Source organism: Streptomyces anulatus, assembly GCF_000721175.1.
In the GTDB taxonomy this organism is placed as follows: Bacteria; Actinomycetota; Actinomycetes; order Streptomycetales; family Streptomycetaceae; genus Streptomyces; species Streptomyces anulatus_C.
Genome location: NZ_JOEZ01000008.1, coordinates 1 through 227,018, shown reverse-complemented (window position 1 = coordinate 227,018; position 227,018 = coordinate 1). Strand labels below are relative to the sequence as shown.

The 227,018-nt window shown below is 71.2% G+C and carries 190 protein-coding genes, 2 tRNA genes, 13 pseudogenes and 1 riboswitch; of the genes and pseudogenes, 126 read left to right on the top strand and 79 right to left on the bottom strand.

Features of this window, described 5'->3' with window-relative positions:
* Positions 1-104 precede the first annotated feature (104 nt).
* Positions 105-1,928: pseudogene (gene pglX / locus IG90_RS41795) on the top strand (BREX-2 system adenine-specific DNA-methyltransferase PglX); the annotation flags it as partial.
* Between the two features lie 69 nt (positions 1,929-1,997).
* Here pglX and IG90_RS41790 read toward each other — a convergent pair.
* Positions 1,998-2,204 carry a DUF397 domain-containing protein gene (locus IG90_RS41790; RefSeq protein ID WP_078585435.1) on the bottom strand — a complete coding sequence of 69 codons (207 nt, stop codon included), beginning with the start codon at positions 2,202-2,204 and terminating at the stop codon, positions 1,998-2,000.
* Positions 2,201-3,040: a helix-turn-helix domain-containing protein gene (locus IG90_RS0112005; RefSeq protein WP_030581845.1), complete on the bottom strand. Its 840-nt coding sequence runs from the start codon at positions 3,038-3,040 to the stop codon at positions 2,201-2,203. Before IG90_RS0112005 ends, IG90_RS41790 begins: the two co-directional genes overlap by 4 nt.
* Before the next feature lie 456 nt (positions 3,041-3,496).
* Between IG90_RS0112005 and IG90_RS0111995 the strand changes: the two genes are divergently transcribed.
* From IG90_RS0111995 to IG90_RS0111965, 6 genes are all read left to right on the top strand, one after another.
* Complete coding sequence (locus IG90_RS0111995; RefSeq protein ID WP_030581839.1) at positions 3,497-3,940, top strand: ATP-binding protein; 444 nt, start codon at positions 3,497-3,499, stop codon at positions 3,938-3,940.
* Between the two features lie 219 nt (positions 3,941-4,159).
* The gene (locus IG90_RS0111990; protein ID WP_030581836.1) at positions 4,160-8,047 is read left to right on the top strand and encodes a BREX-2 system ATPase PglY family protein; all 3,888 of its coding nucleotides are present in this window, start codon (positions 4,160-4,162) and stop codon (positions 8,045-8,047) included.
* The gene (gene pglZ, locus IG90_RS0111985; RefSeq protein WP_030581833.1) at positions 8,047-10,791 is read left to right on the top strand and encodes a BREX-2 system phosphatase PglZ; all 2,745 of its coding nucleotides are present in this window, start codon (positions 8,047-8,049) and stop codon (positions 10,789-10,791) included. The genes IG90_RS0111990 and pglZ overlap by 1 nt, the downstream gene beginning before the upstream one ends.
* Positions 10,788-12,119 (top strand): BREX system ATP-binding protein BrxD, encoded by a 1,332-nt coding sequence (brxD, locus tag IG90_RS0111980; protein WP_030581830.1) that lies wholly within the window; start codon positions 10,788-10,790, stop codon positions 12,117-12,119. Before pglZ ends, brxD begins: the two co-directional genes overlap by 4 nt.
* The gene (locus IG90_RS0111975) at positions 12,116-14,263 is read left to right on the top strand and encodes a DEAD/DEAH box helicase (protein WP_030581828.1); all 2,148 of its coding nucleotides are present in this window, start codon (positions 12,116-12,118) and stop codon (positions 14,261-14,263) included. The genes brxD and IG90_RS0111975 overlap by 4 nt, the downstream gene beginning before the upstream one ends.
* Before the next feature lie 646 nt (positions 14,264-14,909).
* On the top strand, positions 14,910-16,130 hold the full coding sequence (locus IG90_RS0111965) for a S1 family peptidase (protein ID WP_030581823.1): 1,221 nt from the start codon (positions 14,910-14,912) through the stop codon (positions 16,128-16,130).
* A gap of 60 nt (positions 16,131-16,190) precedes the next feature.
* Here the strand turns inward: IG90_RS0111965 and IG90_RS0111960 are convergent, their stop codons facing one another.
* Positions 16,191-17,360, bottom strand: a complete 1,170-nt coding sequence (locus IG90_RS0111960) for a helix-turn-helix domain-containing protein (protein WP_030581819.1) — start codon at positions 17,358-17,360, stop codon at positions 16,191-16,193.
* Between the two features lie 160 nt (positions 17,361-17,520).
* Between IG90_RS0111960 and IG90_RS0111955 the strand changes: the two genes are divergently transcribed.
* On the top strand, positions 17,521-19,086 hold the full coding sequence (locus IG90_RS0111955; RefSeq protein ID WP_233436103.1) for a sigma-70 family RNA polymerase sigma factor: 1,566 nt from the start codon (positions 17,521-17,523) through the stop codon (positions 19,084-19,086).
* 44 nt (positions 19,087-19,130) lie between these two features.
* Complete coding sequence (locus IG90_RS0111950) at positions 19,131-19,604, top strand: GNAT family N-acetyltransferase (RefSeq protein WP_209443553.1); 474 nt, start codon at positions 19,131-19,133, stop codon at positions 19,602-19,604.
* A gap of 133 nt (positions 19,605-19,737) precedes the next feature.
* Here the strand turns inward: IG90_RS0111950 and IG90_RS0111945 are convergent, their stop codons facing one another.
* Positions 19,738-20,229: a GNAT family N-acetyltransferase gene (locus IG90_RS0111945; protein ID WP_030581810.1), complete on the bottom strand. Its 492-nt coding sequence runs from the start codon at positions 20,227-20,229 to the stop codon at positions 19,738-19,740.
* 50 nt (positions 20,230-20,279) lie between these two features.
* Here IG90_RS0111945 and IG90_RS0111940 point away from each other — a divergent pair, with 50 nt between their 5' ends.
* Positions 20,280-21,095: an exodeoxyribonuclease III gene (locus IG90_RS0111940; RefSeq protein WP_030581807.1), complete on the top strand. Its 816-nt coding sequence runs from the start codon at positions 20,280-20,282 to the stop codon at positions 21,093-21,095.
* A gap of 71 nt (positions 21,096-21,166) precedes the next feature.
* Here IG90_RS0111940 and IG90_RS0111935 read toward each other — a convergent pair whose 3' ends face one another.
* On the bottom strand, positions 21,167-21,808 hold the full coding sequence (locus IG90_RS0111935) for a MerR family transcriptional regulator (RefSeq protein ID WP_030581804.1): 642 nt from the start codon (positions 21,806-21,808) through the stop codon (positions 21,167-21,169).
* Positions 21,809-21,976: 168 nt separating this feature from the next.
* Between IG90_RS0111935 and IG90_RS0111930 the strand changes: the two genes are divergently transcribed.
* From IG90_RS0111930 to IG90_RS0111915, 4 genes are all read left to right on the top strand, one after another.
* Entirely contained in the window at positions 21,977-23,575 is a 1,599-nt protein-coding gene (locus IG90_RS0111930) for a flavin-containing monooxygenase (RefSeq protein ID WP_030581800.1), read from the top strand.
* Positions 23,572-24,525 (top strand): alpha/beta fold hydrolase, encoded by a 954-nt coding sequence (locus tag IG90_RS0111925; RefSeq protein ID WP_030581797.1) that lies wholly within the window; start codon positions 23,572-23,574, stop codon positions 24,523-24,525. Before IG90_RS0111930 ends, IG90_RS0111925 begins: the two co-directional genes overlap by 4 nt.
* Complete coding sequence (locus IG90_RS0111920) at positions 24,522-25,415, top strand: SDR family oxidoreductase (RefSeq protein ID WP_030581794.1); 894 nt, start codon at positions 24,522-24,524, stop codon at positions 25,413-25,415. Before IG90_RS0111925 ends, IG90_RS0111920 begins: the two co-directional genes overlap by 4 nt.
* A gap of 111 nt (positions 25,416-25,526) precedes the next feature.
* Positions 25,527-25,721 carry a hypothetical protein gene (locus IG90_RS0111915; protein WP_030581791.1) on the top strand — a complete coding sequence of 65 codons (195 nt, stop codon included), beginning with the start codon at positions 25,527-25,529 and terminating at the stop codon, positions 25,719-25,721.
* Positions 25,722-25,895: 174 nt separating this feature from the next.
* On the opposite strand, the gene IG90_RS0111910 is transcribed toward IG90_RS0111915, so the two are convergent.
* Entirely contained in the window at positions 25,896-29,282 is a 3,387-nt protein-coding gene (locus tag IG90_RS0111910) for a S41 family peptidase (RefSeq protein WP_030581787.1), read from the bottom strand.
* A 195-nt stretch (positions 29,283-29,477) separates the two neighbouring features.
* Between IG90_RS0111910 and IG90_RS0111905 the strand changes: the two genes are divergently transcribed.
* Both IG90_RS0111905 and IG90_RS0111900 read left to right on the top strand, forming a co-directional pair.
* Positions 29,478-30,050, top strand: a complete 573-nt coding sequence (locus IG90_RS0111905; protein ID WP_030581784.1) for a TetR/AcrR family transcriptional regulator — start codon at positions 29,478-29,480, stop codon at positions 30,048-30,050.
* Between the two features lie 119 nt (positions 30,051-30,169).
* Positions 30,170-32,404, top strand: coding sequence for an MMPL family transporter (locus IG90_RS0111900; RefSeq protein ID WP_030581781.1), 2,235 nt, complete (start codon positions 30,170-30,172; stop codon positions 32,402-32,404).
* Between the two features lie 183 nt (positions 32,405-32,587).
* Here the strand turns inward: IG90_RS0111900 and IG90_RS0111895 are convergent, their stop codons facing one another.
* Entirely contained in the window at positions 32,588-33,007 is a 420-nt protein-coding gene (locus IG90_RS0111895) for an SsgA family sporulation/cell division regulator (protein ID WP_030581778.1), read from the bottom strand.
* A gap of 737 nt (positions 33,008-33,744) precedes the next feature.
* Here IG90_RS0111895 and IG90_RS0111890 point away from each other — a divergent pair.
* The 3 genes from IG90_RS0111890 (at position 33,745) to IG90_RS41110 (ending at position 37,540) form a co-directional block, all read left to right on the top strand.
* Positions 33,745-34,911 carry a serine hydrolase domain-containing protein gene (locus IG90_RS0111890; protein WP_030581775.1) on the top strand — a complete coding sequence of 389 codons (1,167 nt, stop codon included), beginning with the start codon at positions 33,745-33,747 and terminating at the stop codon, positions 34,909-34,911.
* Complete coding sequence (locus IG90_RS0111885; RefSeq protein ID WP_030581772.1) at positions 34,908-35,705, top strand: SDR family NAD(P)-dependent oxidoreductase; 798 nt, start codon at positions 34,908-34,910, stop codon at positions 35,703-35,705. The genes IG90_RS0111890 and IG90_RS0111885 overlap by 4 nt, the downstream gene beginning before the upstream one ends.
* Before the next feature lie 263 nt (positions 35,706-35,968).
* Positions 35,969-37,540 (top strand): eCIS core domain-containing protein, encoded by a 1,572-nt coding sequence (locus tag IG90_RS41110; protein ID WP_063739504.1) that lies wholly within the window; start codon positions 35,969-35,971, stop codon positions 37,538-37,540.
* 33 nt (positions 37,541-37,573) lie between these two features.
* On the opposite strand, the gene IG90_RS0111875 is transcribed toward IG90_RS41110, so the two are convergent.
* Complete coding sequence (locus IG90_RS0111875; RefSeq protein ID WP_030581766.1) at positions 37,574-38,608, bottom strand: hypothetical protein; 1,035 nt, start codon at positions 38,606-38,608, stop codon at positions 37,574-37,576.
* A 350-nt stretch (positions 38,609-38,958) separates the two neighbouring features.
* Positions 38,959-39,393, bottom strand: a complete 435-nt coding sequence (locus IG90_RS0111870) for an ATP-binding protein (RefSeq protein WP_030581764.1) — start codon at positions 39,391-39,393, stop codon at positions 38,959-38,961.
* A gap of 165 nt (positions 39,394-39,558) precedes the next feature.
* On the opposite strand from IG90_RS0111870, the gene IG90_RS0111865 reads away from it, so the two are divergent.
* From IG90_RS0111865 to IG90_RS0111850, 4 genes are all read left to right on the top strand, one after another.
* A complete protein-coding gene (locus tag IG90_RS0111865) occupies positions 39,559-40,437 on the top strand; it encodes a helix-turn-helix domain-containing protein (protein ID WP_030581762.1) in 879 nt (292 codons plus the stop codon).
* Positions 40,434-40,643, top strand: a complete 210-nt coding sequence (locus tag IG90_RS0111860; protein WP_030581760.1) for a DUF397 domain-containing protein — start codon at positions 40,434-40,436, stop codon at positions 40,641-40,643. The genes IG90_RS0111865 and IG90_RS0111860 overlap by 4 nt, the downstream gene beginning before the upstream one ends.
* A 303-nt stretch (positions 40,644-40,946) precedes the next feature.
* Positions 40,947-41,957 (top strand): PucR family transcriptional regulator, encoded by a 1,011-nt coding sequence (locus IG90_RS0111855; RefSeq protein WP_051860287.1) that lies wholly within the window; start codon positions 40,947-40,949, stop codon positions 41,955-41,957.
* A 496-nt stretch (positions 41,958-42,453) separates the two neighbouring features.
* On the top strand, positions 42,454-44,013 hold the full coding sequence (locus IG90_RS0111850; RefSeq protein ID WP_030581750.1) for an alanine/glycine:cation symporter family protein: 1,560 nt from the start codon (positions 42,454-42,456) through the stop codon (positions 44,011-44,013).
* 117 nt (positions 44,014-44,130) lie between these two features.
* Here IG90_RS0111850 and IG90_RS0111845 read toward each other — a convergent pair whose 3' ends face one another.
* A complete protein-coding gene (locus IG90_RS0111845) occupies positions 44,131-44,889 on the bottom strand; it encodes an AraC family transcriptional regulator (RefSeq protein ID WP_051860285.1) in 759 nt (252 codons plus the stop codon).
* Positions 44,890-44,943: 54 nt separating this feature from the next.
* Between IG90_RS0111845 and IG90_RS0111840 the strand changes: the two genes are divergently transcribed.
* Together IG90_RS0111840 and IG90_RS0111835 are read left to right on the top strand one after the other, a co-directional pair.
* On the top strand, positions 44,944-46,143 hold the full coding sequence (locus tag IG90_RS0111840) for an MFS transporter (protein ID WP_030581747.1): 1,200 nt from the start codon (positions 44,944-44,946) through the stop codon (positions 46,141-46,143).
* Positions 46,144-46,175: 32 nt separating this feature from the next.
* Positions 46,176-46,748 carry a 3'-5' exonuclease gene (locus tag IG90_RS0111835; RefSeq protein WP_030581744.1) on the top strand — a complete coding sequence of 191 codons (573 nt, stop codon included), beginning with the start codon at positions 46,176-46,178 and terminating at the stop codon, positions 46,746-46,748.
* A 32-nt stretch (positions 46,749-46,780) separates the two neighbouring features.
* Here IG90_RS0111835 and IG90_RS0111830 read toward each other — a convergent pair whose 3' ends face one another.
* The gene (locus IG90_RS0111830) at positions 46,781-48,418 is read right to left on the bottom strand and encodes a penicillin-binding transpeptidase domain-containing protein (RefSeq protein ID WP_030581741.1); all 1,638 of its coding nucleotides are present in this window, start codon (positions 48,416-48,418) and stop codon (positions 46,781-46,783) included.
* Positions 48,419-48,667: 249 nt separating this feature from the next.
* Here IG90_RS0111830 and IG90_RS0111825 point away from each other — a divergent pair, with 249 nt between their 5' ends.
* Positions 48,668-50,068, top strand: coding sequence for a hypothetical protein (locus IG90_RS0111825; protein ID WP_030581738.1), 1,401 nt, complete (start codon positions 48,668-48,670; stop codon positions 50,066-50,068).
* Positions 50,069-50,288: 220 nt separating this feature from the next.
* Here IG90_RS0111825 and IG90_RS0111820 read toward each other — a convergent pair whose 3' ends face one another.
* Positions 50,289-51,134: a hypothetical protein gene (locus IG90_RS0111820; protein WP_030581736.1), complete on the bottom strand. Its 846-nt coding sequence runs from the start codon at positions 51,132-51,134 to the stop codon at positions 50,289-50,291.
* A gap of 204 nt (positions 51,135-51,338) precedes the next feature.
* Between IG90_RS0111820 and IG90_RS0111815 the strand changes: the two genes are divergently transcribed.
* Positions 51,339-51,851, top strand: a complete 513-nt coding sequence (locus IG90_RS0111815) for a hypothetical protein (RefSeq protein ID WP_030581733.1) — start codon at positions 51,339-51,341, stop codon at positions 51,849-51,851.
* Positions 51,852-52,095: 244 nt separating this feature from the next.
* Here the strand turns inward: IG90_RS0111815 and IG90_RS0111810 are convergent, their stop codons facing one another.
* Positions 52,096-53,862, bottom strand: coding sequence for a dolichyl-phosphate-mannose--protein mannosyltransferase (locus IG90_RS0111810; protein WP_030581730.1), 1,767 nt, complete (start codon positions 53,860-53,862; stop codon positions 52,096-52,098).
* Positions 53,863-53,915: 53 nt separating this feature from the next.
* On the opposite strand from IG90_RS0111810, the gene rsmI reads away from it, so the two are divergent.
* Complete coding sequence (gene rsmI, locus IG90_RS0111805; protein WP_206434015.1) at positions 53,916-54,797, top strand: 16S rRNA (cytidine(1402)-2'-O)-methyltransferase; 882 nt, start codon at positions 53,916-53,918, stop codon at positions 54,795-54,797.
* Positions 54,798-54,802: 5 nt separating this feature from the next.
* Here the strand turns inward: rsmI and IG90_RS0111800 are convergent, their stop codons facing one another.
* Complete coding sequence (locus tag IG90_RS0111800; protein ID WP_030581724.1) at positions 54,803-55,861, bottom strand: serine hydrolase domain-containing protein; 1,059 nt, start codon at positions 55,859-55,861, stop codon at positions 54,803-54,805.
* A pseudogene (locus IG90_RS44285) lies at positions 55,858-55,995 on the bottom strand (DUF6895 family protein); the annotation flags it as partial. The gene IG90_RS0111800 and the pseudogene IG90_RS44285, both read right to left, overlap by 4 nt.
* A gap of 488 nt (positions 55,996-56,483) precedes the next feature.
* Between IG90_RS44285 and IG90_RS0111790 the strand changes: the two are divergent.
* From IG90_RS0111790 to IG90_RS0111770, 5 genes and pseudogenes are all read left to right on the top strand, one after another.
* Positions 56,484-56,855, top strand: coding sequence for a hypothetical protein (locus IG90_RS0111790; protein ID WP_030581721.1), 372 nt, complete (start codon positions 56,484-56,486; stop codon positions 56,853-56,855).
* A gap of 99 nt (positions 56,856-56,954) precedes the next feature.
* Positions 56,955-57,821: a TatD family hydrolase gene (locus IG90_RS0111785; RefSeq protein WP_030581720.1), complete on the top strand. Its 867-nt coding sequence runs from the start codon at positions 56,955-56,957 to the stop codon at positions 57,819-57,821.
* Between the two features lie 315 nt (positions 57,822-58,136).
* Positions 58,137-58,250, top strand: a pseudogene (locus tag IG90_RS43455) (lysozyme family protein); the annotation flags it as partial.
* Positions 58,247-59,149 (top strand): 16S rRNA (adenine(1518)-N(6)/adenine(1519)-N(6))-dimethyltransferase RsmA, encoded by a 903-nt coding sequence (gene rsmA, locus IG90_RS0111775; RefSeq protein ID WP_051860284.1) that lies wholly within the window; start codon positions 58,247-58,249, stop codon positions 59,147-59,149. The pseudogene IG90_RS43455 and the gene rsmA, both read left to right, overlap by 4 nt.
* Positions 59,146-60,063, top strand: a complete 918-nt coding sequence (locus IG90_RS0111770) for a 4-(cytidine 5'-diphospho)-2-C-methyl-D-erythritol kinase (RefSeq protein ID WP_030581711.1) — start codon at positions 59,146-59,148, stop codon at positions 60,061-60,063. Before rsmA ends, IG90_RS0111770 begins: the two co-directional genes overlap by 4 nt.
* 1 nt (position 60,064) lies before the next feature.
* Here IG90_RS0111770 and IG90_RS43450 read toward each other — a convergent pair whose 3' ends face one another.
* Positions 60,065-60,238 carry a hypothetical protein gene (locus IG90_RS43450; protein WP_209443554.1) on the bottom strand — a complete coding sequence of 58 codons (174 nt, stop codon included), beginning with the start codon at positions 60,236-60,238 and terminating at the stop codon, positions 60,065-60,067.
* A gap of 7 nt (positions 60,239-60,245) precedes the next feature.
* Here IG90_RS43450 and IG90_RS43445 point away from each other — a divergent pair.
* Positions 60,246-60,815 (top strand): annotated as a pseudogene (locus IG90_RS43445) (acyltransferase family protein); the annotation flags it as partial.
* Positions 60,816-60,862: 47 nt separating this feature from the next.
* Here IG90_RS43445 and IG90_RS47060 read toward each other — a convergent pair.
* Positions 60,863-60,964, bottom strand: a pseudogene (locus tag IG90_RS47060) (hypothetical protein); the annotation flags it as partial.
* Positions 60,965-60,997: 33 nt separating this feature from the next.
* Positions 60,998-61,711 carry a lipoprotein gene (locus IG90_RS43435; protein ID WP_030581705.1) on the bottom strand — a complete coding sequence of 238 codons (714 nt, stop codon included), beginning with the start codon at positions 61,709-61,711 and terminating at the stop codon, positions 60,998-61,000.
* 148 nt (positions 61,712-61,859) lie between these two features.
* Here IG90_RS43435 and IG90_RS0111750 point away from each other — a divergent pair, with 148 nt between their 5' ends.
* The 5 genes from IG90_RS0111750 (at position 61,860) to IG90_RS0111730 (ending at position 70,515) form a co-directional block, all read left to right on the top strand.
* Positions 61,860-63,677, top strand: a complete 1,818-nt coding sequence (locus tag IG90_RS0111750) for an ABC-F family ATP-binding cassette domain-containing protein (RefSeq protein ID WP_030581703.1) — start codon at positions 61,860-61,862, stop codon at positions 63,675-63,677.
* Positions 63,678-63,744: 67 nt separating this feature from the next.
* Positions 63,745-65,415: an outer membrane protein assembly factor BamB family protein gene (locus IG90_RS0111745; RefSeq protein WP_030581700.1), complete on the top strand. Its 1,671-nt coding sequence runs from the start codon at positions 63,745-63,747 to the stop codon at positions 65,413-65,415.
* A gap of 236 nt (positions 65,416-65,651) precedes the next feature.
* On the top strand, positions 65,652-67,586 hold the full coding sequence (locus tag IG90_RS0111740; protein ID WP_030581697.1) for an outer membrane protein assembly factor BamB family protein: 1,935 nt from the start codon (positions 65,652-65,654) through the stop codon (positions 67,584-67,586).
* An 85-nt stretch (positions 67,587-67,671) separates the two neighbouring features.
* On the top strand, positions 67,672-69,552 hold the full coding sequence (locus IG90_RS0111735) for an outer membrane protein assembly factor BamB family protein (RefSeq protein WP_030581694.1): 1,881 nt from the start codon (positions 67,672-67,674) through the stop codon (positions 69,550-69,552).
* A gap of 252 nt (positions 69,553-69,804) precedes the next feature.
* Positions 69,805-70,515, top strand: a complete 711-nt coding sequence (locus IG90_RS0111730; RefSeq protein ID WP_030581691.1) for a helix-turn-helix transcriptional regulator — start codon at positions 69,805-69,807, stop codon at positions 70,513-70,515.
* Positions 70,516-70,555: 40 nt separating this feature from the next.
* On the opposite strand, the pseudogene IG90_RS0111725 reads toward IG90_RS0111730, so the two are convergent.
* Positions 70,556-70,741: pseudogene (locus IG90_RS0111725) on the bottom strand (hypothetical protein); the annotation flags it as partial.
* A gap of 158 nt (positions 70,742-70,899) precedes the next feature.
* Here IG90_RS0111725 and galT point away from each other — a divergent pair.
* The 3 genes from galT to galK are packed head-to-tail and all read left to right on the top strand — an operon-like array spanning position 70,900 to position 74,170.
* On the top strand, positions 70,900-71,943 hold the full coding sequence (gene galT, locus IG90_RS0111720; protein WP_030581685.1) for a galactose-1-phosphate uridylyltransferase: 1,044 nt from the start codon (positions 70,900-70,902) through the stop codon (positions 71,941-71,943).
* Between the two features lie 14 nt (positions 71,944-71,957).
* A complete protein-coding gene (gene galE / locus IG90_RS0111715) occupies positions 71,958-72,935 on the top strand; it encodes a UDP-glucose 4-epimerase GalE (RefSeq protein WP_033894065.1) in 978 nt (325 codons plus the stop codon).
* Positions 72,932-74,170: a galactokinase gene (galK, locus tag IG90_RS0111710; RefSeq protein ID WP_233436098.1), complete on the top strand. Its 1,239-nt coding sequence runs from the start codon at positions 72,932-72,934 to the stop codon at positions 74,168-74,170. The genes galE and galK overlap by 4 nt, the downstream gene beginning before the upstream one ends.
* An 18-nt stretch (positions 74,171-74,188) precedes the next feature.
* On the opposite strand, the gene IG90_RS0111705 is transcribed toward galK, so the two are convergent.
* Positions 74,189-74,629 (bottom strand): GNAT family N-acetyltransferase, encoded by a 441-nt coding sequence (locus IG90_RS0111705; protein WP_030581676.1) that lies wholly within the window; start codon positions 74,627-74,629, stop codon positions 74,189-74,191.
* A 246-nt stretch (positions 74,630-74,875) separates the two neighbouring features.
* Between IG90_RS0111705 and IG90_RS0111700 the strand changes: the two genes are divergently transcribed.
* Positions 74,876-75,661 (top strand): response regulator transcription factor, encoded by a 786-nt coding sequence (locus tag IG90_RS0111700; RefSeq protein ID WP_030581673.1) that lies wholly within the window; start codon positions 74,876-74,878, stop codon positions 75,659-75,661.
* Here the strand turns inward: IG90_RS0111700 and IG90_RS0111695 are convergent.
* Positions 75,617-76,114 carry a MarR family winged helix-turn-helix transcriptional regulator gene (locus IG90_RS0111695; RefSeq protein ID WP_030581671.1) on the bottom strand — a complete coding sequence of 166 codons (498 nt, stop codon included), beginning with the start codon at positions 76,112-76,114 and terminating at the stop codon, positions 75,617-75,619. The two genes, IG90_RS0111700 and IG90_RS0111695, sit on opposite strands and share 45 nt — an antisense overlap.
* An 89-nt stretch (positions 76,115-76,203) precedes the next feature.
* Here IG90_RS0111695 and IG90_RS0111690 point away from each other — a divergent pair, with 89 nt between their 5' ends.
* The gene (locus tag IG90_RS0111690; protein ID WP_030581668.1) at positions 76,204-77,016 is read left to right on the top strand and encodes a trans-aconitate 2-methyltransferase; all 813 of its coding nucleotides are present in this window, start codon (positions 76,204-76,206) and stop codon (positions 77,014-77,016) included.
* Entirely contained in the window at positions 77,013-77,390 is a 378-nt protein-coding gene (locus IG90_RS0111685) for a VOC family protein (protein WP_030581665.1), read from the top strand. Before IG90_RS0111690 ends, IG90_RS0111685 begins: the two co-directional genes overlap by 4 nt.
* Positions 77,391-77,400: 10 nt before the next feature.
* Here the strand turns inward: IG90_RS0111685 and IG90_RS0111680 are convergent, their stop codons facing one another.
* The 3 genes from IG90_RS0111680 to IG90_RS0111670 all read right to left on the bottom strand — a co-directional run bounded on the left by IG90_RS0111680 (position 77,401) and on the right by IG90_RS0111670 (position 79,787).
* Positions 77,401-78,006 carry a Uma2 family endonuclease gene (locus tag IG90_RS0111680; RefSeq protein WP_030581662.1) on the bottom strand — a complete coding sequence of 202 codons (606 nt, stop codon included), beginning with the start codon at positions 78,004-78,006 and terminating at the stop codon, positions 77,401-77,403.
* 102 nt (positions 78,007-78,108) lie between these two features.
* Positions 78,109-78,795, bottom strand: a complete 687-nt coding sequence (locus tag IG90_RS0111675) for a TetR/AcrR family transcriptional regulator (RefSeq protein WP_030581659.1) — start codon at positions 78,793-78,795, stop codon at positions 78,109-78,111.
* Positions 78,792-79,787 carry an acyl-CoA desaturase gene (locus IG90_RS0111670; RefSeq protein WP_030581657.1) on the bottom strand — a complete coding sequence of 332 codons (996 nt, stop codon included), beginning with the start codon at positions 79,785-79,787 and terminating at the stop codon, positions 78,792-78,794. Before IG90_RS0111670 ends, IG90_RS0111675 begins: the two co-directional genes overlap by 4 nt.
* Positions 79,788-80,187: 400 nt before the next feature.
* Between IG90_RS0111670 and ppc the strand changes: the two genes are divergently transcribed.
* Positions 80,188-82,917 carry a phosphoenolpyruvate carboxylase gene (gene ppc / locus IG90_RS0111665; RefSeq protein WP_030581654.1) on the top strand — a complete coding sequence of 910 codons (2,730 nt, stop codon included), beginning with the start codon at positions 80,188-80,190 and terminating at the stop codon, positions 82,915-82,917.
* A gap of 28 nt (positions 82,918-82,945) precedes the next feature.
* On the opposite strand, the gene IG90_RS0111660 is transcribed toward ppc, so the two are convergent.
* From IG90_RS0111660 to IG90_RS39330, 7 genes and pseudogenes are all read right to left on the bottom strand, one after another.
* A complete protein-coding gene (locus IG90_RS0111660) occupies positions 82,946-83,416 on the bottom strand; it encodes a hypothetical protein (protein ID WP_030581651.1) in 471 nt (156 codons plus the stop codon).
* 121 nt (positions 83,417-83,537) lie between these two features.
* Positions 83,538-84,131, bottom strand: coding sequence for an aminoacyl-tRNA hydrolase (pth, locus tag IG90_RS0111655; protein WP_030581648.1), 594 nt, complete (start codon positions 84,129-84,131; stop codon positions 83,538-83,540).
* 148 nt (positions 84,132-84,279) lie between these two features.
* A complete protein-coding gene (locus IG90_RS0111650; protein ID WP_030581645.1) occupies positions 84,280-84,867 on the bottom strand; it encodes a 50S ribosomal protein L25/general stress protein Ctc in 588 nt (195 codons plus the stop codon).
* Between the two features lie 207 nt (positions 84,868-85,074).
* A complete protein-coding gene (locus IG90_RS0111645; protein ID WP_015609053.1) occupies positions 85,075-86,052 on the bottom strand; it encodes a ribose-phosphate diphosphokinase in 978 nt (325 codons plus the stop codon).
* A 119-nt stretch (positions 86,053-86,171) separates the two neighbouring features.
* Positions 86,172-87,620, bottom strand: a complete 1,449-nt coding sequence (gene glmU, locus IG90_RS0111640) for a bifunctional UDP-N-acetylglucosamine diphosphorylase/glucosamine-1-phosphate N-acetyltransferase GlmU (RefSeq protein ID WP_030581641.1) — start codon at positions 87,618-87,620, stop codon at positions 86,172-86,174.
* A gap of 107 nt (positions 87,621-87,727) precedes the next feature.
* Positions 87,728-87,798 (bottom strand) — tRNA-Gln (locus IG90_RS0111635).
* Positions 87,799-87,810: 12 nt separating this feature from the next.
* Positions 87,811-88,522, bottom strand: a pseudogene (locus tag IG90_RS39330) (hypothetical protein).
* Between the two features lie 156 nt (positions 88,523-88,678).
* Here IG90_RS39330 and IG90_RS0111625 point away from each other — a divergent pair.
* Positions 88,679-89,998 (top strand): sensor histidine kinase, encoded by a 1,320-nt coding sequence (locus tag IG90_RS0111625; protein ID WP_030581639.1) that lies wholly within the window; start codon positions 88,679-88,681, stop codon positions 89,996-89,998.
* Between the two features lie 353 nt (positions 89,999-90,351).
* Here IG90_RS0111625 and IG90_RS0111620 read toward each other — a convergent pair whose 3' ends face one another.
* Together IG90_RS0111620 and IG90_RS0111615 are read right to left on the bottom strand one after the other, a co-directional pair.
* Complete coding sequence (locus tag IG90_RS0111620) at positions 90,352-90,849, bottom strand: SUKH-3 domain-containing protein (RefSeq protein ID WP_030581636.1); 498 nt, start codon at positions 90,847-90,849, stop codon at positions 90,352-90,354.
* A gap of 10 nt (positions 90,850-90,859) precedes the next feature.
* Positions 90,860-91,384, bottom strand: a complete 525-nt coding sequence (locus tag IG90_RS0111615) for a YwqJ-related putative deaminase (protein ID WP_030581632.1) — start codon at positions 91,382-91,384, stop codon at positions 90,860-90,862.
* A gap of 235 nt (positions 91,385-91,619) precedes the next feature.
* Here IG90_RS0111615 and IG90_RS0111610 point away from each other — a divergent pair, with 235 nt between their 5' ends.
* From IG90_RS0111610 to IG90_RS0111595, 4 genes are all read left to right on the top strand, one after another.
* Positions 91,620-92,597: an SMI1/KNR4 family protein gene (locus tag IG90_RS0111610; RefSeq protein ID WP_078585432.1), complete on the top strand. Its 978-nt coding sequence runs from the start codon at positions 91,620-91,622 to the stop codon at positions 92,595-92,597.
* Positions 92,598-92,602: 5 nt separating this feature from the next.
* Positions 92,603-95,152, top strand: a complete 2,550-nt coding sequence (locus tag IG90_RS0111605) for an SUKH-4 family immunity protein (protein WP_233436097.1) — start codon at positions 92,603-92,605, stop codon at positions 95,150-95,152.
* 236 nt (positions 95,153-95,388) lie between these two features.
* Positions 95,389-96,291 (top strand): hypothetical protein, encoded by a 903-nt coding sequence (locus IG90_RS0111600; protein WP_030581626.1) that lies wholly within the window; start codon positions 95,389-95,391, stop codon positions 96,289-96,291.
* 358 nt (positions 96,292-96,649) lie between these two features.
* On the top strand, positions 96,650-97,801 hold the full coding sequence (locus tag IG90_RS0111595; protein ID WP_030581623.1) for a cytochrome P450: 1,152 nt from the start codon (positions 96,650-96,652) through the stop codon (positions 97,799-97,801).
* A gap of 230 nt (positions 97,802-98,031) precedes the next feature.
* Here IG90_RS0111595 and IG90_RS0111590 read toward each other — a convergent pair whose 3' ends face one another.
* The 5 genes from IG90_RS0111590 to IG90_RS0111570 all read right to left on the bottom strand — a co-directional run bounded on the left by IG90_RS0111590 (position 98,032) and on the right by IG90_RS0111570 (position 102,735).
* Entirely contained in the window at positions 98,032-99,297 is a 1,266-nt protein-coding gene (locus IG90_RS0111590; protein ID WP_030581622.1) for a cytochrome P450, read from the bottom strand.
* The gene (locus IG90_RS0111585; RefSeq protein ID WP_030581620.1) at positions 99,294-99,908 is read right to left on the bottom strand and encodes a GTP-binding protein; all 615 of its coding nucleotides are present in this window, start codon (positions 99,906-99,908) and stop codon (positions 99,294-99,296) included. The genes IG90_RS0111590 and IG90_RS0111585 overlap by 4 nt, the downstream gene beginning before the upstream one ends.
* Entirely contained in the window at positions 99,889-100,245 is a 357-nt protein-coding gene (locus IG90_RS0111580; RefSeq protein ID WP_030581618.1) for a DUF742 domain-containing protein, read from the bottom strand. Before IG90_RS0111580 ends, IG90_RS0111585 begins: the two co-directional genes overlap by 20 nt.
* Positions 100,242-100,658: a roadblock/LC7 domain-containing protein gene (locus IG90_RS0111575; RefSeq protein WP_030581615.1), complete on the bottom strand. Its 417-nt coding sequence runs from the start codon at positions 100,656-100,658 to the stop codon at positions 100,242-100,244. Before IG90_RS0111575 ends, IG90_RS0111580 begins: the two co-directional genes overlap by 4 nt.
* Positions 100,659-100,773: 115 nt before the next feature.
* Positions 100,774-102,735: an ATP-binding protein gene (locus tag IG90_RS0111570; protein WP_030581613.1), complete on the bottom strand. Its 1,962-nt coding sequence runs from the start codon at positions 102,733-102,735 to the stop codon at positions 100,774-100,776.
* Positions 102,736-103,306: 571 nt separating this feature from the next.
* Between IG90_RS0111570 and IG90_RS0111565 the strand changes: the two genes are divergently transcribed.
* Entirely contained in the window at positions 103,307-103,762 is a 456-nt protein-coding gene (locus IG90_RS0111565; protein ID WP_051860283.1) for an ATP-binding protein, read from the top strand.
* On the opposite strand, the gene IG90_RS0111560 is transcribed toward IG90_RS0111565, so the two are convergent.
* Both IG90_RS0111560 and tnpA read right to left on the bottom strand, forming a co-directional pair.
* On the bottom strand, positions 103,757-104,185 hold the full coding sequence (locus tag IG90_RS0111560; RefSeq protein WP_030581606.1) for a hypothetical protein: 429 nt from the start codon (positions 104,183-104,185) through the stop codon (positions 103,757-103,759). The two genes, IG90_RS0111565 and IG90_RS0111560, sit on opposite strands and share 6 nt — an antisense overlap.
* A gap of 75 nt (positions 104,186-104,260) precedes the next feature.
* The gene (gene tnpA, locus IG90_RS0111555; protein ID WP_078585431.1) at positions 104,261-104,689 is read right to left on the bottom strand and encodes an IS200/IS605 family transposase; all 429 of its coding nucleotides are present in this window, start codon (positions 104,687-104,689) and stop codon (positions 104,261-104,263) included.
* 47 nt (positions 104,690-104,736) lie between these two features.
* On the opposite strand from tnpA, the gene IG90_RS0111550 reads away from it, so the two are divergent.
* Positions 104,737-105,954 carry an RNA-guided endonuclease InsQ/TnpB family protein gene (locus IG90_RS0111550; protein WP_030581600.1) on the top strand — a complete coding sequence of 406 codons (1,218 nt, stop codon included), beginning with the start codon at positions 104,737-104,739 and terminating at the stop codon, positions 105,952-105,954.
* Positions 105,955-105,966: 12 nt separating this feature from the next.
* Here IG90_RS0111550 and IG90_RS39325 read toward each other — a convergent pair.
* Both IG90_RS39325 and IG90_RS0111540 read right to left on the bottom strand, forming a co-directional pair.
* Positions 105,967-106,310: pseudogene (locus IG90_RS39325) on the bottom strand (VOC family protein).
* Between the two features lie 92 nt (positions 106,311-106,402).
* The gene (locus IG90_RS0111540; protein ID WP_030581597.1) at positions 106,403-108,061 is read right to left on the bottom strand and encodes an MFS transporter; all 1,659 of its coding nucleotides are present in this window, start codon (positions 108,059-108,061) and stop codon (positions 106,403-106,405) included.
* Between the two features lie 529 nt (positions 108,062-108,590).
* On the opposite strand from IG90_RS0111540, the gene IG90_RS0111535 reads away from it, so the two are divergent.
* The 3 genes from IG90_RS0111535 (at position 108,591) to mfd (ending at position 116,098) form a co-directional block, all read left to right on the top strand.
* Complete coding sequence (locus tag IG90_RS0111535) at positions 108,591-109,379, top strand: ABC transporter ATP-binding protein (protein WP_030581593.1); 789 nt, start codon at positions 108,591-108,593, stop codon at positions 109,377-109,379.
* The gene (locus tag IG90_RS0111530) at positions 109,376-111,961 is read left to right on the top strand and encodes an ABC transporter permease (protein WP_030581590.1); all 2,586 of its coding nucleotides are present in this window, start codon (positions 109,376-109,378) and stop codon (positions 111,959-111,961) included. Before IG90_RS0111535 ends, IG90_RS0111530 begins: the two co-directional genes overlap by 4 nt.
* A gap of 603 nt (positions 111,962-112,564) precedes the next feature.
* The gene (gene mfd / locus IG90_RS0111525) at positions 112,565-116,098 is read left to right on the top strand and encodes a transcription-repair coupling factor (protein WP_030581587.1); all 3,534 of its coding nucleotides are present in this window, start codon (positions 112,565-112,567) and stop codon (positions 116,096-116,098) included.
* Positions 116,099-116,171: 73 nt separating this feature from the next.
* Here the strand turns inward: mfd and IG90_RS0111520 are convergent, their stop codons facing one another.
* Positions 116,172-116,564 carry an ATP-binding protein gene (locus tag IG90_RS0111520; RefSeq protein ID WP_030581584.1) on the bottom strand — a complete coding sequence of 131 codons (393 nt, stop codon included), beginning with the start codon at positions 116,562-116,564 and terminating at the stop codon, positions 116,172-116,174.
* A 143-nt stretch (positions 116,565-116,707) separates the two neighbouring features.
* Here IG90_RS0111520 and IG90_RS0111515 point away from each other — a divergent pair, with 143 nt between their 5' ends.
* Both IG90_RS0111515 and IG90_RS0111510 read left to right on the top strand, forming a co-directional pair.
* Positions 116,708-117,247 carry a GntR family transcriptional regulator gene (locus tag IG90_RS0111515; protein ID WP_030581581.1) on the top strand — a complete coding sequence of 180 codons (540 nt, stop codon included), beginning with the start codon at positions 116,708-116,710 and terminating at the stop codon, positions 117,245-117,247.
* On the top strand, positions 117,244-118,023 hold the full coding sequence (locus tag IG90_RS0111510; RefSeq protein WP_030581578.1) for a GntR family transcriptional regulator: 780 nt from the start codon (positions 117,244-117,246) through the stop codon (positions 118,021-118,023). Before IG90_RS0111515 ends, IG90_RS0111510 begins: the two co-directional genes overlap by 4 nt.
* Positions 118,024-119,045: 1,022 nt before the next feature.
* Here IG90_RS0111510 and IG90_RS0111505 read toward each other — a convergent pair.
* Both IG90_RS0111505 and IG90_RS0111500 read right to left on the bottom strand, forming a co-directional pair.
* Positions 119,046-119,810: a hypothetical protein gene (locus tag IG90_RS0111505; protein WP_030581575.1), complete on the bottom strand. Its 765-nt coding sequence runs from the start codon at positions 119,808-119,810 to the stop codon at positions 119,046-119,048.
* 196 nt (positions 119,811-120,006) lie between these two features.
* Positions 120,007-120,594, bottom strand: a complete 588-nt coding sequence (locus tag IG90_RS0111500; RefSeq protein ID WP_030581572.1) for a TetR/AcrR family transcriptional regulator — start codon at positions 120,592-120,594, stop codon at positions 120,007-120,009.
* 124 nt (positions 120,595-120,718) lie between these two features.
* Between IG90_RS0111500 and IG90_RS0111495 the strand changes: the two genes are divergently transcribed.
* The 4 genes and pseudogenes from IG90_RS0111495 (at position 120,719) to IG90_RS0111480 (ending at position 124,381) form a co-directional block, all read left to right on the top strand.
* A complete protein-coding gene (locus IG90_RS0111495) occupies positions 120,719-121,618 on the top strand; it encodes an SCO6745 family protein (protein WP_030581569.1) in 900 nt (299 codons plus the stop codon).
* Positions 121,619-121,730: 112 nt separating this feature from the next.
* Positions 121,731-122,099 (top strand): annotated as a pseudogene (locus tag IG90_RS0111490) (HNH endonuclease); the annotation flags it as partial.
* Positions 122,100-122,181: 82 nt separating this feature from the next.
* Positions 122,182-122,952: an HNH endonuclease family protein gene (locus IG90_RS0111485; RefSeq protein WP_033894037.1), complete on the top strand. Its 771-nt coding sequence runs from the start codon at positions 122,182-122,184 to the stop codon at positions 122,950-122,952.
* Positions 122,953-123,025: 73 nt separating this feature from the next.
* The gene (locus IG90_RS0111480; protein WP_030581560.1) at positions 123,026-124,381 is read left to right on the top strand and encodes a tetratricopeptide repeat protein; all 1,356 of its coding nucleotides are present in this window, start codon (positions 123,026-123,028) and stop codon (positions 124,379-124,381) included.
* 70 nt (positions 124,382-124,451) lie between these two features.
* Here the strand turns inward: IG90_RS0111480 and IG90_RS0111475 are convergent, their stop codons facing one another.
* The 3 genes from IG90_RS0111475 to IG90_RS0111465 all read right to left on the bottom strand — a co-directional run bounded on the left by IG90_RS0111475 (position 124,452) and on the right by IG90_RS0111465 (position 128,364).
* Positions 124,452-125,051 (bottom strand): DUF6262 family protein, encoded by a 600-nt coding sequence (locus tag IG90_RS0111475; RefSeq protein ID WP_051860281.1) that lies wholly within the window; start codon positions 125,049-125,051, stop codon positions 124,452-124,454.
* On the bottom strand, positions 125,048-126,889 hold the full coding sequence (locus tag IG90_RS0111470) for a tyrosine-type recombinase/integrase (protein ID WP_157846358.1): 1,842 nt from the start codon (positions 126,887-126,889) through the stop codon (positions 125,048-125,050). The genes IG90_RS0111475 and IG90_RS0111470 overlap by 4 nt, the downstream gene beginning before the upstream one ends.
* 353 nt (positions 126,890-127,242) lie before the next feature.
* Positions 127,243-128,364 carry a tyrosine-type recombinase/integrase gene (locus tag IG90_RS0111465; protein WP_030581552.1) on the bottom strand — a complete coding sequence of 374 codons (1,122 nt, stop codon included), beginning with the start codon at positions 128,362-128,364 and terminating at the stop codon, positions 127,243-127,245.
* Positions 128,365-128,486: 122 nt separating this feature from the next.
* Here IG90_RS0111465 and IG90_RS0111460 point away from each other — a divergent pair.
* Positions 128,487-128,909, top strand: a pseudogene (locus tag IG90_RS0111460) (HNH endonuclease family protein); the annotation flags it as partial.
* Positions 128,910-128,937: 28 nt separating this feature from the next.
* Here the strand turns inward: IG90_RS0111460 and IG90_RS0111455 are convergent.
* Positions 128,938-129,594 (bottom strand): hypothetical protein, encoded by a 657-nt coding sequence (locus tag IG90_RS0111455; protein WP_030581546.1) that lies wholly within the window; start codon positions 129,592-129,594, stop codon positions 128,938-128,940.
* Between the two features lie 226 nt (positions 129,595-129,820).
* Here IG90_RS0111455 and IG90_RS0111450 point away from each other — a divergent pair, with 226 nt between their 5' ends.
* Both IG90_RS0111450 and IG90_RS39320 read left to right on the top strand, forming a co-directional pair.
* Positions 129,821-130,567 (top strand): hypothetical protein, encoded by a 747-nt coding sequence (locus IG90_RS0111450; RefSeq protein WP_030581543.1) that lies wholly within the window; start codon positions 129,821-129,823, stop codon positions 130,565-130,567.
* A 62-nt stretch (positions 130,568-130,629) separates the two neighbouring features.
* Positions 130,630-131,161: pseudogene (locus IG90_RS39320) on the top strand (isochorismatase family protein).
* Between the two features lie 31 nt (positions 131,162-131,192).
* Here the strand turns inward: IG90_RS39320 and IG90_RS0111440 are convergent.
* On the bottom strand, positions 131,193-131,921 hold the full coding sequence (locus IG90_RS0111440; RefSeq protein ID WP_030581540.1) for a hypothetical protein: 729 nt from the start codon (positions 131,919-131,921) through the stop codon (positions 131,193-131,195).
* A gap of 207 nt (positions 131,922-132,128) precedes the next feature.
* Between IG90_RS0111440 and IG90_RS0111435 the strand changes: the two genes are divergently transcribed.
* The 12 genes from IG90_RS0111435 to IG90_RS0111380 all read left to right on the top strand — a co-directional run bounded on the left by IG90_RS0111435 (position 132,129) and on the right by IG90_RS0111380 (position 146,842).
* Complete coding sequence (locus tag IG90_RS0111435) at positions 132,129-134,495, top strand: N-6 DNA methylase (RefSeq protein ID WP_030581537.1); 2,367 nt, start codon at positions 132,129-132,131, stop codon at positions 134,493-134,495.
* A 99-nt stretch (positions 134,496-134,594) separates the two neighbouring features.
* Positions 134,595-135,176, top strand: a complete 582-nt coding sequence (locus IG90_RS0111430) for a hypothetical protein (protein ID WP_030581534.1) — start codon at positions 134,595-134,597, stop codon at positions 135,174-135,176.
* Complete coding sequence (locus IG90_RS0111425) at positions 135,173-136,825, top strand: serine/threonine-protein kinase (RefSeq protein ID WP_030581531.1); 1,653 nt, start codon at positions 135,173-135,175, stop codon at positions 136,823-136,825. The genes IG90_RS0111430 and IG90_RS0111425 overlap by 4 nt, the downstream gene beginning before the upstream one ends.
* 140 nt (positions 136,826-136,965) lie before the next feature.
* Complete coding sequence (locus tag IG90_RS0111420) at positions 136,966-137,610, top strand: SurA N-terminal domain-containing protein (RefSeq protein WP_030581528.1); 645 nt, start codon at positions 136,966-136,968, stop codon at positions 137,608-137,610.
* 209 nt (positions 137,611-137,819) lie between these two features.
* On the top strand, positions 137,820-138,812 hold the full coding sequence (locus tag IG90_RS0111415) for a nucleoside triphosphate pyrophosphohydrolase (protein ID WP_030581524.1): 993 nt from the start codon (positions 137,820-137,822) through the stop codon (positions 138,810-138,812).
* 534 nt (positions 138,813-139,346) lie between these two features.
* Positions 139,347-140,684 carry a cytochrome P450 family protein gene (locus IG90_RS0111410; protein ID WP_030581520.1) on the top strand — a complete coding sequence of 446 codons (1,338 nt, stop codon included), beginning with the start codon at positions 139,347-139,349 and terminating at the stop codon, positions 140,682-140,684.
* A gap of 176 nt (positions 140,685-140,860) precedes the next feature.
* Positions 140,861-141,928 (top strand): LysM peptidoglycan-binding domain-containing protein, encoded by a 1,068-nt coding sequence (locus IG90_RS0111405; RefSeq protein WP_030581517.1) that lies wholly within the window; start codon positions 140,861-140,863, stop codon positions 141,926-141,928.
* Between the two features lie 291 nt (positions 141,929-142,219).
* Positions 142,220-142,401, top strand: a riboswitch (cyclic di-AMP (ydaO/yuaA leader).
* A 3-nt stretch (positions 142,402-142,404) separates the two neighbouring features.
* A complete protein-coding gene (locus IG90_RS0111400; protein ID WP_030581514.1) occupies positions 142,405-143,106 on the top strand; it encodes a LysM peptidoglycan-binding domain-containing protein in 702 nt (233 codons plus the stop codon).
* Positions 143,107-143,438: 332 nt separating this feature from the next.
* On the top strand, positions 143,439-144,719 hold the full coding sequence (gene eno / locus IG90_RS0111395; RefSeq protein ID WP_030581511.1) for a phosphopyruvate hydratase: 1,281 nt from the start codon (positions 143,439-143,441) through the stop codon (positions 144,717-144,719).
* Positions 144,720-144,812: 93 nt separating this feature from the next.
* The gene (locus IG90_RS0111390; RefSeq protein WP_030581508.1) at positions 144,813-145,292 is read left to right on the top strand and encodes an FtsB family cell division protein; all 480 of its coding nucleotides are present in this window, start codon (positions 144,813-144,815) and stop codon (positions 145,290-145,292) included.
* Between the two features lie 69 nt (positions 145,293-145,361).
* Positions 145,362-145,904: a DUF501 domain-containing protein gene (locus IG90_RS0111385; protein ID WP_030581504.1), complete on the top strand. Its 543-nt coding sequence runs from the start codon at positions 145,362-145,364 to the stop codon at positions 145,902-145,904.
* Complete coding sequence (locus IG90_RS0111380) at positions 145,901-146,842, top strand: Ppx/GppA phosphatase family protein (protein WP_030581501.1); 942 nt, start codon at positions 145,901-145,903, stop codon at positions 146,840-146,842. The genes IG90_RS0111385 and IG90_RS0111380 overlap by 4 nt, the downstream gene beginning before the upstream one ends.
* 4 nt (positions 146,843-146,846) lie before the next feature.
* Here IG90_RS0111380 and IG90_RS0111375 read toward each other — a convergent pair whose 3' ends face one another.
* Together IG90_RS0111375 and IG90_RS0111370 are read right to left on the bottom strand one after the other, a co-directional pair.
* The gene (locus tag IG90_RS0111375) at positions 146,847-147,116 is read right to left on the bottom strand and encodes a type II toxin-antitoxin system RelE family toxin (RefSeq protein WP_030581498.1); all 270 of its coding nucleotides are present in this window, start codon (positions 147,114-147,116) and stop codon (positions 146,847-146,849) included.
* The gene (locus tag IG90_RS0111370) at positions 147,113-147,385 is read right to left on the bottom strand and encodes a type II toxin-antitoxin system Phd/YefM family antitoxin (protein WP_030581496.1); all 273 of its coding nucleotides are present in this window, start codon (positions 147,383-147,385) and stop codon (positions 147,113-147,115) included. The genes IG90_RS0111375 and IG90_RS0111370 overlap by 4 nt, the downstream gene beginning before the upstream one ends.
* A 642-nt stretch (positions 147,386-148,027) precedes the next feature.
* Here IG90_RS0111370 and IG90_RS0111365 point away from each other — a divergent pair.
* Both IG90_RS0111365 and IG90_RS0111360 read left to right on the top strand, forming a co-directional pair.
* Positions 148,028-149,419 carry an NAD(P)/FAD-dependent oxidoreductase gene (locus IG90_RS0111365; protein WP_078585429.1) on the top strand — a complete coding sequence of 464 codons (1,392 nt, stop codon included), beginning with the start codon at positions 148,028-148,030 and terminating at the stop codon, positions 149,417-149,419.
* A gap of 339 nt (positions 149,420-149,758) precedes the next feature.
* Positions 149,759-151,111 (top strand): SAM-dependent methyltransferase, encoded by a 1,353-nt coding sequence (locus IG90_RS0111360; RefSeq protein ID WP_030581490.1) that lies wholly within the window; start codon positions 149,759-149,761, stop codon positions 151,109-151,111.
* A gap of 98 nt (positions 151,112-151,209) precedes the next feature.
* Here the strand turns inward: IG90_RS0111360 and IG90_RS0111355 are convergent, their stop codons facing one another.
* Both IG90_RS0111355 and IG90_RS0111350 read right to left on the bottom strand, forming a co-directional pair.
* Positions 151,210-153,741: an ABC transporter permease gene (locus IG90_RS0111355; protein ID WP_030581487.1), complete on the bottom strand. Its 2,532-nt coding sequence runs from the start codon at positions 153,739-153,741 to the stop codon at positions 151,210-151,212.
* Positions 153,742-153,806: 65 nt separating this feature from the next.
* Positions 153,807-154,577 (bottom strand): ABC transporter ATP-binding protein, encoded by a 771-nt coding sequence (locus tag IG90_RS0111350; protein ID WP_030581485.1) that lies wholly within the window; start codon positions 154,575-154,577, stop codon positions 153,807-153,809.
* Positions 154,578-155,331: 754 nt separating this feature from the next.
* Between IG90_RS0111350 and IG90_RS0111345 the strand changes: the two genes are divergently transcribed.
* The 3 genes from IG90_RS0111345 (at position 155,332) to cutA (ending at position 156,483) form a co-directional block, all read left to right on the top strand.
* Positions 155,332-155,417 (top strand) — tRNA-Leu (locus tag IG90_RS0111345).
* A 98-nt stretch (positions 155,418-155,515) separates the two neighbouring features.
* Positions 155,516-155,941: a hypothetical protein gene (locus IG90_RS0111340; RefSeq protein ID WP_030581482.1), complete on the top strand. Its 426-nt coding sequence runs from the start codon at positions 155,516-155,518 to the stop codon at positions 155,939-155,941.
* Positions 155,942-156,159: 218 nt separating this feature from the next.
* A complete protein-coding gene (cutA, locus tag IG90_RS0111330; RefSeq protein WP_030581479.1) occupies positions 156,160-156,483 on the top strand; it encodes a divalent-cation tolerance protein CutA in 324 nt (107 codons plus the stop codon).
* On the opposite strand, the gene IG90_RS0111325 is transcribed toward cutA, so the two are convergent.
* A complete protein-coding gene (locus tag IG90_RS0111325; RefSeq protein ID WP_030581476.1) occupies positions 156,480-157,787 on the bottom strand; it encodes a helix-turn-helix domain-containing protein in 1,308 nt (435 codons plus the stop codon). The two genes, cutA and IG90_RS0111325, sit on opposite strands and share 4 nt — an antisense overlap.
* 218 nt (positions 157,788-158,005) lie before the next feature.
* On the opposite strand from IG90_RS0111325, the gene IG90_RS0111320 reads away from it, so the two are divergent.
* From IG90_RS0111320 to IG90_RS0111280, 10 genes are all read left to right on the top strand, one after another.
* Positions 158,006-158,536 (top strand): hypothetical protein, encoded by a 531-nt coding sequence (locus IG90_RS0111320; protein WP_030581473.1) that lies wholly within the window; start codon positions 158,006-158,008, stop codon positions 158,534-158,536.
* 209 nt (positions 158,537-158,745) lie between these two features.
* Positions 158,746-159,153 (top strand): ATP-binding protein, encoded by a 408-nt coding sequence (locus IG90_RS41780; protein ID WP_063739503.1) that lies wholly within the window; start codon positions 158,746-158,748, stop codon positions 159,151-159,153.
* 20 nt (positions 159,154-159,173) lie between these two features.
* Positions 159,174-159,797 (top strand): hypothetical protein, encoded by a 624-nt coding sequence (locus tag IG90_RS40700; RefSeq protein WP_051860279.1) that lies wholly within the window; start codon positions 159,174-159,176, stop codon positions 159,795-159,797.
* Entirely contained in the window at positions 159,790-160,374 is a 585-nt protein-coding gene (locus tag IG90_RS40695) for a hypothetical protein (RefSeq protein WP_157846357.1), read from the top strand. Before IG90_RS40700 ends, IG90_RS40695 begins: the two co-directional genes overlap by 8 nt.
* Positions 160,371-161,276, top strand: a complete 906-nt coding sequence (locus IG90_RS0111305) for a lactate/malate family dehydrogenase (protein ID WP_030581470.1) — start codon at positions 160,371-160,373, stop codon at positions 161,274-161,276. Before IG90_RS40695 ends, IG90_RS0111305 begins: the two co-directional genes overlap by 4 nt.
* Complete coding sequence (locus IG90_RS0111300; RefSeq protein ID WP_030581466.1) at positions 161,273-162,415, top strand: phosphoenolpyruvate carboxykinase (ATP); 1,143 nt, start codon at positions 161,273-161,275, stop codon at positions 162,413-162,415. The genes IG90_RS0111305 and IG90_RS0111300 overlap by 4 nt, the downstream gene beginning before the upstream one ends.
* 84 nt (positions 162,416-162,499) lie before the next feature.
* Entirely contained in the window at positions 162,500-162,997 is a 498-nt protein-coding gene (locus tag IG90_RS0111295) for a hypothetical protein (RefSeq protein WP_030581464.1), read from the top strand.
* Between the two features lie 89 nt (positions 162,998-163,086).
* Positions 163,087-163,740: a class I SAM-dependent methyltransferase gene (locus tag IG90_RS0111290; protein ID WP_030581461.1), complete on the top strand. Its 654-nt coding sequence runs from the start codon at positions 163,087-163,089 to the stop codon at positions 163,738-163,740.
* Between the two features lie 452 nt (positions 163,741-164,192).
* Positions 164,193-165,074 carry a Bax inhibitor-1/YccA family protein gene (locus tag IG90_RS0111285; protein WP_030581458.1) on the top strand — a complete coding sequence of 294 codons (882 nt, stop codon included), beginning with the start codon at positions 164,193-164,195 and terminating at the stop codon, positions 165,072-165,074.
* Positions 165,075-165,207: 133 nt separating this feature from the next.
* Positions 165,208-165,525 carry a hypothetical protein gene (locus IG90_RS0111280; protein WP_030581455.1) on the top strand — a complete coding sequence of 106 codons (318 nt, stop codon included), beginning with the start codon at positions 165,208-165,210 and terminating at the stop codon, positions 165,523-165,525.
* A gap of 38 nt (positions 165,526-165,563) precedes the next feature.
* Here the strand turns inward: IG90_RS0111280 and IG90_RS0111275 are convergent, their stop codons facing one another.
* The 3 genes from IG90_RS0111275 to IG90_RS0111265 form a co-directional block, all read right to left on the bottom strand.
* A complete protein-coding gene (locus IG90_RS0111275) occupies positions 165,564-166,415 on the bottom strand; it encodes a hypothetical protein (RefSeq protein WP_030581452.1) in 852 nt (283 codons plus the stop codon).
* 268 nt (positions 166,416-166,683) lie between these two features.
* Positions 166,684-167,904, bottom strand: coding sequence for an acetyl-CoA C-acetyltransferase (locus IG90_RS0111270; protein WP_030581450.1), 1,221 nt, complete (start codon positions 167,902-167,904; stop codon positions 166,684-166,686).
* 160 nt (positions 167,905-168,064) lie between these two features.
* Positions 168,065-169,063 carry an SGNH/GDSL hydrolase family protein gene (locus IG90_RS0111265; RefSeq protein ID WP_030581447.1) on the bottom strand — a complete coding sequence of 333 codons (999 nt, stop codon included), beginning with the start codon at positions 169,061-169,063 and terminating at the stop codon, positions 168,065-168,067.
* A 157-nt stretch (positions 169,064-169,220) separates the two neighbouring features.
* On the opposite strand from IG90_RS0111265, the gene IG90_RS0111260 reads away from it, so the two are divergent.
* On the top strand, positions 169,221-170,627 hold the full coding sequence (locus tag IG90_RS0111260; protein WP_030581444.1) for a cystathionine beta-synthase: 1,407 nt from the start codon (positions 169,221-169,223) through the stop codon (positions 170,625-170,627).
* A 429-nt stretch (positions 170,628-171,056) separates the two neighbouring features.
* On the opposite strand, the gene IG90_RS0111255 is transcribed toward IG90_RS0111260, so the two are convergent.
* Entirely contained in the window at positions 171,057-171,473 is a 417-nt protein-coding gene (locus IG90_RS0111255; RefSeq protein ID WP_030581441.1) for a hypothetical protein, read from the bottom strand.
* A gap of 182 nt (positions 171,474-171,655) precedes the next feature.
* On the opposite strand from IG90_RS0111255, the gene IG90_RS0111250 reads away from it, so the two are divergent.
* Both IG90_RS0111250 and IG90_RS0111245 read left to right on the top strand, forming a co-directional pair.
* Positions 171,656-172,501, top strand: coding sequence for a MurR/RpiR family transcriptional regulator (locus IG90_RS0111250; protein WP_033894032.1), 846 nt, complete (start codon positions 171,656-171,658; stop codon positions 172,499-172,501).
* A 170-nt stretch (positions 172,502-172,671) separates the two neighbouring features.
* Entirely contained in the window at positions 172,672-173,211 is a 540-nt protein-coding gene (locus tag IG90_RS0111245) for a hypothetical protein (protein ID WP_030581435.1), read from the top strand.
* A 15-nt stretch (positions 173,212-173,226) separates the two neighbouring features.
* On the opposite strand, the gene IG90_RS0111240 is transcribed toward IG90_RS0111245, so the two are convergent.
* The 5 genes from IG90_RS0111240 to IG90_RS0111220 form a co-directional block, all read right to left on the bottom strand.
* Positions 173,227-173,601: a hypothetical protein gene (locus IG90_RS0111240; RefSeq protein WP_030581434.1), complete on the bottom strand. Its 375-nt coding sequence runs from the start codon at positions 173,599-173,601 to the stop codon at positions 173,227-173,229.
* Between the two features lie 74 nt (positions 173,602-173,675).
* Complete coding sequence (locus tag IG90_RS0111235; RefSeq protein ID WP_030581430.1) at positions 173,676-174,149, bottom strand: roadblock/LC7 domain-containing protein; 474 nt, start codon at positions 174,147-174,149, stop codon at positions 173,676-173,678.
* 38 nt (positions 174,150-174,187) lie between these two features.
* Positions 174,188-174,997 (bottom strand): helix-turn-helix domain-containing protein, encoded by an 810-nt coding sequence (locus IG90_RS0111230; RefSeq protein WP_030581429.1) that lies wholly within the window; start codon positions 174,995-174,997, stop codon positions 174,188-174,190.
* Positions 174,994-175,401, bottom strand: coding sequence for a hypothetical protein (locus IG90_RS0111225; protein ID WP_030581427.1), 408 nt, complete (start codon positions 175,399-175,401; stop codon positions 174,994-174,996). The genes IG90_RS0111230 and IG90_RS0111225 overlap by 4 nt, the downstream gene beginning before the upstream one ends.
* Before the next feature lie 158 nt (positions 175,402-175,559).
* Positions 175,560-176,960: an APC family permease gene (locus tag IG90_RS0111220; RefSeq protein ID WP_030581425.1), complete on the bottom strand. Its 1,401-nt coding sequence runs from the start codon at positions 176,958-176,960 to the stop codon at positions 175,560-175,562.
* A gap of 147 nt (positions 176,961-177,107) precedes the next feature.
* Between IG90_RS0111220 and hutU the strand changes: the two genes are divergently transcribed.
* The 4 genes from hutU (at position 177,108) to hutI (ending at position 182,708) form a co-directional block, all read left to right on the top strand.
* Complete coding sequence (gene hutU / locus IG90_RS0111215; RefSeq protein ID WP_030581423.1) at positions 177,108-178,766, top strand: urocanate hydratase; 1,659 nt, start codon at positions 177,108-177,110, stop codon at positions 178,764-178,766.
* The gene (locus IG90_RS0111210) at positions 178,766-180,067 is read left to right on the top strand and encodes an allantoate amidohydrolase (protein ID WP_030581421.1); all 1,302 of its coding nucleotides are present in this window, start codon (positions 178,766-178,768) and stop codon (positions 180,065-180,067) included. Before hutU ends, IG90_RS0111210 begins: the two co-directional genes overlap by 1 nt.
* A complete protein-coding gene (locus tag IG90_RS0111205; protein ID WP_030581419.1) occupies positions 180,058-181,425 on the top strand; it encodes a formimidoylglutamate deiminase in 1,368 nt (455 codons plus the stop codon). The genes IG90_RS0111210 and IG90_RS0111205 overlap by 10 nt, the downstream gene beginning before the upstream one ends.
* 110 nt (positions 181,426-181,535) lie before the next feature.
* Positions 181,536-182,708, top strand: a complete 1,173-nt coding sequence (hutI, locus tag IG90_RS0111200) for an imidazolonepropionase (protein WP_030581418.1) — start codon at positions 181,536-181,538, stop codon at positions 182,706-182,708.
* A gap of 274 nt (positions 182,709-182,982) precedes the next feature.
* On the opposite strand, the gene IG90_RS0111195 is transcribed toward hutI, so the two are convergent.
* Complete coding sequence (locus IG90_RS0111195; protein ID WP_030581416.1) at positions 182,983-183,963, bottom strand: RNA polymerase sigma factor SigF; 981 nt, start codon at positions 183,961-183,963, stop codon at positions 182,983-182,985.
* Positions 183,964-184,248: 285 nt separating this feature from the next.
* Between IG90_RS0111195 and IG90_RS0111190 the strand changes: the two genes are divergently transcribed.
* The 6 genes from IG90_RS0111190 to IG90_RS0111165 all read left to right on the top strand — a co-directional run bounded on the left by IG90_RS0111190 (position 184,249) and on the right by IG90_RS0111165 (position 190,005).
* Positions 184,249-184,617 carry an STAS domain-containing protein gene (locus tag IG90_RS0111190; protein WP_030581414.1) on the top strand — a complete coding sequence of 123 codons (369 nt, stop codon included), beginning with the start codon at positions 184,249-184,251 and terminating at the stop codon, positions 184,615-184,617.
* A gap of 202 nt (positions 184,618-184,819) precedes the next feature.
* Complete coding sequence (locus IG90_RS0111185) at positions 184,820-185,311, top strand: ATP-binding protein (RefSeq protein ID WP_030581412.1); 492 nt, start codon at positions 184,820-184,822, stop codon at positions 185,309-185,311.
* Positions 185,312-185,731: 420 nt separating this feature from the next.
* The gene (locus tag IG90_RS0111180) at positions 185,732-186,448 is read left to right on the top strand and encodes a hypothetical protein (RefSeq protein WP_030581410.1); all 717 of its coding nucleotides are present in this window, start codon (positions 185,732-185,734) and stop codon (positions 186,446-186,448) included.
* A gap of 25 nt (positions 186,449-186,473) precedes the next feature.
* On the top strand, positions 186,474-187,466 hold the full coding sequence (locus IG90_RS0111175; RefSeq protein WP_030581408.1) for a hypothetical protein: 993 nt from the start codon (positions 186,474-186,476) through the stop codon (positions 187,464-187,466).
* A complete protein-coding gene (locus IG90_RS0111170) occupies positions 187,463-188,584 on the top strand; it encodes a hypothetical protein (RefSeq protein ID WP_030581405.1) in 1,122 nt (373 codons plus the stop codon). Before IG90_RS0111175 ends, IG90_RS0111170 begins: the two co-directional genes overlap by 4 nt.
* A 14-nt stretch (positions 188,585-188,598) precedes the next feature.
* Positions 188,599-190,005: a hypothetical protein gene (locus IG90_RS0111165; RefSeq protein WP_033894028.1), complete on the top strand. Its 1,407-nt coding sequence runs from the start codon at positions 188,599-188,601 to the stop codon at positions 190,003-190,005.
* Between the two features lie 111 nt (positions 190,006-190,116).
* On the opposite strand, the gene IG90_RS0111160 is transcribed toward IG90_RS0111165, so the two are convergent.
* Positions 190,117-191,616: a peptide MFS transporter gene (locus IG90_RS0111160; RefSeq protein WP_030581398.1), complete on the bottom strand. Its 1,500-nt coding sequence runs from the start codon at positions 191,614-191,616 to the stop codon at positions 190,117-190,119.
* Between the two features lie 491 nt (positions 191,617-192,107).
* Here IG90_RS0111160 and IG90_RS0111155 point away from each other — a divergent pair, with 491 nt between their 5' ends.
* Positions 192,108-192,785, top strand: coding sequence for a response regulator transcription factor (locus tag IG90_RS0111155; protein ID WP_012380631.1), 678 nt, complete (start codon positions 192,108-192,110; stop codon positions 192,783-192,785).
* 91 nt (positions 192,786-192,876) lie between these two features.
* Entirely contained in the window at positions 192,877-194,142 is a 1,266-nt protein-coding gene (locus tag IG90_RS0111150; RefSeq protein WP_030581393.1) for an ATP-binding protein, read from the top strand.
* A gap of 20 nt (positions 194,143-194,162) precedes the next feature.
* Here the strand turns inward: IG90_RS0111150 and IG90_RS0111145 are convergent, their stop codons facing one another.
* Entirely contained in the window at positions 194,163-194,684 is a 522-nt protein-coding gene (locus tag IG90_RS0111145; protein WP_030581390.1) for a GtrA family protein, read from the bottom strand.
* 178 nt (positions 194,685-194,862) lie between these two features.
* Here IG90_RS0111145 and IG90_RS0111140 point away from each other — a divergent pair, with 178 nt between their 5' ends.
* Genes IG90_RS0111140 through IG90_RS0111130 form a run of 3 tightly spaced genes read left to right on the top strand, consistent with a single transcriptional unit; the run spans position 194,863 to position 197,762 of the window.
* Positions 194,863-196,002, top strand: a complete 1,140-nt coding sequence (locus IG90_RS0111140; protein WP_078585427.1) for a 5-(carboxyamino)imidazole ribonucleotide synthase — start codon at positions 194,863-194,865, stop codon at positions 196,000-196,002.
* Positions 195,999-196,535 (top strand): 5-(carboxyamino)imidazole ribonucleotide mutase, encoded by a 537-nt coding sequence (gene purE / locus IG90_RS0111135; RefSeq protein ID WP_030581385.1) that lies wholly within the window; start codon positions 195,999-196,001, stop codon positions 196,533-196,535. The genes IG90_RS0111140 and purE overlap by 4 nt, the downstream gene beginning before the upstream one ends.
* Positions 196,536-196,544: 9 nt before the next feature.
* Entirely contained in the window at positions 196,545-197,762 is a 1,218-nt protein-coding gene (locus IG90_RS0111130) for a dipeptidase (protein ID WP_030581382.1), read from the top strand.
* Between the two features lie 76 nt (positions 197,763-197,838).
* Here IG90_RS0111130 and IG90_RS0111125 read toward each other — a convergent pair whose 3' ends face one another.
* Positions 197,839-199,182 carry a UDP-glucose dehydrogenase family protein gene (locus tag IG90_RS0111125; RefSeq protein WP_030581379.1) on the bottom strand — a complete coding sequence of 448 codons (1,344 nt, stop codon included), beginning with the start codon at positions 199,180-199,182 and terminating at the stop codon, positions 197,839-197,841.
* A gap of 207 nt (positions 199,183-199,389) precedes the next feature.
* Between IG90_RS0111125 and IG90_RS0111120 the strand changes: the two genes are divergently transcribed.
* A complete protein-coding gene (locus IG90_RS0111120; protein WP_030581372.1) occupies positions 199,390-200,547 on the top strand; it encodes an acyl-CoA dehydrogenase family protein in 1,158 nt (385 codons plus the stop codon).
* Positions 200,548-200,649: 102 nt separating this feature from the next.
* On the opposite strand, the gene IG90_RS0111115 is transcribed toward IG90_RS0111120, so the two are convergent.
* Positions 200,650-201,237, bottom strand: coding sequence for a maltokinase N-terminal cap-like domain-containing protein (locus IG90_RS0111115; RefSeq protein WP_030581369.1), 588 nt, complete (start codon positions 201,235-201,237; stop codon positions 200,650-200,652).
* Positions 201,238-201,284: 47 nt separating this feature from the next.
* Between IG90_RS0111115 and IG90_RS45725 the strand changes: the two are divergent.
* Positions 201,285-201,480, top strand: a pseudogene (locus tag IG90_RS45725) (hypothetical protein); the annotation flags it as partial.
* 155 nt (positions 201,481-201,635) lie between these two features.
* Here the strand turns inward: IG90_RS45725 and IG90_RS0111110 are convergent.
* On the bottom strand, positions 201,636-201,869 hold the full coding sequence (locus IG90_RS0111110; RefSeq protein WP_157846356.1) for a hypothetical protein: 234 nt from the start codon (positions 201,867-201,869) through the stop codon (positions 201,636-201,638).
* Positions 201,870-202,086: 217 nt separating this feature from the next.
* Between IG90_RS0111110 and IG90_RS0111105 the strand changes: the two genes are divergently transcribed.
* Positions 202,087-202,611 carry a P-loop nucleotide/nucleoside kinase family protein gene (locus IG90_RS0111105; RefSeq protein ID WP_030581363.1) on the top strand — a complete coding sequence of 175 codons (525 nt, stop codon included), beginning with the start codon at positions 202,087-202,089 and terminating at the stop codon, positions 202,609-202,611.
* A gap of 37 nt (positions 202,612-202,648) precedes the next feature.
* On the opposite strand, the gene IG90_RS0111100 is transcribed toward IG90_RS0111105, so the two are convergent.
* On the bottom strand, positions 202,649-203,221 hold the full coding sequence (locus IG90_RS0111100; protein WP_030581361.1) for a dihydrofolate reductase family protein: 573 nt from the start codon (positions 203,219-203,221) through the stop codon (positions 202,649-202,651).
* A 160-nt stretch (positions 203,222-203,381) separates the two neighbouring features.
* Between IG90_RS0111100 and IG90_RS0111095 the strand changes: the two genes are divergently transcribed.
* From IG90_RS0111095 to IG90_RS0111070, 6 genes are all read left to right on the top strand, one after another.
* Positions 203,382-203,852, top strand: a complete 471-nt coding sequence (locus IG90_RS0111095; protein ID WP_030581358.1) for a hypothetical protein — start codon at positions 203,382-203,384, stop codon at positions 203,850-203,852.
* Entirely contained in the window at positions 203,849-204,670 is an 822-nt protein-coding gene (locus tag IG90_RS0111090; RefSeq protein ID WP_030581355.1) for a class I SAM-dependent methyltransferase, read from the top strand. The genes IG90_RS0111095 and IG90_RS0111090 overlap by 4 nt, the downstream gene beginning before the upstream one ends.
* Positions 204,671-204,770: 100 nt before the next feature.
* Positions 204,771-205,238, top strand: a complete 468-nt coding sequence (locus IG90_RS0111085) for a hypothetical protein (RefSeq protein WP_030581352.1) — start codon at positions 204,771-204,773, stop codon at positions 205,236-205,238.
* Between the two features lie 12 nt (positions 205,239-205,250).
* Positions 205,251-207,500 (top strand): DUF6571 family protein, encoded by a 2,250-nt coding sequence (locus IG90_RS0111080; RefSeq protein WP_030581349.1) that lies wholly within the window; start codon positions 205,251-205,253, stop codon positions 207,498-207,500.
* Between the two features lie 3 nt (positions 207,501-207,503).
* Positions 207,504-208,100, top strand: coding sequence for a hypothetical protein (locus IG90_RS0111075; RefSeq protein ID WP_030581346.1), 597 nt, complete (start codon positions 207,504-207,506; stop codon positions 208,098-208,100).
* A 20-nt stretch (positions 208,101-208,120) separates the two neighbouring features.
* Entirely contained in the window at positions 208,121-208,714 is a 594-nt protein-coding gene (locus tag IG90_RS0111070) for a hypothetical protein (RefSeq protein WP_030581343.1), read from the top strand.
* On the opposite strand, the gene IG90_RS47055 is transcribed toward IG90_RS0111070, so the two are convergent.
* Together IG90_RS47055 and IG90_RS39305 are read right to left on the bottom strand one after the other, a co-directional pair.
* Positions 208,630-209,040, bottom strand: coding sequence for a hypothetical protein (locus tag IG90_RS47055; RefSeq protein ID WP_030581340.1), 411 nt, complete (start codon positions 209,038-209,040; stop codon positions 208,630-208,632). The two genes, IG90_RS0111070 and IG90_RS47055, sit on opposite strands and share 85 nt — an antisense overlap.
* A 49-nt stretch (positions 209,041-209,089) precedes the next feature.
* A pseudogene (locus IG90_RS39305) lies at positions 209,090-210,046 on the bottom strand (hypothetical protein).
* Between the two features lie 424 nt (positions 210,047-210,470).
* Here IG90_RS39305 and IG90_RS0111055 point away from each other — a divergent pair.
* Together IG90_RS0111055 and IG90_RS0111050 are read left to right on the top strand one after the other, a co-directional pair.
* Positions 210,471-211,340 (top strand): helix-turn-helix domain-containing protein, encoded by an 870-nt coding sequence (locus IG90_RS0111055; RefSeq protein ID WP_030581337.1) that lies wholly within the window; start codon positions 210,471-210,473, stop codon positions 211,338-211,340.
* On the top strand, positions 211,337-211,543 hold the full coding sequence (locus IG90_RS0111050) for a DUF397 domain-containing protein (protein ID WP_030581334.1): 207 nt from the start codon (positions 211,337-211,339) through the stop codon (positions 211,541-211,543). The genes IG90_RS0111055 and IG90_RS0111050 overlap by 4 nt, the downstream gene beginning before the upstream one ends.
* A 118-nt stretch (positions 211,544-211,661) precedes the next feature.
* On the opposite strand, the gene IG90_RS0111045 is transcribed toward IG90_RS0111050, so the two are convergent.
* The gene (locus tag IG90_RS0111045; RefSeq protein ID WP_078585426.1) at positions 211,662-212,987 is read right to left on the bottom strand and encodes an LCP family protein; all 1,326 of its coding nucleotides are present in this window, start codon (positions 212,985-212,987) and stop codon (positions 211,662-211,664) included.
* A 117-nt stretch (positions 212,988-213,104) separates the two neighbouring features.
* Between IG90_RS0111045 and IG90_RS0111040 the strand changes: the two genes are divergently transcribed.
* Positions 213,105-213,653 (top strand): acyl-CoA thioesterase, encoded by a 549-nt coding sequence (locus IG90_RS0111040; RefSeq protein WP_030581328.1) that lies wholly within the window; start codon positions 213,105-213,107, stop codon positions 213,651-213,653.
* Positions 213,654-213,773: 120 nt separating this feature from the next.
* Here the strand turns inward: IG90_RS0111040 and IG90_RS0111035 are convergent, their stop codons facing one another.
* Positions 213,774-215,279 carry an LCP family protein gene (locus IG90_RS0111035; protein WP_459170903.1) on the bottom strand — a complete coding sequence of 502 codons (1,506 nt, stop codon included), beginning with the start codon at positions 215,277-215,279 and terminating at the stop codon, positions 213,774-213,776.
* Between the two features lie 203 nt (positions 215,280-215,482).
* On the opposite strand from IG90_RS0111035, the gene IG90_RS0111030 reads away from it, so the two are divergent.
* Positions 215,483-216,514, top strand: a complete 1,032-nt coding sequence (locus IG90_RS0111030; RefSeq protein WP_030581322.1) for a glycosyltransferase family 2 protein — start codon at positions 215,483-215,485, stop codon at positions 216,512-216,514.
* Between the two features lie 87 nt (positions 216,515-216,601).
* Here the strand turns inward: IG90_RS0111030 and IG90_RS0111025 are convergent, their stop codons facing one another.
* The 4 genes from IG90_RS0111025 to IG90_RS0111010 all read right to left on the bottom strand — a co-directional run bounded on the left by IG90_RS0111025 (position 216,602) and on the right by IG90_RS0111010 (position 222,832).
* Entirely contained in the window at positions 216,602-218,302 is a 1,701-nt protein-coding gene (locus tag IG90_RS0111025; protein WP_030581319.1) for an LCP family protein, read from the bottom strand.
* Between the two features lie 37 nt (positions 218,303-218,339).
* Complete coding sequence (locus IG90_RS0111020; protein WP_411572649.1) at positions 218,340-220,115, bottom strand: LCP family protein; 1,776 nt, start codon at positions 220,113-220,115, stop codon at positions 218,340-218,342.
* Positions 220,116-220,339: 224 nt separating this feature from the next.
* Positions 220,340-221,902 carry an LCP family protein gene (locus tag IG90_RS0111015; RefSeq protein WP_030581313.1) on the bottom strand — a complete coding sequence of 521 codons (1,563 nt, stop codon included), beginning with the start codon at positions 221,900-221,902 and terminating at the stop codon, positions 220,340-220,342.
* 177 nt (positions 221,903-222,079) lie between these two features.
* Positions 222,080-222,832, bottom strand: coding sequence for a TIGR03089 family protein (locus IG90_RS0111010; protein WP_030581310.1), 753 nt, complete (start codon positions 222,830-222,832; stop codon positions 222,080-222,082).
* Positions 222,833-222,969: 137 nt separating this feature from the next.
* On the opposite strand from IG90_RS0111010, the gene IG90_RS0111005 reads away from it, so the two are divergent.
* The 3 genes from IG90_RS0111005 (at position 222,970) to IG90_RS0110995 (ending at position 226,925) form a co-directional block, all read left to right on the top strand.
* Positions 222,970-224,649, top strand: coding sequence for an N-acetylmuramoyl-L-alanine amidase (locus IG90_RS0111005; RefSeq protein ID WP_051860277.1), 1,680 nt, complete (start codon positions 222,970-222,972; stop codon positions 224,647-224,649).
* A 78-nt stretch (positions 224,650-224,727) separates the two neighbouring features.
* Positions 224,728-225,819, top strand: a complete 1,092-nt coding sequence (gene manB, locus IG90_RS0111000; protein WP_030581304.1) for a mannose-1-phosphate guanylyltransferase — start codon at positions 224,728-224,730, stop codon at positions 225,817-225,819.
* A 95-nt stretch (positions 225,820-225,914) separates the two neighbouring features.
* Positions 225,915-226,925, top strand: coding sequence for a DNA-3-methyladenine glycosylase family protein (locus tag IG90_RS0110995; RefSeq protein WP_030581300.1), 1,011 nt, complete (start codon positions 225,915-225,917; stop codon positions 226,923-226,925).
* Positions 226,926-227,018 lie beyond the last annotated feature (93 nt).

Genomic DNA, 227,018 nt, shown 5'->3' with positions numbered 1-227,018 from the left:
AGCGGCACAGCCACTCCCACCAGGACCGCTCCCAAGCAAACCACTACAACCGAGCAGGCGGCGGGCCAACATGATCACGATCTACGGCTGGAGTACTAGTCGAGGGCACTGTCATCCGCGACTGGGACTTGACGCCCGAAACTGAGGCGCTTTTCCCTTACAATGGTGAGCTTTCCGCGGATCTGAGTGAACCTGTGGTTGCCCATCTTCTATGGTTGTTGCGATCCGAACTTCGGGAACGGCGGGAACCAGGCGGCACACATGAGGAAGTCGGTCTCACTTGGTACGAGTGGAGCCGATGGCACCCCGAGCGGTACACGATCCCTCTTGGAATTGCGTTCGCTTTTGTGGCCACACATAACCACTTCGTGCTGGATCGGGGTGGGAAGGTGTTCAACCGTTCCGCGCCGGTGATCAAGTTGCCGGAGGGGGCCAGCGAGGAGCGGCACCTGGAGTTGCTGGGGGTGCTGAACTCTTCGGTGGCCTGCTTCTGGTTGAAGCAGGTGAGCCATGACAAAGGAAGCCAGTCAGGCACCGGCGGATTCATGCACGACGAATGGGAGCGCTTTTTCGAGTTCACTGGAACCAAGCTTCAGGAATTCCCTCTCCCCGTCACGCTTCCGCTCACCCTTGGTCGTGAACTCGACAGGCTTGCCCGAAAACTCGCTGATTATGAGCCCTCCGCGCTCTCGGCTACGCCCACCCGCGGCGCGCTCGATGAAGCCCGTGCAGCTCAGGAGAAGATCCGGTCCCGCATGTTCGCCCTTCAGGAAGAGTTGGACTGGACCGTATACGGGGCATACGGCCTACTCACACCGTCGGAGGTCACGCGGACCGTTCTTTCCGGAGATCCTTCCGAGCTGAGTGCCAGCGACGTACCGCAACTCGCACTCGGCCAGCGCTCCTTCGAAATCGCGCTGGCTCGCAGGGTACGTGATGAGGAAGCCGAGACCGTCTGGTTCGGACGGCACGAGTCCACTCCGGTCTGCGATATCCCTGAGGAGTGGCCCGAGTCCTACAAGAAAGTCGTACAGACCCGCCTCGATCTCATCGAGTCCAACAAGGACATCCGCCTCATCGAGCGCCCCGAGTACAAGCGCCGCTGGTCCATTGAGCCGTGGGAGAAGCGGGAGGCCGCAGCTCTGCGCGCCTGGTTGCTGGATGCCGCTGAGCGCGAGGACCTGTGGTTCGAGGAGCGCAACGAGTTCACCGCGCCCCGCCCCCTCACCGTGAACCAGCTCGCCGACGCCCTCCGCCACGACGAGGACGTCCAGGCCGTCGCGACCCTCTACGCAGAGGACCACCTCGGCAAGCGGGACGCCTCCCTGGCGACCGTCCTCGCAGCGATCATCGAGCCCGAGCACGTCCCGTACCTCAGTGTCCTGCGCTACAAGGAGACCGGTCTCCGCAAGCGCGAACAGTGGGAGCACGTCTGGGAGCAGCAGCGCGAAGAAGACCGCACCGGGAAGCGGCTCGACATCAAGGTCCCGCCGAAGTACACGGGTGCCGACTTCGTCAAGCAGTCCTACTGGTCGAACCGCGGCAAGCTCGATGTGCCCAAGGAGCGGTTCATCTCCTACCCGGGCGCGTCCACCGACAACGACTCGTCGCTCCTCCTCGGCTGGGCCGGCTGGAACCACCGGGAGCAGGCCGAGGTCCTGGCCAACCTCGTCCACGATCGCGCGGAGAGGGACGGCTGGCCAAAGGACGACGCCCGCTTCGTCCCGCTCCTGGCCGGGCTCCAGGAGGCCATGCCCTGGGTGCACCAGTGGTACGACGAGTTCGACGATGAGTGGGACGGCAACCCCGCCGAGGAGTTCCAGAGCGCGCTCAACCTCGGCCGCACCGAGCGCCACCTGTCGGAGTCCGACCTGCGCGCCTGGCGCCCCGAGAAGAAGCGGGGCGGCCGCAAGAAGGCCGCCGAGTAGGCGTACGTACGGATGCGGGTGGAGCCAAATTCCGGCTCCACCCGCATCCGATGCGCGGTCCTCCGTACGTCAGCCGCGCGCAGCCATCCGTACGAACGTCGTCCACTGGACAGCCCCGACGCTCAGGATCGGTCCACCGGACTGCTTCGAGTCGCGAATGTGGACGGACGTGTCTGCGGCCGCCACCTCCACGCAATCCCCGCCGTTGCCGGCGCTGTAGCTGCTCTTGAACCAAGCCAGCTCGCTTGTGCGCGACGCGGGTCCTTGTGTGCTCATTGCTCTCCCAACAGCCTCTCGATGAAGGCCAGCGACTCCCTCGGCGTGAGTGCTTGGGCCCGGAGTACGCCGTAGGTCGATTCGAAGGCGCCGACCTTCTTCGGTTCCGAGTGCAGTGCGCTTTCGTCCTGCACCTCCATGTAGGCCATCCTGCGCTGATCTCCGATGTGGAGCAACGTGAACGCCCCCGCCAGCCCGGCGTGTTCTTCACGGCTGGTCGGCATGACCTGAATCTCAATGTTCCGCTCGTGCCCGTACAAGAGGAGCTGCTCCAACTGGCCGCGTAAGACGGCTTGTCCGCCGAGGGGCCTGCGGAGGACGGTCTCCTCGATGACGAAGCTCAGGAGTGGTGCAGGCCGTCGGGAGAAGAGCTTCTGACGTTCCATGCGCGCTGACACACGCTGCTCGACGATGTCGGCGTCCAGAAGCGGGCGCCACATCTCGAAGACTGCTCGCGCGTATTCCTCCGTCTGCAACAGACCCTTGACCACGTGGCTGTCGTACGCGTGCAGCTGTGTAGCCTCCGCCTCCAACCGCGCGTACTGCCGGAAGAACGACGGATACCGCGCCCGCTCCACCTCCCCCTTCATCGCGACGAGCACACCCCGCCCGCCCACGACCCGGTCCACCGCTTCCACCATCTCGGGCTTGGGGATGCGCCGCCCCTGTTCGACGGAGGCGATGTGCGCCTCGCCGTACCCGACGCTCGCCCCCAACTCCGCCTGCGTGAGCCCCGCGGCCTCGCGCAGCAGCTTGACCTGACGGCCGAAGCAGCGCAGGAAGCCGCCTCCCGGATCTGCGGAATTCTCGACGGCACCGGCCACCGCAACGTCCATGCTCCCTCGCTCCCTCGGTCGGCATGCAGTGGCAGCAGGTTAGGACGGGGCGGGGCGGCAGGAAGTGAATCCGTATGAATGTCCGTCATGTGAGTGACGTACGGCAGCCGCCCAGGAGTTACGAGGACGCCTTGCCCACCAGGCTGTCCGGCCGACCCGTGATGCGCCCCTGGTCGCGCAGGCGGTACAGGTCGCCCGCCAGGGCCGACTTCGCGCCGGGCGTGCCCGGGGTCCAGCCGAAGAAAGCGGACGGCGTCCGCCACGACCTCGCCGTAGGGGCGGCGGGCTCGTCGTGGACCGGGCCGGCGAGGGCGGTCCCGGTCCACCGCCCTGCGCTGCTCGCCCGGCACGCCACGCCCGTACAGCCCCGCCAGTCGCGTCCCCGACCCCGACAGGACCAGGCCGTACGGGCGTTACCCCTGGTGAGGGGGGTGCGCGTCGCGAGAGCCTCGGCGCATGACGATCCCCGGCCTCACCGCGCCGCACCCCGGCGACACCTTCGAACTCCGCTTCTCCGCCACCCCGCGCGGAGCCCGCCTCGCCCGGCGACTGGCCTCGCACCGGGTGCACGAGTGGGGTCACCGCTACAAATCCGAGGTGAACGACACGGTGAGCCTGGTCGTCGGCGAGCTGGCCGCCAACGCGGTCACGCACGGGCTGGTGCCGGGCCGGGACGTGCTGCTCCGGCTGATCCGGGAAGCAGGAGGGCGGCTGCGGGTGGAGGTCAGCGACACCCGGGGCGAGCGGCTGCCGACCTCGCCCACCGGCCTGCCCGCCGACGCGGAGACGGGACGCGGGCTGGTCCTGGTCGCGGCGCTCGCCGAGGAGTGGGGCGTCGTGGCGCGCGAGGGAGCGCCCGGCAAGACCGTGTGGGCGGTCCTGGAGACCGCTCCCGGGTGACCCCGGACGCTTGTGCCGTACTCAGTGGCTCTGGTCGCCCGCATACCGAAAGTGCCCCACCCCACCCATCGGCAATCCCCTCAGCCCGTCCTCGTCCCCGGACGAGAGCTGGCAGGATGGAGGGGTTGTGCGGCGGTACGGAACGGGTGACCGGTCGGCTCCGCCGAGTACCCGGCTGGGGTGGCCGGGGCCGGACGTACGGGGAGCCAGGAGCGGCTGATGGCCAGGGGCAGCAACATCGCGCTGAGGGACGTCCTCGACATCAAGGAGGACGTCCACGCCGGCGACTTCAAGGTCGAGCTGTCGCAGGGCTTCACCGGCTCCTCGGCCGGCTCGGTCGAGGAGTACGTCGTCACCCCGCAGCTGCGGGAGCAGTTCGAGACGGCGCTGAAGCTGATCCGCAGCGCCGTGAAGAAGAACAGCTCGCACGCCGCCTACCTGCACGGTTCGTTCGGCGCGGGCAAGAGCCACTTCCTCACCGTGCTGCACGCCGTGCTCAACGGGGAGCCCGCCACCCGGCAGAAGCCCCGGCTGCGCGAAGTGGTCGCCGAGCACGACGAGTGGCTGCGCGGCAAGAAGTTCCTCATGGTGCCCTACCACCTGGTCGGCGCCGCCAACCTGGAATCGGCGCTGCTCGGCGGGTACGCGAAGACCGTGCGCGACCGGCATCCCGACGCACCCACACCCCTGGTCTTCAAGGCGGACTCCCTGCTGTCCGACGCCCGGAACCTGCGGGCCTCCCTCGGGGACGAGGCGTTCGTACGGCTGCTGCCCACCGCCGGAGCGGCGCCCGAACCCGTGGTGGACGAGGACGGGCTGGCCGTGATCGGCGCCGTCGCCGACACCCCGTGGACCGGCGCCGAGCTCGATGCCGCCTTCGCCGCACCCGACGGGGACGAACGGCGTAAGCGGCTGGTGTCCGCCCTGGTCAGCGGCCCCATGAAGGCGTACGCGGACAGTATCCGGGGAGACGCGGCGGCCTATCTGTCCCTGGACGACGGGCTCAGCGCCATCAGCGTCCACGCCCGGTCGCTCGGCTACGACGGCGTGGTGCTCTTCCTGGACGAGCTGATCCTGTGGCTGCAGGCCCGCATGCAGCAGCGGACCTTCGTCAACGACGAGATCCAGAAACTGGTCAAGCTGATCGAGTCCAGCAACCCCGACCGGCCGGTGCCGATCATCTCCTTCATCTCCCGCCAGCGTGACCTCTCCCAGCTCGTCGGCTCCGACATCCTCGGCTCCGACGTGCAGAACATGGAGCACGCGCTGGAATACCTGCAGGAGCGCTTCACCGTCGTCGACCTGGAGGACCGCAACCTCCCGGAGATCATCAAGGAGCGGGTGCTCAAACCCAGGCCCGGGCAGCAGGGAGTGCTGGACGCCGCCTTCGCGGGTGTCGACCGGTTCAGCCCGCTGGTCAAGGACGTCCTGCTGGACGACGGCGGCGCCACCCAGGCCGGATGGGACGACTTCCGTACCGTCTACCCGCTCTCGCCCGCCCTGCTGAACGTGCTCGTCGCGCTGTCCGGTGCGCTCCAGCGCGAACGCACCGGCCTCAAGCTCGTCCAGCAGCTCCTGGAGAAGAACGCCGGTGCCGAACTCGGGCAGCTGATCCCGCTCGGCGACCTGTGGGACGTCCTGATCGACGGGACCGGGGCCGCGTTCACCGACAAGCTGAAACACGAGTCCGAGGCCGCCCAGCGCTTCCACGCCAAGGCCCGCGCCCACCTGCTGGAGAAGTACGGCCGGGAGGACCACCCGGACTTCCTCGCCGACGACCGCTTCGTCAAGACCCTGCTGCTGGCCGCGCTCGCCCCCGACGTGCCCGCGCTGCGCCGGCTCACCGGGGCCCGGCTCGCGGCCCTCAACCACGGCTCCGTACGGTCGCGGACCGTGCCCGTCGGGCAGAAGGTCATCGACCGGATGCGGGCCCTCCAGGGCGAATACCCCACCGAGCTGCGCGCCGAGGGCGACACCGACCCCGTCTTCTCCCTCCACCTGTCCGACCTGGACGTCGAGCCCCTGCTCGACGCCGCCGCCGGGGAGGACAAGGCGGGCGTGCGACGCGTCTGGCTGCGGGACAGGCTGTGGGAGGAGCTCGGCGTGAAGGAAGGCCAGCTCGTCCCGGAGAAGGAGATCATCTGGCGGGGCACCCGGCGCACCGCCGAGTTCGTGTTCGGCAACGTACGCGACCCGCGCGACCTGTCGGACGAGCAGTTCACGCCGGCCACCCCGGGCAACATCCGTTTCGTCATCGACTACCCGTTCGACGACGCCGGGAAGTTCCCCACCGACGACTACCAGCGCGTGACCGAGCTCAGCAGGAACGGCCACACCGCGGCCACCCTCGTCTGGCTGACCGACTTCTTCTCCGAGCAGCGCAAGGCCCAGCTCGGCCGGCTGATGCGGATCAACTTCCTGCTGGAACGCGACCGGCTCGCCGACTACACGCGCAACTACCCGCCGGACGACCGGGCGAAGGCCCGCCGCCAGCTGGAGGTCGGCCGCGAGACCCTCACCCGCACGCTCACCGCCTCGCTCGGCGAGGTGTACGGCATCACGGAGGTCAAGGACGGCACCAGGGCGGCGGAGGTGGTCGACGGCCGCCATGTGCTCTCCCTGCAACCGGAGTTCCCACGCGTCCAGCCGGAGGGCGGCAAACCGTTCGCCGACAACGCGCTGTTCCTCGCCGACCACCTGTTCGGCGCCCTGTACCCGAAACACCCCGACTTCGGGCCCGACACCGGCGGCCGGCGCAAGGCCGTCACCGCCGGCGAACTGCGGACCACCCTGGAGTGGATCACCCGGGCCATGGACGAGGGCGGCCGGGTGGAGGTCGACAGCCACCAGCTGAAGACCGTCAAGCGCGTCGTGGAACCCCTGGAGCTCGGCACCGTCCACGACGGCCCGCTCGTGCTGCGCGCCGACTGGCGCACCCGGATCAACCAGGCCGCCGCCCAGCACCAGGAGCGCGGAGACCTCGCCGCCGAGGACATCCGCGGCTGGATCACCAAGGACCTCGGCTACGCCGGCCTCGACAAACAGACCACCAACCTCCTGATCGCCGCGTACGCCCTGCTCGACGACCGCGCCTGGGTCTACCACTCCGGACCCGAGACCGCCGCCCCCGAGCTCGCGGCGATCGGTCCCGGCTGGGCGCTGCGCTCGCAGCCGCTGCCCAGCGAAGAGGAGTACGCGCGCGCCCGGGACCGCGCCGGGCGCCTCTTCGGCGCCCGCGCCAAGCCCGCCCTGTTCGCCCGGAACATCAACAAGCTCGCCGAGGACGTCCGGGACAAGGTCGCGGAGTACGAGAAGAGCGTGGTGGGCGTACGCGCCTCACTGGACCGGCACGCGGCCCTGCTGGGTCTCGACGGTCCCGACGGCGGGACCCCCGCACCCCGCACGGCGATGCTGCGCGAGGCCGCCGGACTGCTCGCCCGAATCGGACGCCACGGCAGCGACGCGACCGCACTCGTACGGGAACTGGCCGGCGCCTCCTACGAGAGCCCGGACCGGGACCTGGCCACCACCATGAGCACAGCCGCCGACGTCCTCCGCATCCTGGACGACGACGCCGTATGGCGGGTGCTGAAGAACGTCAGGCTGTTGGGCGACCGTGACGACAGCCTGGGCGACCGGGCCCGCCGGCTGCTCGCACAGGTCGCCGAGACCGCCCGCGCCTCCGAGTTCGAACGCTCGCTGGTGCCCGTGCTCGGCGGGGTCCGGGAGACCGGGATGGCGATCGTGGAGGCGGCCCTCAACGTGGACGCGGTGGCTCCTCAGCCGCCGGTCCAGCCGCCGGCGCCCGCCCCGGGGCCGGAACAGATCCCCCTGTCGCGGCACGGGAACCCCCCGGTGCCCTCCGAACCCGTACGCCGGCCCGAGCAGGAACCGCAGGCGGCACGAGGGCCGGCGGACGGCAGCCCGCAGTCCGCCCGGCGGGTCATCGCCTCCGGGACCTCCCCCCTGGAATCGCGGCTCAGCGACGAACTCGACGCCGTACGCGGGGAGATCGAACGCTTCCGCGCCGCGCACCCGCACACCCCGGTGGAAGTCATCTGGCGTGCGGTGCGGGACGACGAGGACCGCACGGAAGGGGCCGGCTGATGGCGGCCCGCCCCGCCGCGGGCCGGCGCGCCATCGAAGTACTCCTGGAGACCGAACTCCCGCACGCCGACGGGTCGCGGCTGGTGCTGGTCGACGCGACCTACGACGGAGGCGACCAGGACACCGCGTTCACCGTCCGTATCAACGGCCGGAACCGCAGCGTCCGCATCACCGAGCAGCACTCCCCGCTGGGCATCGCCGACGCCTGGCAGCGCCACCGGGCCCAGGAGGACCCGGGCGGCGACAGCGTCCTCGTCGTCACCGGCGCCGTCCCCGCCGACCAGCTCGGCTGGGACCTGCGCGCCCACGCCGTGCGACGGCGCCCCCTCGCCGTCGACCCCGCCGACATCGTCAAGCAGCTCTTCGGCGCCACCGACCTCGACGCCCGCATGCTCAAGGAGACCTGGCTCCTGGACGCACTGCTGGCAGCCGAACCCGTGGACGGCTGGCCACGCGGCGGGACCGTCCTCACCCGCGACCGCGCCGTGCGGGCCCTGCTCGCCGCCCGGCTCGGACTCGGTGACACCACCGCCGACACCCTCGACCTCGACGCGGACACCCTCTTCGCCTGGACACGGACCCCGGCGGGCCCCGCCCTCTTCGCCGCACTGCCCGCCGCCGAGCGGACCGGCCTCAGCGAATGGCTGGCACGGGCCGTCGGCCCCGCCGCACCCACCCTGCTCGCCCTGGCCGCGGACAACCGGGGCGCCGACGCGCTGCCCCTGGGCGCACTCGCGTCCGCCGCACTCTCCGCACAGTCGGCGGAGGCCGCCGGCTTCGCACTCGGCACCCTCTTCGGCTCCGCCCTCGCCTCCTTCGACGCGCTACGGCCCTTCGCCGACGCCGCCACCGGTGTCGTCACCCGCTGGGTCGCCCAGGCAGAAGGCAGCGGCCAGCAGCGCACCGAGACCCGCGCACGTGTCCTCGCCGTACTCGACCGGGCCGACCAGCTCGCCGCCGACGCCCGGCTCAGCCCGCTGATCGGCGCCGACCGGATGCTCCCCTCCGGCTACCGCAGCCGGCTCCGCACCCTCACAGCCACCCTCGACGGCCCCCTCGCACCCGCCGAAGCCGCCCTGCGCGAACTGGCCGAACACCAACTGTCCGCGCTGAACGCCGAATCCACCGAGACGGCCCGCACCGCCGTACGCCTCGTGCGGTGGCTGAACGCCCCGAAGCCGGCGGCCGACTCGGTCGCCCAGGCCGTACAGGAACACATCTCCTCATCCGGCTGGGCCGACATGGCCCTCGGAGTCCTCTCCGAAGGCGACACCTCACGGGACACCGCCGTCGGCGAGGCCTACCACCAGCTGATAGGGGCGGTCCGCGCGCGTCGGACGCGGCTCGACGAGGACTTCGCCCGCAAGCTCGCGCTCTGGACGGAAACCGCCTCCCCCCAGGCACCGGGCGGTGCCCTGCTCATCGAGGACGTCCTCGCCGAAGCCGCCGCGCCGCTCGCACGCGAAGGGGGCAGGCCGCTGATCCTCGTCCTCGACGGCATGAGCGCCGACGTCGCCGTCCAGCTCGCCGCCGAGCTGGACCGGCGCGTGTGGACCGAGGTGGTGCCCAAACCCCGGCCCGGCAGGGAGCCCGCACGCCGGGCCGCCGTATCCATGCTGCCCTCCCTCACCACGATCAGCAGGGCGTCACTGCTCTGCGGGCAGTCGGCCCAGGGCGGGCAGAGCGTGGAACGCGCCGGGTTCGCCGCCTTCTGGCGCAAACGCCACCGGGGCGCGCACCTCTTCCACAAGGGCGGCTACGAAGGACCACCCGGTCACCGTCTGGCCCCCGAACTGCTGGACACCCTCGCATCCGACGACATCGTCGCCGTCGTCGTCAACACCATCGACGACGCGCTGGCCGACGGCCGCGAGGGAGCACGCGGCCGGTGGAGCATCGGTGACATCGCCAAGCTGTCCGACCTGATGAACGCGGCCCGTGACTACGGCCGACCCGTCGTCCTCGTCTCCGACCACGGCCACGTCCTGGACCGCACCCCGCGCGGCCACCAGCAGACCGAAGCCGAAGGAGTGGGCGGCGCCCGCTGGCACACCGGCGCACCCAGGCACGGAGAGGTCGCGCTGGCCGGACCCCGCGTCCTGGCGGGAAGCGGACGGATCACCGCTGCCTGGCGGGAGGACCTGCGCTACACCGGCCGGCAGGCCGGCTACCACGGCGGTGCCTCCCTCGCCGAGGTCACCGTTCCCGTGATCACCCTCGTGCCGTCCGCCGAACTGATCCCGCCGGGCTGGACCCTGCTGCCCGCGGAACGCACCGCACCGGACTGGTGGCAGGGCAGGGGCGGGGCCGACGCGACCGCGCCCGCTCCCGCCACCACCGGCGGGCCCGTGGCCAAGCCGCGCAGGAAGAAGCCGGAGCAGGACCAGCAGAGCGAAGGCATCTTCATGCTGCCCGGCCGGGGCACCCCCGGCGAACAAGCCGTACAGTCCGCCCCGTACAAGGCACAGCGGGAGTTTGTCCGCCTCGCCCCGAGCGAGAAGGCCGTCGCCGCCGTCCTCGACGCCCTGCTCGCAGCGGGCGGAAAGCTGTCCCCGGGCGCGGTGGCCGCCGCAGCCCAGGCCGCCACCGGGAAGTCGCAGCGCAACCCGGAGCGCTTCGCGACCGTCCTGGAACGCCTTCTCAACATCGACGGCTATCCCGTGCTCCAGCTCATCGAATCAGGGCGCACCGTCCAGCTCGACAAGTCCCTGCTCCAGCAGCAGTTCCTCGGGGGTGCCGCATGACCACCGGGGGCTCGGAGATCAGCACGGCACGCCGGCGCGACGTGATCGACGCCCTGCGGCGCGGGACGGTGCCCCAGTCCGGGCTCGGACTGTTCGCCGTAGGCCTGAACCGCTTCGAAGCCACTCTCGACGACGACCTGGCCACCGTCGCTCGCGGCGGTTCCGCCTTCCACGCCCTGCGCGGCGAGTACGGCTCGGGCAAGACCTTCTTCGCCCGTTGGCTCGCCGAACGCGCCAAGCGGCACGGTCTCGCCGTCAGCGAAGTGCAGATCTCCGAGACCGAGACACCGCTGCACCGGCTGGAGACCGTCTATCGCAGGCTCACCGAACGCCTCACCACCGCCACCCACCAGCCCTCCGCCCTCCGGCCGGTGATCGACTCCTGGTTCTACGCACTGGAGGAAGAAGCCCTCGACAAAGGTGACATCCCCGAGGACGACGAGGACGCTCTGGCCGAGGCCGTCGACGAACTTCTGGAGCGCCGCCTCGCCGATGTCGCCCGCACCACGCCTGCCTTCTCTGCCGCGCTGCGTGGCTACCGCCAGGCCGTCGCCGCGGGCGACGGCGCCCGGGCCGAGGCACTCATCGCCTGGCTCGGCGGCCAGAAGTCCGTGGCCGCGTCGGCGAAGCGCGCCGCGGGTATCCGGGGCGACCTCGACCACTTCGGCGCCCTCGCCTTTCTCCAGGGGCTTCTCACCGTCCTGCGTGACTGCGGACACCCCGGCCTCCTCCTCGTACTCGACGAAGTCGAGACCCTGCAACGGGTGCGCGGCGACGTACGCGAGAAATCCCTCAACGCGCTCCGGCAGCTCCTCGACGAGATCGACGCCGGACGCTTCCCCGGCCTGTTCCTCATCATCACCGGCACCCCCGCCTTCTACGACGGTCAGCAAGGCGTCCAGCGCCTCGCGCCCCTCGCTCAGCGGCTCGCCACGGACTTCACCACCGCTCCCCGCTTCGACTCCCCGCGTGCCGTCCAACTGCGCCTGGCGGGCTTCGACCTGGATTCGCTGGCCGAACTGGGCGCCAACGTGCGCGACGTCTACGCAGGGGCGGCTCGTCACCCCGAACGGCTGGCCGCGTGTGTCGACGACGCCTACCTCAGGGAACTGGCTCGTGCGGTCACCGGGTCGCTCGGCGGGAAGGTCGGTATCGCCCCTCGCCTGTACCTGCGCAAACTCGTCGCCGACGTGATGGACAGGGTCGACGAGTTCGCGGACTTCGATCCACGCGCCCACTACGCCCTCACGCTGAGCAGTTCCGAGCTGAACGAGACCGAACGCAGCGCGGCCACCGGCGCGGGAGACATCGAACTGGATCTGCCATGACGGAACCGGTCGACCCTTTCGATCACCTCGACCCCGTTCTCGGCCACCACATCGTCAACACCCTCGGCTGGCGCTCCCTGCGTGCCCTGCAGGAAGAGGCCATCGAACCGCTCCTCAACGGCGAGGACGCGGTGCTGCTGGCACCCACCGCAGGCGGAAAGACCGAAGCCGCAGCCTTTCCGCTGCTCACCCGTATGAACCGGCGCGGCTGGAAGGGCACCAGCGTGCTCTACGTGTGCCCGCTCAAGGCCCTGCTCAACAACCTCCACCCCCGCCTGGAGACGTACGCGGGCTGGCTGGGCCGCACGGCCTCGCTCTGGCACGGCGACATCACCACCGGCAAACGGCGCCGCATCCTCGCGCAGCGCCCGGACATCCTCCTCACCACTCCCGAGTCGCTGGAGTCGATGCTGGTCAGCACGCATGTCGACCACCAGGCCTTCTTCTCGGGGCTGAACGCCGTCGTGGTCGACGAGGTGCACGCCTTCGCGGGTGACGACCGGGGCTGGCACCTGCTGGCCGTACTGGAGCGCCTCAGCCGTGTCGTCGGTCACCCCCTCCAGCGGGTCGGCCTGTCCGCGACGGTCGGCAACCCCGACGAACTGCTGGCGTGGCTCCAGGGCTCCGGACACGGCCGCCGTCCTGCCCGGGTCGTCGCGCCCCACCTTCGTGAACAACCGGCGGACGGAGCGGCCCTCCTCGTACCGCCCCCCGGCGACATCGAAGTCGACTACGTCGGATCCGTCGCGAACGCCGCCACCGTCATCGCGGCCCTGCACCGAGGCGAGAAGCGGCTGGTCTTCTGCGAGAGCCGCCGCACCGTCGAGGAGCTGGGCGAGCAGCTGCGGCTCAAGGGCGTGACGACATTCCTGTCCCACGCCTCGCTCTCCGTGGACGAGCGGCGGCGTGCCGAAACCGCGTTCGCCGAAGCCCGGGACTGCGTGATCGTCTCCACCAGTACGCTGGAACTGGGCATCGACGTCGGAGACCTGGACCGCGTCATCCAGCTCGACGCGCCGTCGACCGTCGCCTCGTTCCTCCAGCGTCTCGGGCGTACCGGCCGCCGCCCCGGCACCACACGCAACTGCCTCTTCCTCGCGCTCGACGCAGACGGTCTGCTCTCCGCGGCCGCGCTCCTTCTGCAGTGGTCCCGCGGCTGGGTGGAAACCGTCGTCGCTCCTCCCGAGCCACGCCACCTGGTCGCCCAGCAGCTCCTGGCCCTGTGCCTGCAGGAGCACCGGGTGGGCGAGAACCTGTGGCAGGAATGGTGGGGCGGCATCGGGCCCTTCGGGCCGGGAGCGGCCCCCGTAGTACGCCACCTGGTGGACCAGGGCTATCTGGACCAGGACGGCGGACTGCTGTTCGTCGGGCCGGAGGCCGAACGCCGCTACGGACATCGCCACTTCATGAACCTGACTGCGGTTTTCACCGCCCCGCCGGAGTTCACCGTCCTCAACGGCCGCACAGAGATCGGCCGCACCGACCCCGACCTGCTCACCGAAGAGATCGAGGGCCCGCGCAGACTACTGCTCGCGGGCCGCAACTGGCTGGTGACGTACATCGACTGGAGCCGCAAGCGCTGCTTCGTGGAACCGGCCGACGAGGGAGGGCGGGCTCGGTGGAACGGTTTCGGCGCGGAGCGCATCCGCTCGTTCACTCTCGCCCGGGCCGCTCGGGACATCCTCCTCAGCGAGGACCCGCCAGTACGCCTGACCAAGAGGGCCACGGCCCAGCTCGCCGAGGCGCGGGAAACGTACCTGCACAGCGTCCACCCCGGAGGGACGGTCGTCATCCGGCACACCGACGGCGACATCCGTTGGTGGACCTGGGCCGGCCACCGCGCCAACGCCACCTTGGCCGCCTCGATGGCCTCCGTCGTGGCCCCGCGTCGGCGTGTCAACGATCAGTGGATCAAGCTACGCGACGACCTCACTCGGGAAGGCTGGCGGACCGCCCTCTCCGATACCGGGACGGGCTTGTGCCTGCCCGAGATCGACGGCAGGGCGGTCCGTGGCCTCAAGTTCGGTGAAACTCTCCCACCCCGACTGGCCGAAGCAACCCTCGCAGCCCGCACCGCGGACGAAGAGGGCGCTGACAAGGTCCTCACCGAGCCCGTGCGCTTCGTCACGCTCACCAGTGAGTAGTCACCGACGCTCCCCGACGCCGGAGACGCCGGCCCGCCGGGTGCGCGCGGCCGCTGTCAGCGGCCGTGACGGCGTGACCCGATCCGCGCGGTGATACCAGCCAGACGGATGACCACCCGTTCCGCCGAAAGACCGGGCGGGATCCTCTCGTTCCGCCAAGCGGCCCTGCCGCTCGTTCCGGGACAGGGCCGCCAGCAGGGGCAGTTGCCCGGCCGCCACGCCGGCGGCCCGGTCCCAGCTGAGGAAGGACAGCACTCCCGCGAGCACGGCGACCGCCAGGTCCGTCCCCATCGGTACGGCTCTTCGGCCCGTGTTCACGGCTCCGTCCCCCCTCATTCGGAAGGCAACTCCACTGCTGGGAAATGGTGTTCGGACCGGACTCGGGTGCGGTCGCGTTTTCCCGGCGCGAAGGTCCGCACCTGGGCTTTCCGGCGATCTCTCTACAGTTCTCGGCCAGTTCTGTAGAAAAGAACCCCACCGCCGCTTCTTGTCGCGGCAGTTCCGGCTGCGCCAGAGTTCGAGTCGCGGCGACAGGAACATGTCATCGCCGCCAGGCAGTGTCCATGGAACACATCGCGCTTCCCCAGGCGTGGTGTGGCCACCCCCCCATTGTCTGGACGCTCGCCTGCGTAGCGGAAGGAAACGCGTGAAGCACAGCAGGAAGAAGAACGCGCGCAGATACATCGTCGCCACCTCCATCGGCGCTCTCCTGTCGGCCGGAGTCGCCACAGGTGCGTACGCCGGTACGACGGGGGAGCCCTCGGCCCCCGCGGCTCCGGCGTACCAGCCGGAGATGGTCAAGGCGCTCGCCACGACCCTCGGCGTCAGTGAGAAGGCCGCCGTGGAGCGGCTGGACCGGGAAGCCGATCAGCAGGACCGGTTCGCGGAGCTGCGGAAGGACCGGGTCGACACGCTCGGGGCCTTCTTCACCAAGGACGGAGCGCTGGTCGTCAACGCCGCCGACGCCGATGCGGCCGAGGAGGTCCGGGCCGCGGGGCTCAAGGCACGGGTCCCCGAGCGCGGGGAGAGCGAGCTCGACCGCATCAAGGCGCAGCTCGACGCCAAGGCGCTCAAGAGCGCCCCGGCCGGAGTGTCGGCCTGGTCGGTCGACCTGGCGTCGGACACCGTGACCGTCGAGGTCAACGGCGACTCGGACGCCGCGACCCGCAGCTTCCTCAAGGCAGCGAAGAGCAACGGCGACGCCGTACGCGTGGTCGAGGGGCAGGAGAAGCTGGAGACCCAGGCCGTCGTTCCGCCCGGCAGCCGGATGACCTTCAACGGCTACCTCTGCTCCGTCGGTTACGGCGCCAAGGACCGTGACGGCCAGCAGGTGCTCGTGACCGCCGGGCACTGCATCGAGGACCTGCCCGCACTGGCGTACAACGGCACCCGGTTCGCCAAGGGCACCCACACCCGGTTCGCGCTGGGCACCCGCAGTGTCGACATGGGCATCGCGACTGTCGACGCCGGCAACTCGATCGGCCTCGACGTCACCACGTACGGCAGGGCCGGCACCGTCCCGGTCAAGGGCAGCAAGCGGGCCCCCTCCGGCGCGGCGCTCTGCAAGTCCGGCCAGACCACCCAGTGGACCTGCGGCAAGGTCGGCTCGTACAACGTCAGCGTCACCTACACCGACCAGAACGGCGGCCCGGACACCGTCGTGACCGGCCTGGCGAGCTCCAGCGTCTGCACCCAGGGAGGGGACAGCGGAGGCGCGTACATCTCCGGTGACCAGGCCCAGGGCATGACGTCCGGCGGACCCAGCAACCAGCGCTGCAACGGCCAGGTCAACTCGCGCGGCTCGTCCTACTTCCAGCCGCTCGACGACGCCCTCGCGTACTACGGGCTGACGCTCAACACCAAGTAGTCCCACCGCAGGAACAGACCGGCACAAGGCCACCCCCCCCAGACACGGGAGGCCGTCCACTCATCCTGGGCGGCCTCCCGTTCCATCTGTTCCCGTCCCGTAGTCCCACGCCACCCCGTGCACACCGGGCTTGCACCGGGAGGTGAGGACATGGACGTCGTGCGAGTCGCTCAGCGGGATGCGCCGCCGGGAGCGGGGCGGGGCGCCGACCTTCTCCCGGACGTAGCGGTGGCAGTCCGACGGCAGGGCGCCGGGGTGGAAGAAGACCTGCTGGAGGTACTCGTGGAGGTTCGTCCGCGACCACCGCTCGTAGTGCGTGGCCGGCGTCTCGGACGGGCTCACATCGACCGCGTAAGTCACCACCGTGGTGTCCAGCTTGGCCAGCTGCCGGCCGAAGTGGATCTCCAGCACCAGGGATTTGAGCCCCTTCAGATACGTGGCCTCGACGAGGCGTCCGCAGGTGACCCTGATGTCGACGGGTTCGGCGGCCTCGTCGTCGAAGCTGAGCACGAAGATCGCCCGGTCCGCACCCGCACGGCTGGCCCGCAGCACGCTCGTCGTGGAGATCCCGCTCAGGGTGCCGCTCTCGCCGACCTTCACGATGTCGTGGACGACCAGCGAGCCGGACTCCTGGTTGAAGTGACGGAAGCGCGCGCCGAGCGCCTTCTCCACCACCGAGTCCTCCCCGAGGATCTGGAGCGCCGCCCCCTCCGCGCCTGGCGGGGTGATCCGGCCGCGCGGGCGGCGCGGTCCGAGCAGCGAGCGCAGGGTTCCGGCGGGCAGCTCCAGGATCTCCTCCAGGACCTCCACCGCCCGCAGGGACCGGGCCCGTTCGGGCTGGCTTCGGCCGCGCTGCCAACTGCTGAGGGTCGCCTGGCTGATGGTGATGCCGCGCACCCTGAGCCGTTCGCTCACCCGCTCCAGGGACAGCCCGCGGCGGTTCAGCGCCTCCCGCAGGACCCCGGGGAAGGTGTCGGCGCCGGTCGCCGCCGCGTGCAGGGCCGAGGTGGTGATGGCCTCGCCCGTGCGCGCCGCGGTGACATGCGCCTCGGTGACCTTCGCTCCGGTGAGGCTGCCCGGACCGGCGGGGTCCTGGCCGGTGGGGCCCGGACCGACGGGGCCCGGACCGGTGGGGCCCGGACCGGTGAGGCCCGGACCTATGGGGTCGCTCGCTCCGCCGCCCGTGGCCTCAGGCAGCGCGACGACATCGGTGTCCGTTCTGCTCGACATGTCCCTCCCCTTCCCGGCACTCTCTCGGCGGTACGGCCTACAGGCCCCCGCATACTGGTTGACCACCGGACGGGGGACGGATAACAAAACCCCCAGGGGTGACCTGTCCCACATCCCCTCGGAGACGCCGTCACGCGTTCCCGGCCGGGGACGCGAGCACCTGGTGAACGTAACGAAGGGCGTGAACGGCGTGGACAGCACCGCTCTGGTCATCGCGGCGAGGAACGGCGACCGGGCCGCCGGGGAACGGCTGGCCGCCCAGTACCTCCCCCTGGTCTACAACGTCGTCGGGCGCGCCCTCAACGGCCATCCGGACGTGGACGACGTGGTGCAGGAGACCATGCTCCGGGCGCTGTCCGGGCTGCCCTCCCTGCGCGATCCTTCCCGTTTCCGCTCCTGGCTCGTCGCCATCGCCATGAACCAGGTCCGCACCCGCTGGTCCGGTCTCGGCCACCGCCCCGCCCCGCTGGAGGCGACCGAGGACCCCGCCGACCCCGCCGCCGACTTCGTCGACCTGACGATCCTGCGCCTCGAACTCTCCGGGCAGCGACGCGAGACAGCCGAGGCGACCCGCTGGCTGGACGACGCCGAACGCGATGTGCTGTCGCTGTGGTGGCTGGAGACGACCGGCGACCTCACCCGGCCCGAACTGGCCGAGGCGCTCGGCCTTTCCCCGCAGCACGCCGCCGTACGCGTCCAGCGCGTGAAGAACCAGCTCGACGTCGGCCGCGCGATCGTCCGGGCCCTGGCCTCCGACCCCCGCTGCCCGGCCCTGGAGGAGCTGCTGGGCGACTGGGACGGCACGCCGACGCCGCTGTGGCGCAAGCGGATCGCCCGCCATGTACGGGGCTGCGCCTCCTGCTCCGACGGCAGTGCGGGGCTGGTCCCGCCGGAGGGCCTGCTCTCCGGGCTCGCCCTGGTGGTGCCGCTCTACGACAGCGGGCAGCAGACGGCGGTGGCCTTCGCCTCATCGGCCGCGCCGGTCACCGCGTCCGCCGGCGTCCCGTCCGCAGCGGCCCCTTCCGCCTCCGCGTCGGCCCCTTCCGCCTCTGCCGCGTTCTCGGCCGGGAAGGCCGCAGGGCTCATAGCCGGCGCGGCCGCCGCGACCGCCCTCGCCGTACTGATCTGGCCCTCCGCCCCCGCCCCACCCGAATCCCGGGGCGGCGGCGTCACGTACAGCCCCTCGCCCCCGCCGCCCGCGGCCGCCCCCGCCGAGCCGCTCCCCACGCCCTCCACGGCCTCGCCCTCACCCACGCCCTCGCCGAGCCGTACGGCTGCCGTCTCCCGGCCGCCCGCCGTCGCCCCGTCGCCCTCCGCATCGCCCGCGCCCGCCGAGCCGCGCCCCGGTCCGGACGCCCGTGTGGTCACCCGGGTCAACACCCTGCGCGCCGCGAACGGCTGCCCGGAGCTGGAGACCGACCCCCGGCTGACCGAGGTCGCCCAGCGGCACTCCGATGACATGGCCGCACGGAACTACTTCGACCACACCGACTCCTCGGGCCGGGGCGCGGGCGACCGGGTCGACGCCGCGGGCTACGACTGGTCGGCCGTCGGGGAGACCATCGCGACCGGCATGAGCGATCCGGCCGCGGTCGTCGAGGAGTGGCGCAACAGCCCCGGCCGCGACGACGACATCTTCAACTGCGACTTCGTCCACGTGGGCGTGGGCATCGCCGACTCCCCGCGCGGCCCCTACTGGACCCAGGTGCTGGCCACCCCGCGGTGAGCGGCCGGGCCCGTTGTCAGTGGCGGGTGCCAGACTCGGTGGGCATGGAGAACGGTGTGCGGCTCAGAGATGTCGGACCGGCGGACCTGGAGGTCTTCCTCGCGTACGAGCACGACCCGGAGGCGGTCCGGAGATCGCGCTTCGCTCCCCGGGAGCGGGAGGCGTTCATGGCGCACTGGACGACGAGGGTGCTGGGGGACCCCACGGTCCTCGTCCAGACGGTCGACGTGGACGACGAGCCTGCCGGGAACATCGTGGCCTGGTGGGAGGGGGAGCGGCGCTACATCGGCTATTGGTTCGGCCGTCCCTACTGGGGCCGGGGCATCGGCACCCGGGCGCTGACCGCGTTCCTGGAGCGGGAGACGGTCCGCCCGCTGTACGCGGACCCCGTCGCCGGGAACACCGGCTCGATACGTCTGCTGGAGAAGTGCGGGTTCACGGCGACCGGCACGGTGCGGCACGGGGAGGACGAGCACGTGGTCCTGGTGCTCGGCGCGGGAGCAGACGCGGACGCGTGAGGCCATCGCCGCGCCCAGGTGACCACGTGCGCGTAGGGCGGCACACGCTTTGGCCAGGACAACTACGCGGTCGACGTGGGGGTCGCGCGGGTGCGCCGACCCCCGCCCCGGAGCCGTACCCCGGGGCGAAGGATCACGCTCCGGGCTGCTGGAGCGGCTTGGCCATGCAGATGCTGCTCTCGTACTCCCGGTAGTGGCCGAACTTCTCGCACACCGCGTAGCCGCTGGACGCGTACAGCGCGATGGCCTCGGGCTGCTGGTCGCCGGTCTCCAGGACCATCCGGATCCGGCCGGCGGCGCGCGCGTCCTCCTCCAAGGCGGCCAGTATCCGCCGGGCCAGGCCCTTGCCGCGCCCTTCGGGAATCACGAACATCCGCTTGATCTCGGCGTCGCCGTCCCGGTAGCCCTCGGCGTTGCGGTCCTGGGTCCGCCAGCCGCCGGTCGCCACCGGGCGTTCCAGCTCGTCGTAGGCGAGCAGGTACAGGCCGCGCGGCGGGAGGAACATCGAGGGGTCGAGCGGTGTGAGATCGCCCCCATCGCCGTAGCGCTCGTCGTATTCGAGCTGCACCTGGTCGTTGAGTTTGACGGCGTCGGGGTGATCGAAAGGACGAGGCTGAATAAGCATGCTAAGTATCGTACATCTATGCGTAGGGGTGGAGTGGGTACTGTTCCGGGATGCTCACAGTGACCTCCGTGAATGTTAATGGGCTCCGCGCCGCCGCCAGGAAGGGCTTCGTCGAGTGGCTGGCGGGGACCGACGCCGATGTGGTCTGTCTCCAGGAAGTGCGGGCCGAGCTCGCCCAGCTGCCCGAAGGGGTCGGCACCCCCGAAGGGTGGCACACCGTCCACGCGCCCGCCGCCGCCAAGGGTCGCGCCGGCGTCTCGCTCTACTCGCGGCAGGCCCCCGAGCGGGTCCAGATCGGCTTCGGAGGCTTCGGCATCCCCGGGGCGGAGGAGTTCGACGGGAGCGGCCGGTATGTGGAGATCGACCTCCCCGGTGTCACCGTCGCGAGCCTGTACCTGCCCTCCGGCGAGGTCGGCACCGAGCGCCAGGACGAGAAGGAGCGCTTCATGGCCGCCTTCCTGCCCTACCTCCAGGGTCTGAAAGTGCGGGCGGCGGCGGACGGTCGTGAGGTCGTGGTCTGCGGCGACTGGAACATCGCCCACCAGGAGGCGGACCTGAAGAACTGGAAGGCCAACCGCAAGAGCTCCGGCTTCCTCCCCGAGGAGCGCGCCTGGCTGACCCGGGTCCTGGAGGAGGCCGCGTACGTCGACGTCGTGCGGCAACTGCACCCGGACGTCGAGGGGCCGTACAGCTGGTGGTCGTACCGGGGGCGGGCCTTCGATAACGACAGCGGTTGGCGTATCGACTACCAGATGGCGACCCCGGGGCTGGCCGGGCGTGCGGTGAAGGGCTGGGTCGAGCGGGCCGCCACGCACGGCGAGCGCTGGAGCGACCATGCGCCGGTGACGGTCGTCTACGAGCGGTAGCGTCCGGGCGTCCACGGGCCGTGGCGTCCGGGCGTCCACGAGCGGGCGTCCACGAGCGGTGGCGCGGGCCGCTACGCCTTCGGGGGCTGGGTGCCGTCCTCGCGGCGCAGCCTGCGGTCCAGGGCCATGGACAGCTCGGCGTCCACCACCGCGCGGGCCAGTGGGCGGAGTTGGGTCGGCTCGGTCTCCTTGGTGTGGGCATGGAGTACGCGTACGAAGATCTCGGCGAGCGCGTCCGCGTGCTCGCGGACGCGGCGGCCCGAGGAGAGCACCGTGGACAGCGGCACCCCTTCCCGTACGAGCTCGGCCGACACCTCCAGGAGGCGGCGGCTGATGTGCACGATCTCGTCCCCGTCGGTGGCGAGATAGCCGAGGTCCAGCGCGGTGGCGAGGTTCTCCGGCGTGACCTCGCCCTCGAAGTAGTCCGCGAGCTGCTCCGGGGTGAGCCGGACCGGAGTCTCCTCGGTCGGTTCGCCCAGGCCCAGCACCTCGGCGACATCGCGGCCGCTCTCGAAGGTGGCGGCCAGGTCGGCGATGCCGTTGAGGGTGTGACCGCGCTCCAGCAGGCCCGCGATGGTCCGCAGCCGGGCCAGGTGGTGGTCGTCGTACCAGGCGATGCGGCCCTCGCGGCGAGGCGGTGGGATCAGTCCGCGCTCCCGGTAGAAGCGCAGGGTCCGCACGGTGATGCCGGCCTCCTTGGCCAGCTCCTCCATGCGGTATTCGCGGTGCTCGCGTCCTTCAGCCACAGAGGCACCCTATGTTGTACCGCCGGTAACTTTCCTCGCTCCGCCCCCTACCCATCAGTACGGTCCTGCTCTAGTCTCCGAACAATGCCAGTGATTGCTGGCAGAGTCGTGTGACGTACCGCGGGAGGCGGCAGCATGGCCCAGCAGGAGCACGTACGTGTGGCGGTGATCGGAACCGGATTCGGGGGCCTGGGGGCCGCCGTCCGGCTGCGCCGCGAAGGCATCACCGATTTCGTCGTCCTGGAGCGGGCAGACTCGGTGGGCGGCACCTGGCGCGACAACAGCTATCCCGGCTGCGCCTGCGACGTACCGTCCCACCTCTACTCGTTCTCGTTCGCGCCCAACCCCGACTGGCCGCGCACCTTCTCCGGCCAGGAGCACATCCGGGCCTACCTGGAGCGCGTCGCCGACGCCTTCGGGCTCCGCCCGCACATCAGGCTGAACCACGAGGTGAAGCTGATGAGCTGGGACAGGGAGAACCTGTACTGGGTGATCGAGTCCGCCAACGGCACGACCCTCCACGCGGATGTCGTCGTCTCCGCCACCGGGCCGCTCTCCGACCCCAAGATGCCGGACATACCCGGGCTCGGCACGTTCCCCGGCAAGGTCTTCCACTCCGCGCGCTGGGACCACGACTACGACCTGGCCGGCAAGCGCGTCGCCATGGTCGGAACGGGCGCGTCCGCGATCCAGATCGTCCCGGCGATACAGTCGAAGGCCGCGAAGCTGACGCTCTTCCAGCGCACCCCGCCGTGGGTCATGCCGCGCATGGACCGCACCATCAGCAAGGCCGAGCGCGCTCTGCACCGGGCCGTCCCCGTCACCGGCACGGCACGCCGCGGACTGCTCTGGGGCATAAGGGAGTTGCAGGTCAGCGCCTTCACCAAGCACCCCGACCAGCTCGGTCTGGTGGAGAAGATCGCCAAGTCCAACATGGCGCGCGCGATCAAGGACCCGGCCCTGCGGGCCAAGCTGACCCCCGACTACCGCATCGGCTGCAAGCGGATCCTGCTCTCCAGCACCTACTACCCGGCCCTCGCCCAGCCCAACGTGGATGTGGTCGCCTCCGGGCTCAGTGAGGTACGCGGCAGCACGGTGGTCGCCGCCGACGGCAGCGAGGCGGAGGTCGACGCGATCATCTTCGGCACCGGCTTCCATGTCACGGACATGCCGATCGCGGAGCGGGTCGTCGGCGAGGAGGGCATCACGCTCGCCGAGTCCTGGAAGGACGGGATGAACTCCCTGCGCGGCGCGACCGCCGCCGGGTACCCCAACTGGATGACGATCATCGGCCCCAACACCGGGCTCGGCAACTCCTCGATGATCCTGATGATCGAGTCCCAGCTGAACTACATGGCCGACTACCTGCGGCAGTTGAACGTGCTGGGCGGACGCGCCGCGCTCGGCGCCCGCTCCACCGCCGTCACCGCGTGGAACGACCGGGTCCAGCAGCGGATGAAGCGCACGGTGTGGAACACCGGCGGCTGCACCAGCTGGTACCTGGACGCCGAGGGCCGCAACACGACGGTCTGGCCGGGTACGACGGGGGAGTTCCGGCGGCAGACGCGTTCGGTGGACCTCGCGGAGTACGACGTCATCCGCGCCGGCGTGGCGGGCGGTGCGCAACGGGCCGCCGGGGCCGGGCGGATCCCCGAACAGCCCGGCCGCACCGATCGCGAGAGCGTGACCGCAGCTTCGGACACCGCATCCGTCGCCGAGGAGGCCGCACGATGAGCCGCCTGCTGCCCCGCGACGCCGCCGCCCCGGTGCCCGCGGCCGAACTGACCGCGCGGTCCGCCGACGGTTCGCGGATCCACGTCGAACTGCACGGCCCCGAGGACGCCCCGGCCGTCGTCCTGGCCCACGGCTGGACCTGCAACACCCGCTTCTGGGACGCCCAGATCCGTGATCTCGCCGCCGACCACCGGGTCATCGCCTACGACCAGCGCGGCCACGGGCTCACCCCCGAACCCGGCCCCGGCGGCTACAGCACGAACGCGCTGGCCGACGACCTCGAAGCGGTCCTCGCCGCGACGCTCGCCCCGGGCCGCAAGGCGGTGCTCGCCGGGCACTCCATGGGCGGGATGACGGTGATGGCCGCCGCCTCGCGCCCCGGACTGCGCGAGCACGCCGCCGCCGTGCTGCTCTGTTCCACCGGCAGTACGCGGCTGGCCGCCGAGGCCCGTGTCCTGCCGCTGCGCGCGGGTGCGCTGCGGACCCGGCTCACCACCGCCGCACTGCGCGCGAAGGCACCGCTCGGGCCGGTCAACCCCGTCTCGAAGAAGATCCTCAAGTACGCGACGATGGGGGCCGGTTCGGCTCCGGACCGGGTCGACGCCTGCGCCCGCGTCGTGCACGCCTGCCCGCGCCGAGCCCGGGTGGAGTGGGGCCGTGTGCTCGCCGGACTCGACCTCGCGGCGGGCGTGCGCGAGCTGCGGGTGCCGACCGCGGTGATCGTCGGCAGCGACGACCGGCTGACCCCGCCGGTCCTCGCGCGGACCGTCGCGGCCGCCCTGCCGGTCGGTCTCGGCCTGACCGAGCTGGCGGGCATGGGGCACATGACGCCGGTGGAGGCCCCGGAGGCCGTCACGGCGAAGATCAGGGAGCTGGTCACCCGGTACGTCGCCACGGGGACGGCCGGCACGGGGACGGCCGCCACGGCGGAGAAGGAGGATGTCGCATGAGCAGCAGGCGGAATCTGGAGGGCCAGGTCGTCGTCGTCACCGGCGCGGCCCGGGGCGTGGGCGAACTGCTGGCCCGCAAGCTGTCCGCGCGCGGGGCGACGCTCGCACTCGTCGGCCTGGAGCGGGACGAGCTGAAGAAGGTCTCCGAGCGGCTGCACGGCGAGAGCGACCACTGGTTCGCCGATGTCACCGACCACGCGGCGATGGCGCAGGTGGCGCGCGAGGTGAAGGAACGCTTCGGCAAGGTCGACGTCGTCGTCGCCAACGCGGGCGTCGCCTCGGGCGGCCCGTTCGTCGACTCCGACCCGGACGCCTGGCGGCGGGTCATCGAGGTGAACCTCATCGGCGGCGCGGTCACCGGCCGGGCCTTCCTTCCGGTGCTGATGGAGAGCCGCGGCTACTTCCTCCAGATAGCGTCGCTGGCCGCGATCACCCCGGCCCCGATGATGACCGCGTACTGCGCGTCCAAGTCGGGCGTCGAGGCCTTCGCGCACAGCCTGCGCGCCGAGGTCGGCTACAAGGGCGTCAAGGTCGGCGTCGGCTATCTCTCCTGGACCGACACCGACATGGTGCGCGGCGCGGATCAGGACGACGTGATGCGCGAGCTGCGCCGACGGCTGCCGTGGCCGATGAACCGTACGTATCCGCTGGGCCCGGCCGTCGACCGGATCGTCGACGGGATCGCGCGGCGCTCCCCGCATGTGTACGCCCAGTGGTGGCTGCGCGGGATGCAGTCGGTCCGCGGCTGTCTGCCCTCCGTCATCGCGATCGGCGGGCAGCGCGAGATGCGGCGCTTCGAGCCGCGCCTCCACACCGTGTCGAAGGGGCTCGTGGGGGCCGGGGGAGCGGCGGACCAGGACGCGCGTGCGGAGCGTGCGGACCGTGCGTGACGCTGCGTAGCGGTCCGAAATGCGTGGAATGTCGGGTCGTGCAACGCTGAGCGAGGCCCCCGCAGGGGGCCATCCCCCACGTACCCCACGCATCCCACAGGAGTGAACAGCATGGGTATTTCGGACCAGTTCAAGGACAAGGCGCAGGAGCTCGCCGACCAGGCCAAGCAGAAGGCCGGTCAGGGCAAGGGTGAGGCCAAGGACCGGACCTCGCGGGCCCGCGACCAGAGGTCGGACTCCTCCCCGGGCATGAAGGACCGTGCCCAGGACGCGAAGGACCAGGCGCGCGAGCGTTTTGACCGTTGACGGTCACTGAGGTGTGACGCGTGCGCGCTGCGGTTCGCGCGTGCGTACGCGTCGCGTCAGGAGGCGCACCCGGGTGACCGGGTGCGCCTCCTTCTTGGCTTCAAGCCCCTCCGGTTCCTGGCTCTCAAGCCCCTCCGGCGATCGAGGAGCGGGGTCCGGGGGCGGAGCCCCGGTTCACCGCGGCGGCAGCGGGGGCCTGCGCAGGTTCGGGGCCGTGTCGTACGACGGTGGCGTCGACGCCGGGTGGGCGGCCAGGAGGTCCAGGGCCAGGCGGACCGCGTCGTCGAGGACGGCGTAACGGCCCTCCGCCCAGTCCAGCGGGGTGCGCAGGGCCTCCACGTCGGGTTCCACGCCGTGGTTCTCGATCGACCAGCCGTACGTGTCGAACCAGGCCGCGTTCATCGGCACCGTGATCACCGTCCCGTCGCCCAGGCGGTGGCGGCCGGTCATGCCGACCACCCCGCCCCAGGTGCGCTGGCCCACCACCGGCCCCAGCTTCAGCAGCCGGAACGCGGCGGTGATCATGTCGCCGTCGGAGGACGTCGCCTCGTCGGCCAGGGCGACGACCGGGCCGCGCGGCGCGTTGGAGGCGTAGCTCACCGCCTGGGCGTTGCGGGTCAGGTCCCAGCCGAGGATCGTGCGGGTGAGCTTCTCCACGACCAACTCGCTGATGTGGCCGCCCGCGTTGCCCCGTACGTCCACGATCAGGGCCGGGCGGGAGACCTCCAGGCGCAGGTCCCGGTTGAACTGGGCCCAGCCCGAGCCGCCCATGTCCGGGATGTGCAGGTAGCCGCACTTGCCGCCGCTCAACTTCCGTACGACGCCGCGGCGTTTGGCCACCCAGTCCTGGTAGCGCAGGGGGCGTTCGTCGACCAGGGGCATGATCGCCACCCGGCGGGAAGGCCCGCCGCCGCAGGGGGAGAACGTCAGCTCCACCGTCGTGCCCCCGGCTGCTGTCAGGAGCGGGTACGGGCCCGAGACCGGGTCCACCGGGCGGCCGTCCACGTGGGTGAGGACCGCGCCCTCCCTGATCCCCGTACCCGCCAGCGGCGAACGCGCCTTGGAGTCGGAGGAGTCGCCGGGCAGGATGCGCTGGATCGTCCAAGCGCCTTCCCGGCAGACCAGGTTGGCGCCCAGCAGGCCGATCGCCCGCTGGTAGTGCGGCGGGCCCTCGTTGCGGCGGGCGGGGGTGACGTAGGCGTGCGAGGTGCCCAGCTCGCCCAGCACCTCGCGCAGCAGGTCCGCGAACTCGTCGGGGGACGCGACCCGTTCGACCAGCGGGCGGTACTGGTCCAGCACCCCGTCCCAGTCGATGCCGCACATGTCCGGCTCCCAGAAGTAGGAGCGGATGATCCGCCCCGCCTCGCCGTACGCCTGCCGCCACTCCGCCGCCGGGTCGACCTCGTGCAGGATGCGGCGCAGGTCCAGGTAGACCGTGGAGTCCGTGTCGCCCGGCTCGGTCGCCGGCAGGGCGCGCAGTTCGCCGTCGTCCATCACGACGAGGCGGGACGCGTCGCCGCTGACCGCGAACCAGTCAAGGTGGTCGACCAGTTCGGTCCTGCGGGCCTTCGCGATGTTGAAGTGCTCCAGGGTCGGCCGCCCCGACATGTCGGCCGGGTTCGCGAACGTCTCGCCCAGCGCCCCCGAGATCGGCCAGCGCAGCCAGACCAGACCGCCGCCGCTCACCGGGGCCAGCGCCGAGTACTTGGAGGCGGAGACCGGGAACGGCGTCACCCGGCTCTCCAGGCCCTCGAACTCCACCATCACCGTCGACCCCTCCGACGTACCCCCGTCCGGCACGTCCACCGGGTCCAGGCCGCCCGCCGCGGGCCGCCCGTCCGGGGAGAGCGCGAAGGGGGAGGGCGTCGCCGAGGAGAGCGGGACCAGGTAGGGACGGCAGCCGAGCGGGAAGGACAGGTCGCCGGTGTGGACGTCGTACACCGGGTCGAAGCCCCGCCAGGACAGGAACGCCAGATAGCGGCCGTCCTCCGTGAAGACCGGGTTCTCGTCCTCGAAGCGGCCGTTGGTGATGTCCACGATCACCGGGGCGCCGGGGCCGGAGATCCGGGCCAGTTTGATCTGCCGCAGCGAGCGGCCGACGCCCGGGTGCGACCAGGTCAGCCAGTCGCCGTCGGGGGAGAAGGCGAGGTCGCGGACCGGGCCGTTGACCGAGCGGATCAGCTCGGTGAGGCCGGGGTGCTCGTCGACCGGTGCGGCGCTGTCCGGGGCCGCCGCGCCCGTGGCCGCGTGGAGGTCGGCGCGGGTCGAGCCGCTGGGGGCCTTCTCCTCGGTCTCCATGGGCTCCGCCTCGGGCTCCCCGGTGTCCAGGAGCAGCAGGCGGCCGTCGTTCGACGCGATGGCGAGGCGTTCGCCCTCCGGGTCGGAGATCATCTCCTGCACCCGGCCCAGCTGCCCGGAGGCCAGCCTGCGCGGGGGCCGGTCGCCGCTGGCGCGCGGCAGGTAGGCGATCTCGACCGCGTCCGGGCCGTCCGCGTCGGTGACGTACGCGACCCGCCCGCCGCTGCCGAGCATCTCCGGCAGCCGCACCCGGACGCCGGGGGTGTCGGCGATGGTGCGGGCGGGGCCGTCGCGGTGGGTGAGCCAGTAGAGGCTGCCGCGTACGGTGACGGCGCTGGCCCGGCCCGTCTCGTCGACGGAGAGCGAGTCGACGTTGCTGGCGGCGGGCACCTGGTGGACGCGCCGGCCGGTGCGCGGGCCCCCGAGGTGTACCTCCAGCTTGCGCGGGGTGGCGTCGGGTGACTCCAGGTCCTCGACCAGCCAGAGGTCCCCGGCGCACTGGTAGATCACCCGGTGGCCGTCGCTGGAGGCGTTACGGGCGTAGAAGGCGTCGTGGTCGGTGTGGCGGCGCAGGCCGGTGCCGTCCATCCGGCAGGAGTAGAGGTTGCCGACGCCCTCGTGGTCGGAGAGGAACGCGATGCGGCGGCCGACGAACATCGGGTTGGCGAGGTGGCCGTCGATGTCGGGGAGCAGGCGTTCGCCGTGCAGCCACAGGCGGCCCATGGCCCCGCCCCGGTAGCGCTTCCAGGCGGCCGGTTCGTGCGGGGGTGTGCCGGTGAGCAGCAGGGTGCGGCGCTCGCCGTCGATGTCGGCGACCGCGATGTCGGAGACCGGGCCCCAGGGGAGCCTGCCGCCGGGGCCGCCGTCGGTGGGGACGCTGTAGGCCCAGGAGAAGTACGAGAACGGCTGGTTGTGCGAGGACACGGCGAGGATCTGACTGGCCTCGCCCGGATCGGGGCTCCAGCCGCAGACCCGGGCGTCCGTCGAGCCCCAGTGGGTGAGCCGGCGGGCCGGGCCGCCGGCCACCGGGGCGAGGTGGATCTCGGGGTCCAGGGTGCGCCAGCTCGTGTAGGCGATGGAGGTGCCGTCGGGCGAGAAGCGTGGATGGCTGACCCGGGTCCGGTCGACGGTCACCCGCCAGGCCCGTCCGGGGCGGTGCCCCGCGGGGGCGAGGGGGGCGACCCAGAGATCGTCCTCGGCCGCGAAGCACAGCAAGTCCTGGTGGAGGTGCGGGAAACGGAGATACGCGACGTCGTCACTCACACCCCAATGTTTTCGGTGCTCGGGGCCCGGGGCAACTTGTGGTGCAGGACACAAGCGAAACGATTTCGTTTCGCTGGCGGGTGGGGGTACGGTTCAGGTGTACGAAACAGTTTCGTTCGATGTCGGGCGGGACTGAGCGAGACCGGCCGGGGTCCCCGACCGGAAAGCGGAGGCGGAAGCGAAGGGGGCCGGCACGTGGCACGCACCAGGCTGACCCCCGAGCGTGAGGGCGAGCTGTACGAGGCCGTCCTCGACCTGCTCCGCGAGGTCGGCTACGACGCCCTGACCATGGACGCCATCGCCGCCCGCACCCGGTCGAGCAAGGCCACCCTCTACCGGCAGTGGGGCTCGAAGCCCGAGCTGGTCGCGAAGGCGCTGCGGCACAACAAGCCGGGGAGCCTCTCGGACATCGACACCGGTTCGCTGCGCGGGGACTTCCATGCCGCGCTGAGCCGGACCGACGACTGCCAGATGGAGAAGGACGCCGCGCTGATGCGGGCTCTGAGCCATGCCGTCCATGAGTACCCCGAGCTGCTCCAGGCCTTGCGCGAGCTGCTGATCGAACCGGAGATGACCGGTCTCGACCAGCTGCTGCAACGGGCGGTGGACCGGGGTGAGCTGCGCGCGGACAACCCGGCGCTGAAGTACATCCCGCACATGCTGGTCGGCGCGCTGGCCGCCCGGCACCTGATCGAGGACCGCCCGCTCGACCAGGCGTTCCTCGTCGACTACGTGGACTCCGTGGTTCTCCCCGCCCTCGGTGTCTGACGTCCCCGTCCCACCCGTACGGCCCTCTCCCCGACGCCCACCTGACACGCCGCTCTCGTCGTCGGGCTGGTTCCTCACGCCCAGTTCCACTCATACGACCTGACCGGGAGTACGCCCCCGTGGCCACTTTCCTCTACAAGCTCGGACGGCTCACCTTCCGCCGCCGCCGCTTCGTCGCCCTGATCTGGGTGGCGTTGCTGGCGGCAGCCGGAATAGGTGCGGCCACCGCGTCCACCGCCACCTCCAGCTCCTTCTCGATCCCCGGTACGGAGGCGCAGCGAGCCTTCGACCTGCTGGAACAGCGCAATCCCGGCTCCAGCGCCGACGGTGCCACCGCCCGCGTCGTCTTCAAGGCGCCCGGGGACGAGAAGGTGACCGACCCCGCGAACAAGCGCGAGATCACCGGCATCGTCAAGGAGCTGCGGTCCGGCTCGGACCAGATCGCCGAGGTCGCCGATCCGTTCGAGCGGCAGGCCGTGAGCCAGAACGGTTCGACGGCGTACATCTCGGTCTCCTACAAGGTCAACTCCATGGAGCTGACCGACAAGACCACGGACGCCCTGAAGGACGCGGGCAAGGACGCGCGGAACAGCGGCATGAAGGTGGAGATCGGCGGTGACGCCCTCCAGGTCATGCCGCACACCGGGGCCGCCGAGATCATCGGTGTCGCCATCGCCGCCGTCGTCCTGGTCATCACCTTCGGCTCGCTGATAGCCGCCGGGCTGCCGCTGCTGACCGCCCTCATCGGGGTCGGCATCGGGGTCTCGTCGATCACCGCGCTGGCCAACGTCCTGGATCTCGGCTCGACCACCTCGACCCTCGCCATGATGATCGGCCTCGCGGTCGGCATCGACTACGCCCTGTTCATCGTCTCCCGCTACCGCGCCGAGCTGGCCGAGGGCCGGGAGCGCGAGGAGGCCGCCGGACGGGCCGTCGGCACGGCCGGATCCGCGGTCGTCTTCGCGGGCCTGACCGTTGTCATCGCCCTGGTCGGCCTCGCCGTCGTCAACATCCCCATGCTGACGAAGATGGGCTTCGCCGCCGCCGGTACGGTCGCCATCGCCGTCGTCATAGCCCTGACCCTCGTCCCGGCCCTGCTGGGCTTCGCGGGCAAGCGGGTCATGGGCCGCAAGGCGCGCAAGGCCGCCGAGGCGGAGAAGAGCCCTGAGCCCAAGCCGAACATGGGCACCCGCTGGGCGCGGTTCGTGCTGCGCAAGCCGGTCTGGGTCATGCTCGTCGGTGTCCTCGGCCTCGGCGTCATCGCCGTACCGGCCGCCTCGCTGGAGATGGGTCTGCCCGACGACGGCGCCCAGCCGAAGTCGACCACGCAGCGTCAGGCGTACGACATGCTCTCGGACGGCTTCGGCCCCGGGTTCAACGGTCCGCTGATGGTCGTCGTCGACACGAAGAACAGCTCCGACGGCAAGGCCGCCGCCGCGCGGGTCTCCGAGGAGATCGAGGCCATCGGCGTCGCCGCCGTCGTCCCGGCCGAGTTCAACAAGGCCGGCGACACCGCGACGATCGTGGTCATCCCGAAGGACCGGCCCTCCTCGGCCGCCACGGAGAACGTCGTCCACTCCATCCGCGACGCGGGTGCGGACATCAAGTCCGACACCGGTGCCGAGGTGCTGGTCACCGGCGCCACCGCGATGAACATCGACTTCTCGCAGAAGATGAACGACGCGCTGCTGCCCTACCTGGCGCTCGTCGTCGGCCTCGCGTTCCTGCTGCTGATGCTGGTCTTCCGCTCGATCCTGGTCCCGCTGAAGGCGGCCCTGGGCTTCCTGCTGTCGGTGGTCGCGGCCCTCGGTGCGGTCGTCGCGGTCTTCCAGTGGGGCTGGCTCGGCTCGCTCTTCGGCGTCGAGCAGACCGGTCCGATCATGAGCATGATGCCGATCTTCATGGTCGGCGTGGTCTTCGGACTCGCGATGGACTACGAGGTCTTCCTCGTCACCCGGATGCGCGAGGCGTACGTCCACGGTGAGAGCCCGGGCCAGGCCATCGTGACCGGCTTCCAGCACGGTGCACGGGTGGTCACGGCCGCGGCGGTGATCATGATGGCGGTCTTCTCCGGCTTCATCGGCTCCAGCGAGCAGATGGTCAAGATGATCGGATTCTCGCTGGCGGTCGCGGTTCTCTTCGATGCCTTCGTGGTCCGGATGGCGATCGTGCCCGCGGTCCTCGCCCTGCTCGGCAAGAAGGCCTGGTGGCTGCCGCGCTGGCTGGACCGGGCGCTGCCCGACGTGGACGTGGAGGGCGAGAAGCTGCAGAAGCAGCTGACCGTCGAGCCCGGCTCCGAGCAGGGGCCCGGCGACGGCGGCGGCGAAGGTGAGCGCCGGCTCGTCCGCGTCTGACCCGTCCTTCCTTCCTGACGGTGTCCTCCCAGCTCCGGGTCCGCGTCTGAGCGGAGCGCGGCCCCGGAAGCGCCGGTCACCTGTGGGGACGGGGGCCGGGGCGCAGTGAAGGCCCTCGTGCGAACAACAGCACGGGGGCCTTCCTCGTTCTCTGCGTGCTTGGTGTTCTCCGGGTGCGTTCTCTCAGCCACGTGCTGGCTGGGCACCCCGCTCCGGGCGGGCGGTGGTGCGGGCCGGCGGCTGTGGCTCCCGGTCGGCGTCCGGTGACGTGGCCGGTGTCTGCGCGTGGGTCCGGGCGAGGAAGCGGATCAGCGTCCGGATCTCGAACTGGAACACCTCGACCCCGTCCGTCGAGTGCAGCTCCACGATCAGCTGCGTACGGCCGCACGGCCAGACGCGGACGGCGCCGCGCTCGATCGGGGTGCGCAGACCGCGCTCCAGGAGGTCGCGGCCGAACGCCCAGTCGGTGCCGTCGGGCAGCCTGATGTGGACGGTCCGCCGCTCGTCGGCCGGGTCGTAGCGCAGGTCGACGGGGACGGGACGGGTCAGAGGGCCATCGGTGATGAGCCGGGCGCGCGCGTGCACTTCAACGACGGGGGACATAGGCCGGCTCCTCCTATATGTGTAGCTTTGCCCTCTAATGTCCCACATTTCGCGGAAGTGGCGCGGTGAGCGCCCGCCCACCGTCACGGTGGGTGACCCCCCGGGGGGTCCCGCGTGGCGGCGGGTGAGCCCCAGGGGCGGGCCTGGGCTCGCGGGACACGGGGGCCGAGCCTCTGCCCTTGCGCGTGGTCCGCGGGAGGGCACTGCTATTGATGGGTTCGGGACCCCGCCCGCAGGGTCGCGTCCGCACGGGCGCGGAGACCGCGCGGACCCGCAGAAGGCGGAGCCTCCCCCTGCGTGTACCCGGTGGTTTCATCGATGCACCTGTCTCCGTGGTCGTCTCTGCGGCGCCGCCGGCGCTGCGGCGCCGTAGCCGTCGGTCTGCGCGGCGCGCGCCGCGAGCTGGACGAGTGCCCACCGTCCGCGAGGACGTCGCCCCCGGGCCGGCCTCCGCCGGGTTGCGCGGCCCTGAGACCTCCTCATGCGACGAGAAGCCGATGCGCTCGCACCGGCTGGAGTCGCCGTTCGGCTTCGATCCGCGTTCGTCACCGTTCCAGCGCCGTAAACAGATCGTGACCGTGCGGTGGTCACGGCGACCCGCTCCCCCAACACCCCGCCGGGACGTGCACCATGGGGGGATGAGCGGGAGCGCGGGAGTGAGCACGGCGGGGGCGGAAGCGGAACCGGATGCGGGAGCGGGCGGGGAGTCGGCCGTGGCCGTGAACGCGGCTGTGGACGTGGACGTACGGGGCACGGTGGCGCCCGGATTCGAAGCGGTCGCGGACGCGTTCGTCCGAAACTTCGAGCAGCGCGGGGAACGCGGCGCGGCCGTCGCCGTCTACCGCCACGGACGCAAGGTCGTCGACCTGTGGGCCGGTACGCGAGACGTCGACGGCACCGAACCGTGGGCCGTCGACACCGTCCAGATCGTCCGCTCGGCCGGCAAGGGCATCGCCGCCGCCGTCCCGCTCCTCCTCCACCAGCGCGGGCAGGTCGACCTGGACGCCCCCGTCTCCACCTACTGGCCGGAGTTCAAGCAGAACGGCAAGGAACGCGTCCTCGTCCGCGACCTCCTCGCCCACCGGGCCGGCGTCCCCGCCCTGGACACCGCCCTCACCCCCGCCGAGGCCGCCGACGGGGTCACCGGGCCCGCCGCCGTCGCCGCCCAGCGCCCGCAGTGGGAGCCCGGCACCGACCACGGCTACCACGCCCAGACCTACAGCTGGCTGATCGGCGAACTGGTCCGCCGTGCCACCGGCCGCACCATCGGCCGCTGGATCGCCGAGGAGATCGCCCGCCCGCTCGGCCTCGACTTCTGGTTCGGGCTCCCCGCCGACGAGGCCCACCGCATCGGCCGCATCGGACCCGTGGAACCCCCGGCGTCCGCCGCAGCGTCGGGCGCCCTGCGCGTACGCCCCAAACGCTCCGTCGTCGAGGCCTACCGCGACCCGGACTCGCTGACCCGCAGGGCGTTCGGCGCGATCGACCCGTTCCCCGACGAGAACGACCCCGCCTACCGCGCGGCCCAACTCCCCGCGTCGGGCGGCATCGCGACCGCCCGGGGCCTGGCCCGCTGCTACGCCGCGATGATCGGCCCCGTCGACGGCCACCGCCGCCTGTTCGCCCCCGCCACGCTCACCCTGGCCCGCACGGAGGAGTCGGCGGGGCCGGACCGGGTCCTGGTCGTCAACACCCGCTTCGGCCTGGGCTACATGCTGCACGGCCCGGCCGCACCGCTCCTCGGCCCCGGCTCGTTCGGCCACCCCGGACGCGGCGGATCCCTCGGCTTCGCGGACCCGGAGTCGGGCATCGCGCTGGGCTACGTGACCAACGGCCTTCAGAAGGGAGTCACCGCCGACCCCCGTGCCCAAGCCCTGGTCAGGGCAGTACGGTCGGCGCTATGACACCAGCCCGGACACCGGCCCGCTTTGCCGGCTACAGCGTCCTGATCACCGCCGCCGGCCAGGGCATCGGCGCGGCAACGGCCCGCCGCCTGGCGGCGGAAGGGGCCTTCGTCCTCGTCACCGACCTGGACGCGAAGCGCGCGTCCGAGACCGCGGCGGCGATACGCGAGGCGGGCGGCACCGCCGAGTCCCTGGCCTGCGACGTGGCCGACCGGGCGGCGGTCGAGGCGGCCGTCGCCCACGCGGTCGCCGCCTTCGGCCGGCTCGACGTCCTGGTCAACAACGCCTACGCGGCGGGCGAGGACGAGCCGCTCTTCGAGGACGAGACGGACGAGGTCTGGGAACGCGACCTGGACATCACCCTCTCCGGCCCGTTCCGCTGCGCCCGCGCCGCCCTGCCGCACCTGGCCGCCTCGGGCCGGGGCGCGATCGTCACCATCGGCTCGGTCAACGGCGAACAGTCCTTCGGCGGCCACGCGTACAGCGCGGCGAAGGCGGGCCTGGCCAGCCTGACCCGTACGCTCGCGGGCCACGCGGGACCGCGCGGTGTACGCGTCAACCTGGTCGCCCCCGGCACGATCCGCACCGACGCCTGGGCTGGCCGCGACGCCGAACTGGCCCGGGCCGCCGCCCTCTACCCGCTCGGCCGCGTCGGCACCCCCGAGGACATCGCGTCCGCCGTCGCCTTCCTCGCCTCCACCGACGCGGCCTGGATCACCGGGACGACGCTGCGGGTGGACGGCGGGATCCTCGCGGTGAACACGGGCTTCCGGCAGGCGATGGAGCAGCCGTGACGGATGGTGGCGGCGGAGGCTGAGTGAGGCCTCACCGCGGGCCTCGTCCGCGCTCTCCGCCTGTGGGGGACGGCCATCTGTGGGGGACGGGCCATGGGGACGGTCTTCGGCGCGGCTTCGGCTGCCTGGCGGGGTGGGACGGGGCGGAGGGCCGACCGGCAGGTGATCCCCGGGCCAGTCAACTGTGCCCTTGGGGACCTGGAACCGGGCGGTGCCCCCGCGTATGAAGGAAGAGCCATTCCCTCAGCAGTGAAGAGGTCTCCATGTACAGCCAGGACGGTGCCCGAGAGGCCGGTGCGAAGAACAGCCAGGCTCAGGCGCGGGCCCGCAAGCCCGTCGAGGCGGGCGGACCATCACTCGACGGCCCTCTCGCCCTCCAGAGCACGATCGGGAACGCGGCCGTCGTCCAGATGCTCCGGAGCTCCGGCCACTCGCGCCTCAAGGACCAGCACCAGCACGGCGACGGCTGCGGTCACGGCCGGGCAGACCAGGCCCCCGTGCAGCGTTCCACCGTCCACGACGTGCTGCGCGGCGCCGGCCGGCCGCTGGACAGCGCCACCCGCACCGACATGGAGTCCCGGCTCGGCGCCGACTTCTCCGACGTCCGTATCCACGACGACGCCGCCGCCAAGGCCTCCGCCGCCGAGGTCGGCGCCCGCGCCTACACCTCCGGAAGCCATGTCGTCATCGGCGACGGCGGCGCGGACAAGCACACCCTCGCCCACGAACTCACCCACGTCATCCAGCAACGGCAGGGGCAGGTCGCGGGCACGGACACCGGTGACGGGCTGAAGGTCTCCGATCCGTCCGACCGGTTCGAACGCGCGGCGGAAGCGAACGCGACGCGGGTGATGCGTGCCCCCGCGGTACGGGAGGCGGCTGTTCAGCGACAGGCGACGGAAGCTCCCGGGCCGTACGCCCACGACGTGGGCCACGCCGTCCAGCGGGTGGCGGAGGCCAAGCCGAACCGGCTGTTCCCCCAGCAAGGGCCTTCGTGCTGGCTCTTCGTCCTCGAGGCCATCGCCCAGGCCTACGGCATCGACACCAAGTACCTGCGCCTGGCCATGGGAACCCACCCGACGGGCCCGGCCCTCGCGGCCAGGGTGGCCGATGACAAGTCCGCCGGCCGGGAGCAGAGCCGCCGCAAGACGTCGATGACCATGATGGTGGAGCGCCTGGAAACGCTGCTGGGCCTCCTGCGGGGCCTCTCCGGAGACAGCATCTCGGAAACCCAGCTCAGGGACTTCGGCCGTCAGATCCAGATGGGCACGGCATGGGTGCAGATCCTGGAGTTCGACCAGGACGGAAACGCTGACCTCCGGGACATCGTGGAGAACTTCGAGAAGGCCCACGCCCGGGCGGGGATCCTGACCCGGCATGTCGGCGGAGAAGGCGACGAAGTCGCGGAGTTCCTGAAGATGGGCGTGTCCTGGGTCGACTTCACCGACGACGTCGACGACGTCAGGATGTCCCTGGAGAACCAGGAGAAGTTCCCCATGTTCCTCAGCGTGCGTGCCGTCATGAGGCCCACCGACGAGGAGAGGGAGGAGATGCGGGCGGCCAGGCAGGAGATCTTGAAGGGCGAGTACAGGAAGACGTTCGACTGGACCGGAAGGGAGGGGGAATCGCTGGACAGCACCGTCCACGCGGTCCTTCTGACCAACTACGACAAGTCCACCGGGCACGTCACCTACAAGGACCCCAACCGCGGCAACGCGGAATTCAAGATCACCGTCAAGACGTTCATCAAGATGGCCGGATCCAAGAAGGGGTCCGACAGGCTGACCATGCGGCCGTTCAGTGACAACGGAGCACTCAACTCCCTGGGTGCGTGAGCTGCGGGGCCACGGGGCCGCGGAGCGAGTTCCTCAGGCGGCGGTCCGCACGTCTGCGGTTCGGTCTCCCCGGTACGCGCGGTCTTCGCGGCAGTCGCGGCAGTGTCCGGGGGTGGGGGAGCGGAAGGCCCGGTCGCAGTCGTCGCAGGTCTGGAAGGGCGTGACGGCGACGCGGGGGCGGGCGAGCGCGTCGAGTGCGGCGAGGTCGTGGATGCCTGGGGGTGGGGGCGGGAGCAGTTCGACGAGTCGGTGTCTGAGGAAGTTGGCGGGGTGCTTGAGGGGGACGGGCAGGTCGTCGGTGAGGGCGTGGCGGATGGCGTCGGGGTGGGCCGCGCGCTCCAGCCAGGCGGCGACTCCGGGAACCAGACGTCGGACGGCGTCCTCGGCGAGGACGAACTGGGGTGCGTGGCGGGGCAGGTCGCTGAGGAACGCGGTGGCCGCACGGTCGAGTTCAGGCGTGAGTTCGCTGGGCCGGGGGAGGGGCTTGCGCGGCGGCTTGGGTGCGGTCGGGGGCGGCACGAGCGGTAGCGGTACGACGGGTGGGGCCGGGGGTGCCGGGGGTGCTGCGGGCATCGGCGGCGCGGGGGCCGGGGGCGGTCCCGTCAGGGCTGCGGGCGTCTCCGGCGCGGGGGCCGGGGCCGGTGCGGGCACCTCGGGCGGTGCGGCGGGTTGGTGCGCGGCCGCCGGGAGGGGGCGTAGCAGTGCGGCCGGCTGGTTGCAGAAGACTGTGCGGGTGATGATCCGGCCGTTGGGCTGACGGAAGCGGGCCCGTTGCAGGTAGCCGTGGGTTTCCAGTTCGCGCAGGGCGGTGGCGATGCGCTTCTCGCCTTCCCGGCAGTGGGCGGCGAGTGCCTTGACGCCGACCTTGGTTCCCGGGGGCAGGGACTGGATGCGTACGGCGATGCCGACGGCGGTGCAGCTGAGGTCGGGGTGCTGGGCGAGGTGGTTGCCGACCACGGTGAAGCGGGCGGTGTGCGGGATCTCGATGTGGATCACGCCTCGGGCCGGGAGAGGCCCGGGAATCTCTGCCAGGGCGCGGGTGAGCGCAGTATTCTGCTGGGTATCCATCGGGAAGCTGTCTCTTCCTTGGTGGTCAGGCCCTCGGTTGGGATTGCAGTCCCGGTCGGGGGCCGACGTATGTCCGGTGTGCTGTTGGCGTGAGCATATGCCGGGCAACCGGTCGAAAAGCGAGCCGAGTTGGCAAACCTCACCCGTGTGGGTGACGGCGCCCGAAGGCGCCCCTGGGGTGCGTCAGGTGGTTGCCGGGGGTGGGTCGGGTTGGGTTGTTTCTCTTGTTTCTTTGAGTAGTTGATGTCGCGCTTCACCGGGTCGCGGCCGGGAGCGATCCGGTGAAGCGCGTGTCGCGGGAGTCCCGGTGGCGCACCGGGTCGCGCCTGCGCACGACCCGGCGGGAGTCGTCACCGTACGAGGTCGATCTCCGCCCATACGGTCTTGCGGGGAACGGGCCCCGGGGCGATGCCCCAGTGGTCCGCCAGCGCCTCGACGATGAGCAGGCCGCGCCCCGCATCCGCGTCGTCCTCGGGCGGCTTGACGGCCCCCGGGCCCGGCGGAACGCTGTCGCCGCGCGTGTCGGTCACCTCGATCCGCAGCGTGCCGCCGCCGACGGTCAGGCTGAGTTGGAAGTCCCGGCCCTTCACGCGCCCGTGCACCGTCGCGTTCGCCGCCAGCTCGGCGACGATGTGCGCCGCCGATTCCGAGGGCAGCCCCCATGCCCCGAGATGGGCTGCGGTCAGCAGTCGGGCGAGCCTGGCCCCTCGGCGGGTGGGCGAGAGCAGCACGGTGAACGCCCGTTCGGCGGGCGCGTGTTGGGTGCGGGCGATTTCTTGGTTCATGTCACCCAGCGTGGTCGCGCCTGCCTACCGTGAACAGTGACGAAGCCCTTGCGTACGGTCACTGTCCTGGGCTTGTCCGGCGTTGTCCTGGCCGTCCCCGGTGACGCGCGGGGAAGGGGCGCGGTTGATGGAAGAACGGCAGTTGCTTCGGAAGCGAGGGCTCGCATGAGCGTGGTTGGCGACGGCACGGAGCTCGGGGACGGCGGGGTGGACGAGCCCGGCTGGGAGGTCGATCCGGAGGACGAGTCCGGGGTGGCCGTGGTGGCCGCCGTGGGCCGTCAGATCAAGGCATGGCGCGAGGCGGCGGGAATGCGGGCCTGTGAGCTCGGGGCTGCGATGGGGTACGGCGAGGACCTCGTCTACAAGGTCGAGGGCGGGCGGCGCATCCTGCGCCCGGAGTTCATGGACGGCGTGGACGTGGCACTGGGGGCGGGCGGCAAGCTCGCGGCGATGAAGTCCGACCTGGCAGAGGTGCGGTACCCGAAGAAGATCCGTGAGCTGGCAAAGCTTGAGGCCGCAGCGGTGGAACTCTCGGCCTACGGCAGCCACAACATCCATGGCCTCTTGCAGACCGAGGAGTACGCGCGGGCGTTGTTCGGGATGCGGAGGCCCGCGTTCTCGCAGGACGAGGTGGAGAGGCTGGTGGCCGCTCGCGTGGCCCGGCAGTCCGTCTTCGGCCGCTCGCCCGCACCGGAGCTCAGTTTTGTCCAGGAAGAGGTGACGCTACGGCGCCACCTCGGAGGCAGAATGGTGTGGCGTCGGCAGCTCGAACGGCTTCTTGAAGTAGGCGAATTGCGGCATGTTGAAGTTCAGGTGATGCCGACCAGCCGCGACGAGCATGCCGGAATGGGCGGTGAGATGCAGGTGCTGAAGTTCAAGGACGGCTCGGCGGTGGGACGCTCGGAGGGTGACTTCGGCAGCCGACCGGTCTCAGACCCGAAGCACCTCCGGATCATCGAGCTGCGGTGTGGCATCCTGCGGGCGCAGGCTCTCAACCCGAGGGAGTCGCGGGCCTTCATCGAGCAAGTACTGGGAGAGACATGATCAGCGATACCTCTGCCGGGGACGCTTCCACGCCGGCGTGGGTCAGGAGCAGTTACAGCGACAGCAGCAACAGCAACGAGTGCGTCGAGGTCGCGACCGCCACGGACGCCGTCCACGTACGCGACTCCAAGTGCGTCCAAGGGCCTCGCCTCGCCGTCACCCCCGGCGCGTGGGCGGGCTTCGTCGCGTACGCCGCAGGGCGCTGATCTCCCGCCCGCCACTATGATGCGGGCAACGCGTCGCTATGCGCGCTGGTGTGCCGGGAAGTCTGGTCGGCGTCGGAGGGGCAGCCGCCCCTCTGCTTGCCGAGACTTCGGAAGGTAGTCCGTCGTGGACGAAAGCCTGCGCCAGCGAGCCAAACGCCCAAGCCCACCGCCGTCCGGAAGACCCCGGTCCCGCGGTCGCCGGTGAGGCCGCCCGAGGGTGGGCGGCAGGCTGCCGCACCCGCGCCGAGTGAGCCCGGTAGTTCCCCGTCGACCGGTGCACCGACGTATCCCGGATTCGAAGCTCTGCTGGACGCGGTCGCGGCAACGGGAGAGGGGCTCGCCGAGGCCGAGTTGGAAGAGCTCCGGTCCTTCGGGGAAGGGGCCGCGGTCAACGGCACCACTCTGCGGGCCCTGGTCGTGAACCACCTGTCCCGGACCCGGGCTGCCTGGCCCACCGGGCCCGCGGGGTCCGACCCCGTGCTCGCCGCCGTACAACTGGCCGTCCAAGCGCTCTGCGAGGGCTACGAACGTGCCGAGCAACTCGCCGTCCGGCAGCAGGAGGCCGCCCGCCGGGAGTTCATCGACGATCTTCTGTACGGGAGCGGCGAACCGGGGATCCTGGCCGAACGCGCCGAGCGGCTCGGACTGCGGTTCTCCCACGCGCATGCCGTCGCCGTCGCCGAGGGCCCCACCCCGTACGCGGAGGGAGACTCCGTGCCCCGTCTCGTGGAGCGGGCCGTGACCGGTCGCTTCGGGGAGCGCAGCATCCTCCTCACCACCAAGGACGGCCGGCTGATCTGCATCGCCCCCGGGGACCAGCGCCGGGTCCTCACGTACTTCGCCAAGCAGGCCCACGCCGCGACCGACGGCGGACGGGCTGCGATCGGACGGCCGCACCCCGGTGCCGGTGGCGTCGTCCACTCGTACGAGGAAGCACTCCGGGCCCTGGACCTGGCGGGCCGTCTCGATCTGGATGACCCGGTGCTCTACGCCGCGGACCTTCTCGTCTACCCGGTGCTGACACGGGACCGGCAGGCCATGGCGGACCTCGTCCGGACCACCCTGGGGCCGCTTCTCAAGGCCCGCGGTGGCCCGGAACCGCATCTGGAGACCCTCGCGGCGTACTTCGACGCCGGCTGCGTCACCACCCAGGCCGCCCGGCACCTCTCCTTGAGCGTCCGTGCACTCACGTACCGCCTCGAACGCATCCACCAGCTCACCGGGTCCGACCCCGCCGACCCCCGGCACCGCTACGCCCTGCAGACCGCTGTCATCGGGGCCCGGATTCTCGGCTGGCCCGCGCACAAGACGTAGACGACGGGAGGAGCGTTCCCCTCATCGCCGACGCCCTCATGCCGGTCGAGGTCTCCGCCGCGGTGGAGGAGTTCCGCGCGGGGCTGGTGGGCTGATGCGCCTCGCCGGGGCGTGCACCCGGAGACCGACGTCGCCATGGGCCGTTCGAGGCCGCTCCGTCCCTCAAATAGGTGTCCGATAAACGTATCCGGGGTTCCGCATAACGATGACGTCACCTGCCCAGCATCTTCACCCGCAATATTCCGGAATGTGACCCACGCCACTAAGGGATCGGTAAACGGCGTGGTACAAATGCCCAACTTCGCGGGCGGAACCACCGTCGCAGCGGAGTGCCGGGGTTCAACCGGCAGCACGTCAGAGCGATCACCGTCGTAGCCCGCCCGTGCGGCGCGCCGGATCGCCGTCCGGACAGCGTCGTTCGCTCATCCCCCCATCGCACACCGACCGGCGAGGGCACCCCCAAGTCCGCCGTTCCCGCGTCATCGAGGTAGCCAACGTGACACTCGACTCCATCACCGAGAACATCGACGAATCCGTCAGCGGATTCTTCGAGCCCATAGCCGAATGGCTGGGCGGGATCGTCTTCTACTCCGTCAAAATCGCCGGGGCGGAGGTGCCGCTCATCGTCACCTGGCTCGTGGTGGCCGGCCTCGTCTTCACCGGCTGGTTCGGATTCGTCCAGGTGCGCAAGTTCCGTCTCGCCCTCGACGTGGTGCGCGGCAAGTACGACGACAAGGACTCGGCGGGCGAGGTCAACCACTTCCAGGCGCTGACCGCCGCCGTCTCCGGCACGGTCGGACTCGGCAACATCGCCGGTGTGGCCGTCGCCGTCTCCATCGGCGGCGCCGGAGCCACGTTCTGGATGATCCTCTGTGGTCTCCTCGGCATGGCCACCAAGTTCGTCGAGGTCACCCTCGGCGTGAAGTACCGCGAGGTCCACGCCGACGGCACCGTCTCCGGCGGGCCGATGCACTACCTGCCCAAGGGCCTGGCCGAACGCTTCGGCAAGAACGGCAAGAGCCTCGGCAAGGTACTCGCCGTCCTCGCCTCGATCATGATCCTGTTCTTCGGGCTCTTCGGCGGCAACCTCTTCCAGGTCAACCAGTCCTACGCGCAGCTCGTCTCCGTCACCGGCGGCGAGGACGGTGCGATGGGCTCCTCCGCCGGGGCGCTCTTCTTCGGCATCCTCGTGGCCGCGCTCGTCGGCATCGTGCTGCTCGGCGGCATCCGCTCCATCGCCTCGGTCACCAGCAGGCTCATCCCCGCGATGGCCGGCCTCTACATCGTCGCGTGTCTCGTGGTCATCCTGGTCAACGTCACCGCGGTGCCCGCCGCGATCGGCACGATCATCGAGGGCGCGTTCAACCCCGAGGGTGTCGCGGGCGGTGTGCTCGGTGCACTGATCATCGGGTTCAAGCGGGCCGCTTTCTCCAACGAGGCCGGTCTCGGCTCCGCGCCGATCGCGCACTCCGCGGTCAAGACCAAGCACCCGGCGAGCGAGGGCCTGGTCGCCCTGCTGGAGCCGTTCATCGACACGGTCGTCGTCTGCACCATGACCGCGCTGACCATCGTCATCGCCAACCCCGCCAGCTGGGGCGAGGCCCGCGACGGTGAGTCCATCGGCGGCGTGACGATCACCTCGGACGCGTTCGAGACCGTGCTGCCCTGGTTCCCGTACGTCCTGACCGTCGCGGTGATTCTCTTCGCGTTCTCCACGGTCCTCACCTGGGGCTACTACGGCCTCAAGTCCTGGACGTACCTCTTCGGCCGCAGCCGCACCAGCGAGACCGTCTACAAGGTCCTCTACACCCTGTTCGCGGTCGCCGGGTCGCTGCTCACCCTGCAGACCCTCATCGACCTGGCCGACGCGGTGCTCTTCACTCTCGCCGTCATCAACATCATCGGCCTCTACCTCCTCGCGCCCGTCGTCAAGCGCGAGCTCAACACCTTCCTCGAATACGTCCGGGTCCGGAAGCTCGGTGGAACCGGCGGAGCCGACGGAACCGAAGGAGCCGACGGGGACAAGGGCGGAGAGCCGGAGAAGGCGAACGTCTGAGCATGACCCCCCGCTGATGCCCCCCGCCCCTGCCAGTCCGCAGGGGCGGGGGGCATCACGTCGTGTGCGGGCAGGGCTGTGATGGGCGCGAGCCCCCGGCCGGACGTGTGCGGGCTCTCAACCCGTCGGGTGGGAGCCCGGGGTGTGGCCGAAGGTGCGGCGGAAGACCTCGATGAAGGCGCTGGTGGACGACCAGCCGCACCGATGCGCCACGGCGGTCACCGGCGTCCGCTCGGTCAGGAGGATCAGGGCGTGGTGGAGGCGGAGCTGGGTGCGCCACTGCGGGAACGTCATGCCGAGGTCACTGCGGAACAGCCGGGACAGGGTGCGGTCGCTCGCCCCGACCTGGCGGCCGAGTTCGGCGAGCGTACGGCCGTCGCCCGGGTCGGCCTGCAGGATGCCGCACAGGGCGCGCAGCAGGGGTGCGGTGGGGGTGGGCAGGTGCAGCGGCTGCTGCGCGGAGGCCCGCAGCTGGTCGAGGAGCACCGCGCGAAGGCGGGCCCGTTCGGGGCGGTCGTCGCCATCGGCGCGGGTGTAGGCGATGAGCAGCTCGCGCAGCAGGGGGCTGACGGTGAGCACGGTCGGTGCGTCGAGGCCGAGCGGATTCTCGGTGACGGGCAGCCCGACCAGGTGCAGATCGAGTTCGCCGTAGGCCCGGTGCGCGTGCACGACGCCGGCGGGGACCCAGATCGCGCGGGTGCCCGGGGCCACCCAGGATCCCTCGCCGGTCGTGACGGTCAGTACCCCGCGCCCGGCGTAGACGATCTGGTGGTCGTCGTGCCGGTGGGCGTCGATCGAGCCGCCGGGAGCCAGCCGCCGCGTGCGGGTCGGGGCCACGGGATCGTGGCGGACGGCAGCGTGGCGGATGTTCGTCATCACCTGGCAGTTTATCGAAAGCGCGACAGGGCTTCCGGGCCGGAGCATGGCGTGATGCGAAGGAACACGCCGATCGTTCTGCTGTCCGTGGGCCATGCCTGTGTCGACATCTACCAAGGCTCCGTGGCGGCCCTGGTGCCGTTCTTCATCGCCGAGCGTTCCTACTCCCTCGCGGTCGCCTCGGGCATCGTGCTGGCCGCCTCGCTGCTGTCCTCCGTGGCGCAGCCGGTGTTCGGCGCCCTCACCGACCGCTGGGCCATGCCGTGGCTGCTGCCGGTCAGCACGCTCCTCGGCGGTGCCGGCATCGCGCTGAGCGGCCTGAGCGGCTCCTACCCGCTCACCCTGGCGTTCGTCGCGCTGTCGGGGATCGGGGTCGCCGCCTACCACCCCGAATCCGCCCGCGTCGCCCGCATCGCCGGCCGGGGCAGCCACCGGGCCATGGGCTGGTTCTCCATGGGCGGCACGATCGGCTTCGCCCTGGCCCCGCTCATGGTCGCCGCCGTGGTGGCCACGGGAGGACTGCGCTGGACGCCCCTGCTCGTGCTGCCGGCCCTCGCCGGCGCCGCGCTGTGCCTGCCCGTGGTGCGTGTCCTGCAGCGGCGGCAGGCCGCCGGACCCCGTACGCCGCCGGCGGCCGGGAGCGACGACGTCCCCTCCTTCGTGAAGCTGTCCCTGGCCGTGGTCTTCCGGTCGATCGCCTTCATCGGCCTGAGCACCTTCATCTCGCTGTACGTCCGCCAGCGTCTGGGCGGCGGCACGGCCACGGGCACCGCGGCCCTGACCGTGCTCTACCTCGGCAGCACGGTCGGCTCGGTGCTCGGCGGGTCCCTGGCGGCCCGGTGGGACCGGGTGGCGATCTCGCGCTGGTCGTACCTGATCACGGCCGCGGCCGTAGCGGGTGTGGTGTGGGTGCCCGGCCCGGCGATCTACCTGTTCGTGGCACTGACCTCGGCCGGCCTGTTCGTGCCCTTCTCGTTGCAGGTCACACTCGGCCAGGACTACCTGCCCTCCCGGGTCGGCACCGCCAGCGGGATCACCCTCGGCCTGACCGTCAGCATCGGCGGCCTGGCGAGCCCCGCCATCGGCAGCCTCGCCGACGCCACGTCCCTGCGGACCGCCCTGGCACCGCTCGTGCTGATGCCGGTGCTGAGCTGGCTGTTCTTCCGCACCCTGCCCGAACCGGGCGTACCGCGTGCTGAGTCGCCCGGGTCCGCCGCCGCGCACTCCGGGAGCGGGGCCGCGAAACCCGGATGACCGGGGGCGGGGGTCCTTCTACGCTCGCCCTCATGGACATGGGGGAGCAGAGCGAGCATGTGCTGAACGTGGTCGACGTCGAGGCGACCTGCTGGGAAGGGCGGCCGCCGGCCGGCCAGGTGAGCGAGATCATCGAGATCGGTCTCACCGTCGTCGACCTGCGCGCGGGCGAGCGGCTGGCCAAGCACCGGTTGCTGGTCCGGCCCGCGCGCTCGACGGTCAGCCCCTTCTGCACGGAGCTGACCGGGCTGACGCAGACGGAGGTGGACGGCGGCCTGTCCTTCGCCGAGGCCTGCCGGAAGCTGGCCGCCGAGCACCGTACGGGCCTTCTGCCGTGGGCCAGTTGGGGCGACTACGACCGCGGCCAGTTCACCCGCCAGTGCCGGGCGACGGGCGTGGAGTACCCGTTCGGGCGGCGGCATACGAACGCCAAGGTCGCCTTCACCGATTCCTACGGGCTGCGCCGCCGGCCCGGCATGGCGCAGGCGCTGGAGGTGGCCGGCCTCCCGCTGGAGGGCCGCCACCACCGGGGCGACGACGACGCGTGGAACATCGCCGCGCTGGTGCTGGACCTGGCGGGGCGGGGGGACTGGGCGGCGGGGTAGGCCCGCCGCCCGTCACGTCGGACCCCGGGGCCTCAGCGGCCCGCCTTCAGCACCTCCGCCACGACCGGGCCCGCCGCGTCGCCGCCGTGGCCTCCGGTCTGGACGACCGCCGCGGCCGCGAGGTCGTCGCTGAAGCCGGTGAACCAGCTGTTGGAGGTCTCCTGCCCGTCGACCTCCGCCGAGCCCGTCTTCGCTCCCTTGTCGCCGCCGACCGAGGCCATGGCCTTCGCACCGGTGCCCCAGGCCGCCGTGGCGCGCATCATCGTGTTCAGCTGCTGCGTGACCGACGTGGGCAACGAGCGCGAAGCCGTCGCCAACTCCCGGTTGTCCAGGGACTGCGGGACGATGACCGGCTGCCGGAAGGTGCCGGTGCGGGCGGTGGCGGTGATGGACGCCATGTTGAGGACGTTCATCTGGACGGTGCCCTGGCCGATGTACTGGGCGGCCGCCTCGCCGCCCACCTCCTCCGGCACGCTGCCGTCCGTGGTGACCACACCGGTCTGCCAGTCCAGGCCGATCCCGAAGACGTCCCGGGCGATCTTGGGCAGGGCGGCGTCGTCCTTCGTGTCGTCGATCAGCTTGATGAAGGCGGTGTTGCAGGAACGGGCGAAGCTCTGGGTGAAGGTGGAGCCGTCCGGCAGCGAGAAATTCTTCAGGTTGTGGAACCTGCGGCCTTGCCATATCGCTTCCTCGGGGCACTCCACCGCCTTGTTCGCCGTGACGAGCCCCTTCTCCAGCAGCATCGCCGCCGTCATGATCTTCAGCGTGGAGCCGGGCGCCTGCTTTCCCTGCAGCGCCGCGTTGAACCCCGTCGCCGGGTTGTTGGCCACCGCGCGGATCGCCCCGGTGGACGGCTTCACCGCGACCACGGAGGCCTGCGCGTACTTCTTCACCGTCTGCTCCGCCGCCGCCTGCGCTCCCGCGTCCAGCGTCGTCTGCACCTTGCCGGGCCTGCCCTTGGCGAGGGTCACCAAGGTGATGTCCGGCTGAGCCTCGTCGGCGGGCTCGATCCACGTCTCGATGCCGGCCGAACCGCCCGCGCTCTTTCCGTACTTCTCGCGCAGCGTGTCCAGGATCGGCCCGAGCGAGGGGTACTTCTCCTTGGTCAGTACCGTCCCGTCGTGGTCGACGGCCTCGATCGTCGGCGTCGAGGACTCGCCGGTCCTCAGCGTCGCGCCCTCCGTCAACTGCGGGTGCACGACCGTCGGCGCCCAGTCGACCAGCGCCTTGCCCGTCGTCAGGCCGCGTACGACCGTCAGCTCCGAGGCGTACGACAAGGGCTTGGACTTCCCGTCGTACGAGACGGTGGCCTTGACCGTGTAGGGCACCTTCGTGCCGACGGCCGGGCCCGGGGTGATCTTCACCTTGCCTATGCTGGCGTCCTCGCCGTACGAGGCGAGCACCGGCTCCGCGCCCGCCTCGTTGTTCGTGAGGAGGGCCGCCGCCGTCGCGTCCCCGGCCGTCCACGCGTCGAAGAAGCTCTTCGACGTCTCGGCTATCTCCTCCGCGCTCGGCGGTCCTGTCTTCACCTTCGACGACTCGGACGCGCTCCGCATACCGCCGCCCCCGCCGCCCGCGTCCCCGAGCATGCTGTACGCCCCATAGCCGATCCCACCGGCCACCAGGACGAACGCTCCGCCGATGACGGCGACCTTCGCTCCACTGTTCATCTCGCAGTCCCCTCCCCAGGAGAGCCCCTTGAACATGTTCAAGGGGCAACTGTGAGGAACCCTAAAGGGCTGTGGCGGATGGTGTCGGCGTTGTTACCGGACCGGAATGCTTGGCTGGAAAGCGCTCTCTGCCGTGTGATGGAGGACCGTCGTGGGCAGACTGGCGGGGAACGCACGGGGGAGCGAGCGTCGGGGGGCGTGCGGCATGGGCGGCGGCATGGGGATACGGGCGTGCGCGGCGGTGGACCGGTGACGGCGTATCACATCAAGCGTCTGCCGCCCGAGATCCTGCCCGACGGCGAATCCGTCACCTGGTCCGTGACCGGAAGTGGTCTCGCCACCCGCCTGTCCGGCGGCGTCGCCACGTGGCCCGTGGCCGATGCCGAGCGGTGGCGGAAGGCGGGAGTCCCGGCCGTGCTCGCCCCGGTCGTGGGCGGCTGGATCCTCGCCGCCCTGGTGGTGGCGGCGTACGTCCTCCTGTTCGGGCTCTCGTCCGCGTCCGGAGCCTGGGGCGGCGGGACCGGGGACGGGACGGACTGGCTGAGGTACCCGGGCGTGGTCCTGCTGACCGCCCTTCCGTTCTGGTACCGGTACGTTCCGGTCGCGGCCGCTGCGGCGGCGCTCTACGTCGCCGTGGAGGCAGGACTGTCCCTCGCCCGGTCCGGCGACACCGACCACCCTGCGACAGCCGGCCACCTCGTCGTCCTCGCAGCCTGCGCCGTGGCGTTCACGGGAGGCTGCCTGCGGCTGTGGGCCCGCCGCCGGCAGCGGGCCCTGGCCCTCGCATCGGCCGGAAAGCGTCGCTTCCCGCTGCCCGACCGCGTCCCGGAGTCGGACGGCCACCGCGGCCACGCGCAGGTGTACCTCGGGCTGGCGCTCTGCCTTGTCGCCGCGGGCATCCTGACCGACGGCCTGGTCGCAGACCTGACCTCGGGCGGCGTCGCGTACGACGCGGTCGGGCAGCAGCGCATCGGCCTGGTGCTCCTCGTGGCCGGTACGACCTTCGGCGGCTGGGGCCAGTTCGCCTACCGGGCGGCGCGACGGCTGTACGAGGAGGAGCAGCCGGCCCTGATCGTGGGCGTGCGCGCCGGGTCGGACGGGCGCCACTGGGTGTGCGCGGACGCCCGCACCCGCACGGCGAGGCCCCTGGTCGCGTACCTCCCCCGCAAGCGCGACACCCGCGCCATGACGCGACTGCTGGGCAGCGGGTCGGCGTTCGGGGAGGGGAACGGGCACCACGACATCGACCCGAAGCACGAGCCGTTCGAAGCGGTGCTGTACGGCACCCTCGCGGAGGGCGACGAGGTCGTCCTCGAATACGCCTGCGCCGAGTACCACCGCCACCAGGGGATGGGGCGGATGTACGCGACCGTGACCACCGCCCCGCTCCGCCCGGACCGCCGCCACGGGCTGGGCCCCTGGGAGCCGGCGGACGGCGCCGCCCGGCAGCGCGAGCGGCTCCGCGAGGCCGAGGAGGGCGCGGAGCGCTACCGGAGGGCGCAGCGCGAGGCGGCGGAGCGCCGCAGGAACCCGCCCCCGCGGCCCCGGCCACCGGGCAACAACGGGCGGCGCGACGACAACCGGCACAACGGGGTCGGCTGCGGCTCCAGTTGCGGATCGAGCTGCGGCGGCGGCTGCGGGGGCGACTGAGAGCCTGTCGGGTGACCTCTGACCGGGCGGGCCACGCCCTGGCACGCACGCTTCCGGCGTTGATGCCCTGGCAGCTCCGCTACGAGGACCTCTCGGTGCCTGGGAACCGCGCGCACCGGACCGCGTCCGCCGTCCGGTCGAAGACCACCCGACAGGCTGTGATCCCGGTCCACCGCCGGTCGCCGGCCCTCAACAGCGGCGGGCCGCCCCGTCGCGCCGGCTACTGCGCCCAGTCGAAGACGCCCGACTCCAGGTCGATCTGCGCGTTGCCGCCGCCGAGGTTGAGCCCGCCGACGCCGTCCTCCAGCTCGAACACGTACGGGGTCAGCCCCTCCGGCAGCCTCTGGCAGGGCATCACCGTTCCGCCGAGGTGCGAGACGCCCTCCTCGGACGACCAGAACGCGGAGAGTTCTTCGTCGTCCGAGGACCAGGCCTCCACATAGCCGCCCGCGCCGCCCGCCGCCGGGGCGATGCCGGTGTTCGGGTCGCCGGGGCGGTCGCCGATCCACACCGTGATCTCGGGGGCGCTGTCGTCCCAGGCGTTCTGGCCCCGGCGGTACCGGTCGCCGAGCCCGGCGGGCCGGATGTCGGCCGGGGGGCCGATGCGTGGCGCGGCGAACTCCTCGGCGGTGAGCAAGATGAGCGCGTGCGCGCCGCCGATCAGGTCCTCCAGGTCCCGCTGCTGGGGATGGCGTGCCGCCGCCGTCGCGGCCACCTCGGCGAGGAACGGGTCGGCGGCCTGCTCCGCGGTGGGCGGGATGCCCGCCAGCAGCTCGGCGACGCCTTCGACGCCGTCGGCGACATGGTCGTCGGCGTGGAAGAAGGCGATGGCCACCAGGTCCGCGCCCTTGCGCCGGTAGTCCTCCGGCAGTCCGAGGGTGATGACATGGGTCATCGGCAGGCCGGTGACAGGACTCCGGGGCCACGAGGCCGCCCCGATACCGGGCGCACGCCCGCCGCACCACCCGGCGACGCGGGCATCGGGCAGATCGATCCCGACGGTCTTGCCCGGCCGGACCGTCAGCTCGTCCGCGGATTCCCCGAACCCCAGGTCGTATGCCTTCACCGTGTGCCTCCCGTTCGACTGCGACGGCGCTCAACCTACGCGAGGGCATCGACACCCCCGGCCGTGGCTGCCGACACCAGGCAGCCGGGACCGGTCCGCTGTGCCGACATCACCCCCTGAAATCACCCCGGCGCCCCGCCTACCCTGCACGGACCCGAGGAGGCGTAACGCCGGCTCGGCACGACGGACAGGGGGGCGAGCCGGATGGACGGCGAAGCGGACGGGGGCGCGCCCGGAGCGCAGCTTCCGGCGAACGGCGGCGCGGCCGGCGACGGCGCGAACAGCCTGGGGCCTCGCGCGTCCCTGCTGATGTCGCTGTCCCTCGCCCTGCTGCTGGGCGCACTGTCGGCGCTGGTGATGTTTCCGGCGGCCGAGCACCTGCGCTCCCTCCAGGGCGGCGAGCGGGCCCAGGCGACCTTGCACACCGCCGGATCCTGCATGGCGGGCCAGTGCGAGGTGAAGTTCGAGGCCGGCGGGCGCATCCTGGTGGCGGATCTCCCGGTGGGCAGCGGAGGCGGCAGGCAGTCCGTCGGTGCCGCCATGACCGTCCGGTACCAGGCGGACGATCCGCGGGTGGTGGCCCGTGACGCCGATGTCGGGGGCGGCGGTGCGGCCCTGCTGGCGTGGATGTCGGGAGGGGCCGCCCTGTTGTTCCTGACCCTGTCGGGGGTGGCCGCGATCTTTCTGGCACGACAGCGACGAACATGGTTTCGATGAAATGTGTGAGTGCCGAATTGCCGGGCACTAGGACCTTCGCGACGAGGTCCTGGCGGCATTCGGAGCCGGGACGTTCCGGTGGGTGCACTGAGGCCGTTGTGAAGTGCAGGCGCATACGCGTCTGAACCGACTTGACGATGGGAAAGAAAATGATTGTCCTTGGACTTATTCTGCTGATTATCGGCCTGCTTGTGGGGATGGCCCGCCCGCATTTCGGCCTCTGGCTCCCGTCACACCGCGGCGCCTACACCCACGTGTCCAGCCACATCCGGGCCCGCCACAGGTCCTCCGGGATCGAGGTCCCCGTGAACAGCGGCCAAAAATAGATGAAGTTCCAGATGATCAGGAGCACCAGCACGCCCACCGCGATCGCCCCCAGCGTCCGGCGGCGTTCGCCGGTGGGGTCCTGGGGGGCGAGGCCCAGTTCGGCCCGGGTGCCCGCGTTCGCCGCCGGGCCCAGGATCGCGCCCAGCATCATCGTCACGGCCAGGCAGAGGAACGGGACGAACACCACCGCGTAGAAGAGGAAGATCGTGCGCTCCTGGTAGAAGAACCAGGGCAGCCAGCCCGCCACCACACCGCAGGCGATCGCGCCGGCCCGCCAGTCGCGGCGGAAGAACCAGCGCCAGAGCACGTACGCGAGGGCCAGGCACGCCAGCCACCACAGCAGCGGGGTGCCGATGGCGAGGACCTCGGCGGCGCACTTGCCGGTCGCCGACTCCTTGCAGCCGGCCTGCTCCTCGTAGAAGTACGAGACCGGCCGGCCCAGCACGAGCCAGCTCCACGGGTTGGACTCGTACGTGTGGCCCGAGGTCAGGCCGACGTGGAAGTCGTACACCTGGTTCTCGTAGTGCCACAGGCTGCGCAGCCAGTCCGGCAGCCAGCTCCAGGAGGAGTCCTTGCCCTCGGTGGCCGCCCAGTCGCGGTAGTAGCCCTTGTCCGTGACGATCCAGCCGGTCCAGGACACGACGTACGTGAGAATCGCGACCGGCACCGTGGAGACGAAGGCGGGGATCAGATCGCGGCGCAGCACCGCCTGGTACGGGTGCACCGCGCCCGCCGTGCGCCGCGCCCCGACGTCCCACAACACCGTCATCAGGCCGAACGCGGCCAGGACGTACAGGCCGTTCCACTTCGTGGCGAAGGCCAGGCCCAGCAGCACGCCCGCCGCGAGCCGCCATGGCCGCCACCCCAGGCGCAGGGTCTCCGCGACCTCGGCGTCCGGGCGCAGCACCCCCTCCTCGTCCACCGGCAGCCCGTCGGAGAGCCTGCGCCGGGCGCGGTCCCGGTCCACCACCAGGCAGCCGAACGCGGCCAGCACGAAGAACATGACGATCAGGTCGAGCAGCGCGGTCCGGCTCATCACGAAGTGCAGCCCGTCCACCGCGAGCAGCAGGCCCGCCAGACAGCCCAGGAACGTGGAGCGGAACAGCCGGCGGCCGATCCGGCAGAGGAGGAGTACCGAGACCGTGCCGAGCACCGCCACCATGAAGCGCCAGCCGAACGGCGTGAAGCCGAACATCTGCTCGCCCAACCCGATGATCCACTTGCCCACCGGCGGGTGCACCACATAGCCCGGGTCGGTCGGGACCGGGACGGAGGACGGGTCCTTCAGGATCAGCTTGTCGACGTCCTTGGGCCAGGACCCCTCGTACCCCTGGTTGACCAGCGCCCACGCGTCCTTCGCGTAATACGTCTCGTCGAATATCACCGCGTGCGGCTGGTCCAGCTTCCAGAAGCGCAGCAGCCCGGCGACCAGCGTCACCAGCAGCGGGCCGCCCCAGCCGGACCACCGCACCAGCCGGTCGGCCACGGGCGGAGGGATCGCGAGCACCGACCACAGCTGGCGCCCCGGCCGCGTGTACGGCGGGTCCAGCCGGTCGCGGAGCGAAGGCTCCGGGCGGGGAACATGGCCGAAGCGGCGCAGCCGCCGTTGCCAGGAGGTCGGCTGCTCGCCGAGCGGGTCCCCGGCGTCCTGGCCCCGCTGGGTCTCGGGTGCGGTACTCGTCACCGCGCCATCGTAGGGAACGCATCTGTGCGAAGGGCGCTGCCCGTGCTGCGAGGATGGCCGATGTGACTGGAACGACTGGAACGCTCGTGCTCGCAGGAACCCCCATCGGTGACGTGGCGGACGCCCCGCCACGCCTCGCCGCCGAACTGGAGCGGGCCGACGTCGTCGCCGCCGAGGACACCCGGCGGTTGCGCCGGCTCACCCAGGCGCTCGGCATCCACACCTCGGGGCGTGTCGTCTCCTACTTCGAGGGGAACGAGTCCGCCCGTACGCCGGAGCTGGTGGAGGCACTGGCCGGGGGCGCTCGGGTGCTCCTCGTCACGGATGCCGGGATGCCGTCCGTCTCCGACCCCGGGTACCGGCTCGTCGCCGCCGCCGTGGAGCGGGACATCCGCGTCACCGCCGTCCCGGGGCCCAGCGCCGTACTGACCGCCCTTGCCCTGTCCGGTCTGCCCGTCGACCGCTTCTGCTTCGAGGGGTTCCTGCCGCGCAAAGCCGGTGAACGGCTCTCCAAGCTCCGCGAGGTCGGGGACGAGCGGCGCACGATGGTCTTCTTCGAAGCCCCGCACCGGCTCGACGACACCCTCGCCGCCATGGCCGAGGTCTTCGGCGCCGAGCGCCGCGCCGCCGTCTGCCGCGAGCTGACCAAGACGTACGAGGAGGTCAAGCGCGGTCCGCTCGGCGAGCTTGCCGTGTGGGCCGCCGACGGGGTGCGGGGCGAGATCACCGTCGTCGTGGAAGGCGCCTGCGACTCCGGCGACGAGGGACTGGACGCCGAGGAGCTCGTGCGGCGCGTGCGGGTGCGCGAGGAGGCGGGGGAGCGGCGCAAGGAGGCCATCGCCGCTGTCGCCGCCGCCGCCGGGCTGCCGAAGCGGGACGTGTTCGACGCGGTGGTGGCCGCCAAGAACGCGGAGAAGGCCCCGCCCAGGCCGTAAGGCTCCTACGGCGTTTCCGTCAGCAGCCCGTAGGCCGTCGCGACGAACGTGTCCCCCCGGTGCACCCGCCGCGTCGCCGTCGCCGCCACCGCCAGACCCGTGTCCGGGCGGAGGCCCAGGAACGCCTGCTGACCGAGCGTCGCTCCGGCGTGGAAGAGGACCGGACCGTACGGGGACGGGTGCTGGAACCACGTGAGGGTGTGGGTGTGCGCGTGCCGCCAGCCGCGCCGGAGCAGCGGGCGGCACACGTCGGTGAGCGCCGCGCTCAGCGTCGGGTCCAAGGGTTCGGGCCCGCCCAGGTGCGCCTCCAGGAACGTCAGCAGGTCCAGCGGGGTCGCCCGCACCGCACCCGCCGCCGCGAAGCCCCCGGTGTCCAGCGCGGGCACCGGCGCCCCGTCGCGGCGGTGGCCCACCGCGTCCGTGCCCTCCGGCCCCGGGCGCACCCGGGTCGCGTCCAGGTGCAGCGGGGCCAGCACCTGCTGGTGCAGCAGGACCTCCCACGGGGTCCCGGTGGCCGCCGCCAGGGAGTGGCCGAGGACCGAGACGGCGAAGTCCGAGTAGTGCCAGCGGGTCCCGGGCAGGTGGCGCGGACGGGCCCGCAGGAAGGCCCGGACCACCCGGTCGGCCGGGTAGCCGCCGTACGGGTCGGTCGACCAGCGGGGCACCGCCTGCGGGTAGAAGTCGGCGGGCAGGCCCGGCAGCCCCGAGGTGTGGGTGAGCAGATGGCGCAGCGTGATCCGGCGCACCGCCGGGTGCACCGGGAGGCCAGGGGCCAGCAGGTCCGCCGCCCGGTCCGCGTACCGCACCCGGCCCTGCGCCACCAGCCGGGCCAGCAGCAGCCCCGCGAACGGCTTCGACGCCGAGCCCAGCTCGTAACCCAGCCGCTCCCGTTCCACCGGGCCCGGCTCCGCGCCGCCGCCGGTGTGGACCGTGCGCACCCCGTTCCGGCTGACCGCGAGCACCAGGTCCGGTGCGTCGACCGCCCGGGCCGCCGCGGCGAGGAGGCGTGCGGTGGACTCGTCCTCGCCGGGGGCGGTCACCGGCACCGCTTGCGCGTCCGTCATGCCGGGGCCGGCGTCGCGCTGAGGCCGGACAGGGCGCGGGACATCGCCAGCGCCGAGGCGAACGCGGCGACCGGCGTCGGGTGGTGGACGAGGTCGAACACCGACTCCTCGTCCCCATCCGGCATCCCGCCGACCGCAGTGGTGTCCGTGGTGAACATGGGGGTTGTTCCCCGTCCTGCGGTAAATGAGGTGGACGTGACGAGTGAAAAGGAGAAATGCGGGTGTCGCAAATCGGCGTGCGACATCCGGGGAAATCGCGCATTCAATTGAATGGTGAAATCGTGGAGGGGTGGGCGGGGTGAAAGCCCGGGAACGCAGGGAAAGCCGAGGAGCGTGCGGGGGTGGCGCGCGGGCGCGTTCACGATCGGCGAGGGGGCGCGTCGCGCGCGTCGGGGCGCTTGGTGGCCCGGCGGTCACGCACTGTCCTGCCGTGGCCCTGCCTTGCGCCATGCATCGGCAAAGGGCGGCAAAAGGAGGCCAAGAACGCACCAACATCGGCGCTGAGCTGGTGCGTCCGTCCGGGTGCAGGTGTCCACTGGAAGGGGCGGGCCAGCTGTTCGAACCCCTCGGGCGGGCGGGTCGTCCCCGGAGCGGGTGACCGCGGCGGCCGGAAGGAGCGGGCATGAGCGAGATCGCAGCGTCCACGGTCCATGAGGCGTATGCCTTCGCCTGCATGAAGTGCGGGTACGGCTGGGAGCAGTCCTACGAGATAGAGCACCACGTCGACGTCCACGGGCACAGGTTCGTCGTCTACACGGCGGACGGTGAGCGCGTGCCGTCCCCGCTCTCCACGCCCACCTGCACGAACTGCGACGGAAAAGTGGTGCGCATCATGCGGGCGGGGCGGGTCGCCGGCGTCCAGGAGCTGCTGCGGAAGCAGCAGGCGCCGCGCGGCGCGGAGTCCGCCGCGAAGGACCGGGCGGTGCCGGCCGCCGCCGCCCCGGCCCGTCACTGGCGGCCGGCCGACCTGCTCCACCCCTTCCACCGCAGGTGACGCGTCTGCCGCCGCAGGTGACGCACGCGTTCCTCCGCGGGTGAGGCGACGGTGCGGGGCGCCCGTACGGTCGCCCGGGACCCTCGTACGATCGTCGGCATGAGCCGTACCGAAGCCCCGCCGCTGCCCGAACCCCTGCGGGTTCCGGTCGCCGACTCCCACACCCACCTGGACATGCAGGACGCCACCGTCGAGGAGGCCCTCGCGCGGGCCGCCGCGGTGAACGTGACGGCCGTCGTCCAGGTGGGCTGCGACGTGGCCGGCTCCCGCTGGGCCGCCGACACCGCGGCCACCCACCCCGCCGTCCACGCCTCGGTCGCCCTGCACCCCAACGAGGCCCCGCGCATCGTCCACGGCGACCCGGACGGCACCGCGAGGCAGGGTGCGCGGGAGCCCGGCGGCAAGGCGGCGCTGGACGACGCGCTGGCGGAGATCGACGCGCTGGCCGCCCTCGACCACGTGCGCGGGGTCGGCGAGACGGGCCTGGACTTCTTCCGCACCGGCCCCGAGGGCGTCGCCGCCCAGGAGGAGTCCTTCCGGGCCCACATCGAGATCGCCAAGCGGCACGGCAAGGCCCTGGTCATCCACGACCGGGACGCGCACGCGGACGTGCTGCGGGTCCTGGCGGACGCGGGCGCACCCGAGCGGACCGTGTTCCACTGCTACTCCGGCGACGCCGACATGGCCCGGATCTGCGCGCGGGCCGGGTACTTCATGTCCTTCGCGGGGAACGTGACCTTCAAGAACGCCCAGCCGTTGCGGGACGCCCTGGCCGTCGCCCCCGCCGAGCTGGTACTCGTCGAGACGGACGCCCCCTTCCTCACCCCCGCCCCGTATCGGGGACGGCCCAACGCGCCGTACCTCGTTCCGGTCACCCTCCGTGCCATGGCCGAGGTGAAGGGCCTGGACGAGGACGTGCTGGCCGCCGCGATCTACGACAACACCGCGCGGGCGTTCGACTTCTGACCGCCGGCCGGACCTTCACGGACACTCCGTGCAGCCGGGTCGCTTTGGAGAGTGACCGAAGCTCCGCTATCGTCCCCGCGCACGACGGGGTGGCGTGGGCGGATCTTCGGCACCGGCGGATCTTCAGGAGCGGCGTGAGCATTTCGCAGGACAGGCGCCTCGGCGCGTTCCACGACCAGCTGACCCTGGCCGACGGGGCGTGGGCGGCGGGCCCCGGCGCCCACGCCCCGACCGTCGTGGACACCCCGCTCGCCGGCCCGCCGCCCGAGGTGCCCCGGCAGGGGCCCACCCGCGCCGGCGCCGGGCGGGCCGCCGAGCGCCGCGCCCCAGGACGCACCGGCCGCCGAGCAGACGTACCGGGCGAAGAAGCTGTACGTGCTCCGGGGGGCGAGTCCGTGGCCCCACTGCGGCCGTAGGCTTACCGGGTGAGCAGCACAGAGCCCGACGCCCTCCTGGGCCCCGCAGACATCCGCGACCTGGCCGCCAAGCTGGGGGTCCGCCCCACCAAGCAGCGCGGTCAGAACTTCGTCATCGACGCCAACACCGTCCGCCGCATCGTGCGCACGGCCGAGGTCCGCCCGGACGACACCGTCGTCGAGGTCGGCCCCGGGCTCGGCTCGCTGACCCTGGCGCTGCTGGAGGCGGCGGACCGGGTGGTCGCGGTCGAGATCGACGACGTGCTCGCGGCCGCCCTGCCCGCCACTGTCCAGGCCCGGATGCCGGAGCGCGCCGACCGCTTCGCCCTGGTGCACTCCGACGCCATGCAGGTCAGGGAACTGCCGGGCCCGGCCCCGACCGCGCTCGTCGCGAACCTCCCGTACAACGTGGCCGTCCCCGTCCTGCTCACCATGCTGGAGCGCTTCCCCAGCATCGAGCGGACCCTCGTCATGGTCCAGGCCGAGGTCGCCGACCGGCTCGCCGCCCGCCCCGGCAACAAGGTCTACGGCGTGCCGTCGGTGAAGGCCAACTGGTACGCGGACGTCAAGCGCGCCGGGTCCATCGGCCGCACCGTCTTCTGGCCCGCCCCGAACGTCGACTCCGGCCTCGTCTCGCTCGTCCGGCGCACCGAGCCCATCGCCACCACCGCGAGCCGCGCCGAGGTCTTCGCGGTCGTGGACGCGGCCTTCGCCCAGCGCCGCAAGACGCTGCGCGCCGCACTGTCCGGCTGGGCCGGCTCCGCACCCGGCGCCGAGGCCGCGCTCGTCGCCGCCGGGATCTCACCGCAGGCGCGCGGGGAGGCGCTGACGGTGGAGGAGTTCGCGGCGATCGCGGAGAACAAGCCGGAGGCGCCCGTACCGGCCGAGGACAAGCCGGAGGCGGCCCTGTGAGTCTCGTGAGCAAGGCTGCGGCTGTCACTGTCCGTGTCCCCGCGAAGGTCAACGTCCAGCTCGCCGTGGGCGCCGCCCGCCCGGACGGCTTCCACGACCTGGCCAACGTCTTCCTCGCCGTCGGCCTGTACGACGAGGTCACCGCCACCCCCGCCGACGAGCTGCGCATCACCTGCTCGGGCCCGGACGCCGCCCAGGTCCCGCTGGACACCACCAACCTCGCCGCCCGCGCCGCCCTCGCGCTGGCCGAGCGGTACGGCGTCACACCCGCCGTCCACCTCCACATCGCCAAGGACATCCCGGTCGCGGGCGGCATGGCCGGCGGCAGCGCCGACGGTGCCGCCGCCCTGGTCGCCTGCGACGCGCTGTGGGGGACCGGCGCGAGCCGCGACGAACTCCTCGCGATCTGCGCCGAGCTCGGCAGTGACGTGCCGTTCAGCCTGGTCGGCGGGGCCGCGCTCGGCACCGGGCGCGGCGAGAAGCTCACCCCGATCGAGGTCGGCGGGACCTTCCACTGGGTCTTCGCCGTGGCGGACGGCGGCCTCTCCACGCCTGCCGTGTACGGCGAGTTCGACCGCCTCACGGCCGGCGTCGAGGTCCCCGAACCGACCGCGTCCCCCGCGCTGCTCGCCGCCCTGCGCTCCGGCGACTCCGGCGCACTGGCGGGAGCCCTGAGCAACGGCCTTCAGCCCGCCGCGCTCTCCCTGCGCCCCTCCCTTGCCGACACCCTGGCCGCGGGCACGGAGGCGGGGGCCCTGGCCGCGCTGGTCTCCGGATCCGGGCCGACGACGGCGTTCCTGGTCCCGGACGAGGAGACGGGCCGGAAGGTCGCCGACGCGCTGCTGGCGTCCGGGACCTGCCGCAACGCACGCCCGGCGGCGTCGCCGGCGCCGGGTGCCTCGGTGCGTCCGTGAGTCACTGCCAGCGGTACGGCGTGATGCTGGGGTCGTAGGAGCAGGTGACCATCGTCCGGTTGGTGGCCATGAGGGTGCGGCCCCGGTCGGCCTTCGCGCAGAACTGTCCGTCGACGACGGGGTGCCCGTTGGACGTGCAGGCGTAGCCCTGCTTGCCGTCGGGGCAGGCGGTCATCGAGCCGCCGGCCGGCTTCGCCCTGCTCTGCCACGGCCTCTGGCTCGTCGGCGCGGTCGAACTGCTCCGCGCCCCGGCCGCCCGCCTGCTGGAGCGCCCCCGGGTCTGGCGCACGGTGGTGGCGGCCAACGGGGTGGCGATGACCGCGTTCCTCTGGCACCTCACGGCGATGTTCGGGGTGTACGGGGCCATGCTCGCCCTCGACGTCCCGCTCCCCGAGCCCGCGTCGGCCGCCTGGTGGGCCCAGGTCCCCCTGCGGATCGCGCTGGCGGCGGCCCTCACCGCCGGGCTCGTCGCGGCCTTCCGCCCCTTCGAACGCCCGGCCCCGGCGACCCCCGGAGCCGGCGGCGCCGGCCCGCTCGCGGCCCTCGGTGCGACGCTCTGCCTGCTCGGCGTCCTGGGCCTGTCCATGGTCGGCTTCGGCGGCCTCCTGGACGGCCGGACGGCCCTGCTGATCGCGGTTCCGGTCAGCGCCCCGGCCGCCGTCGCGATGACCCTGTGCGGCTGGCTGCTGGTGGAGCGCGCGGGGCGGGGGCCGGGCGGGCGGGCGGCCGGAAGTCGGCGGCCGTGGTGGTAGCGGCAGGCGGCGATGCGGACCTCGTCGTCGACCACCTCGGGGATGAGCCGGTGCTCGTCGGTGATGCGGCGGGACCGGTAGCCGTGGAAGCCGTGCTTCCGAGGTTCCGGCGGGGTGCCGGGCCGCCGCAGCCCTCCCCGCCCCCGCACCGCCCGGGGCGACACCAGCGGCACCGACACCCGTCAGCCGAGCTTCAGGGATTTCTTCGCCAGCTCGAACGCCGGCAGCATCTGCGCGTGCTCCTCGGAGTCCAGCCCGCCCAGGTGCACCACGACCGGGCCGTCGGGCGTCGTGACGGCGAAGGCGCGTTCCTTCTTCGACTCGTCCATCAGCTCGCTGTACACGGTGTAGCCGACCTCGGCGGCCTCGAGCGCACCTGCCGTCACCTGCGTGTAGGTGGCCTTGCTCGCGTTCGGGTCGTCCGCCACGAAGGCCTTCAGAACCGCGCGCGGGTCGTCATCGGACGCCTCGCCCTGCCACACCCGGAGGAAGCCGATGCTCCCCGCCGGCTTGGCGTCGATCTCGCAGACCACCTTCACGGTGCCCTGCTCGGTCAGGTCGGCCAGCTCCTCGGCCAGCTCGGAGTCCAGCTCCGTCGAGGCCCCCCGAGGCTTCCAGTGCGCGGCGGTATCGAAGGTCACCGGCAGGTCGCACGCCGAACCCGCGCCTCCGACCCGCCCGCCCTTCTCCGCCACCTTCGGGGCGTCGGCCTCGGCCTCGTCCGCCCCGGTCTTCTCCGCCCCGGCCTCGTCCGCCGCCTTCGCGGGTGCGCTGCCGACCGCCGGTCCGCCCGGCCTCTCGTCGCCCGCCCCGGCCGACGACGAACAGCCGGCCAGCGTCACCGCCGCCAGGACCGCCGGTATCAGGCCCCGTACCGTGCCACGCGCCATCGTCATGAAGTCCCCCACCCCGGATGTCTTCCGCACCGCTCCGACCTGGGGCTACTCCCCATGATCGATCGCGGCACGTTATCGCACCCCGCGCGGCGACTACTCTGGTACGTCGAGCGGTCCTCGCCGCAGGGACCCCCGGGACAGGAGTGAAATGGCCGTCAATCTGGTCAATGTCGAGCAGGTCAGCAAGGTGTACGGCACCCGTGCCCTGCTCGACGGTGTATCCCTCGGGGTGTCCGAGGGCGACCGGATCGGTGTCGTGGGCCGCAACGGCGACGGCAAGACCACCCTCATCCGGATGCTCGCCAAGCTGGAGGACGCCGACACCGGCCGCGTCACCCACAACGGCGGGCTGCGTCTCGGCGTCCTCACCCAGCACGACTCCCTGGACCCGGCGAAGACCGTCCGCCAGGAGGTCATCGGCGATCTCGCCGACCACGAGTGGGCGGGCAGCTCCAAGATCCGTGACGTGCTCACCGGGCTCTTCGGCGGCCTCGCCCTCCCCGGCTTCGAGCACGGGCTCGACACCGTCATCGCCCCGCTCTCCGGTGGCGAGCGCCGCCGTATCGCCCTGGCCAAGCTCCTCATCGAGGAGCAGGACCTGATCGTCCTCGACGAGCCCACCAACCACCTCGACGTCGAGGGCATCTCCTGGCTGGCCGGCCACCTGCGGACCCGGCGCTCCGCCCTCGTCTGCGTCACCCACGACCGGTGGTTCCTCGACCAGGTCTGCACCCGCATGTGGGACGTGCAGCGCGGCACCGTCCACGAGTACGAGGGCGGCTACAGCGACTACGTGTTCGCCCGCGCCGAGCGGGAACGCATCGCCTCCACCGAGGAGTCCAAGCGGCAGAACCTGATGCGCAAGGAGCTGGCCTGGCTGCGCCGCGGCGCCCCCGCCCGTACCTCCAAGCCGCGCTACCGCATCGAGGCCGCCAACGAGCTCATCGCCGACGTGCCGCCGCCGCGCGACACCAGCGAGCTGATGAAGTTCGCCAACGCCCGCCTCGGCAAGACCGTGTTCGACCTGGAGGACGTGACCGTCCAGGCCGGGCCCAAGACGCTCCTCACCCACCTCACCTGGCAGCTCGGCCCCGGCGACCGCGTCGGCCTGGTCGGCGTCAACGGCGCGGGCAAGACCTCGCTGCTGCGCGCGCTCGCCGAGGCCTGCCGCACCCAGGGCGACGAGCAGCCCGCCGCCGGGAAGGTCGTCGTCGGCAAGACCGTCAAGCTCGCCTACCTCTCCCAGGAGGTCTCCGAGCTGAACCCGAACCTCCGCGTGCTGGAGGCCGTCCAGCAGGTGCGCGACCGGGTCGACCTCGGCAAGGGCCGCGAGATGACCGCGGGCCAGCTCTGCGAGCAGTTCGGCTTCACCAAGGAGAAGCAGTGGACGCCCGTCGGCGACCTCTCCGGCGGCGAGCGCCGCCGGCTCCAGATCCTGCGGCTGCTGATGGACGAGCCCAACGTCCTCTTCCTCGACGAGCCCACCAACGACCTCGACATCGAGACCCTTACCCAGCTGGAGGACCTTCTCGACAGCTGGCCCGGGTCGATGATCGTGATCTCCCACGACCGGTTCTTCATCGAGCGGACCACGGACAAGGTCATGGCGCTCCTCGGCGACCGCGCCCTGCGGATGCTCCCGCGCGGGATCGACGAGTACCTGGAGCGCCGCCAGAAGATGGAGGAGGAGTCCACCCCCTCCGCCGCCGCGCCCCGTACGCCCACCGGATCCGCCGCGGCCCCGGCCGTATCGGCGCAGGAGGCCCGCGCCGCGAAGAAGGAGCTGCAGAAGGTCGAGCGGCAGCTCGACAAGCTCTCCACCCGGGAGACCGCGCTGCACAAGCAGATCGCGGACAACGCCACCGACTTCGAGAAGGTCGCGGGGCTCGACGCCGAACTGCGTGAACTCGTCACCGAGCGCGACGAGTTGGAGATGCGCTGGTTGGAGCTGGCCGAGGACGCCTGACGGAGACCGGTGCGGCAGGTGGTAGAACGGGGCGGCAGGGACCGTACGTTCGAGGGGGAGTACACCGATGTCGCAGCCGCCGCCGCAGGGCAGGCCGGGGGAGCAGGAGGGCTTCGGCGCTCCGTACGAACCGCAGCCCGGTGCGTACGGAGCCCCCGTGCAACCCCAGCCGCAGCCCGGCCCGTACGGTCAGCCGTCCACGGCGCCGTACGGCTACCCGCAGCCGCAGCCGCAGCCGCAGCCGCAGCCGCCCACCGTGCCGTACGGCTACCCGGGGCCCCAGCACCAGCCCTCCGGCGGACGCTCGCGGGGCCGGGTCGCGGGTCTCGTCGCCGCCGTGCTCGCCGGAGTCCTCGTCGTCGGGACGGGCGTCTGGTTCGCGGTGGGCGGCGATGACGGCGCCGACGACAAGAAGCCCGTCGCGAGGGAGAGCACCGCCCCGAAGCAGCCCAGCGCCGAGCCGAGCCCGAAGGCGACGCCCGCCCCGGGTGCCGCGGAGCTCAACAAGGGCCGCAAGGAGGGCGAGGCCAAGGTCCGCTGGGTCCGGAAGAACGACGTGGACGTGCCGGCGGCCGGCGCCGCCGTGCGCGGTCCGTGGATCACGGGCGGCGTCGTGGCCAAGGCCATGTACCGCACGGCGACCGGCTATTCCCTCGAGGACGGCTCGCAGAAGTGGAGCCTGCGCCTGCCGGCCGACGTCTGCGCCTCGCCGACTCTGCCGAGCGCGGACGGCGAGATCGTCATCGGCATCAGGGAAGGCACCGACGAAGGTGCGGCCTGCGAGAAGCTCCAGATGATCGACCTGGCCACCGGCAAGGCGGGCTGGACCGCCACGCTCGACCGTTCCGGGATGCAGGACGGGCTGTCGGACATCGTCATGGCGGTCAACGGCGACGTCCTGACGGTCGGACGCACGACCCGTACCGACGCCTACCGGATCAGCGACGGCAAGCATCTGTGGGACCGGCTGCCGGGCTTCTGCCAGCCGTACGGCTTCGCCAGCGGCGACGTCCCGCTCGCCGCGGTCGACTGCCGCAAGGCTCCGAGCGACGACGACACACCCGACGAGGAAGTGCGGCGCATGGACCCGGCCACCGGCAGGACCGTGTGGACGTACAAGGTCAAGAAGGGCTGGAAGATCGACCAGTTCTACTCGGTCGACCCGCCGGTAGTCTCGCTGCGCCAGGACGGGCTGGAGCCGAAGTGGGCCATCGCGCTCCTGAACACCGACGGCACCTACCGCGCTCAGCCCGTCCCCGGCAAGGAGGACTTCGAGGTCCGGTGCGGCGAGCAGGGCGAGAACCTCGACGACTGCATCGGTGCGGCCGCCGACGCCGACACGCTCTACCTCGCCACGAAGCCCGAGTACGTGGACGGCGAGTTCACCAACGCCGTAGTCGCCTTCGACCTGGACACCGGCAAGACCAAGTGGAAGGTGCCGGCGCCGCCCGCGCAGACGCTGCAGCCGATGAGGGTCGAGGACGGCAAGGTGCTGCTGTACCTCAGCCCGCCGGACTCGAAGGCCAGGACCGGCGGCGGCATCATGGCGCTCGGACCGCAGGGCGGCGCTCTGCGAACGGTCCTGCGGCATCCGGCGTCGGCCGCGACGGCCGAGCACGTCTTCGAGCCCGCTATCCGCTATTCCGACGGACGCTCCCTGATCGTCATCGGCCGCGTCGGCGGGGACAGTGACGAGGAAGAGATGGACGTGCGGACGATCATCGCCTTCGGTGACTGACCATCACCTCCGTCCGGGGCGTAACAAGGGCATCACAAGGCGGTTCTCCCTTGGGAACAGGGGGTGGACCGATCCGGTGGCGGGTGGCGGACGGGTGGTACAAAGAAGCCCCGCCCGACTGTCGTAACACCGCGGAAGCCATGCCCGATTCGCTCCTTTCCGAGGGGAATTGACCCCTCTCGGAATCGCGGGGGAGACCGAATCGGGCACCGGACCGCACGAAGGGGGACGTGCTGATGAGCCAGCCGCCCAGCCAGCAACCGCCGCAGGGAGGCTTCGGGGCTCCGCAGGAGCCGCCGAACGAAGCTCCTCAGCCGCCCCAGGACCAGCCGGACCTGGCCAAGCCGCCGCAGACGCCGCCCGGTCAGCCGCCCCAGGGCCCGCCCCCCGCAGAGCCCCCGGCCGGCCCGCCGCAGACGCCCCCGCCGGGCGCCCCGTCGTACGGCTACCCGCAGCAGCCCCCGGCGCAGCCCGGTTACGGCTACCCGCAGCAGCCCGGCCAGGCCCCCGGCCCGTACGGCCAGGCCCCCGGCCCGTACGGCCAGCAGCCCGGCCCCTACGGCCAGCAGGCCCCGGGCCCGTACGGCCAGCAGGCCCCGGGCCCGTACGGCCAGCAGGCTCCCGGCCCGTACGGCCAGCAGCCCCAGCCCGGTTACGGCTACCCGCAGCAGCAGTACCCCGGCGCCCCCGCCCCCGGCGGACCGGGTTCCGGCGGTGGCGGGTTCCTCAAGGGCAAGACCGGCATCATCGTCGCGGCGGCGCTCGCCGTGGTCCTGGCCGCCGGAGCCGGCACCTGGTTCCTCGTGAGCGACAGCGGCGACGAGGACAAGAAGCCCGTCGCCACCACCAGCAACGACCCCAAGCCCCCGAGCGAGTCGCCCACGGTCGACGCGGGCGACGGCACCGGCGACGGCCGCGAGGCGGACGACGACCTCAACGCCGGGCGCAAGCCGGGCGAGGCGAAGGTCGCCTGGCTCCAGAAGAACGACGTCGACCTGCCGCGCAACGGCTCCTCCGTCCACGGCCCCTGGTTCTCCGGCGACGTGATCGCCAAGGCCATGTACCGGGGCGTCTCCGGCTACTCCGTCGCCGACGGCAAGCAGAAGTGGACCCTGCCGCTCCCCGCCGACGTGTGCGCCGCGCCCACCTCCCCGACCGCCGACGGCAAGATCGTCATCGGCGTGAAGGACGGCACCACGGACCGGGCCAACTGCTCCGTCCTCCAGATGATCGACCTCAACACCGGCAAGGCCGGCTGGAAGAAGACGGTCAAGAAGAACGGTAACTGGGACTTCCTGTCGGACATCGGTCTGGCGATCAGCGGCGACACCGTCACCGTGGGGCGCACCAGCAACTCCAACGCCTACCGGGTCAGCGACGGCAAGGAGCTGTTCGGCAACCCCGAGGGCAACTGCAAGCCCTTCGCCTTCGCCGGCGGCGCGAAGCTGATCGCCGCGGTCAACTGCCGCACCGACGACGTCAAGAACCCGCAGCACCAGGTCCAGGAGCTGAACCCGGTCACCGGCAAGCCCAAGTGGACGTACCAGCCGCCGCGCGGCTGGGAAGTCGGCAAGGTCTACTCGGTCAGCCCGCTCGTCGTGAAGCTCGACCACGAGGAGAAGAAGCAGTACGCCATCGCCGCGCTCACCGAGAGCGGCAAGCTCCGGTCCCAGCTCTCGCCCGCCAGGGGCGACGCGCTCACCGCCGACTGCGGGAGCGGCTTCGCGGTCTTCGGCCAGAAGCTCGAAGGGTGCAGCGGCGTCGCCGCCGACGCCAACACCTTCTACATCGCGACCAAGGACGACACCAGCGGGACCGCCCGGACGAACAAGGTCATCGCCTTCGACCTGAACACCGGAAAGCCCAAGTGGGAGGCGCCCGCCCCGGCCGAGCGCGTCCTGAAGCCGCTGGGCATGGAGGGCGGCGACGTGGTGCTCTACATGCGCCCGAAGTACGACGCCGCCGGCGCCATCGTGACGCTCCCGCCGACCGGCGGCACACCGAAGACGCTGCTCCAGCACCCGGAGTCGGCCGGCCGGATCGAGAACGGATTCTTCTCGGCCAAGGTCGTCTACCAGGGCGACCGGTCCTTCATCTTCAGCGAGCGCGTGAGCGCGAGCAACGACAAGGAAGAGCTGGAGCAGTCGACCCTGCTGGTGTTCGAGAAGTGACGGCTCGCCCCGGCGTCCGACAGCAGCCGGCCCCTTCCGGTTCCCCGCGCCCCCACACCCACTCGTCTCCCGAGGTACGCACACCATGACCCAGCCGCCCCAGCCACCGCAGCAGCCGCCCAACGAGCCGCAGAACACGCCCCCGACGCCGGCCGGGCCGCCCTCCGGTGGGTTCGGTGCGCCGCAGGACCCGCCGCCGGGAGGGTTCGGCCAGCCGACCCCGCCGCCCGCGGACCCCTTCGGCAAGCAGCCGCAGCAGCCGCCCGCCGCGCCGCAGGACGCGCCCGCCGGGGGCTACGGCACCCCGCCGCCCCCGTCGCCGGGCGGCTACCCCACCCCGCCCGCGCCGCAGCCGAACGGATACGGCTACCCCCAGGCCGCGCAGCAGGGTTACGGCTACCCGCAGGGGCCCGCCGGCCAGCCCGGGATGCCGCAGCAGGGTTACGGCTACCCGACCCAGCCGATGCAGCCGCAGTACGGGGCCCCGCAGCCGGACGGCAACGGCGGCAAGAAGTTCACCACCCAGATGCAGATCATCGTCGCCGCGGCCGTCGCCGTGGTGCTGATCATCGGCGCCGGGGTCATCTACGCCTCCACCGGCGACGACGGCAAGGGCGGCGGGAACGAGGCCTCCTCGTCCGGCTCCACCGGCGGCGAGGCCAAGGGCGGCGAGAGCGGCGGCCTGGCCGGCGGCGACGAGAAGGCACCCGCCAACACCAAGTCCCAGGTCGCCTTCCAGCTCCCGGAGCCGGTGGTCACCGACATCACCACGGTCATGGGCTCCTGGCTCACCGACAAGGCGTACGTGAAGTCCGGCGTCGCCGAGATCACCGCCTACGACCGCGACAAGGGCACCAAGCTCTGGTCCATCCCGCTGCCCGGCGAGGTCTGCTCCGCCTCCCGGCACATGAGCGAGGACTACAGGACCGCCATCGTCTTCGAGGAGACGAAGGCGACCAAGGAGAACAAGTACCCGTCGTGCAACCAGGTCGGCGCGATCGACCTGACCGCCGGCAAGCTCCTGTGGAGCAAGGGCGTCACCTCCGCCACCGGCGGTGACAAGCAGATCCGCTTCGACGAGGTCACGCTCAGCGGGACCACCGTCGCCGCCGGCGGCACCTCGGGCGGCGCGGCCTTCAAGCTGGAGGACGGCGCCGAGCTCTGGAAGCCGAAGGTCGGCGCGGACGGCTGCTACGACCGCGGCTACGGGGGCGGCGAAGCCCTCGCCGTGGTCCGCAAGTGCGGTACGTACGACAGCCCGCAGCTCACCGTGCAGGCGCTGAACCCGACGACCGGCGCCCCGCTGTCCTCGTTCCAGATGCCCGCGGGCGTCGACTACGCGAGCATCGTCTCCACCAAGCCGCTGGTGGTCGCGGCCGACGTCGGCGACACCGCCGGCGACGGCAGCAGCATCTCCGACTTCTTCTCGATCGACGCGGCGACCGGCAAGCTGATCGTGCGCATCTCCGCCGACGCCGAGCAGTACGCGGCCCGCTGCGGCTCCACCGAGGTCGAGCGCTGCCAGAACCTGGCCGTCGGCAACAACCGGCTCTACCTGCCGACCGAGAACCACGACGGCACCAGCGAGTACGGCGAGACCAACGAGGTCGTCGCCTTCGACCTGACCACCGGGAAGCTCCTCGGCGGCCGGGCCGACGCGGGCGACCGCTACAGCCTGATCCCGCTGCGGATGGACGGCACCAACGTCATCGCGTACAAGGAGCCCCCCTACGACAAGGGCGGCCAGATCGTCTCCATCGACGGTGAGACCTTCAAGCAGACCCTGCTGATGGAGAACCCGAGCAACGAGGCGGTCCGGGAGGCGGAGCGGCGGTTCTCCACCGACCACTCCGAACTCCTGTACTCCGACGGCCACTTCTTCAAGTCGAAGATCCTGGTCAGCAAGCGCAGCGTCGTCGACGCCGACGACAAGCTCTACCTCGTCGTCGGCTACCGCACCGACTGACCACCGCTCACCTCCACGAGCGGCGCGATCCGCGCTCCAGGCCCTGCCGGTCGATCACCGACCGGCAGGGCCGATCGTTTTCCATCGCCGAGCCGATCACCGACAGCCGGTCAACGAGCCCCGACCCGCGCAGAATTCGGCATTCTGGGGGCTTCCCCCACAGAAGGGCCGCGCGGCGTCGGACAAGCGTGTAGCTTGCCGGGGCAGGAGTCCGGGGGGCCGGGCGAACAGGGCTTTGGGGGCTGAGGACCGATGGGCGTGCGGCTCATGGTGGTCGATGATCACCGTCTGCTCGCCGAGGCACTCGCCTCGGCGCTGAAACTGCGCGGGCACCGGGTGCTCGCGGCGGCCGCGCCGACGTCCGGGGCCGCGGAACTGGTGGTCAGCAGGGCCCCGGAGGTCTGCCTGTTCGGTACGGCCTCGCCCGCCGCCCCCGGGGCCTTCGACCCGATCACGCGCATCGGGCGGGAGCGTCCGCAGGTGGCGGTGGTGGTCCTCGGGCCGGTGCCCAGCCCGCGCGGGATCGCCGCGGCGTTCGCCGCCGGGGCCGCGGGGTACGTCCGGCACGACGAGCGCATCGAGGGCGTCGAGCGGGCCATGCTCAAGGCGCGGGCGGGGGAGAGCGCCATCGCCCCGCAGCTGCTGCGGGGGGCCTTCGCCGAACTGCTCAACCCGGCCGCCCAGCCCGACGACGAGGGGCGGCGGCTGCTGCGGATGCTCACCCCGCGCGAGGCGGAGGTGCTGGTGCGGGTCGCCGAGGGCGAGGACACCCGGCTGATCGCGGCCGGGATGGACATCGCCCCGAGCACCGCCCGCACCCATGTCCAGCGGGTCCTGATGAAACTCGGGGTCGGCTCCCGCCTCGAAGCCGCCGCGCTCGCCGCCCGTACGGGACTGCTGGAGCGGGCCGCGGGCAACGGCGGCATGCCGCAGGGGCCGTACGTCCCCGGGCAGAGCGGGTGACGTAGGGCCCTGCGGGACGTGAACGGACGGGCTTGCGGCCTCAGCCCGCGTCGGACTCCGGTGACGGCGCCGGTTCCGGAGCCGCCGGGGCCTCGGCAGGGCGCGGCCTCATCCGGACCAGGAAGAACAGGCCGGGCGCCGGCATGGCGAGGCCCGTCCGGACGCCCTCGGTCTTCTTCGGGCCGGCGTCGGACGGGCTGATGCCGGCGACTGTGACGATCACGCCGAGGGATCTCGGTGGCGCCGAGGTTCGGCCGCCCGTGAGGAGTCCGCGACGAGTGCCGTGCCGTGCCGTGCCGTGCGGGCGGCCGAACCATTGACGGAGATGTTCGTTCATGGTTTGTTGTGTGCGATTGTGTTGGGAGGATCTGGTGGAGGACCCTGGTGAAGAAGACGGTTACGACCCTCGCCGACGGCCGTGAGCTGATCTACTACGACTCCGCGGACGACACCGTCCGCGACGCCGTCGACCGTCGCCCCCTGGATCCCGTCTCGACCTCGTCCGAGATCCGCCGCGACCCGCTGCTCGGCGACGCCGTCGCCATCGCCTCGCACCGCCAGGCCCGGACCTACCACCCGCCGGCCGACGCCTGCCCGCTCTGCCCCACCCGGGACGGGCGGCAGAGCGAGATCCCCGACGACCACTACGACGTCGCGGTCTTCGAGAACCGCTTCCCCTCCCTGGCCGGCGACTCCGGCCGCTGCGAGGTCGTCTGCTTCACCTCCGACCACGACGCGTCCTTCGCCGGCCTCACCGAGGAGCAGACCGCCCTCGTCCTAGCCGCCTGGACCGACCGCACCGCCGCGCTGGCCGCACTCGACCAGGTCACCCAGGTCTTCTGCTTCGAGAACCGCGGCGCCGAGATCGGCGTCACCCTCGGCCACCCGCACGGCCAGATCTACGGCTACCCCTTCGTCACCCCGCGCACCGAACTGATGCTCCGCTCGGCCGCCCGCCACCGCGAGGAGACCGGCCGCAACCTCTTCGACGACGTCGTCGCCCGCGAGGAGAAGGACGGCTCGCGCATCGTCCTCGCCACCGACCACTGGACCGCCTTCGTCCCGTACGCGGCGCACTGGCCCTACGAGGTCCACCTCCACCCCCGCCGCCGCGTCCCCGACCTGCGGGAACTGGACGAGGAGGCGCGGACGGAGTTCCCGCAGGTCTATCTGGAACTCCTGAGGCGCTTCGACCGGATCTTCGGACCCGCCGAGCCGCCGACCCCGTACATCTCCGCCTGGCACCAGGCGCCGTTCAGGGTCCCCGGACGGGAGGACTTCGCCCTGCATCTGGAGCTTTTCACCATTCGCCGGACCTCCGGCAAGCTGAAGTTCCTCGCGGGATCCGAGTCCGGCATGAGCGTGTTCATCAACGACGTGCCGCCGGAGGCCGCGGCCGAGCGACTGCGAGAGGTAGCGAGCAAGTGAGTAACCCCCAGAACGTGAGCGACCCGAAGAAGTACCTGGTCACCGGCGGCGCCGGATACGTCGGCAGCGTCGTCGCCCAGCACCTGCTGGAGGCCGGGCACGCGGTGACGGTCCTGGACGACCTCTCCACCGGCTTCCGCGCCGGAGTCCCGGCCGGCGCCACGTTCATCGAGGGCCGCGTCCAGGACGCCGCCCGCCACCTGGACCCCTCCTACGACGGCGTCCTGCACTTCGCCGCGTTCTCGCAGGTCGGCGAGTCCGTCGTCGACCCGGAGAAGTACTGGGTCAACAACGTCGGCGGCACCACCACCCTGCTCGCCGCGATGCGCGAGCACGGCGTGCGCACCCTCGTCTTCTCCTCCACCGCCGCCACCTACGGCGAACCGGTCTCCAGCCCCATCACCGAGACCGCCCCCACCGCCCCCACCAGCCCCTACGGCGCGTCCAAGCTCGCCGTCGACCACATGATCAGCGGCGAGGCCACCGCCCACGGCCTGGCGGCCGTCTCGCTGCGCTACTTCAACGTGGCCGGGGCCTACGGAAGTTGCGGCGAGCGCCACACCCCCGAGTCCCATCTCATCCCGCTGGTCCTCCAAGTGGCCCTGGGGCAGCGCGAGTCGATCTCCGTGTACGGCGACGACTACCCCACCCCCGACGGCACCTGCGTCCGCGACTACATCCACGTCGCCGACCTCGCCGACGCCCACCTGCTGGCCCTCAGGGCCGCCACCCCCGGCGAACACCTGATCTGCAACCTCGGCAACGGCAACGGCTTCTCGGTCCGCGAGGTCATCGAGACCGTCCGCAAGGTCACCGGCCACGCGGTCCCCGAGACCGCCGCCCCCCGCCGCGGTGGCGACCCGGCCGTCCTCGTCGCCTCCGCCGCCACCGCCGTCGAGCGCCTCGGCTGGCGGCCGACCCGCGCCGACCTGGCCGGAATCATCGCCGACGCCTGGCAGTTCGCCCGCCGAGAGGACACGACCACGCCATGACCGAGACCACCGAGCCGTCCACGGCCTCCGCGGAGCCGTCCGGGACCGACCCCGACGCGACCGCTGCCGAGCAGCACGGGACCGACCCCGCCAGCACCTTCACCGAGCTGTACGGAACCGAGCCCGACGGCATCTGGGCGGCACCCGGACGAGTGAACCTCATCGGCGAGTACACCGACTTCAACGACGGCTTCGTCCTGCCGCTCGCCCTCCCGCACACCGCCCGCGCGGCCGTCTCCCGCCGTGACGACGGCGTCCTGCGGCTGTACTCCTCCGACGTCCCCGGCGGCGTCGTCTCGCTGCGGGTCGACGAACTCGCCCCGCACCCCGGCCACGGCTGGGCCGCCTACCCGGCGGGCGTGCTCTGGGCGCTGCGCGAGGCCGGCCACCCGGTCACCGGGGCGGACATCGCTCTCACCTCCACCGTGCCCACCGGCGCCGGACTCTCCTCCTCCGCCGCCCTCGAAGTCGTCACCGCGCTCGCCCTGAACGACCTCTTCGACCTGGGCCTCCCCGCGGCCGAACTCGCCGTGACCGGCCGCCGCGCCGAGAACGACTTCGTCGGCGTGCCCTGCGGGATCATGGACCAGATGGCCTCGGCCTGCTGCACCGAGGGCCACGCCCTCCACCTGGACACCCGCGACCTCTCCCTGCGCCAGGTCCCCTTCGACCTGGCCTCCCAGGGCCTGACGCTCCTGGTCGTCGACACCCGGGTCAAGCACGCGCTCGGCGACGGCGCGTACGCGGAGCGCCGGGCCGGCTGCGAGGAGGGCGCCCGGCTGCTCGGCATACCGATGCTGCGCGACCTGCCGTACGCGAACCTCGACGCGGCGCTCACCACCCTCGCCGACGCCGGGGCGGACGAGTCCGTGATCCGCTGCGTACGCCATGTCGTCGGCGAGAACCGCCGGGTCGAGCAGGTCATCGCCCTGCTCGACGGGGGCGACGTCCGGGCCGCGGGCCCCGTCCTGAACGAGGGCCACCGCTCCCTCCGCGACGATCTGCGGGTCTCCTGCCCCGAGTTGGACCTGGTGGTCGAGGCGGCGATGGCGGCCGGTGCGCTCGGTGCGCGGATGACCGGTGGCGGCTTCGGCGGCTCGGCGGTCGTCCTGGTGGAGGAGGCGGCGGCCGGCACCGTGGCCAAGGCCGTCAGCGAGGCGTTCGCGGCGGCCGGACACGCGGCCCCCGGGATCTTCGACGCCATCCCGTCGGCCGGAGCGCGCCGACTGCGCTGAGCCCGCGGCGTCCCGCGCTCACAGGTCCTTGACCAGGATGAACTCGGTGACGCCCGGCGGGTAGTCGGCGACCCGGCCGATCTCCTGGTACCCCTGCTTGCGGTAGAAGCCGGGGGCCTGGAAGTCCCAGGTCTCCAGCCGTGAGCGGGTGCAGGCGCGCTCGGTGCGGGCGGTCCGTTCGGCCTCGGCGAGCAGGCGCGCGCCGAGGCCGGAGCCCCGGTGCCGGGCGTCGACCCAGAGCAGGTCGACATGCAGCCAGTACGCCCAGGTCCGCCCGGTCAGCCCGCCGGCCAGGGCGCCGTGCTCGTCCAACGCCCACACCTCCAGCGGAACTTCGTGCTCGGCAGCGGTGGAAAGCAGCGCACGCAGGCCGGCCGAAGCCGCCACGTTGTCCTCGTGCAGACGCCCGCTCAGCAGAATGCGACGTTCTCTGTCTACTTCTGTCTCAAGACGGAACATGAAGCACACCCTAAACACCGGGGGCAACCAGTTCGGCGAATCGCCTTCCCCTCGTGGCCACCGCCCGTACGCTGATGCTCAGCACCGGTGGGGGCCGGTGCCGATTCAGGGGAGCGAGAGAGCCGGGTACGGCGTCCGGGGCAGGGCGGCAGGCGGTTCGACGGCGGCGGCCGTCGGCGTCGCCAGGCCGCAGCGAAGCCCCGGACGTCGTACCCGCGGCTTTCCGCCCCCACCGATGGGGGTTCTGTGGCGCGTATCCGGGTTCTGGTGGTCGACGACCACCGCATCTTCGCCGAGTCGCTGGCGGCGGCCCTCGCGGCCGAACCGGACGTGGACGTCTCGGCCGCGGGCAGCGGCCCCGCCGCGCTGCGCGCTCTGGAGCGCGCGGCCACCGAGGGGCGCGGTTACGACGTGCTGCTGGTGGACGCCGAGCTGGGCGCCCTGACGACCGGCGGCACGCACCCCGTCCCCGCGCCCCGGCCGGAGGAGGGGAGCGTCGTCGACGGCATCTCGCTGGTCGCCGGGGTCCGCTCGAACCGGCCCGCCGTGCGGTCGGTGGTGCTCGCCGAGAAGGACGACCCGCGGGCCGCGGCCCGCGCGCTCCAGGCGGGGGCCTCGGGCTGGGTGGCCAAGGACTGCTCGCTGCAACGGCTGCTGTCGGTGATCCGGGGCGTGCTGCGCGACGAGACGCATCTGCCGCCCGCCCTGCTCACCGGCGTACTGCGGGAACTGACCGCCGCTCGCAGGCACCGCACCGAGAGCGAGCGGCTGGTGGAGTCGCTGACGCCCCGGGAGCGCGAGGTGCTGCGCTGCATGATCGCGGGGCTCGGCCGCAAGGCGGTCGCCGAGCGGCTGTTCCTGTCCCCGCACACGGTACGCACCCATATGCAGAACGTGCTGGGCAAGCTCGGGGTGCACTCGACGCTGGCCGCGGTGGCGCTGGCCCGCCGGGCGGGGGTCGGCCCCGCCGAGCCGGCGACGCGTCCCCTAAGTGGGGATGTTGTCGAACGGGGCGGTCAACTGGCGCAGTAGCCCGGCCAGTTCACCCCGCTGGTGGCGGGAGAGCTCGCCGAGGATGGCGCGCTCCTGGTCGAGCAGCCCGGCCAGCGACTGGTCGGCCTTGTCACGCCCCTCGGCCGTGAGCCGGACGAGGACGCCGCGCCGGTCGCTCGGGTCGGGCAGCCGCTCGACGAGGTTCTTCTTGGTCAGCCGGTCGATGCGGTTGGTCATCGTGCCCGAGGTGACCAGGGTCTGGGTGAGCAGCTGCCCGGGGGAGAGCTGGTACGGGGCGCCGGCCCGGCGCAGCGACGTCAGTACGTCGAACTCCCACGGCTCCAGGTTGTGCTCGGCGAAGGCTATGCGGCGGGCCCGGTCCAGGTGGCGCGCCAGGCGGGAGACGCGGCTGAGCACCTCGAGTGGTTCCACGTCGAGGTCGGGGCGCTCTCGGCGCCATGCAGCGACCAGTCGGTCGACCTCGTCCTCCATATCGATCAGTGTAGAGGGTCCCTCGATATGAAGTCTCTTGAATTCAAGTGTCTTGACATCAAGAGATGCTGGGCGTGATCCTGTTCTCCATGACGCCCGTGACCGAGCCCACCTGGGATCCGCGGCAGTACCTGCGCCACGCGGACCACCGGACCCGCCCCTTCCACGACCTTCTGGCCCACATCGGCACCCTCCCCGGCCACCCCGCACCCCGCATCGCCGACCTCGGCTGCGGCGCCGGCAACGTCACCGCCCTCCTCGCGGACCGCTGGCCGAACGCCCGCATCACCGGCTACGACACCTCCCGCGACATGCTCGCCGAAGCCGCCGCCCACACCCGGCCGCCCCTCCTCGACTTCGCCGAGGCCGACGCCGCGACCTGGGAGCCGACCGAGGCGTACGGCCTGATCGTCTCCACCTCCGCACTCCAGTGGATCCCCGGCCACGCCGCACACTTCCCCCGCTGGCTCGACGCCCTCGCCCCCGGCGGCACCCTCGCCTTCCAGGTCCCCGGCAACTTCACCGCACCCAGCCACACCCTCCTGGCAGGCCTCCGCGAGTCCGACCGCTGGCGCCCCCTGCTCCACGGCATCGGCGACCGCACCGCCTCCGTCCTGGAACCCACCGACTACCTCACCCGCCTCCGCGACCTGGGCTGCACGGCCGACGTCTGGGAGACCACCTACCTCCAGACCCTGCACGGCGACGACGCGGTCCTCGACTGGGTCAAGGGCACCGCCCTGCGCCCCGTCCTCACCGCCCTGGCCGACGACCCCGGGGCCCGCGACGCGTTCGTCACCGAATACCGCGACCTGCTCCGCGAGGCCTACCCGCCCGGCCCGTACGGCACGGTCTTCCCGTTCCGCCGCATCTTCGCCGTCGCCCGCAAGGGGAAGCCGTGACCGCTTCGGTGGGCCTCACCGCCGTCGACCACGTACAGCTCGCCGCCCCGCCCGGCTGTGAGGACGCCCTGCGCGCCTTCTACGCCGAAGCCCTGGGCATGACCGAGATCCCGAAACCCCCCGTGCTCGCCGCCCGCGGCGGCTGCTGGTTCGCCGCCGGCCCGGTCCAGCTCCACCTGGGCGTCGAGGAGGACTTCCGCCCCGCGAAGAAGGCCCACCCCGGACTGCGTGTGACGGGAATCGTGGAATACGCGGCCCGCCTGGAGGCCCACGGCGTCCACGTCGCATGGGACGACAACCTCCCCGGCCACCGGCGCTTCCACGCCCACGACCCGGTCGGCAACCGGCTGGAGTACCTGGAGCCGGACGCGTGACCGAAGGGCGCTACAGCTCCTTGAGCGCGTCCGCCGAGACGTCGATGTCCACCGGGAACGGCACGCCCGTCTTCAGCCGGTCGTGGTGGATCCCGGTCAGCGCGTACGCCTTCGTCACCGGATCCAGCTCGTAGACCCGTACGACGGGGTGCTGGTCGGTGCCCGTCATCTCCACCAGCCAGAAGTGCGGGATGCCGGCGGTCGCGTACTTGTGCGGCTTGGCCTCACGGTCGCGGGCCTCGGAGTCGGGGGAGACGACCTCGACGGCGAGGAGGACGTCGGCGGCGGCGTACGACGTCTGCTCCATCCCCTTCTTGTCAGCCTCGCTGCGAACGACGGAGACATCCGGCTCCGGCCCGTTCCGCCGGTCCAGCACCACGGTCATCTCGCGGCGGATCTTCACCTCCGGCGGTGCTGTACTGCGCAGCCCTGCCATCAGCAGATCGATCACCATGCTGTGGAACTTGCGCTGCGGACTCACGAAAACCAGGCTCCCGTCGATCAGCTCTGTGTGCGGCGGGAGATCGGGCAGCGTGAACAGATCGTCCACGGTGTATCCGTCCTGCGGGGGCACCGGCCAGCGGGAGCTGTGCGCGGTGGTCGGCTCGGCGGTCATGGTTCCTCCCATGGACGAATCCTCTGCCCTCCCGACCACACTACGGCGGGAAATCCGCACCCGTCATCACAACGGGTGACGAACAGGGGAAGGGGGACACGATCAGCTCTTCCGGTGACCTATCAGCCGCGGCTTCGCCTCCAGGTTCTCCAGCCCGTGCCAGCACAGGTTCACCAGATGGGCGGCGACCTCCGCCTTCTTCGGCTTCCGCACGTCCAGCCACCACTGGCCCGTCAGCGCCACCATTCCGACCAGCGCCTGCGCGTACAGCGGGGCCAGCTTCGGATCAAAACCCCGGGCCTTGAACTCCATGCCCAGAATGTCCTCCACCTGCGTGGCGATATCGCTGATCAGCGACGCGAACGTGCCCGTCGACTGCGCCACCGGCGAATCCCGCACCAGGATCCGGAAACCGTCCGTGTACGACTCGATGTAGTCCAGCAGCGCGAACGCCGCCTGCTCCAGCAGCTCGCGCGGGTGGCCCGCCGTCAGCGCCCCCGTCACCATGTCCAGCAACTGACGCATCTCGCGGTCGACCACCACGGCGTACAGGCCCTCCTTGCCGCCGAAGTGCTCGTACACCACCGGCTTGGACACCCCGGCACGCGCCGCGATCTCCTCCACCGACGTGCCCTCGAAACCCTTGTCGGCGAACAGGGCGCGCCCGATGTCCAGCAGCTGCTCGCGGCGCTCCTTGCCCGTCATCCGGACCCGCCGGGCCCGGCGGGAGGGGGAAGGACTGCTCTTCTCGCTGCTCGTGCTGCCGTCGGTCGCCACGTCGTCAATCATGCCGCGTCAACCGGTACGGACGTGCGCCGGGAGTCGATACGCGCGGCATCCGGCCACCGCACATCCGTGGCCCAGCCCAGCTTCTCGAACCAGCGGATCAGCCGGGCGCTGGAGTCGATCTGCCCCCGCATCACACCGTGCCGGGCGCTCGTCGGGTCCGCGTGGTGCAGGTTGTGCCACGACTCGCCGCACGACAGCACCGCCAGCCACCACACGTTCCCCGACCGGTCACGGGACTTGAAGGGGCGCCTGCCCACGGCGTGGCAGATCGAGTTGATCGACCACGTCACGTGGTGCAGCAGCGCCACCCGCACCAGCGAACCCCAGAAGAACGCCGTCGCCGCACCCCACCACGACATCGTCACCAGACCGCCGACCAGCGGCGGAATCGCCAGCGACACGACCGTGAAGGTGAGGAAGTGACGCGAGATCCCCCGGATCGCCGGGTCCTTGATCAGATCGGGGGCGTACTTCTGCTGCGGCGTCCGCTCCTCGTCGAACATCCACGCGATGTGCGCCCACCACAACCCCTTCATCAAGGCCGGCAGACTCTCCCCGAACCGCCACGGCGAATGCGGATCACCCTCCGCGTCCGAGAACCGGTGGTGCTTGCGGTGATCGGCCACCCACCGCACCAGGGGCCCCTCCACCGCCAGCGAGCCCATCACGGCCAGCACGATCCGCAACGGCCGCTTCGCCTTGAACGAACCGTGCGTGAAGTACCGGTGGAAGCCGATCGTGATCCCGTGGCAGCCGATGAAGTACATCGCCACCAGCAGCCCCACATCCAGCCAGCTCACCCCCCGGCCCCACGCCAGCGGCACCGCCGCGACCAGGGCCACGAACGGCACCACGATGAACGCCAGAAGCGCGAACTGCTCGATCGACCGCTTCCTGTCACCGCCCAGCGTGGCGGGGGGCAGCGAAGCCGCAGCGGCCTCGGGAGGCTCGGTCTCGTCGATCGCACGGGGAGCATGGGGAGTGCCCGGCATAGGGGAATACCTCGGAGGGTGAGGGAGCGGTATTCGGACGGCCGTGGCTACGGTTCCGTAACCTACGGCTTGGTAAGTATGGCAGTGACGGGCCCCACAACACGAGAGGCCGCTCCAGCCCGTCACACGCGGTAGCCCGCCCGCCCATGGGGTAAGGGGATAAGGGCCCGGGTGTCCCGGGCGGCGACCGCGACCCCCGCCGGGGCCACGGACACGCCGCCTGCGACGACACCTATCCTGGGAGCGTCGGACAGCGCGGTCCGCACCCGCTCGTCGGGGCGTGGCGACAGCACCGCTGCCAGCCGCAGGGCCCCGGACCCCGCCACCCGTCCCCACCACCACCCACGTGGGGACGGCGAAGCGAACGCACCTCCTCATTCACTGCAAGGAGCCGCACACTGTGAGCAGTGCCGACCAGACCCCTGCCGCCAGCCCCGCGCTGCGCGCCGACATCCGCCGCCTCGGCGATCTCCTCGGCGAGACCCTCGTACGCCAGGAGGGCCAGGAGCTCCTCGACCTCGTCGAGCGGGTCCGCGCCCTGACCCGCACCGACGGCGAAGCCGCCGCCGAGCTCCTCGGCGACACGGACCTGGAGACCGCCGCACAGCTCGTCCGCGCCTTCTCCACCTACTTCCACCTCGCCAACGTCACCGAGCAGGTCCACCGCGCCCACGAGATGCGCGACCGCCGCTCCGCCGAGGGCGGCCTGCTGGCCCGCACCGCCGACCGCCTCAAGGACGCCGACCCCGAGCACCTGCGCGAGACGGTCAGGAACCTCAACGTCCGCCCCGTCTTCACCGCACACCCCACCGAGGCCGCCCGCCGCTCGGTCCTCAACAAGCTCCGCCGCATCGCGGCCCTCCTGGAGACCCCGGCCATCGAGGCCGACCGCCGCCGCCTCGACCTCCGGCTCGCCGAGAACATCGACCTCATCTGGCAGACCGACGAACTCCGCGTCGTCCGCCCGGAGCCCGCCGACGAGGCCCGCAACGCCATCTACTACCTCGACGAACTCCACGCAGGAGCCGTCGGAGACGTCCTGGAGGACCTCGCCGCCGAACTGGAGCGCGTCGGCGTCGAACTGCCCGCCGGCACCCGCCCCCTCACCTTCGGCACCTGGATCGGCGGCGACCGCGACGGCAACCCCAACGTGACCCCCGCCGTCACCTGGGACATCCTGATCCTCCAGCACGAGCACGGCATCACCGACGCCCTGGAGATGATCGACCACCTCCGCGGCCTCCTCTCCAACTCCATCCGCTACGCCGGAGCCACCGAGGAACTCCTCGCCTCCCTCCAGGCCGACCTGGAACGCCTCCCCGGCATCAGCCCCCGCTACAAGCGGCTGAACGCCGAGGAGCCCTACCGCCTCAAGGCCACCTGCATCCGGCAGAAGCTCGTCAACACCCGCGAGCGCCTCGCCGAAGGCACCCCCCACCGCCCCGGCTGCGACTACCTCGGCACCGCCGAACTCATCGCCGACCTGGAGCTCATCCAGACCTCCCTGCGCGCACACAAGGGCGGCCTCTTCGCCGACGGCCGCATGGACCGCACCATCCGCACCCTGGCCGCCTTCGGCCTCCAGCTCGCCACCATGGACGTACGCGAACACGCCGACGCCCACCACCACGCCCTCGGCCAGCTCTTCGACCGGCTCGGCGAGGAATCCTGGCGCTACGCCGACATGCCCCGCGACTACCGGCAGAAGCTCCTCGCCAAGGAACTCCGCTCCCGCCGGCCACTCGCCCCCACCCCGGCCCCCCTCGACGCGGCCGGCGAGAAGACCCTCGGCGTCTTCCACACCATCAAGCAGGCCTTCGAACGCTTCGGCCCCGAAGTGATCGAGTCCTACATCATCTCGATGTGCCAGGGCGCCGACGACGTCTTCGCCGCCACCGTCCTCGCCCGCGAGGCCGGACTCGTCGACCTCCACGCCGGCTGGGCCAAGATCGGCATCGTCCCGCTCCTGGAGACCACCGACGAGCTCAAGGCCGCCGACGTCATCCTCGACGCGATGCTCGCCGACCCCTCCTACCGCCGCCTCGTGTCCCTCCGCGGCGACGTCCAGGAGGTCATGCTCGGCTACAGCGACTCCTCCAAGTTCGGCGGCATCACCACCTCCCAGTGGGAGATCCACCGCGCCCAGCGCCGCCTGCGCGACGTCGCCCACCGCTACGGGGTACGCCTGCGCCTCTTCCACGGCCGCGGCGGCACCGTCGGCCGCGGCGGCGGCCCCTCGCACGACGCGATCCTCGCCCAGCCGTGGGGCACGCTGGAGGGCGAGATCAAGGTGACCGAGCAGGGCGAGGTCATCTCCGACAAGTACCTCATCCCCGCCCTCGCCCGCGAGAACCTGGAACTGACCGTCGCGGCCACCCTCCAGGCCTCCGCCCTGCACACCGCACCCCGCCAGTCCGACGAGTCCCTAGCCCGCTGGGACGCGGCCATGGACACCGTCTCCGACGCGGCCCACCGCGCCTACCGCAAGCTCGTCGAGGACCCAGACCTGCCCGCGTACTTCCTCGCCTCCACCCCGGTGGACCAGCTCGCCGACCTGCACCTGGGCTCGCGGCCCTCCCGCCGCCCCGGCTCGGGCGTCTCGCTCGACGGCCTGCGGGCCATCCCGTGGGTCTTCGGCTGGACCCAGTCACGGCAGATCGTCCCCGGCTGGTACGGCGTCGGCTCCGGCCTCAAGGCCCTGCGCGAAGCCGGTCTCGACACCGTCCTCGACGAGATGCACGAGCACTGGCACTTCTTCCAGAACTTCCTCTCCAACGTGGAGATGACGCTCGCCAAGACCGACCTGCGCATCGCCCGGCACTACGTCGACACCCTCGTCCCCGACGAGCTGAAGCACGTCTTCGACGCCATCGAGGCCGAACACGCCCTCACGGTCCAGGAAGTCCTGCGGATCACCGGAGGCACCCAACTGCTCGGCACCAACCCGGTGCTCCAGCAGACCTTCTCCATCCGCGACGCCTACCTGGACCCGATCTCCTACCTCCAGGTCTCCCTGCTCGCCCGCCAGCGCCAGGCCGCGACACGCGGCGAGGAGCCCGACCCGCTGCTCTCCCGCGCCCTGCTGCTCACCGTCAACGGCGTAGCGGCAGGCCTGCGCAACACCGGCTGACCGTACGGAAGACCCAGGGGCGGTCCCGCTACAGCGCGACGAACGTCGCCACCAGCAGGACCGCCCCTGCCGTACCGACACCCCACGCCGTCCGCGCCAGCCGCAGCCCGCCGCCGATCACGAACGCGGCCAGCACCAACGCCCCGCCCAGCGGCAACCAGGCATGCAGAAACCCCGGCAGCCCCGTGCGGACCACCGCATCGGTACCGGGCTTCACCACCACGGGGAAACGATCCCCCTCGCGCGCCGCGACGGACCGGCCCACGCTCACCCGCGGGCGCTCCCGCGACACCGCGTCCGGCTCGTACGAAGCGGTACACGTCTCATCGCCGCACTTCACCACCGTCACCGTGCCATGGTCACGGCCCTTGGCCAGAACGATGTGGTGCGCGGTGTCCCACGACGACCACGCACCCGCGACCAGCAGCACCAGGACGACCAGCCCCATGGCCGCCCGGCGGCCCGCGACCGCCGCGCGGTGGGAAGAGCTCCGCTTCATGGGGGCCGATCCTTGGCCAGACCCGCACCCCCGGTCAACCTGTGGCCGAAAAACGCCCCACCAGCACCAGGAATGTCAGGAGTTGTCCGCGGCGGGGACGCGGTACGAACCTGCGAGGCTCTCAGGAGTTGTACGCGCTCTGCGCCCGCTCCAGCCCCTCCGCCAGCAGACACTCCACCGCGTCCGCCGACCGGTCCACCAGGAACGCCAACTCCTTGCGCTCCGTCGACGAGAAGTCCTTCAGCACGAAATCCGCGACCTGCATCCGCCCCGGCGGCCGCCCGATCCCGAACCGCACCCGGTGATAGTCCGGACCCATCGCCTTCGTCATCGACTTCAGCCCGTTGTGCCCGTTGTCCCCACCACCCAGCTTCAGCCGCAGCATCCCGTAATCGACGTCCAGCTCGTCATGGACCGCCACGACATGATCCGTCGGCACCTTGTAGAAGTCCCGCAGTGCCGTCACCGGCCCGCCCGACAGATTCATGTACGACATCGGCTTCGCCAGGACCACCCGACGGCTCGCCGGCCCCGGCGGGCCGATCCGCCCCTCCAGGACCTGCGCCTGCGCCTTCTGCGCCCGCTTGAACTTCCCGCCGATCCGCTCGGCCAGCAGATCGGCGACCATGAACCCGACATTGTGCCGGTTCGCCGCATAGTCGGGACCCGGGTTGCCCAGGCCCACGATGAGCCAGGGGTCGGTGGCGTCGGACATCAGCGCTCGGTCTCCTCGCACGCAGGGAAAGCCAGGGGGATGGCAGGCAAACGGGGCGGTGGCTCCCGGAAGGGAACCACCACCCCGTCAGTCAAGCAGGTGGAACACGTGGTGCAGGTGGTGCAGGTGAAACGGTGAGCGGTGAGGCTCAGGCCTCGGCGGCGGTCTCGGCAGCCTCGTCCGCGGACGGCTCCTCGGCCTGCGCGGCGACGACCTGGATCACGATGGCGTCCTCGTCGCCGGCGAGCACGGAGCCCTTCGGCAGCGGGATGTCCTTGGCGATGATCGAGTCACCGGCGTCCAGACCCGCGACGGAGACCGTCACGGACTCGGGGATGTGGGTGGCCTCGGCCTCGACGAGCAGCGTGTTCAGCACGAACTCGAGCAGGTTGGCGCCCGGGGCCAGGTCGCCCTCGGCGTGCACCGCGATCTCGACGTTGACCTTCTCGCCGCGCTTCACGGTCAGCAGGTCGACGTGCTCGATGGTGCCCTTGAGGGGGTGACGCTGCACGGCCTTCGGGATGACCAGCGCGTCCTTGCCGTCGATCTCCAGACCGATCAGCACGTTGGCCGTACGCAGCGCCAGCAGCAGCTCGTGACCCGGCAGCGTGACGTGGACCGCCTCGGCGCCGTGGCCGTAGACGACCGCGGGAACGCGGTTGGCGCGACGCACACGGCGGGCGGCGCCCTTGCCGAACTCGGTACGGACCTCGCTGGCGAGCTTGATCTCAGCCATGGTTGCACTCCTCGTCAGGTGGGTGAGCCGTCGGGAGACGGAACACGAACGGTCACCCGGCCCACGACAGGCCTGCTACGAAGAGCGCGTCGATAACGGACCGCCGTACACACAGGTACGGCCTCCCTCGCCGAGCAACTCGCTGAGTCTACCCGGCGGGGAGGCCGCACCCCAAAGTGGATCACCAAAGGGTGATCAGCACCGCTGTCAGCCCTGCTCCTCGAAGAGGCTCGTCACCGAACCGTCCTCGAACACCTCACGCACCGCACGCGCGATCGTCGGCGCGATCGAGAGCACCGTGATCTTGTCCAGCTCCAGCTCACCCGGCGTCGGCAGCGTGTCCGTGAACACGAACTCGCTCACCTTCGAGTTCTTCAGCCGGTCCGCCGCCGGACCCGACAGCACCCCGTGCGTCGCCGTCACGATGACGTCCTCCGCACCGTGCGCGAACAGGGCGTCCGCGGCGGCACAGATCGTGCCACCGGTGTCGATCATGTCGTCGACCAGCACACAGACCCGGCCCTCGACGTTACCCACGACCTCATGGACGGAGACCTGGTTCGGCACGTCCTTGTCACGGCGCTTGTGCACGATCGCCAGCGGCGCGTCCAGCCGGTCGCACCAGCGGTCGGCGACCCGGACACGGCCCGCGTCCGGCGACACGATCGTCAGCTTCGAGCGGTCGACCTTCGCACCCACGTAGTCCGCCAGGATCGGCAGCGCGAACAGGTGGTCCACCGGGCCGTCGAAGAAGCCCTGGATCTGGTCCGTGTGCAGATCGACCGTGAGGATCCGGTCCGCACCCGCCGTCGCCATCAGGTCCGCCACCATGCGCGCCGAGATCGGCTCACGGCCACGGTGCTTCTTGTCCTGGCGGGCGTACCCGTAGAACGGCACGATCACCGTGATGGAGCGGGCCGAAGCGCGCTTCAGCGCGTCCAGCATGATCAGCTGCTCCATGATCCACTTGTTGATCGGAGCCGTGTGGCTCTGGATCAGGAAGCAGTCCGCGCCACGTGCCGACTCCTGGAAGCGCACGTAGATCTCACCGTTGGCGAAATCGAAGGCCTTCGTCGGCACGAGGCCGACTCCCAGCTGATGGGCGACCTCCTCGGCAAGCTCGGGGTGGGCGCGGCCGGAGAAGAGCATCAGTTTCTTCTCGCCGGTCGTCTTGATCCCGGTCACAGCACAGTCTCCTCAGACGTGTATCTGGCGCTGCACGCATAGGTCCCGATGTGCAACGAGCCAGCCGAAATGGGTGAGCATCTATCACGGTACGCCGTCACCGGCGCACCTGTTTCCGGTCAGCTTTGCCCGTCGGTCTCCTGCGACGACGCCTGAGCGGCCTGCGCGGCGGCGCTGCCCGGACGCTTCCGGGCCACCCAACCCTCGATATTCCGCTGCTGGCCCCGCGCCACGGCCAGCGAACCGGCGGGCACGTCCTTCGTGATGACCGACCCGGCGGCGGTGTAGACCCCGTCCCCGACCGTGACGGGTGCCACAAACATATTGTCCGAACCGGTACGGCAGTGGGAGCCGATCGTCGTGTGGTGCTTGGCCACGCCGTCGTAGTTCACGAAGACGCTCGCCGCACCGATGTTGGTGTGGTCGCCGATCGTCGCGTCACCGACGTAACTCAGATGCGGGACCTTGGTCCCTTCCCCGATCGTCGCGTTCTTCATCTCCACGTACGTACCGGCCTTGGCCTTCGTCCCCAGCCGCGTCCCCGGCCGCAGATACGCGTACGGACCCACCGACGCCCCCGGCCCCACCTGGGCCGAATCCGTCACGGAGTTGTCCACCCGGGCCCCCGCCCCGACGGCGGTGTCCTTCAGCCGCGAGTTCGGCCCCACCTCGGAGTCCTCCGCGAGATGGGTGGAGCCGAGCAGCTGCGTCCCCGGATGCACGACGGCGTCACGCTCGTACGTCACCGTCGCGTCGATCAGTGTGGACGCCGGGTCCACCACGGTCACGCCCGCGAGCATCGCCCGCTCCAGCAGGCGCTCGTTCAGCAGCCGGCGCGCCTCGGCCAGCTGGAGCCGGTTGTTGATGCCGAGGATCTCGCGGTGGTCGCCCGCCACGGACGCCCCGACCCGGTGCCCGGCCTCGCGCAGGATGGACAGCACGTCGGTGAGGTACTCCTCGCCCTGGCTGTTGTCGGTGCGCACCTTGCCCAGCGCGTCGCCCAACAGCCGCCCGTCGAACGCGAACACCCCGGAGTTGATCTCCCGGATCGCCCGCTGCTCGTCGGTGGCGTCCTTGTGCTCGACGATCTCGGTGACCGCACCGGTGGCCGGGTCGCGCACGATGCGCCCGTAGCCGGTGGAGTCGGGGACCTCGGCGCTCAGGACGGTGACCGCGTTGGCGTCGGCGGCGTGGGTGGCGGCGAGCGCGCCGAGCGTCTCGCCGGACAGCAGAGGGGTGTCGCCGCAGACGACGATCACGGTGCCCTCGACGCTCCCGCCCAGCTCCTCAAGACCCATGCGGACGGCGTGCCCGGTCCCGTTCTGCTCGGCCTGGAACGCGGTGCGCACGGGGGCGTCGCCGGCGTTCAGGTGTGCGGTGACCTGCTCGCGGGCATGGCCGACGACCACGACGAGGTGCTGGGGGTCCAGCTCACGGGCGGCGGTGACGACATGTCCGACGAGCGAGCGCCCGGAGATCTCGTGCAGAACCTTGGGGGTCTTCGACTTCATGCGGGTGCCCTCACCCGCTGCGAGGACGACGACGGCTGCCGGGCTGGTTGCGCTCACGGATGTGCCCTTCGGCTTCGGGTGGTGGTCATCCGCAGGATACCGGGGGTGTTTCCGCTGGAAACGGGGGCGGGCCCCGACCGGTGTGGTCGGGGCCCGCAGGCGTGCTCCCGGGGAAGGAATCGAACCCTCATTCAATGGACCAAAACCATTTGTCCTGCCATTAGACGACCCGGGATGGTATCGCCACTTATGTCCGATTCTCTTGATCGGCTCGTTTTGCAGCCCCTACTATGCCGCACCAGGAGCCTTCGATGCGACGGTACAGGTCGGCACCTTTCAGGACACGCACAGAAAGGCAGCCCCGGTAGTTGTCGCCGATGTTCTTACGATTCGTCTTCGGGGAGTGCGTCTTGAGGGACGTCTTGCCGAACGCTGAAGGGCCGGCCCCCGTAAGGGCGATCCAGTACTGCTCGGCCCTCTGCCCAGTAGAGGGCGACGCCCAACAGGAAGAGCTCGCGACCGGTCATCTCGCCGACCTCGTCCGCCGCCCTGCCCTTCGTGGCCTGGCGCTCGGTGTCCCGCCGCTGGAGCGCGGCTTCCCAGCCGCGTCGTCCGATGGCGGAGGACTCCTCTCGGGTGCGCTTGCGCTCCGGCTTCGGCAGATCCCGTACCCATGACGAGATCGACCCTTTCGAGCAGCCCAGCTCCACCTGGATCTGGTCGTAGGTCATGCCCTGGAGCCGAAGCTCGCGAGCCTTCTCCCGGAGGTCGTCCTTGGCGTTCGGGCGCTTCGTCCACTCCGGCGCGGGCTCTCCCTGCAGGAGTCGGTTGAGGATGTCGTTGTTGTCGACGTGGAGCCGGTCGCGGATCTGGCGGCGGCTGAGCCCCTCCCGGCGCAGCGCCACCGCCCGCTCGCGCAATCCCTCGAAGTCGGCGTACTTGCCTGTGGTTTCCGTCATACGGAGATCGTCGTCCGGAATGCGAACGTCCGGGTCGAAAGTGCGGTCGATTCGCCATTTCAGGCGATCGGCATGTGTTTCGTGCTTGTTCGAACGCGGAACGTGCTGTTGCCGGTCACCGGAAAATGAGATGCGTCCGCCCGTAGGCTGGATGCCATGACCGCAACGGGGGCAGACCGGGAAGCGGCGGGATCGACCACCCGCGGCTACTGGTGGTGGGAGCGGCGACGCAGTGTCGCCCTGGACGTGGGACTGGCGCTGGTGTCGGCGCTGGAGTGTGGCCTGGAGGGGGTGGAGTTCGCCCGGAACACCGGGGTTCCGGTGCCGGTGGGCGTGGTGTTCGGGCTGTTGGCGGGTTCGGTGCTGCTGGTGCGCCGGCGGTGGCCGATCGCCGTGGTGCTCGTGACGATCGCGATGACGCCGGCCGAGATGGGCTTCCTGATGGCCCTGGTGGGCCTCTACACGCTGGCCGCGTCCGAGGTGCCGCGCCGGATCACCGTCGTCCTGGCGGGGATGGCGCTGGTGGGGACGTTCATCGTCACCTACGTGCGGCTGCGGCAGAGCGTGGCCGAGCAGGCCGACTTCGGGCCGGGGGACTGGTACGTCCCGCTGATGTCCGTCTTCATGGCGGTGGGGCTGACGGCCCCGTCCGTGTTGTTCGGCCTCTACATAGGGGCGAGACGCCGGCTGATGGAGAGCCTGCGGGAGCGGGCCGATTCGCTGGAGCGGGAGCTGTCGCTGCTCGCGGACCGGGCCGAGGAGCGGGCTGAGTGGGCGCGTACGGAGGAGCGGACCCGGATCGCCCGGGAGATGCATGACGTGGTCGCGCATCGGGTGAGCCTGATGGTGGTCCATGCCGCCGCTCTCCAGGCCGTCGCGCCGAAGGACCCGGCGAAGGCGGTGCGGAACGCGGCGCTGGTCGGGGACATGGGCCGGCAGGCGCTGACGGAGCTGCGCGAGATGCTCGGGGTGCTGCGGACCGGGGACGCGCTGATCGCGCCGGCCGCCGCGGGGGCGGTTCCGCTGGCGTCGGTGAGGCAGGCGGCCGTCGCGGCCGCCGCCGCCGCGTCCGAGGACGGGCCCCGGCTGCACGAGCTGGAGGCGTTGGTGGCGCAGTCGCGGCAGGCGGGGATGACCGTCGAGCTGTCGGTGGACGGTGAGCTGCGGCCGTATCCGCCGGAGGTCGAGCAGACGGCGTTCCGGGTGGTGCAGGAGGCGCTGACGAACGTGCACAAGCATGCGGCGGGTGCGAAGACGTGGGTGCGGCTCGCGCATCGGGAGGCCGAGGTCGCGATGCAGGTGGAGAACGGTCCTTCGGACTCGGCGGCGGCGGATGCGGGGTTGCCGAGCGGGGGGAACGGTCTGGTGGGGATGCGGGAGCGGGTGCTGGGGCTGGGGGGCGTGTTCGTGTCCGGTCCCACGGAGGCGGGGGGCTTCCGGGTCTCGGCGGTGCTGCCTGACGGCTCGGGCGCCTGAGCCTGTCCCGGCCTGTCCGGCGGTGCGCCTGTCCGGCGGTGCGCCTGTCCGGCTTGGCGGGCCGCCCGCTCCAGCCGTCCGGCTTTGGGGGCTAGCCACTCCAGCCGTCCCGGCGTGTGAGGGCCGGCCATCTCAGGCCGTCCGGCTTTGGGGCGGCCGCCCATCTCAGCCCGTCCGGCGTTCGAGGACGGAACCCTGGCGGTGGGGAGCGGCACCCTTTCATGGCCGGGAAGCGATGGCGCCCGTTCGTCCCGAGCGACGGTTCCGTCGTCGAACGCCGGGCGGGCCGGATGGTGCGACGGTGCCGTTCGGGGGCGCGCCGGGCGGGCTGGGGGTGGTCGGTCCGGTGGGGGCTACGCCGACGTCAGGCGGGCCGGTTGCGTGCCGGTGACCAGGGTGGCCAGGGCCTCGTCGATGTCCTGGCCCAGGAACCAGTCCCCCGTGTGGTCGATGCTGTACACCCGGCCCTCCGTGTCGATCGCCAGGACCGCCTGCTCCTCCCCCTCCGCCCCGAGGGGGCTGACCTCCGTCTCCAGGGCGCGGCCGAGGTCCCCGAGCGTCCGGGCCAGGTGGAGTCCGCTCAGCGGGTCGATGCGGACCGACGCGGGCGCGATGTGCCGGCCGGGCGCGGACGCGGTGATGTGGAGGCCGCCGAACTCGGCCCAGGCCTCGACCGCGGCCGGGAAGACGGCGTGCTGGTGGCCGGCCGGTGAGGCGTGGGAGCGCAGCGCGTCGGCCCATTCCTCCGCCTGGCGGATGTCCCAGCGGCCGGGCTGCCAGCCCGCTTCGCGCAGGGCGGCGTCGACGGCGACGGGGAAGCGGGTGGAGGAGTGCTGCTGGTGGTCGTGCATCGGTGGGCGGTCAGCCCTTCTCGGCGGTGGTCGCGGCGCCGGTGGAGGTGAGGTCGACGGGGCGTACGCCGAAGTGGGACAGGAGTGCCGAGCAGGATCGGCAGGGCGGGGCGTAGCTGCCGTGGAGGGGGTCGCCGTCCTCGCGGATGCGGCGGGCGGTGAGCCGGGAGTGTTTGAGCGCGCGGCGGGCTTCCCCGTTGGTCAGGGGTTTTCGCTGGGCGCGTTTGGAGCGACCGCTCTCGGCGGCGGTGAGCTGGCGGGAGAGCAGTATGGCTTCGGGGCAGCGGCCGGTGAAGCGTTCGCGCTGGCCGCTGGTGAGGGTGTCGAGGAAGTCCTGGACGAGCGGGTGCAGCACGGGTGGCTGGTCCCCCTTGCCCGCGGTGCAGGTGAGTGTCTCGCCGCGTACGGACAGGGCGGCGGCCACGGCGGGGAGGATCCCGTCGCGGCGGTGGATCAGGCGGGGCGTGCGGCTGGTCTCGGTGCTGCTCCAGGTGAGTCGCGGATCCCCTGATGTGGCGGTTTGTGTGGAATGCATCGTGTTGGCGTCCCTCCCTGCAATCCCCCGAGTTGCGGGGACAGCCTGCCAAATGTGCCGGGTGGTGGGGAAGCTGGGTCGGGGAATGGCGTCCGCGTGTCGCCCGAAGGTGCGAGACCGTCGCCTCACCGTCACGTGAATGTGACCGTTCGTGACGGAACCGGCGGGACGGGATCCCCTGTTGCCCCACCGCTTAGGCTGTGCGGAACACCGGACGCAGCAGGGGGCAACAGCCATGACGACAGGTCGGCTCGGGCAGCAAGCCGCGCCACCGAACGCCGCCTACGCCGGGCAGGTCGTGAACTTTCCGGACCCGGTCCGGGCGTCCCGTCACCCCAGAGGGGTGCGGATGGACGGGAGCGGCCACCCGGTTCTTTCGCCGTACGCGCGTGCCGCGGCCGAGATCGCCGATCCGCCCCCGGGCTTCGGCATCGACGAGCTGCGCCTCACCGACTACGTGTCGGCGAACGCGGCGTTGGCGGCGAGCGGTCACGACCTGTGGGACACGATTCCCGCGGTGGCGACTCCGCACGGCTGGACGTGGCACCACGTGCCGGGTGGCCGCCGGATGGAGTTGGTGCCGGTCGAGGTGAAGGCGCTGCTGCGTCATCACGGCGGTCTGGCGGGTACGGACGTGGACCAGAACCGGCGGGGCACCCGCCCGTTGCAGGAGACCCGTCCGGCGCATTTCCGGCTGCCCAAGGGCGCGGGTGCGGTGAGCGAGCAGCAGGTCCAGGGCGTCGAGGAGGATCTCGGTTACCGGTTGCCCGGAGCGTACCGCTCGTTCCTCAAGGCGGCGGGCGGTTCGGCCCCGGTGGGCGCGGCGCTGGACGCGGAGCTGGGGCTGCTGGTGGACCAGCCGTTCTTCACGGTGCGTGACGAGGCCGCGGTGAACGACCTGGTGTACGTGAACAAGTGCCTGCGGGACCACTTCACCAAGGACTACCTGGGTGTCGCGTTCGTCCAGGGCGGGATCCTGGCGGTGAAGGTGCGCGGGCAGGACGTCGGTTCGGTGTGGTTCTGCCCGTACGACGATGCCCGGGACCAGGACGGCTGGAGTGTCCAGGAGCGTGTGGAGCGGCTGTTGCTGCCCTGCGGTGCGGACTTCGACGCCTTCCTCCAGCGGCTGGCGGGGAATCCGCCGGAGCTGGAGACCGTGGCGAACCTGATGGTGGACGGCGGCTTCGCGCGCGCCGTCCCGGTGGAGGGGTGAGCGCGGTGGTGACTTTCGCGCAGGCGCAGGAGCGGGCCGACGAGTGGGTCAACGGTGACGTGCCCGCGTATCAGCACCGTGAGGTGCGGGTCCGTGAGTTCGAGCTGGGTTTCGTGGTGTGGGCCGAGGACCGGCCGGAGGGTCCGGTCTCGGACGGGGGCCGTCAGCGGCTGGTGATCGCCCGGGACAGCGGTGAGGCGACGTTGTGGCCGGGGCTGCCGGTGGGTGAGGTGATCCGGCGGTACGAGGAGGAGTACGGGGCTCCGGCCGGGGCGCCGGCCGCCGCGCCTGAGCCGCCGCAGCGGGTGGATCTGAACCAGACGTCGTTCCTGCTGACTCCGCCGGAGTGGCTCCAGGAGGCGGCGGACAAGCTGGGGATTCCGGATCATCGTGCGGAGCGGCGGGAGTCGGAGGCGGCCGAGCCGTCGCCGCCCTCCTCCCCGTCCCCGTCGGTATCGGCGGCGGGGGAGGCTCCCGTTCCCGGTCCTTCGGACGCGACACCTCCGCCCTCCTCTTCCTCTCCCCCTTCTTCCTCTTCGTCCTCTTCTTCCGCCGGGGGGTCCGCAGCGTCGTGGCCCGCCGCCGGCGGTGGCGACGCCTACGAGCCCACGGCTTCCGAGGGTGTGCCCGCCGGGGCGACCCCCTGGGCGGGTACGGACACCAATTCCGACTCCGACGACGGGGCGGTGCCGCTGCCCGCGACGGTGTTCGCGCCGCCGCTGTCGGGGACGGACGACGAGGAGGCCCCGCCGCCTGTCGTCCCGGCGGAGGCGCCCACCGCGCTGATGTCCGGGGGCAGTCAGCTGCCACGTACGCAGGTGGCTCCGGCTCTCCGGCCGGACCGGGGTGCGCAGGGCGGGGCCGGTGACATCGCCGACGCGGCGACCAGCAAGGCCGTGGTGCCGCCGCGCGGTGCGCGCGGGGGCGGTTCGGCGACTCCGCCGCCGCCCGGTGCGCCGGGGATTCCCGGTATGCCTCCGGGAGCGACGCCGCCGCCTTCGGGTCCGGGTGCGCCCGGTGCCCCGGCGGGCGGGTACGTCCCGACGCAGCTCGTCTCCCAGCTCGGCCCGCCCGGACCGCCCGGTGCCACCTCGACTCCGGAGCCGCCGCCGGGTTCCACGCCGCCTCCCGGGCCTCCCGCTCCTCCCGGTCCGCCGCCCGGTTCCACGCCTCCTCCGGGTGGTGGGATGCACCATGCCGCGACGATGCTCGCCGACGGGAGCAGCATCGGTGCGGGCGTCCCGGGTGCGCCGAGGCCGCCGGGCCCGCCCGGTGCTCCGGGGGCCCCGCAGCCTCCTGGTCCGCCCGGTGTTCCGGGGGCGCCGCAGCCTCCTGGTCCGCCGGGGCCGCCGCCGGGTTCCACGCCGCCTCCGGGTGGTGGGGTGCACCACGCGGAGACGATGTTCGCGGGTCCGGGCCAGGTCGGTCCGCCCGGCCCGCCCGGTCCTCCCGGGGCCCCGGGCGCTTCGCTGGGCGGGGCCCCCGGTCCCGTACCGCAGCCGCCCGGTCCGCCGGGCCCGCCGCCCGGTCAGCACACCCCGCCGCCCCCGGCCTACGGCTATCCGCAGCAGCCCACCGGTCAGCCGACCGTGGGCCCCGGCTATCAGGCCGTGCTGCGGTTCCGGGCTCCGGACGGCAGCGAGCAGCAGCTGATCCGCCGCTCGGCGCCGGGCACCCCGCACCCCGAGTGGCAGATGCTGCACGAGCTGCGGGCGATGAACGTGCCGCCGCAGCAGGTCATCGAGCTGCACACCGAGCTGGCGTCCTGCGAGCTGCCGGGCGGGTACTGCGCCCGGATGATCCGGGAGACGTGGCCGCAGGTGCGGATCACCAGCGTCGCTCCGTACGGCACGGATCACGCCAGTCGGCAGCAGGGCATGCGGCATCTGCTGACGCACCAGGGCGAGCTGCACCAGGTCGCGGACGGCCCGGCGCGGCCCGCTCCGGTGCGGGCGCCGCTGCCGCAGATGCCGCCCGCGCCCGCGCTGCCGCCGGAGGCGGTGGCCGAGGAGCTGGCGCAGGCGTTCGGTCCGCAGGGCATCCTGCGGTTCGACCAGCGGGCGGTGTCCCGTCAGGGGGTGCCCGAGGTGGTCGCGCACACCCTGGTGTGGGCGGGGCTGCCCGCCGATTTCGGGCCGTTCTTCTGGGCGCAGCCGGGGCAGCCGGTGGTGCCGACGCTGGCCGAGCTGGCGGCGCAGCGTCAGGTGCAGCCCGCGCCGGACGCGGGGTCGTACCTGGTGGTGGGTACGGACTTCGGCAAGGCGCTCTGTGTTCAGTACGGCACGGCGAACATCGTCGCCGTTCCGGTGGAGGCGGGGCCCGGCGGGCAGTCGGTGCCGCCGCAGTTCGTGAACACCGGGCTGCCGGAGTTCGTGCGGTCGATGGCGCTGCTGGGCCGGATGTGGCGGCTGAGGTTCGGGCTGAACCCGGAGCAGGCGGGCCGTTGGACCGTCGACTTCCAGGCACAGCTGGTGGCGCTGGACCCGGCGGCGCTGGCGTCGCCGGAGAGCTGGTGGTCTGTGCTGCTGGAGCAGATGTGGGACGGCTTGATCTGAGCCGTACGCCGCTTTGAGCGGTGAGCGGGTACGAGGCGCCCGGACCCGGTAGGGGTCCGGGCGCCTTGCCGTGTGCCGGGAGGACGGGCCGGTGATGCCGGTTCGCCCGGGTCTGTGATGCCGGTCGCTTCCGGCCTGAATGCCGCTGATCGATTCCGACTTCCGGCACCAATTGCCGCATCCTTGGCGTATCGCAGGGGCGGAGCGTGTCGGTGGGTCGGAGAGAGGTTTCGGGGATGAGTGCTGGACCGGGGTCGGCGTTCGACGTCGTCGGCTTGCGGGGGCGTGGCTACCGTCCGGAGCAGGTGGACCGGGCGTTGGCCGCCCGGACGGCCGAGCGGGACATGGCGCTCGCGGAGCTCTCGCGGCTGACGGCTCTGGCGGAGGAGCTGGCGGACGGGGCGGCCCGGCTGGCGGAGACCGCGGCGGCGCTGCCCGAGCAGGACTACGCGGAGTTGGGGGAGCGGGCCCAGCGGATTCTGTTGCTGGCCCGGGAGCAGGCCGAGTCGCTGCGGGCGGACGCGGAGGCGGCGGGCCAGGAGCTGGCGGACGCGGCCGACGCCGAGGGCCGGGCGGCCGGGGGTGCGGCGCGGGAGGCGGCGGACGCGGTGCGCGCGGCTGCGGTGGCGGCGGCGGAGGAGCGGGTCTCCGAGGCGGTCCGGGAGGCGGAGGGCCTGCTCGCCGCGGCCTGCGCGGAGGCCGAGGAGGTGCGAGGGGCTGCCGAGGCCGCGATGGCGCAGACCCGTGACCGTACGGCGAGCGTGCTGGCCCGCCAGGAGCAGGAGCACGCGGAGCGGAGCAAGGCGGCGGAGGCTGAAATCGCGGCGGCGGAAGCGGAGTCGGAGGCCCGGCATGCGGAGCTGACCGAGCGGGCCGAGGCGCTGCTCGCGGAGGCGGCCCGGGATCTCGCAGCCACGCAGGAGGCGGCCCGGCACGGTCAGGAGGACGCGGAGGCGCGGGCGGCGGAGCTGCTGGCCGGGGCCCGGGTCCGTGAGGAGCGGGTGGTCCGGGAGACGGAGCGGATCCTGCGGGAGCACGAGGAGGGCCGCGAGGAGGTCCAGGCGCACATGGCGCATGTGCGCGGCTCGCTGGCGGCGCTGACGGGGCGGGTGGCTTCGGGGGGCGGTCCGGAGGACTGAGAGCCTGTCGGGTGACCTCTGACCGGGCGGCCACGCCTTGGCACGCACGCTTCCGGCGTTGCCGAAATGCCCTGTTAGCTCCGCTGCGAGGACCTCTCGGCGCCTGGGAACCGCACGCACCGGGCCGCGTCCGCTGTCCGATCGAAGGCCACCCGGCAGGCTCTGAGTCGGTCCGGGCAGGTCACGACGGGGTGCAACGGGTGGCAACTCTTGACGCACGCGCGTTCTCGGGAGGTGATGGGAGGGTTCAGTTCACACGTTTCCGTTCTCCGTTCAGCAGGGAGTGTTCATGTCGGTCCCAGCGCCGGACATTCTGTCCCCCGAGTTCGAGAGAGACCCGTATCGGGCATATCGCCTGATGCGTCAGGACGCACCTCTCCTGTGGCATGAGGCCACCGGAAGTTACATCGTCTCGCGTTATGAGGACGTCGAGCGCGTCTTCAAGGACAAAAAAGGCGAATTCACCACGGAGAACTACGACTGGCAGATCGAACCCGTGCACGGGCGGACGATCCTCCAGCTCAGCGGGCGCGAGCACGCCGTGCGTCGGGCCCTGGTCGCACCGGCCTTCCGGGGCGGCGATCTGCGGGACAAGTTCTTACCGGTCATCGAGCGCAATTCACGTGAATTGATTGATACGTTCCGCGCGTCCGGTTCTGTCGATCTGGTCGCCGATTACGCCACCCGCTTTCCCGTCAACGTCATCGCCGACATGCTCGGGTTGGACAAGTCCGACTACGAGCGATTTCACGGCTGGTACACGGCCGTCATCGCCTTTCTCGGCAATCTCTCCGGTGATCCGGAGGTGACGCGGGCCGGCGAGCGTACGCGCGTCGAGTTCGCCGAGTACATGCTGCCGATCATCCGCGAGCGGCGGGAGGCGCCGGGCGACGATCTGCTGTCGACGCTGTGCACCGCCGAGGTCGACGGCGTCCGGATGGGCGACGAGGACATCAAGGCGTTCTGCAGTCTGCTGCTGGCCGCCGGAGGGGAGACCACCGACAAGGCCATCGCCGGCATCTTCGCCAACCTGCTGCGGCATCCGGAGCAGTTGGAGGCGGTCCGCGCCGATCGCGGTCTGATACCCCGGGCCTTCGCCGAGACGCTGCGCTACACACCGCCGGTCCACATGATCATGCGGCAGTCGGCGACGGAGGTGGAGCTGAGCGGCGGCACCATACCGGCGGGCTCCACCGTCACCTGCCTGATAGGCGCTGCCAACCGTGACGAGGACCGCTACCGGAACCCCGACGTCTTCGACATCTTCCGCGAGGACCTGACCGCCACGAACGCCTTCTCGGCGGCGGCCGATCATCTCGCCTTCGCGCTCGGCCGGCACTTCTGCGTCGGCGCTCTGCTGGCCAAGGCCGAGGTCGAGATCGGTGTGGGCCAGTTGCTGGACGCCATGCCGGACCTGCGGCCGGCCGACGGCTTCGACCCGGTCGAACGCGGCGTCTTCACCCGAGGACCGCAGAGCCTGCCGGTCCGCTTCACGCCGGTGTCCGGCTGACCGGAACGTCGTCCCCGAGCGGCCGGATCCGCGGACTCCGGCCGCTCGCACCGCTGAGAGCCTGTCGGGTGGCCTCTGACCGGGCGGCCACGCCCTGGCACGCACGCTTCCGGCGTTGCCGACATGCCCTGGCAGCTCCGCTACGAGGACCTCTCGGCGCCTGGGAACCGCACGCACCGGACCGCGTCCGCTTTCCGGTCGAAGGCCACCCGACAGGCTCTGAGGGGCCGCTACCGCGCCATCGGGCTGAACTGGACCGGCAGCGTCGACAGCCCGCGCATCCAGATCGAAGGACGCCAGGAGAGCTCCGCCGGGTCGACCGCCAGCATCAGGTCCGGCAGTTGCTCCAGCAGGGTCTCCACCGCCGTACGGGCCATCACGTCCGCCAGCAGTGGTGCGGGATAGGGGCAGCGGTGTTCGCCCCCGCTGAACGACAGGTGGGCCGAGTTCTCGGCGCCGACGTACGATTCCGGCCAGATCTCCGGGTCGGTGTTGGCGGCGGCGAGCCCGAGGACCAGGCAGTCGCCCGCCCGGATGTGCCGGCCGCCGAGCTGGGTGTCCCGTACGGCCCAGCGGCCGATGAAGTTCTGCGTGGGAGTGTCCAGCCACAGCACCTCGTTGAGCGCCTCGCCGACGCTGAGCCTGCCGCCGGAGACGTTCACCGCGAAGCGTTCGTCCGTCAGGAGCAGCCGCAGCGTGTTGCAGATCCAGTTCGCGGTGGGCTGCTGGGCCGCGGCGATCACCGAGATCAGGTCCTGGACGATCTGCTCGTCCGTGAGGTCCGCCGCGTGCGTCACCATGCGGGAGGTGACATCGGCTCCGGGGGCCGCCCGCTTGTCCTCGACCAGTTGGCGCAGCCGCTCGCCGACGCGGCCGTAGGCCGCCACCGGATCGTCCCCCTCACCGGCGTCGAGCGAGATGCGCAGGTCGTCCACCAACTGCTGGGTGTCGGCGCCCGACACCGGCATGCCGCACATCTGGACCACGGCCCGCATCGGCAGGGCGTGGACGTAACTGCTCATCAGTTCCGTCCGGCCGCTTCCGGCGAAGTCCGCGATGAGCCGGTCGGCGATGCGCCGGCAGTCGCGTGCCAGCTCGAACTGGTCGACGCCTTCGAGGGCTTCGGTGATGACGCCGGCCCTGCGCCGGTGCTCGTCCCCCTCGGTGAAGAGCACCGACGGCTGGTAGCCGACGAACGGCATCAGCGGCCAGTCGGGGGGAATGGTCTCCCACTGGTTCCAGCGGCGCGAGTCCCTCGCGAACAGCTCGTCGTGCGTGGTGACGTAGGACAGTTCGGCGTAGCCGAGCACCAGCCAGGCCGGAACGTCACCGTCCAGCAGTACCGGCGCCACCGCCCCGTGCTCCCGCCGCAGCGTGCGGTAGAGGTCCGTGGGCGTCTGCTGGTAGGAGGCTCCGGACAGGCGCACCGCGGCGCCGGAGCCGACCGGGCAGCCCGAGGGGGCCTGGGGACCGAAGGACGGGCTGGAGGTGCTCATGGTGTCGTCTCCCGGGCGATGGCCATCGTGCGCAGATGGTCGACGAGCGTGATCAGTACGTTCTTGCTGGACCGCCGGACCCGGGCGTCGCAGTCGATCATCGGGATGTGTGGGGGCAGGGCCAGCGCCTGACGGATCTCGTCGAGGGAGTGGGCGAGGTCGTCGTCGAAGCGGTTGACCGCCACCACGAACGGTGTGCCGTGGTGTTCCAGCCGGTCGATCGCGTACCAGGAGTCGTCCATCCGGCGGGTGTCCACGAGGACCACGGCGCCGAGCGTGCCGGAGAACAGCCGGTCCCACAGGAACCAGAAGCGTTCCTGGCCCGGTGCGCCGAACAGGTAGAGCACGATGCGCTCGTTGAGGCTGATGCGTCCGAAGTCGAACGCGACCGTGGTGGTCGTCTTGGCGTCGACGCCGTCCGTCTCGTCGACGCCGACGCCCGCCTGGGTCATGACCTCTTCGGTGTTCAGCGGACGGATCTCGCTCACCGAGTGGACGAGCGTGGTCTTGCCGACGCCGAATCCTCCGACGACGACTATCTTCAAGCCGGTTTCCGCGGCGTCGGCCAGCGGCGTGCGCCGGTCCGGCAGCTCAGAGCTTCCGGAGTCCATGGAGCACCTCCTTCAGCAGGTCGGAGTCGGGGAGCGCGCTGCGTGAGGCGGCCGTGCGGGGATGGCGGGCGGTGATACGGCCCAGGTCGTGGAGGTCGTCGAGCAGGATGCGCACCACGGTGACGGGAAGCGAGAGTTCGGCGGCGATCTCGACGACGGCGGTCGGGTGGCGGCACAGGTCGAGGATCTGCGCGTGCTCCGACTGCATTCCGGCGGTGGGCCGGCACTCGCTGACCACGAGGGTCACCAGATCGAAGGAGTCCGCGGAGCGGCTGCGTCCGCCGGTGACCGTGTAGAGCCGGTCGGGGGCTCCCGTGTCGACGGGCCGAAGGGTCATGACGCGCTCCCCGGTACCTCGCCGCGTGGCGCGGCGCGCAGGTGCTCGCCGATCTGCTCGACCATCTCCGTCATCTGGTGGCCCACCACACTGGGGTCGGCCTCCTCCGAGGCGACGACGGCCAGATGCGCGCCTTCACCGGCTTCGACGATGAAGAGCAGGCCGCCGTGGAACTCGGTCATCGAGTGCCGGACGCCTCCGGTGCTGTCGCCGAACTCGATGGAGGCGCCCTGGGCGAGCGCCTGCATGCCCGAGCATATGGCCGCCAGTTGATCGGCCTGGTCGAGAGTGAGGTGCTCGGTCCAGCAGAGCTTGAGCCCGTCGCGTGACAGGGCCAGGGCGTGCCGCGTACCGGGGGTCTGCTCGAGCAGCCTCTGCAGGAGCCAGGTGAGGCTGTTGTCTGTGGTCTGCATGATGAGTGACGGGACCGTGGCGCCGGGGGAGCGGCCGACGGCCCGTACCTCCAATCTCGGGTGTTCGAGCGAGCGCGTCCGGTGGACCGGACACCGTAGGGATGGGCGTTCCGGGTTACGGAGCGGTCGTCGGCGGTACGGTCCCGCCGTCGGGTCCTCCGGCCCTGCCCTCGGGGTTCTGGGCCTTGTCCCCGGGCTTGGTACCGCGCCGGAAGGCGCCGAACTGTTGTCCCGCGCTGCGTGGCGGCGAGGTCCGCGGCGTGTTGCCGCGCGGGTCCCCCGGAGTGGCGGGCGCGGGCGAGCCGCGGTGGCGGCCGCGCTCCCGGTCCGCCTCCGCCATGGTGCGGCCGGGCGTGCGTACCGGCAGGCCGCCGGGGGTGGAGTTCGCCGCCGGGCCGACGGCCTTCCGCCCGGCCTCGCGCGGACGGGCCACGCGGTGGTTCTCCGCCGTTGCGGGCGCCGGCGGAGCGAACGGGTCCTGCGGCGTTCCGGCGGTGGGCGCGACCGCTTCCGGCACGGAGGGCGTCAGGGGCGCGGGGGTGACGGGCGGCGGTGTGGAGGACGGTGACGGCTGTACGGGCGTGGGCTCGGGTGCGGGCGGCGACGCCGGGTAAGCCGGTGCCGGGGAGGCGGGCGCGGACGGCGTCGCCGCGGGCGCGGCGGCTGCGCGGTGGGTCGGGGCCGGGTGGTTCTCGCGGGGCTCCTGCGCGATCAGATGGCGCGGCAGCAGGACGACCACGCCGGTGCCGCCGCGCGAGGACGGGCGGTAGTTGACGCTGATCCGGTGCTTGAGAGCGAGCCGTCCCACCACGGCGAGGCCGAGCCGGGTGCCCTGCAGGGTCGCGAGGTCGGTCGTCCGGCCGGCGACGGAGTCCGCCGCCCGTCGCATGGCCGCGTCGGCCATCTTCAGACCGCTGTCCTCGATGGTGACGACGATGCCGGTGCCGCGTTCCTCGACGTAGACGTGCACCTCGTCGATGGGCGGTGAGAAGTTGGCGGCGTTGTCCATCAGTTCGGCGAGCAGGTGCATGACGCCTTCGGCGGCGAAGCCGGAGATGGAGACGCTGGACGAGCAGTGCAGCCGTACGCGCTGGTAGGCGGCGATGCGGCCGACCGCACCGCGCAGGATGCTCTCCATGACGATCGGCCGGTTCCAGGCGCGGCTCGGCCGGCCGCCCATCAGCAGCGCCAGCCGGTCCGTCATCAGACCGAGCTGCGAGGTGCTGTGGTCCAGCTTCAGCAGATCCCCGAACACCTCTTCGCCGTGACGTTCCTGCATGCTGCGCAGATCGGCGAGCATGCTGACGGATTTCGCCTGGACACGGCTGAGCGCCTTGGCCGAGGCGGTCGTCGCCGCGAGAGCGCGGCGCTCGCTGAGCGCGAGCTCCCGGAGAACCGCCTCGACCGACGCGCGCAGCACCGGCTGTTCCGGCAGGTACACCTCCGCCTGCACCGTGGCGCCGGACTCGCCTTCCCGGAGCCTGGCGGTCACGGTCGGCAGCGTCTCGCGGGTGAACCGTTCCACCTCGGAGGTCAGCGCGTGCAGCTCCTCACGCAGCCGTGCGTTCTCCGCTCCCAGCTCGTCGTGGACCCGGGTGCTCTCCGTCCGCAGCGAGGCGGTCTGCTGTTCCTGCCCTTCGACCGTGGTCGCGAGGACGTGCAGCACCTTGCGCTGACGCGGACTGCGCGGCAACGGGATCCGGCCGAGGGCGTCGGTGGCGTTCACCCTGCCGCGTACCAGCTGGATCAACGCGGGCAGCGCCACGTCGGCGGTGTGCGCCGTATCCGCTTCGAGAGCGGCCAGCGAGGCTTTGAGCCGTTCGGTCTCCGCGACCTGGGCCGAGGCCGAGCGCCGTGCCCGCCGGATGACGCCGTGAGCGGCGGCCAGCGTGACGGCCAGGACCACCCAGGCGGTGAGAACCACCGCCACCACCCAGCCGCGCGCCTCCGAAGGTGCCAGAGCCGCTGCCGTGGCTCCGGCGACGGCACTCGCCGACAACACGGCCACGAGCGGGGCTGTCGCGGCCCTCGGTGTTCTCCTCGGCCGGTGCTGGCTGGCTGGTGCGGGTTTCGGCATGGATGCGGTCCCTCAGTTCTACCGGGCAGAAGGTATGCGGCCGCTCCGAGAAGGTGCAGATCACCTTGGTGCATCGGAGGAAGACGGAAGCGGTCTTTCCTGTCAGGGGTTGACCACATCGTAGACATGCTTGTGCGGCGGATGATCCGGTCTGCGGCATAGTCCGTTGGCAGAGTAATTTTGTCGAGAAGTGGCCAGCGGCCTGTGGGTGTTGTGGTATTTGCGCGGCGGTGCGCTCGCGGTGGCGGGCGCCGGGGCGGACACCGGCCGCCGAGGTCGGTCGGGGTGTGTGCGATGCACCCGCCGGTGAGCCTCGGACGAAGCCGCGAATCAAGCCGTGAAGCGGAGACGGTCGCTGCGGAAGAATTCTTTTCGGTCAATCTGGAAAACCTCGCCGGACCGTTCGAACGGCACCGGCGGCACCGGTAGATCCAGGATGACACCAGTAAGTGCTCAATGACACCAGTAAACGGGAGGGTATTGATCCCCGTCCCGGGCGGCCCGTTCGGCCGGCACGCGCGTCAGCGGGCGACGACTCCGGCGTGCCCCGGCCCGCCCGCGCGGATTCGGGCTGACCGCCAACGGATACGGCTCCCTGTCCCGGCAGTTCGACTCCACGCCCCGAGGGGCGTGGCTCGCCCGCCGCACCGTGGTGCGGCAGTTGGGGGCCTGGGGGTTCGGGCCGATGACGGACGCGTCGTGCGCGGTCGCCCTGGTGGTGGCGGAGCTGGCCGCGAACGCGGTGTGCCACGGGCGGCTCCGGGGGCGGAACTTCCATGTGCGGGTGGACTACGAAGGACCCGCGAGCCGATTCCGTATCGAGGTCTCCGACGCCCTGCTCGGCCGGACGCCCGGGGCTCCGGCTCTGCCACCGGACGACCAGGAGTCGGGGCGTGGCCTGTTCCTCGTGGAGTGCCTGGCGTCGCGGTGGGGGTGGGAGCTCCGGAACCCGATCGGGAAGACGGTGTGGGCGGAGGTGACGGCGGTGCGGCCCGCCGGTGGGCCCCGGGCGCTCGGGTGCTCATGACCCGGCGGCGAAGTGAGGCCCGGTCCAGCCGGTGGCGGCAACCACCTCCCGCGCGATGTCGCCGACGAGCCGTCCGTCCGTCACCACGCGCACGGTCTCCGCATGGGCCCGCTGGTCCAGGAGCCGTGCCTTACGGAGACTTGCCTGCAACTCGTGCTCCAGCTCCGAGCCGAGTTCCCGTCCTGCCAGTCGCTCTCCGGCGGTGGAGTCGGAGGCGGTGAGCAGGACTCGTACGATGCCCACTCCGGCCCCCATGGCCCGCTCGAACATGCCCGTCGTCTCCGGCAGCACGCTCATGGTGTTCGTGTAGATCAGGCGGCGGTGGCCGAGCTGGGCGAAGTTCGCCCACACGGCGGTCAGATTGCTCTCGGTGATCTTCGTGCGGTGAGGGTCTTCCTCCGGAGCCGGATGAACCTGCCCCATCCCTTGATCTTGCGTGGGTATCCCCTGCTTTGGCTGGGGAGGGAAACGCATCTCAGGGTTGCTCTGACCCGCAGGTCACAGCGGACGTTTTTGCTGCTCGATGTATTGGCGGACGGTCTCCAACGGTGCTCCGCCGCACGAAGAAGCGAAGTACGAGCGGGACCAGAACACCGATCCCATACCGGTCCGGTTGATGCGGCCGGTGTACTCGGTGCGCAGGTACCGGGAGCTGACGCCCTTGAGACTGTTGATCAGCTTCGAGAGTGCGACCTTCGGCGGGTAGTGCACCAGCAGATGCACGTGATCAGCCTCGCCGTTGAACTGCCTCAGCTCGGTCTCGAAGCCCTCGCACACCTCCCGCATGATCTCTTCGCAGCGCTTCAGCATCTCGTCGTCGAAGATCCCGCGCCGGTACTTGGTGATGAACACCAGGTGCGCGTGAAGGTTGCAGACGACGTGACGACCTTTACGAATATCGGGATTTGGTTCCCAGCGTGGTGGCATACACCAAGCGTATTATGGTGATCGAACCGAAAAGGGGGGTGGGCCGGGTGATCCGTGCGTACAAGTTCCTCATGCGGCCCACCGTCCGTCAGGACCAGGCCCTCTCCGAGATGCTTCGCGATCACTGCGGCCTCTACAACGGAGCGTTGCAGGAACGCCGCGACGCCTACCGGCACCCCTCGAAGACGGGCGTCAAGTACGGGATGCAGTCCGCACAGCTCAAGGACATCCGGGCATTCGACCCCGAGCGACACGGCCGATGGTCGTTCTCCTCGCAGCAGGCCACGCTTCGCCGTCTCGACAGGGCGTTCACCGCGTTCTTCCGGCGCATCAAGTCTGGCGAGACGCCCGGATATCCGCGTTTTCGCGGAGTGAGCTGGTTCGATACGGTGGACTTTCCCAAGGACGGCGACGGCTGCCGCTGGGATTCCACCCCGCACGGCCCCGTCACCCGCGTCCGCTTCCAGGGTGTCGGACATATCAGGGTCAACCAGCACCGTGCCGTGGTCGGCAAGGTCAAGACCGTCTCGGTCAAGCGCGAGGGCCGTAAGTGGTTTGTCGTCCTGACCGCAGAGCAGGACCAGCCCGAACCGCTGCCCCCGGCCGGCGGGTCCGTGGTCGGCATCGACATGGGAATCGCGAACTTCCTCGCCGACTCCCATGGCGAGTTCGTGCCCAGCCCGCGCCACGGCCGCAGGGCCGCAGCGAAGCTCGAAGCCGCACAGCGCGCCCTGGCCCGCTTCCCCCGGGTCCGCCGCGACAAGCGCACCGCCAACCACCGCCGCGCCGTCGAGAAGGTTGCCGGGCTGCACGGGAAGGTGCGGCGTCAGCGTCTCGACCACGCGCACAAGACCGCGCTCGACCTCGTGCGCGAACACGACTTCATCGCGCACGAAGACCTCAAGATCCGCAACATGGTCAAGTCCGTCGAGCCGAAGCCTGACCCCGAGAACGTGGGCGTCTTCCTGCCCAACGGGGCCGCCGCGAAGACCGGCTTGAACCGCTCGATCTCCGACGCCGGGTGGGGGGTGTTCCTGACGATCCTCACCAGCAAGGCTGAAAGCGCCGGTAGGGAGGTGATCGCGGTGGACCCCCGCAACACCTCCAGGCAGTGCCCCGAATGCGGGCACACCGCCAAGGAGAACCGGCCCACACAGGACAAGTTCCACTGCGTCTCGTGCGGCCACAGCGCGCACGCCGACACAGTCGGAGCTGTCAACGTTCTACGGGCCGGGCTGGTCCGTCGCGACGCCAACCCGGCATAGCGAGAAGCCCCCTCATTCACGAGGGGGAGGAGTCACGTCCAACGGGTCCTGGGTGAAGCGGACGCCGAGCTTGCTGAGCCGGTCGAACTCCCCGTGGACGACGTCCACGGCGAAGGATGCGGCCGGGATGCCGTCCTCGGCCAGGGCCGTCGTGTACGGCTTCACGGCGGGGTGCTTGTCGGGCTCCAGGAGGAGCTCGGTGCCGTCGGGGTCCTCCGGAGAGACCACGGTCAGCCAGCGGTTCTCGCCGCCGAGCGGCACGTCGTGCTTCTTCTCGAAGCCCAGCACGTCCGTGTAGAAGCGCAGGGCCTTTCCTGGTCGTCGACGAAGAGGCTGGTCACGTTGATCCTCGTCAGTCAGCTGCACTCGCGTCACACAAGAAGAACTACCGGTCCAGGCCCCGCCGCGAGGGCGCTTCCCGCAAATTGATCACGACTCGATACGCGCCCTAGGAAGGGGTGCCCTGTCGGTCGGCCGCCCCGGCGGTCCCGGGGGCGGCGGCCTCGGTGATGACCGGGAAGCGGCGCGGGGCGAGGACGATCAGGGCGAGCAGGGCCAGGGCCGCGGCTCCGGCGGCCCCTATGTAGACGTGGTCGACCGCCGCGTCGACCGCCCGGCGCAGGTGGTCCGTCGCCGCCGCGGAGAGCGCGCCCGGGTCCTCCAGTGCGCGGGCCACCGCGTCGAGGCCGTCGGGGAGTCCGGTCACCGGGGCGTCGAGGAGGCGGCCGGCCAGGACGCCGTTGGCGACGGCACCGAAGAGCGCCGCGCCGATGCTCTGGCCGACCTGGCGGCAGAAGAGGACCGACGCCGTCGTCGTACCGCGCTCCGCCCAGCCGACCGTCGACTGGACGCCCACGATCAGGGGGAGCTGGAAGAGGCCGAGAGCCGCGCCGAGCAGGAGCATGAGGAGGGCGGGGTGCCAGGGCTCACCGGGGTAGGGGAGGAGCGGGAAGGCCAGCAGGATCAGCAAGGCCGCGCTCATGCCGGTGATGGCGGTCCGGCGGAAGCCGATGCGGTTGTAGACCCGGTCGGAGAAGGCCGCCGCGACGGGCCAGCTCAGCGTCATCACGGAGAGCACGAACCCGGCGGCTATCGGGCCCAGTCCCAGCACCGACTGGGCGTACGTGGGCAGGAAGACGGTCGGCGCGACCATCAGCAGGCCCATCGCGCCGAGCGCCAGGTTGACCGAGGCGATGGTGCGCCGCCGCCACACCCAGCCCGGGATGATCGGCTCCGCTGCCCGCCGTTCGATCACGACGGTCAGCGCCGCCAGCACCGCGCTGATCGAGAACAGGCCGAGCGAGGGCGCCGAGAGCCAGGGCCAGGCGACGCCGCCCTGCACGAGTGCCGTGAGCAGCAGGGTGCCGGTCGCGAAGACGGCGAGCGCGCCCGCCCAGTCGACGCGGGGCCGGGCGGCGGGCCGGGGGCGGGAGGGTTCGTGGAGGTGGCGGACGACCAGCCAGAGGGCGACGGCTCCGACCGGGAGGTTGATCAGGAAGATCCACCGCCAGTCCGCGTACCCGGCGAGCAGCCCGCCGACCACCGGTCCGGCGACCGCGGAGGTGGCCCACACCGTCGACAACTTCGCCTGGATGCGCGGTCGTTCCTTGAGGGGGTAGAGGTCGGCCGCGATGGTCTGCACCGTGCCCTGGAGTGCGCCGCCGCCCAGCCCCTGGACGATGCGGAAGGCGATGAGCGCGGCCATGTTCCAGGCGGCCGCGCAGAGGACGGACCCGATCAGGAACAGGATGATCCCGGCTATCAGGACCGGCTTGCGGCCGAAGGTGTCGGAGAGCTTCCCGTACAGGGGGAGTGTGACGGTGACGGCCAGCAGATAGCCGGAGAAGAGCCAGGAGAAGACGGTGAACCCGCCGAGGTCGCCGACGATCTGAGGGACGGCGGTGGACACGATCGTGCCGTCGATGGCGGCCAGCGCCATGCCGAGCATGAGGGCCGCCACGACGGGGCGACGGCCCCGGGGGGTGGTGAGGGCGGGCGGCGGCGCGCTCGTGCCGTCCGGGCCGGGGTCCGCGCCGGTGCCGCCCGAGCCTGTACCGGTCCCCGCGCCCGTATCGCCTGTGCCGTTCTTGCCGTCCGTCCCGCCCACCGGGTTTCCTTCCCTATGCACGTATCTCCCGGGGCACTTTCTCATCCGGGGCGCTGGAGGGGGAGGGCCCAGGGGAACGGCGCACGGAAGGCCGCACGGAAGGGTGTGGGGAGGCCGCACGGAAAGGTGCGGGGAAGGCTGCACGGAAAGGTGCGGGGAAGGCCGCACGGAAGGGCAGGGTGCCGACGGGGCTCCGGCGGACTCCTTCGCTCCGGTTCGCCGGCCGTTCCGCCCGCCGTCCCGCTGGGCGAACGATGCCCCTGACCTCGCCTCCGCCAGGGGGACGATTCCCCTAGGGGGCGACCCCTCATAGTGGCCAGGGCCCGTTCCTCCCGGCGGAGGACGTGGCGGCAGGGGGCGTTTCCTTAACCTGTTCTTACGTCGCCGCTACGGCCCACCGCAGGGGTGCAGGTGGGGAAAACCCCACCTGAAGACTGCGCTGGGCACCATCGCGCCGGACACCGTCCAGAACCCAGACTCGGACCGTACCCAATGACGTCCAGTCAACGACCGACATAGGAGAAACACCGTGACAACGGCTGTGACCATTCCCAGGCACGGGGGCACTGGAGGGCGTACGGCCGTCGCGGCGCGAGCGCGGCAGGTCGTGAAGGCGTACGGCACCGGTGAGACCCGGGTCGTCGCGCTCGACCATGTCGACGTGGACATCGCCCGTGGGCAGTTCACGGCGATCATGGGCCCGTCCGGCTCCGGCAAGTCGACGCTGATGCACTGCCTGGCCGGGCTCGACACGGTGACGTCGGGCGAGATCTTCCTCGACGAGACCGAGATCACCAAGCTGAAGGACAAGAAGCTCACCCAGCTCCGGCGCGACCGGATCGGGTTCATCTTCCAGGCGTTCAACCTGCTCCCGACGCTCAACGCGATCGAGAACATCACGCTGCCGATGGACATCGCGGGTCGCAAGCCCGACGCCGCCTGGCTCCAGCAGGTCGTGGAGACCGTCGGGCTCGCCGAGCGCCTCAAGCACCGCCCGACCCAGCTCTCCGGCGGTCAGCAGCAGCGCGTCGCCGTCGCCCGGGCGCTCGCCGCCCGGCCGGAGATCATCTTCGGTGACGAGCCCACCGGGAACCTGGACTCCCGCGCCGGGGCCGAGATCCTGTCCTTCCTCCGCAAGTCGGTCGACGAGCTGGGGCAGACCATCGTCATGGTCACCCACGACCCCGTCGCCGCTTCCTACTCGGACCGGGTGCTGTACCTCGCCGACGGTTCCATCGTCGACGAGATGCACAACCCGACCGCGGAACAGGTCCTCGACCGCATGAAGCACTTCGACGCACGTGGGCGGACGTCATGACTGTCTGGAAGACCTCCCTGCGCAACTTCTTCGCGCACAAGGGCCGGATGGCCCTCTCCGCGGTGGCGGTGCTGCTGTCCGTCGCGTTCGTCTGCGGCACGCTCGTCTTCACCGACACGATGAACACCACCTTCGACAAGATCTTCGCCGTGACCTCGCCCGACGTCACCGTCAGCCCGAAGAACGCCGGCGAGAACGACGAGCAGCCCGACAACGGCAAGCCCGTCACCCTGCCCGCCTCCGTCATCCAGGAGGTCGAGAAGGCCGACGGGGTGAAGAGAGCCCAGGGCGTCGTCGTCTCCATGGCGGTCACCGTCGTCAACAGCGAGAACAAGAACATGGGCTCCGAGACCGGAGCCCCGACGATCGCGGGCAACTGGACCGAGAACGACCTGCGTTCCATGGAGATCACCTCCGGACACGCGCCCCGCGGCCCCACCGACGTGATGGTCGACGCCGACACCGCGAAGAAGCACAAGCTGAAGATCGGTGACGAGCTGCGCACCATCGCCGCCACCGGCGACACCAGGGCGAAGATCAGCGGCATAGCCGCCTTCACCGTCACCAACCCGGGCGCGGCGATCGTCTACCTCGACACCGCCACCGCCCAGAAGCAGCTCCTCGGCGCCCCCGACGTCTTCACGCAGATCTCGGTCACCGCCGAGGGCGGCGTCAGCGACACCCAGCTCAAGAAGAACGTGGCCGCAGCCCTCGACGGCTCGAATGCGTACAAGCTCCAGACCCAGCAGGAGGCCGCCGACGCCAACAAGGACTCCATGGGCGCCTTCCTGGACGTCATGAAGTACGCGATGCTCGGCTTCGCCGGAATCGCCCTCCTCGTCGGCATCTTCCTCATCGTCAACACCTTCTCGATGCTGGTCGCCCAGCGGACCCGCGAGATCGGCCTGATGCGGGCCATCGGCTCCAGCCGCAAGCAGGTCAACCGGTCCGTGCTGCTGGAGGCGGTCCTCCTCGGCATCGTCGGCTCCGTCCTCGGCGTCGCCGCCGGCGTCGGACTCGCCGTCGGGCTGATGAAGCTGATGGGCGCCGTGGGCATGGAGCTGTCCATCGGGGACCTCACCGTCGCCTGGACGACCCCGGCGCTCGGCCTCGTGCTCGGCGTCATCGTCACCGTCCTCGCCGCGTACGTCCCGGCCCGCAGGGCCGGCAAGGTCTCCCCGATGGCGGCGATGCGCGACGCCGGGACCCCCGCCGACAGCAGGTCCGGCTGGATCAGGGCCGGTATCGGCCTGGTCCTCACGGCAGCCGGCGGTGCGGCCCTGTGGGCGACGACCCAGGCGGACAAGGCCACCGAAGGCTCGATGTTCCTCGCCGTCGGCGTACTGCTGACCCTGATCGGCTTCATCGTGATCGGCCCGCTCCTGGCCGGTGTGGTGGTGCGGGCCCTGGGCGTCGTCGTCCTGCGGCTCTTCGGCCCGGTCGGCCGGCTGGCCGAGCGCAACGCCCTGCGCAACCCCCGGCGTACGGGAGCGACCGGCGCCGCCCTGATGATCGGGCTCGCCCTGGTGGCCTGCCTGTCCGTCGTCGGGTCGTCCATGGTGGCCTCGGCCACCGAGGAGCTCGACAAGTCGGTCGGCGCGGACTTCATCGTCCAGGACAGCGGCACCGGCCGCCCGATCGTGCCCCAGGCCGCCGACGCCGTGCGCGCCGTTCCCGGCCTGGCGCACATGACCGACTACACCTTCGTCCAGGCCAAGATCACCGCCCCGAACGGGAAGACGGAGGACGAGGGGATCACCGCCGCCGACCCGACGTACCAGCAGGACGTCCGCCGCACCGTCGTCTCCGGTGACCTCGCGAAGGCGTACGGCAAGGACGCCATGTCCGTCGGGGACGAGTACGCCGAGCGGCACGGGGTGAAGGTCGGCGACACGATCACCGTCGCCTTCAAGGCGGGCGAGACCGCGAAGCTCAAGGTCGCGGCCATCACCTCCGACGACACCAACATCGACCGCGGCGCGATGTACACCAACCTCACGACGGCGGCGTCCTACGTCCCGGCCGACCGGATGCCGCACAACGTGGTGATGTTCGCCCAGGCAGAGGAGGGCAAGGAGAAGGAGGCGTACGCGGCCCTCAAGAGCGCCATGGCCGAGTACCCGGTCTACCAGGTGCAGAACCAGGCCGACTTCAAGGAACAGCTGAAGGACCAGATCGGCCAGTTGCTGAACATCGTCTACGGTCTGCTCGCCCTGGCGATCATCGTCGCGGTGCTCGGTGTCGTGAACACCCTCGCCCTCTCCGTGGTCGAGCGGACCCGCGAGATCGGTCTGATGCGCGCCATCGGGCTCTCCCGCCGCCAGCTGCGCCGCATGATCCGGCTGGAGTCCGTGGTCATCGCCCTCTTCGGGGCGCTGCTGGGACTCGGACTCGGGATGGGCTGGGGCACGGCAGCGCAGAAGCTGCTGGCTCTGGAGGGCCTGGAGGTCCTGGACATCCCGTGGCCGACGATCCTCACGGTCTTCGCCTGCTCCGCCCTCGTCGGACTGTTCGCCGCTCTCGTCCCGGCCTTCCGGGCGGGCCGGATGAACGTCCTGAACGCCATCGCGACGGACGGGTGAGCGGGGCCCGTCCGCCCGGTAGCGGTGACCTTCCGGGTGTCACCGTAGGATGACCAGCAGGCCCCGGGGCGTTCCTCCAAACGCCCCGGGGCCGAGCCCGTTCCCCGTTCTCCGGCCGCCTGTTTTCCGCGTCGGCCCGCGTTCTCCGGCCGCCTGTTTTCCGCGTCGGCCCGCGTTCTCCGGCCGCCCGTTTTCCGCGTCGGCCCGCGTTCCTCGCCCCCGTTCCCCGTTCCGGCCCGCCGGTCACATGACACGTGCGGACGGGCCGGTTGTACGGGCGACGGCCGCCGGCTCGCCCGTTGCGGGCGCGACTGTCACCCCCGAGCCGTAGGCTGGGAACCCCCGGCCCCCGGGGGTGCCCGGCGGATCATGGCCGGGGCCACGACGCCTGGCACGACACCGCGGCGTTGCCGAAGCGCCCGAATCGCTCCGCGATGAGGACGCTCCGGCGCCTTGCGATGCGCCGCACCGGACGCGCGGCCCTTTCCGGCCCTGATCCGCCGGGTACCCACGACGTGTCGGGCCCTTCGCGTTGCCCCCTGGCAGCAGCCGGCTGCCAGGGACCCCTGAGCTACCCCTGATCTGATCCCGGACGGAAACTTCATGAGCCTGCACGGTCTGCTGGATGTCGTCGTTACGGACCCGGCGCTCGCCGAGGCGGTGAAGGCCGCCGGGGACGGGCACCGGACACATGTCGACCTGGTGGGCCCACCCGGTGCCCGGCCGTTCGCCGTGGCCGCGCTGGCCCGGCAGACCGGCCGCACCGTGCTGGCCGTCACCGCGACGGGCCGGGAGGCCGAGGACCTGGCCGCCGCGCTGCGCACCCTCCTGCCGCCGGACACCGTTGCGGAGTACCCGTCCTGGGAGACCCTGCCGCACGAGCGGCTCTCGCCCCGCTCGGACACCGTGGGCCGCCGGCTCGCCGTGCTGCGGCGGCTGGCGCATCCCCGTGCGGACGACCCGGAGACCGGCCCGGTCTCGGTGGTCGTCGCACCGGTCCGTTCCGTGCTTCAGCCGCAGGTCAAGGGGCTCGGCGAGCTGGAGCCGGTGGCGCTGACCAGCGGGCAGAGCGCGGATCTGGGCGAGGTGGTGGACGCTCTGGCGGCCGCCGCGTACTCCCGGGTCGAACTGGTCGAGAAGCGCGGTGAGTTCGCCGTACGCGGCGGGATCCTGGACGTCTTCCCGCCGACCGAGGAGCACCCCCTCCGGGTGGAGTTCTGGGGCGACGACGTCGAGGAGATCCGCTACTTCAAGATCGCCGACCAACGGTCCCTGGAGGTCGCGGCGCACGGGCTGTGGGCCCCGCCCTGCCGTGAGCTGCTGCTGACCGACCAGGTCCGCGAGCGGGCCGCGGCGCTGGCAGAGGCCCACCCGGAGCTGGGCGAGCTGCTCGGCAAGATCGCCGAGGGCATCGCCGTCGAGGGCATGGAGTCCCTGGCCCCGGTCCTGGTCGACGACATGGAGCTGCTGCTCGACGTCCTGCCGAAGGACGCGATGGCGCTGGTCTGCGACCCGGAGCGGGTCCGCACCCGGGCGGCCGACCTGGTCGCCACGAGCCAGGAGTTCCTCCAGGCGTCGTGGGCGGCGAGCGCGGGCGGCGGCGAGGCCCCGATCGACGTGGGCGCGGCCTCGCTGTGGGGCATCGCGGACGTCCGGGACCGGGCCCGTGAGCTGGACATGATGTGGTGGTCGATCTCCCCGTTCGCGGCCGACGCCGCCGACCACGACGACGACACCCTCCAGCTCTCCATGCACGCCCCGGAGGCGTACCGGGGCGACACCGCCCGCGCGCTCGCCGACACCAAGGGCTGGCTGGCCGACGGCTGGCGCACGGTGTACGTGACGGAGGGCCAGGGCCTCGCCGCCCGTACGGTCGAAGTACTGAGCGGCGAGGGCATCGCGGCCCGCCTCGACGCGGACCTCACCGAGATCACCCCGTCCCTGGTCCACGTCTCCTGCGGTGCCATCGACCAGGGGTTCGTCGCCCCGGCGCTGAAGCTCGCCGTGCTCACCGAGACGGACCTGACCGGCCAGCGCACCGCCACGAAGGACCTGGGCCGGATGCCGGCCCGCCGCCGGAAGACGATCGACCCGCTGACGCTGGAGGTCGGCGACTACATCGTCCACGAGCAGCACGGTGTCGGCCGGTACGTGGAGATGGTGCAGCGCACGGTCCAGGGCGCGACCCGCGAGTATCTGCTCGTCGAGTACGCCCCCGCCAAGCGCGGCCAGCCGGGCGACCGTCTCTACATCCCGACCGACCAGCTGGAGCAGGTCACCAAGTACGTCGGCGGCGAGGCCCCGACCCTGCACCGGCTCGGCGGCGCGGACTGGACGAAGACGAAGCAACGGGCGAAGAAGGCGGTCAAGGAGATCGCCGCGGACCTGATCAAGCTCTACTCCGCCCGGATGGCGGCCCCCGGACACGCCTTCGGCGCGGACACCCCCTGGCAGCGCGAGCTGGAGGACGCCTTCCCGTACGCGGAGACGCCCGACCAGCTGTCCACGATCGCCGAGGTCAAGGAGGACATGGAGAAGACCGTCCCGATGGACCGGCTGGTCTGCGGCGACGTCGGCTACGGCAAGACGGAGATCGCGGTCCGGGCGGCGTTCAAGGCGGTCCAGGACGGCAAGCAGGTCGCGGTCCTCGTCCCCACGACCCTCCTCGTCCAGCAGCACTACGGCACGTTCACCGAGCGCTACTCCCAGTTCCCGGTCAACGTGAGGGCGCTGAGCCGCTTCCAGTCGGACACGGAGTCCAAGGCGACGCTGGAAGGCCTCAGGGACGGCTCGGTCGACCTGGTCATCGGCACCCACCGCCTCTTCTCCTCCGAGACGAAGTTCAAGGACCTCGGCCTGGTCATCGTGGACGAGGAGCAGCGGTTCGGCGTCGAGCACAAGGAGCAGCTGAAGAAGCTCCGCGCCAACGTCGACGTGCTCACGATGTCCGCCACCCCCATCCCCCGTACGCTCGAGATGGCGGTCACCGGCATCCGCGAGATGTCCACGATCACCACTCCGCCGGAGGAGCGCCACCCGGTGCTCACCTTCGTCGGACCGTACGAGGAGAAGCAGATCGGCGCGGCCGTACGGCGTGAACTGCTGCGCGAGGGCCAGGTCTTCTACATCCACAACCGGGTCGAGTCCATCGACCGGGCCGCCGCCCGCCTCCGCGAGATCATCCCGGAGGCCAGGATCGCCACCGCGCACGGCCAGATGTCCGAACAGTCCCTGGAACAGGTGGTGGTGGACTTCTGGGAGAAGAAGTTCGACGTCCTGGTCTCCACGACGATCGTCGAGTCCGGCATCGACATCTCCAACGCCAACACCCTGATCGTGGAGCGCGGCGACAACTTCGGCCTCTCCCAGCTCCACCAGCTGCGCGGCCGGGTCGGCCGTGGCCGCGACCGCGGCTACGCCTACTTCCTCTACCCGCCCGAGAAGCCCCTGACGGAGACCGCCCACGAGCGCCTCGCCACCATCGCCCAGCACACCGAGATGGGTGCGGGCATGTACGTGGCGATGAAGGACCTGGAGATCCGCGGCGCGGGCAACCTCCTGGGCGGCGAGCAGTCCGGCCACATCGCGGGCGTCGGCTTCGACCTGTACGTCCGCATGGTCGGCGAGGCCGTCGCCGACTACCGGGCCCAGATGGACGGCAGCGTGCAGGAGGAGCCGCCGCTGGAGGTCAAGATCGAGCTCCCGGTCGACGCGCACGTCCCGCACGACTACGCCCCCGGCGAGCGGCTGCGCCTCCAGGCGTACCGCGCGATCGCCTCGGCCTCGTCGGAGGACGACATCCGCGCGGTCCGCGAGGAACTGACCGACCGCTACGGCCCGTTGCCCGAACCGGTCGAGAACCTCCTCCTGGTCGCCGGCCTGCGCATGCTGGCCCGCGCCTGCGGAGTCGGCGAGATCGTCCTCCAGGGCTCCAACATCCGCTTCGCCCCGGTGGAGCTCCGCGAGTCCCAGGAGCTGCGCCTGAAGCGCCTGCACCCCAAGACGGTCATCAAGCCGGCCGCCCACCAGATCCTGGTCCCGCGCCCGACGGCCGGAAAGATCGGCGGCAAGCCGGTCATCGGCCGCGAACTGCTGGCGTGGACGGGGGAGTTCCTGACGACGATCCTGGGGTCGTAGGCCCGCGTACCGAGTGAACGACGGGCCCCGCCGGGCTGACCGGCGGGGCCCGACGCGTCTGGCCCCGGAGCCGCTACGGCGTCGCGGGCCGCTTGAACGCGGCCCACACTGTCTTGCCCACGACGTGGTGGTCGACGCCGAAGTCTGCGGCGAGTTCACCGACGAGGAACAGCCCGCGCCCTGAGCAACTGCTGCCGTCCGCGTGCTGAATCTCCGGCTGCCCGTCGCCGCTGTCCCGGACCGCCAGTCGTACGAGGTCGTCCGTCAGGTCGAGCCGGACGGCGAATTCCCGTCCCGGTGGGACGCCGTGGAGCAGGGCGTTGGTCGCCAGCTCCGAGGCGCAGAGCTGTATGTCGTCGATCAGGTCCGTGAGCTGCCACTCCCTGAGGACCTGGGCGACGAAAGCGCGTGAGGCACCGACGGAAGTGCGCCGTCGGGGAAAGCGCCGTAACTGCGAAGAGGACACGGTGGTTCACCGCCTTGCTCGTGGGCCGCAACGGGATGACCGTACTGCTATTCGCGAAAGGTGGCAAGATACTCTTTGGGGTGTTCGACGGAGTCGCCTACCGTGTGCACCGGCAAGGTCCGTCGTCGGCGAAGGAGGAGGCCATGGGCGAGGGTGAAGTGATCAGCGCGTCCGCTCACTACCTGACGCCGACGGAGGGCGGAGGCGACGTCTGGAGCGCCGAGGCGGCGTCGGCGGGGCGTCGCGGCACGCAGAAGATCGTGAGCGCCGGTGAAGTCGCCGCCCCGGAGCGGGTGGCCGGCCTGCTTGCGGTGGAACAGGGCGGACAGGTCGTCGGACGGCGACGGATTATGTATCTCGACGGCGAACCGTGCGAGTTGACCGACACCTACTACCCCGTGGAGATCGCGCGGGGCACAGGGCTGGCCGGCACGGCGAAGATCCGAGGAGGAGCCGCCCGGCTGCTCGCCGAACTCGGGCACGTAGGAGTCCGTGCCAGGGAAGACGTGGCCGCCCGCATGCCGTCCGAGCGCGAGCGGGCGGAGCTGGCCCTGATGGCCGACGAGCCGGTCCTCGAACTGACACGGCTCACCCTGGACGCGGATGACCGGCCTGTCCAGGTCGATGTGATGGTCATGCCTCCCCGAGGCCAGAAGCTGCGGTACGAGATCAGGATCGGATAACGGTGCACGGACCGGAGACGGAAGAGGCGGACGGCCGTCCGCTGCACGAGCGGATCGCGGCCGACCTGCGGGACGACATCATGGCCGGGGACCTGGCTCCGGGTGACAGCCTCCCCTCGACCACACAGTTGAAGCAGCGGTTCGGCGCGGCGAACGCCACGGTTCAGAAGGCCTTGCAGCTCCTCAAGGGCGAGCATCTCGTGGTCGGCAGGGCAGGCGCGTCGGTGACCGTACGCGAACATCGGCAGCGCACGATACGGCCTGCCGCGTACATGGCGCCGTCCCCGACGGGAGAGCCCTACCGCTGGCTGACCGAAGCGGCAAACGGGGGCACGCGCGCCCGCAGCACGCTCCTGGACGTTACGCAGACCGAACCGCCGGCGGACGTCGCGGACGCGCTGGCGCTCCAGCCGGGCGGCACGGCGATCCTCCGCCACCAACTCCTGTCGATCGACGACGAACCTGCGGAACTTGTCTCCTCGTACTACCCGCCGGACATTGCCGATGGCACCGCCATCACCGAAACACGCCGCATCCCCGGAGGCACGCCTACCCTCCTGGCCTCGCTCGGCTACCCGCCCCGGCTCAGCGTCGACCGGGTGTCGGCGCGTGTAGCGACGCAGGAGCAGTACCGGCTGCTCCGGCTCCCCGGGGACCTGCCGGTCCTGCGTACGCTGCGGGTGGTGTTCAGCGACGACGATCGGCCCATCGAGGCCACGGTGATGGTCAAGGCGGGTCACCTGTACGAGGTTCAGTACGAGTTCACGCCCGAGTGACGCCCGGGCGCTCTCCCTAGGGATGCCAGTGGGGGATGGCAGAGTGGCGTGGGTGAAGGGGAATCGGCAGGCAGGGCGGCGAGCCCGAACCACCCTCATCGCGGGTACGTGCGTGGTGCTGGTGCTCTGTCTGACGTACGTACTGGGCTTCGGTGAGGGTGCCAAGAGCCTGACGGACCGGGTGGCCGTGGTCAGCGCGGCGCTGGGTGTCCTGACGCTGGCCGTCGCCCTTCGGCGAGGTACGGAAGCTGTTCCGGCGGAGGATGGAGCGGCCCTGGCAGGGAGGCTTACGCAGGCGGTATCGAGTGCGGAGCTGTTGTCGCGGCGTGTCATTGGCGGCGACCGGGTTCCTGTGCGCGTCTCGTTCGCCTTCCGACCTTCTCCGCACGGGAGGAGCGCAACGAGACCCTTGGTTCCGAATGGAACGCTGGACGGGCTGGTCGTGGACCACCGGGCCATCCGCCCCCGCCGCCTGGTGATCACGGGTGAGCCTGGGGCCGGAAAGTCCGTGCTGGCGCGAGTGTTCGTCGCAGAGTTCAACAGGAGCCGGGCGGACGAGGAACCGGTGCCCGTGCTGCCGCCGCTCGGTGACTGGGGACGGCAGGAGCTCTTCCGCGACTGGGTCGTCAGGCATCTCGTACGGGACTACGGCAGCACCTCCGCGCATGCCGCTCAGTTGATGGACTCGGGCCTCGTGCTCCCCGTCCTCGACGGACTCGACGGACTCGACGGACTCGACGAGCTGGACGAGCCGGTGATGCCGCTCCCGGAGTCACGAGCGCAGCAGGTGGTGGACGCGCTGACCGGCTACCAGAGCGGGTTGGAACCGGCGCCGGTCGTGCTGACCTGCCGGACCGACCTGTACGAGGTCCTGGGCCGTCGCGGGGAACCGGGGGCCCGGGCGTCGATCGGACCGCATCGACGCCCGGGCGAGGGAAGGCCGTTGTCATCCCTCGGCGGTGGTCTCCCGGCTCAGCGGTCCAAAGTCCTCGGCCTCCACCGCTCCGCCGACACGGCAGACGTCACTTCACCACGACGTTGTCCCCGGACGACGTCGACGCCCCGGTGGTGGTGTTGCCGTAGTACGCCCAGCGCCACGTACCCGACTTGGAGGCCTTCACGGTCGTCTTGAGCTTGCCCGAGCCGTCCGCGTACACCTTCTTGACCGTGCTGTAGGAGGCCGAGCCGGAAGGCTTGAACTGCAAGCTCACGTGGCGGCCACCGTAATAGGCGTACTTCCTGGTTTCCCAGTTGGCCCGAGTGACCTTTCCGGTCACGGTGATGGTCCTGCCCTTGACCACCGGTTCCGGTGAGGCGTTGACGGTCAGACGGGAGTTGCGCTGGACGTAGACCGTCATGCCCTTGTCGTCGACGTCACCGCTGCCGTCCTTGAAACGCACCTCGGCCCCGACCCTCCAGGCCCCGGCCTCGCTGTTACGCATGTCCCACACGCTCGGGTCGAAGTACATCGTCTCGTTGATGTCGCAGGCGCCGACCTGGTTGGGGCAGTCGTTCGTCTCGATCGAGTGCCACAGCTGTTCCTCCCCACTGTTGCGGTGGAGGAACACCAACCCCGGCGCCTTCCACGGCTTCGTGGTCGTCATCCGGAAGGAGGCGGGCACCGCGACCTCCTTCGTCGTCCCGATGACGATCGGCTTGCCGCCGTTCACCTGGACACGGGTGAACGATGCCCCGCCCTCGGCCGCCCCGGCCGGCACCGCGGCCACGGCCGTGAACACCGCCGCCGCACCACCGGCCACGACGACTCTCCAGACCTGCTTCCCCACCTGATCTCCGATCTCCGTACGGAAGGCACCGAAGGCGCATCCCTCCGGCGCCTTACAGACAGCCGGCATCAACACAGGGTTGTACACCCGCGAATCACGATGAGGCATCAGGCGATCCCCGCCTCCCGCCAGGCCCTGGGCGGGACCTCGTACGGCGCTCAGGAAACGCCCGTGGGGCAGCCCAGGGGCGCCCCCGTCAGCCGTCGCGGCCGTCCTCCGGAGTGAAGATCAACGCGGTGAGGGACCGGAACGCCTCCTCCGGATCCCGGCCCTCCATCGCGTCCGACAGGTTGCCGCTGAGCAGCAGCGTCGCGAAGCCGTGGGCCAGGGACCAGGCGGCCACCCCCGCGAGGCGGTCGTCCTCGCCCCGTCCGTCCGGCGGGAGGTCCGCCACGCCCGCGCGCAGCGCGTCGGTCGCCCTGGCGCGGGCGGCGAGCAGGTCCGGGTCGTCGGTCCGGTAGAGGTCCGGCTGGAACATCACCTGGAAGTGCGCGGGGTGCGTCGCCGCGAACCGTACGTACGCCACGCCCCGCTCCCGGAGGTCCGGTGCCCCGGTCAGCGCGTCGGCGAACAGCGCGTACCCCTCGGCGGCCACGGCGGTCAGCAGGCCCGTGCGGTCCTTGAAGTGGTGCGCGGGCGCGGCGTGCGAGACGCCCGCCCGGCGGGCCAGGTCGCGCAGGCTCAGGGCGGCGGGGCCTTCGGCGGCGATGACGTCGAGGGCGGCGGTCAGGACGGCGCGCCGCAGGTCGCCGTGGTGGTAGGTGCGTTCGCGCTCGCTGCTCATGGGGAAACCCTACCCGGTATCTAGTCATTGACAAGTTTGGGCGGGGCGCGCATGCTGGAGATCCAATCTAGGCATTGACTAGATGTGCGATTCCCGTCCGGGAAGCCCGGGAGAGGCGGAGATCATGACCGGAGAACCGGCCCGAGTAAGGCAGATGTGGCACCTCCTGGAGCCCCTGCACGCCGTTCTGTACTACGCCCCCGGAGCCTTCGAAGAGGCCGCCGTGCTCGGGTACGACACCGAGGAGCGCTGGTCGAGTTACTTCGCCTGGCGCGCGGCTCCGCTGGGGGCGGTGGGAGCGGCGGAGGTGGTCCGGACGTTCCACAGCTTCGCTCCGGCGATGGTGGACCGACACGTTCCGGCCGTCTGGGCGACCGCCCGACCCGAGGCCGTGCTCGCGGCCCGGCTGCGGGCGGTCGACCGGGCCTACCGGGCGCTGTTCGGGGACCGGGTGGAGGGACCGGAGTTCGCGGAGGCCGCCGCACTGGCCCGCCGTGCGGCGGAGGCGGCCCGGGGCCCTCAGGGCGCGGGGGCGGCCCCGGGCGGTCAGGTGTCCGACGGCATGGGCCCCGCCAACTCCGCGCTGCCCTGGCCCGAGACCCCGCACCTGGCGCTCTGGCAAGCGGCGACCGTTCTGCGTGAACACCGGGGCGACGGGCACGTCGCCGCCCTGACCGAGGCCGGCCTCGACCCGGTCGAGTCGCTGGTCTCCTTCGCGGCGGTCGGCGCGGCCCGCCCCGAGGTGTTCGCAAGCCGGGGGTGGCGCACGGAGGAGTGGGGCGCGGCCCGGCAGCGCCTCCAGGAGCGCGGGCTGCTGGCGGCGGACGGTACGGCCACGGACGCGGGGCGCGAGCTGCGCGCGAAGGTGGAGCTGCGCACCGACGAGGAGGCCGCCGCGCCGTGGCGGGCGCTGGGGGAGCCGGGGCGCGAGCGGCTGGCGGAACTGCTGGGGGAGCCCTGGCTGGAGGTCATCGGCTCGGGGATGCTGCCCGCGGAGAACACCCTCGGCATCGGGAAGGTGTGACCCGCATCGGGGAGCGCTGAGTGCTGAAGCGCAGTCATGGAAGGGCTCCTGGCGGGGAAGACGCCCATAGGATCCTCGGTGTTCGGTCTTCCCCCCGTCAGGACGGCTTCACGTGATAGCTCCCCGTACCTCCCGAGCGGCCCTGCCCGCCCTCGGCGCCCTCGTCGCGATCGCCCTGGCGGGCGGCTGCAACCCCGACGACCTCGCGGCCGACGGCGGCGGCACGAGCGGCGGGACCAACGGCGGCGCGCAGTCCGCCGAGGGCTTCGGCGTGAGCCCGCTGGACAACCCGGACGGTACGAAGCCGGGCCTGGCCCCCCTCACCACCGACGCGGACCGGGCCGCCGCCCGGAAGGTCATCGAGAAGGTCGCCACCAAGGGGCGCGGCCCGAAGACGGGTTACGAGCGGAAGAAGTTCGGCTACGCCTGGAAGGACGGCATCGACGGCATCCCGCTCGCCCGCAACGGCTGCGACACCCGCATTATCTCTATGCTTCGCGCCGTGATGGATCCGTTCTCGCAGCGTATGCAGGGTGTGGTCGGCTGTGCGTAGTGAGAGGCACATGAGTCACAGGCCGCTGTGTACGCGCGGGAAGAGGGTCGTCCTTACGGCCACCGTTGCCGTCACGCTCGTCGCAGGCTGTGATGGCCTGGAGCCGGGCGGAAGCTCCGCGGGATCCGGACCGGACGCCGCTGCCGGGCGGGCGGCGAGCCCGCTGACGAATCCGGACGGAACGAAGCCGGGGCTCGGCGCGCTCGCGTCGGAGGCGGACAAGGCGAACGCGCGCAAGCTCGTCGACAAGCTCACAGTCAAGGGGCGTGGGCCGAAGACGGGCTACGAACGCGACAAGTTCGGCTATGCGTGGATGGACACGGCGGATGGGGTGCCGCTGGCGAGGAACGGTTGTGACACCCGGAACGACTTGCTGGAACTTCATGGACAGGACATCGAGTTTCGTAGGGGTTCCGACTGCGTGGTCGTGTCGATGAACCTGTACGACCCGTACACCGGCAAGGCCATCGCCTGGAAGAAGGCCAAGGCCACCGAGGTACAGATAGACCACGTGGTGCCGTTGTCGTACGCCTGGCAGATGGGCGCCTCGCGTTGGAGCAAGGAGAAGCGGCAGCAACTGGCCAACGACGTGCTGAATCTTCTGCCGGTCTCGGGTCCCGCGAACTCCGCCAAGCGGGACTCGGGCCCGGCGTCCTGGCTGCCGCCGAACAAGTCGATCCGGTGCTCGTACGCAGTGCGGTTCGCACAGGTGGCCTTCAAGTACGACCTCGCGGTGACGGCGGCGGACAGGACGACGATGTTGAAGCAATGCCAGGGCTGACAGCATCCCCATGGCTATCCGGGCCTCGGCGTTGAGGGTTCTGTCTCGGACATGGTGGCTAAGGTGCGCTGTTATGGACGCTGCCGATCTCGACCGTCAGGCCCGGACCTTGTCCGGGTGCATTCCTCCACTCCTGGTCTCCCGGCTTCTTGAGATCGGCCACAGTGAAGAGGTGGAGGCCCAAGCCCGTCGCGGGGAGTGGTTCTGCGCGCGGGCCTGGGCGCAGCTGCTCAGTGACCGGGGTCGGCAAGCCGAGGCGCTGGAGGTGCTTTCTCCGTACGTTGCCACTGGCTGGTGGTCGGCAGCATGGACCCAGGCGGAGCTGCTGGAGAGCTGGGGGCGGTCAGAGGAAGCGATTGCGCTGGCCCTGCCGTACGCGAGCACGGGAGGGCCCCCGTTGGAGTATTTCGCGCGTCTGCTGGCGCGGCACGGTCGTACGGACGAGGCAGTTACTCGGCTGAGCGCAGGAATTGAGGACCGGCTTCTTGCCGCCGCTCTGGTCGACATCGCCGAGGGAGCAGGCTGGGACGAAGACGTCGCTGCGCTACTGGCTGCCCGTATCCCGGACCAGCACCGCTGTGACAACCCATGGTGCTGCCACGGTCTCGACCCCGACGACGCCATCGGGCTTCTTGCCACGATCCGTGAGCGCCAGGGCCGCGTCGACGAAGCGATCGCCCTGCTGCGCACCCGGTACATCACCTCGGTCAACAACCGGGATCAGCTGGCCGACCTGCTGGCGAGACACGGTCGGATCGAGGAACTGCGCGCGTACGCGGTGACCGATCGTCTCGGTCACGCCGCGCAGCGTCTGGCTGAGGCACTGGAGGAGCGCGGTGACTTGGAAGGCGCGATCGCCGTGTACAGGCAGTCGGGCGGCTCGCAGGACTTCCGGCGCCACGGCATGGTGCGACTGGCGGAGCTCCTGGCACGGCATGGCCGAGGGGGCGAAGCGGTCGATCTGATGCGAGTCCTGGCCGAGGCCCACAACGGGGACGACTGGATCCTGCATACGTGGTCCAACCTGTGCCTCGCACAGGGCCGCCCCGAGGACGGCCTGGCGCACCTTGACGCCCTCGCAGCCGCCCGCGGGGGCGAGGAGGACTGGGACCTGTACTGGATACGTTTGCCGCCACTCATCGCCGCTCGCGACGGCGTTGATGCAGCGGTCGCACAGGCCTGCTTCCACCCTGAGGGATCCACCTCGTACGCGGCGCCGCACATCGCCGAGCTGCTTGTCGGCGCCGGACGCCCCGAGGACGCTGTTGCCGTTCTCGAACGGCACGCCCCCAAGAACAGCAACGAACTTGCCGGCCACCTCATCGACCTGGGGCGCGTCAGCGATGCCGTCGCACTCCTTCAGCAGCGTGATTCCGAGCTGGTCTCCCCTGTCCGGACCGGCTCGTTCTTCAGTGATCCCCCATTCTGATTCCGCCTCTCACGGCTGCCCGGCAGACAACACCCAAGCCGGACAGCCGCAGGTGGTGGTGGAACGCGAGCTACGGGGACGGAACAGCCCGCATGGCACGGCGCAGACTGGCTCGCGCGGCGGTGAGGTCGTCCTCCGCCTCACGCAGTTGGCCCTCCAGGGTGGCGATCCGATCTCTGGCCTCTGACAGCGCTTGCTCCAGCGCGGTATTCCGCTGCTCGATCTGCTGTACCCGATCGATCAGCTCGTGCTGGTTCACGCCCTCCAACTCGGCGCCGAGAGAGAGCCTGACCCGGTTACGGAGCCGATCGCGCTCCTTCTTGAGGTCCTTGATCTCTTCGCGGGCCAGTGCAAGGTCCGTTCGCAACCCGGCCGGAGACACCTGGGACGTTTCTGGAGTGTGGGAGTTCTGGCGACCTCGCGTCCGCTGGGCGGAGATGCCGTCCTGAACGGCCTGGTGCACCTGAGGCTGGTTGTAGACGAACCACGTGGACACCGAGGCATCCCGTGCCACTTGGGCGACGGTGATCCGTCGCCCTGAGCGGAGAAGGGCATCCACGGCGTCGAGTGCACGCCTCGTCTTGTCTTCGCTGTCCTTGGCGCGGCTGACGCGCAGCCGCTCGACCCGGGCGCTCCGGTCGTTGCCGCCGGAAGCAGCAGGAATCTTCATTCCGAGCTCCGTGTCGTGAGCGCCTGCAGAGGGATGAAGGCTGCTGCCGAACGTGCCTTGCGCAGCTCGCGTGAGGCGGATTCGACGGCGGCCCGCTCCTCGGCGGGCAGGGCGTCGAGCTTCCGCCGCATCTCGTCGGCCGACTTCGAGTATGCGCGGATCTGGTCATCGAGATTGCGTACGACCCAGTCGGCGGCCTCCATCGCGAGGGCGGCTTCCTTGTCGGCTCGCAGGTCCGCGACCTGCTGTTCCAGGGCGGGGAGGTAGGAGGGATCGGGGCGGTAGAAGTCGCATCCGGCGCACTGGAACCGGATGCGGCAGTGCCCGCCGCCGGCCTTGACGTTGCTCGGCTCGGTGCAGCCGCCGTAGGGAACACCGACGCTTTCCACCTCGTAGGCGAGGGGATCGCCGAATCCGCAGGCTGCTCCGTGCCGGTCCACGGCGAGTGCCGCGACCGTGCGCACGGCCTCCTGCTTTCTGCTGAGGGAGACTTTGTAGTACCCCATGGTCACGTCCAGTGAACGGTGGTCCATGAGCTCCCGCAGGACGTCGGGGCGAGTGCCCGCGTCCGCATGGCGCTGGGCGTAAGCGTGGCGGAAGCCGTACGGGACGACCTGGGTCCGGTCGTAAGCGAGCGGGGCGCCGTCCTCGTCGAGCCGGTCGTCCACAAGGTCTGGGATAAGTTCGTCGATCCAGTTCCGGAAGATCCGGTTGCAGAAGTGCGAAGTGTTCAGATGCCCGCGGCGCGGACGGTTGCGCTGTCCGGGCGAGGGAAACAGCCACTGGGCGCAGGCCGGTACGGCCGGTAGCGCTTCGAGCTCCCTCTGCCAGGTTTCGATCAGCTGGGCGGCGCTCTCCGAGATCGGCAGCCGACGGCCGTGGCGTCGCCGTTTGTGGTTGTCGTAGATCAGCGTCGGTTTGCCGTCGACCCGCTCCAGGCAGTCGCGGCGCAGGCTGGTGACCTCGCCCGGACGCCGGCCGGTGTCCCGGAGGACCGCGTAGACCACCTGGTACATCCGCGCGAAGTCGGCAGCCGCCCAGCCGCCGCTCGCGTACCCCGTCGAGGTGCCCAGCAGATCGAGGTGCGCGTCGAGCTGGGCGATGACATGCTCGGGGATCGCACGGCCGAGATCGTCCTCGGTCACCTCCACGGCGGCGATGCTGTGGAAGCGGGGGTTGAGCGCGAACCCGCCGGGCACGTGATCCATCATCCCGGCCTGACGGGCGTAGTCCAGGAACGCGCGCCAGTGCCGGAGCAGGGCTCTACGGTGGCTGGTGGAGTAGTCGTGACCGTCCTCGGGACGCTTGGTGATGCGGAACATGTCCACCACGGCGTTCATGTCAGCCATGGCGAGGAGCCCGGGCTCATCCCCGTGGGGGCGGCCTGCCAGCGCGGAGGACGCGATGGTCGCCGCGTAGACGGTCTGCCTTAGGTCCATGACGTTGGGGCGTGCCGTGCGGCCGTACTCCTTGACCAGCTCCCGCAGCCAACGCTGCCGTACCGGACGGAAGTCGATGTCGCCGTGGACAGCGGTGTACTTGCGACCGCGCCCTGCCGTCAGCCCGATGAGAGCGCACTCCCATACGTCGCCCGAGGTCGGATCGGTGCCCTCGAACTCGATGCGTGCGCGTCGGACGTGCTGGAGAACACCGTTCAGGACGCCGGAGGCCGCAGCCGGAAGCCCGGAGGAGAAGGAGCCGTCCAGGTCGAGGAGCGAGCCGAGTCCGGCGGGGAGGCCGGCCACGATGCGGCGTACCCGCTGGGGGACCAGGCTGATTCCGGCGTCGTCGCGCTGCTGTAGTCCATACAAGAGCTCCTGGCGGACCGCGGGGCTCATACCCGCGAGCGAGAACTGGGAGACGCCGGGCATCGCCCCGTTCGCGGAGGCGTTGGGCCTGCGGCGAGACGGATCTGGGGTGTGCGTGGTGTCGAAGTCCGCAGGGTTCCCCAGGAGGTATCGGGCTTTCCGGCAGGCGTCGCAGCGGGAGCCATGGCTCGCCACATGGGTGGTGCAGGAGGCCACGGAGCAGACGAACACGCTGGTCGTCGGATTACCAGGATCGGCAGTGAACAGTGCCTGCACGGGGTCCCACTCATCTGTCCGCCAGGCCGACGGGAGGCGCGCCGCGAGCCATGACGGCCATTCGACGGAGCCGGAGGCAACGACAGCTGAGCGGAGAGGTGCGATGGTCATCGCAGCAGCTCCGAAGCGAGGCTGTCGACGGCCGCGCGGAGATCCTCGTCCTGGGCGTGCACGTACACGGCTGTGCTCGCCGACGAGGCATGGCCCAGGAGTGTCTGCACGACGTCCGGAGCGACCCCGTTGCGAATCCAGCGGGTGGCGGCCGTATGCCGCATCATGTGCGGCCGGGCGGTCAGACCGCAGCGTCTCCCGATCCGTTCGACCACTTGCTTGGCGTTGGAGTACGACAGGGGCCGTCCCGCGTGCACGCCGACGAGATTGACGAAGACGTAGTCACAGGCGGCGGAGCCGGCCACCTGTTCACGCTCGGCGAGGTGATCGCGATAGCGATGCACCACCTCTGGCGTCAGCGGAACCATGCGAGGGCGCCCGGCCTTGGCCCGTGCCCCGTTGACGTTGTCCTGCCGAGGCCTGACGTGCAGGTGCGCGCCACCAGTCCGGCAGCCGAGATGGCTGGAATCGGGGAGTAGATGCATGTCCTCTCGCCGCAGTCCGAGGGCTTCGCCGATGCGGAGGCCGGCTTCCAGGAGGACGGTCAGCAGTAGCCGGTCACGCGCGGTGCGAGCGGCCCTGAGGATCTGATCCGTCTGGGCTCGGGTGAGCGTCTGCGGTGCCCGCTCGATCTCCGGCGCCTTCAGGACGCGGGCTTTGATCATCAGGTGTTGGCCGCCCTCGCCGGGATCGAAGCCGGCGGGGGCGTGGGCGAGGAAGCGCGGCTCGCTGAGACGCGCGGCGACTTCGTGGGCCACGTGTCCCTGGACTGCACAGAAGCGGAGGAACTCACACACCGCGGTGAGCGTGGCGTTGACCGTCCTGCCGGACGGAGGCCGCCCGTACTGGGTCGGCGTTCGCTCGACGTGGAACTTGAACAGACTCATGTCCCCGAGCCGGACGGTCCTCCAGTCGGTACCCCGCTCTGCGCACCAGTTGAGGAAGCGGCCGATTCTGGGGATGTACGCGCGCTGTGTCTGCGGTGACCGCCCGGCTCCGCGCAGGTACAGGGAGAACCCACGGACTTCGGGGTGGGGCGCGTACGTCTCCTCGTCGACCAGGAGCCAGGTGGTCTCGCCGTTGCTGGGCGAGACGGCCTTCTCCGTGCGTAACGTCATGGATCTGCTTCCTGTCTCCGTCGTCTCTCATGTGCCTCATGGCATGACTGATAACGGTGAGGGACAGGAGTGGGTTACGGCTGTGCCTCATGTGCATCGCGATCGGGAGAGAGATGGAGATAACCCGCAACGACCTGCTCGCCCGGGACGGCAAGGACATCGAGCGCAAGGCGGGATCCGACTGCGTGGTCATGTCGATGACCCTCCAGGACCCCTACACCGGCGAGAGCATCGACTGGCGCAAGCAGCAGGCCACCGAGGTGCAGATCGACCATGTGATGCCGCTGTCCTACAACTGGCAGATGGGCGCGGCCCGCTGGAACGAGTCCAAGCGCGAACAGATCGCCAACGACCCGCTCAACCTCATCCCGGTGGACGGCCCCGCGAACAACGCCAAGAGGGACTCGGGCCCCGCCTCCTGGCTGCCGCCGTACAAGCCGGTCCGCTGCTCCTACGCGGTGCGGTTCGCCCAGGTCTCGTTGAAGTACGAACTCCCGGTCACGGAGGCCGACAAGAAGGCCATGCTCACCCAGTGCGGCGGCTGAGCGGCGCCGCCGCACCGGGGAGCGGACCTCAGACCTTGCCGCCGCAGATGACGTCGTACGGGCGGCCTATCGCCATCATCAGCTGCATGGGCTCGGTGGTCGCCGCCGGGCACTCCTTCTTGTCCTTGACGAGTCCGAGGACCTTGAAGTCCTCAGCCCCGGCCGAGGCGCAGGTGATCTCCTTGGCGGTCGCCGAGATGCAGTCGCCCTCGACGAGCTGGCCGCCGCCGGCGCCCGCGTCGCCCGGGTGGTCGTCGGACAGGTTGCGGCCGCAGACCGTGTGGGTGGGGATGCCGCCGCCCTTCTTGCCGTCGCCGGAGCCGAAGACCCGGGAGACCTGGATGATCAGGTCCGTGCCGGCCGGGCACTGGATCGAGTCGGGCATGAAGCTCGCGGGCTTGAGCTCCAGCGCCTTGAACGTCGCTCCCGACTCGTCGCAGTCGTAGGCCCGGTAGCCGTCCGGCTTGTTCTCCGGGTCCGGACCGCCGCAGTCGCCGATCTCCCACGACCCGCCCTTGCCGTCCGAGGCGGACGAGGAGGAGGACGAGGACGACTTCGACGACTCGTCACCGAAGATCTTGGACGCTCCGTAGCCCAGGCCGAGGATCACAGCGAGCACCAACAGGCTCTGCAGGCACCCGGCGGCTCTGCGGGGGCGGGTCGGTGCTGTGCCTGGCTGGGTCATGGTTCTGCTCCTCGACGGGTGGTGCACGGGGACGAAGTCACGGGTGGGGACGCGGCATGCGCACCTCATGGTTCCGGCCGGATCGCGTCGGTCTGGCGGCCGTATCGTGAGCCCGCTCAGCTCGGGGAAGCGGGCCTGGGCCTTTGGGGCGGCGGGCGCTCCAGTGGTTCGGGGCCGAGCCGATATCCGCTGGTCGGGAGGGCGTCGGCTGCTTAGGGTCGCGCGTATGGAGCTGAACATCACCACCCTCGCCGAGCGCCCGGAGCTGGCCGACGCCCTGGACCGGATGCCGGACACCTGGCCGGAGTTCGTGCTGGAGGACATCGTCGGCTGGGCGAACTTCGCCCGGATCGCCGTCGAGTTCCCCCAGTACGTGCTGGTCGCCACCGATCCCGAGGGAGTCGTGGTCGCCCGCGCCTACAGCGTGCCCTTCGTGCTGGACGCCCCCGGGCGCGGTGAACTGCCCGTCGGAGGCTGGGACCGGATGCTGCTGTGGGCGTTCGCGGACCTGCGGCGCGGGCGGACGCCCGACACGGTCGGCGCGATCGAGATCACGGTGGCCACCGGCCACCAGGGCAGGGGGATATCGGGCCGGATGCTCGCCGCGATGCGCGACAACGCGGAACTGCTCGGCTTCCGGGAGCTCGTCGCCCCGGTGCGGCCGAGCGGCAAGCACCTGCGGTCCGGCCTGCCGATGGAGGAGTACGCCCGGCTGACCCGTCCCGAGGACGGGCTGCCCGAGGACCCCTGGCTGCGGGTCCACGCCCGGGCGGGCGGAGTGGTGGACTCGGTCGCCACCGTGTCGATGACCGTGAGCGGTTCGCTCGCGCAGTGGCGGGAGTGGACCGGGCTGCCGTTCGACACGGACGGTCCGGTGGAGGTTCCGGGGGCGCTCGTCCCGGTGCACTGCGCGCTTGCGCACGGTTACGCGGTCTACGTCGAGCCCAACGTCTGGGTACGGCACCGACTGTGACGGCGCCCGGCGTGACCGCGACCCCCGCGCTGCCGCCCACCCCCGCGCTCCTCGTCGTCGACATGCAGAACACTCTGGCGGCGATGGCGTACCGGGCATCAGGCACGGTCGCGGCCATCGCCCGTCTCCAGTAGCGGGCCAGGGCGGCCGGCGTGCCGGTGGTGCTGGTGCGGCAGCGGGACGAGGAGCTGAAGCCCGGGGCCGAGGGCTGGCGGATCGTGCCCGAGCCGGCCCCCGCCCCCGGTGGGACGGTCATGCCCAAGGCCGCCCCGGACAGCTTCCTGGACACCGAACTGGACGCGGTACCGCGCGCCCGGGGGGTCACCGAGGTCGTCGTCGCCGGGTTCGCCACCGAGATCTGCGTCGAGTCCACGGCCCGGCAGGCGCTGAGCCGGGGATACGACGTGGTGCTCGTCGCGGACGGGCACACCACGTCCGTCCGCCCCGGCCCCGGCCCGTACGCCGCACCGGAGGCGTCCGTCGCGCACCCCAACGAGATCTACCGCAACCTCCGCTACCCGGGCCGCCGGGTACGGCGTACTGCCGGCGGCCGAGGTGGACTTCGGAGGCGGAGCCCCGGCAGCGGCCGGGTGACCGGGGGCGGCAGGCCCGCGCGGGCTGGGTCCTACTGCTCCAGGTCGACGATGTCCTTCGCGGCGGGCTTCTCCGCCACGACGGGCACGTCGAACTCGGACAGGTTCATCGTCATCGGCTCCTCGCCGCCTCGGGACGCGACGCGCAGGATGTACGGGTCGCCCTCGGCGGAGACGTCGATGGTGAACGTCTCCTCGCCCTCCTTCTCCGTGAGGCGCAGGGCGGGCTTGCCGGCGACCGTCGTGGGGCCCTTCTTGCGGGCGGCGTTGTCGCCCGCCTCGAACTCCTTCAGCAGTCCCTGCAGGTCGCAGAACTCGATGCTGTCCTTGGTGTCCGGGTCGGAGGCCTTCGACTCCATCCAGCGGCCCGCGATCAGCTTGACCGCCGCGTCCACGTCCGCCTTCGGCTCGCCCTTCGACTGCTCGCGCAACAGGGTCTCGTCGAGCTTGGTGTAGACCGTGTCGCCGGTCTTGCGGACCTCCATCGTGCCCGTGCCGCCCATGGTCATCGTTCCGGCGCAGTCACCTCCCAGGCTCGTCGCGAAGTCGGCCTCGACCCGGCCGTCGGAGGTGGTCATGTCGAGCCCGATCCGCAGGGACTTGACCCCGGTCGTCTTCGTGAGGGCCTTGTTCACGACCTCCGGACCGGACACACCGGCGAACGGCCCGGTCTCCTTCGGGGAGTCCGTGCCGCAGGCGGCGAGACCGAGCAGGGTCATCGCGCAGACGGTGTTGACGGATATACGGGTGATGAGACGCATGGGTCAGGCTCCGGAAGGAGAGGCGCGCGGCGCCGGTCAGTAGAGAGAGGAAAGCGGCCCTGGCGGGGCGGACCAATAACAACAGAGCTTGTGAACTGAGTCAACACAAAAGGTTCGTGACGGGTCGGGCAACGAGACTTTCCGGTGTGGTGCGGGTGATTCGCTATGCTCGCGGGCAGGCAGCGCGGACGGACCGAGGGAGAGCCAGTGCCGGAGAACGCGACGGAGGTCACCGCGGCCGGGATCGCGCGGCTGGCAGGAGTGGGCCGTGCCGCCGTCAGCAACTGGCGCCGCCGTCACGCCGACTTCCCTCAGCCCGTCGGCGGCACCGCGGCCAGCCCTTCCTTCGCGCTGTCCGATGTGGAGCAGTGGCTGCGCGACCAGGGGAAACTCGCCGAGGTGCCGCTTCGCGAGCGGGTCTGGCAGGAGGTAGCCGGCCACCCCGCAGGGGCCGCGCAGGCCCTGGTCCACACCGGCTGCGCTCTGCTGCTCATCCGTGACCGGCCCACCGCCTGGCTGGAGTTGACCGCCGCGTCCGACGAACGGATGGCCGACGCGCTGCCGCCCGCCGTGGACCCCGTCCTCACCGCCCGGCTCGGCCCCGACGCCCCCTCAGGCGTCCCGGGCCCCGGCCGGGCCACACCCCCAGGAACCGTCGGCACACCGCGAACCGTCGGCTCGACCGCGTCCGGCTCGACCGCGTCCGGCTCGACCACGTTCGCCTCGACCACGCCGGGATCGACGGCGCCCGGCCCGACCACGCCGGGATCGACCGCGTCCGGGCCCGCGGTGGTTCACCCGGCGAACACGCCCGAGGCTCCGGGAGTTCACAGGACGCGAGCCGTTCGCACCCCCACCGCGCAGGCCCTGCTGCCCTCCGTGCCGCTCCTGCGCGCCGCCGCGCAACTCGCCGCCGGGATCGGTGCCGGTCAGACCTTCGAGTTCCTGCTCGGTCGGTACCTGGATGCCAACCCGCGCCAGTACACCCTGACCCCGCCGCACCTCGCCGAGCTGATGGCGGACCTCGCCGAACCCTCGAAGGACGCCGGTCGCCCGGCCCCCGACCGGCCGCTCCGCAGCGTCCTCGATCCGGCGGCCGGGACCGGCGCCCTGCTCCGCGCCGTCGCAGGACCAGCGGCGCTGTACGCCCAGGAGGCCGACGCCGGGCTCGCCGCCCTCACCGCACTGCGCCTCGCCCTGGGCCCCGGCGGAACGCACAGCTCCCCTCCCTCCCTGGCCGTGCGGACCGGGGACACCCTGCGGGCCGACGCGTTCCCCCGGCTCGCGACCGACACCGTGCTCTGCCACCCGCCCTTCAACGACCGCAACTGGGGCCACGACGAACTGGCTTACGACCCGCGCTGGGAGTACGGCTTCCCCGCCCGCGTCGAGTCCGAACTGGCCTGGGTCCAGCACGCCCTGGCCCGGCTGCGCGACGGCGGCACCGCCGTCCTGCTGATGCCTCCGGCCGCCGCCTCCCGGCGCTCCGGCCGCCGCATCCGCGCCGACCTCCTGCGCAGGGGAGCCCTCCGCGCCGTCATCGCCCTCCCGGCCGGCACCGCACCCCCGTACGGCATTCCGCTCCACCTCTGGGTCCTGCGCAGGCCGACGCCCGGAGTCCGCCCCGGGCCGGACCTCCTCCTGGCCGACACCGCCAGGCTCGCGGCGTCCGCCGGGGAGACGGGCGGCAAGGCGGCGGGCGGCGGACGCGACCGGCTCGACTGGCCCGTCGTGCGCGCCGCCGTGCTCGACGCCTGGCGCGACCGCGCCGACCTCCCCGGCGTCAGCCGCGTCGTGCCCGTGGTCGAACTCCTCGACGACGACGTGGACCTGGCCCCGGCCCGGTATCTGCCGCGCCCCGCGCCCGGGGGAGACGCCTCCGGACTCGGCGAGGTGCGGGAGCGGCTTGCCGAGACCCTCCGGCTGACCGCCCGCCTCACCCCGCCCCCCGCCGCCCCCGCCGTCCCCGCGCACCGCCCCCGGGTCACCGTCGGCGAACTCGCCCGCGGCGGGGCGCTCTCGCTGCACACCGGCAACGCGGCCCCGGGCGGCCCCGGGCCCGTGCTCACCGAGCACGATGTCCTCACCGGCGCGGGCCCGGCCGGAACCCCGCTCACGGGCCCGGCCGGAACCCCGCTCACCGGTCCGGAGGCCCCGGGCGCGGCCCCCGACGAGCCGGTCGTGCTCGAACCCGGCGACGTCGTGGTGCCCGTGCTCGGCGGCGGGACCGTCGTCCGGGTCGTCGGCGAGAGGGACGCGGGTGCCGCGCTCGGCCGCAACCTCCAACTGCTGCGCCCCGATCCGGCCGCCCTCGATCCGTGGTTCCTCGCCGGGTTCCTGCGCGGCACCGCCAACAACCGGCAGGCCAGCAGCTACGCCTCCACGGCGGCCCGGCTGGACGCCCGGCGCCTCCACCTGCCCCGGATGCCGCTCGCCGAACAGCGGAGGTACGGGGAGCGGTTCCGTGAACTGGCCGCGTTCGAGGAAGCGCTGCGGACGGCGGGACGGCTCGGCGGGCTACTGGTCCAGGGGATGTACGACGGCCTGACGGACGGCACGGTCACACCCGCGTGAGGTGAACCACAACGGTTGGGTACAACCCGGGGTCGGCCGGTCGGTGGAGGTGTATACGCTCACCCCACACGTCCGCCATACGCGTCCCAGGAGCAGCACATGCACGGCTACGGCCCTACGCCGCAGCAGCCGACGACCCCCCGGCCGTCCTCGGCGACGCTCACCGCGGTGCGCGTGATCCTCGTGGCGGTGACCGTTCTGAGCTGCGGCCTGCTGGGCTGGGCGGCGATGCTGCGGCTCGCGATCGTCACCCGCAGGCCGCGCGACTGGGTCCTGCTGGCGGTCGTGATCGTCCTCAACGCCGGGCTGTTCGCCTTCATCGTGAACACCCCGGACGACCCCGACGACATGTCGGACGCGTCGGCGCTGATCCTTTTCCTCTGGCTCGTCGGCGTGCTGGCCGGGGTGATCACCTATTACCTGTACGCGGAGATACGCCACTACGGCTCCCTCGGCTCCCCGCCCCCGTACGCCACCCCCATCCCCGTGCACCCCGCGCCGCTCCCGTACCAGCAGCACCCCGCCCAGCGCCCCGTCCAGCAGCAGCACCAGCAGCCCAACCCGTACACCCAGCAGGCCCCGCCGCCCACGCCCACCCCCGCGCCCCAGCGCCTCGACCAGGTCCGTGCCGAGCTGGACGAGCTGAGCGACTACCTCCGCAAGGAGGGCGAGGGCCGGTGAGCGGGCGGATCATCGCCGACCGGTACGAGCTGGCGTCGATCCTCGGCCAGGGCGGCATGGGCCAGGTGTGGACGGCGTACGACCGGCGCCTGGACCGCCGCGTCGCCGTGAAGCTGCTGCGCCCCGACCGGGTCGCCGGGCCCACCGGCAGCGACGCGGCCGACGAACTGCGCCGCCGGTTCGTCCGCGAGTGCCGGGTCACCGCGCAGGTCGACCACCCCGGCCTGGTCACCGTGCACGACGCGGGCAGCGACGACGACGACCTCTACCTCGTCATGCAGTACGTCGAAGGCGCCGACCTCGCCGACCATCTGGCCGAGCGGGCCCCGTACCCCTGGCCGTGGGCCGTCGCGGTCGCCGCCCAGCTCTGCGCGGTCCTCAGCGCGGTGCACGCGGTGCCGATCGTCCACCGCGACCTCAAGCCCCGTAACGTCATGGTCCGTCCCAACGGCACCGTCAGCGTCCTCGACCTCGGGGTCGCCTCCGTCCTCGACACGGACACCACCCGCCTCACGCACACCGGGTCTCCCATCGGCTCCCCGGCCTACATGGCCCCCGAGCAGGCGATGGGCGGCGCGGTCGGCCCGTACACCGACCTGTACGCCCTCGGGGTCGTCCTGCACGAACTCCTCAGCGGCGACGTGCCGTTCGCCGGGTCCACCGCGCTCGGCGTCCTGCACCGCCACCTCTACGAGCCCCCGGTCCCGGTCCGGCAGCTACGCCACGAGGCCCCCGTCGCACTGGAGGCCCTCGTGCTGCGGCTGCTCGCCAAGGACCCGGGGGACCGGCCCGCCTCCGCGCAGGAGGTGTACGAGGACCTGGCCCCGCTGCTGCCCAAGCACGGGACGCCCGCCGAGCCGCTCGACCCGACCCGGCCGTTCCTGCGCCCGCACGCCCCCTGGCCGGACCGGGTCGCGACCCCCGCCTCCGTGCCCGCGCCCGCCACCTTCGCCGCGCCGACGCCCACCCTCGCGGCCCCGCCGTCCTTCACCCCCACCCCGGCCGTCTTCGCGTCCCCCGCACGGGCCACCCCCGTACCCCCGAGCACCCCGCCCCACGCCACCCCGCCGCCCGCCCGGCCGGATGTCGCGCGGGCCGTGGACGAGGTGAAGAAGCTGCTCGGCGAGGGCCGGATCACCCAGGCCGTGGACGTCCTCGGCGCCACCCTGCCGGCCGCCGCCGCCGAGCACGGCGAGCACTCACCGGTCGTCCGCATCCTGCGCAAGCAGTACGCCGCGACGCTGATGGACGACGGGCAGTACCGCCGCGCCCTGCCCGAACTGCGCCGCCTCGCCGGGGACCGGGCCGCCGAGGCGGGTCCGGCCGACGCCCAGGCCCTCCAGTTCCGCTACGACGCCGCCCAGTGCCTCGAACAGCTCGGCGAGGCCGGGGCCGCGCTGGGCGAGTACCGCGCGGTCCTCCCGTACTACGAGAACGCCTACGGGGCGGTCACCTCCGACCCCGGCCGCGCCCTCGACATCCGGCACCGCATCGGACAGCTGCTCCTGGCGGTCGGCGACCACACCGCGGGCCGGGCCCAGCTCCAGGCCCTGCTGTACGACGCCGAGCGCACCTACGGGCCGCACCACCCGCTGCCGATGGACCTGCGGCGCCTGCTCAGCCACCAGCGGGACGTCCGCGGGGGCTGACAGCGACCCCATACCGGGCCACATCCCCAACTCCTTCCGAATCGTTGGCCGAATCAGTGGCACCCGCCACATCCACTGCCTAACATCGATCACCGCAAGGCTTTGTGCACCGATGCACAAACTCTCCCCGGGAGGCTCCTTTGCACCGCCGTCGTCGCACCGCGCTCGCCGTCCTCGCCGCAACGCTCGTCGCCACGCCGCTCCTGTCGGCCTGCGGCAACCAGGCCCACCCCGGCGCCGCGGCCGTCGTGGGCGGCGAACGGATCGAGGTGTCGGCGGTCCAGGCCCGCGCCGCGGATGTCCGCAGCGCCCAGGAGAGCTCCCCGCAGGCAGCCCAGCTGGTGAACAAGTCGGGCCAGCTCAACCGCGCCAAGCTGCACGGGCTGATCTTCGGCCGGATCCTCGACCGCGCCGCCGAGGACGCGGGGGTCACGGTCAGCCGCAAGGAGATCCAGGAGATGCGGCAGGCCAGCCGCGCCCAGCAGGGCGGCGAGGAGCAGTTCGAGGCGATGATGCTCCAGCAGCGCTGGGTCGCCCCGGACCAGATCGACGCCGACATGCGCCAGGAGGTCCAGCTCCCGAAGCTCGCACGGGCGCTCGGCGCGGACCTCGGCACCCCCGCCGGTCAGCAGGCCGTCGGCGAGGCCCTCACCAAGGCGTCGAAGGCCCTCGACATCGACGTCAACCCGCGCTTCGGCACCTGGGACGACCAGAAGATGCAGCTCGGCGACTACAGCGCGCCCTGGATCACCCAGCGCACCGAGTTCCCGCCGAAGGACGCCTGAGAGCCTGTAGGGTGACCTCTGACCGGGCGGCCACGCCCTGGCACGCACGCTTCCGGCGTTGCCGAGATGCCCTGGTAGCTCCGCTACGAGGACATCTCGGCGCCTTGGAACCGCACGCACCGGGCGGCGTCCCCTTTCCGATCGAAGGCCACCCGACGGGCTCTGAACCGGCGGGCCGGAGACGCCGGGGCCGGAGGTAGGTTCGCGGGGTGAACGCTGAAGCTCCCGACGCCTCCTACGCCCCCGAGAACCCCGGCCGCATCGTCCTGCTCACCGCCAGCCACCGGGTCGCGCCCGGCCTGCTGTCCTGGCCGGCCTGGCAGACGCTGCACACCGCCGACCGCGTCCTGTGCGCGGACCCGGACCAGCCGCAACTGCCCTACCTCCGCGAGGCGGGCGTACGCGTCGAGCACGCCACGCCCTCCGCGGACGAACTGGTCGCCGACTGCGCGGGCGGCCGGACCGTCGTCGTCCTGGTCGGCGGCGAGGGCGACAGCCGGCTGACCGACGGCCTGGCCCGCCTCGGCGGCTCGGGCCGGGTTGCCATGCCGGACCTGGAACTGCTCCCCGGCTCGTACGACCTGCCCGGCGCGCGCCTGCTGGACCTGGTCCAGGTCATGGACCGGATCCGCCGCGAGTGCCCCTGGACCTCGCGGAAGACGCACCGGGGCCTGGCGAAGTACGCCATCGAGGAGGCGTACGAACTGGTCGAGGCGATCGAGGACGGCGACCGGGACGAACTGCGCGAGGAGCTCGGCGACGTCCTGCTCCAGGTGGTCTTCCACGCGCGCATCGCCGAGGAGGATCCCGAGGAGCCCTTCGCCATCGACGACGTCGCGGGCGGCCTCGTCGAGAAGCTGATCCACCGCCACCCGCACGTCTTCGGCGACGAGAGCGCCGAGACCCCGGAGGACGTCCGCGCCCACTGGCTGCGCACCAAGGCGATCGAGAAGCAGCGCACCTCGGTCACCGAGGGCGTCCCCCTCGGCCAGCCCGGCCTGGCCCTCGCCGCGAAGCTCGGCAGCCGGGTCCGTACGGCCGGCCTCACCGTCCCTCTGCCCACCGGTGACACCATCGGCTACGACCTCCTCGCCCTCGCCGTACGCGCCGAGGCGAACGGCACCGACCCGGAGGCCGCCCTGCGCGCGGCGGCCCGCGCCTACCGCGACGCGATCCTGGCGGCGGAGGGCGGCGCGGGATAGTACGGCGACACCAGGGGCCGTACGAGGGGCGGGGCAGGCGTGGATGCCGAACTGGAGGCGCCTGCGGACGCGTTGGGCCGGGGTGAGCCCGACACCTGGAGGGCCTCACCGTTCCTGTACCGGGACGCCCTGCCCGGACGCCCTGCCCGGACGCCCCGTGCGGGCCGCTCCGCCTGTGGCTGCACGCCCTGGAGGCTGTGAGCGGGCAGCCCGACCTCCGGAAACCGGTGTCGAACTGGGCCGACGACGGCCGGGCTCTCGTGGCCCGGGGAGACGTGGTCGGCCGTTCCGTATTTGGAGCGGGAGGCGGCGGAGGCCGGGAACGCCGACGCACCGGACCACCTCGTGACCGTGCTCGTCGACCGGGCGGTGTTTCTGGCTGGACCGCAGCGTCGAGGACGGGAGCCCGACGGCGGCAGAGTGCGCGAGAAGGCTGCGGGAGGCCGTCAGCCTGCCGCTCGATGCCGTCATCGTGGAGCATTTCGCCGGACGGCCGCAGGAGGCCCGCGACCCGCCGCCCGATAACGTCGAGGCGTGAACGACAGCCCCGCCCCACGCACCCCCGAGCCCTCCTCCTGCCCGCACAGCGCCGCCACCCCCGAGAGGGCCGCACCCGCACCCGAACTCTTCACCTGGGAGTTCGCCACCGACCCCTACCCCGTCTACGCCTGGCTCCGCGAGCACCGCCCCGTGCACCGCACCGCACTGCCCAGCGGGGTCGAGGCCTGGCTCGTGACCCGGTACGGGGATGCCAAGCAGGCGCTCGCCGACGCACGGCTCTCCAAGAACCCGGCCAACCACGCCGGGTCGCCGCACGTCAAGGGGAAGACGGGGATCCCGGGGGAGCGCAAGGCGGAGCTGATGACGCATCTGCTCAACATCGACCCGCCGGACCACACCCGGCTGCGCCGGCTCGTGTCCAAGGCGTTCACCCCGCGCCGGGTCGCGGAGTTCGCGCCCCGCGTGCAGGAGCTGACGGACCGGCTCATCGACGACTTCGTGGAGAAGGGCAACGCCGACCTCATCCATGACCTCGCCTTCCCGCTCCCCATCTACGCCATCTGCGACCTGCTCGGCGTCCCCGAGGAGGACCAGGGCGACTTCCGGGACTGGGCGGGCATGATGATCCGGCACGGCGGCGGGCCGCGCGGCGGGGTCGCCCGGTCGGTGAAGAAGATGCGCGGCTACCTCGCCGAACTCATCCACCGCAAAAGGGAGAACCCGGGCGACGACCTGATCTCCGGGCTGATCCGGGCCAGCGACCACGGCGAGCACCTCACGGAGAACGAGGCGGCCGCGATGGCGTTCATCCTGTTGTTCGCCGGGTTCGAGACGACGGTCAACCTGATCGGGAACGGGACCTACGCGCTGCTGCGCCACCCCGAGCAGCGCGCCCGGCTGGAGGCCTCGCTGGCGGCGGGGGAGAGCGCGCTGCTGGCCACCGGGCTCGAGGAACTGCTCCGGTTCGACGGGCCGGTCGAGATGGCGACCTGGCGGTACGCCACCGAGGCGCTGACCCTGGGCGGAGAGGAGATCGCCGCCGGGGACCCCGTACTGGTGGTGCTGGCGGCGGCCGACCGGGACCCGGACCGGTTCGCGGAACCGGACACTCTGGACCTTGCACGGCGTGACAATCAGCACCTCGGATACGGGCACGGCATCCACTACTGCCTGGGGGCGCCGCTGGCCAGGCTGGAGGGTCAGACCGCGCTGGCCACCCTGTTGAGACGCCTTCCCGACCTGCGACTTGCGGGAGAACCTGCCGATTTGCGCTGGCGCGGCGGGCTCATCATGCGTGGACTGCGCACCCTTCCGGTCGAGTTCGAGCCGGGCAGCCGTTCCGAAAATGGTGACACGCTGTCAACTCTGTGACTTTCACGTGATCTGCGCTGCATCGACTTGTGACACACGTTCGAGTCCCGCTAGGTTCACGGTTCGACGCGTCGGCCGCACGTTGCTCACGCGTCACCTGTGCGCCGGTGCAGGCACCGATTCCTGCTGCGCGGCGTTCAGGTCACTCGCTCGTCAGTCGCACGGAAGGCATACCCATGGGCTCCGCGAACGGCAGACACCGCCGCCCTCGCCAGGCACCCGCCATCGTCGTCGCCGCAGGTGTGACGGGATCGGCCATCGCCATCCCGCTGCTCGGTGCGAGCGGCGTGCACGCGGCCGAGGCCACCACCTGGGACCGGGTCGCGGAGTGTGAGAGCGGCGGCATGTGGAGCGCCGATCTCGGCAACGGCTACTACGGCGGGCTCCAGTTCTCGCAGGAGACCTGGTCGGCGTACGGCGGCACGGCGTTCGCGCCCCGCGCCGACCTCGCCAGCCGGTCGCAGCAGATCTCCGTCGCCGAGAAGGTCCTGGGCGACCAGGGGCCGAAGGCGTGGCCCAGCTGTGCGGTCATCTCCGGCCTCGCGGTGGACGGCAGCCTGCCCGGCGTCGACCCGGGCACCTCACCGTCTCCCGGCCCGTCCGCCGATCCTTCGGCCGACCCGACGACGACCCCGACCGGCGAAGAGGGCTCGGGCTCGACCGACAAGGCGGATGAATCCGGCAACAGCGACAACAGCGACAAGGTCGACAAGGGTGACAAGGATGACAACGAGGGCAGTGGCGGTACGGAGAAGGGGAGCGGGACTCCCGACTCCTCGGTGACGCCCTCCGCTCCGCCTGCCTCCGGCACCCCCGACGCTCCCGGCGCCACGGATCCCTCCGGCGCCCCCGACGCCTCGACGGGCGAGGACGGCAAGGGGGGCAAGCACCGGGGCGCCCCCGCACCCGAGGAGGCCGACGCCGGCCAGAAGGGCGGCCCCCGTGAGTCCGGCCGGCACGCCTCGCGCGGTGAGGGCGATGCGCGCAACGGTGGCGCGGCGACCGCCGGCGCGTACACGGTGCGGCCCGGGGACAGCCTCTGGGCGATCGCTGACGCACAGGAACTTCCCGGCGGCTGGACCGGCCTGTACGAGACGAACAAGGGCCTCCTGGGCTCCGACCCGGACCTGATCCTGCCCGGCCAGAGCCTGGATCTGGGACTGGGTCAGGGGGCGGACCAGGGCGCGGGCAAGGGTGCGGATCGGATCGCACCGGAGGGTGCCGAGGAGCCGGCCGCCAACTGATCGCATACGGGAGAAAACGCCTCGGAAATCCGGGTAGTTCAGAGACCTATGTCCACTTTTGTGTAAGTGAGACATGGGTCTCTTTGCTTCAACTGGCGCGTTTTGCCCGGCCGGTCCGCGCGCATCGCTCCCGACCTGCGGAAACGCCCCATCGGTCGCGGCGAGTTCGGGGTGATTGCCCCCTATGTCCATCTTTGAATGTCGGGGTTGCCTGTGTTTACGGTCGTAGCCGCTCGCACCGCGGGCCCCGTCGACCGTCACGCCGAATCCTGCCGTCGGTCGAAGGGAACAGACGCGTAAGCGCCGTAGGCAGGAGCGGGGGACCCAGGTAAGCCGCCGGGTCCGGACGCCTCGTCGAAGGACGGGGACGTACGGGACCGGCTAGGGGTGAAGTCGCGTGCAGCACCGTGCGACCGGGCAACTCATCAGCCCGAACCCGACAGCTCACCTCGTAGGCGTCGGTGAGGAGATGTTCCATGCCGCTGAACAGCAAGGGCAAGCACCGCCGCCCGTCCAAGGCCATCCGTTTCGCCACCCTCGCCGGTGTCACCGGTGCCGCCGTCGCCGTCCCGCTGATGGGCGCGACCAACGCTTCCGCCGCCTCCGTCGAGACCTGGGACGCCGTCGCCCAGTGCGAGTCCGGCGGCAACTGGTCCATCAACACCGGCAACGGCTACTACGGCGGACTGCAGTTCTCGCAGTCCAGCTGGGCCGCCGCCGGCGGTACGCAGTACGCCTCGCGCGCCGACCTGGCCTCCAAGGACCAGCAGATCGCCACCGCCGAGAAGCTCCTCGACCTGCAGGGCCCGGGCGCCTGGGCCTGCGCCGGCGCCGGCGGCCTCACCAACGACGGTGTGGACCCGGGCGTGAACACCGGCTCCGGCCAGTCCGCGAGCAAGCCCGAGCGCAAGGCCGAGCAGCCCACCACGCGCAGCGAGCAGCGCGAGGCCCCCAAGGCCGAGAAGAAGGCCGAGAGCAAGAAGACGGTCACCACCCCGACCGGCGAGAAGGTCCAGAAGGGCGACGGCGAGTACAAGGTCGAGGCCGGCGACACCCTGAGCAGCATCGCTCAGAAGGAAGACGTCAAGGGCGGCTGGAGCAAGCTCTTCCAGCTCAACGACGACATCGTCAAGGACGCGGACCTGATCTTCCCGGGTCAGCAGCTCCACCTGAAGTAGGCGCCGCATCTCCTCCCCGGAGGAGAATCGTCCGGCTGCACTTCTCCTCGCACGGCTCCCCGGCCCGGCGCGCTCATCCCCCAGCGCGCCGGGCCGGGTTCTTCGTGAGCGGCGGGCGTCCGGGGGCCCGCATGCGTTCACCTCTTGTCGGCAGTGCTTATTACTGTCCAGTAGATTTCTAGAGTTTTGTCCCGTGATGCAGGTTCCTGGGTCCTTTTTCGTCCCAGGAGGCGGGCGGTCGGCCGACCGACGCGGCCGGGCCGGATAGGCTCGTGCCGCAAGGCCACAGTGACCCTGCACAACCAGTGTCAGATCCCAGAAGGAGATGCCTCGTGCCGTCCATCGACGTCGTCGTAGCCAGGGAAATCCTCGACTCCCGGGGCAACCCCACCGTCGAGGTCGAGGTTGGCCTCGACGACGGCAGCACGGGCCGTGCTGCTGTTCCGTCCGGCGCCTCCACCGGTGCGTTCGAGGCTGTTGAGCTTCGCGACGGTGACCCCAACCGTTACCAGGGCAAGGGCGTCGAGAAGGCCGTCCTCGCCGTCATCGAGCAGATCGGCCCGGAGCTCGTCGGGTACGACGCCACCGAGCAGCGCCTCATCGACCAGGCGATGTTCGACCTGGACGCCACCGAGAACAAGGCCTCGCTCGGCGCGAACGCCATCCTCGGCGTCTCGCTGGCCGTCGCGCACGCCGCATCCGAGGCGTCCGACCTGCCGCTCTTCCGCTACCTCGGCGGCCCGAACGCGCACCTGCTGCCCGTTCCGATGATGAACATTCTGAACGGCGGCTCGCACGCCGACTCCAACGTGGACATCCAGGAGTTCATGATCGCCCCGATCGGCGCGGAGTCCTTCTCCGAGGCCCTGCGCTGGGGTGCGGAGATCTACCACACGCTGAAGAAGGTCCTCAAGGCCAAGGGCCTGTCCACCGGTCTCGGCGACGAGGGCGGCTTCGCCCCGAACCTGGACTCCAACCGCGCCGCCCTGGACCTCATCCTCGAGGCCATCAAGGAGGCCGGCTACGTCCCGGGCCGTGACGTGGCGCTCGCGCTCGACGTCGCCGCGTCCGAGTTCTACAAGGACGGCGTCTACGAGTTCGAGGGCAAGTCCCGCTCGGCCGCCGAGATGACCGAGTACTACGAGGAGCTCGTCTCCGCGTACCCGCTGGTCTCCATCGAGGACCCGCTGTACGAGGACGACTGGGCCGGCTGGAAGGTCATCACCGACCGCATCGGCGCCAAGGTCCAGATCGTCGGCGACGACCTCTTCGTCACCAACCCCGAGCGGCTGGCCCGCGGCATCGAGGAGGGCTCCGCCAACGCCCTGCTCGTGAAGGTCAACCAGATCGGTTCGCTGACCGAGACCCTGGACGCCGTCGAGCTGGCCCAGCGCAACGGCTTCAAGTGCATGATGTCGCACCGCTCCGGTGAGACCGAGGACGTCACCATCGCCGACCTCGCCGTCGCCGTGAACTGCGGCCAGATCAAGACCGGCGCCCCGGCCCGTTCGGACCGCGTCGCCAAGTACAACCAGCTGCTGCGCATCGAGGAGATCCTCGACGACGCCGCGGTGTACGCGGGCCGCTCCGCCTTCCCGCGCTTCAAGGGCTGACCCGTAGTCGCAGGACGGTAGCCTCCGCCCGTCCCCGCACCCGGTCCCGTACCGTGTGCGGGGACGGACGTGCGTAACGGGGAGGCGGGAGACATGGCCGGGAAGGACCGCGACCGGTTCTCCACCGCGACCAGGCTGCGACTGCTCGGCGAGCAGACCGCTGCCCGCGTGTACCGATCCCAGAACCGCCGCCAGGCCCGCCGCTCCCGGCTCACCGGCCGGGCCGCGTTCCTGGCGCTGGTGGTCTGCTCCCTGGTGGTGGCGCTCGCCTACCCGATGCGGCAGTACCTCTACCAGCGCGACGAGATCGCCGAGCAGGAGCGGCTCTCGCAGGAGGCGGAGCGGCGCACCGAGGAGCTGCGGGACGAGAAGGCGCGGCTCCAGGACGACGCGTACATCATGCGTCTGGCCCGACAGCACCTCCATTACGTCCTGCCCGGGGAGACCGGCTACACCGTGGCCGACCCCGACGCGGCGCAGGACCGCCGTGGCGAGCCGGGCGCGAGCGACCACCCCTGGCACTCGAACCTCTGGGACGGCGTGGACAGCGCCGACCGGGCCGACCGCGACTGACCGACCGACCACCGTACGTCCACCTTCTCCTCTTCCTCCGACGAGCTTCCGAGCAGAACCAAGGCAGGCATGGAAACGCCCCCTCCGCAGACCGAGTCCACCAAGCCCACCGACGCGGACATCGCCGCGTTCGAGCAGCAGCTCGGCCGCCCGCCGCGCGGACTGCGCGCCATCGCGCACCGCTGCCCGTGCGGCAACCCGGACGTGGTGGAGACCCAGCCCCGTCTGGAGGACGGCACGCCGTTCCCGACGACGTACTACCTGACCTGCCCCCGGGCGGCCTCGGCGATCGGCACGCTGGAGGCCAACGGGGTCATGAAGGAGATGACGGCCCGTCTGGAGACCGATCCGGAGCTGGCCGACGCCTACCGGGCCGCGCACGAGGACTACATCACCCGTCGCGACGCCATCGAGGTCCTGGAGGGCTTCCCGAGCGCGGGCGGCATGCCGGACCGGGTGAAGTGCCTGCATGTCCTGGTCGGCCACTCACTGGCCGCCGGGCCCGGGGTGAACCCGCTGGGCGACGAGGCCATCGCGATGCTGCCCGAGTGGTGGGCCAAGGGCCCCTGCGTCACACCGTGCGCCGTGGACGCGGAAGGGCAGGACGCGTGACCCGGGTCGCCGCCGTCGACTGCGGTACGAACTCCATCCGGCTCCTCGTCGCCGACGTGGACCCCGCCACCGGCGCCTTGACCGAGCTGGACCGGCGGATGACGATCGTCCGCCTGGGGCAGGGCGTGGACAGGACCGGCCGGCTCGCCCCCGAGGCGCTGGAGCGAACGTTCGCGGCCTGCCGCGAGTACGCGGCGGCGATCGAGGAACTGGGCGCCGAGCGGATCCGTTTCGTCGCCACCTCCGCCTCCCGGGACGCCGAGAACAGCGCCGAGTTCGTGGCCGGGGTCCGGGACATCCTCGGCGTCGAGCCCGAGGTGATCACCGGCGACCAGGAGGCGCAGCTCTCCTTCGGCGGGGCCACCAGGGAACTGGCGGGCAGCGACCACCTGGCGAAGCCGTATCTGGTCGTCGACATCGGCGGCGGCTCCACCGAGTTCGTCCTCGGTTCGGACGGGGTGGAGGCGGCCCGGTCCGTGGACATCGGCTGCGTACGGATGACGGAGCGCCATCTCGTCGTGGACGGGGTCGTCATGGACCCGCCGAGCCACGAGAGGGCCGCCGCGATCCGTGCGGACATCGACGCCGCCCTCGACCTCGCCGAGCAGACCGTGCCGCTCACCGGGGCGGGCACCCTCGTCGGCCTCGCGGGCACCGTCACGACGGTCGCCGGGATCGCGCTGGAGCTGGAGGAGTACGACTCCCAGGCCATCCACCACTCCCGGATCTCCCGCGGCCAGGTCCGCGCGATCACCGAGCACCTGCTCCGCTCCACCCACGAGGAGCGCGCCGCGATCCCCGTGATGCACCCGGGCCGGGTCGACGTGATCGGTGCCGGTGCGCTCGTCCTGCTCGCCGTGATGGAGCGGACGGGAGCCCACGAGGTCGTCGTCAGCGAGCACGACATCCTGGACGGCATCGGCTGGTCATTGGCCTGACCGCCTACAGGTTGCGGTACACGTCCCGCCGGTCGCCTACCTTGACGACGAGGATGACGAGCTCACCATCGTTGATCTGGTAGGCGACCCTGTAGCTGCCGACCCTGAGCCGGTAGAGCCCGGACGGGCCGGTGAGCTTCTTGACATCGGCGTCCTCGCGGTACGGATCGTCACCGAGCGCGGTCAACGCGGTCAGGATGCGCATGGCGTCGTGCCGGCTGATGGCCCGAAGCTGCCGCTGTGCAGCGGTAGCGAACCGGAAGGCGTACTTCACGCGGCGCCTTCACCGCGCTCGCTGAACAGGTCCGCCAGCAGCTCGGCCATGGAAACGGTGGGCCCGCCGTCGGCCAGAACTGCTTCCGCCTCCCGGGCCAGCATCACGTCGGCCGCCTCCTCCAGCGCTTCGAAGTCGGTGATCGGCACGACCGCGGCTACAGGGGTGCCGTTGCGCGTTATAACGGTCGGAGTGCCTTCCTCGGCGCGGTTGATGTGTTCCGCGAGGTGTGCGCGTGCTTCCCTGACGGTCACGGTGTTATCGGTCATGAAAGTAGTGTACGCATCTCCGTGTACACCGGCCAGGTGTGGGACGCCGCCGCGTACGGGAGACGCGTCCATCGGAAATCCTCGACGGCATCGCTCACCTCACGGCGAGCGGGGTGCGTTGAGGGGCGGCGCCCGGCGGTCTCGGTGTCGGGTGGGGCGTCACGGGTCGCGGTAGACGTCTCGGGCGGAAGGCCGGCCGGTACGGGCGGGCAGCCCTCGGGCCACTGCTCAAACGCACCGCCACCTGCACCGTTGAGCCCGGATCCGGTCCCTGCGGGCCGCCCGGGGGTCCCCTTCGGGACACGCCGCGAGAAACTTCGTGAACTTCTTCACAAGGAATGGGGCCCTGTTGGTCGCGGTTGGGGCCCATCAGGCCTGAACTGGTCGCCCCCTGGCTCGTACGGAGGTGCTGCGCGGGTGTTCCGAGCGCGTTGCGTCCGTATGCGGGAGGGGGGTGGTTCACCCCGTCCGAAGGGCCAACGGCCAGCTCACAAGCGGTGAGCAACGTTTCCCGCGGTGTCGTGGTTCCCTTTCGCGCCCATGACCTGGGTCACGTGGGCGGCGAAGTGTAGCAGAGGGTCGGTCAATCCTTGTGAAGGGGCTCACGAGCACCCCCCTGGGGCGGGGTGGATACTCGATGCCATGAGCACCACGGAGCGTCCCAGGATCCTCGTTGTAGGCGGTGGGTACGTAGGCCTGTACGCAGCTCGTCGCATTCTGAAGAAGATGCGATACGGAGAGGCGACCGTCACGGTCGTCGACCCGCGGTCGTACATGACGTACCAGCCCTTCCTCCCCGAAGCTGCTGCCGGCAGCATCTCGCCTCGGCATGTCGTCGTCCCGCTGCGACGCGTGCTGCCCAAGGCCGAGGTTCTCACCGGTCGTGTCACCACCATCGATCAGGACCGCAAGGTCGCCACGGTCGCGCCGCTCGTCGGCGAGGCCTACGAGCTGCCCTTCGACTACCTGGTCATCGCGATGGGCGCGGTCTCCCGTACCTTCCCGATCCCGGGCCTCGCCGAGCAGGGCATCGGCATGAAGGGCATCGAGGAGTCCATCGGCCTGCGCAACCACGTCCTGGAGCAGCTGGACAAGGCTGACTCCACGACCGACGAGGACGTCCGCCGCAAGGCGCTGACGTTCGTCTTCGTGGGCGGCGGCTTCGCCGGCGCGGAGACCATCGGCGAGGTCGAGGACATGGCCCGCGACGCGGCGAAGTACTACACCAACGTGAAGCGCGAGGACATGCGCTTCATCCTGGTCGACGCCGCCGACAGGATCCTTCCGGAGGTCGGCCCGAAGCTGGGCGCCTACGGCAAGGAGCACCTGGAGAGCCGCGGCGTGGAGATCTACCTCTCCACCTCGATGGACTCCTGCGTCGACGGCCACGTCGTGCTGAAGAACGGCCTGGAGGTCGACTCCAGCACCATCGTGTGGACCGCCGGTGTGAAGCCGAACCCGGCGCTGGCCCGCTTCGGCCTGCCGCTCGGCCCCCGCGGCCACGTGGACACCTCCGAGAAGCTCCAGGTGCAGGGCACCGACTACATCTGGGCCGCGGGCGACAACGCCCAGGTGCCGGACATGGTCGGGCGCCGCGCCGGCAACCCGAACGCCTGGTGCCCGCCCAACGCCCAGCACGCGCTGCGTCAGGCGAAGGTCCTCGGCGACAACGTGATCTCCGGCATGCGGGGCTTCCCGCAGAAGGAGTACAGCCACGCCAACAAGGGTGCGGTCGCCGGTCTCGGCCTGCACAAGGGCGTCGCGATGATCGTCATGGGCAAGGTGAAGATCAAGCTCAAGGGCCGTCTCGCCTGGTACATGCACCGCGGCTACCACGGCATGGCCATGCCGACCTGGAACCGCAAGATCCGGATCTTCGCCGACTGGACGCTGGCGATGTTCCTCAAGCGCGAGGTCGTCTCGCTCGGCGCCATGGAGACGCCGCGCGAGGAGTTCTACGAGGCCGCCAAGCCGGCCCCGGCCCCGGCTCCGGCCGCCGTCAAGCCCGAGGGTGAGAAGGTCAAGGCCTCCTGACCCCTCGGTGAGACGCTCCGCGAGGAGCGCACCGTACGACACCCGAAGGGGCTGTCCGCCATCCGTGGTGCGGACGGCCCCTTCGGCGTATCCGGCCATCGGCCGCGGACCGGGACCGCGAGCGCGGCGACGGCCCGCTCCCGCCCATATGAATGGTACATACACGCGCATTCCTGGTTCGTTGCCCGGTAGCGGGATGACGGAGTGTGCGAGGAGAGTTGACGCAGGTGTACCTCGCTGCGGCACCGGGGTGTGGTGGCGGGATTACGGGCATGTCTGTGCGCATTGTGCTTGTTGTGCTTGTTGTGCTTGTCGGGAAACACCACGGAGGTGTGCGCCATGCCAGACGCCGCGTCGCGGCTGACCGCTCTCGCCGAAGAGTTGCTCTCGGAACCCCTGCCGGTCCGGATCCGGGCCTGGGACGGCAGCGAATCGGGGCCGCCCGGTGCCCCGGTCCTCGTGATCCGCCACCGCCGCGCCCTGCGCCGAATTTTGTGGAAACCGGGCGAACTGGGCCTGGCCCGCGCCTGGGTGGCCGGCGAGATCGACGTCGAGGGCGACCTGTACGGGGCGCTCGGCCATCTGGCCGGGCTGCTCTGGGACCGCGGCGCCGACGCCAAGGACACCGTCCACCCGGTCCGTGACCCCAAGGTCCGCGCCTTCGCCCGCGGCCTCCTCGACCTCGCAGGGCCCTGGCCGCCGCCCGCCCCGCCCGCCGAGGAGGTGCGCCGGCGCACCGGGCCGCTGCACACCAGACGCCGCGACAAGGAGGCCATCAGTCACCACTACGACGTCGGCAACGACTTCTACGCCCTGGTGCTCGGCCCCTCCATGGTCTACTCCTGCGCCTACTGGCAGGACGGCCAAACCCTGGAGGAAGCCCAGCGCGACAAGCTCGACCTGGTCTGCCGCAAGCTCGGCCTGAAGGAGGGCGACCGGCTCCTGGACGTCGGCTGCGGCTGGGGCTCGATGGCCATCCACGCCGCCCGTGAGTACGGAGCACAGGTCACCGGCATCACCCTCTCCCAGGAGCAGGCGGCCCACGCCCGCAAGCGCATCGCCGAGGAGGGCCTGACCGACCGGATCGAGATCCGCGTCCAGGACTACCGGGACGTCCTTCCCCAAGCTCTCGGCTCCGCTCGAACAGGGGATACCCCACCCGGGCCGTACGACGCGATCTCCTCGATCGGCATGGCCGAGCACGTCGGCTCGGTGCGCTACCGGGAGTACGCCGACGACCTCTACGCCCTCCTGAAGCCCGGCGGCCGCCTTCTGAACCACCAGATCGCCCGACGTCCCGAGAAGGACGAGGACGCCTACCGCATCGACGCGTTCATCGACGCGTACGTCTTCCCCGACGGCGAACTGGCCCCGGTGGGCCGCACCCTGACCACCCTGGAGGAGGCCGGCTTCGAGGCCCGGGACGTCGAGGCGCTGCGCGAGCACTACGCGCTGACCCTGCGCCGGTGGGTGGCCAACCTGGAGCAGCACTGGGAGCGGGCCGTACGCGCCACATCCCCGGGCCGGGCCCGGGTCTGGCGGCTGTACATGGCGGCGTCGGCGCTCTCCTTCGAGCACAACAACATCGGCGTCAACCAGATCCTCGCGGTGCGCCCGCTGGACGGCGGCGGCTCCCGGATGCCGCTGCGCGCCCGCAGGTGGACACAGGCCGCGGAGGACACGGACGGCTGACCCGTACCCGTACGGCAAGGGGCGAGGGGCCGGCGCGCCGCTTTCCAGCGGTGCACCGGCCCCTCGTCGCCCCTCCGTCCCGGCCCCGGGACCTGCGGCTACTCCGTCTTGATCGCCGTCAGCATGTTGAGCTTGGCGGCGCTGCGGGCGGGCCACAGCGAGGCGAGGACGCCCACCAGGCCGGCCAGGAGCAGGAAGATGCCGAGCCGGTCCCACGGGATGACCAGGGCGTAGCCGGGGATGTCGGCGGACAGGGTCCGGCCGATCGCCCAGCCGAGGAAGACGCCGAGGCCGACCCCGATCACCGCGCCGAAGACCGAGATGACGACGGCCTCCAGACGGATCATCCGCTTGACGCGACCCCGGTCGAGACCGATCGCGCGGAGCATGCCGATCTCCTGCTGCCGCTCGAACACCGACATCGCGAGGGTGTTGACGACTCCGAGGACCGCGATCAGCAGGGCTATGGCGAGCAGCCCGTACATGATGTTCAGGGCGGTGTTGATGAAGCCGCCGAACATGTCACGGATGTCCTGCCGGTCCATGACGCTCATCGCCGGGTTGTCGCCGAGCGCGTCCACGATGGACTGCTCGTTGGCCTTGGTCGCGCCGCCGTCCGCCTTGATCCAGATCTCGCGGATGTCGGGACGCGAGGAGGCGCTGTGCTCGTCCGCCATCTCCTTCGGGATGAGGAAGGGGGAGAGGAACTCGTTCTCCTCGTAGAGCGCCCCGATCGTCAGCTCGCCCTTCTCCTCGTCGTCGAACTTCACCGGCAGCGTGTCGCCGGTCTTCCAGCCGTTCGACTTCGCGGTCTTGGAGCCGACCGCGACCTGGCCGTCCTTCAGTGAGCCGAGGGAGCCGGAGACGGTCGTCAGCGAGAAGACCTTCTCCACGTCGCCCGGGGTGACGCCGGATGCCGACTGGTACTCACCGTCGACCTCGAACCAGGCCGCCTGCTGCGGGGAGAGCGCGGCGATGCCGTCGGCCTTCGCCAGGGCGTTGAGCGCGGACTGGTCGAGCGCGTCCCCGCTGGCCATCGTGACCATGTAGTCGGCCTTGATGTTGTCCGTGGTCATCTTGTCGATGGCCTGGCCGAGGGTGACGCCGAGCACCGAGATGCCGGTGACCAGGGTCAGCCCGATGGCCAGCGCGGAGGCGGTGGCTCCGGTACGCCGCGGGTTGCGGACCGCGTTCTGCGAGGCGAGCTTCCCGGAGACGCCGAACAGCTTCTTCAGCAGCGGTCGGACCAGGGCGATCACCGGGCGGGAGAGCAGCGGGATCAGGATGATCACGCCGATCAGGGCGAAGAACGCGCCGCCCGCGACCAGTTGCCTGCCGGACGTGCCGCCGGCCGCCGCGCCGCCGACGATCCCCGCGGCGCCGAGCAGGGCGATCACGCCGCCGACGGAGTTCCGTACGACCAGGGACTTGGTGGAGGCGGTGGCGTGGACGCTGCCCATCGCGGCCACCGGGGCGATCTTCGCGGCCCGGCGGGCGGGCAGCCAGGCGGCCAGCACGGTGATCAGGACACCGACCGCGAAGGCGGAGACGACGGCGGTCGGCGAGACGATCAGCGGGCCGGCGGGGATCTTGCCGCCCAGGAGGCCCATCGCGGAGCGCAGGCCGGTGGCGAGGCCGAGGCCGAGGGCGAAGCCGATGACGGAGGCGATGGTGCCGACGACGGCGGCCTCCAGCAGCACCGAGCGCTTGATCTGGCGGCGGGTGGCTCCGATGGCCCGCATCAGGGCCAGCTCACGGGTCCGCTGGGCGATCAACATGGTGAAGGTGTTGGCGATGAGGAAGACGCCGACGAACAGCGCGATGCCCGCGAAGGCCAGCAGCATGCCGTTGAGGCCGGACATCCCGTTCTCGATGTCCTTCGCCTGCTGGTCCGCCAGCGCCTTGCCGGTCTGCGCGATCGCGTCGTCGGGCAGCAGCGGAGTGATCGCGTCCAGCAGCTTCTGATCGGAGACGCCGCCCGCGGCGGTGACGGTGGCGTCGTTGAACACGCCGGGCTTCAGGTAGAGCTTCTGGGCGGTCGGGGTGTCGAACAGCACGAGGCTGCCGCCCGCGTTGACCGCGCCGTCCTCGGTGGTGAAGATCCCCGAGAGGGTGTACTCCTTCACCGGGCCGTTGGTGGCCACCCGCACCGCGTCGCCGACGCGGTACTCGCCCTTGCCCGCGGTGTCCTTGTCGAGGGCGACCGAGCCGGCCTTCGCCGGGCCCGAGCCGTCGGTGAAGACGTACTGGGCGTCCTTGCCGTCCTCGCCGGGGGCGAAGTTCGCGCCGGTGTTGGACCAGCCGTTGCCGATCAGCTTGCCGTCCGGGTCGGCGACCCCGGCGAAGCCGGAGACCCGCCCGGTGGCGGAGGCCACGCCGTCCAGGCCCCGGATCTTCTCCAGGGTGGCATCGTCGATGCCGGGAGTCTTCTCGTCGTGCCCGGCGTACGTCTCCACGGAGACGGCGACATTGTCGTAGCTCTTGGCGGACTGGTTGCGGAAGGCGTTGCCGAGGGTGTCGGTGAAGACCAGGGTGCCGGAGACGAACGCTACGCCGAGCATGACGGCGAGCACGGTCATCAGCAGCCTGGCCTTGTGCGCGAGCACATTGCGCAGGGCGGTACGGAACATGTCTGTGAGTCCTGGGATGGGTTCCGGAAAGGGGTCGGGGACGCGGTGGCCTCAGGCCCTGCGCGTCAGCTCGTGCGGCCCTTCGCGTCGAACGCCTTCATCCGGTCGAGGACCCCCTCGGCGGTCGGGTGCAGCATCTGGTCGACGACCGCGCCGTCCGCGAGGAAGATGACCCGGTCCGCGTAGGAGGCGGCCACCGGGTCGTGCGTGACCATCACCACGGTCTGGCCCAGCTCGCGCACCGAGTTGCGCAGGAATCCGAGGACCTCGGCACCGGAGCGGGAGTCCAGGTTTCCGGTCGGCTCGTCACCGAAGATGATCTCGGGCTGCGAGGCCAGGGCGCGGGCCACGGCGACCCGCTGCTGCTGACCGCCGGAGAGCTCGGTCGGGCGGTGCTTCAGCCGGTCCGAGAGCCCCACCATGTCGATGACCTTCTGCAGCCAGGCGGCGTCCGGCTTACGGCCCGCGATGTCCATCGGCAGGGTGATGTTCTCCAGCGCGGTGAGCGTCGGCAGCAGGTTGAACGCCTGGAAGATGAAGCCGATCTTGTCCCGGCGCAACTGCGTGAGCTGCTTGTCCTTCAGGGTGGACAGCTCGGTGTCGCCGATGCGCACCGAACCGCTGCTGAAGCTGTCGAGGCCGGCGACGCAGTGCATCAGCGTCGACTTGCCTGAGCCCGAAGGGCCCATGATCGCCGTGAACTCGCCCTGCGGGAAGTCCACGGTCACCCGGTCCAGGGCGACGACCTGCGTCTCGCCCTCGCCGTAGACCTTCGACAGCTCCGTGGCGCGGGCAGCCACCGCGGTGGCGCGGTGAACGGTGGGGGTGGTGGTCACAGGGACACTCCTGGTTCGGATGACGCGGATGCTCGGACACGGGGCCGTGCCGAGAGCCTGTCGGGTGACCTCCGATCGGGCGGCCACGCCTGGCACGCACACTTCCGGCGTTGCCGAAATGTCCTGGTAGCTCCGCTACGAGGACCTCTCGGTGCCTTGGAACCGCACGCACCGGACCGCGTCCGCTTTCCGGTCGAAGGCGACCCGACAGGCTCTGAGGCGGGCGCTGACGCCATGCCTCGGGACTTACTCCATCCTTACGTCCCGATCGCGCCGGGTCGTCACTCCCGATGCCCGTTCCCATGGCCCTCTTGAGTCGCATCACAGGCGTGGATCCGTCCTCCTCGGGTATGACACCGACCCTGACCGGAGTCGCGGCCACCGCTCCGTGGTCACCCAGCGTGAGCTCATGAGGACGCGGGAAAGGGGCGGCGGCCGCGGCGGCGGCGTGCGGGCCCTCCGGAGCGGCACCGGACCCGGAGCCGGAGCGGCGCCGGACCCGAGGGTGGCGGACGCCCTGGCGGGGCCTGGCGCGGACCTGGCGCGTTGGGCCGTCCGAGTGCGGCGACTTTCCGTCATTCCCGTGCCGTCCGCCGACCACCCATGATCGGCCGCGGGTGTGTGGTCAGCCCGGCCGGATGTGCTGACGGACCCTCAAGCGGTCAATAAAATAAGACAACATCGCGCCACTGTTCCGCTGATCGAGGGACGTCCCCGGATAGGGTCGGTAGCCAGACGCGGAGCCGCGCGGCACGCCCGGATGGTGGAACGCAGACACGGCGAGCTTAAACCTCGCTGCCCCTCGGGGGCGTGCCGGTTCGAGTCCGGCTCCGGGCACCACACTCCTCACAGGGTGTGACCAGGCATAACGGCCCGAGTTCATGTCCCACGTGTGTCGCCGTGGGAACACTGTGGGAACACGCCGCTAACTTTCCGTCATGGCATCGGTGCACCCACGCAAGAACAAGCACGGCGAGATCACCAGCTACCAGGTGAAGTGGCGGCTCGGCGGAAGCCGTGGCGGCGACCCGCAGAACGAGCGCTTCGACGACGAGGTGTCGGCCGAGGTCTTCAAGAACGCCGTCGACGAGCATGGCCAGCAATGGCCGCCGGGCTGGGTGAAGGGCGAGGGGTACATCGACCCCGCGGCCGAGCAGCCCGACGACGAGCGGTACCGCTTCAAGAACTACGCGCTGGAGTCCGTACGGAACCGCACGGGCGTCGAGGCGTACTACAAGAGCGCGATCGAGAAGGAACTGCGGACCTACCTCCTCCCGACCTTCGGCGAGTGCGACGTTAGGTCGACGGACCACTTCCAGAAGCGCACGGTGCAGAAGTGGGTCAACAAGATGGCGGAGACCTAAAGCTGCCCATCCTCGGTGAGGCGTCGCTGAAACCGCATGGACGCAACAGCCACCACGACCGACGCGATGATGGCGAGCGCGGGCAGGAAGGTCGTTTCCCAAGTCACGGCAGCAGTGTCACATGGGTGTCGAGGAGCGGCTTCTTCTCTGTGTCTGGGCCGCTCGGAGGCCGGAAGCGATCTTCAGCTGGGGTAGGGCGTTCTCGTAGGCTCACCGCCATGACTGAATGCGTGCAGGTATCGACAGCCACAGAGACGCGTGACCAGGCGGTAGCTCTGGCGGCCGGTGCCGTCGAGCAGCGCCTTGCGGCAGGGGCTCAGGTAGTCGGCCCCGTCGTCAGCGTCTTCTGGCACTTGGGCAAGCAGGGCACGGGGGAGGAGTGGCAGTTGCTGCTCAAGACGACCAAGGACCGATATCCGGAGCTGGAGAGCTACCTGCTCGATATCCATCCTTGGGACAACCCGGAGGTGTGCGCCGTGCCCATCGTCCTGGGTGCCGACCGATGCGTTGAGTGGGTCCAGAAGTCGGTGGAGCCGTCCTAGACGGCGGCGCGGTCCAGGAGTTCACGGACGGCTCCGATGCCGGCGTGCGGGCGTAGATGGGTGATGAGCGGGGTGAGCCGTTGCGCGGGGCGCTGCGATGCGACCCCGTAGGCGAGGGTGGCCGCGCGGCTGACGTGCCGTGCGGCCTCCTCGACCTCCCCGGCGGTCAGGTAGGCCTGTGCGAGCCATGACAGGTAGAGGGACTTGTCCCGCGCGTTGTCGTCGGAGTAGCGGCTGAGTGCCCGGGTGAGGACGGGCACGGCACGTAGGGGGCGGTTGAGTTCCGTCCAGCACCGGCCCGTCATGATCTCCAGTTCGGTGTGGTCGACCCAGGCTGACCAGTCCGGTTGCGGCTCGTCGTCCTCGGCGGTGTCCAGGGCATCGCGAGCGGCGTCAAGTGCGCGCTCGGTGTCGGCTGCGTGGCCGTCGACGGCGCAGGCCCATGCCAGACGCTCGTAGAGCAGCGCGCGGACGGTGGACGGGGTGGTGGGGGTGATGGTGGCGCAGGAGGCTCGCGCGACGGAGACGGCGGCCCTCCGGTCGTCGGCGAGCTCTTGATAGGCGAGGAAGGCCAGGGCGTTGCCGTAGAGGTCGTCATCGTGGGCGTCGCGGGCGTGTGTCCGGCTTTCCTCGTACAGGCTCCTGGCTTCCCGGGCTCGGCCGCCGTCGAAGGCTGCCCATCCGGCTTGCTGGGCCTGCTCGGCCAGAAGGCCCGTGAGCTTCTGACGGGAGTCGCCGGTGAAGACGGCGTCGCGGAGCAGTGCCTTCGTGTGCTGGACCTCTGCGAGGTACACCCGGTGGGTGTCGCCTCCTCCGAGGACGATGTCGAGGCGGCGGAGGCGGGCGGCGCGGGCGCGGAGCTGCTCGACGTAGGCCGGGGTGATGCGGCGGGGCGGCTCCGGCCGGTGGAGGGCGGGGAGAGCGGCGGCGAGGCCGGTGGTGGTGGCGGCCTGGAGGATCGTTCGGCGTCGCACGTGTGGTTGTCCCGTCTCTTCACTGGTGTGTCCAGGAGAGTCCGTTTCCCACGGGCGGGCGGCCAGGCCGAGTACGTGTCCAGGGACACGTAAGGCGTCGGCGATCTGGACGATCTTCTCGAAGGTCGTGATCCGGCCGATGCCCTTCGCGAGTTCCCCGACGCGGTTCGGCTTGATGTCGCACTCCGTGGCGATCCTGGAGTACGAGATGCCGGCGCGTTCGCGCGCGAGGCGGAAGACGGTCCCGAAGTCGTGGGCCACCAGCGCGCGGTGTACGTCTTCCTGGTCGATGAAGTCGCGTGGCAGAGCTGTCGGCGGCTGGTAGGTCATGCGGCTCTCCTGCCTGCGCCTCCCACTGTGCGGGAGGAGCTTCCACGGGGTGTACCCATGATGGGTATACCCGCGACGGGCACGCGCGGCATTCGGCAGAAAAGCACTCTCGGACGGCAAGGCCCCGGGAGCGGTGACCGCCGCTTGTCCCGGGGCGACGACTGACTAGGAGTCGCCGTGCTTGAGCGTACCCACGGCTCCGCACCGGAGTTGCTTCGATGCATGAACTGACTGGCGTGACCGTCCAACTCGGGCGCGAGCAGCGGCTTGCGGGCGGGCACTGGCTGCTGGGGGCGGCCTCGTCCGTCCAGGTGGCGCGGGCCGACTGGGAGGAATCCGGCTCGGCGTGGCTGAGGCCGGGCGTCCTGTTCGGTGCAGTCGTCATCCGCGCCGACGTGGTTCATGCCGCGCTCGGCGCGGACAGCCCGGTCGAGTGTGCGCCCCTGGTTGACGTGGGCGGACCTGTCTTCTACAGCGACGAGGGATTCGGCAGGGAGGGCGCTTACACGGCGCTGGTCCCGGCGTCCGTCGCGCTGGTGTGGTCGGTGAACGGGTCGCTCCCGCATCACCGGAGGGCGCTGCTGGAGGTTCCCGCGCCGCAGGTGGTGAGGCCGGAGCGTGCCGGCCGCCCGTGGTGGGTGGTGCCCCTGGACGGCCCCGGGCTGCTGTGTGACCCGGACCTGCTGGCCGCTCTGGTGAAGCAGGGGACTGGCGCCCCCGGGGACGCCGAGGGCGGCCCCGGTGCTTGACACGCTGATGCCGGTGGCCGTGCCCGTGGTGTTCTCGCCCCCGGCCGTCCGCCGACGCTCATCCAGACGGATCGGAGCGCTCGTGATGGTCGAGACCGGAGCGGGCCCGATGCCCGCGTACACCGAGACGCTGCCGAGGGTCGCCGCCTCCGTGCACAGTGCGCGGCGCCTGGTGCGCCTGGCCCTGGACGTGTGGGGGGCTGACCGGTGTGCAGGACGACGCCGAGCTGGTCGTGAGCGAGCTGCTGACGAACGCCGTGCTGCATGCCCGGCGGGACTCTGTCCGGGTGACCGCGATGCGGCTCGGAGAGGGGCGGGTCCGGGTCGCTGTGGTGGACCTGTCGCGCGACCTGCCGGCAGCGTGCGCGGCTGGTGACGATCAGGAGTCCGGGCGGGGCCTGGACATCGTGGCGACACTGAGCGGCGGCCGGTGGGGCGTCCAGCCCTTGCCGTGGGGCAAGCGCGTGTGGGCCGACCTTGGCCAGGAGGACAAGCCCGATGAGCGAGCGCACCGCACAGGTCCTGTACTGGCTGGCCCTGGCCTCGCTCCTCACCGCGATTTGTCTCGGCATCTCCCAGAACTCGACCTGACCCGGCTGCGCCGTGCGCGCGGCTGACATCTAGAAGGAGGCGGTTGATGACGCTGACCACGAGCGGGGAGACGACGGTGTCCGCGCCCCTGCTGTACGAGGCGAGCCGTCGGGCTATCGCTCAGGCGGCCGAGGACCTGTGGCCCGGCCGGGGCGCGGTCCTCGGCCCGCAGTTCCCAGGTGTGACGTCGTACGTCTGTCAAGTCCTGGTGGATGGGCAGGAGTTGTACGCCAAATACCCCTGGCTGAGCTCGTCGCTCGTGTCGATCCTGCGCGGTGCGCGGGGGACCTGGGCGGACGTGAAGGAGGCGCAGGAGCCGTATGTGAAGTCCGTCGACCTGGTGACGCGGCGGGAGTATCAGCACCTGGAGTTTCTGCAGCGGCTCCGCCGCCCGCGGGTCTGTGAGACGGCGGGTTTCCGCGGCGGTGTCCTCTTCACGCGGGCGGTGGCGGGGCCAACGGTCGCGGAGGAGCTGGCTGTCCGCCCGTGGGACACGGCGCCCTTACTCGACTCGGTGCTGCTGTCCCTGCGGGAGCTGCATGGCGAGGAGGGGGCGCGGTATCTGCGGCAGGCCTGGCCCATCAATGAGCGCAGCGTCGTCGACGTGTTCGCGAGGAAGTTTCGGGGCCCGGTACTTCGCGGGGCTGGGGCGGGGCAGGCTCGTGGGTGATGAGCGCCTGGTGGTCGTCGACCTGCTCGGGAATGCGGTCCGCCGACTGCTGCGGCTCACCGGCGCGATTCGGCCACGTCAGCGGACCGCGGTGTTCGGTGACCTGAAGCCGGAGCACGTCTATCTGTCCGCTCACCGGCTGACGTTCATCGACCCGGCGCTCCAGTGGGCGGCCGGGCCGGAGCCGGACGTGGCGAAACTCCTCGGGCGGACACTGCTCCTCGGCTTCTGCCATCACGAGCTGCGCGCGGAGCGGCAGATCACGGAGGGCGTGATGTCGGCGCTGAGCCGGCACTCCCAGAGTGTGAGCCGAAGCGACCGGACCGACCGGGCCGAGCGGCTCCGCGAGGTGATGGTCCTGTGGCTGATGGACACGGTGAACATCCTGAGCACATGCCTGAGTGCGCCGGCAGACCTGCCGCTGACGAGCAGCCAGCTGGCGCTTGTGGCGGAGGCGCATCGCGTCGCGGCCGTCGTTGAGCGGGTGAGCGGTCTCCTGATCGGGTCGGCCTCCGGGCTGAGTCTGCTGGACGCCGTCTTCCACGAGGTCGAGCACAGCGCGTTGGACCTGCGGTGAACGGGCCGGTGGTCGGTGTCGTCGGCGCGGGTGCGGTCGGGCAGGTCCTGGCGGCCGGGCTGGTGTCGGTGGCGCTGCCGGGGCGGCTCGTCGTCGTGTCGAGGCGGACGGAGCAGGCGCGCGGCCTGGTCGCTGACCTGGAGGACATGGCGCTGTCCGTACGGTCGCGTACCCGGGTCGAGGCCGGTGATGTTCCGGACCTCCATGGGTGCGACGCCGTGGTGGTGGCCCTGCGCACCGACTTCACGAACAGCGCCGTCCAGGACATACGCCGCGGCGGCGCCACGGCGAACGCCCCCGCCCTCGGCGCTCTCGCCCGGGAGCTGCGCGGGTACGAGGGCAGCGTCCTCGTCGTGACGAACCCGGTGGATCTGATGGCCCGCCGGTTCGCCGAGGTGTCGGGGTGCGCCCGGGTCTACGGGATCGGGTCGAATCTCGACTCCGCCCGCTACCGGCTGCTCCTCGCCCGGTACGCCCGGGTCTCCCCGGACCGGGTGAGCGGCCATGTGATCGGGGAGCACGGCGACCGGGCTGTTCCCTGCCTGTCGTCGACGACCGTCGACGGGCTGCCGGTCGAGGGCCGGGCCCGTGCGGTCGTGGAAGGGCTCCAGGAGCGCCCGGCACTGATCCGGGCGGGGATCGGCCGTACGCGGTGCGGCCCGGCCGGTGCGGTCGTCTCCACGCTCCGCAAGACCCTCGGCCTGGTCGACGGCGTCGAGGAGCTGTCTGTGCCGTACGGGGATGTGTGGCTGGGCATCCCGATCGCTTTCACCGGGGGCGTGCCGGCCCCGTGCTGTCCGCCGCTCACCCGCTACGAGCGTCTCTCTCTGGACTCCGCCGCGAGCAGCCTCCGAGACGCCTACACCCATCTGCCTGCACCTACCGAGAGGATCCCAGCATGATCAGCGCTACCCGGCTTGAGGCCGCTTCGGCGGCCGTCACCGTCCTGAGCAACCGGACGGAGGTGACGGACTGGTCGGCCCGGTACTTCGGGCAGTGGTGGAACGCCTCCGCGGTCGACGCGACGCAGGTGTGCGCGGGCGCGGTCCTCGTCGCGGACGTCGACCCGACCGAGTACGAGGAGCTGAGCCTCCAGGTCCACGACGGCCGGCATACCGAAGAGGTGGAGTACGCGCGGCACCGGATGCTCGTCGCCCGGGACGGCGAGGACATCATCGCGACGTCGCCGGACGAGGCGATCGGCTACCGGTGCACTCCGTCGACGGAGCGCCTGGTGCTCTCCGGTGTCGGCGTGATGGAGCTGGCGCTGGCAGCCGCACGGCTGGCCCGTGAGGTGGTGAGGGGGCAGCTGCTGCGGGACGGGTGGGCGGTCCTGCACGCGTCGGCCGTGGTGCGCCCGGCCGACGGGGCGACGCTCCTCGCGTTCGGGGGTAAGGGTGCGGGCAAGACGACGACCGCGCTCCTGCTCGCGTCGGCCGGGTGGCAGCTCCTCGCGAACGACCGGGTGCTGACCCGGCCGACCGGTGAACGCGATGTCGAGGTGGTGCCGTGGCCCTCAGCGGCTGCTCTCGGTCTCGGCCTGGTCGACGCTCTCGGCTGGGGGGCGGCGGCGCGCGGCCACCTGCAGGAGGGCGGGAGCTTCCACCCGACGCAGCACGACGCGGTGACGGACGCCCTCCTCGCCAGTGACTTCACACCGCTGTGGGAGGACGACCGGCCGCGGGAGCGGAAGGTCCAGGTGTGGCCCGACCAGTTCCCTGAGCTGTTCGGCGTCGAGCTCGCGACGGGCGGCCGTGCGGCCGGGCTCCTCTTCCCCCGGGTCGAGGCGAACGGCTCGCCCGACGTCGTCGACGGCGCGCAGACGCTCGGCCTGAGCGAAGACGACTTCATGTCGGGGGCGACAGAGGACCGCTACCCGGACATCTTCGAGCTGGCGCGCGGCGTCGACGGAGGCGGTCGGCGCAGCGCCCGCGACGAGGTGTCGGCGCGCCTCGCGATGATGCCGCACCTGCGGGTCCGCCTGAGCCACGACGTGCCGGCCAGTGTGGCCGCACTCGAGAAGGTGGCCGGCACGGTCTGACGGCTGGCCCGACAAAGCTCCCTCACCCCGGTCGGCCGGGGTGAGGGGTTCCATCGCACGACTTGACGAACGACGGAGGACAGGATGACCATCGCAGTTCAGCCGCCCACCCTCGCCCGTACCAGCGACCCGGAACAGATCCTCAACGCACTGGCGCCGCACGTCGAACACCTCACGGTCAACGTCATGGACGGCGGCCCCCTGTGGGAGCGGGAGATCGCCCTCCTGCTCCGCGACCAGACCATGGTGCGGAACATGGCGGAGCGGATCCTCGGCCAGGCCGTGGCGTACTCCGTGTGCGCGATGGAGAACCCCAACGTGCACCTGGGTGTCGGGAAGCTCGTCGACATCGGGGTGCATCAGCTGATCCTCGACACCCCGGTGTACTTCGCTCTCTGCAAGGTCCACAACGGCGGCCGGTACAAGCATCACGCGCCGTTCATTCAGCGGCGGTCTGACGGCCTGTGCCTGCGTACCGCGGACTTCCTCGCGGCCGACGGCTGGGACGTCGACGAGGAGCTGTGGGCGATCGACGGGGCGAACTGTTCCCCGTGCGACAGCAAGGTTCCCGACAGCCACTGATCCGGGCCTCGCGCCCCCTACGCTGGCCCCTGCCTCTCCTCTCGCGCGGAGGGCAGGGGCCTTCCCCGTCAACCGCTGAGAGAGGCGCCGTGCCCGCACACCACGACATCGCAGCCGAGACCGAGCTCTGGGACACCTACGCCGGCAGCGCGTTCCAGGACGACATGGAACCCACGTTCTGCTGGACGCAGTACGCCGGGCACGGCCCGGGACCGGAGATCCTCGGTGATCCGGGGTCGGTGCTGGAGCTGGGGTGCGGTACCGGCCGGGCGCTCGCCCTGCTCGCCGGGCGCGGGGTCAAGGCAACGGGCATCGACCTGTCCCCGGTGATGGTGAAGAAGGTGACGGAGCGGTGGGCCGGCACCGGGGCCGACTTCGTCTGTGGCGAGGTACTGGAGGCGCTCGCGGCTGACGAGGCGACCTATGACGCCGTCTACTCGATCTTCGGTGCGGTCTGGTTCACCGACCCGGCGAAGCTGCTCCCGCTCGTCGCCGAGCGGCTCCGGCCGGGCGGGACGTTCGCGTTCTCCCACCCTCCGGCGATCCCCGGGGCGTACGGGCCGCAGGGCATGTACAAGGGCGGGTTTGCCGGTAAGGCGATGTACACCTACCGGTACAGCTACACGCCGCGCGGCTGGACCGAGCTCCTGGAGGCGGCGGGGTTCCGTGACGTCGACGCCCGGGTCCTCGACGCGCCGACGGCCGGGCACATCGGCACGCTCCTCGTGACCGCTCGCCGCTGACCCGTCACCCGCGTGCAGATGAAGGCCCGGCAGGTGACTGCTGGGCCTTCGCCGTTCCCGGGGGTGCGCCAAGCCGTGCGCCATCTGGCGCACAGGGGCCTGACTGGCTCCCTCTGGTTGCCCCTGGCTAGGTCTGGCTGGGTCTGACGCGGGGTGGGTTTTTGCAGGTGAGGGCGTTTCTGCTGGTCAGGGCGTCAGGGCGGAGCAGGTTCGAGTCCGGCTCCGGGCACCACGCGCCGCACCGTGCGTGACCCGGACGGCCCAGTCCGTGACCGGCGTCCGGCTCCCGGGGTTCCTGGCCTCCCGGCCTTGCGTGACTGCCCCTCCCGGGCCCTTCGCGGAGCCCCGCCGTTTCGGCTGCCGCAAAGATCCTCCCCTGGCACTAGGGTGATTCTTTTGCCTACCCATTACTCTTGTGGCAAGGCCACGCAGTGTGGCCATGGAGGAGTGAGATGAGGAGCAGCAACCCGGTCTTCTCGCGACGGGGGTTCAGCCGCGACAACGGCCACGCGGGCTTCAACGCGCCGCCGCAGGCCGGGGCCACCGCGACGGGCAACCCGTACGCGCAGGGCACCGCCGCCAACCCGTACGCCACCAACCCCTACGCGCAGACGGACATCCAGGGCGCCCCGCAGGCACCCGCCCGTCCCGACGTGATGACCATCGACGACGTGGTGACGCGTACGGCGATGACGCTCGGCACGGTGATCGTGGCCGCGGCCGCCGCCTGGTGGATCATGCCGGTCGACCAGGCGAACCTCGGCAGCGCCTACGGCGTGGCCATCGGCGCCGCGATCATCGGCTTCGTGCTGTCGCTGGTCAACTCGTTCAAGCGCCGGCCCTCGCCGCCGCTGATCCTGACGTACGCGGCGTTCGAGGGTGTCTTCCTCGGCATCGTCAGCAACATCGTCAGCATGTACGTCGCCCCCGGGGCGGCGATGCAGGCGGTGCTCGGCACCATGGCGGTCTTCGCCGGTGTGCTGATCGCCTACCGCACCGGACTGATCCGGGTCACGCGCCGCTTCTACGGCTTCGTGATGGCGGCCGCCATCGGCTTCATGCTGCTGATGATGGTCAACCTCCTGTTCGCCGTGTTCGGCGGCGGTGACGGCCTCGGCTTCCGCAGCGGCGCGCTCGGTGTCGTCTTCGGCATCGTGGCCATCGTCATCGGCGCGTGCATCCTCGCCCTGAACTTCAAGCAGGTCGAGGACGGCATCGCGTACGGCGCTCCGCGCGAGGAGTCCTGGCTGGCGGCCTTCGGCCTCACCGTGACGCTGGTGTGGATCTACATCGAGATGCTGCGCCTGGTCGCGATCCTCAGCGGCGACGACTGACCGACCGCTCGGCACCCGCAGTACCCGTGACACCGGAACGGCCCGCAGGCATCGCGCCTGCGGGCCGTTCCGTGTTCCGGGGCGTCGGCCGGCCGTTGGCGGCCGTGCGGGAGGGGCGCGTAGGGTCGGCCGGGTGCTCGATACGACACCCCTCATCCTGGCCGTGGACCGTTTCGCCGACCGGCTGCGCTCGGCCCCGCAGAGCCGTCTGCAGCGCGGTGCGGCCGCCGAGGCGCTGGCCGCCGCCCGCGAACTCGCCGTACGGGCCCAGCGTCTGGAGAACCCGGACGCGGAGCCGCGTGAGCTGCCGGACGCCGGGGTGTTCGCCGTGGGCGACCAACTCGCCGTCGCCGGGCGGGACCTGGCCGTGGCACTGGAAACGGCCCCGTCCCAGGAGCTGGACGAGGCCGTGCGGTATGTCGGGGAAGCGGCGGCGCGGGCTTTCGCGTGATGGCGCGGGTTCTCGCGTGAGCGGCCCGCGCCCGGCGGTCAGAACGAGGCGATGACGCGGTCGGCGAGGATGTACACGTTGTCCTCGCCGCAGGAGAACGTCAGGGCGTAGGCGCCCGAGATGCCCGAGCCGCCCAGCAGCACCGGCCGCCGGCCCGCCCGCAGGGCGTCGGCGAGCCGCTCGGCCGTCTCGCGGTGGCCGGGGGTCATGCAGAGCGTGGTGCCGTCGGCGAAGACGTACACGTCGAGCGTGCCCAGCGGGCCGGGCCGCACATCGGTCAGCTCGGTCGCGGTGTCGGCCAGCTCCTCGAGGCGGTTCACGGTGCGCTCGTGGTCGGTGACCACCGGTGTCTGGACGGGGACGAAGTCCGGGTGCGAGGGGTGGCGGCGGCGGGCGGCGGCCAGCTCGGGGGAGTCCTCGGGGAACTCCGCGATCTCCGGAAGGTCGGTCAGCTCGCCGGTCTCGTGCTCCGCGAGGGTCCGCTCGGTCAGCTCCGCGAGCTCCTCCATCGCCTCGGCCGCTTCGGCGTCCATCGACTCCAGGCCGGCGAAGTCGGCCTGCCGGGGGAGGTAGTACGGGGCGTCGTCGCCGAGTCCGGACAGACCGCCCAGCAGGGACGGGGCGTCGGCGGCGTCGCGGGCTTCCTGGGCGGCCCAGAAGGCGCGCGCCTCGGCCAGCTCGCGCTCCCGCTCCTCGGCGAGCGCCTCGGCGACCGCCGCGCGTATCTCCTCGGCGGGGGTGGCCGTACTGCGGCTCTGTGGTGGCACCGACGCGCCGAGAGCGTGGCCGGCGGCCAGCTCCGTGCGCAGCGCCGCGACCTGCTTGCGCAGCCCGTGAGCGGCGTGCAGTGCGGCGGCGCCGACGGCCGTGGCAGCGGCGGTGGTCAGCAACAGGGCAAATGACATGGCGCTCACTGACGTACTCCCGGTTTCAATCGATACCCCCGACTTCCTACATCAGCTTGGCCTGTACCGGTACGTGCTGTCAGTGCATTACGTCACGAAATGGACAGGTCTTTCGGTCCGATGTTTAGCCCTGTACGACGATGACCTGCAGAAACGACTCTCCCCCAGGATGCAGATCACATCCTGGGGGAGATTCGGTCACGGTCGGAGCTCGGTGGGGTTCGCGACCCGTCCGTGAGGGACGCGGAGGGGCTCAGCTCAGGCGCTCGATCACCATCGCCATGCCCTGGCCGCCGCCCACGCACATCGTCTCCAGGCCCCACTGCTTGTCGTGGAACTGGAGGCTGTTGATCAGCGTGCCGGTGATGCGGGCGCCGGTCATGCCGAAGGGGTGGCCGACCGCGATCGCGCCGCCGTTGACGTTGACCTTGTCCAGCGGCAGGCCGAGGTCGCGGTAGGAGGGGATGACCTGTGCGGCGAACGCCTCGTTCAGCTCGGCGAGGTCGATGTCGTCGATGGTCAGGCCAGCCCGCTTCAGGGCCTGCTTGCTGGCCTCGACCGGACCGTAGCCCATGATCTCGGGGGAGAGGCCGGAGACGCCGGTGGAGACGATCCGGGCCAGCGGGGTCAGGCCCAGCTCGCGCGCCTTGGTGTCGGACATGATCACCAGGGCGGCGGCGCCGTCGTTGAGCGGGCAGCAGTTGCCCGCGGTGACCAGGCCGTCGGGGCGGAAGACAGGCTTCAGGCCCTGCACGCCCTCCAGGGTGACGCCGGCGCGCGGGCCGTCGTCCTTGGAGACGACCGTGCCGTCGGGGGTGGTGACCGGGGTGATCTCCCGCTCCCAGAAGCCGTTCTTCAGGGCTTCCTCGGCGAGGTTCTGCGACCGTACGCCGAACTCGTCCATGTCCTGGCGCGTGATGCCCTTGAGCCGGGCCAGGTTCTCCGCCGTCTGCCCCATCGAGATGTACGCGTCCGGGACGATGCCGTCCTCGCGCGGGTCGTGCCAGCTCGCGCCGGACTCCTCGGCGCGGGCCGCGGTGCGGGCCTCGGCCTCGGCGAACAGCGGGTTGTGCGTGTCCGGCAGGCTGTCGGAGTTGCCCTTGGTGAAGCGGGACACCATCTCGACACCGGCCGAGATGAAGACGTCGCCCTCGCCCGCCTTGATCGCGTGCAGCGCCATCCGGCTGGTCTGCAGCGAGGAGGAGCAGTAGCGGGTGACCGTACAGCCGGGAAGGTGGTCCATCCCCATCTGCACGGCGATGACGCGGCCCAGGTTGTTGCCCTGCTCGCCGCCGGGCAGGCCGCAGCCCAGCATCAGGTCGTCGATGTCCTTCGGGTCCAGCTCGGGGACCTTGGCCAGTGCGGTCTGGATGATCGTGGCGGTCAGGTCGTCCGCGCGCAGGTCCTTCAGGGACCCCTTGAAGGCGCGGCCGATCGGCGAACGGGCGGCAGAGACGATCACGGCTTCGGGCATCACGCGGCTCCAAGGGGGCTGGAAGGCTGTGTGGACGGGCGGAACTCCTCTGGAAGTTACCCGGACGTATCGCCGCGGTCACCCGGCAGGCCGTGTGATGCGGGACTCTTTTCTAAGCGCTTGCTCAGGCCTGCGGGGTCCTGTGCGTGTCCGCGGGCTCCTACGCGTGTCCGGCGGCGTCCGGGTGCGGGTGCGGGACGGGCTCCGTGGAGGCGGGCAGACGCCGCCGCCTGCGGTGCTTGAGAAGGGCCCAGGGGGCGCGCGCCCCCGTGACCTCCGTACCGGCCTCCCGGGCCGCCTGGGAGGCCGCCTTCGCCACCGGGAGGATGTCCTCGCGCCGCGCACCGTCCAGCCGGTCGGTCTCCGGCCACAGGCCCAGTACCGCGCACAGGGTGGGCAGCATCGCCATGGCCGCCGTGGCGTAGCCCTCTGCGGAGGGGTGGTAGTTGTCCGGGCCGAACAGCTCACGCGGGTTCGCCGCGAACTCCGGGCCCAGCAGGTCGCCCAGCGACACCGTGCGCCCGCCCTGCTCCACCGCCCCGATCGTCTGCGCGGCCGCCAGCTGCCGGCTCACCCGCCGGGCCAGCCAGCGCAGCGGCTGGTAGACCGGCTCGATCGTGCCGAGGTCCGGGCAGGTCCCGACGACCACCTCCGCCCCCGCGGTCCGCAGCCTGCGCACCGCCGTCGTCAGACAGCGCACCGACTGGGTCGCGGGCATCCGGTGGGTGACGTCGTTCGCCCCGATCATGATCACGCAGACGTCCGGGACCCGCGCCGGATCCGCGAGCAGGAGCGACACCTGCCGCTCCAGATCGTCCGACCGGGCCCCCGGCAGGGCCACGTTCCGCAGGTCCACCGGCCGTTCGGCCACCGCCGCGAGCCCCGACGCGAGCAGCGCCCCCGGGGTCTGCCCGGCCCGCCGCACCCCCTGGCCGGCGGCCGTCGAGTCCCCGAGCATCCCGAGCCGCACCGGGTCGTTCGGCCCGGCGAACGCCACCCCGTACCGTCCGTCCGCGCTCGGCGGAACCGGAGCCGTCGCGCCGCCCACCTGCCTCTTCGCGAGCTGGACCTCCGCCAGGAACACGCCCACGGCCGCCGCACCGATCAATCCGATGCTGCCACCGCCGTAGGCCGCGCCCGCCGCGATCCGCCGTGCCACTCTTGCGCTCGACACAGTCCGGTCCACCTCCTCCTCGCCGTACAGCCGTATGTACCTTCCTGCCCCGCGAGGGGCTCCGTGTACTCCTTTCCGTACGCGGAGTCCGTCCTGTACGCATACTCTGGGCCGGACCATCTCGGAGACCCCGGAGTACACGGTGCAATTCCACGATTCGATGATCAGTCTTGTCGGCAACACCCCGCTGGTGAGGCTGCGCAACGTCACGGCAGGTATCCAGGCGACCGTCCTGGCCAAGGTCGAGTACTTCAACCCCGGCGGGTCGGTGAAGGACCGCATCGCGCTGCGCATGATCGAGGCGGCCGAACAGAGCGGGGAGCTGAAGCCCGGCGGCACGATCGTCGAGCCGACCAGTGGCAACACGGGTGTCGGGCTCGCCATCGTCGCCCAGCAGAAGGGCTACAAGTGCATCTTCGTCTGCCCGGACAAGGTGTCCACGGACAAGATCAACGTGCTGCGCGCGTACGGGGCCGAGGTCGTCGTCTGCCCCACCGCCGTTGACCCCGAGCACCCGGACTCGTACTACAACGTCTCCGACCGGCTGGTCACCGAGACGCCGGGCGCCTGGAAGCCGGACCAGTACTCCAACCCGAACAACCCGCGCTCGCACTACGAGACCACCGGTCCCGAACTGTGGGAGCAGACGGAGGGGAAGATCACCCACTTCGTCGCGGGCGTCGGCACCGGCGGCACGATCAGCGGCACCGGGCGCTACCTCAAGGAGATCAGCGACGGCGCGGTCCAGGTCATCGGCGCGGACCCGGAGGGCTCGGTCTACTCCGGCGGCTCCGGGCGGCCCTATCTGGTCGAGGGCGTCGGCGAGGACTTCTGGCCGAGCGCCTACGACCGCAGCGTCACCGACGAGATCGTCGCGGTGTCCGACAAGGACTCCTTCCAGATGACGCGCCGGCTCGCCAAGGAGGAGGGGCTGCTCGTCGGCGGCTCCTGCGGCATGGCGGTCGTCGGGGCCCTGGAGGTCGCCAAGCGGCTCGGCCCCGAGGACGTCGTCGTGGTGCTGCTCCCCGACAGCGGGCGCGGCTACCTCAGCAAGATCTTCAACGACGAGTGGATGGCCGACTACGGCTTCCTGGAGGACACCGGCGCCTCCGCCAACGTCGGTGCGGTCCTGGACTTCAAGGAGGGCCCCATGCCCTCCCTCGTCCACATGCACCCGGAGGAGACGGTCGGCGAGGCCATCGAGGTGCTCCGCGAGTACGGCGTCTCCCAGATGCCGATCGTGAAGCCGGGCGCCGGCCACCCGGACGTGATGGCCGCCGAGGTCATCGGCTCCGTCGTGGAGCGGCAACTGCTGGACGCGCTGTTCACCCGGCGCGCCTCGCTGACCGACCCGCTGGAGAAGCACATGTCGGCGCCGCTGCCGCAGGTCGGCTCCGGCGAACCGGTCGAGGACCTGATGGCCGTGCTCAGCGGCACGGACGGGGCCGACGCGGCGATCGTGCTCGTCGAGGGCAAGCCCAAGGGGGTCGTGAGCAGGCAGGACCTGCTGGCGTTCCTCGCCAAGGACGCGGGCGCGGCGAAGGCCTGACGGGGCGGTCGCCGGGCCGGGGCGCGTCCGGCGGACCGGCGCCGGGAGCCGGCCGTCGCCCGGTCCGGCGCCCCGGAGCGCGGTTCGCGAAAACGGCACGAGCGTGTCACGTCCGCGCAGCACCCGCTTAACACGGCTCCGGCACATTGGTGGGTGTCGGCAGGGAAACCCGCCGGCACCCAGAACGGCGACACCGGACTACGGAGCGGCTCCCGGACCTCCACCGTCGCCCGGACGCGGGCACCCGGCCCTGACCCGGACCGCGTCCCTCGCGGGGACCGCCGTCGTCCCGCCCCCCGGGCGACCGGGGGTGCGGCGGTCCCCGCGACATGCTTCCGCACACAGCGGCGCGGCCGGCCCCCCGTGGGTCCGGCCGCGCGGCATGCCTGCGGGGCCTTTGCCGTGTCCGGGAGGCCTCGGGCGGCGGGCTCAGCCGTTCCAGTCGGACGGCGCCCGCTCGTCCCGGCGGCGGAACAGCCCGCCGCCCCGCGCCGCCTGGAACGCGTTGACGCCGACGATCCCGAGCCACGCCACGACCAGACCCTCGATCCCGGCGTTCACGACCCCGATCGCGGACAGCGGGACCGCCATGACCAGCGAGACGATCCCCAGGCCGTGCCGCTCCCCGAAGCTCCCCGGCCCGGCCGGGCGCGCACCACGGGCGACGGTCATCTGCTGCTCGGCGAGCTGACGGCGGACCCGGCGGTCGAGTGTGGTGTCGAGGCGCTGCTCGACCTTCTCCAGGAACGAGTCGATGAGCGCGGTCTCGTACTCCGCGCCCAGCTCCCCGCGGGCCTGGAGGGTGGCGGCGAGCTCCTTCTTGAGCTCGGGGTCACGGGCTTCCATGCCGACCACGTTACGGATCCGGGCCCCCGCCGACAGTGGGGCCAGCCCCCAGGTTCCGTGGGGTTAACCCCCCTGTCCGCCCACTCCCGTCCCCGCCCTGCATATGGACATACAGCGGCCTTCCTGGCTGAATAGAACGGTCGGCGCCGGTCGTGGCGCGACGGATCCAGCAAGGGGACAGCATGAGTGGGAGCAGCCCCGCCGCACGGTTGCAGCGGCTCTTCGAGGGCCACCGGCTCACACCCACCCAGCGGCGCATCGCGCACTGCATGGTCCGCCGGGCCGCCGACGCGCCGTTCCTCTCCAGCGTCGAGCTGGCCGAGCTGGCCGGGGTCAGTCAGCCCTCCGTCACCCGCTTCGCCGTCGCCCTCGGCTTCGACGGCTATCCGGCGCTGCGCAGGCACCTGCGCGAGGTCGCGCCCGCCGACGCGGAGCAGGAGGACGCGGGGGAGACGTACAACGAGTACCAGCAGGCCGTCCGCGCCGAGATCGAGAACCTCCAGCACCTCTGTGACGTGCTCGCCGACCCCGCGCCCGTCGAGCGGGCCGGGCGGCTGCTCGCCGGCTCCCGGCCGCTGCCGGTGCTGGGGCTGCGCGCCGCCTCCTCGCAGGCGCGCGGGTTCGGCTACTTCGCCGCCAAGGTGCACCCCGACGTCCGGGTGCTCGACGAGGGCGGCAGCATGCTGCCCGACCGGATCGACTCCGCCCGCCGGGCCGGGGCCACCGCTTTGATGTGCTTCGCGCTGCCGCGCCACCCCAAGGAGAGCGTGGACGCGCTCGCGTACGCCCGGGACCAGGGGCTGACCGTGGTGACGGTCGCCGACTCCGCCTTCGCGCCCGTCGCCAAGCACAGCGATCTGCTGCTCCCCGCGGCGATCGGCTCCGGACTCTCCTTCGACACCGTCTGCGCGCCGATGCTGCTCGGCCGGGTGCTGCTGGAGGCCATGTGCGACGGACTGCCCGACGCCCAGGCGCGGTTGGAGGAGTTCGACGTACGGGCGGCGACGCGCGGTCTGTTCGTGGAGTGAGGCACCGCCCGCCCGGCAGTCTCGCGGATTCTCAGGCATCGCTCATCTGCGGCCGCTAACCTCCGCGCCCAGACACACCGCCGCGTCGGCGGTGCGCGGGAACGCGGGTTTCGCGGCAGTGCGGAGAGAGGGGTACGGACGTGGGGCGCCAAGGACAGTCGCTGGCGAGGGTGGCCGTGACCGTACGGGCCGGGGCGGCGCCGCTGTGGTGGGCGGGTGTGGTGGCCGCGGCGGCGGGGGCGTTCGTTCCGGGTCTGACCGGGCGCCGGATCGGGCTGCTGGCCGGGGCGGCGCTCTTCGTCGTCACCGCGGCCGTCGTGGCCCTGGCGCGCGGCAAGCGGTACGCGGAGCTGGCCCGGAGCGCGTCGCGCGCCGGGCGGGGCGACTTCCTCCAGGACCGGGCCGTGACCGTACGGGGGTGGCGGCGCGGGCGCAGGTGGTGGCTGCTGGGCGCGTTCGTCGTGGCGGTGGCGTCCTCGTTCGCGCTGCCGGGCGCGGGCGGACTGGTGCTCGCGGGGACGGGTGCCGGTCTCTGGGCGAAGGCCGTACGCATCGGACAGCGCGAGCGCCGCGAGGACGTCCTGTACTGGGTGCGCACCGACTGGTCCGGACCCGGGAGCCCGGTCGGCAAGCGGGTGAAGGCCCACCGGACGACGGGTCCGGAGGCGGGGGACGCCGCGCCGGGCGGGGCGCGGCGTCGCCGCCGGTGAGGATTCCGGAGGTGCTCAGACCTCCAGGTCGGCCTCGATCTTCTTCAGCTGGTGGCGGGCCATCGCCAGGTTCGCCCGGTTCGCGTCCAGCACCAGGTAGAGGAACAGACCGCTGCTGCCACGGGACTTGAGCAGCCGGATCAGGTGGTACTGGGTGCCGAGCGTGATCAGGATGTCCTCGATCCCGTCCTTGATGCCCAGCTGCTCCATGGTGCGGAGCTTGGCGCGGACCACATCGGTGTTGCCCGCGGCGGCGACCTCCAGATTGAAGTCCTTGCCGCCGCCGAGCGTGCCCAGGGCCATCCCGCTCGTGTAGTCGACGAGGGCGACACCCGTGGTGCCCTCGATCGAGCTCATCGCTTCCTTCAGTGACGCTTCGGTGTTCGCCATGGAGGCTCGTTTCCTTTCCCTGGCCGGTCGTGGTGACCGGGTCCGATTCTGTGCGGGCTTCTGCGGGGGGCGTCTTACGTGGGGCGTTGCGGCAGGGTGCGGTTGGGCGCGGTGGCGGGGTGCGGGGGTGCGGCGCGGGCGGCGGTGGCGGGGCGCTCGGTGCGTGCCAGCGCGGCGTCGACGAGTTCGCCGATCCGGGCGCCCGCGCGGCGGCCCTCCAGATGGAGCCGGCCGACGTTGATGCGGTCCTCGGCCAGCAGGGTCAGGACGGCGGAGGAGCCCGCGGCGTAGGTGGCGATGTAGCCGCTGTTGCCGCGGACCAGCAGTTCACGGAAGCCGCCCCGCCCGGTGGCGTCGGTCATCCGGATCGATACGCCGAGGGCGGCGGCGGTGAGGGCGGCGACGCCCTCCGCCTCGACGCCCGGGGTGTCGTGGGCCAGCACCAGCCCGTCGGTGGAGGCGGCCAGCGCCCCGGAGAGCAGGGGGACCCGGGCGCGTAACCGCTGGAGTTCGTCGAGGACATCACGCACTTCGGCCTCGGGCACCATCAGCTGTCTCCTCCCGGCACGCTGTCTGAGCGCGCGTATCACAGGGCCTCCAATGCGTCTCGGAGCCGGCGCAGCAGGGCGATGTCGGGGTCGGCCGTCACCTCGGGGAGCGTGATCCGGCCGGGTGGGGAAGCGGCCGGCAGGGGCTGGGCGCGGACCGCCTCCACCAGACCGGCCGCCGCCAGCCGTCGCAGGTCGACCAGGATGTGGAACGCCGAACGGCCCAGTAACTGCGCGATGTCCGAGGCCGTGCGGACCCCGTCGGCCAGCTCCAGGAGACGGCGCTGCCGGGCCGGGACCGGGGCGTCGGCCGGGTGTGCCGCCGTCCGCCGCAGCGGGGCGCCGTCGCAGGCGGGGTCGGGCCAGATCCGGTCCAGGAACTCCCGTCTGCGCAGCGTCTCGCGCTCCACGGCGGCCACCGGGACGGGCCGTACCGGACCGATCCAGTGCGCCACCCCGTAACGGAAGCGGGCGGGCGTCCCGGTCGGGGCGAGTGCGAAGAACGCGGCGTCGTACAGCGCGCCCAGGTGGCACAACTCCAGTGCCCCGCCCGGCACGTGACCGCTGTCCACGAGATAGCGGCCGACCCGGCGGTGCGCCCCCGCCTGCGCCACGGCGTCCCACCAGCCCTCGTGCCGCAGGGTCCCGCCGGTGGTGAGCAGGACGTCGATGCCGGGGGTGGCGGGGCTCTCGGCGTGCACGACCTGGCCGTCGGCGAGGTAGAGCGTGCCGCGGTCGCGCATGAGGGCGCCGGTGGCCCGCTCGGCGGCGAGGCGCTGGAGCATCGGGCTCAGTACCGGGAGCCGGCCAGGCCCGGGGGTGTCGAGGTCGGCGGCTATCGCACTCATGCCAGCACCAGGCGCTCGGCCAGCTCGCCGAGCCGCATCCGGGCGAGGGCGAGATTGCCCTCGGAGCGGTCCAGCCACAGATGCAGGAAGACGCTGCTGTCGAAAGCCGTCTCGACGAACCGGAGCATGTGGTACCCGTCGTGGGTGGTGACGATGACGTCCTCGACGGGGGTGCTCGGCGGGTCAGCGGACCGGTCGCCCTCCGCGGCGAGGCGGGTGAAGGCCGGCTGTTCGGCGGTCATCCGGGCGACCTCCGCCGTCTCCGCGGCGGTCGCCTCATGGTCGCCGTTGGGGGACTCCCCGATGGTGCCGAGGGCGAGACCGCTCGTCCAGTCGACCACCGAGGCGCCCCGGGCGCCGGGCAGCCTCATGACTTCGAGCAGGCACTCGTCGATTCCGGGCACGCGGATCTCCCCTCCCGACGTGGCGTACGGCTGTGACGCAGAGGCTACGCAACGTGCTCACGGCAGGTGGAGGTTCTGGCATTTTCCTTTGGTACATGCGGCCCGCGGTGTAAAGGGGCGGCCGGAATGCTGCGGTGGGGGCGGCGGGTGGCGTCCCGTCAGGCGTCCGGGGCCCCGGACTTCTCGCGGGACGTCATCACCACCTTGTTGAGCGCCCACAGGCCGATGCCGATCAGCAGCAGGATCCCGGCGCGTACGTACACGTCTGAGCCCCGGTCGGCGAGCGGGCTCGCCAGGATCAGCGAGGTGAGCGCGCCGAGCACCGGAAGCGCCGTGGGCGTACGGAAGTGGCGGTGGTCCACCCGGTCCCCTCGGAGCACCAGCACGGCGACGTTGACCACGGCGAAGACGCAGAGCAGCAGGAACGAGGTGGTGTCGCCGAGCCCCTCGATCTCGCCGGTGGAGACCAGGCCGATCGCCAGGACGGAGACGAAGACGATCCCGACCCAGGGGGTGCGCCGGCCGGCCAGCACCTTGCCCATGGCGGGCGGCAGGATGCGCTCGTTGGCCATGCCGTAGCAGAGTCGCGAGGCCATCATGATGTTGATCAGCGCCGAGTTGGTGACGGCGAACAAAGCGATCAGCGCGAAGAGTTTCGGCGGGAAATCGACGCCCCCGGCCTTCACCACCTCCAGCAGCGGGCCGCTGGAGCCCGCCAGGGTGCGGGAGTCGACCAGCAGCGAGGAGACCAGGGCGACCAGGACGTAGATGGTGCCGGTGATGCCCACTCCGATGAAGATCGCGCGGGGGAAGGCGCGGGCGGGGTTCTTCGTCTCCTCGGCCATGTTCACCGAGTCCTCGAAGCCGACGAAGGCGAAGAAGCCGAGTGCGGTGGCGCCGAGCACCCCGGTGATCAGTGCGTACCCGGTGCCGCCGGTCTCGATCTGGGTCAGCCGGGAGGGCTCGCCCTCGCCGCTGAACACGGCGTACGCGCCGATCGCGAGGATCACCGCGAGTCCGCTGACCTCGACCAGGGTCAGGACGACGTTCGCCTTCACCGACTCGGCGACCCCGCGCAGGTTGATCGCGGCGAGGGCGAGGACGAACAGGATCGCTATCAGGGTCGGCGGCACCGCGTCGGTGAATTCCGCCAGATAGTCGCCGCTGAACGCCCGTGCCGCCGCGCTCGCCGAGGAGAGGCCCGAGCACATCACCATGAAGGCGACGACGAAGGTCAGGAAGGGGACCTTGAACGCCTTCTGGGTGTAGAGCGCCGCCCCGGCCGCCTTCGGGTACTTCCCGACGAGTTCCACGTACGAGGCCGCCGTCAGCAGGGCGACGACGAAGCCGATCGCGAACGGCAGCCACAGTGCGCCGCCGACCTTGCCCGCCACGTCCCCGGTGGTGGCGTAGATGCCGGTGCCCAGGATGTCGCCGACGACGAAGAGGATCAGCAGCTTGGGGCCGAGGGCACGCTTGAGCGGCGGAGCCCCTCCGAGCCTCTCCGTACCCCCGTGGCCCTCGGGTTCCGTCGGTGCGGGTGTGCCGGCAGTGCTCATCGATGCCTCCGGTTCGGTCTCCGGTCCGGTCTCCGGGTCGCTAGGGAGAACCTGTTCCCAGCCACGGCGAGGACCGCACCTGTTGACTACGACTATTCAGAGCAGCAGGATGTGAATAGATTTTCACCGTCGCGAGGAGGCACCGCCATGTCAGGACCCCGCCCCGTACGGGCACCGCGAGGCACCACGCTGAGCGCCCTGGGATGGCAGCAGGAAGCCGCCCTGCGGATGCTGCAGAACAACCTCGACCCCGAGGTCGCCGAGCACCCCGACAAGCTCGTCGTCTACGGCGGCACCGGGAAGGCGGCCCGCGACTGGCGCTCCTTCGACGCGATGGTCCGCACGCTGCGGACGCTCAAGCAGGACGAGACGATGCTCGTCCAGTCCGGCAGGCCGGTCGGCGTCATGCAGACCCACGAGTGGGCGCCGCGCGTGCTCATCGCCAACTCCAACCTGGTCGGCGACTGGGCCAACTGGGAGGAGTTCCGCCGCCTGGAGGCGCTCGGCCTCACCATGTACGGCCAGATGACCGCCGGGTCCTGGATCTACATCGGTACCCAGGGCATCCTCCAGGGCACCTACGAGACCTTCGCAGCCGTCGCCGCCAAGAAGTTCGGCGGCACGCTGGCCGGGACGATCACCCTGACCGCCGGGCTCGGCGGCATGGGCGGCGCCCAGCCGCTCGCCGTCACCATGAACGACGGCGTCGCCATCTGCATCGACTGCGACCCGCGCGCCATCGAGCGCCGGATCGAGCACCGCTTCCTGGACGTGCGGGCCGACAGCCTGGAGCACGCCCTCCAGCTCGCCGTCGAGGCCCGCGACGCCCGCCGCCCGCTCTCCATCGGCCTCCTCGGCAACGCCGCCGAACTGCTGCCCCGGATGCTCGCCGAGAGCGCGCCGATCGACATCGTCACCGACCAGACCAGCGCCCACGACCCGCTGGCCTACCTGCCGCTCGGCGTCGACTTCGACGACATGGCGGACCTCGCCGCCGAGAAGCCCGCCGACTTCACCCGGCGCGCCCGCGAGTCGATGGCCCGCCACGTCGAGGCCATGGTCGGATTCATGGACGCCGGGGCCGAGGTCTTCGACTACGGCAACTCCATCCGCGGCGAGGCCCAGCTCGCCGGGTACGGCCGCGCCTTCGACTTCCCCGGCTTCGTCCCCGCCTACATCCGCCCCCTCTTCTGCGAGGGCAAGGGCCCCTTCCGCTGGGCCGCGCTGTCCGGCGAGGCCTCCGACATCCACAAGACCGACAAGGCGATGCTTGAGCTCTTCCCGGAGAACGAGTCGCTGCACCGCTGGATCAAGATGGCCGGCGAACGCGTCCATTTCCAGGGTCTGCCCGCCCGCATCTGCTGGCTCGGCTACGGCGAGCGCGACAAGGCCGGCGAGCGCTTCAACGACATGGTCGCGAGCGGCGAACTGGCCGCCCCGCTGGCCATCGGCCGCGACCACCTGGACTGCGGCTCGGTCGCCTCCCCGTACCGCGAGACCGAGGCCATGCTCGACGGCTCCGACGCCATCGCCGACTGGCCGCTGCTCAACGCCATGGTCAACGTCGCCTCCGGCGCCTCCTGGGTCTCCCTCCACCACGGCGGCGGCGTCGGCATGGGCCGCTCCATCCACGCGGGCCAGGTCTCCGTCGCGGACGGCACGAAGCTCGCGGGCGAGAAGATCCGCCGCGTCCTGACGAACGACCCGGGCATGGGTGTCATCCGCCACGTGGACGCCGGATACGACATCGCCGAGAACGTCGCCGCCGACCAAGGCGTACGCGTCCCCATGACGGAGGGCAACTGATGCCGTCCGGCACGCCCAAGGGCCCGCCCGGCGCATCCGCCACCTCTCCCGGTACGTCGCGGCAGTGGCGTGCGGGTGACTCCTTCCTCTCGATGTGGCGGGAGCTGGCCCCCGTCGGACTCCACCCCGACAGCGGCGGCTACCGGCGCTACGCCTGGTCGGCGGCGGACGTCGACTGCCGGGCCTGGTTCCGGGCGCAGGCCGAGGCGCGCGGTCTCACCCACGAGAGCGACCGCAACGGCAACCAGTGGGCGTGGCTCGGCGACCCCCTGGCCGGGAACGCCGTCGTCACCGGCTCGCACCTGGACTCCGTCCCGGACGGCGGCGCCTTCGACGGCCCGCTCGGCGTGGTCTCCTCCTTCGCCGCGCTCGATGAACTCCACCGCAGAGGGGTGGAGTTCACCCGCCCTCTGGCGATCACCAACTTCGGTGACGAGGAAGGCGCCCGCTTCGGCCTCGCCTGCGTCGGATCCCGGCTCGCCGCCGGACAGCTCGCCGTCGCCGACGCCCGGCGGCTGCGCGACGCCGACGGCGTCACGCTGCCCGCTGCCATGGAGAGGGCCGGATACGACCCCGGGACCATCGGCCCCGACCCGCAACGGCTCGCCCGGATCGGCGCGTTCGTCGAACTCCACGTCGAGCAGGGCCGCGCCCTCGACCTGACCGGCGACCCCGTCGGCATCGCCTCCGCCATCTGGCCGCACGGCCGCTGGCGGTTCGACTTCCGGGGCGAGGCCAACCATGCGGGCACCACCCGCCTCGCCGACCGCCGCGACCCGATGCTCACGTACGCCGAGACCGTCCTCGCCGCCCGCCGCGAGGCCGAACTGACCGGCGCGCTCGCCACCTTCGGCAAGATCGCGGTCGAGCCCAACGGGGTCAACGCCATCCCCTCCCTCGTACGCGGCTGGCTCGACTCCCGCGCCGCCGACCAGGCCACCCTGGACGCCGTCGTCACCGGCATCGAGCGCGCCGCCCGGGAGTACGCCGAGCGGGCCGGGATCGACCTCGACGTCGTCCGCGAATCGTTCACACCCGTCGTCGAGTTCGAGCACGCGCTGCGCGACGAGCTCGGCAGGATCCTGGAGGGGACCGGAGACACGGGACGGCCCGTGCCCGTCCTCGGCACCGGCGCCGGCCACGATGCGGGTATTTTGTCCGCTTCGGTGCCCACCGCCATGCTCTTCGTACGGAACCCCACCGGCATCTCGCACTCACCCGCCGAGCACGCCGCCGAGGACGACTGCACGGCCGGGATCGAGGCACTCGCCGACGTACTGGAAGGTCTCGCGTGCAGCTGACACACCGGACGACGGGCGGGCCCGTCACCGCGACGTACTGGATGGACCACGCCTGGCTCGGCACCCACGTCGAGCCGGGCGTCACCCTGGACGTCGCGGGCGGCCGCATCGCCGGGATCAGGACCGGGGTCGAGGCACCGCCGCCCGGCGCGACCGTGCTGCGCGGCCTGACCCTCCCCGGCCTCGCCAACACCCACTCGCACGCCTTCCACCGGGCCCTGCGCGCCACCGTCCAGGTCGGCTCGGGCACCTTCTGGACCTGGCGCGAGCTGATGTACCGCACGGCCTCCCGGCTCACCCCGGACACCTACTTCGACCTGGCCCGCGCCACGTACGCCGAAATGGCCCTGGCCGGCATCACCTCCGTCGGCGAGTTCCACTATCTGCACCACGCCCCCGGCGGCACCCCCTACGCCAACCCGAACGCCATGGGCGAGGCGCTCATCGCGGCCGCCGCCGAGGCCGGCATCCGGATCACCCTGCTGGACACCGCCTATCTCGCCGCCGGATTCGGCGAGAAGCCCAACCGGCACCAGCTGCGCTTCTCCGACATCACCGCCGAGGCCTGGGCGGAGCGCGCCTCCCTCCTCAAGGGCGACGACCACACACTGATCGGCGCGGCCGTCCACTCCGTCCGGGCGGTCCCGGCCGGACAGCTGGCCACCGTCGCGCAGTGGGCCGAGGAGCGCGAGGCCCCGCTGCACGTCCACCTCTCCGAGCAGACGGCGGAGAACGACGCCTGCCAGGCCGCCCACGGCCGCACCCCCACCCGGCTGCTGGCCGACCACGGGGTCCTCGGCCCACGCACCACCGGCATCCACAACACCCACCTGACCGAGGCGGACATCGAACTGCTGGGCTCCTCGGCCACCGGCACCTGCATGTGCCCCACCACCGAACGCGACCTGGCCGACGGCATCGGACCCGCCGCCGCCCTCCAGAAGGCGGGCTCGCCGCTCTCGCTGGGCAGCGACAGCCATGCCGTGATCGACCTCTTCGAAGAGGCGCGGGCGATGGAGCTCAACGAGCGGCTGCGCACGCACATCCGGGGCCACTGGACCGCCGCCGCCCTGCTCCGGGCCGCCTCCGCCGACGGGCACGCCGCACTCGGCCGCCCCGACGCGGGCGTGCTGGAACCGGGCGCCCCCGCCGACCTGACGACCGTCGCCCTGGACTCCGTCAGAACGGCCGGGCCGGTGCCCCGACTGGCAGCGGAGACCGCCGTATTCGCCGCCTCCGCCGCTGATGTGCGGCACACGGTCGTGGCGGGCCGGCACATCGTCCGGGACGGCCGTCACACACAGATCGAGGACGTGCCCCGGGCGCTCGCCGAGGCCGTCGCCGCCCTGCACGGCTGACCGCGGGCGCGTCCGGTTCCGCGGACGCGCCCGCGGAACCGGACCCGCCCGAACGCGCAAGAAGCCCGCACCCCCCGGACCTCCCGGAACGCAAGGAGAACACTCTCCAGATGACGACCACCGCCGTCACCCACATCGCCAGCCTGGTCACCAATGACCCCTCCCTCGGCAACGGGACCCCCCTGGGCCTGATCCAGGACGCGGCCGTCGTCATCGACGGCGACCGCATCGTCTGGACCGGTGAATCCAGCAAAGCACCCGCCACTGACAACGTCCTCGACGCGGCCGGCCGCGCGGTGATCCCGGGCTTCGTCGACTCCCACTCCCACCTGGTCTTCGCGGGCGACCGCACCCAGGAGTTCAACGCCCGGATGTCCGGGCAGCCCTACCGCGCGGGCGGCATCCGCACCACCGTCGCCGCCACCAGGGCCGCCTCCGACGAGGAGCTCTCCGCCAACGTCGCCCGCTACCTCGCCGAGGCCCTGCGCCAGGGCACCACCACCTTCGAGACCAAGTCCGGCTACGGCCTCACCGTCGAGGACGAGGCCCGCGCCCTGCGGATCGCGGGCCGCCACACCGACGAGGTCACCTACCTCGGCGCCCACATCGTGTCCCCCGACTACGCCGACGACCCCGCCGGGTACGTCGACCTGGTCACCGGCCCGATGCTGGAGGCCTGTGCCCCGCACGCCCGCTGGATCGACGTGTTCTGCGAGCAGGGCGCCTTCGACGGCGACCAGGCCCGCGCCATCCTCACCGCGGGCCGCGCCAAGGGGCTGCACCCCCGCGTCCACGCCAACCAGCTGACGTACGGCCCCGGTGTCCAGCTCGCCGTCGAGCTCGACGCCGCATCGGCCGACCACTGCACCCACCTCACCGACGCGGACGTCGACGCACTCGGCCAGGGCAGCACGGTGGCGACCCTGCTCCCGGGCGCGGAGTTCTCCACCCGCGCCACCTGGCCCGACGCCCGCCGCCTCCTCGACGCGGGGGCAACCGTCGCGCTCTCCACGGACTGCAACCCCGGTTCGTCGTTCACCTCGTCCCTGCCGTTCTGCATCGCGCTGGCCGTGCGCGACATGGGGATGACCCCGGACGAGGCGGTCTGGTCGGCCACCGCCGGCGGGGCCGCCGCCCTGCGCCGTAGCGACATCGGCCGGATCACCCCCGGCGCCCGCGCCGACCTGGTCCTCCTCGACGCCCCGAGCCACGTCCACCTCGCCTACCGCCCGGGCGTCCCGCTGGTCAGCGCGGTCTGGCGGAGCGGACAGCGGGTGGTGTGACGGGCGGTCCGGGGACCGGAGCCGGGGCCCAGCCGGCCTCCGGCCACGCGTACTCGTCGAAGCCGGTGGGGAGCTTCCCACAGTCCGCATGGGCGCTGACGGCGTACGTTCCCGGACGCCTCCGGTGGCGTACTCGGCGTGGCTGAGTAGCCGATCCGGACCCGGCGCACCGCCCGACACGCGCAAGGACCCGCTCCCGGTATCCGGGGCGGGTCCTTCCGCGGTGCTCGACGGCCGTGGAGCCCCGTGGCGGGGCGGCGGGGCCGGGGCGGGGTCATTCCTCCAGGGTCAGACCCTTACGGAGCTTGGTCAGCGTCCGCGAGAGCAGCCGGGACACGTGCATCTGCGAGATGTTCAGCTCCTCGCCGATCTCCGACTGCGTCATGTTGCTGACGAAGCGGAGCGAGAGGATCATCCGGTCCCGGGAGGGCAGCGCGGCGATCAGCGGCTTCAGCGACTCGACGTACTCGATGCCTTCGAGGCCGTGGTCCTCGTAGCCGATGCGGTCCGCGAGGGCGCCCTCGTTGTCGTCCTCCTCGGGCTTGGCGTCCAGCGAGCTCGCGGTGTACGCGTTGCTCGCGGACATGCCCTCGACGACCTCCTCCGGCGTGATGCCGAGGCGCTCGGACAGCTCCGCCACGGTGGGCGCGCGGTCCAGCTGCTGGGAGAGCTCGTCGCCCGCCTTCGCCAGGTCGAGCCGCAGCTCCTGGAGCCGGCGCGGCACGCGCACGGACCAGCTGGTGTCACGGAAGAAGCGCTTGATCTCGCCGACGATCGTCGGCATCGCGAAGGTGGGGAACTCCACTCCGCGGCTCAGCTCGAACCGGTCGATCGCCTTGATCAGGCCGATGGTGCCGACCTGGACGATGTCCTCCATCGGCTCGCTGCGGGAGCGGAACCGGGAGGCGGCGAACTTGACGAGCGCGAGGTTCAGCTCGACGAGGGTGTTGCGTACGTAGCTGTACTCGTGGGTGCCCTCTTCGAGGGACTCCAGCCGCTCGAAGAGCGTCTTCGACAGGGCCCTGGCGTCCAGAGCGCCCACTTCGGCGTACGGCGGGATCTCGGGAAGCCCTTCGAGTCCCTCGAATTCCTCGCCGGCCGCGCCGTGGAAGTCTGAGGTGGTGCTGGTGGTGCTGGTGGTGCTGGTGCGCGGGCCGGGAACGGCGCTCGCGGCGGGGGAGTCGGAATTGGTCGGTCCCTGAGGACATGCCGACGACGCGTTGCGGGTACGCGCTTCGTCGAGCCGGGGTGACATGGTTCTCCTCCATCGTTCTCGGCATATGGCTGCCGATGCCCCTACGTGTTCCTGCGGTGAAGCGGCGCCTCCGAAGCCGGTCGTGTTTCGGGTGTCCCTCTACCCATACCCGGTCCTGACCAGCAGTGACAAGCGCCAAATGCTGCTATATGTCCGGTTTGTTGAGGTCTCCGACTACCGCGTGGCGAACGGAACGCGTACTGTTTCACGCACGTCGGCGGCAGCTACGCATACAGCCGCACGGGCAGTGACGTGCACAGTGACGAACGGCGAAGAGGGACAGGCATGGACCGCGGGACGGTCGGCAGTGCGAACCGGGGTCGACTTCAGGTCGAGGCCCGGACCGAGGGGCGCAGCGAGGTCGTGACGCCGGTGGGTGAGCTCGATCACCACACCGCCGATCTGCTGCGCGAGCCCCTGGAGAGTGCGGTCGAGCAGGGGCGCTCACGCCTGGTGGTCGACTGTTCCCGCCTGGATTTCTGCGATTCCACCGGGCTGAACGTGCTGCTCGGCGCCCGCCTCAAGGCGGAGGCGGCCGGAGGAGGGGTTCATCTGGCCGGAATGCTGCCCGTCGTGGCGAGGGTGTTCGAGATCACCGGTGCGGAGGCGGTCTTCACCGTCCACGCCTCGCTCGAAGAGGCCCTGGCCGGCTGACCCGGCACGAGCGTGTGACCTCGGACGTCCCCGATGCCGGCCGTGTCACGCGATCGTGTGCCCCAAGTGGGTGTTGTTGCGAAACGGCAGGGCAGGAGACACCCCGGCGGTGCCCCGCGAGGGCTCCTGCACACTCGGTAACTGATCACTATCCGTTCAACGGCGACATGGCGACATGGCGAATCGGTGAGGTGAAGCGCTGATGAGCACCACCCGGCAGCATCCGCCGGGCGACCTCGGTCGCGAGCCGGACGAAGCGGGCGGAGCCTCGCCCGCCCCGGCCGAGCGGCAGTGGCGCACGCTCTCACTCGGGCAGGCCGGCGGCATCGTCCCGACGGCCCGTGACTTCGCCCGGCAGGCGCTGCACGACTGGGGCTGGCTCCCGGCCTCCAGCGCGGACCGCCGGGCCGCCGCCGAGGACGTCCTGCTGGTCGTCTCCGAGCTGGTGACCAACGCCTGTCTGCACGCGGAGGGCCCCGAGGAGCTCCGGATCGGCCGCACCTCCAAGGTGCTGCGGGTGGAGGTCGTCGACCGGGGGGCCGGACAGCCCGCACCCCGTACGCCGCACCGCGCCGGGCGGCCCGGGGGGCACGGCATGTTCATCGTGCAGCGCCTCTGCCTCGACTGGGGTGTCACGCGTACGCCGGACGCCCCGGGCAAGACCGTCTGGGCCGAGCTCGCCGCCCCCGCCTAGGGAGTGTTTCGAAAGTCCCGCCTGCTCGGCGACGCCTGGCACGCACGCTCGCCGCGTTGTCGGGATCACCCCGATACATCCGGTATCGGGACGACCCTCCGCCTTGCGATCGCACGCACCAGACGCCGCCGAGTCCGCCCTCCGGACGGACGGCGCTACTTTCGAAACACGCCCTGGGTGCGCTCCTCGCCCGCGCCCCTGACCCGTACGCCTCAGCCCCCCTGACCCGCAAGCCTCAGCCGCACCCCTCACCCGTACCTGTCCCCCGCACCGAGAAGAGCGCGCCGGATCGGCGCGCTCTTTGTCTTCCCTCCATCAGACCTCGGGCGTACCTTGGGCGCCAAATCTGATGTGCCGTCAGTAATGGGCGCCCGTACGGGGCGTGGCGCGCGGCGGCGTCCGGCATGAGGGGAGCACGAGGTGTCGAACCAGAAGCGGACAACTCTCGCGCTGGCGGCTGCGCTGGCAGGCTCGATCGTGGTGGCGGGCGCGCCCGCCGCGCACGCCGAGGTCGTGGACGTCAACTACCAGTGCGTGACGCCCATCGGGCCCAAAGGGGCGGTCTCGCCCATCGACATCAAGGGCGTCAGGAGCGGCGCCGGCTACAAGCTCACCATGTCCTTCCAGAAGGGCGTCTCCTCCAGCCCGGTCGAACTGGGCAAAGGGGCCATGAATCCGAGCGCCGTGATCGAGCTGGGCGGCGCGGAGCAGGGGAAGGTCCAGGTCTCCGGCGCGGCGAACACCGAGGCGATTCCGGCCAACACCCCGATCAAGATCAGTGACTTGTCGGGGACGTACACCCCGAAGAAGAGCGGCAAGGTCACCTTCACCGCCGGGGTCCTCACCATCAAGGCCCTCGGTACGACGACCACCTGTACGCCCAGGAACAGCCCCGGCCCCTCCCTCGAACTCGACGTCCAGGGGGCCGGCGGTTCACCGGGCGGCGGTTCCACCGGCGGCTCGACCGGCGGCAGTTCGGGAGGCGCTTCAGGTGGCGCTTCGGGCGGCGGCGAACTGCCCCGCACCGGACCGCTGGACTCGGCGGCGGCGCTCGGCACGCTCGGCGGCACCGTGCTGCTGACCGGGGCGGCCGGAGTGCTCTGGCTGACCCGGCGAGGACAGCGCTCCGCAGGCTGATCCCTCCCCGGCAGAGGAGCCGCCCATGTCGCCACCCACCCCGCGCCTCCGCCGTGGGCTGCTCGTCCGCACGGCGGTGCTCGCCGCGCTGCTGTGCGCGCTCACGTCGCCCCCGGCCGCCGCAGCCGCTGCCGACGACGACGCCGGCCCGGCGGCGGACTGGACGGCCCGGCCCGCCGGCGGCACCGGCCCGGACAGCAGGCCGTACGTCTATCTGGAGGGCACCCCCGGCACGGCCCTCCAGGACCGCCTCGCGGTGACCAACCCGGGCCGGTCCCGGCTGACGGTACGGCTGCGGGGCGCGGGCCGGGCCGGGGCCTGGATCCGGTTCGCCGCGGACACGGTCAGCGTCCCGGCCCGGACCCGCGCCGAGGTGCCGCTCGCCCTCACGGTGCCGCCCGACGCGGTGCCCGGCGACGCTTCCGGGGAGGTCGTGGCGGTCGACGGGGGCGTGGAGGTCCGCGTACCGGTACGGGTCCGGATCGGTGGCCCGACGCTGGCGGCGATCACCGTCGAGGACGTCGAGGTATCCGGCGGGACCATTCGGTACGCCCTGGTCAACCGGGGCAACGCGGTGCTGGAACCCCGGCTGGCGGTGCGCGCCGACGGGCTGTTCGGCACGCTGCTGGACCGCCCGGAACGGCCCCTGCCGCTGGAGCTGGCCCCCGGCCGGCGGGTGGAGCGGACCGAACCCTGGCCCGACGCCCCGGCCCTGGACGCGGTCACCGTACGGCTGAGGGTCACCGCTTCGGGGGGCGCCCGGGACGAGGCGGAGGCCTCGGCGACGTACCTCCCGGTGGCCCCGGCCGTCGGCGGCGGGCTGCTGGTCCTCGGCGTCCTGGCCGCGCTCGGCTCCGGCGCGTACCGGCGGCGACGCACGCGGCCCGGCACCCAGGAGCCCCAGGAGCCCCAGGAACCGCCAGATCCCCTGGAGACCGACGACGACCGGCCACCGACCACAGAGACGAGGCCCTTGGTGAAGGCGGGACCCCTGGTGAAGGCGGGAGCGGAATCGTGACGCAGCAGCCCGGCCCCGAAGCCTCCCGGCGCACCGCGTCGCCCGTCCTGCTGTTCGTGGCCGCCCTCCTGGCGCTCCTGCCCGCCCTGTTCGTCGTGACCGCGCCGGGCGCGCGGGCGGCCGACGGCGACCCCACCGTCACCCTGTCCGAGAAAGAGGCGGGCAAGGGCGGGGAGATCACCGTCAGCGGCAGCGGCTGGCGCGCCGAGGCGTTGCTGATGCTGCTGATCTGCGGGCAGTCCACGCCGGAGCGGGGCGTGATCGGCGGCACCAACTCCTGCGCCAACGCCGACGGCCGCGCCGTCACGACCGACGAGAAGGGCGCCTTCAGCAGGAAGCTGCCGGTCACCGAACCGCCGAAGCCGTGTCCCTGCGTGGTGCACGTCGCCACGGTGACGGGCGAACAGGCGCTGGCCGACGCGGTGTTCACGGTGGCGGGACATCCCACGGCCGAGCCGCCGCGGGAGAGCGGCGGCGGGAAGCTCGCGGTGCTGGCCACCACACGGCTGGAGGGCGACAGCTCCCTGCTCACCTGGTTCGGGGCCCCGCCCGCACGCCGACTCGTCTTCACCGTGGGCAATCTCGGGTCCGCCCCCGTCAAGGACCCCGTCTTCGAGATCGGCACCGCGCACGGCGTCTACGCGCCGCAGTGGGAGGAACGCCAGTGGCGCGGCACGGTCGCCCCCGGCGGCAAGGCGCAGATCAAGCTGCCGGTCGAATTGTCGGCGGGCGCGCACGGCGACTACCAGGTGTCCCTGCGGTACGGGGAGAAGGTGCTGGCCGAACAGCCGTGGGGGGTCGGCCGCCCCTGGGGCGTCACGCTCTTCTGGGTCCTGCTCTGCCTGGTCGTCCCGGCGGCCGTCTTCCGCGTCGGCATGGCGGTCGTGGACAAGGTCCGGCCCCGCCCCGCCGGCTCGCACCGTACGCGGGCGCCGGCCAGGTGGACGGGGCCGGGCAGGCTCGGCGGCGCGGGCGCCGACCACGACACGCGTACGGACAACGCGCCCACGAGCGCCGACCACGACACGAACACGACCACGGCCGTGCTGCCGTGGTTCACCCCGGATTCCGCACCGTCAGAGAACCGACCCCGACCCACGACGAAGGGACAAGCGTGAGTACGCAACGGAGGATGAGCGCGGCCGGAGTCGCGCTGATGCTCGGCGGCGCGGGCATCCTGATGGCCGCGAGTCCGGCCCGGGCCGCCGAGGTCAGTTACGCGACGGAGTGCGTTCCGCCGCCGATCTCGGGACTGCCCGCGGTGCAGGGCACCACGAAGGTGGAGCTGACCGCCCCGGCCGAGGCGAAGGTGGGCGACGAGATCGAGGTCGTCTGGAAGACGGTCGAGGCCGCGTCCAGGAACCCGGACGTGCTGGACCTGGGAGCGGACACGGTCAAGCCGACCGGGACCGTCACCCTGGGCGGTGCGGCGAGCGGCGAGCTGAAGCTGGAGGGCCCGCGGCAGAACCCGCCCATTCCCAAGAACAGCCCCATGGTGCTGCCCGACATGAAGGGCACGCTGAAGCTGGAGGCCGCCGGGGAGATCACGCTGACGCCGGGCGCGTACGACATCAACGTGTCCAAGCCGATCTCCACGGACACCAAATGTGCGCCGAAGGAAGAGGTCCGGCCGGGCGCCACGATCAAGGTCACCGAGGGCGGCTCCACCACGGGCGGCACGACCAGCGGAGGCACGGACAGCGGGGGCACCACGACGGGGGGCACGGACACCGGCGGTACGACGACCGGCGGCGCCGACGGAGGCGCTGACGGCGGCACGGACTCGGGCGGCACCACTTCCGGAGGCAGCGACTCCGGAGGAACCGGCACCGGAGGAAGCGACTCCGGCGGGAGCACCGGCGGCGGGGGCGGCCAGACCGACTTCCCCGGCAAGGAGGTGTCCGTCGCCTACGCGTGCAAGACCCCGATCGGGGACAGGAACGCCACCTCGCCCGTCCGGATCAGCGCCAGGAAGAACGGCGGTGAGTACGGCCTGACGGTGGAGTTCAGCAAGTCCGTGATGGACAGCCCGATCGACATCCCGGCGGGCCAGGTCAAGCCGTCCATGGACGTCAGGCTCGGCGGGGCGGACAAGGGCACGGTCAAGGTCGAGGGGCCGCTGAACAAGGAGGTCATCAAGACCGGAGCCCCGATCGAGATCCCCGATCTCACCGGCACGTACAAGCCCGGCGCGAGCGGTACGTCCACGCTCAGCCCCGGCGTCCTGACGGTGATGGCCGCCGGTACGACGACGACTTGCACCCCGCCCGACGGCGTGGCCGTCTCCCTGGAACTGGACACCTCCGCCCAGCCGGGCGGCGCGTCCGGCGGGAGCGGCGGCGCGGCCGGCTCCGGCGGAGCGGCGGCGTCCGGTGGCGGCACGGACTCCGGCGGCGGCCTGGCCGCCACCGGGGCGGAGGACGACGGTTCGCTGCGGGCGCTCGGCCTGGTCGCCGGTACGGCGATCCTGCTGGGCGGCGCGGTGTTCACCTTCACCCCGTGGCGGAGGCTGCGGAGCGTCGAGGTCCAGGCCGAGTAGTCACGGCGACGGCCTGACCGCAGGACCACACGACGACAGCGGGTCCGCACGAGAGGTTCGCGCGGACCCGCTGTCGTACCCCGAGGCGGTCGGGGGCACTGCTTCACGCAGCTACTTGACGTTGCCCATGAGCGCGCGGATCTTGCGTCCCGCCACCATGAAGGCGACACCCGCCGCGACCGCCACGACCGCCTGCAGCGTGTAGTACGCGGCGTCGCCCAGCGGCGCGTTGAGCTTCGTGGTCCAGCCGTTCAGGGCGTTGCCCGTCGAGGTGGCCAGGAACCACAGACCCATGATCTGGCCGACGAACATCTTCGGCGCCAGCTTCGTGGACAGCGACAGACCGACCGGGGAGAGGCACATCTCACCCATCGTCTGCGCCAGGTAGACGGCGAGCAGCCAGAACACGGTGACCTTGCCGGTCTCGCTGTTCGCCGCGGCCGCGCCGGCCAGGCCCATGATGCCGAAGGAGCCGCCGATGAGGAGCATCGCCAGCGCGAACTTCATCGGGGTGCTGGGCTCACGGTTGCGCGTGGCCAGCTTGACCCAGAGCCCGGCGAAGACCGGGGCCAGGATGATGACCATGGCCGGGTTGACCGACTGCAGCCAGGAGGCCGGGAACTCCCAGCCGCCGATGAAGCGGTCCGTCTTGTTGTCGGCGAAGATCGTCAGCAGCGAGCCGGACTGGTCGTAGATCATCCAGAAGAGCACGGCGGTGACGAAGAACCACACGTACGCCTTGATCTTCGGCCGGTCCTCCTCGGTCAGCGCCGGGTCCCGGAAGATCGTGATGAAGTAGGCGATCGGCACGGCGACGCCCAGCACGGCCAGGACGTTGACGATGTGCTCGATGTCGTACGTGCCCAGCGCCAGGTCGATCAGCAGCGCGGCGACCGCGACGCCGGACCACAGGGCCACCTTGCGCAGCATCTGCCGCCGCTCCACGGGGGAGGCGGGCTTCGCGGGCAGCTTGCCGATGTCACCGAGGTGCTTGGAGCCCAGCGCGTACTGGATGACCGCGAGGGTCATACCGACACCGGCGACACCGAAGCCGAGGTGCCAGTTGACGTTCTCTCCGAGGTAGCCGACCAGCAGCGGGGCGGCGAGGCCACCGATGTTGATCGCCATGTAGAAGAGGGTGAAACCGGCGTCACGGCGGGCGCTGGACTGGCCCTCGTAGAGCGCGCCCACCATCGCCGAGATGTTCGGCTTCAGCAGGCCCGTACCGGCCGCGATCAGCGCCAGACCGAAGAAGAACGCGATGTCGCTCGGCAGGGCCAGGGTGAAGTGGCCCAGCGCGATGACGATGCCGCCGACCAGGACGGCCTTGCGGGCGCCCCAGAGACGGTCGGCGACCCAGCCGCCGGGCATCGCGGCCATGTAGACGACGGCGTTGTAGACACCGTAGATGGAGGCGGCGAGCGCCTCCCGGCCCTCCAGGGGGCCGTCGAGCACAGCGGCCACCAAGTACAGGGTGAGGATGGCGCGCATCCCGTACCAGGAGAAGCGTTCCCACATCTCCGTCATGAACAGGGTGGCCATACCGCGGGGGTGGCCGAAGAAGGTCTTCTCGCCGGAACTGGGCGAATCCTTCGTCAGGCTGGACGCCATGGTCGATCCTTGCTGGTCGGGACGCGACGCCTCGTGAGCGGTACGCGCCCGGTGGGGGGCAGCCGGCACCGGCGTGGCGCACCCCGTCCCCACGCCTGAGGGGGACGTGCTCCGCGCGGCCGGACTCCTGACGGAGCTGCGGCGGCGGAGCGGGGAAGAACCGCGTCGGGATCCACACCCGTCACGCGCTCTCGCGTTCCGGGCCCGGCTCACAGGTCATTCACTCGAAGCGGGCCGGCGGGGACCGGCCCCGCACGCAAAAGGGACCTTTGGCGCTCATGGCTGCCCAAAGGTCCTTGAGTAGTGCAACAGGCGTCGGAACACCATACGACACGACACCGCAGGATATGAAAGGACTTGAGATGTGGATCACAGGTCTTGGTGGAACCACACTCCCATATTCAAAGGTCTCCGTCCTCTTTGTGGCGCTGACCCGCAGGTGACGTCGTGGGCCTCTCTTCCGGACCTCCGTCCGGACTACCATTCAGTCCATGACCCGTGTACTGCTCGCCGAGGACGACGCATCCATCTCGGAGCCACTGGCGCGCGCACTGCGTCGGGAGGGTTACGAGGTCGAGGTCCGCCAGGACGGTCCGACCGCACTCGACGCCGGACTCCAGGGCGGCATCGATCTGGTCGTTCTCGACCTGGGGCTGCCCGGGATGGACGGTCTCGAAGTCGCCCGCAGGCTCCGGGCCGGCGGCCACACGATCCCGATCCTGGTGCTGACGGCCCGCGCCGACGAGGTCGACACGGTCGTCGGCCTGGACGCGGGCGCCGACGACTACGTCACCAAGCCGTTCCGGCTCGCCGAGCTGCTCGCCCGGGTCCGCGCCCTGCTGCGCCGTGGCGCCTCCGAGCCCGTCGCGCAGCCCGCCACCCACGGGGTCAGGATCGACGTCGAGTCGCACCGGGCCTGGATGGGCGAGGAGGAACTCCAGCTCACCGCCAAGGAGTTCGACCTGCTGCGGGTCCTGGTCCGGGACGCCGGCCGGGTGGTCACCCGCGACCAGCTGATGCGCGAGGTCTGGGACACCACCTGGTGGTCCTCCACCAAGACCCTGGACATGCACATCTCCTGGCTGCGCAAGAAGCTCGGCGACGACGCCGCCAATCCGCGCTACATCGCCACCGTCCGGGGCGTCGGCTTCCGGTTCGAGAAGAGCTGACGTACGAAGCTCCCATGCGTCCTGAAGACCGCGCCGACGTGCGTGCCGATGTGCGTGCCGACGTACGTCCCGACGACCTGACGAGGCGGGTATGCGCCGCCGGCTGATCAACTCCACGCTCGCCGTGGTGCTCGTCGTCATCGCCGTCTTCGGCGTCTCGCTGGTGATCGTGGAGACACGCACCATCAGCGCCAGCGCCCAGGAGAGCGTCGAGTCCGAGGCGCTCCGGCTGATCAGCGTGGTCGACAGCCGGCTGCTGGGCGCGGAGCGGATCAACCCCGGGGTGCTGGCCGAGCAGATCGACCCCAAGCGCTACGCGCTGGTCGAGATCCCCGGCCGCGAGCCCATCGCCGTCGGCGAACGCCCCGTCGGCAGCGTCCTGCGCGCCACCGAGACCGGGGAACAGGGCGAGACGGTCACCGTCGAGGAGTCCCGCTCGGCCGTCACCCGCGAGGTCGGGCGCACGCTCCTGATCATCGGTGCGGTGGCGCTGCTGGCGATCGTCTCGGCCGTGCTGCTCGCCGTACGCCAGGCCAACCGGCTGACCTCCCCGCTCACCGACCTCGCCGAGACCGCCGAACGCCTCGGCTCCGGGGACCCCCGCCCACGCCACAAGCGGTACGGGGTGCCCGAGCTGGACCGGGTCGCCGACGTCCTGGACGCCTCGGCCGAGCGGATCGCCCGGATGCTGACCGCCGAACGCCGGCTGGCCGCGGACGCCTCGCACCAGCTGCGGACGCCGCTGACCGCGCTCTCCATGCGGATCGAGGAGATCTCCGTCACCGACGACCTCGAGACGGTGAAGGAGGAGGCGAACATCGCCCTCACCCAGGTCGAACGCCTCACCGACGTCGTCGAGCGGCTCCTGACGAACTCCCGCGACCCGCGCACCGGCTCCGCCGTCGTCTTCGACCTCGACGAGATCGTCAAGCAGCAGCTCGAGGAGTGGCGCCCCGCCTACCGCAGCGCCGGCCGCGCGCTGGTCTGCTCCGGCAAGCACGGGCTGCGGGCCGTCGGCACCCCGGGAGCGGTCGCCCAGGTCCTGGCGGCGCTGATCGAGAACTCCCTCATGCACGGCGGCGGCACCGTCGCCCTGCGCACCCGCGTCACCGGGAACCAGGCGGTCATCGAGGTCACCGACGAGGGCCCCGGCGTCCCCGCCGAACTGGGGGCGCGGATCTTCGAGCGGACCATCAGCGGCCGCAACTCCACCGGCATCGGCCTGGCCGTCGCCCGCGACCTCGCGGAGGCCGACGGCGGGCGCCTGGAGCTGCTCCAGCAGCACCCGGCGGTCTTCGCGCTCTTCCTCAGCCGGGTCCCGGTGGACCGCAGGACTCCTGAGCGCCCGGTGCGCTGAACAACGACGGGGGCGGCGGGTCAGTTCCGTACGGGGTCGGGCGCTACCCGCTCTTCCGCCGGCCTGCGCTGTTCCAGAAACCGTTCCGCGCTCAGCACGGCCTCCTTGGCGGGCAGGCTCTTGAAGACCCAGGTCCGATAGGACCAGAAGCGGAACAGGGTGGCGATCCCGATGCCGAGGATCTTGAAGACGTTGCTCTGGACCGGACCGTTCCAGCCGAAGCCGTACGTCGCGAGGTACAGCACGCCCGTCTCGATCACCGCGCCCGCCGCGCTGAACAGCAGGAAGAGGGCCAGCTCACGGGTCCGCCCGGTCTTGTCGCGGTCCCGGTAGGTCCAGTGGCGGAAGCCCACGTAGTTGAAGAGGATCGCGACGAACGTCGCCAGCACGCTCGCCCGGACCACCTGGAGGTCCGTCGTGTGCCGCAGCAGGTTGAAGACCACGATATTGACCAGCAGGCCGAAAGCGCCGACCGCGCCGAACTTGGCGACCTCCCGGGACAGCAGCTCAAGCCGGGTCCGCAGTGCGCCCCGTTCGCTCATGGTGATCGCTGTCCCCGTCCGTCGGAAGGCGTCTGGATGACGTGTCGACGTAACCACGTCAACTCCGCCATGCTAACCAGCCCACCCGTGTGGCGCCCCTGAGTCCGCGGGGGCGGCGCCCGTACGGCCATCCCTACGGCCGTCCGGAAGCCGTCGGCGCGCCGGATACCCTGGAGGCGTGACGTTCCCGGTAGTCGGCATGGTCGGCGGCGGTCAGCTCGCCCGTATGACCCACGAGGCGGGTATCCCCCTCGGCCTGAAATTCAAGCTCCTCAGTGACACGCCCCAGGACTCGGCGGCCCAGGTGGTCAGCGAGGTCGTCATCGGCGACTATCGCGACCTGGACACGCTCCGTGCCTTCGCGCGCGGCTGCGACGTGATCACCTTCGACCACGAGCACGTGCCCACCGAGCACCTGCGGGCCCTGGAGGCGGACGGCATCCCCGTGCGCCCCGGCTCCGATGCCCTGGTGCACGCGCAGGACAAGGGGGTGATGCGCGCCAAGCTCACGGAGATCGGCGCCCCCTGCCCCCGTAACCGCATCGTGAGCGACCCGGCCGACGCCGCCGCGTTCGCCGAGGAGGCCGGGGGCTTCCCCGTCATCCTCAAGACCGTGCGCGGCGGCTACGACGGCAAGGGCGTGTGGGTGGTCCGCTCCGAGACGGAGGCGGCCGACCCGTTCCGCGCCGGGGTCCCGGTCCTCGCGGAGGAGAAGGTCGACTTCGTACGGGAGCTGGCGGCCAACATCGTCCGCTCGCCGCACGGCCAGGCCGTCGCCTACCCGGTCGTCGAGTCCATCCAGGTCGACGGCGTCTGCGACACGGTGATCGCCCCCGCGCCCGAGCTGGACGAGGCGCTGACCGGCGAGGCCCAGCAGCTCGCGCTCCGCATCGCCGCCGAGCTGGACGTCGTCGGCCACCTCGCGGTCGAGCTGTTCGAGACCCGTGACGGCCGCATCCTGGTCAACGAGCTGGCGATGCGCCCGCACAACTCGGGCCACTGGACCCAGGACGGCGCGATCACCTCCCAGTTCGCCAACCACGTACGGGCGGTCCTGGACCTCCCCCTCGGCGACCCGCGCCCGCGCGCCCCCTGGACGGTCATGTGCAACGTCCTGGGCGGCGACTACCCGGACATGTACCAGGCGTACCTGCACTGCATGGCCCGCGATCCGCAGCTCAAGATCCACATGTACGGCAAGGACGTGAAGCCCGGCCGCAAGGTCGGCCACGTCAACACCTACGGCGACGACCTGGCGGACGTGCGGGAGCGCGCCCGGCACGCGGCCGACTACCTGCGAGGAACGATCACCGAATGACTTCCCCCGGCACCGCACCTCTCGTCGGCATCGTGATGGGCTCGGACTCCGACTGGCCCGTCATGGAGGCGGCGGCCAAGACGCTCGACGAGTTCGAGATCCCGTACGAGGTCGACGTCGTCTCCGCCCACCGCATGCCGCGCGAGATGATCGCGTACGGCGAGGAAGCGGCGGGCCGCGGCCTGAAGGCGATCATCGCGGGCGCGGGCGGAGCGGCCCACCTGCCCGGGATGCTGGCCTCGGTCACCCCGCTGCCGGTCATCGGCGTTCCGGTGCCGCTGAAGTACCTGGACGGCATGGACAGTCTGCTCTCCATCGTCCAGATGCCCGCCGGGGTCCCCGTCGCCACCGTCTCCGTCGGCGGCGCGCGCAACGCGGGCCTGCTGGCCGCCCGGATCCTCGCCGCGGCCGACCCCGCGCTCCAGGAGCGGATGCAGGAGTTCCTGCAGGAGCTGAACGACCAGGCCACCGAGAAGGGCAAACGTCTGCGCGCCAAGGTCCAGGGCGCGGACTCCTTCGGCTTCGGAAAGTAGGGGCGGACCATGGACCACCTGGAGCGGGCCCGCGAGCTCCTCGCCGCCCACCCCGTCGTCGACGGCCACAACGACCTCCCCTGGGCCCTGCGCGAACAGGTCGGCTACGACCTCGACGCCCGGGACATCGCCGCCGACCAGCGCGGCCTGCTCCACACCGACCTGAACCGGCTGCGGGCCGGCGGGGTCGGCGGCCAGTTCTGGTCGGTGTACGTCCGCACCGACCTGACCGGGGACGCGGCCGTCAGCGCCACGCTGGAGCAGATCGACGTCGTCGGCGAGCTGATCGCCCGCTACCCGACGCACCTGCGCCGCGCGCTCACCGCCGACGACCTGGAGAAGGCCCGCGCCGAGGGCCGCATCGCCTCCCTGATGGGCGCCGAGGGCGGCCACTCGATCAACAACTCGCTGGGCACCCTGCGCGCCCTGTACGACCTGGGCGTCCGCTACATGACGCTCACGCACAACGACAACATCGACTGGGCCGACAGCGCGACGGACCTGCCGCGCCTCGGCGGCCTCTCCGCGTTCGGCCACGAGGTCGTCCGCGAGATGAACCGCGTCGGCATGCTGGTCGACCTCTCGCACGTCGCCGACGGCGTCATGCGCGACGCGCTGGCCACCAGCACCGCGCCGGTGATCTTCTCGCACTCCTCGGCCCGCGCCGTCTGCGACCACCCGCGCAACATCCCCGACGACGTGCTCGCGGCCCTCCCGGCCAACGGCGGCGTCGCGATGGCGACCTTCGTCCCGAAGTTCGTGCTGCCCGAGGCCGTGGCCTGGACCCTGGCCGCCGACCGCAACATGCGTGAGCACGGCCTGCACCACCTCGACACCACCCCGGTCGCGATGCGCATCCACGAGGACTTCGAGGCGGCCAACCCACGCCCCGAGGCCACCGCCTCGACCATCGCGGACCACCTGGACCACATGCGCGCGGTCGCGGGCGTCGACCACATCGGCATCGGCGGCGACTACGACGGCACGGCGTTCACCCCGCGCGGCCTGGAGGACGTCTCCGGCTACCCGAACCTGATCGCCGAGCTGCTGCGGCGTAACTGGTCCGAGCGCGACCTCGCCAAGCTGACCTGGCAGAACTCCGTACGGGTGCTGCGCGACGCGGAAGCCGTGGCCCGTGACGAGCGGAGCGGGCGCGGTCCGTCCCACGCGACGATCGCCGAGCTGGACGGTCAGGCCTTCCGCCAGAGGTCTCCGGGCACCCGGTAGAACCGGCAGGGCTCCGGAGGGCATCGCGCCCCCTGGAGCCGTGCCGGTCCCAGGGCCTGTCCGGCCCTGAACCGCCCTACGCCTTCGGGCGGCCCATCGCCCGGTACGTCCACCCGGCCTCGCGCCACACCGCGCTGTCCAGGGCGTTACGGCCGTCCAGGATGATCCGCCGGGCGGCCACCTCGCCCAGCTCCGCCGGGTCCAGCTCCCGGAACTCGCGCCACTCCGTCAGGTGCAGCACCACGTCCGCGCCGCGCACCGCCTCCAGCGCGGAGTCGGCGTAGCGGAGGGTCGGGAACAGGCGCCGGGCGTTGTCCATCCCCTTCGGGTCGAACACGGTCACCTGGCCGCCCTGGAGGTGGATCTGACCGGCGACGTTGAGGGCGGGGGAGTCGCGTACGTCGTCGGAGTCGGGCTTGAACGCGGCGCCGAGCACCGCCACCCGCTTGCCGAGGAACGAGTCGCCGCCCACCGCCTCCCGGGCCAGCTCCACCATGTGGCCGCGGCGGCGCATGTTGATGGAGTCGACCTCGCGGAGGAAGGTGAGCGCCTGGTCCGCGCCCAGCTCGCCGGCGCGCGCCATGAAGGCGCGGATGTCCTTGGGCAGGCAGCCGCCGCCGAAGCCGATCCCGGCCCGCAGGAACTTCTTCCCGATGCGCTCGTCGTGCCCGATGGCCTCCGCGAGCTTCACGACGTCCCCGTCGGCGGCCTCGCAGACCTCGGCCATCGCGTTGATGAAGGAGATCTTGGTGGCCAGGAAGGAGTTCGCGGAGGTCTTCACCAGCTCGGCCGTCGCGAAGTCGGTCACCACGAACGGCGAGCCATCCGCGACCGGCCCGGCGTACACCTCGCGCAGCAGCTTCTCGGCCCCCTCGCTCGTGACGCCGACGACGATCCGGTCGGGGTGCAGGGTGTCCTTCACGGCGAAGCCCTCGCGGAGGAACTCCGGGTTCCAGGCCAGCTCGGCTCCCTCGCCCACCGGGGCCAGCTCGGCGAGACGGGCCGCGAGGCGGGCGGCGGAGCCCACCGGGACGGTCGACTTGCCGACGACCAGGACGGGCCGGGTCAGGTGCGGGGCCAGCGAGTCGAAGGCGCTGTCGACGTAACTCATGTCGCAGGCGTACTCGCCGTGCTTCTGCGGAGTGTTCACACAGACGAAGTGGACGTCGCCGAACTCCCCCACCTCCTCCCAGGAGGTGGTGAACCGCAGCCGCCCGGTGGAGCCCTCGATGCCCGCGACGTGCTTCTGGAGGATCTCCTCCAACCCCGGCTCGTACATCGGCACACGGCCGGTGGAGAGCAGCTCGATCTTCTCCGGCACCACGTCCAGCCCCAGGACCTCGAAGCCCAGCTCGGCCATGGCCGCGGCATGGGTGGCGCCGAGATAGCCGGTGCCGATCACAGTGATCCTGAGGGCCATGGAGTGCTCCTGGGAGATGCGGACGGACGTGCGGACCGAGCATAGTCGGGGGCCGGGAGGGCGGGATTCATCGCTCCATCTGACCGGTACATCACCTATGTCCCACCCCTGTCGGCAAGCTCACGTGCTCGTCGCGTATGCCGTCGGGCGGTCGTCGCACTAAAATTGAGTTACTTAACGGTAGTTAGCATCTGGGGAGTGAGCGTCTTGGCGGGTTCGACCGATTTCGACCTGTACCGTCCGGCCGAGGAGCATGACATGCTCCGCGAGACCATCCGCGCGCTCGCCGAGACGAAGATCGCCCCCTTCGCCGCCGCGGTCGACGAGGAGAGCCGCTTCCCGCAGGAGGCGCTGGACGCCCTGGTCGCCTCGGACCTGCACGCCGTCCACGTGCCCGAGGAGTACGGCGGCGCCGGCGCCGACGCGCTCGCCACGGTCATCGTGATCGAGGAGGTGGCCCGCGCCTGTGCCTCCTCGTCCCTGATCCCGGCCGTCAACAAGCTCGGCTCGCTCCCGGTGATCCTCTCCGGTTCCGAGGAGCTGAAGGCCAAGTACCTGGGCCCGCTCGCCAAGGGCGACGCGATGTTCTCGTACGCCCTCTCCGAGCCGGACGCCGGCTCCGACGCGGCGGGCATGAAGACGAAGGCCGTGCGCGACGGCGACTTCTGGGTCCTCAACGGCGTGAAGCGCTGGATCACCAACGCGGGCGTCTCCGAGTACTACACGGTCATGGCGGTCACCGACCCGGCCAAGCGCTCGAAGGGCATCTCGGCGTTCGTCGTCGAGAAGTCCGACGAGGGCGTCTCCTTCGGCGCCCCGGAGAAGAAGCTCGGCATCAAGGGCTCGCCGACCCGCGAGGTCTACCTCGACAACGTCCGCATCCCCGCCGACCGGATGATCGGCGAGGAGGGCACCGGCTTCGCCACGGCGATGAAGACCCTGGACCACACCCGCATCACCATCGCGGCCCAGGCCCTCGGCATCGCCCAGGGCGCGCTGGACTACGCCAAGGGGTATGTCCAGGAGCGCAAGCAGTTCGGCAAGCCGATCGCGGACTTCCAGGGCATACAGTTCATGCTCGCCGACATGGCGATGAAGCTGGAGGCGGCCCGCCAGCTCACCTACGCGGCCGCCGCCAAGTCCGAGCGCGTCGACGGCGACCTCACGTTCTTCGGCGCGGCCGCGAAGTGCTTCGCCTCCGACGTCGCCATGGAGGTCACCACGGACGCCGTCCAGCTGCTCGGCGGCTACGGCTACACGCGGGACTACCCGGTGGAGCGCATGATGCGCGACGCCAAGATCACGCAGATCTACGAGGGCACCAACCAGGTCCAGCGCATCGTGATGGCGCGCAACCTGCCGTAGCGGCCTGGCGCGCAACCTGCCGTAACAGCCTTCTGTGCAGCGCCTCTTGTACGGCCCCCGGTGACAACCTGCCGGGGGCCGTTCGCGTGCCTCCTGCTCCTCCTACTGCGGCGCGACGGCCGCGAACACTCCCCGTGCGGCCGTTCCGTCCGGCCAGGTCCATCCGGCGACGAGACGTACCGACGGCCCCTGCTCGGCTTCCGTCGGCCGCAGGACGCGGCTGATCCGAACGTCGGACCCGTGGTCGTGGCCGGGGCCGGTTCCGTGCACGGTGACCGTCGGGTCAAGGGTGTCGCTCAGGCTCTGGTGCTGCGGTGTCGCCTCACCGCGCAGAAGAGCGCTCAACTGCGCCAGCACCACCGGGTCGTGGGCCCCGTCGTAGACCCACCGCGTACCGAGAACCCCATGCTCGGAGGTGCCGATCAGCGCCTCGCCGGGGACGCCCTCCAGCGCCGCTCCCCGGTAGCCCAGCGGCACCAGATACGCCACCGGCTCCTGCGCGGCGGCGACGTCCACCACGACCATGAACTCGATCCCGACCGCCCCCTCCGGATCATCCAGACGGAACCCGCCGGCCTTGACCAGGTCCGGCGTTCCCGCGCCGCCCACGTACCAGCTCTGCTTCGGCAGCCAGCCGGTGATGAGCTCCAGTTTGGTGGGCGTCATGGTGGTGCGGTGGATGGATGCCATGCGAGCTCCCTGTCCTTGTCCTTGGGACCGCCGGGTCCTTGTGACCTCTGGCAGTCACGTTCCCGAGATGGTGGACTTCCTGCCGTGGCGGCCATGCGGCCCGCGTCCTTCAGACGGTCGGCCGATTCCACAGCCGCCCACCCGTGGGAACGTACCGCTCACCACCACCGGTGGATCATGCGGCAGCTTCCCAGGCGCTTCGACAGAGCTCCGGACATCGGATCGGGCAGCGGAGATCCGGCCGCCCGCCGAGTTCTGCCCGGCGCCCGGCCGCGCCGACGCCTGTTGTGGCGCTGCACGTTGGTCTGGCGTCAGTGACCGCCGTAGGCGGTGCGCTGCCGGTGCACGATGATGCCGTCGGCCTCGGAGGGCGTCGGTCAGGCGCGGCGAAGCGTCGCTCAGCCCTCCCCAGGTTCGACCGGGCTCGCGTGCTGGGCGCCTGAATCCTTGCGCTCCGCGAGCAGTAGCAGGACGACACCGGCGGCAATGAAGCCCAAGCCGACGTTCATGCAGGCCATGACCGTGTCGAAGGAGGCGTCGGCGATCCGGGGGATGCTGTTGACGAGCAGGAAGGCGTAGACGCACAGGACGCCGTAGGCGCGAAGCCGCATCCCGGCGCGTCGCTTCCGCATCCACGGCGGTGTCCACCCTGCCAGTATCGCCACCGGCACCGGCAACACGAGCGCCGTGGACACTGCCAGCGCTATCCAGTGGTACAGCGGATTGCCGTTCACTCTGCCCCCTCGTAGGTGATCACCAGCCTACGGAGGGTGGGCGAGGTACGTCCATGCCGACCGAGCATCGAAAGATTCCCGCGAACCCATCGGGGCGGAGCCCTAGGGTGGAGGCATGATCATCTGGCTGAACGGCACCTTCGGCGCGGGCAAGACCACCACCGCGAAGGAGGTGACCTCGCTCCTTCCGGAGTCCCGGCTCTTCGACACCGAGAAGGTCGGCGAGATGCTCTGTCACGTGCTGGGAGTGCCGGAGAAGGACTTCCAGGACTTCCCGCCCTGGCGGGGCCTTGTGGTGGAGGCCGCACGGCAGGTCCTCGACCACGTGGGCGGAACGCTGGTGGTCACGCAGACGGTCCTGGTCGAGGCGTACTGGCAGGAGATCCACGACGGCCTGACGAAGGCCGGCATCCCCGTGCACCACTTCCTGCTGCACACCGACCGGGACACCCTCGTCGGACGCATCGAGACCGACACCGCGCCGGAGAGCGCCGACGCCCGGCGGTGGCGCCTGGACCACCTGACCGACTACGAGCAGGCCCTGCACTGGCTCCGCCGGGAAGCTCAGGTGATCGACACGACGGGGATCGTGCCCGCGCGGGTCGCGGAGGCGGTCCTGGAAGGAGTACGCACCGGCTGACCGGCCCGGCAGAGTCGGGGGCGGGGGCGGGGGCGCGTCAGCGGACGACCTCGAAGACGTTCTTCTGGATGCCGTTCGCGTACGCCTCGTGCTCGACCAGCTTCAGCTTCTGGGCGTCCTTGTCCGTCGTGCTGAACAGGCGCTTGCCCGCGCCGAGCAGGAGCGGGAAGACGAGCAGGTGGTAACGGTCGATGAGGTCGGCGTCCGCGAGGTTCCGGTTCAGCTCGGTGCTGCCGTGGACGATGATCGGGCCGCCCTCGGTCTCCTTGAGGGCGGCGACCTCGTCCAGCGACCGCAGGATCGTGGTCTCGCCCCAGTCGGACACCAGGTCGCCGTCGGTCAGTTTGGTGGAGACGACGTACTTCGGCATCGCCTTGTACCCGGCGAACTCCTCCATGCCCGGCCACACCGGGCTGAACGCCTCGTAGCTGGCCCGGCCCAGCAGCAGGGCCGTGGCCTCCTCCTGCTCCCGGTTCTTGAGCTCGTACGCCTCCGGCAGGAACTCCACGTCCTTGAACGTCCACCCCGAGTTCCGGTAGCCGGGCTCGCCTCCCGGGGCCTCCATGACGCCGTCGAGCGAAACGAAGGCGGTGCTGATCAGGGTGCGCATCAGATCTCCTGGCTGTGTCGTGGCGGGCCCCGGTCGGTGCCCGGCGTCGCTTCTCACTCTTACGGATGTACTGACCGCGCGCCCCACGAGAACTCATCGGTCCCCGCACTGCCCACCGTCCCGGGCCACGATCCTGCCACGGCCGGTAGCCTCCCTCCCCATGACCGAACTCGACAGGCTGACAGCCCTCTTCAGCGCCCTGGGGGCGGATGCCGACGCCCGGGACTGGGCCGAGTCCGAGGCGGAGGAAGGGCTGCCGCAGCTCGCCCGCTACCGCCTCCTGCGGACGGTGTGGCAGGACGTCGACGCCTGGGGCACGGCCGCCCCGCAGTGGGTGGACGCCTACCGAACCGACGGGGTGGCCGCCGACGCCGTCGACCGGGCCCTCGCGGCCGGGCTCACCGCCGAGGACCTCGGCGCGCTGGCCCGCGAGGTCGCCAGGGAGACCGCGTTCGGGGTGCTGTACGCCCTGACGGACCCGGCGGACGGGTCGCTTCCCACCGAGGTCGAGGAGCAGTTGCCTTGCTGGCGGCTGGCGGAACTGACCCCGGCCGGCGTGCCGACCGGCCGCCATCTCGACGCCCTCCACGAGGACTTCGCCGAACTCGAACCGAAGGGGATCGGGCCGTGACCGACGTGACCACTCCCTTCGACCGCGCCGAGCGGCGCATCTGGTCCGGCAAGGCAGAGGCGTACGCCCGCACCTATGCCCGGCTCTGCGCCCACCCGGCGGCGGCCCTCCTCGATGCCGCCGAGGCCGGGCCCGGCAGCCGCGTCCTGGACGTGGGCTGCGGCAGTGGGACCGTGAGCACGGAGGCGGTCGCGCGCGGAGCGACGGTGTACGCGGCCGACGCCGAACCCGGCATGGCGGCCGCGACCCGCCTGGCCGTGCCGGGCATCGCGGCGGCGCACATCGCCCGTCTGCCCGAACTGCCCTACGCGGACGACACGTTCGACGCGGTCGTCTGCAACTTCGTCCTCAACCACGTGGGCCGCCCGCGCGAAGCGCTGGCCGAGCTGCGCCGGATCACCCGCCCGGGCGGCCGGGTGGCGGTCACCATCTGGCGATCACCCGGAGCCCTCGGCCAGGCCCTGATCGGCCGCGCCGCCCAGGAGGCCGGCCTCACCCGCCCTGACTGGCTCCCGGCACTCGCCGCCGAGGACGACTTCCCCCGTACGCGGGAGGGGCTCGCGGCCCTGCTCGACGCGGCCGGGTTCATGGGGGCGGAGTGTTCCGAGGCCGCGTGGGAGCACCGCTGTGACCCCGACACCTGGTGGGCGGGGGCCGAGCGGGGGATCGGCGCGATCGGCCAGGTCCTCAACAGCGGGGGGCTGGAAGGCGTTGCGGAGGCCCGGCGTGCGTACGACGAGCTGTGCGCCGAATTCCGTTCGGCGGACGGGCTGCTGGCGCTGCCGCACGCCGCGTTGCTGGCGCGCGGGAGAGCGTAGAGGGGGGAGAGCCGGAGATCCGCTGCTGGAGAATCGTTTGATCACACAGGTAGGGTGACGCGCGCGAGGCGACTGTCTAGTAGTACACGGGGTGTGGATCATGTCGTTCGAACAGGAGTGGGGCGAGCTGAAGGCCGCCGCTGCGATGAGGCTGAACCAGGTCGGCGGCACCGGCGGAACCGGAGGTTCCGGGCCGAAAGGGGCTGCCGACTACGTGGTCGCGGACGACGAGCTGGGGGACATCGGTCACGCCGCCTTCGACCTGTTCAACGGCCTCGAATCGACCGGAAAGCACGCGAAGGCGGCGAGCGAGACCGCAGGTAAGGGCCTCAAGGGCGACGGGTTCGACACCGGCGCGGCGTTCACGGAAGTGATCGGGACCTGGGAGAAGCAGGTGAAGACCCTCCTGCAGGCATGTGCTCATATCTCCAATCACCTCGATTACACGAAGAAGTCGAGCAAGGCCGACGACGAGTGGATCGAGGCGCAACTGCGCATCATCGGTCCCGTTGCCCCAGAGGCGGACGGGGCCGTTCCCGCCTCCCAGATCAGCAAGTACTTCCGGTAAGGAGTCGCCACCGTGCCCACCTTCGAGCAGCTCCTCACCGCCCGGCTCACCCCGCTCGCCACGGCGGTGACGCAGTGGACCGAGATGATCGGCAAGCTGAAATCGCCTCTCCAGACCGACGCCAAGGCAATGGAGTCCAAGGCCGGCAAGTCCAGCTGGGCGGGCGAAAACGCCTCCGTAACCAAGGGGTTCGTCACCAAGACCGCCAATGAATTCAGTGACGCTGTCACCGAAGCGGAGTCGGTACGCGACCTTCTCAGTGATGCCCACACCCTCTTCAAGTCGGCTCAGGACGACCTCAAGTACGCGTACGAGAATCCGCCGCCGGGCATCATCATCTACCCCAACGGCGTTCTCAGCCATCGAGTCCACCCCGACCGCCGCTCCAAGGACAGCACCGAACCCCTCGCCACCGAGGCGCAGTTCGAGGCGCTGCGTGGCAAGCTCGAAGGGATCCTGAAACGTGCCAACGAAGCCGATGAGATCTGCGCCTGGGGCCTGCGCGCGCTGATCCGCAATCACCCCAACGACTTCGGCAGCACCGACCTCAATGGCATCGCCGACGCCAAGAGGATGCGCGCCGAGGAGAAGCAGCAGGCGGAGAACGGCCGTGAGGCTGCCAAGCTCTACGCGCGCTGGGAACACCTCGACGACGACGAGCGCGAGCGGCTCCTCACCTTCGCCGAGGAAGGCAAGAACTCGCCGGCCTTCGCCGAGCAGCTGATGACGAACCTCAGCTACCGGGGCCGTGACCAGCAGGAGGCCGTCCTGCTGCTCGCCAGCAGCCTGGAGTCGGGCGGCCGGGACAGCCAGGTCTCCAGCACCGACGCCCGCCTCTACAAGGCGCTGTCCGGCTCTCTTGCCACCGCCACCGGACCGGACTCCTCGATCGGTTCCCCCGGTGGTGTCACCTCGGCCTGGACCGACAAGCTCATCACCACGGCCCGCGACGGCAACGGCTTGCCCCGCCAGCACCCCGGGACCATCGGGGGCGGTGCCGCGACCCTGAAGAACCTCACGGACCTGATGGCCGCCGACGCCGGCGACAACGCCGTGTACGACCCGAACAAGGATCCCAAGGAGAAGTCCTCGCCCTGGAAGAAGGACGCGGGCGACCCGGTCTACAGCGAGGCCTTCCTGACCGAGGTCGGCGACACCATCCGTGAGTGGGAGACGGGCAACGACGACGCCTACGACGGCCCCCTGAGGCACTGGCAGGGCACGCAGGAGGACCCGATGAAGGGCCTGCTGAACGCCATGAGCCGCAACCCGTCCGCCTCGACCCACTACTTCGACCCGAACACCACCGACAACCTCAAGTACTTCCTGGAGGACCGGGAGTGGCCCGGCGGCGAAGTCCAGAGCAAGATGCCGGACGAGAAGCAGTACACCTCGGCCCGCGCCGAGCTCGGCCTCGCACTTGAGGCCGCGGCCACCGGCCGCGCGCCCGGTTCCCCGATGCACCTGGTTCCGGCTCACCACGACGCCGCCGAGACCGCGATCTTCGAGCGGGTGATGGGCGAGTACACGGCGGCTCTCCACAAGGACCAGAGCGCCATCCCCGTCACCATGCGCCTGCCGATGGCCGACATGATCGCCGACTACGGCTCCGACGTGCACCAGATCCTCGGCAAGGAGATGGACGGGGTTACCGACTTCAACCAGCTCGAGATCGACCGGGGTGACCTCACCCGGATCATCCGAGCGACAGCAGAGGATCCCAACGCCTACAAGATGATTCACGCCTCGCAGTCCGTGGTCACCAGTGAGGGGCTCGATCGCTTCCAGGCACACTCCTTCCGCCAGAAAGACGAAGAGTTGCGGGCATGGGTCAAGCAGTCTGCCTTCGTGCTCGGTCACCTCGACGGCGTGCGCGGTGATGTCATCTACGACCTGGGCCAGGCGGAGAAGGACGCCAACGCCTACAAGAGGGTGCTCAATTACCACATCGTCGGCGGGCTGCTCACACCCATCCCGTTCGCTGGCGATGCGATGCAGCGAACGGTGGACGCTGGTCTGAACGAGCACCTGAACAAGGAGAACGCCAAGGTTGATGCTGAGACCCGCAACAACATGATCAAGCACTACGACTACGGCCAGAAGCAGATGTACGGCATGTTGCGCCAGATGGCCACGGAACGAGGGCTCTCGATGACGGATCTGGACGCGAGCCCCGGCGAGTACGAGGACCATCTCCAGCCGAAGGCCAAGGAGTGGTACCTGAACGGCTTGACCGAGGCCGACAAGCTGATGGGGCAGTAGTCGATGGACAAGAAGTGGCTGCCGTTGGCGATCACGCTCGGCGTCGCCGGGGTGGCGGTGGTGACGGCGAGTGTCTGGCCTGAGAACGTCGAGAAGCCGCGGTTGCCGCAGAGCCTGTGTCATGGTGCGCTCAGCCGGGAGACGGCGGAGCTGATCGACGACGGCAAGGGGGGAGAGGTCAGCGCGGAGGAGTGGGAGAGTAAGGGCAAGACCACTGACTACGCGGTATTCAGATCGTGTTACGTGCTGCGCGCCAATTCGGACAACGACTATCCGCGCGGGGTCTACAAGCTGCTCATCGCGGATACCCGGAGCGCCCCCGGCCGCAAGAAGGACTCCGTCCCTCTCGGTCCCGGCTTCGCCGGCTGGGCGCTTCCCGACGAAGCCGAGGTCACGTTGCCTGCCGGCTGCGCCGCCCGTATGGGCTCGACTGCTCCGTACATCGAGGTGTCGCTCGACGTGCCCTCGCAGGATGAGGAGCGCTTGGCCAGGCTGGAGGAGAAGCGGCCTGTCGACGCGGACATCGCGCTGCGTAACAACGTGACCGTGATGCGGGAAGTGGCCACCAGGCTCGCCAAGCGGTACGACTGCGCGGATTGACCGTCGGGACCAACGTAGCCATGAACAAGAAGTACCTGGTGCTGCCCGCAGTGCTCGCCGTCGCGGCGGCGGTCGTCGCGACGGTCAACCTCTGGCCGACGGAGCTCAAGGAGCTGCGCGAGCGGAACCTGTGCCTGGGCATGCTGACGGAGCGGACCGCCGGCCTGCTCCAGGACGGCAAGGGCGGAGCCGTCGTGGTCGACGGGCTCATCCCGGAGGGCTCGGGATCCGTGTCCAGGTCGGTGGACCCGATCTTCTCCACCATCTGCTTCGTCAATCGGGAGAACGCCGACGACAAGAGCGGCATGCGGCTCCAGTACACCTTGGACGTACGGCCCACCGAAACGCTGAACGACCCCCCGAAGGGCGCCACCCCCATCGGGGACGGCCTCACGGGCTGGGTGGGCCAGCGGCGGAGTGAGGTCCAACTGCCGGACAGGTGCGCGAAGGAGATGAGGCGGCCCGACGCGCAGTACATCAGCGTCACCCTCAAGGTCTCACCGGTTGCCATCGTCGGACGGGACTGGGACTACGCGTCGCTGAAGAAGGACTCGCGCACCGTGATCCTTGAGGCCGTGGAAAACCTGACCAAGCAGTACGACTGCGCCGCCTGACACACGACAAGCGAAGAGGACAGCAACCGATGGACAAGAAGTGGTTGCCGCTGACCGTGGTGCTCGGCGTCGCGGGAGTGGCGGTGGTGACGGCGAGTGTCTGGCCCGACAACGTGGAGAAGCCGCCGTTGCCGCAGAGCCTGTGTCAGGCGCACCTGGGCCGCCGTCAGCTCGTGGGGCCGCCCCGGGGCCATCATGTCGTGCACGATCCCTTCCTTGGTGATCTCGAACTTGCCCGGGATGCGCTCCCGCATCTGCTCCACGATGTCGCGCATGGCCCGATAGTGCGCAGCATCCCGCTGTACATCGTCCGAGGCGATGGTCATGATGCGAGCTCCTCGATCGTGCCCGGGGGTCAGGGTCGTCCCCTTCATGCTAGGCCGCCTCCCAGTACTGGGCCCGGCAGTCGCGGCAGTGGCCGGGGCGGTGGGAGCGGAAGGCCCGGTCGCAGCCCTCGCAGGTCTGGAAAGGGGTGGCCGCAGCTCTGCGGGGAGGCGCGAGGTCCTCGGTGCCGGGGAGCGGTGGTGGCAGGAGCACGGTGAGGCGGTGCTTGACGATCTTCGCCGGGTACTTCGGCGGCTACGGGAGCTCGGTCGTCAACGCATGGCGGATCGCGTCGGGGTGCATGTCGCGCTCCAGCCAGGCGGCCACGCCGGGAATCAGCTCCTCGACGTCGTCCTCGGAGAGCACCAGCTCTTTCGCGTGACGCCGAAGGCCGGCGAGGAGCGCGGAGGCGGTCCGTTGCAGCTCCGGGGTGAGTTCGCGGGGCTGGGGGAGCGGCGGGCGCGGCGGCTTGGGCGCGGTGCGCGACGGCAAGCGGACCGGCGGGTGCGATTCTGCCGGTACGGGGGTGGGGCCGGACACAGGTTCAGGCACCGCAGCCGCCACCACGGGCGTCACCTCCGGCACCGGCACCGGCGCCGCCACCACAGGGATCGGCACCACCACGGCTCCGCCCCGCAGCACCGCCCCCGGCTGGTTGCAGAAAACCGTGCGGGTGACCATCCGGCCGTTCGCCAGCCTCACGCGGGTCCGGTGCAGGTAGCCGTGGGCCTCCAGTTCGCGCAGGGCGGAGGCGATCGTCGTCTCGCCCTCGGTGAAGTGGGCCGTGAGCGCCTTGATGCCGACCTTGGCCCCGGCGGGCAGTGACTGGATGTGGACGCCGAGCCCGATCGCGGTGAGAGACAACTCGGCATGCTGCGCGAGGTGGTTGCCGACGATCGTGAACCGGTTCGGGTGCGGGGCCGCGACGTGGATCACGCCGGAGGACGGGAGAGGCCTGGGAACTCCCGCGAGGGCGCGGGTGAGGGCGATATCGTGCTGGGTATCCATCGGGAAGTTTGTGCCTTCCTTGGTGGTCAGGTCCTCGCCCGGGATTGCCGTCCCGGCGGGGGCCGTCTCATGTCTGGGGTTGCGGTCAGCGTGAGCATATGCCTGCCAACCGGTACGAAATCCAGCTCAGTTGGCAAACCTCACCCGTGTGAGTGACCAGCCCCTCCTGCGGCTGACCATCGGGATCGGGTGGGGTGGGGTTGGGTGATTTCTCTTGGTTCTTTAAGTACTTGATGTCGCGGTCCACCGGGTCGCGGTAGGCCACGACCCGGTGGACCGCGACCGGGTCGTGACGCGCCACGACCCGGTGTGAGCAGCGAATTCGGGTGGATTTCCGGTGATCCGACCCTTGTTGCGGCCCGCCGTCCCTACGCTGCGCACCATGGCTGACGAAGACGGCAGGCGCGGCGCGGCAGCGCACAAAATGGAAGCGGGAGCAGCGGCGGACGAGAGCGTGTCCGAGCCGGATCTCGACCTCGACATCGATCCGGCCGACGATTCGAGCGCGGTCATGGCCGCCGTGGGGCGGCAGATCAAACTCTGGCGGGAGGCGGCGGGGCTGCGCGCCGCCGAGCTGGGCGCGGCCATCGGGTACAGCGAGAACCTCGTCTTCAAGGTCGAGGGCGGACGACGCATTCCCAAGCCGGAGTTCCTGGACGCTACGGACAGGGTCGTGGGTGCGCGCGGCAAGATCTCCGCGATGAAGCAGGACGTGGCGGAGGCCCGTTACCCGAAGAAGGTGAAAGACCTTGCCAAGCTCGAACGGGAAGCGGTCGAGCTCGGCGCGTACGGTAATCACAACGTGCACGGGCTTCTCCAGACCGCTGAATACGCCCGCGCGCTCTATGAGATGCGGCGGCCGGCGTTCGGTCCAGACGAGGTCGAACGGTACGTCGCGGCACGCATGGCGCGACAGGAGATCTTCCGGCGGAAGCCATTAACCATGCTCACCTTCGTCCAGGAGGAGGTGACGATCCGACGACCGCTCGGCGGACGTGCGGTGCTGCGCCGCCAGCTCGAACACCTTCTGGAACTGGGGCAGTTGCGGAACGTCGAGATCCAGGTGATGCCGACCGACCGGGAGGACCACGCCGGGATGGGAGGTCAGCTCCAGCTCCTCAAGTTCAAGGACGGAACGGCGGTGGGACACTGGGAGGGGCAGTTGTTCAACCGCCTGACCTTCGACCCCAAGGAAATCCGGATCCTGGAGCAGCGGCTCGGTCTCGTCCGGGCCCAGGGTCTCACTCCCCGGGAATCGCTGGCCTTCGTCGAGAAAGTGCTGGGAGAGACATGACACGCATAGCCCCGAGCGGAGACGGCTCCGCCCTGGAGTGGTTCAAGAGCAGCTACAGCAGCAACGACGGCCCCGAATGCGTCGAGGTCGCCGCCGCCCGCAGCACTGTGTACGTCCGCGACTCCAAGGACCTCGCCAGGTCTCCGCTCGGCTTCACCCCCGCCGCCTGGGCGGACTTCGTCCCGTACGCCTCCGGCAGCTGACGCCCACGCACCACCCCGCACGGCCCGAGCGCGCTCAGCGGCCCCGATGGGCGGCTGAGCGCGCTCGGCGGTCCCGGTTCGCGGTCGTGCGCGTCGAGCGCGTGATGCGCATCGGGCCTCAGTTGCCCTTGACCGTGACCTTCTCGTCGTTGTTCAGCTGCTGCACCAGCTGCTTCACCTTGGCCTTGTCCCAGACCAGGTTGGAGCCGGTGGTGCCCGAGATCGGCATGTTCATCGACGTGCCCTCGCCGCCCGTGACGCCCTTCATCGCGAAGAACATGTTGGCCAGCGACCAGAGCGACATGTCCTTGTCCACGATCAGCGTGTCCAGGCCCGCGCCCAGCGTCGGGTACAGCTTGAACGGGTTGATGATCGTGGACGGGGTCGCCGTCTGGCTCGCCAGTGCCGCGAGGAACTTCTGCTGGTTCTTCGTACGGTCCAGGTCGCTGCCCGGTAGCGCGTAGCGGGTACGGACGAAGGCCAGTGACTGCTCGCCGTTCAGCGTCTGCTTGCCCGCCTGGAAGTCGGCTCCGGACTTCTTGTCCTTGAAGGCCTTCGGGATGTCCAGCTCGACCCCGCCGATCGCGTCCACGATCTTCGCGAAGCCGCCGAAGCCGATCTCGACGTAGTGGTCGATGCGCAGGCCGGTGTTGAACTCGACCGTACGGACCAGCAGTTCGGGGCCGTCCTCGGCGTAGGCGGCGTTCAGCTTCACCTGCCGGCCGGTGCCCTGGAACATCTTCCCGGACTCCGAGCCCTTGAAGGACGGGATCTCGACGTTGGAGTCGCGCGGCAGCGAGATCAGCGTCGGGCCGCTGGAGCCGTCGTGCAGGATCATCATCGAGTCGGTGCGCTTGCCCTCGGCGGAACCGGTGCGCAGCCGCTTCTTCTCCTCGTCCGACATGCCCTCGCGGCTGTCGGACCCGACGATCAGGTAGTTCGTGCCGTCGCCGGACTCCGGCCGTTCGATGACCTTCGCGAGGTCCACCTCGCGCTTCAGCTTCGAGTCGGCCCAGAAGTACGTCGAGATCGAGACCGCGAGCACCACGACCACCAGGGTCAGCGCGCCGAGCTTGATCCGGCGGCGCCAGTCCGGTGCCGGGCCGCCCTGGACGTAACCCCCGTCACCGCCGCCGCGACGGCCGCCGCCGCCCCGGCCGTCGGATCCGCCGCTGCCCGAGCCGTAGACCTGGCCCGTGTTGTAGCCGCTGTCGTAACCGGGGTCGGGGCTGTTGCCGTAGCCGCCGTCCTGGTGGCGGTCGTCGTACCCATGGCTCTGCGGCGGGGTCTGCGGCCTCTGCGGCGGGACCTGAGGCCTCTGCGGCGGGGCCGGGCGGCGCTGGATGTGCGGCATCGCCCGCGCACTCTCGGGCTGGGGGCTGGCACTGCCCCGCCCGTAGCGCTCGCTGCGGTCGCCGGTCCGTCGATCGGGCCAATCGTTCATCCGAACAGTGTGCCGTCCCGGCCCACAGCTATTACAGGGTGTAAGGGAAATCGCACCAGGGCTGTTGCGAACCTGATGCATTCCGCGTGACGCGGGCCCCCGCATAAGGTGGACTGTATGACAGATCAGGCCACCCGCCCGGAGGGCGAGATTACGGGCAAGCCGACCGCGGCGTCCCGGACCACCCTCAGCCACATCATGACCGGCAACGACACCAACCTCCTCGGCACGGTGCACGGTGGCGTGATCATGAAACTGGTCGACGACGCCGCGGGCGCGGTGGCCGGCCGGCACTCCGGCGGGCCCGCCGTGACCGCCTCCATGGACGAGATGGTCTTCCTGGAGCCCGTCAGGGTCGGTGACCTCGTTCACGTACGCGCGCAGGTCAACTGGACCGGCCGCTCCTCCATGGAGGTCGGCGTCCGCGTGATGGCCGAACGCTGGAACGAGTCGACCCCCGCCCAGCAGGTCGGCAGCGCCTATCTGGTCTTCGCCGCCGTCGACGGGGACGGCAAGCCGCGCCGCGTACCGCCGGTGATCCCCGAGACCGAGCGCGACAACCGGCGCTACCAGGAGGCGCAGATCCGGCGCACCCACCGGCTCGCCCGCCGCCGTGCGATCAAGGAACTGCGCGAGAAGCGCGCCGCCGACGGCATCGACGACTGAGACAGCCCCGTGCGGTCGCCGGGTGACTGAGACAGCCCCGTGCGGTCGCCGGGTGACTGAGACAGCCCTGTGCGGTCGCCGGGTGACCGGTACAGCCCCGTGCGGTCGCCGGATCACCGGCTACGGGCACACCACCTCGTCGCCCGTCACCGTGGAGAACTCGCCCGTCTGCCGGCTCTCCGCCTTCACCCGCTGCACCTTCGTGAAGTCCGAACCCACCGTCACCTTCATCTGCGGGCCCTGGCCCTTCACCGCCTTCAGCTCGCTCCCGGGCAGGGCGGTGGCCAGGGACTTCGCCGAGCGGTCCCAGCGCGGGTCGTACTCCACGAGCGTCCGCTTCAGATCCCGCAGCTCCCCGTTGAGCGGGGCCTCGTTGGTGGTGAAGCCGGTGGCCCGCAGCGCCTCGTCCACGGTCCCGCCGAGGCCGTCCTTCGGGGTCCCGTTGTAGACCTGCACCCGGACCTCCTTCGGCGCCACGTCCACGAGCGTGGCCGGAGGCTGCTCCGGACCGGCCGCGGGCTTCGGCTTCGCCGGGGCCAGCGGCTTGTCCTCGCGCAGCGCCTGGAACAGCTTCTTCGACTTCTTCGCGTCCCACTGCACCGTGGAGCCGATGCCCTTGACCAGGAAGCTGGGGTTGCCGATGGGCACGGAGGCGAATTCCGCCGAGGCCGGGCCGAAGTCCTTCATCGCCTTGCCGAGCGCCAGCATCTGCTCCGTACCGAAGCCCGTGTCGGCCCGGACCGAGCCGAGCGCCGAGGCGGCGACCTGCTGGAACCTCACCGGGTTCAGCAGCACGCCGCTGCCCGTCGCCTGCTTGATCAGCGCCGCCACGAACTTCTGCTGGCGCTCCATCCGGCCCAGGTCGGAGGCCACGTCCACATGGCGCGAGCGCACGTACTGGAGCGCCTGGCCGCCGTCCAGCTCATGGGTGCCGGCGGGCAGGTTCAGACCGGTGTACGAGTCCTTCATCGGCCGGGCCGTGCAGATCTTCACGCCGCCGACCGCGTCGACCGTCTTCATGAAGCTGGTGAAGTCGACCTCCAGATAGTGGTCGACCTTCACCCCGGTCATGTCCTCGACGGTCCGCACGGTCAGGGTGGGCCCGCCCTCCGCGTACGCGGCGTTCAGCTTCACCGGGTGACTCTCGTGGTGCTTGCCCGTGGTGCGGTCGGTGTGGGCGGGCATCTCCGCGTAACTGTCCCGGGGGAGGCTGACCACGCTCGCCCGCTGCCGGTCCGCCGACAGATGGACCAGCATCATCGTGTCGGTGCAGTGGCAGGGCGCGCCGCCGAGCTTGTACTTCTTCTTCTCGGCCTTGGTGATCGTGTCCCGGCCGTCGGTGCCGACGAGCAGCAGATTCGTGCCGTGGCCCCCCTGCGGACGGTTCTTCATGTCCTTGAACGGATCGACCCGGCCGATCCCGCCCTCCAGGCTGCTCACCACGGCGTGGCCGATCCCACCCGCCCCGAGCACCAGCACCGAAAGACCGGTGGCCACCCGCATGCCCCAGCGCGGCCGCTCGTCCTGCTTGCGGGGGCGGACCGGCCGGGTGCCCTGGGGTGCACGGCGTCGCGGGGGAGTGGTGCGGGGGTGCGGCGGGCGCTGCGGTCGTTGCGGTGTGGGCACGGGGGAGACACCTCCGGGGTGCAAAGGAGACACCTCTGCGGTGCGAGGGGACCAATCACACGGTAGGTCCATACGATCTCCACCCCGGCCGACGACCCAGCGGCGCGCACCGGTGTCCCCCATTCGCGGTAACGTGGCGGCCGGATAACGCCGCCCCCTGGGGTGCGAACCCCCGGCGCCCCCGAGGACCCCCCGAGGACCACATGTCTGCCGCGCAGTACCCCGCCGTCTCCGTGATCATGCCGGTGCTCAACGAGGAACGCCATCTCAGGAACTCGGTCCGGCACATCCTGGAGCAGGAGTACGCCGGTGAGATGGAGGTCGTGATCGCGCTCGGCCCCTCCGCCGACCGGACGGACGAGATCGCCGCCGAACTGGTCGCCGAGGACCCCCGGGTCCACACCGTGCCCAACCCCACCGGCCGCACCCCCGCCGCCCTCAACGCGGCGATCAAGGCCTCCCGCCACCCCGTCGTCGTACGGGTGGACGGTCACGGCATGCTCTCGCCGAACTACATCGCGACCGCCGTCCGCCTCCTGGAGGAGACCGGCGCGCAGAACGTCGGCGGCATCATGCACGCCGAGGGCGAGAACGCCTGGGAGGAGGCCGTCTCCGCCGCGATGACCTCGAAGATCGGCGTCGGCAACGCCGCCTTCCACACCGGCGGTCAGGCGGGCCCGGCCGAGACCGTCTACCTCGGCGTCTTCCGCCGCGAGGCGCTGGAGCGGGCCGACGGCTACAACGTCGAGTTCATCCGCGCCCAGGACTGGGAGCTGAACTTCCGCATCCGCGAGGCCGGCGGGCTGATCTGGTTCTCGCCCGAACTGAAGGTGCAGTACCGCCCGCGCCCCACGGTGAAGGCGCTCGCCAAGCAGTACAAGGACTACGGCCGCTGGCGCCACGTCGTGGCCCGCTACCACCCCGGCTCGATCAACCTCCGCTACCTGGCCCCGCCGACCGCCGTCGTGGCCATCGCGGCCGGCCTGGTCCTGGGCGCGGCCGTCACCCCGTGGGCGCTGGTCGTCCCGGGCGGTTACGTGGCCGCGATCGTCGCCGGGTCGCTGCCCGCGGGCAAGGGCCTCTCGCTGAAGGCCCGCGCCCAGATCCCGGTGGCGCTGGCGACCATGCACATGTGCTGGGGCTTCGGCTTCCTCACCAGCCCCCGGTCCCTGGCCAGGCGGGTCATCGCGAGCCGTCGGCCGGCGATGACCGGCAGCAGCAGCGAGACCGTCTGAGCCCACGACGCACGAAGGTCCCCACCGCTCGGCGGTGGGGACCTTCGCCGTGTGCGCCCCCCGCACGGCGTCACCAGGTGCAGCGCGTCACCAGGTGTAGTTCGGGTTGACCTTCATGCAGGCCCCCTCTTCCTCGCCGTTGAGGGCCCCCGCCGACTCCGGAGTCTTCTCCGTGCCCTTGGACACCGGATAGGCCCCGTCCTCGCGCCAGTCCGCGCCCACGGCGAGCGAGATCCCCGAGACGTCGGTGGACTTCTTCACCTGCGACAGCGGAACCCCGAGCGCCTTGGCGACCGCCTGCGCGTCGCCCTCCAGATCCGCGCTCGGATACAGGATCGCCGTCCGTGCCGACCCGGTCACGCTGTTCGGGTCGACGGTGGTCCTCCCGAACCCCGCTTCCTTCAGCTGGTCCGCCACGTCCCCCGCACGCCCCGAGGCCGGTCCGAGCGTGTCGGTGGCGGTCCCGTTCCGTACGGCGACGGCGATCTCGCCGACCGGCGCCGACGGGTCCTTGGGCTCCTCCGGCTTCTTCCGCTTGGAGGCCTTGCCGTCCAGCGGCACATCGTCGCGGACCATCCGGAACAGCTGCTCCGCGTCGCCGGCCTTCGGGTAGACCCGGCCGTTGTTCGAGCCGGTGCCGTACACGTTGGGCATCGTCGACATCGTGATGCGCTTCGTGGGGACCTTCTTGAACTCCTCGGCCAGGTCGTAGAGCTTCTTGACCGTGTCGAGGCCCTTGTCGACCGTCAGCGCCTTGGTGGCCGCCTCGGCGAGGTTCGTCAGCTTCGCCGGGTCGGTGAGCTTGGTGCCCTTGCGCAGCTGGCGGACCATGGAGTTCATGTACTGGTGCTGGGCCTTCGCCCGACCGAGGTCGGTGTTGTCCTCGAAGCCGTACCGGGTGCGCAGCCACTGGAGGGCCTGCTCGCCCTGGATGTACGTGGTGCCCTTCTCCAGCTCCAGCCCGGAGCCCTTGCCGTCGGCGTTCCTCGAGCGGATGTTGGCGTCGACGCAGACCGGGACGCCGCCGATGGCGTCGGCCATGGACACCACACCGGCGAAGTCGATCATCATGAAGTGGTCGATCCGGATGCCGGTCAGCTCGTACCAGGTGGCCACCGTGCACCCCGGACCGCCGCGCCCCAGGCTCTCGTTGGTCTGCACGTCGCCGGTGCTGGCCGGGAAGACCTCGCCGTCCGGGGCCGTGCACTTGGGCATCTTCAGCATGGTGTCGCGCGGCATGCTGATCACGGAGAGGTTGGAGCGGTCCGCGGAGATGTGGAGCAGCATCTGCACATCGGCCAGCGGCGGTGCTCCGAAGGTCTCCTTCGCCCCGCCCAGTTTCTGGTTGGCCTCGGAGTCCCGGGCGTCGGAGCCGATGAGCAGGATGTTGAGCGGGGTCTGCCCGGCGGCATTGGCCTTGTGGTCGGCCATCTGCTTGTCGCCGAGGGTCAGATCCTCTTTCTTGATGTTGCTGTTGAGGTACTCGTAGTAGAGGTAACCGGCGCCGCCGGTGCCGAGTATCAGCACGGCGAGCACGGAGGCGCTCCAGCGCAGGGCGCGCCGCGTGCCGCTCTTCGGGGCCCGGCGGCTGCCGGCCCCCTGGGCGCCGCCCCCGCTGCCGCGTCGGCCCTTCGCCGACCGATGGCCGGTCCCCGGCCCCTCCCCGCCCCCCGCTCCGTCGCCGTCACCCTCGTGCAGGCTCTCGTCCCGGCCGAGTTGATCAGCGTGGCGGACACGTGATCGCGTCCCCTCCCCGCGCGTGCTGCTCCGTACCACCGGACCCCCCATGCTGTTCAGATTTCCGCTGTGGCGCGGTGACCCGGTGTCACTTGGCGCATACCGCCTTGTCGGCGCTTGCCTGCTCGACGCCCTCCGGAGCCTTCGCCGGCCCGGTGATGAGCTGGCCGGCGCCCTTGAAGTCCGCCCCCAGCGTGAGCACCATCGCCTCAAGCCCCTCGGCGTCGGCGGTGCCCTGCTTCATGGCCGCGGCGGGCAGCCCCATCATCGCGGCGAGTGCCCGGGCCTGATCGGCCTGGTTGGGCGCGTACTCCAGCGTCGTCTTCTTGATCTTCTCGGGTGCGTTGGCCTTGTTGGTGGACTTCAGCACCCCCTGCTCGTTCTGGAGCCAGGTGACGGTCGAACCCGCCGCGCCGGGGATCCCACCGCCGTTGAGGACGTCCACGCGTACGTCGGCGGGCTCGGCCTTCGGGCCCTTGAGCAGGGCCGCCTGCTTGCCCTTGGCGGCCTTCTCCTTCTGCTTCACCTCGGTCAGCGAGGTGTCGGAGCGCATCATCGCGAAGAGCTGCTCACCCTTGACCGGGTCCACGACCACGGTGACGGGCTTCGGCTCGGCCGGGTTGTCGACGACCGGCATCGTGAGGAAGCTGATGTTCTTCGTGTCGACCTTGCCGATCTCCTGGGCCAGCGTCATCAGCTTCTTCGCGTCGCCGATGCCCGTGTCGACGGTCAGCGCGTTGGTGGCCGCGTCGGCCAGCGAGTACAGCTTCTTCGGGTTGGTCAGGGTGTCGCTCGACTTCATCTCGCGGATCATGGAGCCGAGGAACTGCTGCTGCACCTTGATCCGGTCGAGATCGCTCCTGTTGCCGAAGCTGTCCCGGGTGCGCAGCAGGGCCAGCGCGTTCTCGCCCTGCACCTTCGACTCGCCCTGGGGCAGCACCAGATGCGACTTCGGGTCGTCGATCGGCTTCGCCATGCAGACCTTGACGCCGCCGACCGCCGTCGTCAGGTCCTTGACCGCGTTGAAGTCGACCATCATGAAGTGATCGGGCTTGAGGCCGGTGATGTTCTCGACCGTCTTCATGGTGCAGCCGGGATTACGGCCGTTCTGGCCGAGGCTGGTGTTGAAGCGTTCGTTCGGGGTGCCGGGGATGATCGTGGAGGTGCCGTCCGGCTTCTTCGCCTCGCACTCGGGGATCTCGGTCACCAGGTCGCGCGGGATGCTCATCGCCGTCGCGTTGGTCCGGTCCTCGGAGACGTGGAACAGGATGGTGGTGTCGGCGTGGCCCTCGCTGCCCTTGTCGCCGTACCCCTCGTTGCCCTTGCCGGTGCGCTTGTCGGTGCCGATGATCAGGATGTTCATCGGGCCGTCGCCGAGGACGCTCTTGCTGCCGGCGTCGCCCACGTCGATGGTGTCGATGTTGCCGTTGAGCTTCTGGTACACGAGGTACACGCCGAGCGAGGCGGCGACGACGACGAACGCCGTGCCCCCGCCCGTCCACAGCAGCGCCTTCTTCTTGCGCGACTTCTGCGGCTTGCGCTTCCGGCGGCCGGACGCGGGCGGCTCGGCGGCCGCACGTGCCGCCTGGGAGCTGCGGCGGCTGCGCTGCCCGGGCACCTCGCGGCGCGGCCCGTCCGGAGCGCCCTCACGTTCACGCGTGCCGGCGGCCCCGCGACGCCCCGAACCGGTCCGGGAGTCACCGCGGCGACCGGTTGCTTCGGCAGCCGTGGCCGTACGCGAAGGACTGCTCGACTCCCCTGCGGAGTGGTCCAGTCGCAATTCGTAATTACCGGTGTGCGGGTTGAGTACCCACTGGTCGGCGGGGTCGATATCGTCCGCCCGTCCACGACTGTGCGCGTCCACGGTTGCCTGCGTCCTCCGTCGGTGCCACGCGAGGCGCCCTCCCCCGGCAAGGCGCTCGTTCCTTCGCTCCAGCAGTGCACGACCTGACGGCCGGAAGCACCGGATCGCGTCACACTATCCGGCCGATTCCGCGTCGAGCGACGTGCGTGACACATTCAACGCCCCTTACAACCGGGCATTCTTCCCATTACGCGTCGATTGTGTTCTCGGTCTTGGCAATTGCTTTACTGCTTGCACAGGTCGTCCGCCGCACTCGAGCCCGAATAGGTGGGTGCGGGCGTCGGGCTTCGGGACCCGGTGTCGTCCGGTTTTCCGTGCTGCTCCTTCTTCTGGTCCTGCTGCGCCTCCTCCAGTTCGTCGGCCGGGACCACGGCGACGGGCCGGTCCTCACGGAGTTGCTTGAACAGGTCACCCGCGTCCGGTTCGACGAGTTCGTCCCGGTTCGCGTTGTTGCGGTACGGCTGCCGGGGCACGGTCAGGAACTGCACCTGCTCGGTCGGTACGTTGCGCATCCCGCGCACCAGGTCGTAGAGGTCGCGCAGCGAGTCCAGCCCCGGGTCCGTGGTCAGTGACTTGGTCGCCGCGTCCAGCACCGGGTAGAGCCGCGTCGGGTTGAGCAGGACGCCGTTGCTCTGCATCTTGTTCACCAGGGCGCCCAGGAACTGCTGCTGGCGCTCCATCCGTTCGGTGTCGCTGCCGTTGCCGAGCGACTTGCGCGCCCGTACGTAGCCGAGGGCCTCCTCGCCGTTCAGCGTCTGCCGGCCGGCCGGGAGCTCCAGGTGCGCGTCCTTGTCGTCGATCGGCTCCTTGAGGCAGATCTCGACCCCGTCCACGGCGTCGACCATGTCCTTGAAGCCGTTGAAGTCGACGACCATGTGGTGATCGACGCGGATGCCGGTCATCCGCTCCACGGTGCGGATCGTGCAGGCGGTGCCGCCGAGCTCGAACGCCGCGTTGAACTGGGTGAACCGCTCCCGCGTCTCCTTGCCGTCCGCGGTGCGGCAGCTGGGGATCTCCACCATGAGGTCGCGGGGGAGGGACACGGCCGTCGCGCTCTTCCGGTCCGCCGCGAGGTGCAGCAGGATCGTGGTGTCGGAGCGCTGGCTGCCGCCGTCGTCCCGGCCGTACTCACGGTTGTCCCCGGCCCGGCTGTCGGACCCGATGAGCAGGATGTTCTGCGCGTCCATGACGACCGGGGCCGGCCGTTCCTTCTCGTACGCCTTGAGCTCGGCGGCGGCGCTCGTGTCGGTGGTGATGTTCCCGTCGAGCTTCTTGTAGAGCCACCAGCCCGCCCCCGCCGCGACCAGCACGAGGAACGAGGCGGCGAGCGCGGTCCAGCGCAGCCAGTGGCTCTTGCGCGTGGCGACGACGCCGTCCTTGGGCTGATCGGCCCAGGTCTGCTCGCCGTCACCGCTCGCTGCCGCGCCGACGGGGGCGGGGTCACCGGGGCCGGGATCACCCTCGGCCCCGCCCGCGCCCTCGCCTTCACCCTTCCCGGAACTCTCCGAGGTCTCCGAGCTCTCGGCGTTCGCGGCGCTCTCCGCACGCTCCGCGCCCTCGGCCTTCTCGGACTCGGCGGCTTCAGGAGCCCCGTCCTCGGAAGCTCCGTCCTGCGGGGCCAAGGCTTTCGGGGTCACGTCCTGCGGGGTCACGGCTTTCGGGGTCACGTCCTCCGGGGCTCCGCCCTCGGCCCCGGACTCTTCCTGCGACCTGCCTTGCGGCTTGTCCCCGGCCGGGTTGTCCGGGTCGGACGGCGGGCCAGCACTGTCGGTCACGTCTGCGTCCATCCTTCACGTTCGGCGGCGTGAGGGGCCGCCGGTCGCAGGAGTAGACGGCTGAAACTCACGCTTGGTTGTGCACAGCAAGGAGAGTGGTCTGTACCGCCCGATCATCTACCCGCTCCGGTGCTGTGCACCGGGGGCTCGGCCCGCTGTGGGCCGGACGGGTGGACCTCGGAGCGCATGTCATGCCGCGGTGTCGGTGACCCGCTCGCTCTCGGTGCGCTTGGCGAGTCCATCCGCGTCGAGCTGTCCGAGGTGGCGGCAGAGCACCACGGACGCACCGGCCGCCAGTGGCGCGAAAAGCCCGGCGCTCAGCCCGTCCCAGGTGTCGTACGTACGCCCGGTGAGCAGCCGGGACCCCGGTACGAGCCCGAGGACGCCGGCATCCTCGCGGGCCTTGGCGACGAGCTGCGCACTTGTCAGTTCCATCCCGCCGACGGCCAGCGCGGGAGCTTCGGGGTCCACCGGGGCGAAGGGCGCGAAGCGGTCGCCCTGGCTCGGCACCTCCACCGCGTAGTCCGCGAACCCTTCGGGCGCCTGCGGGAACCGGCCGCCCAGCGGACGCAGGGCGAGGGCGACCCGCTCACCCCGGCAGGCCCGCGCCCGCTCCAGGGTGTCCGGGCCGGTCACGACGAGGTCGGCGGCGGCCGGGTCGCCCTGGACATCGGCGACGACCCCGACGGAGGAGCAGGCGAGCAGCCAGACCGCGGACTGCCAGTGCGCGGGGAGCAACAGGGCGAGCCGGTCGCCGGGCTCCGCGGCGAGGTCGCCCTGGAGCAGATTGGCGGTCTTGGCCACCCAATTGGCGAAGGTCGCCACCGACAGTTCGACGCGTTCTCCGGTGGCGTCGTCGTAGAAGGTGACCAAGGGGCGGGCCGGGTCCGCGGCAAGGGCGGATCGCAGCAGGTCGGCAGGGGTGCGGTCGCTGGAGTTCATCCGCGCAAGCGTACGCGGGGACGCTGTGCGGGGCGGGCTGAACGGGTGTCACGTACACCGGTTCGGCAGACGGAGCGTCACGTCGAGGCCGATGTCCGGGTAGCCGGAGCTATGGCTGTATGGCCAGGATCATGCGTATGCGTGCACTATTGGTCACCTCAGTCGGCGTCACCTGCGCGGCGGCCCTCACTCTGCCGCTCGCCGCCCCCGCCCTGTCCGCCCCGGCCCCGCACTCCGCCCGGCCGCCTTCCGTGTCCCCCGAATCGCCGGGATCCGGGCCGCCGTCGGCACGGGCCGAAGCCGCCCCCGGCGAAGGGGAAGCCCTCGAAGCCGCACCTGCCGAAGCGGAAGCCCTCGAAGCAGCACCCGCCGGAAACGAGCCTGCCGGAAAAAACGAGCCCGCCGGAAACGAGCCCGCCGGAAACGAGCTCCCCGGAATCACGCCGGCCGAACCCGCACCTTTCCGGGCGGCCGACACCGCCCCACCGTCGGCACGGGCCGGCGAGACCCGCGCGGCCGAGCCGGCCGGCTCGACGCAGTCCCTGCCCCTGGAGCCCCTCACCGCACCGTCCGACCGCGTCGTGGGCCCGGCGGCGGCCGGCCAGGGCCTGGCCCAGCGCGACGCCCGCCCGTTCTCCCTGGTGGGCGTGGTCTGGGACGATGCCGAGGCCGAACTGCACGGCACGGTCCAGGTCCGCACCCGGGCGGCCGGCGGCACGAGCTGGTCGGACTGGCAGGACGTCGAGACCCACAACGCCGAGCACGCCGCCGACCTCGGGAGCGACGAGCGGACGTCCGGCGCCGTGCGCGGAGCGACGGCCCCGCTCTGGGTCGGTGACTCGGACGGCGTGGAGGTACGCGTACGCCCGGAGGCGGCCGACCCGCAGCACCGGTCCGCCGCCGTGCCGCTCCCCGAAGGACTGCGGCTCGAACTCGTCGACCCCGGCGAGGACCCCGCGCCGGAACCCGCCAGCGAGGCCCCCGCGGGCCGTGCCGCCCCCGTCGGCCGGTCCGCCACCCCGGCCACGTTCGCCGCCAACCCGGCACCGCCGACGACGACAGCGGCCGTGCCGGAGGCGCTCACCGCCGAATCCGCCGCCACCTCGGCCGTCAACGCGGACCTCGCGCCGCTCGGCGCGGCCGTCATCCCCGCGCTGACCAAGGCGGAGACGGAGGAGGCGGCGGCGATCGTCGCAGCCGGGGCGAGGCCGTACATCGGACCCCGGCCGAAGATCATCACCCGTAAGGGCTGGGGCGCGGACGAGAGGCTCCGCGAGCGGAACTTCGCGTACACCAAGTCCGTCAGGGCGGCCTTCGTGCACCACAGCGCGACCGGCAACAACTACACCTGCAAGCAGGCCCCTTCGGTGCTCCGCAGCATCTACCGCTACCACGTCAAGAGCAGCGGCTGGCGCGACTTCGGCTACAACTTCGCCGTCGACAAGTGCGGAAACATCTACGAGGGCCGGGCCGGAGGAGTCGCGAAGGCGGTCCTCGGAGCGCACACCCTGGGCTTCAACACGAACACCATGGGGATCGCGGTGCTCGGCAGCTACTCCTTCACCAACCCGCCCGCCGCCGCGGTGACCGCCGTCTCCAAGCTCACCGCCTGGAAGCTCGGTCTGTTCGGGGCCAACCCCAAGGGGAAGGTCACCCTCACCTCCGGCGGAAGCAACAAGTACAGGGCCGGCACGAAGGTCAAGATGAACGTCATCTCGGGTCATCGGGACGGTTTCGCAACCGAATGCCCCGGAGCGCGTCTCTACAAGAAGCTCGGCAAGGCCCGGACCAGCTCCGCCAAACTGCAGGGCCGCTGACCGGGGCGTATCCGACCGGTCTGCTTAGACTGGCCAGCCACAACCAGGCCAGGCCCAGCAGGAAGCAGAGACGGTGCTGTGACAGAGGCAAAAGAAGCGATTCTCCTGGTCGGTGGCAAAGGCACCCGGCTGCGCCCGCTCACGGTGCACACCCCGAAGCCGATGGTCCCGGCGGCGGGGGTCCCCTTCCTCACCCACCAGCTGGCGCGGGCCAGGGCGGCCGGGGTGGAGCACATCGTGCTCGCCACGTCCTACCTGGCGGAGGTCTTCGAGCCGTACTTCGGCGACGGTTCCTCGCTCGGCCTGCACATCGAGTACGTCACCGAGCAGGAGCCGCTCGGCACCGGCGGAGCCATCCGTAACGTCGCGCCGAAGCTCTTCTCGGGGCCGGACGAACCGGTGCTGGTCTTCAACGGCGACATCCTGACCGGGCTCGACATCCGGGCCCTGGTCACCTCGCACACCGACTCCGGTGCGGATGTCTCCCTCCACCTGACCCGGGTCGAGGACCCACGCGCCTTCGGCCTCGTGCCGACCGACGCGACGGGCCGGGTCACGGCCTTCCTGGAGAAGCCGCAGACGCCGGAAGAGATCGTCACCGACCAGATCAACGCCGGGGCGTACATCTTCCGGCGCTCGGTCATCGACAGCATCCCGTCCGGCCGCCCGGTCTCCGTCGAACGCGAGACCTTCCCCGGACTGCTCGCCTCCGGCGCCCACCTCCAGGGCATGGTCGACTCCACGTACTGGCTGGACCTCGGCACTCCGGGGGCCTTCGTCCGCGGCTCCGCCGACCTCGTCCTCGGCCGCGCCCCGTCCCCGGCGGTCCCCGGCCGCTGCGGCGACCGCCTGGTCCTGCCGACCGCCACCGTGGCCCCGGACGCCAAGCTCACCGGCGGCACGGTGGTCGGCGCGGACGCGGTGATCGGCGCGGGCGCGAGGATAGACGGCTCGACGATCCTGGCGGGCGCGGTCGTCGAGGCGGGCGCGGTCATCACGGACTCGCTGGTCGGGGCAGGCGCCAGGGTCGGCGACCGTACGGTGCTCGCCGGCGCGGTGATCGGCGACGGGGCGCAGGTGGGCGCGGACAACGAACTGCGCGACGGGGTCAGGATCTGGTGCGGCGCGGTCCTGCCGGACGCCTCGGTCCGCTTCAGCTCGGACCAGTAGCCCTCGTACCCGTACCCTCGAAGAACCCGCAGAAGGACAGTCCCCCCGCACCAAGAACAGCAACAACACCAAGACACTGAGACACCGAGGCCCCCGTGGCAGGACGATTCGCCCCCCGCACCGCGCGACCAGCGCTGCCGCACCAGGCCGCCGCTCCGCCCGTCAAGGCGGCGCCGTCCTCCTCGCCCGACGGCCCCCCGCTGACCAGGGAATGGGCCCCACCCGGCCCGCTGGACCTCCGCCTGGTCCTCGGCCCCCTCCGCCGCGGCCCGGCGGACCCCACGTTCCGGATGGCCGCGGACGGCACGTTCTGGCGGGCCACCCGCACGCCCGAGGGTCCCGGCACCCTGCGGGTGGCGGCGCGCGGCGACCGGGTGGTGGCGGCGGCCTGGGGCCCCGGCGCCCACTGGCTGCTGGCGGGGCTCCCCGCACTCCTGGGCGCGGAGGACGACCCGGACGCGTTCGTCCCACGCCACCGCCTGCTGGCCCTGACAAGGCACCGCCGCCCGGGCCTGCGCCTCCTGCGTACGGGGCTGGTCATGGAATCGCTGATCCCCTCGATCCTGGAGCAGAAGGTCACCACGGACGAGGCGTACCGTGCCTGGCGCCATCTGGTCCGCCGCTTCGGCACCCCGGCCCCGGGCCCGACCGCGGACCTGGGCCTGCACGTCATGCCGGACCCGCGCGGCTGGGCCATGATCCCGTCCTGGGAATGGCACAAGGCGAACGTCGACGCCAAACGATCGTCGACGATCCTGCGCGCGGTACGCGTGGCCCGCCGCCTGGAGGAGGCGGCGACGATGGACCTCCCCGAGGCCCAGGCCCGCCTGCAACTGATCCCCGGCATCGGCCCCTGGACCTCGTCCGAGACCCTCCAGCGTTCGAACGGCGCGGCGGACGCGGTCACGGTCGGCGACCTGCACCTCCCGGGCATCGTGGGCCACGCCCTGGCGGACAACCGCGACGCGGACGACGAGGAGATGCTGGCCCTGCTGACCCCGTACGAGGGCCAACGCCACCGAGCGACCCGGCTGATCCTGCTCTCGGGCCGCACTCCGTCCCGCAGGGCCCCGAGGATGACCCCGGGCAACATCACAAACCTCTAGGTGTTCTGTCCATGGAGGTTGGTGACGGATCCCACGGCTTAGGGATCTTGAACGAGTGAGGGCCTTCCGGGTTCGGTGTGGATTGCGACATCT

Bases quoted from the DNA above. Each gene is read 5' to 3' on its own strand.
- mfd (WP_030581587.1), top strand. From the start codon at position 112,565: ATGAGCCTGCACGGTCTGCTGGATGTCGTCGTTACGGACCCGGCGCTC.
- IG90_RS0111895 (WP_030581778.1), bottom strand. From the start codon at position 33,007: ATGTCCCCCGTCGTTGAAGTGCACGCGCGCGCCCGGCTCATCACCGAT.
- IG90_RS0111055 (WP_030581337.1), top strand. From the start codon at position 210,471: ATGGAAGCGGGAGCAGCGGCGGACGAGAGCGTGTCCGAGCCGGATCTC.
- IG90_RS0111670 (WP_030581657.1), bottom strand. From the start codon at position 79,787: ATGCCGGGCACTCCCCATGCTCCCCGTGCGATCGACGAGACCGAGCCT.
- IG90_RS0111095 (WP_030581358.1), top strand. From the start codon at position 203,382: ATGACCGAACTCGACAGGCTGACAGCCCTCTTCAGCGCCCTGGGGGCG.
- IG90_RS0111130 (WP_030581382.1), top strand. From the start codon at position 196,545: ATGGACCACCTGGAGCGGGCCCGCGAGCTCCTCGCCGCCCACCCCGTC.
- IG90_RS0111115 (WP_030581369.1), bottom strand. From the start codon at position 201,237: ATGGCATCCATCCACCGCACCACCATGACGCCCACCAAACTGGAGCTC.
- IG90_RS0111030 (WP_030581322.1), top strand. From the start codon at position 215,483: ATGTCTGCCGCGCAGTACCCCGCCGTCTCCGTGATCATGCCGGTGCTC.
- IG90_RS0111295 (WP_030581464.1), top strand. From the start codon at position 162,500: ATGACCATCGCAGTTCAGCCGCCCACCCTCGCCCGTACCAGCGACCCG.
- IG90_RS0111025 (WP_030581319.1), bottom strand. From the start codon at position 218,302: ATGGGGGGTCCGGTGGTACGGAGCAGCACGCGCGGGGAGGGGACGCGA.
- IG90_RS0111050 (WP_030581334.1), top strand. From the start codon at position 211,337: ATGACACGCATAGCCCCGAGCGGAGACGGCTCCGCCCTGGAGTGGTTC.
- IG90_RS0111575 (WP_030581615.1), bottom strand. From the start codon at position 100,658: ATGCAGACCACAGACAACAGCCTCACCTGGCTCCTGCAGAGGCTGCTC.
- IG90_RS0111615 (WP_030581632.1), bottom strand. From the start codon at position 91,384: ATGCATTCCACACAAACCGCCACATCAGGGGATCCGCGACTCACCTGG.
- IG90_RS43435 (WP_030581705.1), bottom strand. From the start codon at position 61,711: ATGACGATGGCGCGTGGCACGGTACGGGGCCTGATACCGGCGGTCCTG.
- IG90_RS0111195 (WP_030581416.1), bottom strand. From the start codon at position 183,963: ATGTCACCCCGGCTCGACGAAGCGCGTACCCGCAACGCGTCGTCGGCA.
- IG90_RS0111885 (WP_030581772.1), top strand. From the start codon at position 34,908: ATGACACCAGCCCGGACACCGGCCCGCTTTGCCGGCTACAGCGTCCTG.
- IG90_RS0111040 (WP_030581328.1), top strand. From the start codon at position 213,105: ATGACAGATCAGGCCACCCGCCCGGAGGGCGAGATTACGGGCAAGCCG.
- IG90_RS0111110 (WP_157846356.1), bottom strand. From the start codon at position 201,869: ATGCGGAAGCGACGCGCCGGGATGCGGCTTCGCGCCTACGGCGTCCTG.
- IG90_RS0111480 (WP_030581560.1), top strand. From the start codon at position 123,026: ATGGACGCTGCCGATCTCGACCGTCAGGCCCGGACCTTGTCCGGGTGC.
- IG90_RS0111585 (WP_030581620.1), bottom strand. From the start codon at position 99,908: ATGGACTCCGGAAGCTCTGAGCTGCCGGACCGGCGCACGCCGCTGGCC.
- IG90_RS0111925 (WP_030581797.1), top strand. From the start codon at position 23,572: ATGAGCCGCCTGCTGCCCCGCGACGCCGCCGCCCCGGTGCCCGCGGCC.
- IG90_RS0111405 (WP_030581517.1), top strand. From the start codon at position 140,861: ATGGGCTCCGCGAACGGCAGACACCGCCGCCCTCGCCAGGCACCCGCC.
- brxD (WP_030581830.1), top strand. From the start codon at position 10,788: ATGACCACCGGGGGCTCGGAGATCAGCACGGCACGCCGGCGCGACGTG.
- IG90_RS0111750 (WP_030581703.1), top strand. From the start codon at position 61,860: ATGGCCGTCAATCTGGTCAATGTCGAGCAGGTCAGCAAGGTGTACGGC.
- IG90_RS0111530 (WP_030581590.1), top strand. From the start codon at position 109,376: ATGACTGTCTGGAAGACCTCCCTGCGCAACTTCTTCGCGCACAAGGGC.
- IG90_RS0111320 (WP_030581473.1), top strand. From the start codon at position 158,006: ATGCATGAACTGACTGGCGTGACCGTCCAACTCGGGCGCGAGCAGCGG.
- IG90_RS0111045 (WP_078585426.1), bottom strand. From the start codon at position 212,987: ATGAACGATTGGCCCGATCGACGGACCGGCGACCGCAGCGAGCGCTAC.
- IG90_RS0111475 (WP_051860281.1), bottom strand. From the start codon at position 125,051: ATGAAGATTCCTGCTGCTTCCGGCGGCAACGACCGGAGCGCCCGGGTC.
- IG90_RS0111145 (WP_030581390.1), bottom strand. From the start codon at position 194,684: ATGAGCGAACGGGGCGCACTGCGGACCCGGCTTGAGCTGCTGTCCCGG.
- IG90_RS0111815 (WP_030581733.1), top strand. From the start codon at position 51,339: ATGGACGGCGAAGCGGACGGGGGCGCGCCCGGAGCGCAGCTTCCGGCG.
- IG90_RS0111235 (WP_030581430.1), bottom strand. From the start codon at position 174,149: ATGGTGCCCGAGGCCGAAGTGCGTGATGTCCTCGACGAACTCCAGCGG.
- IG90_RS0111390 (WP_030581508.1), top strand. From the start codon at position 144,813: ATGGCCGGGAAGGACCGCGACCGGTTCTCCACCGCGACCAGGCTGCGA.
- IG90_RS0111365 (WP_078585429.1), top strand. From the start codon at position 148,028: ATGAGCACCACGGAGCGTCCCAGGATCCTCGTTGTAGGCGGTGGGTAC.
- galK (WP_233436098.1), top strand. From the start codon at position 72,932: ATGACCGAGACCACCGAGCCGTCCACGGCCTCCGCGGAGCCGTCCGGG.
- IG90_RS0111300 (WP_030581466.1), top strand. From the start codon at position 161,273: ATGATCAGCGCTACCCGGCTTGAGGCCGCTTCGGCGGCCGTCACCGTC.
- IG90_RS0111070 (WP_030581343.1), top strand. From the start codon at position 208,121: ATGAACAAGAAGTACCTGGTGCTGCCCGCAGTGCTCGCCGTCGCGGCG.
- IG90_RS0111355 (WP_030581487.1), bottom strand. From the start codon at position 153,741: ATGTTCCGTACCGCCCTGCGCAATGTGCTCGCGCACAAGGCCAGGCTG.
- IG90_RS0111930 (WP_030581800.1), top strand. From the start codon at position 21,977: ATGGCCCAGCAGGAGCACGTACGTGTGGCGGTGATCGGAACCGGATTC.
- rsmI (WP_206434015.1), top strand. From the start codon at position 53,916: ATGGCCGATGTGACTGGAACGACTGGAACGCTCGTGCTCGCAGGAACC.
- IG90_RS0111675 (WP_030581659.1), bottom strand. From the start codon at position 78,795: ATGATTGACGACGTGGCGACCGACGGCAGCACGAGCAGCGAGAAGAGC.
- tnpA (WP_078585431.1), bottom strand. From the start codon at position 104,689: ATGCCACCACGCTGGGAACCAAATCCCGATATTCGTAAAGGTCGTCAC.
- IG90_RS0111250 (WP_033894032.1), top strand. From the start codon at position 171,656: ATGAGTGGGAGCAGCCCCGCCGCACGGTTGCAGCGGCTCTTCGAGGGC.
- IG90_RS0111730 (WP_030581691.1), top strand. From the start codon at position 69,805: ATGGGCGTGCGGCTCATGGTGGTCGATGATCACCGTCTGCTCGCCGAG.
- IG90_RS0111735 (WP_030581694.1), top strand. From the start codon at position 67,672: ATGACCCAGCCGCCCCAGCCACCGCAGCAGCCGCCCAACGAGCCGCAG.
- IG90_RS0111340 (WP_030581482.1), top strand. From the start codon at position 155,516: ATGGCATCGGTGCACCCACGCAAGAACAAGCACGGCGAGATCACCAGC.
- pth (WP_030581648.1), bottom strand. From the start codon at position 84,131: ATGTCCGACGCCACCGACCCCTGGCTCATCGTGGGCCTGGGCAACCCG.
- IG90_RS0111960 (WP_030581819.1), bottom strand. From the start codon at position 17,360: ATGTCGAGCAGAACGGACACCGATGTCGTCGCGCTGCCTGAGGCCACG.
- IG90_RS47055 (WP_030581340.1), bottom strand. From the start codon at position 209,040: ATGACCATCGCCTCGGACGATGTACAGCGGGATGCTGCGCACTATCGG.
- IG90_RS0111590 (WP_030581622.1), bottom strand. From the start codon at position 99,297: ATGAGCACCTCCAGCCCGTCCTTCGGTCCCCAGGCCCCCTCGGGCTGC.
- IG90_RS0111240 (WP_030581434.1), bottom strand. From the start codon at position 173,601: ATGGCGAACACCGAAGCGTCACTGAAGGAAGCGATGAGCTCGATCGAG.
- IG90_RS0111190 (WP_030581414.1), top strand. From the start codon at position 184,249: ATGGACCGCGGGACGGTCGGCAGTGCGAACCGGGGTCGACTTCAGGTC.
- IG90_RS0111455 (WP_030581546.1), bottom strand. From the start codon at position 129,594: ATGACCCAGCCAGGCACAGCACCGACCCGCCCCCGCAGAGCCGCCGGG.
- IG90_RS0111175 (WP_030581408.1), top strand. From the start codon at position 186,474: ATGTCGCCACCCACCCCGCGCCTCCGCCGTGGGCTGCTCGTCCGCACG.
- IG90_RS0111935 (WP_030581804.1), bottom strand. From the start codon at position 21,808: ATGGAGGAGCTGGCCAAGGAGGCCGGCATCACCGTGCGGACCCTGCGC.
- IG90_RS0111990 (WP_030581836.1), top strand. From the start codon at position 4,160: ATGGCCAGGGGCAGCAACATCGCGCTGAGGGACGTCCTCGACATCAAG.
- hutI (WP_030581418.1), top strand. From the start codon at position 181,536: ATGACGACCACCGCCGTCACCCACATCGCCAGCCTGGTCACCAATGAC.
- IG90_RS0111870 (WP_030581764.1), bottom strand. From the start codon at position 39,393: ATGAACCAAGAAATCGCCCGCACCCAACACGCGCCCGCCGAACGGGCG.
- IG90_RS0111875 (WP_030581766.1), bottom strand. From the start codon at position 38,608: ATGGATACCCAGCAGAATACTGCGCTCACCCGCGCCCTGGCAGAGATT.
- IG90_RS0111430 (WP_030581534.1), top strand. From the start codon at position 134,595: ATGCACGGCTACGGCCCTACGCCGCAGCAGCCGACGACCCCCCGGCCG.
- IG90_RS0111865 (WP_030581762.1), top strand. From the start codon at position 39,559: ATGAGCGTGGTTGGCGACGGCACGGAGCTCGGGGACGGCGGGGTGGAC.
- IG90_RS0111830 (WP_030581741.1), bottom strand. From the start codon at position 48,418: ATGAACAGTGGAGCGAAGGTCGCCGTCATCGGCGGAGCGTTCGTCCTG.
- IG90_RS0111915 (WP_030581791.1), top strand. From the start codon at position 25,527: ATGGGTATTTCGGACCAGTTCAAGGACAAGGCGCAGGAGCTCGCCGAC.
- IG90_RS0111015 (WP_030581313.1), bottom strand. From the start codon at position 221,902: ATGGACGCAGACGTGACCGACAGTGCTGGCCCGCCGTCCGACCCGGAC.
- IG90_RS0111125 (WP_030581379.1), bottom strand. From the start codon at position 199,182: ATGGCCCTCAGGATCACTGTGATCGGCACCGGCTATCTCGGCGCCACC.
- IG90_RS0111285 (WP_030581458.1), top strand. From the start codon at position 164,193: ATGAGGAGCAGCAACCCGGTCTTCTCGCGACGGGGGTTCAGCCGCGAC.
- IG90_RS0111075 (WP_030581346.1), top strand. From the start codon at position 207,504: ATGGACAAGAAGTGGCTGCCGTTGGCGATCACGCTCGGCGTCGCCGGG.
- IG90_RS0112005 (WP_030581845.1), bottom strand. From the start codon at position 3,040: ATGGACGTTGCGGTGGCCGGTGCCGTCGAGAATTCCGCAGATCCGGGA.
- IG90_RS0111400 (WP_030581514.1), top strand. From the start codon at position 142,405: ATGCCGCTGAACAGCAAGGGCAAGCACCGCCGCCCGTCCAAGGCCATC.
- IG90_RS0111500 (WP_030581572.1), bottom strand. From the start codon at position 120,594: ATGAGCAGCGAGCGCGAACGCACCTACCACCACGGCGACCTGCGGCGC.
- IG90_RS0111325 (WP_030581476.1), bottom strand. From the start codon at position 157,787: ATGACCTACCAGCCGCCGACAGCTCTGCCACGCGACTTCATCGACCAG.
- IG90_RS0111270 (WP_030581450.1), bottom strand. From the start codon at position 167,904: ATGCCCGAAGCCGTGATCGTCTCTGCCGCCCGTTCGCCGATCGGCCGC.
- IG90_RS0111005 (WP_051860277.1), top strand. From the start codon at position 222,970: ATGCGTGCACTATTGGTCACCTCAGTCGGCGTCACCTGCGCGGCGGCC.
- IG90_RS0111690 (WP_030581668.1), top strand. From the start codon at position 76,204: ATGACGCCCGTGACCGAGCCCACCTGGGATCCGCGGCAGTACCTGCGC.
- IG90_RS0111845 (WP_051860285.1), bottom strand. From the start codon at position 44,889: ATGACGAACATCCGCCACGCTGCCGTCCGCCACGATCCCGTGGCCCCG.
- IG90_RS0111210 (WP_030581421.1), top strand. From the start codon at position 178,766: ATGCCGTCCGGCACGCCCAAGGGCCCGCCCGGCGCATCCGCCACCTCT.
- IG90_RS40700 (WP_051860279.1), top strand. From the start codon at position 159,174: ATGACGCTGACCACGAGCGGGGAGACGACGGTGTCCGCGCCCCTGCTG.
- IG90_RS0111945 (WP_030581810.1), bottom strand. From the start codon at position 20,229: ATGCTTATTCAGCCTCGTCCTTTCGATCACCCCGACGCCGTCAAACTC.
- IG90_RS0111595 (WP_030581623.1), top strand. From the start codon at position 96,650: ATGCGTCAGGACGCACCTCTCCTGTGGCATGAGGCCACCGGAAGTTAC.
- IG90_RS0111515 (WP_030581581.1), top strand. From the start codon at position 116,708: ATGGGCGAGGGTGAAGTGATCAGCGCGTCCGCTCACTACCTGACGCCG.
- IG90_RS0111440 (WP_030581540.1), bottom strand. From the start codon at position 131,921: ATGCGTCTCATCACCCGTATATCCGTCAACACCGTCTGCGCGATGACC.
- IG90_RS0111010 (WP_030581310.1), bottom strand. From the start codon at position 222,832: ATGAACTCCAGCGACCGCACCCCTGCCGACCTGCTGCGATCCGCCCTT.
- hutU (WP_030581423.1), top strand. From the start codon at position 177,108: ATGTCAGGACCCCGCCCCGTACGGGCACCGCGAGGCACCACGCTGAGC.
- IG90_RS0111485 (WP_033894037.1), top strand. From the start codon at position 122,182: ATGAGTCACAGGCCGCTGTGTACGCGCGGGAAGAGGGTCGTCCTTACG.
- IG90_RS0111785 (WP_030581720.1), top strand. From the start codon at position 56,955: ATGAGCCGTACCGAAGCCCCGCCGCTGCCCGAACCCCTGCGGGTTCCG.
- IG90_RS0111610 (WP_078585432.1), top strand. From the start codon at position 91,620: ATGACGACAGGTCGGCTCGGGCAGCAAGCCGCGCCACCGAACGCCGCC.
- IG90_RS0111680 (WP_030581662.1), bottom strand. From the start codon at position 78,006: ATGACCGCCGAGCCGACCACCGCGCACAGCTCCCGCTGGCCGGTGCCC.
- IG90_RS0111600 (WP_030581626.1), top strand. From the start codon at position 95,389: ATGAGTGCTGGACCGGGGTCGGCGTTCGACGTCGTCGGCTTGCGGGGG.
- IG90_RS0111695 (WP_030581671.1), bottom strand. From the start codon at position 76,114: ATGGAGGACGAGGTCGACCGACTGGTCGCTGCATGGCGCCGAGAGCGC.
- IG90_RS0111840 (WP_030581747.1), top strand. From the start codon at position 44,944: ATGCGAAGGAACACGCCGATCGTTCTGCTGTCCGTGGGCCATGCCTGT.
- cutA (WP_030581479.1), top strand. From the start codon at position 156,160: ATGACTGAATGCGTGCAGGTATCGACAGCCACAGAGACGCGTGACCAG.
- IG90_RS0111940 (WP_030581807.1), top strand. From the start codon at position 20,280: ATGCTCACAGTGACCTCCGTGAATGTTAATGGGCTCCGCGCCGCCGCC.
- IG90_RS0111620 (WP_030581636.1), bottom strand. From the start codon at position 90,849: ATGCACGACCACCAGCAGCACTCCTCCACCCGCTTCCCCGTCGCCGTC.
- IG90_RS0111650 (WP_030581645.1), bottom strand. From the start codon at position 84,867: ATGGCTGAGATCAAGCTCGCCAGCGAGGTCCGTACCGAGTTCGGCAAG.
- IG90_RS0111165 (WP_033894028.1), top strand. From the start codon at position 188,599: ATGAGCGCGGCCGGAGTCGCGCTGATGCTCGGCGGCGCGGGCATCCTG.
- IG90_RS0111705 (WP_030581676.1), bottom strand. From the start codon at position 74,629: ATGTTCCGTCTTGAGACAGAAGTAGACAGAGAACGTCGCATTCTGCTG.
- IG90_RS0111790 (WP_030581721.1), top strand. From the start codon at position 56,484: ATGAGCGAGATCGCAGCGTCCACGGTCCATGAGGCGTATGCCTTCGCC.
- IG90_RS0111495 (WP_030581569.1), top strand. From the start codon at position 120,719: ATGACCGGAGAACCGGCCCGAGTAAGGCAGATGTGGCACCTCCTGGAG.
- IG90_RS0111470 (WP_157846358.1), bottom strand. From the start codon at position 126,889: ATGAGCCCCGCGGTCCGCCAGGAGCTCTTGTATGGACTACAGCAGCGC.
- IG90_RS0111995 (WP_030581839.1), top strand. From the start codon at position 3,497: ATGACGATCCCCGGCCTCACCGCGCCGCACCCCGGCGACACCTTCGAA.
- IG90_RS0111975 (WP_030581828.1), top strand. From the start codon at position 12,116: ATGACGGAACCGGTCGACCCTTTCGATCACCTCGACCCCGTTCTCGGC.
- IG90_RS0111185 (WP_030581412.1), top strand. From the start codon at position 184,820: ATGAGCACCACCCGGCAGCATCCGCCGGGCGACCTCGGTCGCGAGCCG.
- IG90_RS43450 (WP_209443554.1), bottom strand. From the start codon at position 60,238: ATGACCGCCTGCCCCGACGGCAAGCAGGGCTACGCCTGCACGTCCAAC.
- IG90_RS0111100 (WP_030581361.1), bottom strand. From the start codon at position 203,221: ATGCGCACCCTGATCAGCACCGCCTTCGTTTCGCTCGACGGCGTCATG.
- IG90_RS0111800 (WP_030581724.1), bottom strand. From the start codon at position 55,861: ATGACGGACGCGCAAGCGGTGCCGGTGACCGCCCCCGGCGAGGACGAG.
- IG90_RS0111150 (WP_030581393.1), top strand. From the start codon at position 192,877: ATGCGCCGCCGGCTGATCAACTCCACGCTCGCCGTGGTGCTCGTCGTC.
- IG90_RS0111950 (WP_209443553.1), top strand. From the start codon at position 19,131: ATGGAGAACGGTGTGCGGCTCAGAGATGTCGGACCGGCGGACCTGGAG.
- IG90_RS41110 (WP_063739504.1), top strand. From the start codon at position 35,969: ATGTACAGCCAGGACGGTGCCCGAGAGGCCGGTGCGAAGAACAGCCAG.
- IG90_RS0111920 (WP_030581794.1), top strand. From the start codon at position 24,522: ATGAGCAGCAGGCGGAATCTGGAGGGCCAGGTCGTCGTCGTCACCGGC.
- IG90_RS0111220 (WP_030581425.1), bottom strand. From the start codon at position 176,960: ATGAGCACTGCCGGCACACCCGCACCGACGGAACCCGAGGGCCACGGG.
- IG90_RS0111570 (WP_030581613.1), bottom strand. From the start codon at position 102,735: ATGCCGAAACCCGCACCAGCCAGCCAGCACCGGCCGAGGAGAACACCG.
- IG90_RS0111085 (WP_030581352.1), top strand. From the start codon at position 204,771: ATGTCGTTCGAACAGGAGTGGGGCGAGCTGAAGGCCGCCGCTGCGATG.
- IG90_RS0111160 (WP_030581398.1), bottom strand. From the start codon at position 191,616: ATGGCGTCCAGCCTGACGAAGGATTCGCCCAGTTCCGGCGAGAAGACC.
- IG90_RS0111745 (WP_030581700.1), top strand. From the start codon at position 63,745: ATGTCGCAGCCGCCGCCGCAGGGCAGGCCGGGGGAGCAGGAGGGCTTC.
- IG90_RS0111370 (WP_030581496.1), bottom strand. From the start codon at position 147,385: ATGACCGATAACACCGTGACCGTCAGGGAAGCACGCGCACACCTCGCG.
- IG90_RS0111660 (WP_030581651.1), bottom strand. From the start codon at position 83,416: ATGAAGCGGAGCTCTTCCCACCGCGCGGCGGTCGCGGGCCGCCGGGCG.
- IG90_RS0111580 (WP_030581618.1), bottom strand. From the start codon at position 100,245: ATGACCCTTCGGCCCGTCGACACGGGAGCCCCCGACCGGCTCTACACG.
- IG90_RS0111360 (WP_030581490.1), top strand. From the start codon at position 149,759: ATGCCAGACGCCGCGTCGCGGCTGACCGCTCTCGCCGAAGAGTTGCTC.
- IG90_RS41790 (WP_078585435.1), bottom strand. From the start codon at position 2,204: ATGAGCACACAAGGACCCGCGTCGCGCACAAGCGAGCTGGCTTGGTTC.
- purE (WP_030581385.1), top strand. From the start codon at position 195,999: ATGACTTCCCCCGGCACCGCACCTCTCGTCGGCATCGTGATGGGCTCG.
- IG90_RS0111230 (WP_030581429.1), bottom strand. From the start codon at position 174,997: ATGAGTGCGATAGCCGCCGACCTCGACACCCCCGGGCCTGGCCGGCTC.
- IG90_RS0111860 (WP_030581760.1), top strand. From the start codon at position 40,434: ATGATCAGCGATACCTCTGCCGGGGACGCTTCCACGCCGGCGTGGGTC.
- IG90_RS0111560 (WP_030581606.1), bottom strand. From the start codon at position 104,185: ATGGGGCAGGTTCATCCGGCTCCGGAGGAAGACCCTCACCGCACGAAG.
- pglZ (WP_030581833.1), top strand. From the start codon at position 8,047: ATGGCGGCCCGCCCCGCCGCGGGCCGGCGCGCCATCGAAGTACTCCTG.
- IG90_RS0111740 (WP_030581697.1), top strand. From the start codon at position 65,652: ATGAGCCAGCCGCCCAGCCAGCAACCGCCGCAGGGAGGCTTCGGGGCT.
- IG90_RS0111835 (WP_030581744.1), top strand. From the start codon at position 46,176: ATGGACATGGGGGAGCAGAGCGAGCATGTGCTGAACGTGGTCGACGTC.
- IG90_RS0111465 (WP_030581552.1), bottom strand. From the start codon at position 128,364: ATGACGTTACGCACGGAGAAGGCCGTCTCGCCCAGCAACGGCGAGACC.
- IG90_RS0111105 (WP_030581363.1), top strand. From the start codon at position 202,087: ATGATCATCTGGCTGAACGGCACCTTCGGCGCGGGCAAGACCACCACC.
- IG90_RS0111385 (WP_030581504.1), top strand. From the start codon at position 145,362: ATGGAAACGCCCCCTCCGCAGACCGAGTCCACCAAGCCCACCGACGCG.
- IG90_RS0111625 (WP_030581639.1), top strand. From the start codon at position 88,679: ATGACCGCAACGGGGGCAGACCGGGAAGCGGCGGGATCGACCACCCGC.
- IG90_RS0111155 (WP_012380631.1), top strand. From the start codon at position 192,108: ATGACCCGTGTACTGCTCGCCGAGGACGACGCATCCATCTCGGAGCCA.
- IG90_RS0111450 (WP_030581543.1), top strand. From the start codon at position 129,821: ATGGAGCTGAACATCACCACCCTCGCCGAGCGCCCGGAGCTGGCCGAC.
- IG90_RS0111255 (WP_030581441.1), bottom strand. From the start codon at position 171,473: ATGGAAGCCCGTGACCCCGAGCTCAAGAAGGAGCTCGCCGCCACCCTC.